Raw genomic sequence first — 230,686 nt, forward strand, 5'->3', positions numbered from 1 at the left:
CTAACAGGCGTGCGATCGAACTAAGCGTGGCGCCCTGGCCGTGCTGAATCATGATGGTCGCACGCTCTTCTGGACTCAGGTGATGGTAGCTGGATGACATGGCAACACTCTTTTTGGATAGTGTTGCACTTGTTTCCTGAGCCTACGCCGTCCTTGCGGTCGCGATCGGCTACCTCAAACACCGCCGTATTGCTCAAAACGATGGAGCAATATAACAAGCCCATGCATCCGACCCATTTTCCGCTACGCTCCAAATGGGCGGCTGATGGGCGGCTGATGGGCGGCTGATGGGCGGCGTTGGGCGACAAAAGCGGAAGGCAGGTGCCATCCGCCGGGACGGATATACGGTTGACATATCCGTCGCCAGGCGTATAGTGGATATGTAGGGTGTATATCCGCGAGGTGTGAGATGGAAAGAGGTGGCGTTTTTAAGAGCAACACAAGCCAGGCCGTACGCCTGCCGAAGGCTGTTGCTCTGCCGGAATCAGTGAAACAAGTTGATATTGTGCCTATGGGCAGATCCCGCCTTATCTCACCAGCTGGTGAATCTTGGGACAGCTGGTTTTCTTCCGAGGGCGTGACGGCTGATTTCATGCAATCCCGTGATCAACCGAATGATCAAGAGCGGGAAGGTTTCTAGTGCTCAAGTATCTCCTGGATACCAACATTTGCATCTATACGATCAAGAATCGTCCAGATTCCGTTCGCAAGACCTTCATCGAGCATGACGGGCAGATGTGCGTTTCTACCATCACGCAGATGGAGCTGATCTACGGCGCAGAGAAGTCAGCTGCGGTCGCCCGAAACCTGAAAGATGTAGAGGGTTTCCTAGCCCGACTCGCGATCAAGGATTTCGACTCTTCTGCCGCTGCACACACCGGACAAATCCGGGCAGAACTCGCCAAAGCCGGCACGCCCATAGGCCCATACGATCAAATGATCGCTGGTCATGCCCGTTCACTAGGGCTGATCGTGGTCACGAACAACGTCTCGGAGTTCTCAAGAGTGCCGGGGATTCGCGTTGAGAATTGGACTGGATAGGTCGGAGGAGTTGTCGCCCAACCAATCGTTGCACCGGACATTTGACCCGCTGCCCATTTTGTCTTTCGCAAGAACAGGCATCGCCTCAAATGCCGGTGAACTCAGGCGATAGGCGACTCAATGAGGGGCCAAATCCACCTTCGTTGCGCGGCCAAACATCCTGCAGTGTTGATGCGCATTAAACATGCGCATATAGTTGAGCCAGTCTCACAGTGAGAGGTCTTGCGATGCGGGCTGCAGAAACGACTAAATCCGTTCGTAAGCCTACGAACCTTTCCTTGGATAGCGCCTTGCTGAAAGAGGCGAAATCACTCGGAATCAACGTGTCCCGATCTGCCGAGGCGGGAATCGCTGAGGCAGTGAAGCGACACAAACGGCAGAAGTGGCTGAAGGAAAACGCCGGAGCTTTGGCTAGTTCAAACGCATACGTCGACGCAAACGGCCTACCGTTGGCTCAGCATCGTCGGTTCTGATGGCTCGTTTCGATATCTTCCGAAACGAAGGCGGTTCGGGTTATCTGCTCGATGTTCAGGCCGATCTTCTCAGTGGTTTAAACACTCGAGTTGTTGTGCCTTTGCTGCCTAAATCTGCTGCACCCTCTCCAGCCCAACGGCTGAACCCAATGTTCGAGGTCGAGGGGCAGGAACTCATGATGGCCACACAATTCATGGCTGCCATCCCAGAAAGTGAGCTGCGTGTTGGCATCGGTAGTCTTGCCGAGCAGCAGCACGAAATTTCGGCGGCGCTGGATATGCTGTTCTTGGGCTTTTGATGCGAAACGTCATATTTTTCAACGGCATACCGCAGTCGCCTAACAAGTACTTCCAGTCGACAAAATTTACGCGGCGCGTGAATTTCGCGGCTGAAGCAAGGCGTTGGGCGTCGGTATGAGATTTCAGCGACAGATCGAAAGGTCTTGGAGGATGGGTGGCGCTTGATGAGTTAACCCAGCGCAGAGTTCAAGCAGAGGTTGCTGCCTACATCGAGGCAAAGCGGCCTCCTGCACATATTCGGCCGCAACTTGATATTCAGTTCAAGCTTGAGAATCAAAGCATCATCATCTTCGAAGTCCGCCCACATTGGCAGAAGGTAGGCGAAATTCTCAGGAACGAGGTTGCGAAGGCCTCGTACATCAAGACGAGAAATGTCTGGAAGATTTTCTGGATGAGGGCAGATTTGAAGTGGCACGGTTACGAGCCACATCTGTATTCTGAAACAGTCAAAGAATTTCTCGAGATCGTTGAAGAAGATGAATACGCCTGCTTCTGGGGATAGGCGGCCGCCCAACAAGCCGTATATGGACTCCTCCCGCAACCGGGCAGTCGAAGACGTCTAGATCGCGGCGATAGCGGTGCGGTTGCGGTCGTTTATTCGGCCTGTTGATGGGCTCTTACGGCCCTGGCCTTCATGGAAATCCGCATCGCGCCGAGCCACAGGCCACAGGCTGCAACTGCGCCTCTCGCTCTGAATTGTTTCCGGCATTTCTTCGGGGCGCCTGGCGCCAGATACGACAACGCCCGGTCGAGCCGGGCGTTGTTGGTTCATGAACGGTGGTGGCTGATCAGCGGTTGGCGACCTGGCTCAGACGTTCCAGCGCGCGTTCCAGGGTGGGCAGGTCGGTGGCGAAGGACAGCCGCATGTGGCCGGGTGTGCCGAATGCGGTGCCGGGCACGAGGGCCACGCCGGCCTGTTCGATCAGGTACTCGCCCAGTTGTAGGTCGTTATCGACTTCGGGTAGGGCGTCGATCAGGCCACTCATGTCCGGAAACGCGTAGAAGGTGCCGTCCGATTCCAGGCAGCTGACGCCGGGCAGGGCGTTGAGGCCTGCGACCACCGCATCGTGGCGCTGCTTGAAGGCGACCAGCATTTCTTTGACGCAATCCTGATCGCCGTTAAGTGCGGCTTCTGACGCCTTTTGCGAGATCGACGTGGGGTTCGAGGTGCTTTGCGACTGGATTTTGCTCATGGCCTTGATCAGCGCAGCCGGGCCGGCTGCGTAGCCGATGCGCCAGCCCGTCATGGCATAGGCTTTGGACACGCCGTTGAGCACAATGCAGCGCTCGTAGAGCTCGGGCGTTGCGTTGAGAATGTTCGCGAACGCGTCGTCGGTCCACAGAATGTGTTCATACATGTCGTCGGTGGCGACAAACACGTCGGGATGCTTGAGCAGCACCTGGCCCAGCGCAGCCAGCTCGGCCTGGGTATAGGCCTTGCCGCTGGGGTTGGATGGGCTGTTGAGCACGATGAGCCGTGTCTTGGGCGTGATCGCGGCTTCCAGCTGCTCCGGCGTGATCTTGAATGCGGCATCCATGCCGGTTTCGATGACCACCGGCTTGCCGCCGGCGAGCAGGACCATGTCGGGGTAGCTGACCCAGTAGGGCGCGGGAATGATGACTTCGTCACCGTCATCGATCATGGCCTGGCAGAGGTTGAAGAAGCTCTGCTTGCCGCCGCAGGACACCAGGATTTGTTCCGGGGTGTAACTCAGCGCGTTGTCCCGTTGAAACTTGGCGCAGATGGCGTCTTTGAGTTCGGGCGTACCGCCGACCGCGGTATAGCGGGTAAAACCGTCATCAATGGCGCTCTTGCCCGCCGCACGCACATGGGCCGGCGTCGGGAAATCCGGCTCTCCGGCCCCCAGTCCAATAATGTCCTTGCCCTGGCGACGCAGTTCGGCCGCACGAGCGGTCACGGCCAGGGTCGGGGAGGGCTTGATGCGTTGTACGCGGTCGGACAGTTTCAATGGACTGACTCCAGCTGAGGTGAAAAGGCGTGCGTATGATACGGGTCGCTCGAACACCGACCAAACAACGTGTGGCAAACCGCGCATCTGACCATTCAGTCCTTGGTCGGCTCGCCCAGGCGTCGTTCGATGCGGATGAGCGTGTCACGGATCTCGGTGAGCAGGGGCGTGGCGGCATCGGCTTCTGGGGCGGGCGCAGGGGCCGACGCTTCGGTGACCCGGTCACGCTGGCGTAGCGCCAGTGCGCGAAAGGCCTCGGTGTCTTCCAGGCCGATCAGGCGAACCAGCGCGCCTCCGCTGCCGCTTTGGCCGGCGGTTTCGACCCGCAGACCCTTGAGATTCATGTAGCGCATCACTGGCCCCTGGAAGGTCGCAAGATCGGTGATCTTCTCCAGCGGGATGCTTTTCTCCTCCCGGTTCCAGAGTCCCCGGTCTACCTGTAGTTCGCGCGTGGTCAGCACCACATTCAGCGTTTTGAAATAGCGGCTGTAGTACCAGCGCATGATGGGCAGCATGAGCGGGATCAGCACGATCCCGGCCACCGTGCAAAGCAGTGCCAGCGACATCGTGAGCAAGTGGTAGCGAATCGCGCGTGGCGAAATGGCGGGGTTGCTGAGAATCTTGTTGGATTCGTCCATACGGTTTTCCATCGGCGGCAAGAAACGCGGTGGCCGTGACCCCCCCACGCAACTTCAGCCTAGCGCAAGCCGCTGGCCGGCCGTATCAAAAGGGGGACGATGCACACCGCTGCTGGCCCTCTACAGCGGCGTCAACAGTGCCGGAGGGCGTATCATGGCGCGCCCAGTTCCCGCGCAGCATTCCGTGACGGATCGATTCGAAATCAAGGCCGATTGGGCGCCTGCTGGCGACCAGCCCACCGCCATCGCCCGGATGGTGGAAGGGATTGAAGATGGGCTCTCCCACCAGACCCTGCTCGGCGTGACCGGCTCCGGCAAGACCTACGCCATCGCCAATGTCATTCAGCAGCTACAACGGCCCACGATTGTCATGGCGCCGAACAAGACGCTGGCTGGTCAGCTGTACGGTGAGTTCCGCGAGTTTTTCCCGAACAATGCCGTGGAATATTTCGTCAGCTACTACGATTACTACCAGCCCGAGGCTTATGTGCCGTCGTCGGATACCTTCATCGAGAAGGATTCCAGCATTAACGACCACATCGAGCAGATGCGGCTCTCCGCCACCAAGGCGTTGATGGAGCGACGCGACACCATCATCGTGGCCTCGGTGTCCTCGATTTATGGTCTGGGTGATCCTGAGAGCTACTTCAAGATGGTGCTGCACCTGGATCGCGGCGACCGCCTGGACCAGCGCGAGCTGCTACGCCGGCTCGCGTCCATGCAGTACACCCGCAATGACATGGAGCTCAAACGCGGCACCTACCGCGTGCGCGGTGATGTCATCGACGTGCATCCGGCAGAAACCGACGACGAGGCCCTGCGCATCGAGCTGTTCGATGATGAGATCGACAGCCTGTCGCTGTTCGACCCGCTCACCGGCGAGGTCACGGCCAAGGTGCCGCGCTATACGGTGTTCCCGAAGACGCATTACGTCACGCCGCGCGAGCAGATGGTCAAGCTCATGGATCAGGTCAAGGTCGAGCTCAAGGACCGGCTGGCGCAACTGCGCGAGGCTGGCAAGCTGCTGGAAGCCCAGCGGCTGGAGCAGCGAACCACCTTCGATCTGGAGATGATCCAGGAGCTGGGCTATTGCAACGGGATCGAGAACTACTCGCGCTATATCTCGGGTCGGGCACCGGGCGAGCCACCGCCGTGCCTATTCGATTATCTGCCGCCGGATTCGCTGCTGGTCATCGATGAATCGCATGTCACGATTCCCCAGATCGGGGCCATGTACAAGGGAGATCGGTCGCGCAAGGAAACCTTGGTGGAGTACGGCTTTCGCCTTCCATCGGCGTTGGATAACCGGCCGTTGAAGTTCGAGGAGTTCGAGCGCCTGGCGCCCCAGGCCATTTTCGTTTCGGCCACGCCGGGTAACTACGAGGCCGACCATGCCGGGCAGGTGGTCGAGCAGGTGGTGCGCCCCACCGGGCTGGTCGATCCCGAGGTCGAAATCCGCCCGGTGCGCACCCAGGTCGATGACCTGCTCAGCGAGGTGCAGGCCCGGGCCGAGCGTGACGAGCGCGTGCTGGTGACGACGCTGACCAAGCGGATGTCCGAGGACCTCACCGACTATCTGCACGAGCATGGCGTTCGGGTGCGTTACCTGCACTCGGATATCGACACGGTGGAACGCGCCGAGATTCTGCGCGACCTGCGTCTGGGCGCGTTTGACTGTCTGGTCGGTATCAACCTGCTGCGCGAGGGGCTGGATTTACCCGAAGTGTCGCTGGTGGCGATTCTGGACGCCGACAAGGAGGGTTTCCTGCGTTCGGATCGGTCGCTGATCCAGACCATTGGCCGCGCGGCGCGCAACCTCAATGGCAAGGCGATTCTCTACGCGGACGAGATCACCCAGTCCATGAGACGCGCGCTGGATGAAACGGAACGCCGACGCGCCAAACAGCTGGCTCATAACAAGGCGCATGGCATCACGCCGCAGGGCATTCGTAAGGCCGTGGCCGACGTCATGCGCGCGGGCTACGAGTCGGTGTCGGGCGATGCCGCGCTACAGAAGGTGGCCGAAAAACAGGCCGCCTACGATGCGCGAGACCCGGCGGCGCTGGCCAAGCGCATCAAGCGCGTCGAGAAGGAGATGTACGAAGCCGCCGCCAATCTGGAGTTCGAGGCGGCGGCGCGTAAGCGGGACGAGCTGGGTCGGCTCAAAGAGGCCCTGACCGGGGCGGCCTGAGCCCCCGGCTGGCCGCCCCGCGGTCGGGATCAGGACGCCAGCGTCTGGACCCGCTGCGGGAACTCCTTGGCCATCGGGTCCTTGAGCGCAATGCCGCGCTCACGGTTCTCCACCGTCGACCACAGTAGGGTGGGCAGGTCCGGGTAGCGGGCCACAATCTGCTCGACCAGCTCGTCGCCGCGGGTCCCCGGCATGTGATAGTCGGAGATGACCAACGTGATGCGTTCGGCTTCAGTGTCGAGTATTTCCAGTGCGTCGTCGGCGCTGCTGGCCGTAATCACCGGAATGCCGGCTGAGCCCAGCACGATTTCGCAGATGAATCGCACCGATTCTTCGTCATCGACCACCAACACACTCATTGCTGACGATGACCACTGAGCGCCCCCCAGCCCAGCAGGCCTTCGACGGACGTGAGTTCCTTGGTGTCCGCGACCATGCCGGATTCGGTGACGTCGAAGCGGATCATGCCCTTGGCGTGTGCGGAATCCCGCATCTTCAGCACGAGCAAGGCCCGACGGATTTCCGAGTGATCAGCCATGTAGCGCATGACGATGACATTTTGGAACAGGTGACTGAGTGCATCCACGCTATGTTGCGAGCCCATGGCGGTGGTTTCCAGCGTGAACAACACCGAGGCGCCCGACGAGCGCGCGTGCTGCGCCAGCGACCAGATCAGGCCGGGGTAGCGTTGTTGCTGTTTGGCAAGCGTTGCCAGTTCGCCCATGGAATCGAAGACGAAGCGGTCCGGCTTCGCTGCCAGATCCTGCGAAATCTGGTTTGCGAGCCGGTCGGTAACCAGTTCGACGATGGGCTCCTCGCGGATGACCAGCCGTCCCGATGCCAGCCCCTCCTCGATCTCGCTCCAGCCAAACGCCCGGGCCTTGTCCCGAATGGCTGATGCCGTCTCTTCCAGTGCCACGTAAACGCATCGCTCACCCTGGCGCAGGCCCTCGCGGACGAACTGCAGGCTCATGACGGTTTTGCCGGCGCCGGAGGGGCCAGTCACCAGCGTCACATCGCCACGAGGCAGGCCACCGCCTGCGAGTTGGTCGATGCCGGGCACGCCAACGGAGACCCGTCCCGATGTCTGGTCCGTGCTGCGGTCCACGACGCTTTCGATGCGGGGATAGACACAGGCACCGGACTCGGTGATTTCGTAGGCATGTCGGCCAGCGAGATAGCGGCGGCCACGCATCTTGTGGACCCGCAGGCTGCGCTGATCCTGCCAGCCGCTGTGCTCCAGACTGAGTTCGATAATGGCATCGGCCACTGCAAACTCGGCGCCTTTGGTCAGGTCGTCTCCGACGTACTCGCCCACCAGAATGAGGACCGTGTCGCTAAAGGACAGACGGCTGACCAGTCGGTGCATATAGGTGCGAAAAGAAGCGGCGTCACCGTGGTCGCGTAGGGCCTTGGCGGAGTCGATCACCAGCACGGCGGGGCGCTCCTGCAAAGCCATGCGGGTGATCTGATCGACGATCGAGCCGATGGCGTCGCCGTCATCCGGCGCCTTGTCCAGAAACTCCGAGACATCCTGGTAACGCACGCGGTTGTCCAGGGCTGCCTTGTCGAAGAAGGTGAAGCCTTCCAGATGTCGCACCAGCTTGACCTGCGATTCAGACAGGCTGGTGACGTACACAGCCGGCGCCTGCTGGGTCGCACTGGCGAACGCGATTTGCTGCGCGAGGACGGTCTTGCCGGTGCCGGGGGCACCCGCGATGACCATGGCGCTGCCAGCGGCCAAGCCGCCTCCGAGCACCCGGTCCAGATTCGCGTTGCCGGTGGTATGGGTTGTTGTCATGTCATCTCCTGAGCGCGTGGCCCCCGGTGCTCGACCGGCCCGGGGTGACGTGCGCGTGGCGATCCTAAAGGCGCCCAGGTCAACAGGATGTGAACAGACCGCCTGTTCGTTGCGTCTGCGCGCAGTTCAGCCCAGCCGCCGCTCAGCCGATCGGGAGAAATCTGAAGGCGGCGTGAAATCGGCTGTGGTATCGGCCTGCCGTCAGCATGAGCAGCAGCAACAACGTCCAGGGTGCGACGGCCCCGCTGCCGGCTGAGGACGGAGCGTCCGGTGCGACCGCCGGGTCATCATCGCTGGCCACAGGGTCGTCCTGATTGCCCTGCGGCGTGGAGTTGGTGCGTCCGTTTGTGTTACCCGATTGCTCGGATTGCTCCCCGGGCATGCATTGGTTCAGAGGGTCGCCTTCGGTGGCGGCGGTCACCGGCGCGCCCACGGTGGACACGGATGGCGTCGCGGTGATCGTGACGGCTTTTCGCAGGGCATCGCCCAGTCCATCGTTATCGCGCACGGTCAGGCTGATCATGTAGGTGCCGGGCTGCGAGTACGTGCAATAGGCCTGCGGGCCTTCCGCGATGCGACCGTCGCCGAAGTCCCAGCGATAGTCGACGATCCGGCCGTCCGGGTCCTGCGAGTCGCTGGCATCCGTGCTGACCCATTGTGGTGTACCGCCTTGCTCGGGGCTGGTGGTAAAGCGGGCCACCGGGGGCTGCGCATCGGTGTCGGGATAGCTGCCGGTGATCCGGTAGGCGCCGATGCTGCCGTAGTCGGAGTAGGCCACGGTGGGGTTACCCGTGCCGACGCCATCAACCACCAAATAATAAGTGCCGCCACCCAGTTCGACCGCCAGCGATGCGCCCAGCCGATCGCGTGGGCTGGCATCGGCCAGCATGACGCCGTCGCTGTCGATTAACTGCAGACGGACATCAAGGTTGGGACGAATCGGACCGGGTTCGATCGTAAAGCCGGCGGGGCCGGCGCCGGCCACGAACATCAGCCAGTCCGTGTCTTCGTCGCGGGTGATGGTGCCGGTATGCTCTACGCGCTGGGTGCCGCCTGACAGTCGGACCTGAAGCCGGTTTGCCGTGTTCGGACCATCGCCTGCATCGTCCAGACGCAGGGCTGCGCCATTGTCAGGCATGGTGGCGATGTCATCCTGGGTGTTGTTGGCGCCCGCGTACTCGCCTCGGCTCCATTGGGTGACCGCCTGTCCGTAGCTAATGCCCATGATCGGTGCCCAGCTGGTCGCACCCGAACCGTGTCCCCGGTAATAGGGGTCTGAATCCACACCGTCGTGACGCAGACCCAGCGTGTGTCCCGCCTCATGCGAGACCGCTTCGGCAATGGTTTCTTCCGAACTGTTGAACACCCAAGCAGGCTGGTAGCGGCCGGGGTTTGACCCGAAATAATCGAACACGCTCAGATAGGCCACACCCCCGCAATCACAGTCGTAGAAGGTGTTGGGCGTGATGACCACGCGCATGCCGAATCGTCCATCATTTCGGCTGTCGCGGATCAGGTCTGACTCCACAGGCTCACGCGTGGTGACATTGACATCAAAAGGCGCGAAATCTTCAGCCACCCGCTGCCAGACGGCCTGGATGATGCGATGTTCCTGATCGCTGAACTGGCCGGGGCGACCATCGATGTCCCAGGGCCCTGCGTTGATGCGGGCGCCGTTGTTCCACTCCTCGCCAGTGATGCTGTGGCCGTCAAAATCCAGGTAAATGCTCCGGTTGGACCCGGGCAGGCTGGAGAGGTTGAAGGTGCGGGAGCGGTCCAGCGCGCCGGTGGTCTGGCTGCTCGCTGCAGTGGACGCGGCGAGGGGCTGATGAAGACCGTCTTCCACAAAGTAAATGCGTCCGCCGCCATCAATGCGGGCGGTCGGATCGTTCTGGAGGAGTGCTGCCAGCACATCTGCAGGCATCCGGTAATACGCTGCCACTGCTGCCAGGTCATCGCCCAGCGCCAGCACGGCAGCCTGACCCGACAGGGGACCGTCGAGCGTCAGCGACGGGAAATCTGGCCTGTCCGGGGGCAGCGGCTGGGCGACGGCGACGCCGCAGACCAGAGCGGTCAGCATGAACAGCCCCGCCAGACCGACCGGGGGCATGTGTCGGCGGGCCAGAGAACAGGCGCGAGCAGCGCTGCGAACCATGAGTAGACCTGAGTCAAGAATAGACCCTGATCATCGGCTTCTGACCATGTCGCCACATCCGGTGTGGGATACAAATCCCGCTCACCGATTGGTGAGAGGGGGGTCTATCGAAAGTCGGACTGTGATGGCGAGTTGTCCGGGCCTGTCCGGTGGACGGTCAAAACTGTCCGGACACCTGTCCGCGGACACTTTTCAGTGAGTGGGGAAGGTTAAAATAATAAATAAAAACAGCAAGTTACAAATTTTCGAAAAGTGGTATGCAGGTTGCGCTAAGGAAAGCACAGTCCAACCCGAGAGAAGATCATGCGAGCCACACTGACCACGCTTTTCCTCTGCAGCGCCCTGTTGACGACCCCCGTTGGAGCCAGCTTCCAGTCGGGTACCTCGCCAGACCAGGCCACGCCGACGACCATCGATTACACCGCCGAACTGAACCGCAACCCGGCTCAGCAACGCTACCGCGAGCGGATGGCCGAGACCCTGCAGCATCGTGCTACGCGCCAGATCGCTGGGCAGACAGCCGAGCTATTGGCCGGCCTGGGCGGCGTTGCCCAGCCCGTGCCGGTGGCCCTGACGGTGGAGCCCGCTCCGTTGTGGACACCGGTTCCGGTCGCGCTGCGCAGCCAGTGCGCGTACCCGTCGCAGGACCCGGCTGCCGCAATCTGGTCGGTGTTGCAGACCCCGCTCCGGCCGCAGCCCTGTGATGCAGGCGAATGCGTTTATCTCTGAGCACGGCAGCCATGGTTTCGACAGTCGACAGCCTGCGTGGCACCAGTGGTCAGGACCGGATGCTGGCACCCCGGCGGCGGGGCGCAGGCCGCATCGCAGCCCTCCTGGTGGGGTTGATGCTGCTCGGCCTGGCCGCTTGGTTGCTGCCGCGACTCTGGACACTATGGTCCGCCGAGCAGTCGGTTTCACTCAGCCGGCTGTCAGTCGCCGCGGCAGAGCGGGGGCGTTTTGAACGGGACATTGCTGCAGATGGCCGGGTGGTTGCGGCCGTCAGTCCCACCTTGCATGCCCCGGCCGCCGGCGTGGTCCGGCTGGATGTTCAGGCCGGCGATGCCGTGGCGGTCGATACGGTTCTCGGGGTGGTGGACAGCCCCGAACTGCGTAGCGAACTGGCGCGGGAGAAAGCCCGCTTGCAAGCCCTGACGGCCGATTACGGGCGCGCGCGCCTGGCGGTACGCCAGCAGGAATTACGTGCTGAGGAGGCGTTGCAGCAGGCCCGGGTAGATCGGGACGCCGCCGCCACCGAGCATGCGCGCATGGCCCGCGCCTTCGAGCTGGGCGTCATGCCTGAGATTGAGCGTATGCGCACAGAGGCGGCGCTCAAAAAAGCTGAATTCGCGCTCCACCGTGCTCGCTCGGACCGGGATCTGCAGCGCGAGGGGCAGGATCTGGATGTCGAGGCCAAGCGCTTGGCTCGTGACGCCCAGGGCTTGATTGTTGAGGAACTGCAACGCCAGGTGGATTTGCTGACGCTGCGCTCGCCCGTGGCCGGTCAGGTGGGGCAGCTGCTGGTCAGTGATCGCGGCTTTGCGGCCAAAGATGCGCCGCTGATGACGGTGGTGGACCTCAGCGCGCTGGAAGTGGAACTGGATGTTCCGGAAGCCTTTGCGCGGGATTTGCTGCCGGGAATGCCCGCGACGATTCGCGGCAACCAGCAGCAGTTCGACGGCGAGGTCAGCGCCGTGTCGCCAGAGGTGGTCCGGGGGCGGGTGACCGCGCGGGTGCGGTTCCTCGGTTCCGTGCCCGAGGGCTTACGACAGAATCAGCGTTTGTCGGTTCGCGTGCTACTGGATGCCCGCGATGACGTGTTAACCGTGCCCAGAGGGCCGTTTCTCGAGGCCGGCGGTGGGCGCGTGGCCTATGTGGTGAACGGCCAGGTGGCCGAGCGCCGAATCATTCGTACCGGTGCGGTCAGTCTTGATCGTGTCGAACTACTGGACGGAGTCACCGAGGGCGAGCGCCTGGTGATCTCCGGAACCGATTCTTTTGACGATGCCCAGCGCGTCGTGATCAGCCGATAAGGTGGATGCCATGCTCAAGATGACCCATTTATCCAAGGCCTTCCGCACCGAGATTGTCGAGACCTTCGCACTGCGCGATTTCTCCATCGAAGTGCAGCAGGGGGAGTTTGTGGCCGTGACCGGACCGTCCGGTTCCGGCAAGACCACGTTCCTGAACATTGCCGGTTTGCTGGAAACGGCCAGCAACGGCCGCTACGAACTCGATGGTCAGGATGTCAGTGCACTGAACGACCATGCGCGTTCGAAGATTCGGAACGAAAAAATCGGATTCATCTTTCAGGCGTTCAACCTGATTCCCGATCTCAACGTGTTCGACAACGTGGATGTGCCGCTGCGCTACCGCGGCCTTCGTGCTGGAGAACGCCGGCGTCGCATCGAAGACGCCCTGGAGCGGGTCGGCCTGTCTGCCCGCATGAAGCACTACCCGGCGGAGTTGTCCGGCGGGCAGCAGCAGCGGGTGGCCATTGCCCGTGCCCTGGCGGGGCGGCCGCGTCTGCTGCTGGCCGACGAGCCCACGGGCAATCTTGACACGCAAATGGCACGCGCGGTCATGGAATTGATCGAGGATGTCCATCGCGACGGCGCGACCATCGTCATGGTCACGCATGACCCCGAGCTGGCGGCGCGCACCCAGCGCAATGTCCATATTGTCGATGGGCAGGTGGTGGACATCGATGCCGCAGAGCCGCGGTTTGCGGCTGTGGCCGGAGGCTGACCCCGGTGCTCGCCTATTATTTTCGTCTCGCCCTGCGCAGCCTGCGTCGCAATCCGGCACTGACCGTGCTCATGGTGGTGGCTATCGGCATCGGTATTGGCGCCAGCGTGACCACCATGACGGTCATGCATGTGCTGTCCGGTGACCCGATGCCGGAGAAAAGCGATCGATTGTTCTACCCGCGTGTCGATCCGGAAGACGCGATGTTCTACGAGCCGGGGGCCGAGCCGCCGCACCAGCTGACCTATGTCGATGCCATGAATCTGCTGCGAGACGGTCGTGGCCGGCATCAGGCAGTGATGAGCGGCGGCGGATCGGTGGTCGTGCCAGAGGCGCCCGATCAGGAACCGGTGCTCATCGAGACCCGGTACACCACCGCAGATTTTTTCGCCTTGTTCGACGTGCCTTTCCTCCACGGAGCGGGCTGGACGGCAGAGCAGGACGAGGCCCGCGACCAGGTGGTGGTGCTGTCGCGTTCGCTGAACGAGCGCGTGTTTGGTGGCGCCAACAGTGTTGGCGAGTCCATCCGTCTGGGCGATCACCGTTTCCGCGTGATCGGGGTGATCGATCAGTGGCGGCCCAACCCGCATTTCTATGATTTGACGACCGGCCCCTACGCCGATTCCGAGGACGCCTTTCTGCCCTTGGAAACCTCGATTGACCTGCAGATGGCGCGCAGCGGCGATATGTCCTGTTTTGGCGATGAACGCCAATCGCCCGAGCAGCAGCAGCGATCTGGCGTCTGCATGTGGTTGCAGTACTGGGTGGAACTGGATGCCCCCGAGGATCGGGTCGCCTACCGGCAGTACCTGGAGCGTTACAGCCAGGCCCAGCGGGAAGCGGGGCGGTTCGAACGGCCCGATAACGTGCGCCTACACAGCCTGACCGAATGGCTGGAGGTGCGCGAGGTGGTGCCCGATGACGTGCGCCTGCAGTTCTGGGTGGCGCTGGGCTTTCTGGTGGTCTGCATCGTCAACACCATCGGCTTGATGCTGGCCAAGTTCTTACGCCGGTCCGGTGAGATCGGCGTTCGGCGCGCATTGGGCGCCACCCGGCGATCGGTGTTTCTCCAGTACCTGATGGAGGCCGCGATGATCGGCCTGGTGGGCGCGGTGCTGGGGGTGTTGCTGGCACTGGCCGGCCTGGCTGCGGTGCGGCTCCAACCGGTGGATTACGCGGCGTTTGCACGGCTGGATCTCAACATGTTGGCGCTGGCCGTGGGGCTGTCTGTGCTGGCCAGCCTCCTGGCCGGTTTGCTGCCCGCGTGGCAGGCCTGTCGCATTGCCCCGGCCCTGCAGTTGAAGAGCGAATAAGGACGCCTGTTATGGATATTGCACCCGTACTGAAAGCGCTGCGGCAACAGAAAACGGCAGCGCTGCTCATTGCCTTCGAAATCGCACTGGCCTGCGCCATTATCTGCAACGCCCTGTTCGTCATGGTGGCGCGTACCGAGCGCATGCAGGTCGACAGCGGGGTGGTGGAGTCCGAGCTGCTCCGCATCCGCTCGGCCACATTGGATGACCAGGCAGAGCGCCCGGCGCGCGTGGGCGAGGACCTGGCGGCCCTGCGTGAAGTCGCCGGCGTGGTGGATGTGGCCGCTGTGCAGCAGGTGCCGTTCGGAAATTCTTCCTGGAATACCAGTTTGGCCACCGAACGGGATGGACGCGGCATCACCAGTTCCACGAATTATTTCGACTCCGGCAATCTGGTGAAGACGCTGGGACTCACGCTGATCGCCGGCCGCGATTTTCTGCCCGAGGAGTACATCGAGTTCGAGGCGCTGTACCGCGAAGAAGCGCGCACCAACGGGGTGGCCATCATTACCCAGACGCTGGCCGAGCGCTTGTGGCCCGGTGAGTCGGCCCTGGGCAAGCAGTTCTATCCCGATGCTGACCCGGTCCGGGTAATCGGCGTGGTTGATCGTCTCATCCGTCCCTCGTTCCGCAATCTCGACAACGCCGACAGCAGCACGATTTACCCGGTGCGTCACGCGCCGGGTGCCCAGTATGTGGTGCGTTTTCGAGGTCGCAGTGCCGAGGCCGTGCTGCAGGATGCCGAGGCCGCGCTGCGGGCGGTGCATCCGGGGCGTCTGACACTGAGCGCGGAGTCCTTCCCCCAGCTGCGCGAGCGCTTCTTCCGCGGTGACCGTGTCATGACCTTACTGCTGGCGGGCGTGGTGGTGGCGCTGCTCATCGTCACCGCGCTGGGCATTGTCGGGCTTGCGAGTTTCTGGGTGCAGCGTCGGCGGCGACAGATCGGGGTGCGCCGGGCCTTGGGGGCCACGCGTGGTGCCATCCTCCGCTACTTTCAGTTGGAGAACTTTTTGATCGTGACCGCCGGCGTGGCCGTGGGCATGTTTGCCGCCTATGCGGTCAACGCCTGGCTCATGCTGCACTATGCATTACCCAGATTGCCGCTGAGCTACCTGCCGGCTGGTGCGATTGGCCTCTGGCTGCTGGGGCAGGTTGCCGTGCTACCGCCTGCATTGCGGGCGATGCGCGTGCCGCCGGCGCTGGCGACACGCGCATGAGTCGGGCGGTCCGAACCAATCGGCTGCAAGCCGATCGACCACAACGGGTTGGAGACCCATGTCCACAGTACTGATCATTGACGATAACCCGGCCGTTCGGGAGGCGCTGTCGCTGCTGCTGTCGTTGCGCGATATCGATGTGCTCACCGCGGATGGTCCGGAATCCGGGCTGGCGCTGCTGAACGAGCAGGAAGTGGATTTGGTGATCCAGGACATGAACTTCACCGAAGACACGACGTCGGGCGAGGAGGGCGAGCAGCTGTTTCGACAGATTCGCCAGCGATTCGCCGACCTGCCGGTCATCCTGCTCACGGCCTGGACCCATCTGGAGGCGGCGGTCGAGCTGGTGAAGAACGGGGCGGCTGACTACGTGGCCAAGCCCTGGGACGATCACAAGCTGGGCACGACGGTCGCCAACTTGCTGGAACTGTCAGAGACCGCCCGCGAGGTCTCCCGTGTTCGACGTGAGCGCCAGCGGCGACGCAGCGCATTGGCGGCCCGCTACGACTTGCGGGGCGTGGTCTACGGCTCGGATGCCACCGAGCGCGTGCTGGAACTGGCCTGTCAGGTGGCCCGGTCGGATTTGCCGGTATTGATCACCGGCCCCAATGGCGCTGGCAAGGAGCGGATTGCGGACATCGTCCACGCCAATTCATCGGTGAAGTCGGGGCCGTTTATCACCGTGAACTGTGGCGCATTGCCCGGTGAGCTGATTGAGGCCGAGCTATTCGGCGCCGAGGCGGGGGCCTACACCGGCGCCAATCGCGCGCGGCCGGGGCGGTTCGAGGTGGCCGATGGCGGCACCTTGTTCCTCGATGAGATCGGCAACCTGCCGCTATCCGGACAGGTGAAGCTGCTGCGGGTGCTGGAGACCGGACAGTTCGAGCGCCTGGGCTCATCGCGAACCTTAAAGACGCGGGTGCGCGTGCTCAGCGCCACCAACGCTGATTTGCCGGCAATGATTGCCGACGGCAGTTTTCGTGAGGACCTGTATTACCGACTCAATGTCATGGAGCTGCGGCTGCCGCCCCTGGCCGAACGACGGGATGACATTCTGCCGCTGGCCGAGCATTTTCTTGGCGGCGAGGTGGGGCTGTCCGACGATGCACGCCGGGCGCTGGAGCAGCATCGCTGGCCGGGCAACGTGCGTGAGCTACGCAATGCCATGGAGCGGGCGCGATTGCTCTGTCAGGACGGCGAGATTCGCCGCGAAGACCTGAATCTGCCGAGCACCGCGGCGGCCGAAGCGCATCGCAATCTGGATGAGCCGGATGCGGAGACCATCCGCGCTGCGCTGGAGGCAGCGGGGGGAACGGTCAGTCGTGCGGCGCGGGCGCTGGGGCTGTCGCGTCAGGCCCTCTACCGACGCATGCAGCGATTCGAGCTGTCTGCCGATTGAGCCGGCCCATGACCCCACATTGGCGGCCCAGCCTGGGCTTGAAGCTCGCGGCCTTGTTGCTGCTGTTGTTCTCGGCCGGCGTGGGTGTCGGTGCCTGGCTGTGGCAGCGTTGGGATGATCCGCTGTTGGTGGGCCTGGTCGCCGTGTTACTCGGGCTGCTGCCCTGTTTGTTGATTGCCCGACGCGCCACACGGCGCGTGCGACGCTTGTTGCGGGCGCTAGAAGGGGCGGTGGCCAGTTACCGTGATGGCGATTTCAGCATCTCGACCAACGATGCCGGTGGCGATGAACTTTCCGCCCTGGTGGAACGCCACAATGAACTCGGCCGCACCCTACGCGAGCAACGCCAGCATCTGGTCCAGCGTGAGCTGCTGCTGGACACGGTGGTGCAGAACACGCCTGTGGCGCTGGTCCTGACGGATTCGGCCGATCGTGTGGCCTATGCCAACATGGCCGCGCGGCAATTATTCAACGCCGGAAAACGGCTGGGTGGCCTGGGGTTTGCCGAGTTAATCGAGACCCTGCCTGCGGTGGTTGGGGAGGCCGTGGCCTCGGGCGAGGATTCGCTGTTCAGCCTGGAGCTGGAGGGCGGTGAGGAGACGTTTCACATCTCCCAACGCGGGTTCCGACTCCAGGGTCGGCCACATCGTCTGTATCTGTTCCGGCGCATGACCCGCGAACTGTCGCGCCAGGAGGTCGCCACCTGGAAGAAGGTGATCCGGGTGCTGAGCCACGAACTCAACAACTCGCTGGCTCCGATTTCGTCGATGGCGCATTCCGGCGCCGAATTGACCCGGCGCGGGGAGACCGAGGCCACGCTTAAAGTCTTTGCGTCCATCGGCGAGCGGGCACGCCATCTACACGGTTTTGTCGACGGTTACGCCCGATTCGCCAAGCTACCCATGCCCCGTCTGGAGTCGGTCTCCGTGGCCGATCTGGTCGACACGTTGGCCGCGCAGGTGACGTTCACCGCGGCCCGGCCACTGCCCAGTTTGCCGTTGCGGGTGGACCGGGCACAGTTCGAGCAGGTTTTGATCAATCTGCTGAAAAACGCTCACGAGGCCGGCAGCGCGCCCGAGGCGGTCGAGCTGCGGGTGACCCGCGTTGCCGCCTCGGTCTGTATCGATATTCTGGATCGCGGCAGTGGTATGAGCGAATCCGTGCTGGCTAATGCCTTGCTGCCGTTTTATTCCACCAAACACAGCGGGACGGGCCTTGGCCTGGCCCTGACCCGGGAGATCGTGGAGGCCCACGGTGGGCGGTTGCAGCTGTCGAATCGGCAGAGCGGCGGGCTGCGGGTGCGGATCCTGCTACCGATGAATCCGGGGAGCTAGCCGACGCTGCTGGCCGTGTCCGCTGCTGCGTCCGACAGGTAGGTCACACCGGTGAGCTGCTCCGACGCGGCCCAGAGCCGATCGCCCATGGCTGGATTGCGCGCCTGCTTCCGGCAGCCGACCTTGACGGGGTGTCCGCGCAGTTGTTGGAACCCGCCCGGGCCGATGTAGTCGCCGCTGACCACGTCGTCAGCCGTTGCCGCGTAGAGCGTGGGCAGGGCGCCCATTTGTGCAGGCTGGCCAACCAGGGCGTTGCTGGCCTGCATGACCAGACGTTCGACAAGCGACTTGCGTTGCTCCGCCGCCACGAATTGCAGGTTTGTCGACGCGTAGCCGGGATGAGCACCCGCGACGATGACGTTGCGTCCGGCCGCGATCATCCGGCGTGATAGCTCGAACATGAAGATCAGGTTTGCCAGCTTGCTGTCGCCGTAGGCCTGCCAGCGTTTGTAACGACGCTGACTCCAGTCGAGATCATCAAAGCGGATGCCAGGCGTCCAGCGGTGCGCCATGCTGGCAAGGCAGACGATGCGGCCGCCGTCGCTGATCTGCTCTTGCAGCAATCCGGTCAGGGCAAAATGGCCTAGATGATTGGTCCCAAACTGCATTTCGAAGCCATCGGCAGTCCGGGCATACGGCACGGCCATGACGCCGGCGTTATTGATCAAGAGTTCGATGGACTGGCCACCAAGCGCAGCGGCAAAGGACCGCACGGAATCGAGGCTGGCCAGGTCCAGCGGTTCCACCTGCAGCGAGGCCTGCGGCAGCTCGGCGCGCAGTTGCTGGAGCGCCTGCTCAGCCTTTTCGGGGTTGCGGCAGGCCAGGATGACATGGGCGCCGGCCGCCGCCAGCGCACGTGTGGTGAAGTAGCCCAGGCCGCTGTTGGCACCCGTAACCACGGCGGTCTTGCCGGCCAGGTCGGGCATGTCGGCTTCCATCCACTGGGTCATGACGGTTGATCGCTCGGTCAAAGGGCAGGGCTTCTTAACACGATCTTGGGCCCCTGGCACAGGCCATCGGCGAGATCAGGTGGCGAACTGCGCCTTCATCGCATCCACAAAGGTGCCGAATTGATCCGCCGGCAAATCGTTGATGCCCGCCGCTGCGGCGCGGCCTCCGCCGCTCGGGAACTGTCGGCAGAGCGTATCTGCGCCGGCCTTGCGGTTGAGCGGGGCACGGACGCTGACCAGGAAACCGCCATCGTCTTTCTGCGTCAACACCGCATGGGCGCGATCCGGGGCGGCATTGGCCAGTGCGTTACCGAACACGCCCGATACACGGCGTGCCCAGGCTGCATTGGGCAGAATCAGGAATGCGGCATCTGCGTTCGAGGCCGGGTCCAGTGGTGTCGATTCGGCGCTGGCCATGTCGGCCTTGTAGCCGGCGATCAGGGTTTGCGAGGTCTCGGGAGCATCCCGCAAAAAGCCCAGCGGGCTGCGATGCTGCACCGCTTCCCGGTACAGCGCTTCCGGGGTGAAATGCAGGTCGGCCGGGCTGGCGCCATAACCGTTGTAGTTCATGGCAATGCCGAGCTCCTCCAACTGGTCGAGTTCGGCATCGGATAGCGCAGCCTGCCCGGCCAGCGTGCGGGCGCTCACCGATAGGTTGTCGCCGAACGCCCCCACCAGTGCCCACTCCACGAACCGATTCTTGAGCTCGCCATTGACCAGCAGGCTGGTGCAGACATCGGCGGCCGGATTGATGTGGGCGGTCAGCGCGGGATGGTCCGGAATCTCGCCCGCGTAGTGGTGGTCCACGTAGTGAACCTGGGCACCGGCTTCCAGCAGCCGGTGCAGAGCATCGCGGTTCTTGTCCAGCGAGATATCCAGGGTGGTGACGCGGTCACCCGCGCCAGCACTGACCCGCTTGAGCAGGCTGATATCGCGTTTGACGCCCGTGACCAGCTCGGCATCACGGGGCTCGGCCAGGCGCAACTGGACCAGGGCGCAAACGCCGTCTGCGTCACCGTTGAAGACGTCAAAATCAGCCATGAATCAATCCCTTACTGAATACTTTGGTAGTAGTCCATCAATACCTTGGCGACTTCCGGGCGCGAAAACTCGGGCGGCGGCGCCATGCCCTTGCCGAGCATTTCGCGCACCTTGGTGCCGGAGAGCAGCACAAAGTCTTCCTTCGCGTGATCCGGGGCTTCGCGCATCATCACGACACGGTCCAGCTTCTTGGAATAGGCGGTGTGGTCGGCCCGGAAGATCTCGATGTCCAGCGCGCCCTCGGGGACCTGCTCGTCAAAAATGGTCTGCGCGTCAAAGGCGCCGTAGTAGTCGCCCACACCGGCGTGGTCACGACCGACGATGAGGTAGTCCGCCCCCATGTTCTGGCGGAACAGGGCGTGCAGAACGGCCTCGCGCGGGCCGGCGTACAGCATGTCAAAGCCGTAGCCCGTGATCATCACGGTGTTTGGCGGGAAGTAGTGATCCACCATGGTGCGGATGCAGTTGTCGCGCACATCGGCCGGGATATCGCCCTTCTTGAGCTTGCCCAGCAGCATGTGGATGACGATGCCGTCGGCACCCAGACGTTCCTGGGCCATGCGGCACAGTTCTTCGTGGGCACGGTGCATGGGGTTACGGGTCTGGAAGGCGACCGTCTTGTTCCAGCCGCGCTCGGCGATTTCGTTGCGGATCTCGACCGCGGTACGGAAGGTGTCCGGGAAGTCCGATGCGAAGTAGCTGAAGTTCAGCACCTGGATCGGCCCCGAGAGCAGGGTGTTGCCCAGGCTCAGGAATGTGGAGACACCCGGGTGGGCGTCATCCAGCGTGCCGAAGATCTGCTCGGCCATCTGCCGCAGTTCCTCATCGCTGACCGTCTCCACGGCCTCGACGTCCATGATGGCCAGCACGGGGTGACCGTCCACATTGGGGTCGCGCAGCGCGATACGGCCCGTGGCCACGTCGTCCGCCTGGGTGAGGTTGAGCACCGGAACGGGGAAGAACAGCCCGCCGGTGGTCTTGAGGTCGCTGGCCACGGACAGGGCGTCTGCCTTGTTCATGTAGCCGGTGAGCGGGTTGAAGTAACCACCGGCCATCATGACGGCATTGGCAGCGGCAGCTGAATTCAGCAGCAGGCTGGGCAGGCCTTCCGCCTCGGCCTGCAGGGCCGTGCGGGTGGCGTCGTCTTCGACATACAGCGGGTTCAGCGTATCGGAACCGTGCGGCTTGATCATGTGTTCAGTCCTGTGAGGTCAGGTCGGTAATCGGTGGGTTCAGGCGGGCAGGATGCCGCGCTGCTGCAGCAGGGCGATGACGGCATCAACTTCTTCTTCCAGCGACATCTCATGGCTCTTGAGCACCAGTTCCGGTGTCTCGGGAGCCTCGTAGGGATCGCTGATACCCGTGAAGTTGGGGATCTCGCCTGCACGGGCCTTTTTGTACAAGCCCTTGGGGTCGCGCTCCTCGGCCACGGCAAGCGGCACGTCGACGTAGACCTCGATGAAGTCCATGTCGGATTCGGCGTGCATGGCGCGGACCAGATCACGATCGGTGCGGTAGGGGCTGACAAAGCTGGACAGCGCGATGACGCCGGCATCGACGAACAGCTTGGCGATCTCGCCAATCCGGCGGATGTTCTCGGCGCGATCCTCGGCCGAAAAACCCAGGTTCTTGTTAATGCCGTGGCGGACGTTGTCGCCATCTAGCCGGTAAACAAGCTTGTTCCGGGCAAACAGCGCTTGCTCCAACGCCACCGCCACCGTGCTCTTACCCGAGCCGGACAGGCCGGTGAACCAGATGGTGGCGCCTTTCTGGCCCAGCAGTTTGTTGCGGTCGGCCCGGGTGACGTCGCCGTCGTGCCAGGTGATGTTGGTGGCCTTTTGTTCGGTCATGAGCAAGCTGTCCGGTGGGGTGTCTGCGAGGCGGCATTCTAGGGTGAAACGAGACATTCTAAAAATGCATAAATAAGATGGTTGCCATGCTTTCTTTTCATGGCCTGGCATGAACCTGAATCACCTGGCGATTTTTCACGCGGTGGCGCGGGCCGGCAGCGTGACGGGCGGTGCTGAGGTCCTGGGGGTTTCCCAGTCGGCCGTGTCGAGGCAACTGGCCGAATTCGAAGCCCGGCAGGGCGTGTCGCTATTCGACCGCCGGCCGCGCGGCGTGGTGCTAACCGCACCGGGCCGCGTCCTGCTGGACTATGCAGAGCGCCTGTTTGCAATACGTGCGCAGGCCGAGCTGGCCCTGGACGACCTGCGGCACCGCAGGCTTGGCCGACTGGCCATCGGCGCCAGCCGGACCATTGGCGCCTACATGCTGCCGCAGGCCTTTGCGCAGTTCACGCGGGACAATCCCGGGATCGAGCTGTCCCTGACCGTGGAAAACACCGAGACCATCGAGCGCCAATTGCTGGATGGGCGCATCGACATCGGCTTCGCCGAGGGCGTGGCAGACGATGCCGCGCTGGACTACACCGTGTTTGCACAGGATGAGTTGGTGTTAATCGCCGCCCCCCGGCATCCGCTGGCCGGGGCAGGGACCGTGCAGCTGGACCAGCTGCGTGATCAGCTGGTGTTGATGCACGAAGCCGGTTCCGGAACCCGGGCGGTGACCGAGCAGTGGTTGGCGGACCGCGGTGTCAGGCTGCAACCGGCGATGACGCTCGCCAGCACCGAGGCGCTGAAGCAGACCGTGGCCACCGGCTTGGGTGTGGCGCTGTTGTCTGCCCAGGCTATCCGCATGGAACTGGCCGCGGGTTTGCTGGTTCGGCTCAGCCTGGATGGCGGGCCCTTCAGACGGCCGTTGTATCGCGTGCTGCCCAGGGCCAGCACGCCGAGTCCCGCGCTGGAGGGCTTTTTGCAAGTCATCGACAGCACATTCCGACAAGGGTGGCCGTGATGACTGCGGATGGCCGCCGGGGCGTCCGGCCACAAACCGTGCACCGGGAACCTCGATTCGGCGATCATGCCGAGTTCACGCGGCTGAGACTGACCATGCGACAGAATGTTCAAACCCTGCTTCTGGCCGGCTTGCTGGCCACGCTGTGCGCCTGCTCGGGCGGGGCGCCGGAATCCGAGGCGACAACGGCAGCCGGACAGGCCGAAGCGTCTACAGCCGACCACCAGGCCACAGAGATCGATTGGTTCCAGGGCAGTGTGGAAGACGCCATGATTGCTGCCGCGGATGCCAGCAAGCCGGTGTTTCTGTACTGGGGCGCACGCTGGTGCCCGCCCTGCATGCAGCTCAAGACCACGGTCTTTAACCGCCCCGACTTCGTCGCGACGACCGAGCTGTTCGTGCCGGTCTATCTGGACGGCGACACGGCCGGCGCCCAGCGCTGGGGCGATCATTTCGGCATCGTGGGCTACCCAACGCTGATCGTGCTGCGTCCTGATGGCACCGAGCTCACGCGTATCAGTTCCACCGGAGATCTTGAGGCCTACCCGCGCGTGTTGCGTGCAGCGGCGCGGCAGACCCGGCCCTCCGTCGACATTCTGGATGCAGCCTTACACGAGCCCGCCACGCTGTCCGCCGACGACTGGACGTTGCTGGCCAACTACGGCTGGTGGGTGGATCGCGGGACATTACTGGGCGAGCGCAGCATGGCCAGTGTTATGGGGCGGCTGGCGGAGGCTGCGCCAGAGGCCGAGCGCCCACGCTTTCGCCTGCTTGAATACGCGGCGACCGTTTCGGGCGAGGAGGCTTTGACCGGCGATCAACAGCACGCGGCGCAGGCGTTGCTGCGGCAACTGATTACCGATGCCAAGCAGCTTCGGGCCCAGATCGACACCCTCAACTACTTCGCGGTTGACGTGCTGGTTGCCGCCACCGAGCCAGGCAAGTCGCGCCAGGCGCTGGCCGACGAGCTAGACCGGGCCATGCAACAGGTCGCGGCCAGCGATGCCTATACGATCAAAGACCGGCTTTATGCCCAGCGCAGTCGCGTCAAACTATTCGAGGCGCTTGATCCTGAAGCCACGCTCCCGGCTGAGCTGGTGGCCGACCTGCAGGCCACCGTCGCCTGGGCTGATGACGCGGCCGAGACTCCGCAGGCGCGTCAGGCCATGGCCAACTACGCGACGTATACGCTGGAGGCGGCCGGGTTGTCGGCCGAGGCCGAGGCCTTGTTGCGTCGCGAAGTCCAGCAATCGCCCGACGCCTATTACTTCATGCCCACCATCGCTCGCTATGCCGAAGCGCGTGGCGATACCGATGAAGCGCTGGACTGGCTGCAGCGAGCGGCTGAAGAGGCCAGAGGACCGGCCACCCGAGCCCAGTGGGGGCTGATCTATCTCAACGGCTTGCTGGAGATGACCCCCGAAGCCATCGACCGCATTGAGGGCCAGATGACCGCCATTATCGACGAGCTGGCTGCCGAACCCAGCGCGTTTTATCAACGCACCCACATGCGCTTGCAACGTGCCGATCAGCAGCTCGCCGACTGGGCCAAGGCGCAGGATGCGGCGGCTGTCATGCAGCGTCTGGCAACGGCTATGGACCGCGTCTGCGACCAGCTACCCGAGACTGCTCAGGCCCGCGTTGACTGTCAGGCCTTGTTCCAGTCTGAGCCCGCCGCAGCCGTCGCCGCAAGCCCGACATAGGCCCGTCGGAATAAAGGGTTGCCAAGCGGGGGGTAACCACTCATAATCCGCGGCCCTTCAGGCGCGTAGCTCAGCTGGTTAGAGCACCACCTTGACATGGTGGGGGTCGGTGGTTCGAGTCCACTCGCGCCTACCAAATTCCTGAATGGAATCAGTACGTTAAAAGGCCGCCCTCGGGCGGCCTTTTGCGTTTGGAGGAGATTTGCAAGGTATTTGGCGTGGTGGTGGTCCTATCCTCTCCCGTTCTTGGTCACTCTTTTTCTGCTCCCCGGGCCTCAAGGACGTCACTTGAATGACGTCAGTTGGTCACCTGGATACTGGGTTCAGGTTGCCCGATTAAACTCTGCATCGAACGGCGCCTGACGGTGGAGCGCCACTGCGCTGTTGCTAGCTTTCTGTAGGGTTTGGACCATGGGGAAGATGTACAAGCTGCTTGGGCCTGGCGGGTCGTTCTACGAGAGCCCGGAGCCGGGTCAGCTTGGTGGTTACAGGCCAAAGAAGATATACGGCAGGCTCGACTGCCCATCGGCCCTCCGGCACTTGGCCAAGGGGCACTACGCAAAACAGCGGGTCTTCTTTGCTGATGAGGAAGCAGCGATTGCCGCCGGGTATCGTCCGTGCGCGAAGTGCCTGCCAGAGCAGTACGAGATATGGAAGCGGGGTTGATGCCTGCGGTGTGGACAGAATTAACGTGATGACCAAACCTGCCCAGTTATCGGACCCGGAACTGACCGCGATTGCGCAGGCAGTTGGCGCGCAGGCGGTGTCTCGCACCGAGGTCATCCAACCGCTGTGGGGCGGCTATGGCGAGTTGTTTCGTGCCGAGGTGGACGGCGGCGAGCACTTCAGTGTGATCGTCAAGCACATCCGCCTGCCCAAGCCAGCCCGGCATCCGCGTGGCTGGAGCACCGATACCTCGCATCAGCGCAAGCTCAAGTCCTACCGGGTCGAGGTCAATTGGTATCGGGACTATGCGGGGCAGGGCGGAGATGCATCGGTCCGGGCGGACGCCTGCCCGATGCCGCGTTGTCTGTTTGTCGAGCGCCGTGATGACGAAATTCTGCTGGTGCTGGAAGACCTGCAGACGCGTGGCTATCACCGGGTATTGCAGCAGGCCGGTCATCACGAGATTCAGGCTTGCTTGCGTTGGTTGGCCCAATTCCACGCCCGCTATCTCGGCGTGGCCCCCGCTGGTCTGTGGAAAACCGGCACCTATTGGCACCTGGCGACGCGCCCGGATGAGCTGGCGGCGCTGACGGACACGGCGCTCAAGACGGCGGCACCACAGCTGGATGCCTTGCTCAGCGGATGTCCGTTCCAGACCCTGGTCCATGGTGATGCCAAATTGGCGAACTTCATTTTTGCCAAGGGCGGCCGGCACGTGGCGGCGGTCGATTTCCAGTACGTGGGTCGTGGCTGCGGCATGAAGGACGTGGTGATGCTGCTGAGCAGTACGCTGCCGCCAACGGACTGTGAGCGACGCTGTCCGGCGCTGGTGGACGACTACTTCAGGCTACTGGCGCAGGCCTTGAGCGAGCAGCCTGTCGGGACGGCAGCCCGGGCAGTCGACGCTGCGGCGCTGGAACAGGCTTGGCGCCCGCTGTTCTGCGTCGCCTGGGCCGACTTCCAGCGGTTTCTGAAGGGCTGGAGTCCAGGGCATTGGAAAGTCCATGCCTACAGCGAAGCCCTGACCCGGCAGGCGTTGGAACAATGCGCCATACCGGACTGAGCGGTCGCGCGCTGACGTGCACTATGGCCTGCGTTTTCTCCTCCAAGACGGTCACAATGGATGGCGAGCGCGTCGTTCTCGACATTCCGCGCGACCGGCACGGGCAGTTCGACCCGACGCTGATCCCCCCAGAGAGCGGCACCTGCCGTCAGGCGTAGCGGCGTGCACCCCGAATCGGGTAGTTATTCTCCGGGTTTCGGATCCATCGCAATCCCCTGACGAGCGTGGGGATGTCCGGCCGTACGAACGGGTTGTTGGAGACATCGGCGACGTGCAGCTGACCAGACTCGTTGACGACAAACAGGGCGGGCTCCGAGAAGGGATGATCGGTTTCCTGCTTCGAGCGCGGCTCGGAGATGTACACGCCCAGTTGCTGCATCTGCGCCGGCTGCAGGCTGTGGTAAAGGGGGAACCCGACGTCGAGCTGCTCGCGATGCCGAGCCAGTTGGTCCGCGCTATCTCCAGAGACCGCGACCAGATCGACACCGATCTCGGCCAGTTCGGCACGATGAGACGCCAGTGCGTTGAGATAGCGCGTGCAGAGCGGGCAATGCTGCCCCCGGTAGACGACAACCATGATCCAGTCCAGACCTTGAGCCGGACGCGATAAATCGCGGTACGTGCCCGTCTCGTCTGCGACTTTGATGACGGGAAACGCGTTGCCAGGGTGGAGTTTGATGGAGGTCATGCGGCCACCCGGGTGTTGTCGTCGCCGAGTAGATGGCGGCGGATATGGGCTCGGAAGCGCTGCAGGTCCTGTTCAATTTGCGGATTCTTCATGACGTCATACGCCGCGAAGCTTGGCAGCGGCTGGGCTCCGAAAAATGCCATGTTCAGATGCTGGGGCCTCAGCAGATCGTCCACGCTGCCACCGGCGAAGAAAGGCTCGGCCGGGTCGTCAAAGGCTTGGCGGGGTGCGTTCAAGGTCACCGACAGCAGGTAGCGGGTGCCACCGAGCGTGCCGCCCATTCCATAGTTGCGGGTTGGCGCTTCGGCGCTACGGCCGTCTCCCTGGCACAAGCGCCCATCCATCCCGGCAGTGTAGACCTCGTCCATGTACTTCTTAAACGACCATGGGGCGCCCATCCAGTTGATGGGGAACTGCATGATCACGGTGTCGGCCCAGACATGATGGTCGACCTCGGCCTCCACATCGTAGCCGGCGTTGACCTGTGTGAGTCGCACGCTTTTTCCAGCGTCCGTCAGCATGGTCGCTGCGGTCTCGGCGAGTGTCTGATTCAAACGTCCAGGGGCAAAGGGGTAGGGTTGGTGTCCGTCGATGATCAATACGTTCTTCACGATCGCTCCTTCAGATGGCGGGGTTACTTGACCCGCGGCGGGTCGGAGAGGAACATAAGTACGCAGGTTACAAAAAACAACCAGTTACCTTTTGGTAACCGGGAGGCGTCTTGAAAGCTCGCGTGGAATCTGATGACCGAGGCCGTCGACGGGTGGCGGACCCCTGTATGGAACCCTGTCCGATCGAACGCGGTATGCGCGTTATCGGTGGGAAATGGACGGGGTCGATTTTGTGGCATTTGCAGGACGAGCCCGTTCGGTTCAACGACCTGTCACGCATGATCGGGGGCGCCAGCAAGAAGATGCTGACCGAGCGACTCAAGTACCTGGTCGAGCAGGGACTGGTGTCTCGTGAGGTGGTGCACTCCTCTCCCGTTTCGGTGCAATACGCGCTGACGGATTTCGGTCGCACCGCGCTTGCTGTGCTCGATGAGTTGAGGCGCTGGAGCGAATTGTTGCCGGCGGAGACGGCGTCGCAGCGCTAGCACGAAGCCGGTGCGCTGGCGCGGATGGGCCGGCGGTTGTGCGCAGGCCAGATGCAAAGTGCCGGCACTTGGCTCCCGGCTCATGAATTGACCGCTCCGGCCGATACCTCTGCCTACGGTAGGAAATGCACGGGTGGTGGAAGGGTCGGGCCTGATGGGCCCCCTGATCTGACCGCGTCCCGAGGCATGTGGAGACGTGCGGTGGCGGGAGCTTGCGGGTGAACAAGGCGCTTTGGACGCTGAAGGGCAAGTCGATTCTGGTGGTCGATGACTTTCCGGATATCCGGGCGCTGGTCCGGGAGATGCTCAAAAACTTCGGGGCGACGACGATCGATGTCGCGCGCAATGCCGAGCAATGTCTCGAGCTGCTCGCCGACAAGCGTTACGACGTTGTGCTTTGCGACTACAACCTGGGTGACGGCAAGGACGGGCAGCAGATCCTGGAAGAGGCGCGTGTCCGCGAGCTCGTCCCGTACTCGTCGATCTTCATCATGATCACGGCCGAGAACACCATGAATATGGTGATGGGGGCGGTGGAGTATGAGCCCGATGCCTATCTGTCCAAGCCGTTTACGCAGGTCGTGCTGGAATCACGGCTGCGCAAGCTGGAGCAGAAGAAAGCGGTCCTGCGCGAGATTTCGGCGGCGATGGATGCCCGAAATCTGGAGCGGGCGCTGGCGCTTTGTGAGCAGGCTCTGACGCAAGAGAAAAAGCATTTCTTCGACATCATGAAACTGCGTGGCGATTTACAGATGCGCCTGCACCGTTTTGATGCCGCCCTGGCGATTTTCGATGAGGTGATCGCGATCCGGCCGTTGTCATGGGCATTGCTGGGCCGTGGTAAGGCGCTTTATGAACTTGGCGAACACGCCGAGGCCGAGCAGTCTTTCCGTGAGGCCATCGCCGCCAATGCTCACTTTGTTGCCGCCTTCGACTGGCTGGCCCGTGCCGAGCAGGCCCAGGGTCGGATCGAAGCGGCGCAGCAAACGCTCAAGCAGGCGGTCGAGCTGTCACCCAAGAACACGGCGCGGCAGAAAACGCTGGCCGAGGCATCGCTTCAAACCAATGATCTGGCCACGGCTGAGGCGGCCTACAAGGCCGTGGTGGTCGATGGGCGTCACTCGATTCACCGCAAACCCAAGGACTTTGGTGCCTTGGCTGAGCTCAAAGTCCATCTCGACAAGCCGCAGGAGGCTGCAAAGTTGCTGGGCGCGGTGGGCCGGGAGTTCAAACACGCCAGTGGTGAAGACCAGCTGATCGCGGCAATGGTCGAAAGCAAGATCGCCGGCGCCTTGGGCCAGGATGATGTCAGCGCGGCCGCGCTGGATCGGGCGATGGCCCTGCACGCCAAACACCCCGGAGAACTGTGCAGCGAGGATGCCCTGGACCTCGCGGCATCCTGCTTCGCGGCCGGCCGCAAGGAGGATGCGGTTGGGCTGATGCAGGCCGCGGTACGCAGCCATCACGAGGATCCCGCATTTCTGGAGCAGGCGCGTGCCGTGTTCGATCAGGCCGGTTTGGCCGACGAGGGCGAGCAGCTCATCGACACCGAGCATAAGGCCATGATTCGCCTGAACAACGAGGGGGTCGCGCTGGCCCGTGACGGCAAGCTCCGCGACTCCGTGGTGTTGTTCCTGAAAGCCGCACAGTCCATGCCGGAGAACACGACCATCAACCTCAATGCCGCGCAGTCGTTGCTGATGCTCATGAGTCAACAGGGGGCGGATCGACGCTCCCTCGAACAGGTGCGGATCTACCTCACACGGGCCCGCGGCCGAGCAGCCAACCAGGACCGCTTCGACAAGATCTACAACCAGTACCGTCAACTTGCCACCGGCACCGAGTAAGCCCATGACTGCAGTCAATCCGACCTTCGATTTCGCGACCGCCCTGGCGAATTCGGTCCACGATATGAAGAACTCCTTGGGCATGGTGCTGGGCATGCTCGATGAGATGGCGACACGCCTCGATCCGGCACTGGCCAGCCAGTTGGAGAATCTGCCGGCCATGCAGTACGAAGGCCAACGGGTCAACAATCAGCTGGTGCAGCTGTTGGCAATCTACCGAATTGGTGAGCAGAACTATGCGGCGCAGATCAGCGAGGTCGAAGTCTCCGACTTTCTGGATGATTGCGCCGTGCGCAGCGAACTGTTGCTGGCGTCCAGAGGCATTGCCATCGAGGTCGATTGCGACCCCTGTCTGATCGGCTTTTTTGATCCGGAACTGGTCTTTGGGGTGATCAACAACGTGATCAACAACGCGTATCGCTATGCGCAATCCAAGATCCGGCTGTCCGCCGAGATGACGGAGTCGCAGTGTCTCCGCATTAGCGTGGATGACGATGGGCGTGGCTATCCCGAAGCCATGTTATGCGGCGCCGGCACTCAGCAGCCGGCATTGAATTTCAGCGCCGGCAGCTCTGGCCTGGGCCTGTATTTCTCGCACCTCGTTGCCAGCATGCATCGCAGTGGCCCGCGTCAGGGCCTGATCGAGTGCAGCAACCAGGGCATCGAGGGCGGGGGACGATTCAGCATCGTGTTGCCGTAGTCCCGCCGCGGGAGATGGATGAAGCGCCATCTCCAAAAACCTGACGCCGGCCAGCCGCGCGCTGTCGCGCCGATTCCTGCCGAGCCTGGCGTGGCTGGCTGACCCGGCAGTCATCTGGTGCAGCACCAACAAAAAAGCCCCCGACCCGGGTCGGGGGCTTTGCTTGGTCTGCAAGGCCGGAAGGCCTTGCAGTCATGGTCTAGCGCCGGTTCATACGACGGCGACGCAGCCCCAGCAGGGTCGTGAGAACCAGCAGGACAGGGGCGCCCAGTGCGCCACCGCCGACGACTTCACCGCTGGCACCGTCACCACCGGTACCACCGGTACCACCGCCGCCACCCTGGCCAGGCTCACGGGCCACGACCGTGTGTTCGGCGAGGTTGGTGCTCTCGGCACCGGTCGTATCGGTGACGCTGGCTTGAGCCCGGTAGGTGCCGGCCTGGTTGTAGACATGCGTGATGGTCACGCTGTCCTGGCCGCCGAAGGGCTCGTCCTCGATGAAGGAGCCGTCACCGAAGTCGATGGAGAAGCTGGTCAGCGATTCTCCATCCGGCGCGGTGCCCGAGACCGTGTAGTCCACGCTCAGCGGCGCTTCGCCGTCGGCCACGCTGCCCGTGAGGGTGGCCAGCAGATTGCCGGTCACGTCTCCACAAATCGCATCGGTGCGAATCACGTAGTCCGCGGGGCCGGCCGTGTCGCGGCTGGGTGCCGAGGCGGCGCCCACACGCGAGCGCAGGTCGAACCCGGCGATGATGTCGCCTGCCTGCAGTTCACCGAACAGCGACTTCGGAATCACGAAGACCACGGTGCCATCGGCGCCGTAGGTGCTGCGTTCGTCCAGTTCGCCTTCAGCGGTGAATGCCAGCAGCCCCTGGGGCAGCTCCTCGAAGCTGCCGTACTCGAAGGTCGCAATGCCGTCGCCCACGTTCAGCGCGAAGTAGAAGTTGTCACGCAGCGGGAACAGGGCCGGGTAGAACGACGTGGCCGGCGGTTCGGTGGCCGTAAAGCCAGCCAGCTTCAGCGTGACGACCAGATTCCCTGCGAACTCAGCGGGCTCGGCCACGGACATGGAGATGATGTCGTGGTCGGGTGACGGGGAGTCACCTTCGGAGTCCAGGATGATCGTGTCACCCGGAAGCGAGCACGTATCGACAATCACCTCGTCCTCGATGGGCAGCGTCACGACATTGCTGTCCAGGGCATCGCCGGCCGCGTTCTGGGCGACGATCTTGTACGAGTACTCGGCCACGGCCGTACTGGCGGTGTCGTCGACAAACTGCGTGCGGGTGCCAGCATCGCCAACCAGGGTGTAGGGGCCTGCTGGGCTTTCAGCGCGGTACACCTGATAGTTGGTGATTTCAGTGCCGCCATTGTCCGGTGCACGCCAGACCACCTTGGTCTGGGTGACGGTGCGCTGGCTGGCCTCTTGCAGAGCACAGGCAGCAGCCGGCGGGATGGGCGTGCTGTGGTTGAACTGCTGGCCGGCCAGGTTATCGAACTCGGCGTACAGCGTACGACCACCGGACTGACGGGCAATCGTGCCCTTGGCGGCAAAGCTGTTCTGGCTCGGGTCGGCCACACAGCCACCGATGCAACCATCGGCATAGGCGAACAGCGTGCGGCCCAGGTTGTCAATTTCCAGGTCGTTGAAATCCAGCAGGTTGCGGTTTGTGCCGCTGGGGCCCACGCCGCCGAAGCCCTGGACCGGATCATCCGGGCTCAGGTTGACCAGCTGCCAGCTTTCACCGCCATCGTAGGTGGTCGCGATATAGGGGTACCAGACGCCCTCGAAGGCCAGGTCTTCGTTCGGACCGACCGTCGTCGTTCCGAGGAATGCGCAGGCTGCACGATCCGGGTCGCCTGCAATTGCAGCCGGGAAGCGTGTGGCGACCAAGCCGGCTGCGGCGCCGACATCCTGATCGTGTTCCCAGGTCACGCCCTTGTCACGCGAAACCGCGACACGTGCGGTGCCGTCTGCGTTCTCGTAGCACATGTAGGCCGTGCCATCGGAGGCCAGTGCGATCGACGGGTCTGAACCCGCGCCACCCTCACTCTCCGGCAATACACGCACATCGTAGGTGGTACCCGCATCTTCGCTGACGAAGGCCACCACCTTTTCGGAACTGCCGTCCAGACCCAGACCGGCGACACACTGCGAGCTGTCAGGGACGTAAAGCGTGCCGTCCGGGGCGACCTTGGGATGCCCGTGCAGGGCGCCTGCGCCGCAATCCAGATTCTTGAAGGGGGTGCCAGGCCCGAAGGTCTGACCGCCGTCGTCACTGCGGGCGCAAAAGGCTGCAGCCACGGATTGCGAGCAGTAGTAAACAGCGTTCGGGAACAGCAGGCCGTCGGTGGGGAAGCCCTCCGGGTAGGGACCGCTCACCACGCCCTGGTGGTCTGCACCACCATTGGGCAGACCGATCTGGCCCGGGATCCAGGTGTCGCCGTCGTCGTCACTGTATTCGAACAGGCTGTTGGCGCCGGCCAGCTGCGAGTTAAAGGTTCGCCCGGTGGCCTTGTCGGTGTACATGATTGGGTCCAGCGAGTTCAGCGTGGTCACCAGACCGGACTTGTTTTCCCATTGGGCGTCACAGGCCTGTGGCAGCGGCTCGTCCAGATTCTCCGGGAAGGTCACGCGCAAGGCATTGGTGTACGAGATGAACATCGCCCGTTCGGTGAAGGGGTTGAAGCCGATGGTGGGCTCACCCGCGTCGTTACCCTCATTGGGCGGCGATACGTAAATTGAGTAGCGCGGTGCGGTGGGGTCGAAGGGCAGGCGGCCATCGTTGCCGGTGCCGCCGTCGCCGCCACCGCCGGAGGATTCAAAGAACTCCAGCGTGATCGTGGTCTCGGCCGTTGTGCCGGTCACCAGCCAGGGATTGACGCGCACCGTGAAGGTGGTCGTCCCAGGATCAACAACATGGAACATCTCCTCCGGAGGCGTGCCGCCCTGGGTAGAGCTGTTGACCTGCTCACCGTCGGCGTTCAGCAGGTAGATGTCATAGTCCTCGGTGGCATCCGCGGTGGTGATCACGCGAATAGCGGCTCCCATGGCCTCCGGCAGCGGTGCGGGGGCTTCAACCGTCAGGGCGAAATCATCGCAGGGCAGGGCGGGATTCTGACAAACGCCGGTATCCGGATACCCCGGATTGGAAATGGCGTTGGGTCCGGACGTGAAGCTAATGGTCGGTGATGCCTGGCTGACAGTCCCTGATTCGGGATCTGCCGCCGTCGCGGTGGCCGCAAACACGGCGCCTGCGGCCAGTGCGGCAGAAAGTATGAGTCGATGCACGATGAATTCCCCAGTGTGATGCTGTGTATTGCAAGCGGTCTCCTGCCGTGGAGTCCGCTGGAGGTGAGTTTTTCCCACTCCAAGCATTTAGTATGCCCACTTTCGTTGTCATTCGGCGGTCACATGACGGTTTTTTCCGTATTTCGCGTTGTTCTTCTGACGATCGGCTCCTTCCTGCTCGTCGCCGGTTGTTCGCAGCCCTCCGAGCCGGCCAAGCCGGCGACATCGGGGCGTGACGTTATCTCCATCGAGCGGCTGCGCATGCCGCCGCCAGAAGCGTTTGAGGTGGAGAAGATCGAGATCAAGTCCATCGTTCAGGCCAGCCAGGCGCCGACGTTGTTCAAGCAGGAAGGACTGGTGAGCTCCGCCTACTACAAGTACTGGCGGCCGGATGGCAGTGCCTACAAGGTGCGCTTGAACATTTACGAGTCGCGCCCTGATCTCCAGCACGGCTGGGACAAGCGGTTTCCGCCGGAGACACTGACCGGGACAACATCGCTGGGAGCGGATGTATCGGGCTTTATTCAGGGCGAGAAAATCGCAGCAACGCAGGTTGACACCGTTCTCGTGGAGGTCACGACCTCCAAGGGCGCTCCGCGCCTGGCGGAGTTCACCCGACAGTACACCGCCTACGTGCAGGACATCTGGCAGCGTGATTAGTCGGGTGGTGGCGATGCGTTACCGCAGATTCCACGCAAAACGATAAATCCCGGTGGTGGCCGTCGGCACCCCGTCGGTCGTTGCCGGCTTGAAACGGCAGCGGCTCAGTGCGGACAGCGTCTCTTCGTCCAGGCGGCGGTGCCCGCTGGACTCCCGGATGCTGCCGGCGGTGACCAGGCCCTCGGCATTGATCTGCAAACTCACCACCGTGACGCCTTCTTCTTCGGCGCGTAGGGATGCCCGTGGGTACTGCGGACGATCGCAGGTTTCCCAGCGAACCGCAGGCTTGGTGATCACCGGTTCGCGGGCCGGTGACAGGGCGACTCTGACCGGCTGAGCCGGTGCGGACGGTGTCGCAGGCCTGTTTTCCGGGGCTTCGACGGGCTTGCTGGCGGGTACGGCGGCCTGGGCTGCGGCGGCCGATGCGGCCTGCGATTGCTCCTGCTCGATGCGGCGGCGGCGAGCCTGTTCGGATTCCAGGCGCTGCCGTAACGCGGCGGCCTCCTGACGCTGGGCTTCGAGCGCGGCGATCTGGGCCGCGCGTTCCTCGGCAGCCACACGTTCACGCTCGGCCAGCTCGGCCTCGATACGGCCGCGTGCCTCCACCGCTGTCAGGCTGTCGCGCAGTTCGGCCCGCAGGGCGGCGAGGGCGGCTTCTTCTTCGGCCTGCATGCGGGTCACGGCGGCCGTTTCGGCGTCGTCGCTGGCCAGGCTGAGTTCGGTGACCACACCCTGCGGTTCTTCACCTTGGCCAAGCCAGACCACGGCTCCCACGGCCAGGCAGACGACCAACAGGGCCAGGGCAATCACGTACTCCGCAGACTGGCCAATGGCCTGGCGCAGCGTGCCCGCGCTTGCGGACGTTTGGGTTGGTTTAGACATCGGTGCTCCCCAGGGTGCGAGCCGCCACTAGGCGTATAGAAACTCGCGGATCTTGCTGAATAGGCTTCGGTTCTGGCGCTCGGGTGGGATGACGGCGAGTTCTTCGGTCATCTGCTGGGCGCGTTCTGGCTGGCGTTGCAGCGAATGGTGTCGGCGGTCGGCAAGATTGACCGCCCCACGCAGCACGCTGACATTGATCGGCTTTCGCAGCACGCGGTAAATCTGGCCGTAGTTGATCAGGTCGATAATGTGCTGTGCGTCGGGTTGGCCGGTCAGCACGATGTAGACCAGTTCCGGGCGCAGTTGGTGCAGGCCATTGACCAGGGTGGTGACGGGCTCACCGCCAATGCTGGACTCGGTGATGACGGTTCCGATGCGGTGCTGCTTGATCTGGTCCAGCGCCTCGTAGAACGAGCCGGCGACATGGACGGGCCGGTCGGCGCTCAGCACATGGCGTAGGGCTTCGCGTTCGGAGGCGTCTGCATCCAGCACCAGGACGCCGGTGCGTTCCTGTGGCTCGGCGGTGGCGGCGGCCGGAACGGTCTCCACGGCTGCATCGCCGGCCTGGGCGCTGGCGTCATTAGCCGCCTGGGCTCGCGTGGCCACCCGCACGGCCGCGGCGACGGTGTCGCGCAGTTCGTTCCGACGCCAGGGTTTGGAGACGAAGCGGAAAATCTCGCCATCATTGACCGAACCGATGATGGCCTCCAGGTCCGAGTAGCCGGTCAGCAGGATGCGGGTGGTGTCCGGCCGCAGTTCGGCCGCCGAACGCAGTACATCCACGCCGGTCATCTCCGGCATGCGTTGGTCGCTGATCAACACGTCGGCGGGCCAGTCGCGCAGGATGTCGAGTGCCTCGGCACCGGAATTCGCGGTGCGGACCTCGTAGTCGGTCCTGAAGATGGATTTCAGCGACACCAGAATCCGGGCCTCGTCGTCGACGAACAGCAGGCGGGGGCGGGCAGTGGCATCCATCGTCATGCTCCTGCCGGAACGGCCGCGCCCAGCGCGTCGTTGCCTGTGGTGTCGGCAACGGGTTCGATGGCGCTGGTGGGCGTGGTGTGTCGGACCGGAAGCAACAGGGTGAAACAGGTGCCCCGGCCGGGTGTGGAATCGACCTCGATGCTGCCGCCGTGATCCTCGATGATGCGGAACACGATAGACAGCCCAAGTCCGGTCCCTTCGCCCACCGCCTTGGTCGTGAAGAACGGCTCGAAAATATGCGCCTGAGTCTCGGCATCCATCCCGCAGCCACTATCCTGAATCTGGACCTGAACCTGTTCGCCGACATGGCGGGTGCGCAAGGTGATGAGCCCATGTCCATCAATGGCTTGCGCACCGTTGTTGATGAGATTGAGGAAGACCTGATTGAGCTGGGAAGGGGCGCAGTGAATGGCGGGAATCTCGCCCAGGTCGCGTTCCACCTCGACACGGCCCTTGAGCTGGTTCTGGCAAATCTTCAATGCGGTCTCCAGGCCCTCGTTGAGATCAAAGACCTCCGTGGCGGAGCGGTCCATGCGACTGAAGTTCTTGAGGCTTTTGACCAACTCGTCGATCTGGTTCATCCCGTGCATGGAGTCTTCGAGCAGGACATCGGCCTCCACCATGCGCTCCTGGGCGTCTTCGCTGAGTCCCCCGGCGGCTTCGACGATGACCAGTGATTCCTTCACCGTCTCAACATTGCTCAGGGCATAGCCCAGCGGGGTGTTGATCTCATGGGCCACGCCGGCAACCATCTGACCGAGTGAAGAGAGCTTTTCAGATTGGATCAGGTGGGCCTGCTGCATACGGAGCTCCTGCAGGGTCCGGTTCAGCTCGTCGGTGCGCTGTTCCACGAGTTGTTCCAGATTGGCATTGATGCCGTCGAGCTCGTTGAAGCTGCTACGCAGCCGTAGACCGATGAGTGTGAACACCAGCAGCAGCGCGCTGGCAAAGGCGGCCAGGGCGAGGGTGTAGTGCTCGATTCGCGCATCCTGCCGGGCCACCGCTTCGCGCACCTGCGCGGTGAGCAGTCCGAGTTGCTCGGCGGTGGCGAGATCGCCCAGCGCATCGGCCTGGGGCTGTAGCGCATCCTTGGCGGCCCTTACTTCGCGCGCCGCGGCTTCGAAGGCGGGCAGCGCACCGTTCAGGCGAGCCATCAGCGAATAGATCCGGCCACCGTTGTTGGGGTTGGCCTGCAGGCCATAAATCGCCAGTTCATCGAGCAAAGCGATGATCTGGTCCCTAATCGCCAGGTCGGACTCGCTGGACATCAGGCCGCCCAGTGCGCGTTCGGCTTCGATGCGCAGTTGCTCAAAGGCACTGACAAAATCGATTTGCGCGGCCTTGAAGTCGATCAGGCCCTGGCGGCGTTGGGCTGCCAGGTCCAGATAGCGGCGCAGGGGGCGGGCGGTCAGTGGTTGATCCGCGAGGCCGGTTTCCGGGCTGGCCAGACGCTCGTCTGCGGTGACCCACAGCGCGGCTGTCCCGTCCAGCGCGGCAAATGTGGTGTCGCGGTGGACACGGGCACGCGCCACTTCCCGGGCGAACTGTTCGCTCAGCCTGGCCACATAGTTCAACTGGGCCAGTTGGTCGCTCGCCTGGCGGGCATCCAACGGACGCTCCTGGGACTTCAGGACCAGTACCGCCAGCAGCGCCAATGACCCACCCAGCGCAACAATCGCAATCCATTTGCGCAAGAACATGCACACTCCCCGCCGAGTCCGCTTCGGCGCTATTCAGATTTCCCCAGTGCCGATTTCATTGGACTGCTTCCCCGATGCGCCGCTGCTGCATGAGGCCGAGGGGCCAGGAGTACCCAGGCGCCGGCTTGCATGTCTACGGTGCACCGCCAGTCCGTCGGCGATGTTGGGAGCAAGCGGTAGCAGGTTCCGTGCCACGCGAGTGGCGCCGGGCTAGGGGTGGATGCGAGGGAGGGTGTCGCGATGCGGTTGAGAAAGCTGAACCCGGTCCCGGCCGGCGTTCTTGGCCGCGTAAAGCGCGCGATCAGCGCGATTGAGCAACTCGCTGGCGGTGTCGCCTGAAAACTCGGCCAGTCCGACACTCATGCTGAGTTTCAGCTGACGTGAGTATTCATTGAGTTTGATGCGCGCCACGGCCCTGCGCAGGCGCTCGCAAACCTCGCGGGCATCGCCCAACTCCGTTTCAACGAAGAGAAAGACGAACTCCTCGCCACCGAATCGGGCCACCATGTCCTCGCCGCGAAGCTCGCTTTGGAATGCCGCTGCAACCCGGCGCAGGGCTTCGTCGCCGGCAGCGTGGGAGTAGTTGTCGTTGATCGCCTTGAAATGGTCCAGATCGGCCAGCGCCAGGCAGAACCGACGGCCGTGCCGACGTGCGCGGTGAATCTCTTCTTCCAGGCGAATCTGTGCATGGCGTCGGTTGCGTAAGCCCGTCAGATCATCGGTCCGGGTCATCTCGTGCAATTGCTCGGTCTTGACGTGCAGGTCGCGGGTGCGTTCCTTGACCAGCCGCTCCAGGCGCATGCGCATACGGCCATGGGCGGACAGCTGCCAGATCGCCACACAGAACAGCCCGGTAAAGACCACGGATTCGGTGAGCGGCAGGTGCATCCAGACCACGGTGAACAGGGCGGCGACCAGATAGGACAGCAGCTCCAGGGTCAATGAAAACGGATCATGGGGATCGTTCGAGGACATCCCGTGCATCTTGAAGACCCACTTGAGCATCGATTCGTTGACGATGTGCGCGATCACGGCCATGGCCGCCAGCGCGACCAGCGCCTCCAGCGAAAAGTGGGTGAGCGGGACAGGACCGCCCAAGGCCAGATACACCAGCCCACCGGCCAGAACCGCCATGCCCATCATCGCGCCATTGGCGAAGCCCGCGGCCAGCGAGTGCGTCAGCGTCTCGCCACGACGCAGACGCTCGATGGGGTGAACCAGCGAGGCGAGCGCATTAATCCACGCGGCCTGAATCGGGCCGAGCATCAGGACGGCGGCAAACTGGGCCACGCGGTCAAACGAGACGAATCCGTGCCCCGGGTGCTGATACTGGCAGGAGATCGCAAACAGCGAGAATCCGAAGAAACTGATCAGCGCCCAAGGGTTAATGGGGCCGGGGTCGACCAGCCAGGTGGCCAGCAGCAGGACCAGGATCGACGCGCCAAACAGCGCCGCCATGATGCGCATGAACGCCTGTTCGGAACGCTGGCCTGGGTTGTCGGAGGCTGTTGGCAACTATCAAAACCGGTGGTTCTGCAGTCAGTCCGCCGGCATCGGACACGATTGTGCCAATCGCGGATGTCCGTGTTGCGGAGTGTATGGCCGCTGACTGCGGTTGTATCGAGTCTAACCGATGCTTCGGGCTTTTCGTCCCACGCGTCGTCGATCCTTCAGAATCTCCCGCGCTGCATTGTGGCCAGGCGCACCCGTGACACCGCCTCCGGGATGCGTGCCCGCACCACATTGGTAGAGGCCGGTGACGGGCGTTCGGTAATCGGCATAGCCAAGCGTTGGTCGGGCGGAGAACATCTGGTCCAGGCTGAGGGCACCATGAAAAATGTCGCCGCCCACCAGGCCAAAGCGCCGTTCGAGGTCCAGCGGGCTTAGCGCTTCGCGCGCGATGACCGAGGCTTTGAAATTCGGCGCATGCGTATTGACGGTCTCGATCATCAGGTCGGCAACCCGGTCACGTTGATCGTCCCAATGCATGCCATCGGGGAGCGTGGGCGCGACGTGCTGGCAAAACAGGCTGGCGACGTGCTGTCCGGGCGGCGCGAGCGAGTCATCCAGCGTGGATGGAATCAGCATTTCGACGATCGGCTGCCGTGCCCAGCCCTGGGTTCGTGCATCGAAATAAGCCTGTTCCATGTAACCCAGCGTCGGCGCAATGATGATGCCGGCGCCGTGGTGTTCGGCGGCCTGACGGCCCGGCAGGCACCGAAAATCCGGCAACTCCGACAGCGCGACGTTCATTCGGAACGTACCGGAACCACAGCGCCATTGACGCATGCGTCGGGAGAATTCTGCGGGCAGGGCTGCGGGGTCGACCAACGCTTCAAACAATAACCGCGGATTGAGATTCGAGACCACGCGTGGGCTGTGGACCTCGCGGCCGGCGTCGGTCTTGATGCCGCAAGCCTGCCCGCGGCGGATCAGCACCTCACGGACGGCGTCGCCGGTGATGATCTCCACGCCACGCTCGATGGCGCTGCGGGCCATGGCCTGGGTGATGGCGCCCATCCCGCCCAATGCATGGCCCCAGGCCCCCTTGCGCCCATTGACTTCGCCGAAGCAGTGATGGAGCAGGACGTAGGCCGAGCCTGCGGCGTAGGGACTGGCGTAGTGCCCGACAACACCGTCAAACCCCAGGACGGCCTTGATGGGGTCAGACTCGAACCAGTCGTCCAGATAGTCTCCGGCCGAACAGGCGAACAAGCGCAGCAGCTCCTGTCGACTGGCCTGCGGTAGCTGGCGAAATGGGCGGCCCAGTCTCAGTGCATGCCATAGCTCGGCCAGCTGGTCGCGCCAGCCGGACGCACGCAGATTGGGTGGGCGTTGCAACACCAGCGCGCGTAGCAGATCGGCCACGCGTTCGAGTTCCTGCTCATAGGCCGCGAGACGCTCGGCATCCTTTTGCGAATGCCGAGCAACCTCCGGCTGCGTGCGATGCCCGCCCACTTTCAGATAGCCACCGTCTGCCGTGGGCAGGAAATTGCCGAGCGGGCGCTCGACAATACGGAGTCCATGTCGGGCGAGTTCGAGATCGCGGATGATCTGGGGGTGGAGCAGCGAAACCGTGTAGGAGGCGACGGAATTGCGGAAACCGGGGTGGAAACTCTCGGTGACGGCAGCGCCGCCCACCACGTCCCTGCGTTCGATGACGACGGTTTTGAGCCCGGCGGCGGCCAGGTAATTTGCACAGACCAAGCCGTTGTGTCCGCCACCAATGATGACGGCATCGGCGTGCAAGATGGGCTTCAAGCGTTTGGCCGGCCCGTTTCGATGGCGCTCCGGATCGCCCGGAGCAAGTCGTCGTAGGCCAGGAACTCAGAGGGTTTGACGAAATACGCGTCGGCGCCAAGTGCCCGTGCCCGCGCCTGGTCTGCTTCCAGCGCAGAGCTCGACAGGACCAGCCGCATCATCGCAGGGCAGACTTGGTCTGCACGAATGCGTTCAAGCACCTCGAAGCCACCGATTTTCGGGAGATTGAGGTCGAGGACCATGGCGTCGTAGCAGGCATTCTGCTGCGACGCCTGTTGCAGTTTGGTCAATGCGGATTCGCCGTCCTGCGCCACGTCCACGTCTACCGACCAGCCACTGCTACGCAGCATCTCGGTGAACAGGACGACGTCCCCTGGATTGTCTTCCACCAGCAAGATCATGCGTTGATTGTGGAGCTTGCCAGCGTGAAATGCATCTCTGTCCCCCCATCGGCTGCGGATTCCACCCAGATTCGACCGCCGTGCGACTTCACGACGCGGGCGCAGATGGACAAGCCGATGCCTGAACCGGGGAACTCGCCGCGATGCTCCAACCGAACAAAAGGCGAGAAAATGCGATCTTGTTGATCCGCAGGGATGCCGATGCCGTTGTCGCTGACGACGAAGTGCCAGTCATCGCCTTGTTCGAAGGCGCGCACGGCCACATGCGGGGCCTTTCGGCAGAACTTGGCGGCATTGCTGCAAAGATTCTGGAATAGCTGGACGATTTGGGAGGGGCGCACGGTTAGCGTGGGGAGCGGCTCCACCGCTAGCTGACCACCGCGACTTTCCACAGTGGCGCGAATGCCCTCGAAGGTCGGTTCCAGCAGGGCAGAAAGATCCACTGTTTCCAGCAGGGCATCGTCCCGCCCCGCCCGTGAGTAGTCGAGCACATCACGGATTAGCGTCTGGGCGCGTTCTGCACCTTCGTTGAGGTGGCGCAGATAGTCTCGCGCCTTGTCATCGAACAGGTCTTCGCGCTCACCATGCATGGCGAGCAGCGTGGAGAACGAGCGCACCATGCGGACGGGCTCCTGCAAGTCATGCGAGCAGACGTAGGCAAAGCGTTCGAGCTCGGCGTTGGAATCGGCCAGCCGGCCGGTTTGTAGCTCCAGTTCCCGCGCCTGGGCACTGAATTCGCCGGCCGCCCGCGCCATGTCGCCGACCTCGTCTTGGCGGCCGGTGTAGGGAATCTCGCGCTGATAATCGCCATTGGCCATGGCGCTAAGCGTGCTGGCGATATGGGCAATCGCGGCGGCCACGCGCATGGCCATGGCCATCGAGACGGCGATGGCGATCACGGTGGCGATCAGCGTGACGATGGTCAGGGCAAAGTTCGAGCGCTGTCGCTCTGCGGACTCCACCTGTAGCGCATGGGTTAGGGATGCGCGCTCGTCCGCGCGGAGCTGCGCGGTGATGGACTGCATTTCGGCTGCCTTGCCTGCAAGCACGGCATGGACCAGGTGCAACAGGATGCGATTGTACTGGGTGACTTCGGTCACGGCCGTCGACAGCGCGGCGGCCTGTTGTTGCGCCCAGTCGCGCCCATCGATGGTCCTTGGGAGCGCGGCGACGAGTCCGGCGACGCGCTGCACTGCCGTGCGGATCTCTTCCACCGACCCCGGTCGTGACGTCAGCAGCAGATCGAAGATGCCCACGCGCACTGCGATCAGGGCGTCGGACAGGGCCGCCGCCTGATTGGGCGATAACTGGTCCTGTCGATCCTGCACCCACTGGTCCAGGGCCGGGAGCAGCTCTTGCGTGGCCGCCGTGCGCGCCCGGGACAGGTCCGTGCGTTTCTGGACGACATCGTCGAACCCAAGCTTGTAGTCGGCGTAATGGGTTTGCAGCCGTTCCAGGGCGGGCGAGGCTTGTTCGCTGTGTGCCTGCTGCACGTAGTGCGCCATCCGCTCATCCAGGCCGCGGGTCAGGGCCTCGGTTCGTTGCAGAACGCCATAAAACCCCTCGCCGGCAAACGCGAGGACGGCACGTTGCAACTCCAGCAGGTCGCGATCGATCTCGTGGGCCAGCAGGGCGCGATCGATGCCCCGTGTTAACGAGACAAAGTTGTCTTCCACATCGCGGTTATAGGAGGCGGTCAGGGCGATGAGCACGACCATGGCGACCACATGCGGAATCAACCCAAGGGCCAGTTGCCAACGGATGGACTGGCGGCGCTTGCCGCCGGATCGTTCAGGCGAGGTCATGATCAGCTCAGCAGGAATTCATGCCAGCGTGGCAGGCTGTATTCGTACGATGGCATGACGGTGTTCCAGACCGCCACGTTCGAAAAGCGTCGCTCGTAGGAGCCGCCCCGTCGGACGGAGCCCGGTGGCAGAAAGGGTTGTCCTGCAGTATCGGTCAGCGCCTCTTCCGCCGGCTTGCCGAGATACCAGTAGTCCCATTCGGCCTCGGTGAGAAACTCACGGGAGCGCTCCGGGTTGGAGATGTAATAGCCCTGCTTGGCAATAAACGCTCCCGCCCAACCGGACAGCCACCAGTTCATAAAGGCATAGGCGGCCTCTTGCTGCGCGTCCTGACAGGCCGACGACATGCACATCACCCCATGCCAGGCTCGATAGCCCTCCTTGGGCGCGGCGTAGAGCACAGGGACACGCTGGCTGTGCAGCGCGGCAATGCCGGGGGAGAACATGCTGGCGATGTGGCAGCGACCCGATTGCATGTAATCAACCGATTCGGGAACCGAATTCCACATGCCGGAGAAGTGACCGCGTTGCTTGAACTCGATGAGCACCTCGAACAGTCGGTCCACCTCGGCGGCCGTCATGTTGCCAATGTCGGCAAACTCGACATAGCCGGCCGATTGCGCGGCCAATGCGGCATCGAAGATCCCGATGGTCGGTTCATTGACCAGGCCCACGCCGCCGGCGTTGGCCTCATCCAGCAGCCAGGCCCAGGACTCCGTCTCGTAGGGTTCACCGGCGGGAATGACATCGGTGCGATAACCAAACGAGTCGACGTTGTGCACGTAGGGTAGGAAGCTCGCGCGGCTGGATGGCGTGGGGCCAAGGCTGTCGTCCGCTTGGACATGCAGAATTCGGTAGGGCGCATCGCCGTACCCGATGCTCGCATCTGGAGTCAGCCGGCCGGTCTTGGACAAATCATTGATTTCGTTCCAGCGTTCGATGCGCTGGGTTTCGATCGCCTGGATCGCGCCCGTGCTCCATAGCACCTTGATGCTGTTGGACCACTGTTCATAAATATCGAAGGACTCGGGCCGGGTGGCGGCACGCTGCAGCACCTGGGCACTCCCGCCGGGGGTGAACTCGATTCGGAAACCGAGATCCGCTTCGGCCTGTCTGCGCAAGGCTTCGTGCAGCGTGACGTGCGTGCCGAGCACGCGCAAGGTGACGTCGCGCGAGCGAATGACGGTGGGCGCCTGACCCGTCGCGAGGCAGAGGGCCAGTCCCGACAAACCCTTGAGGGTGTCTCTGCGTGTCGTCATGGTTCTGCGGTCATCAGCCTGATTATGGGGTGCCCGAGTGATCTGAGTGTTTAGCGGCTGTCCGACCAAATTACTGAGGAAACACCCCGAAGGGTCATGGCATGCTGCGGACTGAACCGATTCGATCTGCTGTAGCAGACGTAGTATCAACAAGGAGACATGAGATGGATGTAAAGAGCCAGGTCAGTGCCGAAGAGTGGGAAACGCGGGTCAATCTGGCCGCTGCCTACCGGCTGGTGGCCCAGTTCGGTTGGAGCGATCTGATCTTCACGCATATCTCTGCCCGGGTGCCGGGCGGCGACCACCATTTCCTGATCAATCCCTACGGATTGATGTTTGACGAGGTCACCGCCAGTTCGCTGGTCAAGATCGACCTGGAGGGGCGCAAGGTGATGGAGTCGCCCTATGACATTAATCCGGCCGGATTCACCATCCACAGTGCTATTCACGCCGCGCGCGAGGACGCCCAGTGCGTGCTCCATGTTCACAGTGTCAATGGCATCGCGGTCAGCGCACAGCGCGATGGGGTCTTGCCGCTGTCCCAGCAGAGCATTTTCGTGCTGTCCTCGCTGGGGTATCACGACTACGAGGGCGTGGCGCTGAACGAGGACGAAAAGCCCCGCCTGGTTGCCGACCTGGGCGACAAGAACTTTCTGATGTTGCGTAACCACGGCCTGCTCACCGTGGCCGAGACCATTCCCGATGCGTTTCTGTTCATGTACCTGTTCGAGACCACCTGCATGATCCAGGTGCGGGCGCAGGCGGGTGGCGGGGCGCTGACGCCGGTGCCACAAACCATTATCGACGGCGCACAGGCCCAGGCTGCTGCCGTGACCCGCGGCGCCGGTGGTCATCTGGCTTGGCCGGGATTGTTGCGTCGCCTGGATCGTAGCGACCCCTCATTCCGCGACTAGCTGTCGCGATTGCGCGGCGGCAATCCCACGCGGGCACGGCCCTCGTCGGTCTTGATTGAGAAGTCCGTGCCCGCGAATTCCCGGGCGGCGTCGGTGCAGAGATAGGCGATGGCGCGGGCCGCCCAGTCCGGCGGGATGTGCGCATCGGGGTCAAGCTGACTCACCGGATTGATGCCAGACTGACGGATGGCATGCTGCATATCGGTCGCCACGGTGCCCGGGCTCATGCCCACGACGGTGATGCCTCGATCGCCGTATTCGACATGGGCACAGCGGGTCAGCGACAGCACGGCTGCCTTGGTGGCGCAGTAATGGCTCCAGCCCTCCAGCGCCTTGGTTGCCGCGCCTGAACTGATGTTGATCACGGTGCCGCCGCCTTGTTCGAGCATGGGGGGAATGGCGTAGCGCAGACCGTAGAACACGCCTTTGGTGTTGACGTCGACCACCTGGCTCCAGGCAGCGGGGTCGATATCGGCAATGTGGGCGATGGGTTCGATCAGCCCCGCATTGTTCACAAGCACATCCAGGCGACCGTAGCGCTGCACCGTCTCGCTCACGGCCTGCGCGACATCCGCTGCATTGGACACGTCGCATTGCAGCGCAATCGCTTCGCCTGGGCCAGCGTTGATCTCCTCAGCCAACGCGGCGAGTGCATCCAGCGAACGGGCGGCGACCGCGAGCCGGTGGCCTTGCGAACCCAGCAGGCGAGCGGCGGCCGCGCCAATGCCTCGGCTGGCACCCGTGATCAGTATGGTTTTGGCAGTCATGCAGGCTCCAGTGACTCGGTGGAACGAGGCAGTGTCGATGTCTTGCCGCCGAAAGAAAACCGCCCGTTACGGCCAGCATTCAACAATGCCATTCGCAACGGGCGGCTATTCACTGCAGCGCGAGGGCCCGGTTGGCCGCCGCATGCAGCAGCCTGGTCAGCGGCGGCGAGGTCTGCGCACCATGAGCAAGGCCATGACCAGCGCCAGCAGACCCAGTCGACTCATCGACCCACCGGCGCCGACGCCGGTCGCGCCGCGGCCGGCCTGGCTGGCCTCACCCGACACGTCAATCTGCGCCTGCGCGATGTTGTCACTCTTGCGGCCACGCTCGTCGACGGTTTCCAGCTGGGCCCGATACAGACCCGCTTCGTTGTAGACGTGCTCGACGACGGGCTGATCTGTCTCCAGCTGTGTGCCGTCACCGAAATCGAACAGGTAGGAGACGATGGGCTCGCCGTCGTCATCCGTACTGCCCGAGGCATCAAACGTCACCGTTGAACCGACGCTGGGCGTTGTGTCCGAGACGCTGAGCAACGAGAACGGCGGGCGGTTCGGCAGGCAGAACGTGTCGCTGCGGAGCGTGTAGTTCTCCAGCCCCACACCGGCATCCTCGGTATTGGTGCTGCGAGACAGCTTCTCGGCGGCCGTCGCACCGGAGAACACGATGGCCGTCGGATTGACCAGCTGATCACCCGCCTGGAGACCGAAAACCTCGCGGGGCACGACCATGGCGATGGTGCCGTCGGCTGCGAAGGTGGATTCCGGCGCCAGCGTGCCTTCCTCGTTCCACAGCGTGTAGGACGCCAGGACCACGACCTCGCGGGTGGTCGAGCCGTAGATGAACCGGGGCGCACCCTCATCGGTCACCATGGCGACAAAGACGTTGTCCGGGTTCGACGCCGGGATGGACGGCGGATTAAAGCGCACGCCCCATAGCGTGTTCGCGGGAGGCGCGGACAGATCATCCACACGCAGGGTGACGAGCAGGTTGCCGTCGAGTTCCAGCGGCTCGGCGACGCTGACCGAGATCAGGTCAGTGCCGGGCAGGGCGCCGCCGTCGCCGGGGCCATCCGGGACAAAGGTCACGCCCGGGGCCACACAGAGGTCCTCCTCCACGGTGACTTGCTCGACAGGCAGGGTAATTACGTTGCTATCCAGTGATTCGCCCTGGCTGTTCACCGCGACGACGCTGTAGCTATACGTCTCGATGGCCGGGTCGGCGCTCAGATCGACAAAGCTGGGCTTGCCATTGGTCCGGCCAATCTGCGTGCGCTCGCCATCGCCGATGCCACGAAACACCTTGTATTCGCTGATGGCTTCGCCGCCGTTGTCGGGCTCGCGCCAGCTGAGGGTGCTGCGGTCGAAGGTCCGGCGTCCGTCGAGACAGGCACGGCGCGGTGCGGCGGGTTCCACGCGGTCGAACTCGGCGTAGAGACCGCGTCCACCGACCTGGCGCACCAGCTTGGGATAGGCCGCAAAGGTGTTGTTGATCGGATCGACGTCGCAGGAGCCGATGCAGCCATCGGCGTAGCCGTACAGCGGGAAGCCACGGTCATCGATGGTGATCTCGTTGAAGTCCAGCAGGTTGCGGTTGTAGTTGCCGCCACCGCTGTCCCAGATGCCGCCGTAGCCCTGCACCGGGTCGTTCGGTGTGGCATTGACGATGTCCCAGGTCTGGCCACGGTCGTAGGTCGTGGCGAAATACACATGCCAGACGCCTTCGAAGCCCAGGGTGTTGGGATTGCCGGGGGTGGTCGTGCCCAGGAACGCACAGGCGGCGCGGTCGCCATCGCCGGCCACGGCCTGTGGGAACGCGATGTGCTGGATACCCAGCTCCTGTGAGATGTTGACCGGATCGCTCCAGGTCTCGCCCTTGTCGGTGGTCACCGACACAAAGGCCTGGCCCAGGCCCTTGGCGAAGCACATGTAGCCCGTGCCATCGCTGGCCACGGCGAACTGGGGGTCAAAGCCACTGGACTCCGAGCCGGGCACGGTGCTGACACGCCAGGTCGTGCCGGCATCTTCAGAGATGGCCACGCCGGCTTCGCCATTGCAGTCCGGGGCGGGGACGTACACGGTGCCATCCGGCGCCACACGCGCATGCCCATGCAGGCCGGCGCAGGTGGTCAGGTCGTACATGATGGTCGTGGGGCCAAAGGTCAGGCCGCCGTCATCGGAGCGCGCACAGTTGGCGTAGGCCACGTCCTGGCCGCAGTAGTACAGCGCGTTCGGAAAGCTCGTCCGCGCCAGGAGCTCCATCCCTTCCGGGTAGGGGCCGGAGCCAATGGTCTGGTGGTCGAAGCCGTTGAGCACGATGCTGTTGCCCTCGCTGGGCGTCCAGGTCTCACCGTCGTCGTCGGTAAAGGCCATCAGATGCGATTTGGCCTGCAGCTGCCCAATCCAGGTACGGTTGGTTTCGGCGCCTCGGACCAGCGAGTCGGTAATGCCAATCGGGTCCAGGGTATTGACCGTGGTGGTCACAAAGCTGCGGTCTTCCCATTCGGCCTCGCAGGCCTCGGGTGCCGGCGGATCCTGTTCGGCTGGGAAGGTGGCCCAAAGCGTCTTGAAGCCGCTGAGCAGGAAGGCACGCTTGGTGTCGGTGTTGAACCCGATGGAGGGCTCACCGACGTTGCCGTTCAGGGCCGGCGGGGGCGTGTAGGTCAGGTAGCGGGGAATGCCCGGGCCGCTGGCACCCAGCGGCACGCTGCCAGGCTCGACCGGCCCGCCAGGGCCAGGCACCACGCCGGGTTCACCCGGCTCGAATGTGATGGTGGCGCTTACGGTGCCGCCGGTGACGGCGTAGGGTGAGATCTCGACCTGGTAGACCGTGTCCCCCTCCAGCGCTAAGAAGCTAGCGGATTCGCTAGCGGTCACGGCACTCCCTGAACTGGCAACCTCGCCCCCGGCCGCGTCGTAGACATAGAGGTCAAAGTCTTCGGTGGGGCTGCCCCATTCGATGACGATCCGGACGCTGGCCGAAGGAAATCCGGTCAGTGCGCCGGCCGGGATGCTCACGGTCAGGTCGTAGTAATCGCAGACCCCGATGGTGCATTCGCCCGATGGGTCCGAAACCAGGAATGGCCCCGATGTGTAGGTCAGCGGGCCGGAGTCGGGCGTGAGCGTGCCCGAAGCCGGATCGGCGGCAGACAGGGCAACAGGCAGTAGGCATAGCGCGGCGAGCAGCCCGCGTAGCGGTCGGTTCATTGGATTCCCCAGTTCGATATGGACGCCGACGATCGGCCAAGTCACGCCGGCGGGATAAAATTCCCCAGCAGCACGGTGACAGTGGCAGGGCAGGCTGTCAATGTGATGTGAAACAGCACGGGCGTGAATCACGCCGCATTAAAGGACAGGCGAGATGAAACCGATCATTTGGGTGGTGGCTGCAGCGCTGTCAGGGCCGATGACCGTCTCTGCACAAACCTCAGACGGGCAGACCTGGCTCAGCCTGGGCATGACGGGCGTCTACGGCCATGTCGACGTGCCCTGCGAGCCGGGCGGTCGCTCGGGCTGCAGCGAACAGGGTTATCTCGGGGGCTTCACCGGGCAATTCACCCAGGTCAGCGCCAGCGGTACCGCTTTGCGGCTGCGCTATGTGTACCTGCGCGAGACTACCGACGGTCGCCGGCCCAGCGAGTTCGCCGCCCTGGTGGGCACCCGGTTTGGCGAGTCACGCGTACACGGCCTGGTGGGGATTGGTCGGGTGTTCAATCCGGATGACGACCTCTCGGGCCACCGAACAGGACTGGCCTGGTCCATGGTGGTGGCCGGACGCGATGCGACCGACACCGGCTTTGAGTTCGCCTTGCACGGCAACTTTTCCAGCGATGTGGACTATGTCGGGACCAGCTTCGCGCTGCGGTTTGGCGACATGGATTAACAGGGCATCACCTCGACAGCGTGGTGGTCGCGAGGCAGTCTGACCCGCCGTTTCGAAGGCAGGACGCCACATGGATGAGTCGCTCAAGGCCCGCGTTGAAGATTGCATAGAGCTGGCAACACCCGAAGGCGCGCGAGTCTGGGCGACGGCTCAGGGCGCGCATGTGTTGGACTGGGTTCCGGCGGCTGGCATGCCGGGCCAGTTGTTTGTCAGCCAGGCCAGCGCCTTTGGTGCGGGCGCCTCGATCCGTGGTGGCGTGCCGGTGATTTTTCCCCAGTTCGGTCAGTTCGGTGAGCTCCCCAAGCATGGATTTGCCCGCCGCTCGCGCTGGCAGCTGGCCGACCGACAAGCCGATTCGCTGCGCTACGAACTGCGGGATAGCGAGGATAGCCGGGCGATCTGGCCGCATGCCTTCGTGGCGGGGCTCACCGTGCAGCTCCAGGCCCGCAGGCTGCAGGTGAGTCTGGACGTGACGAACACGGGGTCATCGGCGTGCCAGTTCACCGCCGGGTTACACAGCTATTTGCGGGTCGATGAGATCGCCGACGCCGCGCTCCAGGGTCTGGGCGGACGGGCCTATTGGGATGCGACAGCGGATCTTGCGCATCGCGAGCAACCCGCAGGCGACCTGCGCTTTGCCGGCGAGCTGGATCGCGTGTATCCGCAGGTCACCGGACCGCTGACGGTGACAGAGGGTGAGCGATCCATCGAGATCACTGCCCGCGGATTTGAGGATGTCGTGGTCTGGAACCCGGGGCCGATCAAGGCCGCCGACATGACCGACATGGAGCCCCATGGGCACCGGCGGATGCTATGCGTAGAGGCCGCCCAGATTGCTAAGCCGGTCAGCCTTGCTGCCGGCGAGAGCTGGCGCGGCAGCCAGACGCTGAAGGTCTGGTGATTCCCTGCGATCAGGTTGCTGCGGGTCGAAGTAGCAGCGCTTCCGGCGGCGCCAGCAGATCGCGCCAGTCCGGCAGGATGGGGCGTGGCGCCAGGGGCAGGGGCCGGTCGCCGATATGGGTGTCCAACCAGTCGATCAGGTCGACCCACATCCCACGGATTTCGTCCTGGGTGGGCATGATGCCGGCATAGTGCAGCTCCGGCGTCAGTACCGGAATGCCCAATGTGCGCCCGGCGTAGTTGCCCAGCGAGCCGGGATACGCGCCAAGCCGATCCAGTTGCAGGATGCCCAGCTGCGGTGGCGGTGGCGGCGGACCATCAAAATCCAGCACTCCCAGCGGAGCGTGGACGCTGACGATGACATCCGGCTGGAAGCGTTCGATTTCATCGATCAGCCATTGGGTCTCGGGCTCCGAGGCGGCTGATGGACCCGGGTAGCGCCGAGGGTCGCGACCGGTTTGCTCGGTCCAGTACGGCAGCGCGCGCTGGTCCCAGGCCAGCGTCGGGAAGTTGCGGTTGAGGTCCACACCATTGGCGTTGTAACGCGTGGCGGGACCGGCGAGCAGCCCATCCGGGTTCAGGCAGGGCAGCATGCGCCAGTGGTAGCGCCGGGTCGTGTCCTGATTCAGATACTCCGCCCACCGGAACTGGATGCTGACGGCAGAATACTCGTCGCCGTGGACACCGCCGATGAGCAGCACCCGGGCCGGGCGCTTTTCCACCGGCAAGGTTCGGCTGGGCGGAAAGTCTGCGGTCAGGATCGGACGTTGCTCGACCGTGCCGACCTCCGCCGCGGCGAACTCCACCAGCTTGCAGTCCTCGGTCGAGACGCTGCCCAGCAGACCCGCGATTTCGAGGCAACCCTGGGCCCCATTGGCCAGCGGCATGGGCAGCATCTGGCCAGCAGAGTGGACCGGCAGGGCGAGAAGTAAGCTGAGTGCGAGCCAGCCGGCTCGCGCGAGTTGGACTGTCACAGTGCGAGTGGCGCGCCGCGTTGTTGAAATGTGGGGAACGGCCGTTGGGGGAAACGGCCGCGCGGAAGAATACGCGAACCAGACCGCTGACGGCCAATGGTGTCAGGCGAAAGCCGGGCCGAACTACTCCGAGGGCCGGACCAGATAGCCGCCGGAGCGCTCGTCGCGGGTCAACTGCAGCAGCTTGGCCTGGCCCATGGCCTCCAGCAGCTTATTGAACGAATCGAACCCGTGGAACGACTCGGAGAACCCCGGCCGGCGTCGCTTAAGCGTCTGTTTGATCATGGAACCCCAGACCCGCTCGTCCTCGCCGCGTTCCTCAATGAGCGCTTCCAGCGTGCCCAGCACGTGGTCGAAGGCTTCCTGCTTCTTGTCATCCACCGACGGGGTGGCCGGCTTCTTGGCCTTGCGCTTGCGCTTGCTCTTGTCCGTGGAGCGAACCAAGTCATCGTAAAAGATGAAGTCGTCGCAGTTGGCGGTGAGCAGGTCAGAGGTTGAATTCTTCACCCCGACGCCGATGACGGTCTTGTTGTTCTCGCGCAGCTTGCTGACCAGCGGGGAGAAGTCTGAATCACCCGAGATGATCACGAACAAATCCAGGTGTTCTTTGGTGTAGCAGAGATCCAATGCATCGACGACCATGCGGATATCCGCGGAATTCTTGCCGGACTGGCGTACGTGCGGGATGTCGATCAGCTCGAATGCGGCCTCGTGCATGGGGCGCTTGAAGTCGGCATAGCGGCTCCAGTCGCAATAGGCCTTCTTGACCGTAATCGAGCCCTTGAGCAGCAGACGTTCGAGAACCTTCTGAATATCGAATGCGGCGTAGTTGGCATCGCGTACGCCGAGGGCAATGTTCTCGAAGTCGCAGAACAGGGCGAGGTTGGGTTGTTCGCTGGTTGGATTCATTCGAGCAGTATCGCAGACCGTGCCAGTGCAGTGCGATGGGCGGGGCAGGTGTCAGGCGTCAGGTTCCTTTGCGTGCGCCGCGTCTGCTGATGCGTGCGAACACCCAGCCGCCCACCGCGCCGCAGACGCCCAGGGCCAATAGGCCTGCCAGGCTGCGTGTGGCCGCTACGGCCGTAATTCCGAACAGCTGATTCATGATGACAAAGGCCGTGATCAGCGCGGTGGCGCCGGCCAGCACGTGCAACGGCAGTCGTAGATCACGAAGCCAGTGCGCCAGCAGGCCCGAGACGATGAATGCGACCATGAATCCGCCAGCTGTGATGCCGGCCAGGGACGGCGCGAAGCCGGCCAGGTCCTGCCAGGTGGTGGCCGCGCGGACGCCCAGCGGAATCGGCGTGCCCAGCGATTGCAGGGCCGCCAGGTTGAACTGGGTTTGGGTCACGCTGCCGAGCAGGGTGGTGGTCAGCACGGCGGCCAGCAGGGCGATGAATGTCCAGGCGATTCGCTGTCGCATCACGGTTCGTCTCGGTTGGTTGTACCGCTAGTGTGCACCAGCCTCGCCGCTGTTACCGTGGACCGTCCACCCGCGTCGTGCTGCACGATGATGAATCGAATACTTCGCTGTTTGGCCACCGGACTGCTGGCCACCATTCCGGCCAGCCTGCTCTTCGCCGCCCCACCCAAGGTCGAAACCCTCGCAACGGGGTTGAATCACCCGTGGTGTGTGGCGTTTTTGCCGGATGGGCGCTGGCTGATTACCGAGCGCGCCGGGCAGTTACGCATCCTGGATGAGGGCGGATTGCGTCCGGAACCGGTTGCGGGCGTGCCGGCCGTTTATGCAGCCAGCCAGGGCGGCTTGTTTGATGTGTTGCCGGCGCGTGATTTTGCGAACTCGGGTCATGTCTATCTGTCGTTTGCGCATGGCACCCCCGATGCCAACGCGACACGGGTGGTCCGCGCCAGGCTGGTCGATGATCGGCTGGAGGAGGTCACGCCCATCTTTACCGCCGCACCGAACAAGGACACGCCGGTCCACTATGGCGGACGCATGGCCTGGCTGCCGGATGGCACGTTGCTGCTCACCTTGGGCGATGGCTTCGACTATCGAGAGGCAGCGCAACGCCTGGATTCGCATCTTGGAACCATTGTGCGGGTCAACGCCGATGGCAGCATTCCGGATGACAATCCCTTTGTTGATCAGCCCGAGGCCCTGGATGCGATCTACACCTACGGCAATCGCAACGTCCAGGGACTGGTGGTGGACGAACAATCCGGTCGCGTCTACGCCCACGAGCATGGGCCGCGGGGTGGGGATGAGATCAATCGGCTGCAGCCGGGCGGGAACTACGGCTGGCCGGTTGCCACCCATGGCATCGACTATTCCGGGGCGGTGATTTCGCCGTATAAGCAGCGCCCTGGCATGATCGATCCGCTGGTGGTTTGGACGCCCTCAATCGCGCCCAGCGGCATGGCGCTATACCGCGGGGAACGGTTTGCCGACTGGCAGGGTAATTTGCTGGTCTCCACCCTGGCAGAACGCAGTTTGCGGCGGGTCGAGCTCGATGCGTCCGGCCGCGTCGTCGGCCAGCATGTGCTGATGCAAGACCGCGGCGTTCGGCTGCGTGACGTCAGGGTGGCCCCCGATGGTGCGGTGATCGTGTTGACCGATGCCCCCGATGGCCGGGTGCTCAGGTTGACGCCGGGTTAGCGACGTCTGGGGGCAGTGGGAGATCGAATACGAAGCTGGCGCCGGCGTATTCCTGCGGATCTTCAATACGAAGCTGACCGTCGTGGGCTTCGACCACGCGCGTGCAGATGGCCAGCCCCAGTCCCAGCGTGCCGCGCTTGGGGCCGTGCCCCTGTTGCTTGGGCTGTAGCAGACGCTCGCGGTCAGCAGCCGGAATGCCGTCGCCATCGTCTTCCACCCGGATGTGCAGCCGGTTCTGTTTGGCCTGGGCATCGATGAGCAGCCTGGCGGGGCGGTCGGCGGCGCGGTGGCGATAGGCATTGCTCATCAGATTCTGGAGCAGGCTGCGCAGATTCGCCGTATGACCAAATACAAGCAGTTCGCCGCCGCGCAGCGTGAGTTGCTCGGGGGCAAATCCATCCTCGCCGCAGGCCTGCAGCGCACCGGCGACGATTTGCTCCAGCGGTGCTGACTCCCGGTCTTGGTCAGACTGGGACGAGCGTGCCAGCTGCAGCAGGCCCTGCACCTGCTCCGATGCTTCCTGCGCGCTCTGGCCGATCATGCCGAACATCTTGCTCGTGCGTTCGTCCAGCTGGTCTTCCAGACGGGGCCCCAACAAGTCCACAACGCCGCTAATACGGCGCAGTGGGGCCTGCAGGTCGTGGGAGGCCGCCGACGCGAAGGTGTCCAGGTCGGCGCTTAATCGCGTCAGTTGTTGGCGCTCGGCTTCCAGCGCGCGGTTGGCTTCGGCCAGTTCATGCGTGCGGATTTCCACGCGTCGTTCCAGTTCCCGCTGCGTTTCGATGCCCCGCAATGCCGTGGCCGCCTGTGTGGCGAGTAGGGTGATGACGGCCACCTGTTCATCGGAGAACGCATAGGCGCTGCTGCGTTGCTCCATATAGGCGAATCCGGTGGTCTGGCCATACAGACGCAGCGGCAAACAAACCGCGGAGAGCACGCCGCGACGTTTGAGCACCGGGTCCTGGTCCGGCCACTCGGTGGCGGCCATGTCGTGGACAATCAGTGGTTTGGCACTGCGCAACATGGATTGGATCAGCATGTCCGGAATCGCCGGGTCACCCTGTTCTGCATCGGGCAGCTCGCCGGCCGCAGACAGGACATGCAGCCCGCCGGCATGGACCTCGCCCAGGCAGCCCCAGTGGGCACCGGCGTTTTCAACAAGCATCTGTGCGAGGCCACGTCGCATGGCTTCCGGCGTGGCCTGCTCGGTGATGGTCGAGGACGCCTTGAGCGCGGACAAGCCATCCAAGGCCGTGAGGCTGGTCTGTACCGGCGCGGTCGCGGCATGGCTCTCGCCTCCGCGACCGACTCGCTGGTCGCGCAACCTGCGGACCTTGGCCGTGGCACCCCATTGGTTGTAGTGCTCCACGGCCTGGGTCAGGTAGTGATCCGCGGTCAGCCAGGCTTGTTGTCGCTGCCAATGCTGGGCGAAAAACTCTTCTGCCAGTGCCTGAACGTTGGTGTACTCGTGTTGAGCGGCGCCGGTGATTGCTGATTCAAAGGCGACGATGGCCTCCTGATGACGCTGGCCATACGATCGGCAGACCGCTCGGACCAGGTCTGCCTTATGGGCAAAGTTGCCCGGTGCATAGCGTGCCCAGCGTCGGAGTCGGCGGTAGCACTGGACGATGCGTGCCCGATCGTCTGCCCCGGGCGCGCCTTGTGTCGCGGCGAACAGGATCAGGGGGTAGTAGAGGCTGAACTCGGCCAGCTCCGCCATCCCAGGTGCGCCGTAGGCGTAGGCTTCGGCCTTGCGCGCATAGGCCAGGGCCTGCTCGGGTTCATCCAGCAGGTGGCAGACGATCATCTGCGAGACCCGGATGTTGAACACCAGAAACGGGCTATTGCCCGATTCCAGCTCGGCGGCCAGTGCATTGGCATCGTAGTCGTCACCAACCAGCTCGATACCGACGCCGCCCTGATCCGACAGATTCATGGCCAGCTGTCGCCAGACCTGTGCGAAGCCCACGTGATAGGCCATATGCAGCTTGCGAATCAGTTCGATGCAGCGATTCTGCTGCCGCAGGGCTTCAGACAGCGGAATGCCGGTGAAAACGGCATGTTTGCCGAATTGAATGCCGTTGTAACAGCCGTACTCGAAATCGCCATGGTCGATCCCGGATTGAAAGCCGCGGGGCAGTTCTGTGAGCGATTCGCGCAGCGGTCGCGTCCAGTGCGCGACAAACACGTAGTAGAGGTTGAGAATCTTTGCTTCCAGCGGCCGGGCCTTGAAGCGTTGCAATAATTGCAGGGCTTGTCGGCCCATCCGTTCGCCGGCGGGAATGTCGCCGAACACGCCGCTCAGCAGCACGGCATAAAACCCGTAGGCAAACGACGACAGCGCGTTCACGCCCCGGTCCAGCGTCAGCTGCATCATGGATAAGGTCAGCGCCTGCCATAGCTGCGGACGCATGACGTAGGCGGCGCCGGCCGCGCCGGTCATGACCGACAGGGCGATGGCCGCCTTGGGGTCATCCAGCAACGGTGCGGCTTCAAGATCGGTGGCCATCGCCTGTTCAGCAATCCGCTGTCGTTGGCTGGCCACGCGTTGGACGAGTGCGTCATCGTCGCGGGGGATGGATACACCCAGGCGGTCGAGTGTCACCAGGGCGTAGTCCAGCGCACCGTGTTGATCGTCGTCTGCGATCAGACGCTCGATGAGCAGCTGATCCAGCATCGCGCGCTCCACAACATCCAGGTTGCGTTGCTCCAGTGCCCGAATCCGGTCGCGGGCGGCTTGTTCGCTGCCGCTGCGAAACTCGCAGCGAATCAATGCCAGTTCAAAGCTCAGTGCCTGCTCAGGGTCTTGCGCCCAGTGATCGCTCGGCCGCAGGACTTCCGCCGCCTGGTAGGTCTGCAGGGCCACGTCGTGTGCAAACTCGGCATTGGCTGCCTCCGCGGTTTGCAGGGCCAGATTGAAGACCGCGCTGCGTTCCGTTGCCGTCTCGATTCGGGCCAAGGCGCGAAGGTATTGCGCCATAACCCGATGATGCTCGGCATCCTGGCGGTGGAGAAACCGTGCCAGATGGTGGTGAAAGTCTGGGCGGTCCTGCTCCGGCGTGAGGGTGTATGCGGCTTCCTGGATTCGGTCATGCCAGAACCGGGGTTGCTCGTCGCTCCAGTGAATCAGCTGGTACCGATGGGCGATCTCGAGTTGGCGATGCAGCTCATCGGCTTCGATCCCGAGCAAGGCCGCCAGCTCATCGGTCGTGGCTGCGTTATCCAGTCCCGCCAGGTGGCGCAGGCTGTCCTGAACCGTTGCCGGCTGGCGGCGTAGCTGCTCCAGCACCAGATCGACCACATCATCGGGAAGCGGGAGTGCCTGCAACCCGGCAAGGTCTGGCTGCCAGCAGCGCGTCGCTGCATTCATATGCAGCAGTCCGTGGTCCCACCAGTCCATCAGCACGCGGCGAAGAAAGAAGGGATTGCCGCCGGTGATCTCTCCCAAATGCCGGACCATCGCGTCTCGGGCGTTGGCGGCCATGGGAAGCTCGGTGTCGATCAACCGCGTGATGGCGTCTTGATCCAGCGGTGCCAGCTGTATCCGGCTGACTCGCTCCGATTCTTCAGTCTGCGCCAGCCAGGTGGCGAGCTGCGGGTTCTGCGTGACCTCGTTGTCACGGTAGGCCCCCAGGATGAGCAGATGGCGTGTGATCTGCGACTTGACCAGATGAGCCAGCAAGTCGAGAGAGGCGGAATCTGCCCACTGCAAATCGTCGACAAACACCACCATCGGGCGCGCCAGGTCGGCCAGTTCGGCGATGAGGCATTCGGCGTCGTAGCGCATGCGCGCCTGGGCTTCAGGAGACAAATCCTGCGCCCGCTCACCCGTCTCATAGTCGCCCGGTCGCAGGACACTCAGGGCTTCTGCATGGCGTTTGAGTAAGGCATTCCGTTGTTCTTGGCCCATTCCGCGTGCCCGCAATTCGCTGAGCGACTGGCGGATGATGCTCTGCCATGCCGAGTAGGGACGGTTGCGCTGGGCCTGATCGAATTTGCCCTCGGCCCAGATGAGGTCTGGCTCGGATGCAAGGCAATGCCTGGCAAAAGCCGACTTGCCAATGCCTGAGGTTCCGGTGATGAGTTGGCAGTGCAGGCTGCCGTTTCGGACCTGTTGCAGGCGCGCATTGAGATCGCGGGCATTGGCCTCGCGGGCGAACAGGCGCCGACTGGGGGTATACGTAGTGACCGGGTCCTGATGTCCCAATCCATCGACCGGCATCGTGGTGTCGCCGGTCAGCCAACGCTCCAGGTCTGCGAGCAAACCGTATGCAGATTGATAGCGATCCGCCGGGTGCTTGCGCAGGAGCTTGTCGATGATCGCTGCCAGCAAGGCGTCGCAGTCCGGCGCCTTGGCGTCGGCCAGCGCTGGCGCCTGTGTCAGGTGGCGATGCAACAGGGCAAGAGGGTCGTCTTCGGCGGTCCCGAAGGGCGGAGCGCCGGTCAGCATGTGAAACAGCATGGCCCCGACGGCATAGAGGTCTGCGCGGCGATCGATCTGGGCGAATTGGCGGCCACTGCACTCCGGCGCCAGGTAGGCCAGATGGTCGAGATCCAGTACCTGGTCCGGGTCGGCCGTGTACGGAATACCCGCCGTCTGGTCCAGACCGAGCAGCTCCACGCCGGGCGCCTCTCCGATCAGCAGCATGCCTGGGTGGAGCGCCTTGAGTGCCCGGCCCGAGCTGTGCAGCGCATCGAGCTGCCGCAGCAGTGCACCGGTGATTTGCACGGCAGCCGTTGGATCCAGTGGTGCCTGCGCCAACAGGTACTGGTCACCCCGTTGTGCTGGCCATGCGGTCGGGTTCCAGACCAGGGCGGGCATCTTCCGGAATTCAACCAGCCGCGCATGCGCGTTGGGGGCGAGCATCAGGCGCAGCGCGCGTTCTTGCTCCAGCGTCTCCTGGGCGACATCGGCTGCGGTCCCCGCAGCCAGGAGTTTCAGAAGGTGGTCGTTGTTGGTGCCGTTCAGGCGCGCATTCAACAGGCGCCAGGCTGCGGTGTCCGCAATGGTGTCTCGCGTCTCTATCGCATCCATGGTGTGCCGCTCACCTCTTCAACCCGGGTGTTAAGAAAACGCTGATTGAGGTCCGCTCGCCAAGGCCGTGGCTGTGGTCCGCCAGGCCGGACGGAGCGCGTCCCCGATGGTCCTTTCAGATCGGCAAGCGACAACCCTGTCTTGCGGAACACCGCTTGCTGCTGATCGGGGATGATCCAACGCGAGCGCATGCGTCTTGCCTGGTCCGATATCAGACGGCCGCTCGGCAGTGCGAATCAATCCGTGTCTTCCTGATGCTTGAATAACATGTTGTCGGCCGGCAGGGCGAGTTATTGAGTCGGGAGGCAGGCCGGACGGCCGGCCATCGATTCCTGTGCTATTGATCGTGGGCATGATTAGGCTGCCTTGCTAAATAACGGTGGATCGCTATGCTCGCCGCCCCGTTTTCTCTCCTGATTGCTATGTCGCGACTGTTGATCGTGCTCGCCAGCCTGTTGTTGACGCCTTCGCTTGTGTGGGCTGCCGATACAACGACGGGTCCAGCCTTGGATCTCACCATGAGCTGGTTCGGTATCACCAGCTTGCTGTTGTTCGTCGTGGCCTATGTGCTGGTGGTGCTGGAGGAATGGAGTGGCATGCGCAAGTCCATTCCGGTGCTCATGGCAGCCGGGTTCATCTGGACGCTGATCGGGCTGGCCTACACGCTGGCCGGACAGCCACACTGGGCTGGCGAAATGGTCCGCCATAGCCTGCTGGAGTTCGGTGAACTCCTGTTGTTCCTGCTGGTGGCCATGACCTATGTCAATACGCTGCAGGAGCGCGGCGTATTTGATGCCTTGCGCAGCTGGCTGGTCGGGCGCGGGTTCTCGCTGCGCATGGTGTTCTGGATTACGGGCGTGCTGGCGTTCGTGATGTCGCCGCTGGCTGACAACATGACCACCGCCCTGGTGTTGTCTTCGGTGGCCTTGACCGTGGGCGGCTCGCAAACGCGATTCGTTGTCGTGGCCTGCATCAATATCGTGGTGGCGGCGAATGCGGGCGGGGCGTTCAGCCCGTTCGGAGACATTACGACCCTGATGGTCTGGCAGAAGGGCGTGTTGGGTGCCGCGGAATTTATGGCGCTGCTGCTACCCGCGTTCGTGAACTGGATCGTGCCGGCGGTCATCCTCAGTTTTGCAGTGCCCGGTGGGCGCCCCGAGGCGCTGTCCGAGTCCGTTGAGGTCAAACGGGGCGGGTACATCATTATCGGGATGTTCGTCGTGACCGTGGCGGTGACCGTGACCATGCACACCGCGTTTCACCTGCCGCCTGCGCTGGGCATGATGGGCGGGTTGGGGTTGTTGAAACTCTACGGTTGGTACCTCAACTGGTCTGGACTGCGACGCCAGGGGCAGCCGATGACCTTCGTATCGCATGATGAAATGATGTCCGATCACACCGAACCCCACGCCCCGAATACCTTTCGAGAAGTGGCCAGGGCCGAGTGGGATACGCTGTTGTTCTTCTACGGCATCATCGTGTGCGTTGGCGGCCTGGGTGCCCTGGGGTATCTGGCAGTCGGTTCGCAGTTCATCTACGAAGGCCTGGGGCCCATGACGGCCAATATTCTGGTTGGTGTCGCCTCAGCAATCATTGACAACATTCCGGTGATGTACGCGGTGCTCAGCATGGACCCGGTGATGTCCGACGGGCACTGGTTGTTGGTCACGCTGACTGCGGGCGTGGGTGGCTCGCTGCTGTCCATTGGGTCTGCCGCTGGTGTTGCCGTCATGGGGCAGGCGCATGGTCGTTATACCTTCTTCTCGCACCTGCGCTGGAGCTGGGCGATTGCATTGGGTTACGCGGCCGGGATCGCCACGCATCTTTGGTTGAATCAGGGCTTGTTCTAGCGAAGCTGGCCGGTGGTTAGCGCGATGCCATGCCGACCCAGAGCGGCCACGCGATCACGCTTGGATCTTGGTTGACCGGTTTGTTTGCTGTGGCATGCTCGGCCGGCACCAAATCTTGAAGAGGCCATGCTGATGATCGTAACGCCGCTTTATGCCGGCCTGCTTGCCTTGTGGTTCCTGGTGCTCAGCATTTGGGTGATTCAGGCTCGATCGGGTCCCGATGGACCGAGTCTGGGTGATGGCGGGCGCGAAGATGTGGCACGTCGTGTCCGTGCCCACGGCAATTTTGCGGAGTACACCGCATTGGTGCTCGTGCTGATCGGTTTTGCGGAGCTGGCCGGATCGCCCGGCTGGCTATTGCATTTGATGGGCCTTTGCCTGCTGATCGGGCGTCTGTTGCATGGCTACGCCTTGGCGTTCACCACGCATTTCCCACTGGGGCGTGTGGTCGGCATGGTGCTGACCTTCATCGCGCTGCTACTGGGGGCTGGTTTTAACGTCGGGTCCAGCATCAGCCGCCTGCTGCAGTGAGAGCCGACCAGGGCAGAGGCTGACAGTCGATGGCCACCGGTGAAGCTATCCGGCCACTGGTTGCCGGCGCCCATGCGCTGCACTGGACGGCGCCATTCGGTTGGCTTCGGGCAGGCTGGCATGATCTGCGCGCAGCAGCCGGGACCAGCCTGGGCTACGGCCTCGTGATGGTGGGCATTAGCTGGTTGATCGCGCTGGCCGCTTGGCGGCTGGGCAACCTGGGTTTTTATCTTGGGTTGTTGAGCGGCTTCGTGTTTTTGGGTCCGCTGTTGGCGCTCACGCTTTACGCGGTCAGCGCACGGTTGGCCTGCGGAGCGCCGGTCTCGCTACGGCGCACGATCGGCGACGCCAGGAGTGCCCTGGGCGATGCGCTGGTCTTTGCTGTGATCCTGCTCGTGGTCTTCCTGATCTGGGCGCGCGCAGCCGCCATGATCCACGTGTTTTTCCCGCTGGGTGCCGCGCCGTCACTCTCCGCGTGGCTACGGTTTCTCGGCATCGGTAGCGCCATTGGCGCGATGTTCTGCGCCATCATTTTTATGGCGAGTGCGTTCTCGCTGCCGATGATGCTGGATCGTCAAACCGACACGGTGACCGCCGTGCTGTCGAGCATCCACGCAACGCTGCGCAACAAGCCGGCCATGCTGGTATGGGCTGGGGTGATCGGCCTGTTTGTGGTGGTTGGGGTGCTCACGGCTTTTCTGGCCTATGCCGTGCTGCTGCCCTGGCTGGGCCACGTGGTGTGGCATGGCTACCGCGAAACGCTTGATGTCGCTGCGTGGCCACCACGCCCGCTGCTTTGAACAACGCCGGCCGCGGTGTCACCGCGGCCGGCGGAGTCGGTGTTAAACGACTTCAAACAGTCCAGCCGCACCCATGCCGCCACCGATGCACATGGTTACGACGACATGCTTGGCGCCGCGCCGCTTGCCCTCGATGAGCGCATGGCCGACCAGGCGGCTGCCCGTGACGCCATAGGGGTGGCCGACGGCGATGGCACCACCATTGACGTTGAGGGTCTCGTCGGGGATGCCCAGCTTGTCCTGGCAGTACAGGACCTGGACGGCAAAGGCCTCGTTCAGCTCCCATAAGCCGATGTCGTCGACACCCAGACCGGCGCGCTCCAGCAGCCGCGGAATCGCGAACACCGGGCCGATTCCCATTTCGTCGGGTTCACAGCCGGCGACCGTGAAGCCACGGAAAATGCCCAGCGGCTCGATATTGCGCTGCTCGGCAAGCTTGCTGTTCATGACCACACAGGCGGAGGCACCGTCGGAGAACTGACTGGCGTTCCCCGCCGCGATGACACCACCAGGCACGGCCGGCCGGATCTTGGACACCGCCTCGTAGGTGGTGCCGGGGCGGATGCCTTCGTCCTGCGATGACGTCACTTCCTTGGTGACCAACTGTCCGCTGGCTTTGTCCATGACTCCAGCAGTCACCGTGATCGGCGCGATCTCGTCCTCGAACTTGCCGGCGGCCAGCGCGGCCTCCGCTCGCTGCTGACTGCGCGCGCCATACTCATCCTGGCGCTCGCGCGAGATGTTGTAGCGCTTGGCCACGGTCTCCGCGGTTTGCAGCATGGGCCAGTAGATCTCCGGCTTGTTCTGCGTCAGCCAGGATTCCTGAAGCATGTGCATATTGGCTTCATTCTGCACGCAGGAGATCGACTCCACGCCGCCGCCGATCATCACGGGAACCTGGTCGACGATGACCCGGTGCGCGGCCATGGCAATGGCCTGCAGACCGGAGGAGCAGAAGCGATTGACGGTGACGCCGGACGCGGTGATGGGCAGTCCGGCACGCAGCGCAATCTGGCGGGCGATGTTGGATCCGCAGGCGCCCTCGGGCCAGGCACAGCCCATGATGAGGTCTTCGACCTCACCCGGTTCAATGCCCGCGCGTTCGACGGCGGCCTGGACCACATGACCACCCAGCGTGGCGCCGTGGGTCATGTTGAAAGCGCCGCGCCAGGACTTGGCCAGCGGCGTACGAGCGGTGGATACGATGACAGCTTCAGTCATGATGGTTCTCTCGAATTCGGTGTGGATGGCAGGAACTAGTTGAAGGTCTTGCCGTCGGCGGCGAGCGTCTTGACCAGTTCTGCGGGCTCCCAGAATTTGGCATCAGCGCCGGGCAGGGCGGCGAACTGGCGCATGCGGCGCTCGACATTGAACAGCCCCATGGAATCGGCGTAGAGCATCGGCCCGCCGAGATGCAGCGGGAAGCCATAGCCGTTGAGGTAGACCATGTCGATATCCGAAGCGCGTTGAGCGATGCCGTCCTCGAGAATGCGGGCACCCTCGTTGACCAACGAGAGCACCAGGCGGTCGCGGATTTCGTCATCGGACAGCGTGCGCCGCTCGATGCCCAGTTCCTGACAGGTGTCGAGAATCATCTGCTCGACTTCGGGATCGGGCTGCGGTTTGCGGTTCCCCGGCACGTACTTGTACCAGCCCGCGCCGGTCTTTTGGCCAAAGCGGCCCATTTCGCAGAGCTTGTCCGCAATGGGCATGCGCGGCATGTCGGGGTATTCCTCGTAGTGGCGCTTGCGGATATACCAGCCAACATCATTGCCGGCCAGGTCGGACATCCGGAATGGGCCCATGGCGAAGCCGATGGACTCCACCGCCTTGTCGACCTGCTGGGGCAGGGCCCCTTCCTGCAGCATCGCCAGCGCCTGGGCCACGTACTTGTTGACCATGCGGTTGCCGATGAAGCCATCGCAGACGCCGGCCACAACGCAGAGTTTGCGGATGGTCTTGCCCAGCTTCATGACCGTGACCAGCACATCGTCGGCCGTCTTGTCGCCGCGCACCACTTCCAGCAGGCGCATGACATTGGCGGGGCTGAAGAAGTGCAGGCCGACCACATCTTCCGGGCGTTGGGTGAAGCTGGCGATCTTGTTGAGATCCAGCGTCGAGGTGTTGCTGGCGAGGATGGCGCCAGGTTTCATCACGGCGTCCAGCTTCTCGAAGACCTGGCGTTTGACATCCATGTCCTCGAACACGGCCTCGATGACCAGGTCCGTATCGCCCAGGTCATCATAGGACAGCGTCGGGTGGATGAGCGCCATGCGCTGTTCCAGTTTCTCCTCGGTGAGCTTGCCCTTCTTGACCCGCCCCTCGTAGTTCTTGCGGATGGTGGCGATGCCACGGTCCAGGGCCTCCTGCTTCATCTCCAGCAGGCGGACCGGAATGCCGGCATTGAGGAAATTCATGGTGATGCCACCGCCCATGGTGCCGGCACCGATGACCGCGACCTTCTCGATCTGGCGGGTCGGGGTGTCCTTGGGCACATCGGTGATCTTGCTGGCTGCCCGCTCACCGAAGAACGCGTGACGCAGCGCCTTGGATTCCGGGGTGTTCACCAGTTCGCCGAAGAGTTTGCGTTCGGTGGCGATGCCCTTGTCGAACTTGCCAACAGAGGCCGCGACGGCTTCTACACACTTGACCGGGGCCGGGAAATGACCCGACATGGCGGCCACCGTGTTCTTGGCGACCATGAGGAAGCCTTCCGCTTCCGGGTGCTGGACCTTGATGTCGCGGATCAGCGTGGCGGTCTTGCCGATGACGGTTTCGGCAAAGGCTGCGGCATCGGCGAGCAGGTCGTCGCCGGCCATGGCATCAAACAGGTCCGTGCCCTTGAATTGCTTGGCCGGCACGATGCTGCCTGAAACGATCAGGTTCAGGGCGGCCTCCAAGCCGATCACGCGGGGCAGGCGCTGGGTGCCGCCGGCGCCGGGCAGCAGCCCCAGCTTCACCTCGGGCAGCGCGATCTGCGCATCGGCCTTGGCGATGCGATAGTGACAACCCAATGCCAGTTCCAGGCCGCCGCCCATGCAGGCACCGTCGATGGCAGCGATGACGGGCTTGGGGCTGGCTTCAATCGCGTCGATCACCGTGGCCAGCGAAGGCTCGGCGAACATCGCTGGCGTGTTGAACTCGCGGATATCTGCGCCGCCGCTAAACGTGCCGCTGGCGCCGATCAGGATGATTGCGTCGACGCCGGCGTCGGCATTGGCGGTATCCAGGCCGTCCACAATGCCCTTGCGCAGCGGATGGCCAAGGCCGTTCACCGGTGGGTTTTGCAGGCGGATGACCGCAAGGCGGCCCTGGGTTTGGTAGTCAGTCGCGCTCATGTGCACTCCGATCTGGGTTGTCTGATCGGCGCGTGGTCGGTCCGCGCGCCGAAGGAATGATGCGGTCGCACGAAGATGGCCCGCGCCGCCGTATGGCGGCCGCTGGCCGGGACGGGGTGGAGCCCGTCTCAGTGAGGGTCATCTCCGCACAGGTCCTTGCCGACTGCAGTCGGTCTTGCCTGTTCTGCGTACGCGAGCGTACACGAACAATTGATAGTCAGCCAAACCATTGCCGGCCTCGGCCTAGTCGCGTGGGCTACGGTCGAAGCGCAGCAACAGGCCCGGCAGGAAGAGCAGGTCGAAGACCAGCGCGATGCCAATGGTCATCGCCGTCATCATGCCCATCGAGGCATTCACGTCGAAGGAGGACTGCGCCAGGATCAGGAACCCGGCGGCCAGGGCCACGGTGGTCACCGCCAACGCTGCGCCCACCGTGGTGAAGGCATAGCGAATCGCATCCTCGGTGCTGTGGCCCAGTTGCTGACGGGCTCGCAGGTACTTGCTGAAGAAGTGGACGGTGTTGTCCACGACGATACCCAGCGTGATCGAGAACACGGCCGCCACGGCCAGATTGACCTGACCGACGAAGATGCCCCATAGCCCGAAGGAAATCGTGGCTGGAAAGGCATTCGGCAACAGTGACAGCAGGCCGAACTTGATCGAACGCAACGCGATGATGAGCGTGAGCGCAATCAGGGCCAAGGCCAGCGCCGACCCGCGCATCATGGCCTCGATATTGTTCTGGCCGATATGGGCGAACATCAACGACACGCTGGAGCCCGGCGTTTGAATCGCCGGCGCGTTGGTCGCCAGCCAGGCCTGGGCACGGGCCTCCACTGCGATGATCTCTTTGGAGTTCAGGTTGCTGATGTTGACCTGGAACTTGGTCGCCGACTTGTTGAAGGTGAGCTGGTTGTTGAGGTCCAAGCCCATCGGCAGCGACAGCTCGTACAGCAGGATGTACTGGGCGATGAGTTCGCGATCATCCGGCAGACGGTAGTACGCCGGGTCATCACCATGCATATTGCGATTGAGGCGCTTGACCACATCGGTGAACGTGGAGACATGCGTGACCTCGGGCTGCTGGCGATACCAGTTGGCAAAGGCCTCGACATCACGCAGGTACTGCGGGTCGACGATGCCGTTCTCCTCGCCGGCGGGCAGGGAATAGGCAATGCTGTCGACGCCGGTCAGGTTGTCCTGCACAAAGTCGAAGGCCTGGCGAATGGACAGCGATTCGTCGAAGTATTCGACGGTGTCATCGTTGAATTCATTGCGCGGCACGAAGCTGATCAGCACGGCGGCGACAGCCAGAACGCCCCAGAAGATGATGCGATGCCGGGTAATGATGACGTTGGCCAGCTTGAGCATGGCGCCGCTGCGGTCGGGATCATCACCGGCAGCCCGCACCCGGATCGGGAGTAGCAGCATGACGCCGGGCAGCAGCACCAGTGACCACAGCATCGCCCCCAGCACGCCAAACCCAACCGAGGTGCCCAGTTCGCGGAATGGCGGCGAATCGGAAAAATTCAGGCTGAAGAAACCGATGGCGGTGGTGATGGAGGTGAGGAACACCGGCTTGATGTTGATCGCCAGCGCGTGCTCCATGGCGGCCGGTTTGTCCAGACCGCGGCGCAGGTCCTTGAGATAGCTGACCAGCACATGGACGCAGTCCGAGACGGCCAGCGTCAGGATGATGATCGGGGCCGAGACATTGACCTGGTTGATCTGAAAGCCGAGCCAGCCGCTCACGCCCATGGTTGCGGCAATCGACACCAGGATGATCACGATCGTGGCCAGCGTCGTCGACAGGCTGCGCATGAACAGGGTGAGCAGCACGATGACGGCCAGGAACATCAACGGAACTAGCGTGGAGGTGTCCTGCGCGGCGGCCTCATTGAAGCTTTCGTTCACGACCACCTGGCCCATCAGGTAGACATCGAACTGGGGATAGCGCTCGATGAAGGCATCGCGCAGCTCGTAGACGTCGGCCATGAGCTCAGGGACAACGGCGCTTTGCTCGCGGGAATCGTCCGGCAACTCCACGCGCACATTGACCGAGGTGACATGAGCCTGCTCGGAGATCAGCGCGTGGACCAGTACGGGCTCGGACAGGGCGATCGCTTCTAGGCGATCCAATGCGGTTTGATCCAGCACCGCGGGGTCTTCGACCAGGTCGCGGACGATCAGGTCATCCTGCTCAGCCCGGCTGTACTGGAAGTTGGTAATCGAATCCACACGCACCGAGCGCTGCAACTGCCAGGCCTGGTCGGTTAGCCAGATCACGGCTTCGAGATTGGCAGTTGTGAAGACCTTGCCGTTGTCCGGCGCCAACACAAAGGCAACGTTATCGCCCCGGGTATAGGCGTCCTCCATGGCTTCATAGGCCACCAGCCGCGGGTCATCGTCGCTGAAGAAGATCTTGTAGCTGCTCTCGAACCAGAGCTTGCTTGCACCGCTGGCGATTAGCGCGACCAGGGCGAGTGATAGCAGGGCGAAGATGTAGCGGCGGCGCACCAATAGGGCTGCGAGGCGGGCTTCCATGGACCAGTCCTTGTCAGTGGCGCCTCTGAATGCGGGCGCCTGACAAGATCATACCGTCTGGTATGTCCGAGGTGTGAACCCGCTTGGAGGATCCGGGCGACCGGGTGCCGCTGAGGTGCACGAGCCGGTGATTCGTTGCATGCTCGGCGCAGGCTTGGGACGCACTGAAGCGGAGTTGATCATGGAAGGGCAATGTCTATGCGGGGCGGTGACCGTGAACGCACCGGATTCCCAGCACATCGGCGCATGCCATTGTGGAATCTGTCGTCGCTGGGGTGGCGGTGGGCCCATGCTGGCGGTGCATTGCGGCACTGATGTCACCGTCAGCGGCATGGAGCAGGTTAAAACCTTTGCGTCATCTGACTGGGCGGAGCGAGCCTTCTGTTCCCAGTGTGGAACCCATCTGTACTACCGATTGCTTCCGACCGGGGAATACTTTGTGCCTGCAGGTCTTTTTGAAGGCGCCACCCTGGAGATCGAAAGCCAGATTTACATCGATAAGAAACCGGATTACTACGATTTGGCGAATGACACGCCGATGTTGACCGAGGCGCAGGTGCTGGCTGAGTTTGAGGCGACACAGGCCGAGACAACACCCGTGAATCGCTGACACCACCGCGCTGTTGATTGATTCATCGATACTTGAAAGGCCATGTCGCAACGTATTGAGTGTTTTTTCGATTTGTCCTCCCCGTGGACCTGCCTGGCCTTCCACAATCTGCGGCCATTGGCGCAGCGGACCGGGGCCATTGTTCGCTGGCGTCCGTTTCTGGTGGGTGGTGTGCACAATGCCGTGAATCGCGGTTTTGTCGAATCGCGCAACACGGAGCTCAATTCTCCAAAATGGCGACAGATGGCGCAGTCGCTAATGGATTGGGCTGCGCTGTCCGGTGTGACCATGAATTTTCCGTCCCGACACTTCCCGTTGCGGTCGGTCCTGGTGATGCGCTGCTGCTGCGTGCTTGAACCGGATCAGGCGCAGCTGGAGTCTTTTATGGACGCGGCTTTCGCGGCGTATTTCACCGAGCAGAAGAATCTCGATGAGCCTGCCGTGGTCGAGTCCGTGGCCGGGGCTATTGGCCTGGATGGCCGCGCGTTGCTGGAGCAGGCGCAAACATCGGAAATCAAGGAAAAGTTGCGCGCCAATACCGACGAGGCGGTTGGCCGGGGTGCCTTCGGTTCACCCAGCCTGTTTGTGCCACTGGGTGATGGCGAACGCCTTTATTTTGGCAATGATCAGCTGCCGCTGGTCGAATGGGCCTTGGCGCAGCAGCCGATTAATCCCACATCACCGGAGCGGAGCAGCGCCGGTTGATCCCCGCGGGATGCCGGCTAGCATGACGCGCTGGGCCGGGTCGCCTGGATGTCAGCGACGGCGGTCTCCGGAATTGCCGCTGCATCTCCAAATCGCCGGTGAGGCGTCGGCCTTGCTGGCATACACATTGAAGGAGCCGTGACCGTGATCGATTTGGTCGCCACGTTTATTTATTTCTTTGCCGTCATCGACCCGATCGGATCGGTGCCGGTGTTTATTGCGGTGACACCCGGCTACGACGCGCGTGGCAAGCGTCGGATCGCGCTGATGGCGGTGGGCATTTCCGCGCTCATCCTGATCTTCTTCGTGCTGGTCGGGGAGATCATTCTGACGGCCATGCAGATTCCGCTGCCGGCCTTTCAGATCTCCGGTGGCATCGTCCTGTTCCTGTTCGCGTTGTCGATGATCTTTGGCGAGAGTAAACCGGAGGAGGAGACCCGCCTGGCAGCCGATCACACCGAGACCGCGATTTTTCCGCTGGCGGTGCCGTCCATTGCCGGTCCGGGGGCGATGCTGGCGGCCGTACTGATGACCGAGAACGCCCGGTTCGGGCTTTGGGAGCAGTTACAGACCGTCGGCGTGATGCTGTCGGTGTTGCTGGTGGTGCTGGTGCTGTTACTGGCCGCCAGCGGTATTCACAAGATCATCGGCAACGCTGGCGCCAGCGTGATCTCTCGCGTCATGGGCATGGTGTTGGCTGCGGTGGCGACCACCACCACCCTGGATGGCTTGCGGGGCTACTTTGGATTTTAGGAATGCGCTAATCGTTCAGCGCTGCCCCCACCACTACGCACCGATCATGGAGCGGATGACGCCCTCCAGCCCCTTGAGCCCAGCCTTGCGGCCATAGTCCAGTGCATCGGCTGGCGCGGCTTCATCGATCAGGTGCGCCTTGAGTGCAAACAGGGCGCCGACACGGTTGCTGCTGGCGCAGTGGACCAGCACGGGCTTCGGCAACTCGCTAATCGCCTGCGCCAGGATCGCGGCATTGTCAGGGCTGAGATCGCTCGCTGCTGCCACCGGAATCTGCACGTAGGGCAGTCCCAGCGCTTCGACCTTTGCCTGCTCATCCCAGCCGCATTCGCCGGTGGGGCACAGGTTGACGATGCTTTGCAGGCCCGCGGCCTTGGCGGCGTCCAGTTGCTCCGGGCTCGGCTGACCCGCGGTCCAGGTCGTCTCGTCCAGTTGGTTTAGATACGGGATGTCGGTGTGTTCCAGACTCATGCTTGTCTCTCATGCGTGGGCGGGGAAGCGGCGGGCGCCAGCTGGTGGTGCCTGCGTCAGGGATGCATGTTGCCAGTTTGAGATTGCATGGGCGATCCGATACCTGCGCATGCGGCGGCGGGCGTTGATCAGCCCGATAGGCGCTGGCCGGTTGGGTGGTCGGTCTCGCAGGGGACAATCGTGACGAATCGCTGATCGACCACCAGCGAGGGCGCGATCCCGAACATCTCGATAAACGTGTGATCTGCATGCGCCAGATCGTAGAAGCCGGCGTCGATGGCGACCTCCGTCAGGGTGCGATCCGTGCTCCAGCCCTTGATCGCCTTCCAGATGGCGGCCCAGCGCGCGTAATGCTGAATCGTGGTGCCGATCTGCTGTTTGAACAAAGTCCGGGTACGCGCGGCCGACAGTCCGATCTCGCGCGACAAGGTCTCGACATTCACCTCGTTCAGCGGGGTCTCGTCCAAACGCTGTCGCAGTGCCTCGATCCGGTCATCCACCCGCTGTGGCGCCGGAATCGTCGCACCCGAAATCACCTCGACCGCCTGGCGTGCCACACCAATCACGGTGTCGGAGGTCAGCAGTTGTGAAAAAGCCGGCCGCAATACGTCGATGACCTCAGAGAACTGTGAAGCCTCGAAATTAATCCAGTCCCGACCCGCAATTTTCTGTTGTAGACCCTGATATTCAGGCCATTCGATGGGGAAATAGAACAGGGCAACATGGCTGTCGATCGCGATGACCTTGCGGCGCTCGACCCGTGGGGCGACCAGCGATGCCCAGGTCTCCATTTCCTCGCCGGCCACATCGATGGTGTAGGGCTTGTTGCAGGCCAGTCTGAGGGTTGCACAAAGCGGTGTGGTGGTTCGCTCCAGCACCAGCGTCGGCGCCAGCAAGAGCAGCCCGTGACGCCAGTGGTAGATCGTCATGCCCTGCGGGCTTGGATGCGGCAACGAATCTGCGTCCATTGTGATAAGCGTCTCCTTGGCGGGCCGATTGGTATCGGTTCTGGATCACATACTGCGGGCTCCAAAGCCTGCGCCGCAAGCCGGATAATCAGCGCGCGCGTTTGATACAAGCCTCAACCGCCAAAGCCCCGGATACTGGCAATGTGCTCATCGGGCCGTACGCCCGCCGCGGCGATCAGTGTCTGGCGTGTCTCGGCTCTACAAGACCAAAAAAATTAAAAACAGGGCGCAAAAACCGGCGATCCCGCCTTTCTGAGGAGATACCATGAATAAGCACATCAAGAAGCTGCTGGGTGTGACCCTGGCGAGCCTGCTGATCCTGTCCGGTTGTGGCGGCGATAGCCCGACCTCAGGTGTCGGCCTGCCTGAGCAGGGGGATGCCTGTGCACGGACGCAGGCACCGGCATCGACCGGTGTGCCTTCCACACAACGAATCTTCGGGTGGATTGAGGACCTGGTCGGACTGGGCTACCGACGCACCGGCACTGTGGCCGGGTACGCGGCGGCGGCGTATGTGAAATGCCAGCTCGAATCCCTGGGTGTTGATGAGGTTTTCTACGAGACGGCGACAACATGGCAGTGGACCGCCGACGAGGCCAGTGTGGAGGTGGACGGATCACCCATCGATGCATTCCCCTCGGCGCATTCATTTGTCACGCCGGACGCGCCGTCCAGATTTGCCACGCCGGCGGGTGGTCTGAACGCCGAGCTGGTCGATGTGGGCCTGGGCACGCCGGTCGAGATCGCGGCTGCGGATTTGCAGGGCAAGATTGCGGTGTTCGATCTGAAGTTCCTGCTGCCGCCGGCCGGGCTGGCAGCGCTGACCGAGTTTCTCTGGGATCCGGAGGCGAGCATCGCTCAGCCATCGTTGATTACCGGCAATCCCTATATCACCAACTACGACACGGTCCTGGCCGAAGTCATGGAAGCGGGCGCCGTGGGGTTCATCGGTGTGCTTGCCGACTACTTCAATTCCAATCAGTACTACAACGAGTACTACCGGCGGTTGCAGGTCACGATTCCCGGCTATTGGGTCGCACCCGGCGAGGGCGCACATCTTCGCCAGCTGATGTCGGAGCAGCCTGGCCTGACGGCATCATTGGTGATGCGCGGGGAACGCCGGGAGGTCGAGGCGCGCAGCGTGGTCGGCATTCTGCATGGGGCCAGCGATGAGACCATCATGGTTCAGTCTCATCACGATGCGGCCTTCGATGGGGCGGTGGAGGATGGCAGCGGTGTGGCCGCAGTCCTCGCACAGGCCCAATACTTTGCTTCGCAGCCAGTGGAGTCGCGGGCCCGCACGCTGATGTTCGTGACCATGGATAGCCACTTCACCGGTTATCAGGGGCATATGGCCCTGGTGGACAAGTACGTCATCGATCCGGACTCGCCCTATGACATCGTGGCGAATGTCACGCTGGAACACATTGGCAAGCAGGGTGTGATCGATGCTGATGGCGAGCTGGAGATCCAGGACCAGCACGAAATCCGCGGGGTATTCGAAAACGTCGGGCCGACACTTAAGACGCAGATTGTTCAATCCGTGGTGGATCATGATCTGAGGCGGTTGGCGGTCCTCAACGGCCAGGCCCTCTGTGCCACGGTGGGCATTCCGACCGATGCCTCCTTTGTCTGCCTGAACGGCGTGCCCACCGTCAGCCTGATCGCCGGACCCAACTATCTGTACGACATCGCAGATACCCTGGATAAGGTCGATCAATCGCAGCTGGTGCCGGTGACCGAGGCGTTTATCGAGATTATCGAGGCTATTGACGAGACGCCGCGTGCACTCATTGGTGCGACGCCGTCAGCTAGCTGAGCCGCCAGAGCACCGAATAGAAAAAGCCGCTGCGGCGTCATGCGGCAGCGGCTTTTCTCTTGCCCACAGGTGCCCGAGCCGGTCAGGCAGGGTCCGCCGCGTTAGATCGGTGAACGAATCTGCTCGCGGGGCATGGGCAGGATGTCCGTGATGAAGTCACGATGCGCCTTGACGGCCCGGGCAAGCTGTTCCGGCGGAACACGGTCCGGGGTGTCCTCGACCGTGTGGTAGTGCGGGGTGGCCATTGTCAGGTTGACGCAGGGCACGCCGGCTTCGCCCATGAGTCCTTCGAGATCCCCGTTGGCGTTGACGGTTGGAACGGTGGGTACGGGCGCAGCCATGAGACCGTACTGCAGGAGATAAGGCGTAAAGGTTCGCGCCAGTGCAGGATGCGCCGTGGTGAACAGCGCGCGTTCCTCATCGCCCGGGCGCTCGACCACCAAGCCCAGCATGTCGATGATGCCGGTCGTGCTGAAGTGCTCCTCACCCTTGGCCGCCAGGTGGTCGAGATTAACGAACAGGTCCAGCTCCGGGAGCCGTTCGGCGTAGGCTTGGGTCCAGCGTGTGACACCACCGTGCGGGTAGCCGGCATCGTGGCCGGTTACGCCGAGGAAGATCATATCGCGTGGTCGCTCCTGCAGCGGCAGCGATGCAAAGTGCTCCGCCAGCCCGATCAGGCCCGAGACGCCGGTCGCGTTGTCCAGCGCACCGGAAAACCAGGCGTCGTAATGTGCGCAGATCAACAAGGTGCCGGGCAGTGCGCCGGAGCCGGGCAGATCGGCGATCACGTCACGTGATTCGCCCTGCAGGTGATAGGCATCCAGCGACCAGGTCGCCGTGCCGCCGTTGTGCGCAGCCTGCTTGAAGCGTGCGAGGTCTTGGGCCCCGAGCTGGAAGGCCGGCATTGGGTTATCGGCCTGATCGTTCCGGCTGGAACTGGTCGGGCGAATCAGATTGTCGGGCGCGTCGGATGAAACAAACATCGCCACCGCGCCGAGCTCGGCTGCGCGGTGGTAGCTGTCGGGGTAGGTCGCGAAGACATTGAGCAGGGCGCGCCCGGTCACGACCACGGCCTTGCCTCGTAGGTCCTGCGCCAGCAGTTCCGGCTCGGAGCCGAATCCGACGTCGACCAGTTCGGCCGTGCCCTGTCCACCCGGGGTGGACCAGATCGGAAAACTGTTGATGACTTCCGTGTGCTCACCGAGCGTCAGGCTGACCTGCCAGTCGTCCAGCTGCCACTTGGTGATCGGATAAGGCTCGATGCGCGTGCTCAGGCCGGCAGCGCGTAGCCGGTTGGCCAGCCACTGACCGGCTTCGGCCTCTGCCGGATACCCGCGCCACCGCGGCTGGTACGCACAGAGCTCCGTGACCCAGCCATGGAGTCGGTTCGGGTCCATGGGGTCGATCTCGATGATCGGATCGGGCGGCGTGTCGACCGCGCCGGCTGCTGCCGGTGCGCTGTCCTGCCCGCAGGCGGTCAGCAACGCGGGTGTCCCCAGGACCGATGACAGGGCGGCGGCCTGTTTGAGCAACTGCCTGCGGTTTAGTGGCCGCTGCAGGCCGCCCATGGTGGGATGGCTAGCCGTAGCCGGCGTCGGGAGGTGGTCTGTTGGTTTCATTGTGCGAACTGCTCCATGATCCAGGTGGCGATGGCCGGGGCCGCCATATCGGCGGTGGGCGAGTGATCCGCCGGCCAGCGGGCATAGGTCACCTCGTAGCCACGATCCTGGTAGTCCTTGACCAAGGCCTCGGTGAGGGGCAGCAGGGCCACGGCGTCAAACAGTCCCGCATCAATGCGGATCGGCAGGTCCCTGCGCATGGGCAGCAGCCGGACGTCATCTTCCTGCCAGGCCCGGATAAGCTCCGCCGTGGCCTCGTCGCCCCGCGGGCCCTTGACGGCATCGGGTGACAGCCCGCCCCAGGAGTCCTCATGACTCAGGTCCTCCAAACACAACCGTTCGATATCCGGCCAGAGCGCCACGGCCTGTTCGGAGAGCCCGCCGTCTTCGAGTAACAGGGTCTCGAAGCCTGGGTCGGTGATGGCCACACCCTTGAGTGCCAGTGCGGCCAAGGCCACCGCCACATCCACGCCCGGCGCGGCCACGGGCAGATCGCCGGCCGCCGTGAGCAAGACGTCCAGTTGGGTCACGGGCGTGATGGCGACCACGCCAATCAACGCCAGGCCTTGGGCCGGGGGATGCATGCGATTGCCACTGTTCAGTGCCGCCACGCCGCCTTCGGAATGCCCGGCGGCGACCCAGCGCTCGCCGATCTCAGGCCAGCGATCCGCCACTGCCGAGGCCATGTCGCGCATGGCGCGGGCCAGCGAATCGCCGCGCAGGTAGGGGTGGGGGCCGGCTTCGCCCAGACCTTCGTAGTCAGGCCGCGCCACTACCATGCCGAGATCCAGCAGTTCGGTGGCCAGGGTGTCGCCTTGTTGCATGCGACGCAATTCGCTGGACTCGGGGACTCCGCGGGTCGGGGCACAGGCATCCGCCGCGCCTGTGGTCATATGCCCGTAGACCACCAACGGCCATTGGCCTGCAGGCTCCACCGCTGTCGCGGGCAACAGCACCAGACCGGAGGCCAGTGCCAGGTCGCCGAAGACGTTGTGGGTGGTGTAGCGGACAAACAGGGACTGACCGGCGGCGTCCAGCTGGCTGGTGGCGGGGGCCTCCAACACCTGCACAATCCGGCCGGCCGGCAGGTGCTGCCAGCCATGGGCGGGTGCCGGTGGCAGCTCGGCCTGCGGTGTATCGGGCACGCTGGAGCCGGGCTTGGGCTCTGCGGATGGGGCTGGATGGCCGGCATCGGCACAGCCGAAACAAAGCACCGCCGCCAACAGGGTGACGACCGCCGTGTGGTCCAGTGACATCGGATTCTCCTCTCGCACCTGTCTCTTGTTATTTCGCGGCGCGGAGATAGAGATCGGCGCCGGATCACGGACTCTACCGGCCCGGATTTCGACTGGCTTGTATCAAACCCGCGCCGAGCTTGTGGGGTGGGGGGCAGGCGTGGCGTTCGTTGTTTGGTGTGGCGGTGGACGCGAGGCCAGCGCCTTATTGGGGCCGGCCCAATAGGGCCACACCATAGGGGGGGAGGCTGAGCTGGCCTTGCCGGACCGAGCAATCCGTGAGGCCCGCGGCGACGGGGCGCAGATCGGCCTCCGGTGCATGCTGGGTGACGCTATGGGCGGCGAGGTTGAATACGCCCCACAAGGGCTGCTCGGGGTGATCGCGGACGAGACTCAGCACGGGGTCGGCGGTGGGGAGTAGCCGCAGGGAGCCTGTCCCCAATGCCGGGTGGCGGCGGCGCCAGTCGATGGCCGCCCGGTAGAACTGCAGCAAGGAGTCGGCGGCGGCGGTTTGCTGGTCGACCGCCAACGGTCGGTGGGCGTCCGGAATGGGCAGCCAGGTGTCGTCGGCATCGGAGAAGCCGGCCCCCGGGTCATAGCGCGCCCAGGGCATGGGTGTTCGGCAACCATCACGGCCCAGCAACAGCGGGTAGTTGGCGATGCCGTAGGGGTCGCGCATGCGATCGAGGGGCACCTGCGCCTGGGGCAGGCCCAGCTCGTCGCCCTGATAAATACAGCAACTGCCAGGCAGCACCATGAGCAGCAGGCAGAGCAGGCGATCCAGGGCATCCCCATGCTCCACCTGGGAGTCAGCTGGTCGGCCCTGCGGCCACCAGCGGCTTTTCAGGCGGGGGAAATCATGGGTGCCGAAGGTCCAGCAGAGCCGGTGGTCGGGGAATCGCAGATTGACCTGTTGCACGACCTCCGTGAGGCCTTCGCGGGTAAAGGGTTCATGGCTGATCAGCGCGGCGTTGTAAGCCGAATGCAGCCGATCATCGCCGTGGACGTATTCGGCCGCTGCGGCCAGGGTGTCTTCGGCGCTGGAGATCTCACCGAGCGCCATGCGATCGGGGTACTCGTCCAGCAGGCTGCGGATTTCGGTTAACCAAGGCAGGGCCTCGGGTCGACACACCGTGCCGGTGTTCATGGTTTCGAAATAGGGGTCGCGCGGGTCGGCGCCGGCGGGGCGCGGCATATTGGCGGGTCGGCGCGGATTGTCCGCCAGATCCGGGTCGTGTCCGAGGAAATTGATCACGTCCAGACGGAAGCCATCCACACCCTCGTCCAGCCAGAAGCGGCCGACATCGAGCATGGCCGCACGCACGTCCGGGTTGAACCAGTTGAGGTCGGGTTGCTGGGTCAGAAAATTGTGCAGGTAGTACTGCTGCCGCAAGGGCTCCCAGGTCCAGGCCGGACCGCCGAAGGTGGCGCGCCAGTTATTGGGTGGGCCGCCATCAGCGGCAGGGTCGGCCCAGACGTACCAGTCGGCCTTGTCGTTGTCGCGGCTGCGGCGGCTGGTCTGAAACCAGGGGTGCTGGTCCGAGCTGTGGTTCCAGACCTGATCCATGATGAACCGCATGCCCAGGGCATGGGTGCGGTCCAGCAGCCGGCGGAACTGGGTCATGGAACCGAACAGCGGCTCGATGGCGCAGAAGTCGCTGACGTCGTAACCGAAGTCGGCCATTGGTGACCGCACGAAGGGCGACACCCAGATGGCATCGGCACCCAGCTCAGCCACATAGTCCAGCCGTTGGGTGATGCCCGCCAGATCGCCGGTGCCGTCGCCGGTGCTGTCCATGAAGCTGCGCGGGTAGATCTGGTAGATCACCGCATCGCGCCACCATGCTGTGGTCGGCCTCATGATGGCGTCTCCGGCGCCAAATTGGCGAGAAACGCGGACCAAGGCGACAGCAGCACGCGGTGCCGGTCATCGGCCAGCGCCGAGTCGTATCCCAAGCGGTGGATATGCTGACAGCGACCGTAAGGCCGCAGGTCGACCTCGACATCTCGCTCGGAGAGATTGAACAGGCATAGCAGACGCTGGGCCTGGTAGCTGCGCAGCAAGGCCAGGACGTGGGTGGGTGCGTCGAGTAGTGTCGAGTCGCCGGCGGTCAGTGCGGGCTGTAGCCGGCGCCATTGCAATAGCTGCCGCCAGCGGTTCAGCAATGAGTCGGGGTCGGCATGCTGACGGTCCACCGCGCGCCGCCGGTGCCGCTCGGGAATGGGCAGCCAGGGTTTGGCCGAGTCCCGAAGAAAACCGGCGTTGGGCGCTTCGGCAGACCAGGGCATGGGGGTCCGCGAGCCGTCGCGCCCGGTCACGTCCGGGTAAAGCGCCTGGCCGAAGGGGTCGCGTATCTGATCCGTGGGTATCTCGTCGGGTATCCGGGCCTCGGGCAGCCCGAGTTCATCGCCCTGCCATAGACAGAAGGCGCCGGGTAGCACCAGCAGCATGGCGGCCGCCATGTGGTAGAAGCGTTCGGGATAATCCCGCTCGTCGCCGCCCCAACGAGAACGCAGTCGTCCGTAGTCGTGATTGCCGACGATCCAGCAGGTGCCACCCTCGCCAAACGCCGCGGTGACGCGCTCGATACTGTGGCGCATGAAGGCTGCGGTGATCGGACGGTCGGCCAGCAGCGCACTGTGATAGGCCAGATGCAGGCGATCGTCGCCGCGTGTGTAGTCGGCAGCGGTTTTAACCGAGTCCTCGCAGAGTGTCACTTCGCCGAGCAGCATCGTGTCGGGGTATTGGTCGACCAGATGGCGCAGCGGCGCCAGGTACTGGAGGGTCTCTTCCCGACAAAAGCTATTGACGAAGCATTGCTCGGTCATGGGATTGTCGGGTGGGATGCCCTCGGGCATCGCATCCTGCTCGCCGCGGGGCGGATTGTCGGTGAGCGCGGGGTCATGGGCGTAGAAGTTCACGGCATCCAGCCGCAGCCCATCGATGCCCAGGTCCAACCAGTACCGGGCCGCATCGAGCACGGCCTCACGAACCGCCTGGCAGTGCCAGTTGAGGTCGGGCTGACTCTCCAGAAAATTAAAGAAGTAGTACTGCTCGCGTGTTTCGCAGTAGGCCCAGCCGCTGTCTCCGGTGAACGCGGATCGCCAGTTGTTCGGCGGACCACCATCGGGGGCCGGATCAGCCCAGACGTACCAGTCGGCCCGAGGGTTGTCGCGAGATTGGCGGCTTTCCTTGAACCAGGGGTGCTGGCTGGAGGTGTGACTCCAGACCGCGTCCAGGATTACCTTGAGCCCCAGTTGGTGACTGATGCGCAGCAGGCGGCGGAAGTCTTCGTCGGTGCCGAATTCCGGCGCAACCCCGGTCATCTCGACGACGTCGTAGCCCAGGTCGTCCATGGGCGAGGGATAAATCGGTGTCAGCCAGATGGCGTCCACACCCAGCGAGGCAACGTATTCCAGCCGCTGGATGACACCGGGTAGATCACCGCCCGGGCCGTCACCGGTGGCTTGGAAACTCCACGGGCTGAGCTGGTAGATCACCGCATCCTGCCACCAGGCCCCATGTCGGGTGGTATTGCTGGCGTCCTGCCAGGTCCAGGCCGGCTCGTTAATCTGTGGTGTACGCCACCATTGCGGGTTTCGGGCTTGCATAAGACGTCCTGTCGCAAAAGCCATCGTGCCGGTTGCGGCACGCCGAACACTCCCCTCCAGGCCTGTGGGCTGACCCTGTATTCCCGACAACCCACGCGAAGACTGGTTCCGTATCCACGGATTGGAGGATGAGCGCGGACGGTATGTCTGGTCTGATGTGCGTGCACAAAGAGCGTGCGTGTAGAAAGTCTTGGATTGGGGAGCGGTGGATGAGAAGAAGACATACGGCGCGCGCCTGCGCGGCTTGGTTATGCGTTGCCGCGGTCTGTGGCGCGACGCCGGTCATGGCGCAGGGGACGGCGGTGCCGGATGCCGAAGACGGCAAGAAACAAGTCACGGAGTTGTCGAAGAGCGCGCGAGTCTGCTTTTCCAGGGGCAGCTTGTCGCAGGCCAATCAGGCCACCCTGGCGGCGGCCGAGAGTTCCGGCCAGCTGGCTGGATTCAGCATTAATCCACAAGGCGAACTGGAGCCCATTCAGGCCGCCAGCGACAACTGGTTTAGCAAGCGACGCTTGAAAGCTGAACTGAAGAAGCGGGCCAACGCGGGTCAGGCCGTCCAGCTGATGTCGTCGCTTTGCGGCAACGAAACCGCCGTGACCACACCCGAGTCGGCTGATCCGACGCAACTCAGCAAGGTCGGTGGATCGGGAAGTCCAGGGGCGACATCGACTGTCGCCGGTGCTGGAGGGGCGGGTGGTGCTGCCACCGCAGCCTCCACATCCGGGCTGCTGGTCACCGGCGGGCTGGTGGGTGTGGGGGTTCTCGGCGTGGTCGTCATCGGATCAGCGCTTGATGATGACTCCGGCAGCACGGTCTCGACGACCGACTAGCGAACCGGTCCGGGTCACCCCGAGCAGGGCGGGTGACCCGGACATCCGTCTTCAGGCGTGGATGGCGTGACCCAGCGCCGCCAGCGCGGCCTCATGGAAGGATTCGCTCATCGTCGGGTGGACCTGGATGATGCCGGCTAAGTCCTCCAGGACCGCGCCCATCTCGATGGCCTGGACGAAGGCGCCCGTCAGTTCCGAGACATGGGCGCCCACGGCGTGGACACCGACAATCAGATGATTGTCACGACGCGCCGTGACCCGGACGAATCCGCTCTCGCCGGCTTCCATGGTCAGCGCGCGACCGTTGGCAGCGAGCGGGAAGTTGCCCACCACCACGTCCAGCCCGGCGGCGTGTGCCTCGTCGGGAGACAGGCCGGCACCCGCGATCTCGGGCTCGGTAAAGCACACGGCAGGGATGGCCGCGGGATCGAACTTGCGGCGTTGCCCGGCAATGATCTCCGCGACCATCTCGCCCTGGGCGGAGGCCTTGTGCGCGAGCATGGGCTCGCCGACCACATCGCCGATGGCCCAGACCCCACGCATGGAGGTCTGGCAGCTGTCATCAACCTTGATGAACGGCCCGTTCATGTCGATCACCAGGCGATCCAGGCCCCAGCCCTGGGTGTTCGGGCGGCGCCCGACGGTGACCAGCACCTTGTCGCAGGCCAGTTGCTCCTCACCGGCGGCGGTTTGTACGGTGAGCTGTCCATCGGCATAGCCCACCGCCTTGGTCTCGAAGCGGATGTCCATGCCGTGCTGACGGCACCAGTTCCGCACTGGTTTGACCAGATCCGCATCATAGGAGGGGAGCATGCGGTCGGTGGCCTCGACGACCGTGACCTCGGCGCCCATCTTGCGAAAGGCCATGCCCAACTCCATGCCGATGTACCCGGCGCCGACCACCACGAGCCGCTTGGGCAGGGCCCGCAGCGCCAGTGCATCGGTGGAACTGAGCACATTGCCGCCGAAGGGCAGGCCGGGCAGCTCTACGGGTAGGGAACCGGTGGCGATGATGGTGTGTTCTGCCTGGATGTGGGTGGTGGTGCCGCCATCGCCTTCGACGATGCAGCTCTTGCCGTCCTCGAACCGGGCCCAACCAGAGACGACCTGGACACGAGCCTTCTTCAGCAGCCCGGCGACGCCACCATTGAGTTTCTGCACGATGCCGTTCTTCCAGTGCACGGCGCCGCCCAGGTCGAACTCAGGGGCCTGCGGCAGGCGAATGCCCAGGGCGCCTTCGCCCACATGTTGCTGCAGGGCGTCGAACTTGCTGGCGGCGTGAATCAATGCCTTGGACGGGATGCAGCCGCGGATCAGGCAGGTGCCGCCGAGCTGGTCGGCGTCCACCAGCACGGTCTTCAGGCCCAGTTGCCCGGCGCGGATGGCGGCAACATAGCCGCCGGGCCCGCCACCGACAACCAGGACCTGGGTGCTTAGTGCGTCGCTCATGCTTCGCCCTCCATGAACAGGGTGGCGGGGTGCTCCAGCAGCCCCTTAATGCGTTGGATTAACGCGGCGGCATCCCAGCCATCGACGATGCGGTGATCAAAGGACGACGATAGATTCATCATCAGACGGGGGGTGAGCTGGCCGCCCAAGTACATGGGCCGCTGCACCATCTTGTTCACGCCGATAATGCCGACCTCGGGCGCGTTGATGACCGGGGTCGAGGCGATGCCGCCCATCGCCCCCAGGCTGGTGATGGTGAGGGTCGATCCGGTCAGCTCCTCACGGCTGGCCTTGCCGCTGCGGGCGGCCTCGGCCAGCCGGCGGATGTCGGCCGCCATGTCCCACAGACTCTTGGCCTCGGCATGCTGCATGACCGGGACAACCAGACCACCGGGTGTTTGCGTGGCAATGCCAATATGCAGGGCATCGTAGCGATGCAGCACATCCGCCTCATCATCGAAACGGGCGTTGACCTGCGGGTGTTCCGGCACGGCGATGACCAGTGCCCGGGCCAGAAATGGCAGCATCGTGAGCTTGGCTTGATCGTCGCGGCGCTGGGCGTTCAGGTGCTGGCGTAGGGCCTCCAGTTCCGTGACGTCGACCTCCTCAACGTAGGCGAAATGCGGGATGCGCTGCTTGGCCTGCTGCATGGCCGTGGCGATACGCCGGCGTAGCCCGATGATTCGGATTTCCTCCACACCGGGTTTGGCTGCGCGACCGGCACCGGGGCTCGCGGCACCCTGATGGCCTTGCACAAAGGCGTCCAAATCCTGCCGGGTGATGCGGCCGGCCGGCCCGCTGCCAGGGACGTACTCCAGGCGAATGCCCAGGGATTGAGCGCGGCGACGCACGGCCGGCGAGGCCAATGGCTTCTCACCGGCTTTGCGGGGTAAGCCGCCGGACGAAACCTGGCGCGTCGGGGTTGCGGGCGGTGTTGCTTGTGATGCGGCGGCAGCCGGTGCCGGCGCGGGTTGTGGCGCCGGTGTCGGGATTTGAACCGGGGTTTCAGGATCGGCCGGTGCTGTGCTGCTGGCCGTCTCAACCGGCTCGCCGTCGTCTTCGACTGCAGTGTTCCCGTCGCCCTCAACCTCGATACGGACCAGCGGGCCACCGACAGCGATCATGCTGCCGGCCTCGCCGCAGAGCTCCTTGACCGTCCCTCCGACAGGCGATTCGATTTCCACGGCAGCCTTGTCCGTGAGCATGTCGACGATGCCCTGGTCCTCGGCCACCACATCGCCCACGGCGATCTTCCACTCGGCGATTTCGGCTTCGGCAATGCCTTCCCCAATATCGGGGAGCTTAAAGGTGTAAATCCCCATTTATGCGTCCTCCATGACACGGCGCAGTGCATCGCCCACACGCTTGGGCCCCGGGAAGTACTCCCATTCGAAGGCATGCGGGTAGGGCGTGTCCCAGCCGGTGACGCGCATCAGCGGGGCTTCCAGATGGTAGAAGCAGTGTTCCTGGATCTCGGCGATGAGCTCGGCGCCGAAACCGCTGGTCCGTGTGGCTTCATGAACCACGACGCAACGGCCGGTCTTCTTGACCGATTCCACCAGGCAGTCAACGTCCAGCGGCAGCATGGAGCGCAGGTCGATGATCTCCCCGTCGATGCCGGTTTCCTCCACCGCTGCCTGACAAACATGGACCATCGTGCCGTAACAGATGACCGTCACCTCGGAGCCGGGTCGCACGATGTTCGCTTTGCCAATGGGCACGGTGTAGTAGTCGTCCGGCACTTCGCCCAGCGGATGCTGGGTCCAGGATTGCAGCGGCTTGTCGTGGTGGCCATCAAAGGGGCCGTTGTAGATACGCTTGGGCTCGAAAAACAGGACCGGGTCATCGTCCTCGATGGCGGCGATCAGCAGACCCTTGGCGTCGTAGGGGTTGGACGGCATGACCGTCTTGAGCCCGCAAACATGCGAGAAGATCCCCTCGGGACTCTGGCTGTGTGTCTGCCCGCCGTAAATGCCGCCGCCACACGGGGCCCGCACGGTAATCGGCGCCCAGAACTCGCCGGCCGACCGATAACGCAACCGCGCCGCCTCGGAGACCAGCTGGTCGAACGCCGGGTAGATGTAATCCGCAAACTGGATCTCGGCGACCGGACGCAGGCCGTTCACGCCCATGCCAATGGCCATGCCCAGAATGCCGCCTTCGGCAATCGGGGTGTCGAAGCAGCGTTTGGCACCGTATTTTTCCTGCAGGCCCGCCGTGCAGCGGAAGACACCGCCGAAGTAGCCCACGTCCTCGCCGAAGATCAGCACGTTGGGGTCGCGGGCCAGCATGTTGTCCAGGGCCGAGTTGATGGCCTGGATCATATTCATACGGCTCATAGTCCGGCCTCCTGACGCTGACGGCGCAGGTGGGGCGGCAGGTCCTTGAACACATCGTCGAACATGGTGGCCGGACTGCAGGGCCGGACGCCCAAGGTGCCGTGGCTGGCAGCCTGCTTGAGATCGCGCTTGATCTCCTCGTCCAGCTCGGCTTGCAGCCGGGCGTGGCGGTCTTCATCCCATTCACCCTGTGCGATCAGGTGCTGCTTAAGCCGGTCGATGGGATCGCCCAGCGGCCAGACCGTGAACTCGTCCTTGGGGCGGTAGCCCGACGGGTCGTCGCTGGTGGAATGCGCGGCCGCGCGGTAGGTGTACAGCTCGATCAGCGTCGGGCCGAAGTTGTTCCGGGCCCGGTCTGCTGCCCATTTGGTCACGGCATAAACCGCCAGAAAATCATTGCCGTCCACGCGGATGCCCGGCAGCCCGTAGCCAAGAGCGCGGGCGGCGAAGGTGGACTGCTCGCCACCGGCGATGCCCGAGAAGCTGGAGATGGCGTACTGGTTGTTGACGACGTTGAGCACGACCGGGGCCTGGTAGACGGCGGCAAAGGTCAACGCGTGGTGGAAGTCGCCTTCGGCCGTCGTGCCTTCGCCGACCCAGGCGGCGGCAATCTTGCTGTCGTTCTTGTAGGCCGAGGCCATGGCCCAGCCGACCGCCTGCGGAAACTGCGTGCCCAGGTTGCCGGAGATCGAGAAAAAGTTGGCGTCCTTGACCGAGTACAGCACGGGCAATTGCTTGCCTTCGAGCCGATCCTTGGGGTTGTTGAAGATCTGGCACATCAAATCGACCAGTGGCCAGTCCCGCGCCACCAGCATGCTTTGCTGGCGGTAGCTGGGGAACAGCATGTCATCGGGGCGCAGCGCCATGGCCTGCGCCACGCCGCAGGCTTCCTCGCCGGTGCACTTCATGTAGAAGGACGTCTTGCCTTGGCGCTGCTGTCGCAGCATGCGGTCATCAAATGCACGGGTCCGCATCATGTAGGTCAGGCCGCGGCGCAGGGTTTCGGCATCGAGTTGCGGGTCCCACTCGCCCACCGCCTGATGATCGTCATCCAGCACGCGGACCAGGCCCAGGGCGTAGTCCCACATCTGATCGTCAGGTTTGTCGAGTGGTGGCTTGGCCAGGCTGCCGGCCGGCGGCACCTGGATCATGCTCGCATCCGGGTCCATACCCGGACGCGTCGTCGGTTCCGGCAGGTACAGCCGGAGCGTCTCGTCAGTCATGTTGTGGTCTCTCTCCATCGCACCGTCTTTGCGCGGTGGCGTGGATTATTTTGATAGGAAGCGCCGCCTTCGGACGGTCGCAGACCGGCCGCAGTTTAATGCTTTGGGTCGGCGCGTAGTACCGTACTGCAGCAAAGTGGCAGTGCCATGACCGGAGTCGGCATTGCGAATACAACAACAGCGAGGAGACAGGGACGTGAAGAGCAAGGGGAGATGGTCACATCGGGTGGCCGGCGTGACGCTGTGTGGTTTTGCGGCCGGCCTGGCCGCCTGCGGTCAGCCAGCGGTGCCCACGCAAGCCGATGACGACGCCGATGGATTCTCGGCGCCGACAGCGGCGACCATTGAGTCGAATCGGGCGGTGGCCCAAGCCATGCCCGAGGACCATCTCGACGGCATGGATGCCGCGCGTCGCGGCCTGATCGCCGAGGCCGATGATCTGGTGGTCAAGCGGGAGGATGGCCGGTCGATCTGGGATCTGCCTGCCTATGACTTCGTTGATGGCGAGGCGCCGGACAGCGTACATCCGGGGCTTTGGCGGCAGACGCGCATGCACACGATTGCGGGTCTGTTCGAGGTGCAACCCGGCATCTACCAGCTACGCGGGTTCGACCTGGCCAACATGACACTGATTCGCGGCGATCAGGGCTGGATCGTTATCGACCCGCTGACCAATGCTCAGACGACGGCCGCCGCCTGGGACTTTGCCATGGCGCAGCTGGAACCGGGACCGATTACTGCCGTGCTGATCACGCACAGCCATGTCGACCACTTCGGCGGTGTTGAGGCGCTGGTTGAGTTCATGGCCGAGGGTGCTCCGATCGTGGCACCCGAAGGATTCATGGAAGAGGCCACCAGCGAAAACGTGTTGGCCGGGCCGGCGATGCAGCGCCGGGCGGGCTTTATGTATGGCCGCAACCTGCCGCGCAGCCCGCGTGGGCACATCGATACCGGATTGGGTAAATCGCCGGCGTTCAACGGTCAGATTGGGATACGCCAGCCCACGCTGATCATCGACACCACCGGGCAGACCGAGATCTTCGATGGGGTGCGCTTCGAGTTTCAGAACGCCCCGGGGTCCGAGGCACCGGCCGAGTTCACGGCCTATCTGGCCGAGCAAAAGGCCTTTATCGGCGCAGAACTGGCATCACGCACGCTGCACAACCTGTACACGCTACGCGGCGCCAAGGTCCGTGATGCCCTGGCCTGGGCTCGCTATATCGAGGAGGCACGGCTGCGTTTCGCCGAAGCCGAGGTCTTCGTCGGATCACATCACTGGCCGGTCTGGGGACGCGACACCGTCCAGACCTTCCTCAAGGAGCAGCGTGACACCTACAAGTACATTCACGACCAGACGCTGCGATTGGCCAACAACGGCCTGACGCCGCGGGAGATCGCCGAGGAACTGGAGCTGCCGGCCAGCCTGCGTCGGGGCTATCACAACCGCGGCTACTACGGCACGGTACGACACAACTCACGGGCGGTGTATCAGCGTTACTTCGGTTGGTTCGATGGCAACCCGGCCAATCTCAACCGCCTGCCGCCCAGCGAAGTCGGTCAGCGCTATGTCCGCCTCGCCGGTGGCCCGGATGCTTTGCTTGACGCCGCCAAAGCCGGGTTCGAGGCGGCCGATTATCGCTGGGTGGCCGAATTGCTTAGCCATCTGGTTTTTGCCGGCGAGGCCTCGGGCGAAGCGCGCGGCCTGCTGGCACGGACCTACGATCAATTGGGCTATCAGGCCGAATCCGGTCCGTGGCGCGATTTCTATCTCACCGCGGCGTATGAGCTGCGCCACGGCATGCCGGAGCAGGTGATGAACCTGCCGGATGCCGCCGGACTGCTGTCACATATCGAGATTCCGACACTGCTGGATTCCATGGCGGCGCGACTCAATGGTCCCAAGGCCGAAGAGGTGGAACTGCGCCTGGCATTGGCCTTCCCGGATCTGGACGAGCGGTATCTGTTGTGGATCGAGAATGCCGTGCTGCACCATCGCCCGTTGGACTCCGGGGGTGAGGTGGATGTCAGCTTGACGATTAGCCATCCCCTGTTCGTGCGGGTGCTGAGCAAGCAGGCCTCGTTGGGCGATTTGCTGGGTGGCGACGAGCTGGACGTCAGTGGCAGCCGGCTGAAGCTGCTGAAGTTCTTTTCGCTGCTGGACACGCCGGACGGAACCTTCGCCATCGTCGAACCGTGATCCAGTCCCCGCTTGCCCTGGGCAGGCGGGGACTTTGTCCTCTGTTGTGAGGACGCCGGCACGCCCCGCGCGCACTACCGTATTCCTCGAAGTCGCGGAAACCTGTCCGCGGCAGCGAGGGAGCAGGGATGATGAACAGGCGATTGGGGTGGATGCTGCTGGTCTGGCCACTGTGGGCCAGTGCGGGGCCGGATGGATACCTTCGACACGGGGGTGGGGCGGTGAGCAGCCTCAGCACCGGGTCGACCGGGCTGGCGGCCGCACTGGCCAACCCGGCGGCGGGCGCGCGCTTGCTTGGCGATGAACGCTCGGTGGCGACCGGCGTGCTGTACCTGCCACATGTGGGGTACGAAGTCGGACCGGTGGACAATTTTGCCGAGAATTTCGAAGAGTTCGAGGATCGCTTTGACGAGGTTGAGGCGCAGATCGAGCAGGCCGAACAAAGCGGTGACCCCAATGATGCCCAGGCCGCCAACGATGCCATCGAAGCGTTGATCCAGGACTTCAATCCGGTGCTACGCGACATCGTTGACCGCGGTTACTTCAACATCGAACTCCAGCAGCAATTGCCGGTGACGCCAGCCCTGTTCAAGGCCTTGGGTGGCGTGTTTACCGTCGATGTGTCGGCCGATCTCAAGGCGCGTGTCGAAACGCTGGCATCGGTGGAAGGCGCCGGCATCGTTCAGGGTCTGGACACCGATGGTGATGGCCTGCTCGACGAGGTGGAGACCAATGACCTGGCCGCGCTGGTGACCAGCGGCGTCTTCACCCAATTGGGCCTGGGCTATAGCCGGGTGCTGCCATCGGGCCAGTGGTCAGCTGTTCCATCGGATATGACGCTGCTGGCCGGCGCCCGACTCAATATCATCCAGGGCTCGCTGAGCAAGCAGCTGGCGATCGTTGATGATGACGCCGACGACGAGGAGGACACGGCATTTGACCGGGTCGAGGACAACTACGACGCCAATGAGGCCAGCACCACCGCCGTCGGGCTCGATGTCGGCTTGCTCGCGCAATGGCGACGCTTCAGCGCGGGCGTGACGATCTTCAATCTGCTGCCACCGTCCTTCGATTTCGGGGATTTCGGTCAGCGCTGCGACCGGTTCGATGCAGAGTCCGGCCAACGGGCGGATTGCGAGGCGACCCGGCGGCTCATCGATCAGGGCGTGGTGGACGCGGCAGGCAGCTACGATGTCGATACGCGTCTGAATATCGAAGGTGCCTACGACATCCCGCGGGTCGGCTGGACGATCGGCCTGACACTGGACCTGAACAAGGCCAGTTCGGTGCTGGGCGATGACTACCAGTGGTTCGAGCTGGTGGCCGGACATGATTCCGGACGCTGGTGGCTGCCAGATTTCGCCGTCAGTTATCGGCAGAATTTGGCCGGCAGCGAACAGTCCTATCTCGGCGTGGGCATGGGCCTGCTGCGCGTGTTGCGGCTGAACATTAGCTACGGCCTGGATTCCACTCAGGTTGATGGCAGCGACCAGCCGCGTAGCGCGGCGGTCAGCCTGGGCTTCGAAATTCCGTTCTGATCACCGTGGGTGGTGATGGGGGTGCCGAAGCCTGCTGCAAATCTGGTAGGCTTCGCGCCCGCTCGCCGTTGTCGGCTGAGCGCGCCGGCCTCCAGGGCCGGACTCGACGGTGGGCCGCATCGGTTCCCCCGCGACGAATCCTCGTAAACCCCGCCAGGCCCGGAAGGGAGCAACGGTAGCGAACGGTTCGGGCGCCGGGGTGTCGCTGGTGCGGTCCGCCACCTTATCTCATCGCGCCTGCGCCGAACCCTCGGTTCTGTTCTGGCGGCTTGCCGAGCGCGATCCCCGGATGCCGGGCTGATCTGCGACAATCCCCGGCTCGCCGATCCAAGCACATCCGAATGACCTATCAGGCACTGGCGCGCAAGTGGCGCCCCCGTACGTTCGAGCAGGTGGTGGGCCAGCAGCATGTGGTCCAGGCCCTGAGCAATGCGCTGGCGCAGCAGCGGATTCATCACGCCATGCTGTTCTCGGGCACTCGCGGCGTGGGGAAGACGACGCTAGGGCGCATCATCTCCAAGTGTCTGAACTGCGAAACCGGTGTGACCGCGACACCCTGCGGCACCTGCGGCGCCTGTGAGCAAATCGATCAGGGGCGTTTTGTCGATTTGATCGAAATCGATGCGGCGTCACGCACCAAGGTGGATGACACGCGGGAGCTGCTGGATAACGTCCAGTACGCACCGACACGCGGCCGTTACAAGGTGTACCTGATTGACGAGGTACACATGCTGTCCAAGCACTCCTTCAACGCCTTGCTCAAGACGCTGGAAGAGCCGCCGCCGCATGTGCGCTTTCTGCTGGCGACCACCGATCCGCAGAAGCTGCCAATCACAATTCTCTCGCGCTGCCTGCAGTTCAACCTCAAGCGGCTGCCGCCGCTGCTCATCCGTGAACGGTTGGCGAGTATTTTGGCCGAGGAGGGCGTGGAGGCCGAGACCGATGCCCTGCAGGCGCTGGCCATTGCAGCCGATGGCAGCATGCGGGATTCGCTGAGCCTGACGGACCAGGCCATCGCATTTGCCGGCGGTGCGCTGACGCTGAATTCTGTTGAAGACATGCTCGGCTCGGTGGGTGCGCAGGACGTGCTGGCGGTCATCGAAGTGGTCAACGGCCAGGACCCAGATGCGATGGCGGCGCTGCTACACAAATTGGATGAACAGGCTCCGGATTTCGACGGATTGCTGGCGCAGATTGCCTCGGCTCTGCAGCAGATCGCACTGGCGCAGCTGGTGCCGGCCTACCGCAACGAGGCATCGGTGTTCGATGCCGACAAGCTACAGGCGTTGGCCGATGCGGTTTCGCCTGAAGATGTGCAGCTGTTTTATCAGATCGCCATGCAGGGGCGCCGCGACCTGCCGGTGGCGCCGGATCCGCGGGCCGGCTTCGAGATGACCCTGCTGAGGATGATGGCGTTTCGACCCGCAGCCACCGGCGGCACCACCGGCGCGGGCACCGGGGGACAGGCCCGGGCACGGGAGCGTCAATCCGAGCCCGCGGAACCCGAGCCCGCATCAGCCGTCATCCCGCGCAGCGAGATTCCCGCCGCCCCGCCGAAGCCGACGCCGGCCCCGGCGACGCGCGGGTCCGCTGTGGCCGACCGGCTGCAGCGCAGCCGGGCGCGGTTACAGGGCGCCGCAAAGGATCCGGAGCCGGCACCGCTGTCGAAACCGGATCCAGAGCCTGCAACGCCTAGCCACGTCCCCAACGTAGCCGATACCCCGGTGACAGCGGCTGCGCCGCCCCGCGAAGCGCCCGCTGCCAAGCAGCCCGCCCCCGACGCAAGCCGGCCCCGCGTGCTGCTCAGCGCTGCTGACTGGCCGGCGCTGGTCCGTGACCTGGCCGTGGATGGCATGGCCGCCCAGCTGGCCCGGCGATCGGAATGCGCCGAGGTGACCGACGCCAGGATTCGTCTGCGCCTGCCGGCCGAATTGGGGCGGTTTAATCGCCCGGCGACAGTCGAACGGCTGCGCGACGTCTTGCGCCAGCAGCTGGCCAACCCGGGTCTTGTGCTGGACATCGACATTGTCGAGGCCGTGGGGCCGACGCTGTCCAGCATCGAGTCCGATGAGGCCGCTGCGCGTCAGGCCGATGCCGAGGCCGCACTGGCTGATGATGACAACGTGTCCGAGTTCGCGCGCCGCTTCGGCGCAACCATTCTTGAAGGCTCCATCCAGCCGGTCGACCCGACGGCTGTGACACAATCCGACCCCACGATTCACTAGAAGCGAAACCGATGTCCCAAATGAAAGGCGCGCTTGGCAACCTCATGCGTCAGGCGCAGGAAATGCAGTCCAAGATGCAGGCGAAGCAGCAGGAGCTGGCCGAGAAGGAAACCGAGGGCCAGTCCGGTGCGGGCATGGTCAAGGTCGTGATGAACGGCCGTCACGAGGTCAAGCGCGTGACCATCGATCCTTCGGTGCTGGAAGAGGACAAGGAATTTCTCGAGGACTTGGTCGCCGCAGCCGTCAACGATGCCGTCACCCGCGTGGAAGAGCAGAACAAGGAAGTGATGTCCGAGCTGACCTCCGGACTGAACCTGCCACCCGGCATGAACCTGCCGTTCTGATTCTGCAGGCCCGTATCCGGTGATTTATCCCGCGCGCCTGCAAGCGCTCATCGATGCCCTGCGGGCCTTGCCCGGCGTGGGGCGCAAGTCTGCCCAGCGCATGGCTTTTCAATTGCTGGAGCACGACCGCCAGGCGGCACGCACGCTGGCGCAGTCGCTCGAGGCAGCGCTGGAGTCTCTGCGCCGCTGTGTGGATTGCCGCATGTTCAGCGACGCGGACCGCTGTCCGATCTGCCGCTCGCAACGGCGTGATCGTTCCGTGATGTGTGTCGTCGAATCACCGGCGGACCTGGTGGCGGTGGAGCAGGGCGCCGAGTACAGCGGCCTGTACTTCGTGCTGCACGGCCGTCTGTCGCCGCTGGATGGCGTGGGGCCGGAGGAGGTCGGGCTGCCGCGGCTGGCCGAGCGACTGGCCGAGGACAGTCTGCAGGAAGTGATCATCGCCACCGGCTCCACCGTCGAGGGTGAGGCCACGGCGCATTACGTCGGTGAACTGGCCCGGGCTGCCGGCGTTTCCGTGACCCGGATCGCCCAAGGTGTCCCGATGGGTGGGGAGTTGGAGTACGTGGACGCGGGGACGCTGTCACACGCATTCCGGGGCCGTCAGACGCTCTGAACGGCCCCGGAGCCAGCTTTTAGCCGTCGACCAGGGCGTCAACCTTGGCGGCGCAGATGAAGTCGTTCTCGGTCAGGCCTTCCACCGCATGGGTTTCCCACAGCACCGATGCGGTGTTGTACCCGAAGCTGATGTCGGGGTGGTGGTTTTCGTTCATCGCAATCCAGGCCACCGCATTCACGAATCCGGTGGTCTTGGCGTAGCCCTTGAAGCGAAAGTCCGCGCGTATGGCCTTGCCATCCTTGATGACCTCCCAGCGCTCGCTGACCTGCTTGAGATGCGCCTGAACGGCATCTGCATCCAGGGACGGCACACCGCCTTCACAGGGCAGGCAGCGCTTGCCGGCGAGTTCTGAACTCATGTCTTGTCTCCATTTGTCAGCAATGGTGGGCGACGGTACAGAACCCCTCTGGCGGGCGTCCAGTGCTGCGCCACCAAGTCCGGCCGATGCCCGGCCGGGTCGCGCGGTCGGTTAGACTCTGGGCATGACTCAACAAGCCGACAATCTGATCTGGATCGACCTGGAAATGACCGGGCTGGATCCGGACGCACACGTGATCATCGAGATCGCGACCATCGTCACCGATGCCCAGCTCAACATCCTCGCCGAGGGACCATCGCTGGCCGTCTCCCAACCAGAATCCGAACTGGCGAAGATGGATGAGTGGTGCACCCGCCAGCACACGGGGTCTGGCCTGGTGGATCGCATCCGGCACGACAGCGTGTCCATCGAGGCGGCCGAGCAGGCGACCCTGGATTTTCTGGCGCAGTGGGTACCGGCCGGCGCCTCGCCGATGTGCGGCAACAGCATCTGTCAGGACCGGCGATTTCTCGTGCGCGGCATGCCGCGTCTGGCCGCGTATTTTCACTACCGAAACCTGGACGTGAGCACCCTGAAAGAGCTGGCACGGCGCTGGGCGCCTGCGGTCGCAGGGGGGTTCACCAAGGAGTCGGAGCATCTGGCACTGGCGGACATTCGTGATTCGATTAACGAACTGCGCTACTACCGTCAGACCCTGTTCGCCGCCGAGTACCGTGAGCCGGCCAAAGACTAAGGAGTACCGCACATGCCGCTGATCACCATCGTCGTTACGGCCGTGCTGACTGCATGCGTGACCGTGGGTCTGATGGCCCTGGTGCATCACTGGGTGCTACGACCGCGGCTGGAGCAGCGCATGGAGGCGCTGGCCGAGGAGCTGGAGCAGCGCGTGCGCGCAGGGGTGATGTCCGGCGGCGAGGAGCTGCTCCCCAAGTTTCGTCAGCAGGTCACCGCAGGTTTTCGCGATGCCCTGGTGGCGACGGCCAAGGGCGAGCATGTCGAAGAGTCGGTGCGGGCCATGGCCCGTAGCGGGGCGGATTTGCTGGAAGAAGGGCTTGGCGCGCTGCTGGGGCGTCGCCGCTAGCGCCTAAAGCTTGCGGAACAGTTCCACCATCGCGGGTTGTTTGGTGTAAGCGCGCATCATGGTCCGTGCCAGCACCCCCAGCGTTTGATACACCTCTGTGGTGGTGTGCGCCTGTAGCGGCAGCACAATGGCCTCCATAACGGCGATCATCGCCCGCGCCATATCGACAAGGTCATCGGCCAGATCCAGGACTTCCTGTTCGACGGCCAGTCGCAGCGTCTCTTCCATGATGCCGGAGGTGCGGGCTTCGAAGGCTCGCTGTACCGCGTCCACTTCCTTCAGGTCGGCCCGGTTGCTGCGCTGCCAGTACCCGGCAATACCGGCCTGCAGGGCATTATCCTGAACCAGGTCGGCAATGCCGTGGAAGTACAGCTGCATTCGGCGGATCGGATCGGGTTCGGCCTGGACCACGTCGAAAATGTGCTGATCGAAGTAGCCATGTAAGCGGCGCAGGCAGTCGATGTACAACGCATCCTTGCCCTGGAAGTGCCAGTACATTGCGCCCTTGGATAGGCCCGAGGCCTTGGCGATATTGCCGATGGACACCCCGTCATACCCGTATTGCCCGAACAGCTTAAAAGCCTGGGTGCGAATCGTATCCAGTGTCGCGGCCTGATCGGTGGCCGATTTGCGAGGCATGGGGTGTATCGGATCCTTCGAAGTCAGAGCCCGCGTCGCGACGCGGCGACGCTGCGGTAGTGGGCAAAATGTAACATGGCGTCCATGACGGAATGGACCGAAGCGCAGCAAGACGCAGTAGACAAGGCGGCTGCTTGGCTCGCCTGCGCCCGACGTGTGCTGGCGATTACCGGGGCAGGGATGTCGGCCGAATCCGGCCTGCCCACTTATCGTGGCGTCGGCGGCCTGTACGAGGAGGCCGATGGCGAAGACGGGCTGCCCGTAGAAGTCGCGCTCTCCGGTGAGCGCTTTGCTGCCGAACCTTGGCGGACCTGGCGACATCTGCGGCAGATCGAGTCCGCCTGCCGGGGCGCCCGGCCGCATGCCGGTCACCATGTGCTGGCAGCCTGGCAGGATCGTTTCGAGCTCACGGTGCTGACCCAGAATATCGACGGCTTTCATGGCGCAGCGGGGAGCCGGCAGCTCATCGAAATGCACGGCAACATGCACCGCCTCGTTTGTACGGTCTGTGCCTGGTCCCAGACCGTGGATCACTATGGGGAATTGGCTGACGACAGCCCGTGCTGTCCCGACTGCGCTGCCGTGATCCGGCCGGCGGTGGTGCTGTTCGGCGAGATGCTGCCAACGGCGGCGCTGGAGCAATACGATCAGGTCATGGCCTCTCGGCCTGATGTGGTGCTGTCAATTGGTACGACCAGCGTATTTCCCTACATCGCGGCGCCGGTGCACTGGTGTCGTCAATGGGGCGGACGCAGCATCGAGATCAACCCGAGTCGCACGGAGGTGTCCGATGCCGTGGATGTGTGCATTCGCGCACCCGCTGCAAAGGTGCTTCAGGCCCTGGATGCGGCGTTGACGGCTGGCTAGCGCATTAATCCGGGGTGTCAGCGCTGGTCGGGGCATCGCCGGCGGATGGCTTCACGCCTTGTCCGTCTTCCGGCAGCACGATGCGCGGGCCGACGTTGCGTTTGACCTCGGCGGCATTGAATACGTAGCCATCATCGGTTGTGGGCGCGGCCTGCAACATTTTGAACTGTGCGCCGGCCTCGAATCGGCTGCTGCCCTTGATGGTGCTGATGCGCGTGCCGAAGATCAGCGGATAGCTGTACACACCGTGCCCGGCGGAGACGATGACTGACTGATCGTCCTCAATTTCTTCCACCTGCTGATCAAGCATGCGAAAATGCGTATAGCCATTGGCGAGCGTTAGCTCCGCGGCCCGGAACAGCAGATAGTTCTGCACGGTGTCACGGTCGGTCACGTCGTTGCCGGAAAAGCGCACGCGGTACCGATCAGACTCCAGGCGCTGCTCGCTATAGCCGTAGCGGCTATCGCCTTTGGCCTTGTAGGGTGTGGGCTGCAGTACGCAGGCACCCAGCAGCAGCGTTACGATGGTCAGGCAGGCAAGACGATTGATCATGTGGGAAGACGTTGCGTCGGTTCTTGGCGTTAGACCGAACCAATACATTCAAGTTCGAACCAACATGGGGTTTCAATGAGCACTCGAATCATATCCAAATCGACGCTGCTGCCGCTGGCAGTGGTGCTGGGCAGCGGCCTGGCCTCGACGGCTGCCGCACAGGATGCGGACGAGCGTATCGGCGGCAGCGATCAGCCGTTCTACAGCGGCACCAGCTTCATCTCGGTCGATCCTGGGCTGGACAACCTCGATGCCGCCTATGGCCTGGCCCAGACCGTCGGTATCCGCGTCCCCGGCGTGTCCTGGCTGGGTTTTGAGCTGGATCTCGGGTTCACGTTGTTCGGAGGTGAGAACTCCGGTTCCACGACCACCGCGGGTGGCGGCGGTGGCGGTGGTGGCCTGATCGGTGGTGGCGGCGGTGACGAACAGCAGAACACCACGTCGTCCGACGATGACTTCCAGGCCATTACCTATGGCCTGTTCAGTGCCTTCCGGACCCCAGGTCGCTTTTTTGTCGGCACGCGCCTGGGTGTGGCTGGTTTCAGCACCAACATCGAAGAACTGGACGAAGACAACACCGGCTTTGCCTATAGCCTGCAGGCGGGTTACCGCTGGAGCGAGGCCAGCCACAACCTGATCCAGTTCGAGTACCTCGAGTACGATAACGACGTCGAATACATGGCGATTACCGCCTACTACGCCATCGACTAATCGAGGTCTGAATGAACCTGCAGGATGCCGGCCCGTCGTCTTCGCTGCCCCCGTTCGAGACGGGGCAGCGGGAGCGTGTCCGGATCAGCCTGACGCCGCTGATTGACGTGGTGTTCATCCTGCTGGTGTTCTTCATGCTGGCGTCCAGCTATGTGCAATGGGGCGCCATCAACCTGATGTCGGGCAGCGATCTGGCTTCCGACACCGGCAACCGGCCCACGCTGACGTTGTCCCTCGGCGCCGATGGCGTGCTGAGAGACTCCGCCGGCGTGGCCTTTTCGTCACAGGCCGACCGGTTGCTGGATGGGGTTATGGCCCGGCTGGATGGCCAGCGCGGCCCGGTTGTGGTGGCACCTGGCGACGCCGTATCGCTACAGACGGTGGTGTCGGCGCTGGATCAGCTGACCCTGGCCGGCGTGACGCCGCTGTCCATGGCGCGCGAAGACACGCTGACGGACGACATCACGCCCTAGTTCCCGCGCGTTCGCGCATCCTCACCGCCTGAATCACCGTTCATCGTCTGTCCGGCGCGGCTTTGCTATGCGCGAGGGACAAGTCGGGCCCGTCTGGTAAACTGTAAAAATAAACAGTCTTACCATGACCCAGCCCATCGACACGCGCCTGCAAGCCCTGCTGCAATCAGAGCCCGCCCTGTGGCGGGGACAGCAGCGTCATGCCGATCACCGGGCTTTTCAGTCCACGGGATACCGCGCATTGGACGCGGTACTGCCCGGTCAGGGATGGCCTGTGGCCGGGGTGGTCGAGGTGGTGACCCGAACGGATCAGGCGCCGCCGCTGCGACCCTTTGTGCCGCTGATGGCGCGCTGCACCCAGGCCGGGCAGACCGTGTTGCTGGTGGATCCACCGCCTGCTCTGGTGCCCTTTGCCCCGGCCTGGCAGCAGGCCGGGGTTGCGTTGTCCACGCTGTTCACGGTCCAGGCCCAGACCCACAAGCAGGCCTGGTGGGTGATGGAAACCGCCTTGCGCGCCACGGCCTGCGCGCTGGTGCTGCTCTGGCCCTGTGCTCGGGGTGGTCGGCTGGGCGTGGCAACGGTGCGGCGCTGGCAGGTGGCCGCGGCAGCCGGTTCCACGCTGGGCGTGTTGTTCGTGCCGGAGTCCATGCAGGGTCAGGCCAGCAACGTGCATCTGCGCCTGCGTATGCAAGGGCAACAACTGACCGTGCTGAAAGCCCGGGGCATGCACGACTGTCCGCAGGTTTCGCTGTGAGTGCAGGGGCCCAGGTCCAGGTGGACTGGCTGGCCGAGCCGGCCGGCGCGGGCGTGGCCGATGCCCGGCCATCGACCCCCATCCCGTCGAAGGCCGCCGAAGGGTCGGCGCCCGTCCAGTCATCACCGGCGACATCAGCCGGCAAGCTCTGGCTTTGCCTGCAGTTTTCCGATCTGCCGCTGGAGGTGCAGCCGGAGTATGACCCGCGGACGCCTCTGGCCGTGACGACGGTCGTGCGGCAGCGGGTGGTCGTGATGGCCGTATCGCCTGCAGCGCGGGCCTGCGGGGTGGAACCGGGTTTGCACCCGGCGGCGGCACAGGCGATGTGTCCTGAGTTGCGGTTGGAGCGTCGTGATGAGCCGGCCGAGGCCCGCCGGCTGGATGCGTTGGCGCGCTGGGCCATGCGGTGGTCATCCTGGATTTCGGTGTCCACACCGGATCGCCTGTTGCTGGAGGTTGGCGGCAGTCGCCGCTTGTTCGGGGGGCTGCAGGCCCTGCAGCAACGGGTGGTCGATGAACTGAGCGGGCAGGGGCATGCGGTGCAAACGGCCATGGCCCGGTCGGCGCGGGCGGCCGCCTGGTTGGCGCCCTGGGTGTCCGGGGCCGTGGCCGAGGACGAGGACGCCACACGACGTCTGCTGGCCGCGTTGCCGGTGGAGGCGCTAGGCCTGCCGTCCAAGGGGCAGACACGTCTGCAGCGGGCGGGTTTGCACCATCTGGGACAGCTGATGCGGCTGCCGCGAGATGGTCTGGCACGGCGCTATGGGGCCGGTGTGCTGCGCGAGCTGGACGAGGCACTGGGTCAGCGGCCCGAGGCCATGCCACGGTTCTCGCCGCCGGAGCGGTTCGTCGCTGAACTGGAACTGCCCATGCCCGAGTCGGCCACGCCGCGTCTGCGGGCCGCCGCCGAGCATCTCATCGAGCAGCTGGTGCGCTATCTGCGTGGACATGATGCGGCCGTGGATTGCCTGCGTCTGCGGCTTTTCCACGAGCGACAGCCCGCGAGCCGACTCGACATCGGCCTGGCCATGGCTGGTCGTGACCCGGTGCGAATCGGCCGTGTACTGGCCGAACACCTGGATCGACTCGGCCTGCCCGAGCCTGTACGCAGCCTGCGCCTGGAGGCGCCGCGCATTGTGTCGCTGGCCGCCGGTACACAGGACTGGCTGGACAGCCGTGGCGATGATGACTGGCTGGCCACGCTGGAGCTTTGGCAAAGCCGGCTTGGCGCCAAGGCCGTACAGGGTCTGTCTGCCCGGGCCGATTACCGCCCCGAGGCGGCCTGGGTCCAGCATCCGCCCGGTGCGGTGAACGCGGCCTGCCCGCCTGTGACGGCACCGCGGCCGATGTGGCTGCTGCGCGAACCCCAAGCCATGGTCGTGCGTCATCATCAGCCGACATACAACGGCCCGCTGATTCGCGAGTCCGGTCCGGAACGAATCGAGCAGGGCTGGTGGGACACGACCAGCGACCAGGGCGGTGACATCTGCCGGGACTACTACGTCATGCGTGACCGTTTCGGCGCGCGCCTATGGGTCTTCCAGGATCGACAACGTCTGGGCTGGTGGCTACACGGCCATTTCGCATGAAGGCCCAGCCGGTGGACTATGCCGAGCTGCACTGCCTGAGCAATTTCACGTTTCTGCGTGGCGCCTCGCATCCACAGGAGCTGGTCGAGCGGGCGGCGGATCTGGGCTATACGGCGTTGGCGTTGACCGACGAATGCTCGGTGGCCGGCGTGGTGCGGGCACATGAGGCGGCCAGTGAGCGGGGCCTGCCGCTGATCATCGGTGCCGAGTTCACGACCGTTCAGGAGCATCGCCTGGTGCTGCTGGCCACCGACCGGGCAGGCTATGGACAGCTGTGCCAACTCATCACGCTGGCGCGAGGCCGCCGTGCCAAGGGTGACTACGCGCTGGAGTTGAACGACCTGCTCACCGAGCCGCTGGATGGATGCCTGCTGCTATGGCTGGACGGTGATGAGGCCGACTTGCAGGGACTGGCGCAGCGGTTTGCAGGGCGAACCTGGTTGGTGGCCGAGTTGTTCGCCACGGCGGATCGTGAGCAGCGTTTGGCAGATTGGCAGGCCCAGGCGCAGCGCTTGGGTCTGCCTGTGGTCGCGGCAGGTGATGTGCATATGCATGCCCGGGGGCGCCGCGCCCTGCAGGACACCCTGACGGCGATTCGTTTGGGTCGGCCCATTGCCGAACTGGGATATGCCTTGTTTCCCAATGGCGAGCGACATCTGCGCCCGCTGGCCAGCCTGCAGGCGCTATATCCACCCGAGTGGTTGGCCGAAACGCAGGCCGTTGCCCGGCGCTGCCGGTTTCATCTCACCGAGCTGCGTTATGAGTATCCGCATGAGTTGATCCCGTCCGGTCATACCCCCAGCTCCTGGCTACGCAGTCTGGTGGAGCAGGGCGCGCGGCGCTTATATCCATCGGGGGTGCCGGGGGCGGTTCAGCAGCAAATCGATCATGAGCTGGCGTTGATCGCTGAACTGGCATACGAGTTCTTCTTCCTGACGGTGGAAGACATCGTCCGGTGGGCGCGGACGCAGGGCATTCTGTGCCAGGGGCGGGGATCGGCGGCCAATTCCACGGTGTGCTATTGCCTGGGGATTACAGCGGTGAACCCGGCTGAGCAAAGCCTGTTGTTCGAGCGCTTCGTCTCCAAGGACCGGGGGGAGCCGCCCGATATCGATGTGGATTTCGAGCATCAGCGGCGCGAGGAGGTCATCCAATACATTTATCGCAAGTATGGGCGGGACCGGGCAGCGCTGGCTGCCACGGTGATTTCGTACCGGCCGAAGTCAGCGATTCGCGACGTGGGCAAGGCGCTGGGGCTGACGCTGGACCAGGTCGATGCCCTGACCAAGACCCTGACCTGGTGGGATAGCAGCGAAGAATTGCCGGCGCGAATTCGCGAGGTGGGGTTGGACCCGGACGCGCCGGTCATCCAGCGCCTGATCGTGCTGGTCCGCGAGCTGATCCGCTTTCCCCGCCATTTATCTCAGCATGTCGGCGGTTTTGTGATCAGTCAGGGGCCGGTGTCTGCGTTGTGCCCCATCGAACCGGCGTCCATGGCCGGGCGCAGCGTGATTCAGTGGGACAAGGACGACCTGGAAAGCCTGGGCATGCTTAAGGTCGATGTGCTGGCACTGGGCATGCTGACGGCGATTCGCAAATGTTTTGACCTGATCGAGGGTTGGACCGGCGAACGCCTGCAGCTGGCCACGATTCCACGCGACGATTCCGACACCTACGCCATGATCCAGCGTGCCGACACCATCGGCGTCTTCCAGATCGAATCGCGGGCGCAGATGAGCATGCTGCCCCGGCTCAAACCCGCCAATCTTTATGACCTGACCATCCAGGTGGCCATCGTCCGACCCGGGCCCATCCAGGGGGATATGGTCCACCCCTACCTGGCGCGGCGCGCCGGTCGCGAGCCTGTGCGCTACCCCAGTCAGGCCGTGCGCGACGTGCTCAAACGGACCCTGGGCGTCCCCATCTTCCAGGAACAGGTCATGCAGCTGGCCATGGTGGCAGCCGGCTTTACCGCCGGGGAGGCCGACCAGCTGCGACGGGCCATGGCGGCCTGGAAGCGCAAGGGTGGCTTGGAACCCTTCGAGGTCAAGCTCAAGGCCGGGATGGCCCAGCGAGGATACAGCCCCGAGTTTGCCGATCGGATCTACCAGCAGATTCTGGGCTTTGGCGACTACGGGTTCCCAGAATCCCATGCGGCCAGCTTTGCACTGCTGGCCTATGCATCGTCCTGGCTGAAGTGCCATCACCCGGCCGCCTTTACCGCTGCGCTGCTCAACAGCCTGCCAATGGGGTTTTACGCACCGGCTCAGCTCATCGGCGATGCGCGTCGACATGGCGTCGAGATCCGGCCTGTGGATGTGTTGTTTTCCGAGGTCGAATCGACGCTGGAATCCGGCCCGCAGGGGGTGCCGGCCATTCGTCTGGGCCTACATCGCATCAAGGGGATGGATCTGGCCGTGGCTGCACGCATTGTCCAATGGCGTCGGCAATTGCCAGCCGGCCAGCCTGCGCGCGGCGCCGAGGCGCTACGGCAGGGTTTGATGCAGATTGCCGGCCTGGGCCGCGAGCAGATGGAAGCCCTGGCGGCGGCCGGGGCGCTGCAAAGCCTGTCCGGCCACCGGCATCGGGCCTACTGGGACGCCGCGGGGGTGGAGGCTCCGACACCGCTGCTGGGGCGGCCACAGTTTGCCGAGGGCCAGCCCCTGCTCAGTGCGCCCACCGAAGGCGAGGATCTGCTGGCCGATTACGCCAGCCTGCGTTTCACACTGGGCCGCCATCCGCTGGCGCTGCTGCGGTCACGGCTGGATGCACATGGGGCGATCTGCGCCCGCCGTCTGCGCGAGCTGCAAACCGGTCGCCCGGTGTGTGTCAGCGGTCTGGTCACAGGACGTCAACGGCCGGGGACCGCCTCCGGTGTGATCTTCATGACCCTGGAAGACGAGAGCGGCCTGATCAATCTGGTGATCTGGCCCAAGGTGCTGGAGCAGTATCGCAGCGCCGTGCTCCATGCCCAGTTGCCGCTGATTCACGGCCATGTCCAGAACGAGGATCAGGTGGTGCACGTCATCGCCCGGCACCTGGAAGACCGGTCCGACTGGTTGGGCGGGCTGGCCGTTGCCTCGCGGGATTTTCACTGACGACGAGGCCATCTCGGCGTTATGATGCGGCCATGAGTCGAACCCTGACAGGCCAGCACCGATGATGGAGTGGGAACACACCCGGCGTCTGGCCCTCACCGACGATCACATGCTGCCACTGATCAACGTGGTCTTCCTGCTGTTGATCTTTTTCATGTTGGTGGGGGCGGTCACGGTGCCCGAGCGCCTCGACGTGCTGCCGCCATCGTCGGTGTCCTCGTTCCAGCCCAATGAAGTCGGTCTGGAAATCGTGATCGACCAGAGTGGTGATGTGCTGATCGACGATGCCGTGGTGACGATGGAGCGGCTGGTCACGGCGCTATCCGGCGACAACCGGCCGGACCGGGTGCGGCTCAAGGCCGATGCCAATCTCAATGCCAACGGCATTCTCGACGTGCTGGACATTCTGCGCGACGCCGGCGTGGCGCACGTGCAGTTGGTCACGGTCTCCAAGCGCTAGCGCTCGATTCGCGCCGCCGGGTGGCCGCTTGCAAACAGGCCGGCATGCGCCGGCCTGTTGCTCAATACGGCGATGTAACCGCCCGCTACAGAATCGTGGGATTCGGTGCGTCGCCGTAGACCGCTTTGGGGTCGAAGCTTTTCTCGGATTCCTCGAACCGCAGATCACCGCTGTCCTGCCCGATGGGGATGGACCGGTAGAAGCAGGAGCGATAGCCCACGTGACAGGAGGCATCGCCCGGAATCTTGACCCGAAGCCAGACTGCATCCTGATCGTCGTCGATGCGGATCTCGGTGACGGTCTGCACCAGGCCGCTGGTCGCGCCCTTGTGCCACAGCACCTGACGCGAACGGCTCCAGTAGTGCGCTTCACCGGTTTCGATGGTCTTGCGCAGGGCTTCGGCATTCATGTAACCCAGCATCAACACTTCACCCGATTCGTGGGCGGTGGTCACACAGGGGATGAGGCCGTCTGCGTCGAACTTGGGTGCCAGTTCCTGGCCTTCTTCCACCTGTTCGATGGTCTTGCGTTCTGCGAATTCGATGCTCATGGCGCGTTACATATCGTTCGGAGTCGGGCGGATCATCTGCATGAAGCGGTCATGCAGGCGCATGTCTTCCTTGAAGCGTCCGGTGAAGCGTGACGTGATGGTGAACACGCCTGGCTTGCGAATGCCGCGGGTGGTCATGCACTGATGCGCGGCATCGACCAATACGGCCACGCCAGCCGGCTTGAGCACTTCCTCCAGCACGTTGGCGATCTGTGCGGTCATGGTTTCCTGGGTCTGCAGGCGACGCGCATAAATCTCGATGACGCGGGCCAGCTTGCTAATGCCCACGACACGGCTGACCGGCAGGTAGGCGATATGCACACGACCGATGATCGGCACCATGTGATGCTCGCAATGCGACTCCAAACGGATGTCGCGGAGCATGACCATGTCGTCGTAGCCGTCGACTTCTTCGAAGGTCCGCGACAGGATTTCACGCGGGTCTTCCTTGTAGCCGGCGTAGAATTCCTCATACGCGCGCACGACGCGGCCGGGCGTGTCGAGCAGCCCCTCGCGATTCGGGTTGTCGCCAGTCCAGGCGATTAGGGTGCGAACAGCCGCTTCGGCTTCTTCGCGGGTGGGACGCGTGACAGCGTCGCTGCTGGTATCAACTGCCGCCTTGGCAGTGGTCACACTGGTATCCATTCAAGATTCTCCGCACGGCGGGAAGGGCAGCGCAGGCCCCCGCTAAGGCGCAACCAAGTACGGGTTGCGTGAGCTAAATTATGTCACATCGCAGGTAATCAAGACCTGAAGCGGTACAATCCCGGCCCGCATTGCACGCAATTTCATAAGGTCATGCAGATCTACAACTCTCTGACGCGGCAAAAAGAGCCGTTTCAGCCGCTCAACCCCGAGCATGTCACGATCTACGTCTGCGGACCGACCGTGTACAGCTACGCCCATATCGGTAACGCGCGTCCGGCCGTGGTTTTCGACGTGCTCGCACGGCTGATGCGCGTGCTCTACAAGCGCGTGACCTTCGTGCGCAACATCACCGACATTGACGACAAGATTAATGCAGCCGCAGCCGCTGCCGGCGTCGAGATCGGGGAGATCACCAGCCGCTACGAGCAGGCCTACATGGAGGACCTGGCAGCGCTGGGTGTCGCGCCGGCGGATCGCACGCCGCGGGTGACCGAGCACATGGAGGACATCATCCGGGCGATTTCCGACCTGATTCGCGGCGGCCATGCCTACGAGGCCGAAGGTCATGTGCTGTTCGATGTGAACAGCTATCCCGAATACGGCCGGCTGTCCGGACGCGACCGTCGCGAGATGATTGCCGGCGCCCGCGTCGAAGTGGCGCCATACAAGCGCGACGCCGCCGATTTCGTGCTGTGGAAGCCCTCCGCCGACGATCAGCCCGGCTGGGACAGTCCTTGGGGACGTGGACGCCCGGGCTGGCATATTGAATGCTCGGCCATGGCGGCGGCGCATCTGGGTGAGACCATCGATATTCATGCCGGTGGCAGCGATTTGCAGTTTCCCCATCACGAGAACGAGATCGCCCAGTCCGTGTGCTGGCATGGCGGCAAGGAGTACGCCCGCTACTGGATGCACAACGGCTTGCTGAATCTGGATGGCCAGAAGATGGCCAAGTCCACCGGCAATCTGGTCAACATCCGCGATGTGCTGGAACAGGTGCCCGGAGAAGTGGCCCGCTATGTACTGCTGTCAGCGCATTACCGTCAGCCACTGGACTGGACGGACGAGGTGCTGGCCCAGGCGCGTTCGACGCTGGACCGCGTCTACCGTGCCCTGGAAGGGCTGGCCGAGGTCGAGTCCACGGATTCCGAGCCGTCCGTGGAGTTCATGGATGCCCTGGAAGACGATCTCAACACGCCTCGGGCCCTGGCCGAGGTGGCGGAACTGGTGCGCGCCGCCAACAAGGCAGAGAGCGATCGAGAACGCGGCGCCATCAAGGGCCAGCTACTGGCCTGCGGCGAGTTGCTCGGACTGTTCCAGGCCGATCCTGCCGAATGGTTTAGCGGCGGCGCCGATGACGAGAGCGCCGAAATCGACGCTCTCGTCGCCCAGCGTCAGACCGCGCGGTCAAACAAGGACTTCGCCACCGCAGACCGCATTCGCGATGAGCTGGCCGCACGCGGGATCGTCATTGAAGACAGCGCAGACGGCGTGCGTTGGCGCCGGACCGGCTAGGCGGCGAAGCGCAGCCGCTGACCGCCGTCGGTGACGATGACCTGCTGGCCATCGAATGCCAGTTGTCCGTTGACCCAGGTGGAGTCGATCCGGCCGCGGAAGGTGGTGCCCTCGTAGGGTGACCAGCCACAGTGGTACAGGATGGACTCGGGGGTCACGGTGGTGGTGGCGTCCAGGTTCGCCAGCGTGAGATCGGCGTAGTAACCCTCGCGCAGATAGCCGCGCTCCTGCACGCCGTAGCACAGCGCAGGCGCGTGGCAGACCTTGTGCACCAGCGTCGTCAGGGGCAGCCAGCCGTCATTGACGTGATCCAGCAATGAGACCAGCGAGGTCTGCACCAGCGGCAGTCCGGCCGGCGCATCGACATAGGGACGGGCCTTCTCCTCGGCGGTATGCGGCGCGTGGTCGGTGGCGATGACATCCAACCGATCTTCCAGCAGGGCTTGCCGCAGGGCGGCCCGGTCCGTCGTCGACTTGATGGCCGGGTTGCACTTGATGAGATTGCCGAGGCGTTCGTAGTCCTGTTCCGAAAACCACAGGTGATGAACGCAGGCCTCGGCGGTAATGCGCTTGGACTCGATCGGTCCGGCATCGAACAGCTCCATTTCGCGGGCTGTGGTCAGATGCAGCACATGCAGCCTGGCCCCGTGTTCTTTCGCCAGGCCCACGGCCATCGACGAGGACAGCCAGCAGGCTTCCGCCGAGCGAATCTTCGGGTGCGCCTGGGCGGTCAGCGTCTCACCGTAGCGTTCGGCGGCCTCGGCCTCATTGGCCAGAATGGTGGGCGTGTCTTCGCAATGAGTGGCGATGAGCCCCGGTGCATCGCGAAAGATCGCATCGAGGGTCTCTGCACGGTCGACCAGCATGTTGCCGGTGGACGCACCCATGAACACCTTGACGCCACAGGCCTCGTCGATCTTCAGCGCGCGAATCTCATCGATATTGTCGTTGGTCGCGCCGAGGTAGAACGCGAAATTGGCAGCGACGCGGCCGGCCGCCCGGTCATATTTGTCGGCCACGGCCTGGCGGGTGGTCGTCGTCGGATTGGTGTTCGGCATGTCCATGAAGCTGGTCGTGCCGCCGGCCACTGCGGCAATCGATTCCGAGCGCATGTTGGCCTTGTGTGGCGCGCCAGGCTCACGGAAATGCACCTGGTCGTCGATCATGCCGGGCATGAGTACCCGGCCAGCGGCATCGACAACCGTCATGCTGTCATCAGCGGTAATTGAGGAGGCGATCTTGCTAATGCGGTCGCCTTCGATCAGCAGGTCGCCTTCCTGGGTGCCGCCTTCATTGACGAGCAGGGCATTGGTGATCAGCGTCTTGGTCATGGTGGTCGGGTTTTCCGGGTGGAGACGTGCCGCTATCATACGCGCCGCTCTTTTTGCTCCGGTATGTCCGTGTCGCATCCCGCCTTTCGAACGATCGCCCTGACCCGGGCGCGAACTTGGGCCCCAGCCGCCTAACAGCGGCTGGCCGCGCTCCTGTCTCCCTTTATCTGGCTGGTTGTCAGCCATCACCCATTCGTTCGAGAGGACACCCCATGAGTATTTCTATTCGCCTGCCTGACGGTTCCGAGCGCCCCTTTGACGCGCCCCCCACCGGCACCGATGTCGCCCTGTCGATCGGGGCCGGGCTGGCCAAGGCCGCGTTGGCGATCAAGGTGAATGGCGAGTTACGTGATCTGACCCGCGTCATCGAGCAGGATGCCGATGTCGAGATCATCACCGGGAAGTCGCCTGAGGCTTTGGAGTTGCTGCGCCATGACGCCGCCCACGTGATGGCCGAGGCGGTCCAGGAGCTATACCCCGATACCCAGGTCACGATTGGGCCTGCCATCGAGAACGGTTTCTACTACGACTTCGCCCGCGATGAGCCCTTCAAGCCGGAAGATCTGGAAAAGATCGAGGCGAAGATGCGCGAGATCGTCAAGCGTGATGAGCCGATAGCCCGTGAGGTCTGGGACCGCAATGAGGCCATCGAATGGTTCAAGGCGCAGGGCGAGGCCTACAAGGCCGAGATTATTGCGGACCTGCCGGAAGGCGAGACGATCACGGTGTATCGCCAGGGGCAGTTCGTCGATCTTTGTCGCGGCCCGCATCTGCCGTCCACCGGCAAGCTGGGCAAGGCGTTCAAGCTGATGAAGCTGGCCGGTGCCTACTGGCGCGGGGATTCGAACAACGCGATGCTGCAGCGCATCTACGGTACGGCCTGGACCAATGACAAGGAACTCAAGGCGTATCTGACGCAGCTCGAAGAAGCGGAAAAACGTGACCACCGCCGCCTTGGCAAACAGCTCGATCTGTTCCACATCCAGGACGAAGCAGTAGGGCAGGTGTTCTGGCACCCCAAGGGCTACACCTTGTTCCGTCAGCTTGAGGCCTATGTGCGCGAGAAGATCGACGCCCGCAACTATGTTGAGGTCAAGACGCCGCTGCTGATGGATCGCAAGCTCTGGGAAGCCTCTGGTCACTGGGACAAGTACCGCGAGAACATGTTTATCGCGGAGGTCGACGAAGGCAGCAACGAAACCCGCATGTTGGCGGTTAAGCCGATGAACTGCCCGGGGCACGTCCAGCTGTACGCCAATACGCTGCATAGCTATCGGGACCTGCCGCTGCGCATGGCTGAGTTCGGCGCCTGTCATCGCTACGAGCCATCCGGCGCGCTGCATGGCTTGATGCGCGTGCGTGGCTTCATCATGGATGACGCACATATTTTCTGTACGCCCGAACAGCTGCCTACCGAAGCCGCCGAAGCGGGCAAGCTCATCTTCGAGATGTACCGCGAGCTGGGCTTCGACGAGGTGGAGGTCAAGCTGGCCACACGCCCCGAGCAGCGGATTGGTTCGGATGCCATCTGGGATCGCGCCGAGAGCGAGCTCAAGCAGGCCTGCGAAATGATGGGCGTGGACTACGTGGTGGCCGAAGGTGATGGCGCGTTCTACGGCCCGAAGCTGGAATTCACGCTGTACGACGCGATCGGGCGTGGCTGGCAGTGCGGCACGGTGCAGGTGGACTTCAACCTGCCGGAACGCTTCGGAATCGAGTACGTCGCCGAAGACGGCAGCCGCCAACGTCCGGCCATGCTGCATCGGGCCATTCTGGGCTCGCTGGAGCGCTTCATCGGCATTCTAATCGAGCAATACGCCGGTGCATTGCCGCTGTGGCTGGCGCCGGTGCAGGTGGCGGTGACGACCATCGTCTCCGATGCCGACGACTATGCACGCGAGGTGGTGGCGGCGCTGAAGCAGGCCGGCATTCGCGCCGAGCTGGACATCCGCAACGAAAAAATCAATCGCAAGATCCGCGAGCACAGTAACAACAAGGTGCCGGCCATCTTCGTGCTGGGTCGTAACGAGGCCGAGGAGGCGCAGGTGACCATCCGCCGCCTGGGCCAGAAACAGCAGAAGACACTGGCGCTGGCTGAGGCCATCGAATGGCTGCAGGCGGAGATTCGTGAGCGTCGTCGCCCGCAGTCGGACGCCGCTTGAGACGGCATAGGTCTTTGCGCCCAGCGTGGGGCTGTCGCTAGCCGGCGGCTCCGCGTTTAATGGACATGCGCGCTGTGCTCGCCACGCAAACCCTCCGAGAAAAACCGTCTGGCCCCGTGATTAAGCATGGCCAGCCCCAGTAGCGTGGTGAGCAGGGCAAGGCAGGACCAGCGAATCCACCCGGCATGCTCATGGGGCAGCGGCGGCGCCTGAAACCCGCTGCTGCCGCCCAGGGCGACGTTGGTGAGCCACCCCAGCAATACCGCCCCACCCAGCATGCCCACAGCGAATCGGCGTGCCGTGGCCAGGTCATGAAGACTGGCCAACAATCCGAAGCTGGCCACGTTGGTGGCCGGTCCGGCCAGCAGAAACGCCAGGCCCGCTCCCGGAGACAGGCCGCCCGCCAGCAGGACCGCAACGATGGGTGTCGCGCCGCTGGCGCAGACGTACACCGGCACGCCGATCACCGCGAAGCAAAGCACCTGCAAGGCATCTGGCCAGCCCAGCAGCGGGGTGTGGGCTAGGACCGGCTCCACGATGGCCGCCAGTAGCAGCCCGACGATGAGCCAAGGGCCTGTGGAGCGCAGCAGCTCATCGAGTTGACCGGTGAACCGTTGCATGCCTGCCGGCACCTGGGCTGCGGGCTCGGTTGCACAACAGCCCCCGGCCGGGGTGGCGGCCGCATGGACTTCGATCTGGCGGCCAACCCACCAGCCCACGGCGAGGGCCAGGGCCGCCGCAGCCAGCACGCGGGCAATGGTCATGTCCACACCCAGCAAGGGAATGGACAGCAGCAGCGCATCCAGGCCCAGCTCGGGCGTGGCCACCAGAAACGCCACACCGGCCGCGCCGGGGACGCCGCGATTGACCAGCGTCCGGTACACGGGCAAGACACCACAACTGCAAACCGGCAGAGGCAGTCCAAAGATCATGCCCCGCCATGCCTGACGCAGCTGCGGTCCTCGCTGCAACCAGTTGAGTGGGGTGCTGGGCAGCCAGGCGCCCAGCGCAGCAGCGAGCCCGAAGCCGATGACCAGCGCCGGGGCGCTGATCAGCGCAAGGTCCAGAAACCGGCCCCAGGGCAGGGCGCCGGTTCCATGCGCATCGCCGTCCTGGTGGAGCAGCGCCACGGCAACGACAACCGCCAGACCCAGGGCATTGCCCAGGCCCTCGTATCGAGGAGAGACATGAGCGTGTGTGTCCACGGCATATCGATCACCCAGATGCGGCTTGTTGAACACCACATGGAGTATGGATCCGGCAATAAAGGCCTGGAATACCGCCAGCAGCGGGGTGGTGCCGTGCGCCATCACTGTGTCGCCGAGGCTGAATCCGAGGACGGTGCCGGCCAGCATGCAGCCTAGCGTCATCCAGGCGACGCGCAGGCCGAAGGTGGGGCGTAGCAGCCACCAGATCGCCAGTCCCACGGGGAGTCGATGCAGGATGACGGCAATGGCCAGGCCCGGGCCCGTGTGCGCGGGCTCTGACAGCGCTGCGCCGTCGACCGTCGCGTGGACAATCAACCCGAAGCCACCGAGCAGCAGGGTGGCCAGGTGGGTTTCGCGCGCAGCGTGGTGGAGCAGCCGTTCGGCAATGCTGGGACCGAAAAAACCGACAGCCAGCGCGATCCAGGCCAGCAGGCCGCCGTGGTGCACGGCTTCGGGCAGGGCCTCGAGCAGCACGATGCCGCCGATGCTGAGAAAGACGAAGCCGTCGAGCACGGCGCTGAGTTTGCGCTGGCGGTTCAGCCAGGCATAGGCCAGGGGGCCGAACAGCAGCGCGAGCAGGCTGGCGGCGAGAATGGTCGAGTGCATGGCTCTATTCTACGCCGAGCCGGGGTGAAATCCCCCACCCGGAGCCGGGTGGGGTGCAGACCTACGGGGCGCTTTGCCTCAGGTCAAAGCGGCTTTCGACGGACACCAGTTCACCATCGGCCCCGCGAAATGCCAACGACACGGGGATCTGCCCGTTCGATTGCTCCAGATCACGCGGGAACCGCATCATCAGATGGTCGCCGCCCGAGGCCAGCGTCAGTGTCTCGCCCGGGGCGATCTTGTAGCCATCGACCATGCGCATCTGCTGGACGCCGTCTTCGAGATACACGCTATGCATTTCGATCCGGCCGAAATTGGGGCTGGAAACACCCAGCATCCGGAGTTCGCCGTCACCGTTGTTGGTAATGCTGACGTAGCCGGCCGTCATCTTCGCCCCCGGTGGCAGGGCACGCACCCAGCCATCTTCGACCACGATGGGGTCCTTGGGCTGACCGCAACCGGTCAAGGCAAACACGGCGACCAATATGGCGCCAAGCAGGCTTCGTTTCATGACTTCCCTCATACGCACAGGTGGACAGGGCCGAGTCTTGTGCAGGGCGAGGCCGCATCCCCAGTATCGCCCGGTCGCTCGGTCTGTAAGAAGTGGCTCAGCCCGCCGGTGGCGGATGAACACATGTCCTGCATTATGCCGGGGTGTGGCGGGCGAGCAAGTCCAATCCGAGTGCGACCCGGTCTTCGGCCGTATCGGGGATTGTTTTTTGTTGTTCGATTGCCCTGAGCACGGGCAGCAGACCGCGGCGATTCGCCAGCTGGATGGACAGACCCGGCCGGGCGTTGAGCTCCAGCACCAACGGGCCGTGATGGCGATCCAGCACCACATCCACTCCCAGATAGCCCAGCCGGGCCAAGTCATAGCAGCGGGCGGCGAGCAACAGGAGCGTGTCCCAGCCGGGAATGCCAATCCCGGCCAGCGGCGCGCCGGTATCGGGGTGGCTGGAAACCCGAGCGTTCTGACAGACGCCATCCTGGGTGATCCCGCTGGTCAGCTCGATTCCGGCGCCGACCGCTCCCTGATGGAGATTGGCCTTGCCGTCCGATGACCGTGTCGGCAAGCGCACCATCGAAGCGACCGGCACGCCCCGGAAAACGATGGTGCGGATATCCGGTACACCCTGAAACGCCACGTTTTCGAAGATCGGGTCGAACTGCACGCAGTACTCGATCATGGCCTGGTCCGGCATGCCGCCCAGGCTGAACATCCCCGATAGGATGTTGGAGATGTGATGGCCCAGTTCGCTATCCGACATCATGCTGCCGCTGGCCTTGATATAGCCGCGGGCGCGACGGTCCTTGACCACGAGAATCCCGTTGCCGCCGCTGCCATGGGCTGGCTTGACGACAAAGGAGGTCTTGTCGCCCAGGGTATCGGCCAGCTCGCGGATGGCGTGCTCGGTTCGCACGACGCCATAGAGCTCCGGCACGGCGATACCGGCCTTCTGTGCCAGTGCCTTGGTCTGCAGCTTGTCATCCACCAGCGGGTAAAGCCGGCGCGCGTTGTGGCGCATGATGAAATCGGCATTGCGCTGGTTCATCGAGAGGATGCCGGCCTCTCGAAGTATGGTACCGGGCCACCGCATCAGAGCTGTTTACCCGCAATCACGGCACGGAACCGCCAGAACTCGGACAGCCGGTAACCGGTGTAACGCCCCAGAATCAGGCAGCCCCCGAGCAATACCAGCAGCAGTTCGGGGAACACGAACACGAGATGGGTCAGCGTCGGGTTGCTCATCACCAAGAACCCTGCGGCGGCGACCAGTAAGCTGCCACAGCCCTGCAGCGTGGCTTCGCCCGCGCCGTGCTCTTCCCAAACCAGCGACATGCGCTCAATGGTCATCGCCAGGATCACCATGGGGAACAGGGCAATCGAGAGGCCCTTCTCCATGCCGAGCTGATGGCTGATCAGACTGACCAGCAGCATCAGGAAGATGACAATGATCAAGACCGAGGCCAGCCGGGGAACCAGCAGCAGTTTCAATCGCTCCAGGGCGAATCGCAGACCCAGTCCCAGTGCCACGATGAGCGAGAACAGAATAATGCCCCACAGCAGTTTGGTTTCGCGGAAGGCCAGGGCAATCAGGATGGGCATGAAGGTCCCAAACGTCTTCACGCCCACGACGTTGCGTAGCAGCACGACCAGGAATGCACCGAGCGGCACCGTCAGCAAGACCTTGTAAACGTTCTGGGTTTGCACCGGCAGCGCAAACAACGAGTAATCCAGCAGCAACGAGCCGTGGTTGCGTGCCCGGTCCCGCGCGATGGAGACGATTTCCCGCTGGCTGCGCGCCACCGAGAACCGCACATCCGGCTGTGCGCCGCCGTCGACCGCGAGTAACGGGTCGTTGCCAACGCGCCAGACCAGGAAGTCGTCCGGCAGTCCGGTCTTGCCGGTGAGCGGAGACATCGGAATCCAGCGCTGCTCGTTATGGACTTCGATGTACGGCACCAGCGAGGCATCTCGGGTGCCATCGACCAGTGGCAGGCCCCAGATCACCCGGGCAGGAATTCGGGCACCCGCCAGTACATCCACCAGCCACTGCGCCCAGGCGCCGGGGCTGTTGCTGCCACTGCGTAGGCTGTCGACAGACGGGTTGCTGCCCTCGCGGTTCATGCGCTCGATGAGCGCGCGGGCGAAGGTCACGATATCTGCGGATTCGGAACGCACTTCCTCTAGCAGCGCGTTGACGGCCGCCTGGGTGGATTCGCCATAGGCAGGCACCTGCGGGTAGCCCGGGAAGGGGTCGGTATGCGTGGCCGGGCGTGTTTCGGATTCATAGACGGTGACCCGGTAATAAAGCGCCTGGGTGCCGTTGGCGCGCCGGATGGCCCACAGCGCAGCCCGGTTCAGACCACTGTCTTCCTGGCTCACACCAAATCCGCTGGAGATGAAATCCTCGTCCAACTGCTCGAAGCCCGGCGGCTGCCCAGGAATGAGCAAGGTGGCTTTCACGGGGCCGCCCCTCGCGCGGAAGGCTGCCCGGGCTTCGACGGTCCATACCGCCGCTTCCGTGCTGGGTGTTAGGGGCAGGCCCAGGCTGCGGGCCTTATACGCCGTAAGTGACAGCCCGGCGGCGATCAGCAGCGCGGCGATGATCCAGACAGGCAGGTTTCTCAAGATCGCTGCTCCGGGCAGGCAGCCGCAGAGTCTGCGGCGGGCTTGATGGCTAACATGGGTCCAACTCCCTTTGAAGGCTGGCCGGCAGAGTCCCCGCCTAGCGGCAGGCAGCCTGGGTCATAAAGGTGGCCGCCGGGTCCACAACCGCGACGTCTTCGAGAAAACGCCGCCCCAGCAGCACGGGATAGATAAAGCTGCCACGATCGGCCAGCGAGAACTGCGTTCTGCGTCGGCGACCGTCAAAACAGAACTCCAGCTCAACCACAGCGCGACGAGAACTGGGGTCGTCATGGTCCTTGATGCGCACGCTGCGTGTCAGAGGCGCTTCGGTTTCGATACGGTGCACTTCGTCGTCGGCATCTTCCAGCACCAGCGTAAAACGGACCCAGCGCTCATCATCTTTCTCGAAGCGCTCAATGTCTTCAGCATAAATCGATGAGGTCAGCGCCCCGGTGTCGAGCTTGGCTGAAACGACGATGTCCCAAGGCAGGACGGTCATTTTCTCGACCCAGCCTGCGATGACCTTGCCGGGCGTGCGGCTGTCCGCGGCCACTGTTTGAGGAGCCAGCGCCGCCAGTACCAACGCTGTGCTGAGGAACCTTCGCATGGCGAGATGCGTCTGTTGAGTGCCTGGCGAGAGTCTATGGAATCGCCAAGCGCTTCGCACGATCGGGCGCTAGGGGCGGTGATTCGCCAGCCAGGCATGACCTTGATAGCTTGGAGTCGCATGAACCATTGCAGATCGCATCGTTGGCCAATTCTTGTCTTGTTGGCAGGGGTTGTTCCTGCGCTGTCCGCCCAGCAGCCCACCGAGCCGCGCGCGGAGGCAGACCGAACAACAGCGCAGCCAAGCGCACAGCCGGATACGCAAGACACGCAGGTTAAGGCCCCCGCAGCTGCGGCTGAGGCCGCAGCGGTCCCGGTGACCGCCCCAGAACCCACCCCAGCGCCCCCTGCAGTTCAAGCGTTCGAGTTGCTTGGGGAGGCTGTGCAGCCGGGGACTTGGCGCCAGCTTGCCTGGTCGGCCAGTTATCACTTCGGCGAGCTGGGTGGTGCCACGCCGGTGCTGGTCTCCCACGGGGCCGAGCCGGGTCCGGTGTTGTGCCTGACAGGCGCCGTGCATGGGGACGAACTCAACGGCATCGAAATCATTCGTCGTGTGGTGCACTCGCTGGACCCCAAAGGGCTGTCCGGAACGGTGATCGGTGTGCCGATTGTCAATCTGGCGGGTTTTCAGCGGAACTCGCGCTATCTGCCAGACCGGCGTGATCTGAACCGCTACTTCCCCGGTTCGCCAACTGGCAGTCTGGCATCCCGCGTTGCCCATTCGTTTTTTACCCAGATCATCGAACGGTGCGATCGTTTGGCCGATCTACATACCGGTTCGTTCCACCGCACCAATCTTCCGCAGCTTCGCGCGGATTTGAGTAATCCAGCGGTGGTGGAGCTGAGTCGCGGCTTTGGAGGCATTGCGGTGCTGCAAACCCAGGGCGCAAAGGGCACGCTGCGTCGCGCTGCGGTCGATGCCGGCATACCGGCCGTGACGCTGGAGGCGGGTGAGCCGTTGCGATTGCAGCCACAACAGGTGGATCAGGGGGTCCGCGGCATCGAAACCCTGATGCACAAGCTCGGCATGATCAACCGTCAGCGCAACTGGCCGAACCCGCAGCCGGTGTTTTACGAGTCCTACTGGGTGCGCTCGGACCATGGCGGCATCTTGCTGACCCAGGTGGATGTGGGCGATGTGGTTCGTGAGGGGACGGTGCTGGGCACGGTGACCGATCCGATTACCAACGTGCGGCATGAGGTGTTGTCTCCGTATCGCGGGCGGATCCTGGGCATGGCGCTTAATCAGGTGGTCATGCCGGGGTTTGCCGCGTTCAGGGTCGGGATCCAGACCACGGAGGAGGCCGTGCAGGAAGAGGCCGCGACTGCCGCTGACACGCAGCCCGTGCCGGCGCAAGAGGCCCGCGATGACACCTCCGAAATCGAACGCCCCCCGCCGGAACGCGCCGAGGAGATGCCGCCCCGCATCGAGGGCGATGACGCGCCCGAGGAGGAGTCGGGCGAGGGGGGTCCTGCGGCGCCGGAGCGCGCAGGCGAAACCGACGACGCGCCGGCTGCTGTGGCCGCACCTCCTGAGCCTTGAGTCACCCCAGGCGCCCGACCGGCGGCCAAGCTAAAACTTGACGCTGGTGTCATGAATTCGCCATCCTCGAAAAATGACGCAAGTGTCATTTATGAGGAGACGACCATGAATAAGAACGAACGCATCGCCGTCATCGGCGCCGGGCCATCTGGCATCACGGCCGCAAAGAATGTGATCGAGGCGGGCTATGGGGACGGGCTCACCCTGTTCGAGATGTCCGATCAAGTCGGTGGCAACTGGGTGTTCCGGGATGAGCCCAGCCATTCCAGCGTCTACGAAACCACCCACATCATCAGTTCCAAGTACTGGTCGGCCTACGAGGATTTTCCGTTCCCGGAAGGCACGCCCGACTATCCGTCGCATCGCCATCTGCTGAAGTATTTCCAGGACTATGCCGAGCATTTCGGCGTGCTGGAGCGCACGGAGTTCAACACCCGAGTGGATTCGGCCGTGCGTCGTGACGACGGGTTGTGGGAATTGACCGTGACAGGCCCCAAGGGCTCACGTACCGAGGTGTTCGATCACCTAATGGTGTCCAACGGGCATCACTGGAATCCGCGTATGCCGGAGCTGCCGGGCGAGTTCGCCGGCGAAGTGATGCATTCGCACCAGTTCAAAAAGGCCGCGCCCTTTGCGGGCAAGCGGGTGCTGGTGGTCGGCGGGGGCAACTCCGCTGCAGATGTCGCGGTGGAATGCTCGCGCGTGGCCGAGAACGTGTGCATCAGCATGCGTCGCGGCTACTGGTTCCTGCCCAAATTCATGATGGGTAAACCGGGTGATGTGGTGTATCACAAGACGGAATGGATGCCGTCGTGGCTGCGTCAGAAGTTGCTCACGCTGAGCGTGCGGTTGGTGCAGGGCAAGAACGCCGACTACGGCCTGGAGGAACCTGAGTACTCGATTCTCCAGGGGCATCCCACGCTGAACTCCGAACTGATGTACTTCATCGGCCACGGTGAGTTGCAGCCACGCCGCGGTATCCAGGCGATTGACGGGCATACGGTGACCTTTACCGACGGCCGGCAGGACGACTTCGACGTCATCATCTGTGCGACGGGCTACCGCACGACCTTCCCGTTCTTCGACAAATCGTTCATCGACTGGGAGGAGGCGACGCAGATCCCGCTTTATCGCAAAATGTTCCACGCCGACTACGACAACCTGTTCTTTATCGGGCTGTTCCAGCCTCTGGGTTGCATCTGGCCGCTATCGGACTACCAGGCCAAGCTGGCGATGAAGGCGATCACGGGCGAGTGGCAGCGACCGGATAACCTCGCCGACAAGATTGCCGAAGAGCTCAGCAGCCCGCATTACGACTTTGTGGCGCATACCAAGCACGCGGTCGAGGTGGACTACACGCGCTTCCGCCGTGAGTTGCTGGATGAGCTCAAGACCGCAGGCTCGGGTCCTTATGTGTCCCAGGTCGATCGCAGTGGTGCGGCCGCCGAACCGGAGACGCCCAAGTACTCGCATCGGAAGGCGGCGTGAGTGCAACGGTCCAGGCACGTCCGCTGAGCCGACGAGAGCAGAACAAAGCCGCTAACCGGTCGGCGATACTGGCGGCCGCCCGGCGGCTGTTCATCGAGCGTGGGTTCGATGCGGTGAACGTGCGCGACATCGTGCGCGGAACCCACCTGGCGGCCGGCACCTTCTACAACTATTTCCCGGACAAGGAGTCTGTTTTTCGTGCCCTGGTGGACGAACAAATGGCCTCTCTAACGGTGCAGCTGACCAGCATCCGGCAGTCGGCGGATTCATTAGAGGTGTTTCTGCACGCGACCTACGCGCTGGTGTTCCGTACTGCGTTGGATGAACCGCTGTTCTACCAGTTCATCTTTCGCAATCAGGCGGTGATGCAGGACATGTACGAAGGTAGCGTGCTGGGACTATCCGTTCATGCCCTGCGCCAGGACATCGAAGCGGCCCAGGCCCGTGGGCTGATTGACGCAGACATCGATGCCGATTACCTGGCGGCCGCGTTCTACGGCGTCGGCTTTGAACTGGGCCGGGAGCTGGTGTCTCGCGAGACCCCGGACCCGGATGCTGTCGCAGCCTTGGCGACACGTATTTTTCTCGCTGGCGTGGCGCCGCAAAGCTGAACCGAACCTGGGCTGGCGCGGGATCGCCCAGCCCAGGTCAGATTGCGCGACCGGGACAGACTCGCCTGGGTCAGGCTATGGTGTACCTGTTTGTACACCGTTAGATTGGCCGCACATCCAAGCGAGAGCACTGCGTTGAAAACATCAGATCTGCTGGTCCGCTGCCTGGAGCGAGAGGGCATCGAGTACGTCTTCGGTGTGCCCGGCGAGGAGAACGCCGATTTCATGCTGTCGCTGGAAGACTCCAGCATCCAATTCATCTTGACCCGGCATGAGCAGGGTGCGGCCTTCATGGCGGAAGCCTATGGCCGCCTGACCGGAAATCCGGCGGTCTGTCTGGGGACGCTGGGGCCGGGAGCGACCAATCTGCTAACCGGAGTCGCCGATGCCAATATGGATCGCGCACCGCTGATCTGCATTACCGGGCAGGGCGCAACCAGCCGGCAGCACAAGGAAAGCCACCAGATCATGAATGTGGTGGATATGTATGAGCCGGTGACCAAATGGTCGCAGACCATTACCGACCCGGATGCCGTGCCGGAGATCGTTCGCAAGGCGGTCAGAGTGGCACGGCGTGAAAAACCCGGCGCCGTGCTCATCGAACTGCCGGAGAATCTGGCCAAGCGCGATGCGGCCACCGATCCGATCGAACCACGCCGTTTCCGCCGCCCGGTGCCTGACGACAAGATTGTCGATCGCGCCTACGAGCTGCTGCGCACCGCGCGCTCACCCGTGATTATTGCGGGCAACGGGGCCATACGCCGGCGCGCCTCCCACCAGCTGCGACAGCTTTGTGAGCGCACGGGAATCGGCGTCATGAGCACCTTCATGGGTAAGGGGGCCGTCGACATGGACGCTCCGTACTCGCTGTTCACCATTGGCTTGGGCCAGCGGGACTACGTCGTCGATGCTCTGGAGGCGGCCGATGTGGTGATCACGCTGGGCTACGACATGGTGGAATATCCCCCCAGCCGGTGGAATGCCGGGGGCGACCGCTGTGCCGTGATTCACATCGACTTCGAGCCGGCCGAGATCGACCGCGACTATCACCCGGATGTCGAGGTCGTGGGCGATCTGGCGCATTGCCTGTGGATGCTTAACAAGCGCTTCGAGCGTGACGGCGTGCCGGAGTATGACTTCGCCACCCAGGCGGATGTTCGCGCGCGCATGCTGGCCGAGTTTCGCGAGCATGCCGACGACGATGGCGAAGGGCCGATCCGTCCGCAAAAAGCCATCTGGGACGTGCGCCAGGCATTGTCCGCCGGCGACATTCTGTTATCGGGCGTCGGCGCCCACAAAATGTGGATTGCGCGTTACTACCATTGCCATGAACCGAATTGCTGCCTGATTCCCAATGGGTTTTGCTCCATGGGACAGCCCTTGCCCGGGGCCATTGCCGCGCATCTGGTGCATCCGGATCGCAAGATTCTTGGCATTGCCGGAGACGGTGATTTCCTGATGAACGTCCAGGAAATGGAGACAGCCACCCGCCTGAACGCAGATATCACCCTGCTGGTCTGGGAAGACGGCGGCTACGGGCTGATTTCCTGGAAGCAGCAGGATGAATTCAACCGGCACACCAACCTGTCGTTCGGCAACCCAGATTGGTTGCAGCTGGCCGCAAGCTTTGGCTGGCAGGGTGCTTATGTGCAGCGCGCCGCCGACCTCAAGCCGGCACTCGAAGCGGCCCTGGCTCACCGCGGGCCCTCGCTGGTGGTCATGCCGGTGGACTACCGGGAAAACCAGAAGCTGACCGAACGGCTGGGCCGGATCAAAGTCAACAACTAGGACGGACAGGCCAACGGGCGGCGAGGGCCACGCCCGGTGGCGGTCGCACCCCATCATCCAGGAGGACGCATGCTGAAGGATCAATACCCCTATTACCTTGCCAACAAGCCGGTTCAGGCCAATGCCGAGCTGGAGGTCACGGACAAGTACCGCGGTCAGGTGGCGACCCGCGTTGCCCTGGCCGACGCCCAGGCGCTGGATCAGGCCATCGCCGCAGCCGAGGCCGCAACCCCTGCGATGGCCGCGCTTAAGCCCTATCAGCGACGGGAGGTGCTGGAGCATTGTGTCAGCCGGTTCCGTGCGCGATTCGATGAGCTGGCCGAGAGTCTCTGCATTGAAGCCGGCAAGCCGATCAAGGACGCCGAGGGCGAGGTCACGCGCTTGATCGAGACCTTTCGCGTCGCCGCGGCAGAGACCGAGCGGGATATCGGCGCGGTGGTGCCGCTGGCCAATGCCGCGCGTGCCGCCGCCTACGAGGGCATGTACAAGCGTGTGCCCATCGGCCCCTGTGCCTTTATTTCGCCGTTCAACTTTCCCCTGAACCTCGCCGCCCACAAGGTGGCACCGGCCATTGCTGCGGGCTGTCCTTTCGTGCTCAAGCCGGCATCGCGCACGCCCATCGGAGCGCTGATCATCGGGGAAACGCTGGCCGAGACAGACCTGCCGGAAGGCGCCTTCTCCATCCTGCCGATGACGCGCAAGGCCGCGGATGCACTGGTCGAGGATGACCGGCTCAAGCTGCTGTCGTTTACCGGCTCAGACACGGTGGGCTGGGAGCTCAAGGCCCGCGCCGGCAAAAAGAAGGTCGTGATGGAACTGGGGGGCAACGCCGCCTGCATCATCGATGAGACCTGGGACGATCTCGATGACGCCGTCGCCCGTTTGATCATCGGGGCGTTCTACCAGTCCGGCCAGAGCTGCATCGGCGTGCAGCGGGTGCTGATCCATCGTAGTCGATATGAGGCCGTGCGCGACCGGTTCGTCGAGGCCGCAAGCCAGCTCAAGGCCGGTGACCCCAGTGACCGGGAGACCTTCATCGGGCCGATGATCTCGGAAGGTGAGGCCGAGCGGCTGCATGGCTGGATTCAGGAGGCCGAAGCCGCTGGAGGCCGCATCCTCTGTGGCGGTGGGCGCGATGGGGCCATGCTGCAGGCGACGCTGATGGAAAACGTGGATGACGACCAAAGACTGGTGACCGAGGAAGCCTTCGGGCCGGCGGCCGTACTGTCCAGCTTTGACGATTTCGACGAGGCGCTAGCGGCGGTCAACAACAGCCGATTCGGCTTGCAGGCGGGCGTGTTTACGCAGGACCTTTATCGAATGCAACGAGCTTGGGACCACCTCGATGTCGGTGGTGTGATCATCGGCGATGTGCCGTCCTGGCGCACGGATCAGATGCCTTACGGCGGGGTCAAGGACAGCGGGCTGGGGCGCGAGGGCCTGCGCTTTGCCATCGACGACATGTCCGAGATCCGTCTGCTGGCGATCCGTACGCCCTGAGTTGTCAGGCGCCTTGGGTCGGCGGCGGTAGAACGCGTTGCGCGTCCATCTCGCTTTGCGTATAGTCCGCCGCCGGTTGGGGCGGCGCCCCGACCACGGTTCGGGGTGTAGCTCAGCCTGGTAGAGCACTGTCTTCGGGAGGCAGGGGTCGTAGGTTCAAATCCTGTCACCCCGACCAAATATCCCGCCCGGCCTTGAAAGCCGGACACGAAAAAGGCGACCTGCGGGTCGCCTTTTTTGTTCAAGCGTGGCGCGGGTCTGTCAGCTGACGCGTTCGACGGCAAAGCGGGCCAGTCCAGCCAGCGTGTCCCGGCCTGGGGTGGCAGGGAGTGCGTCCAGTGCGTCCACGGCAGCATCGGCATAGTGCCTGGCCAGCTGCAGCGTCTGATCAATGGCGCCAGCGGCGTGGATGTCCTGGATGATGGCGTCGAGTTCTTCGTCGGTTGCCTCGGTAATCGCCCGACGCACCCGCGCCTGGGCGGCCGGACTGCCATCGCGCAGCACCCGAAGCAACGGCAGCGTCGGCTTGCCTTCCGCGAGATCGTCACCGACATGCTTGCCCAGACTTGATTCGTCGCCAAGGTAGTCGAGCGCGTCGTCGACCAGCTGAAACGCCATGCCCAGCGATTGACCGTAGTGATCCATCGCGTCGATTTGCGGCTGCGAACTACCCGCCAGCAGGGCGGGCAGCATGGTGGCCGCACGAAACAGCCGGGCGGTCTTGCGATCAATCACATCCAGGTACTGGGCCTCGCTGATGTCCGGATTGCCGATGTTCATCAGCTGCAGTACTTCGCCCTCTGCAATGGCGTTGGTGGTGCTGGCCAGCAGCTCCATCACCGGCATCGTGTCCAGACGCACCATCAGTTCGAAGGCCCGTGAGTACAGGAAGTCCCCGGTCAGGACGCTGGCCGCATTGCCAAATGCAGCATTGGCCGTCTCCCGCCCACGGCGCAGGCTGGATTCGTCCACCACGTCGTCATGCAGCAGTGTGGCCGTGTGGATGAATTCGATGATGGCCGCAGCGGTATGAACCCGCGGGTCATCGTGGCCCAGCGCCTGGGCGGCCAGGGCCACCAATGCAGGTCGCATGCGCTTGCCACCACCGGCGACGATATGGTGTCCGATCTGATTGATCAGGACGACGTCGGACTGCAATTCGTCTCGGATCAGTTGGTCAATGGCGCCCATGTCGGCGGCAATCGGAGACAGCAGTTCGGCGAGTTCCATTCGTTTCGGGGGCAGGGCGATTGCGCGGATGCTAGCCGCCCGGATCATCAGGGACAACCCACGGTCAGGATAAGCGATTGATTTTCAGGCATAAGCCGCGCAATCTTCCACGCTCTATTCGGCCCACGGCCTGGGCGAATCACCCGAGCGTCGGTCCGGGTCAGGTCATCGCCTATTTGCGTTGACCCAGCGGGGTTCTATCCGTAGAATTCGCGCCCTTGAATTTTGGCCGTGGCGTGCGTGCTGCGGTCTAGTCCCGGAGAATCCCAGATGTACGCGGTCATTAAGACAGGTGGCAAGCAGTATCGCGTGGCCGAAGGCGACGTGATTCGCGTTGAAACCCTCGAAGCCAACGCCGGTGAAACGATTACTTTCGATCAGGTCCTCATGGTTGGCGAAGGTGAGTCGATCAAAGTCGGCAAGCCCTACGTGGACGGGTCCAGCGTGACCGCCGAAGTCACGGCCGAAGGTCGGGGTGACAAGATCCGCGTCATCAAGTTCAAGCGTCGCCAGGGTTACAAGCGCACCATTGGCCATCGCCAGAACTACACCGAACTGAAGATCACCGGCATCGCCGGCTAAGGAGCACACTCATGGCACATAAAAAGGCAGGCGGTAGTACCCGCAACGGCCGCGACTCAGAGTCCAAACGACTTGGCGTCAAGGCTTTTGGTGGCGAAGTGGTTTCCGCCGGCAGCATCATCGTGCGCCAGCGTGGTACCCGTTTCCGCGCAGGCGAAAACGCCGGTGTTGGCAAGGACCACACGGTGTTCGCCAAGGTGGACGGCCGTGTCGTGTTCGAAGTGAAGGGTGCCGAGAAGCGCAAATTTGTGCGCATCGAGCCCGTCGAGCTGGCCTAAGCCGCACGACGCGAATCCGAAAAGGCCTCGCCGGCGTGCCGGCGGGGCCTTTTTTGTAGGCCGGGTGTCATGATGTGCCGCTGCGCATACGCACCATGGAGTGTCTGCCATGAAGTTTGTTGATGAAGCAATCATCACCGTCGAGGCTGGCGACGGCGGCAACGGTTGCGTCAGTTTCCGTCGGGAGAAATACGTGCCCTTCGGTGGTCCGGATGGCGGGGATGGTGGCGATGGTGGCCATGTCTGGGCGGTCGCCGACGAGGAGATCAACACACTCGCGGATTTCCGCTTTACTCGTCGCTTTGCCGCAAAGCGGGGCGAGAACGGGCGGGGCGCCAACTGCACGGGTGCTCGGGGCGATGACTGCGAGATTGCCATGCCTCTGGGGACGGTGATCGAAGACCTGGAAACGGGCGAGGTCATTGGTGATCTGTCGACGCCGGGCCAGCGCATCATGGTCGCGCATGGCGGCTGGCATGGGATTGGCAACGCGCGGTACAAGAGCAGTACCAATCGCGCGCCGCGCCAGTTCACTCCCGGCAAGCCGGGCGATCAACGCAAGCTGAAGTTAGAACTCAAGCTGATTGCAGACGTCGGCTTGGCCGGGTTGCCCAATGCCGGCAAGTCCAGCCTGATCAGCGCTGTTTCCGCAGCCCGCCCGAAGGTGGCCGACTACCCCTTCACCACCTTGCATCCGAATCTTGGCGTGGTGCGCGTCGGTCCGGCCGAGAGCTTCGTCATGGTCGACGTGCCCGGCCTCATCGAAGGCGCCGCTGAGGGGGTTGGGCTGGGGCATCGGTTTCTGCGGCATCTGCAGCGAACCCGGCTGATCCTGCATCTGGTCGAGCCCGAGGCAGCAACGGGCGAGTCTCCGTTGGAAGGCGTACAGACCATTACAGAGGAATTGGAGCAGTACGGTGAAGAGGTGGCCGGTATCACCCGGTGGTTGGTGTTGAGCAAGGCGGATGTGCTGGGTGAACAAGGCGCCGAGGAAGCGCTAAAGGCGTTGGTCAGCGATCTTGATTGGCAGGGGCCGGCCTATGTGATTTCCAGTCACTCGGGGCAGGGACTCAAGCCGCTATTGCATGACATTTATGACCATTTGAATCAGGCGCCTGAGTCACCTGATGACGAGGGTGACGCCTCGGCATGAGCGCCGCGGGCTATCGGCGGCTGGTCGTCAAGATCGGCAGCGCACTGATCACCAATGGTGGTCGTGGTCTGGATCGATCCGGTATCGAGCGTTGGGCGGCCCAGGTTGCCGCAGCACGCGCCAACGGCATCGAGGTGGTGATGGTGTCGTCAGGCGCTGTGGCCGAGGGTATGGCGCGCATGGGCTGGACCGAGCGTCCGGAGTCCCTGGATCGACTGCAAGCGGCCGCGGCAATCGGGCAAATGGGCCTGACGCAGGCCTGGGGCGATGCCTTCGGTCGGCATGGGCTGCACACCGCCCAGGTGCTGCTAACCCACGATGATGTCGCCAACCGCCGGCGCTATCTCAACGCGCGCTCGACGCTTCTGTCGCTGCTGGCCGTTGGGGCCATTCCCGTGATTAACGAGAACGACACCGTGGCCACCGATGAGATCCGCTTTGGTGACAACGATCGGCTCGGCGCGGTGGCAGCGCAGCTGGTCGAGGCTGACGGGCTCATCATCCTGACGGATCAGCCGGGGCTGATGACGGCTGATCCGCGTAAGGACCCGACCGCCACATTGATCGAATCGGGTGAGGCAGGCGATCCCGCTCTACGGCTGCATGCTGCGGGTGGCGCCGGACGGCTCGGCCGCGGCGGCATGCTGACCAAGTTGGACGCGGCGGCCCTGGCAGCGCGCAGCGGCGCCTGGACGCTGCTCATGGATGGTCGGGGCCCGGACGCACTGGCGCAGGCGCTGGCAGGGACGGCGCGGGGTACGCGGCTGTCGGCCAAGGGGGCGGTGCTGGCAGCGCGTAAACGGTGGATCGCTGGCCGTCTGCGGGTTGCCGGGTCGGTACGGCTGGATCGGGGCGCTGTGCAGGCACTGACCTGCAATGGAAGTAGCCTGTTGCCGGTCGGTGTGATCGCGGTGTCTGGCGAATTTCGTCGTGGCGACCTGATTGCCTGCGAGGCGCCGGACGGTCGCCGCATCGCCACGGGGCTTAGCAACTATTCAGCAGAAGAGGCTCGTCAAATTGCGGGTTGCGCCAGCCAGGAGCTGGTGGACAGGCTGGGGTATGTCGGCGATGTGGAGTTGATCCATCGCGACAACTTGGCGCTGGAGACCTGAAAGCCTGGGCGCACAAAAAAGCCGGCGATCACGCCGGCTTTTTCGGTTGAGCCCACAAGGGACTCGTCGAATTCGATCAGAGTGCCTGAATCTGCTTCGACAGGCGGCTCTTGTGCCGAGCGGCCTTGTTCGTGTGGATCAGGCCTTTGCGTGCCATGCGGTCGATCACGGGCACTGCGGCCGTGTAGGCGGCTTCAGCTGCTGCCTTGTCACCGCTTTCGATCGCGCTCACCACTCGCTTGATGTAGGTGCGCGTCATGGAACGCTGGCTCATGTTGCGCTCGCGAGCCACCTTGGCCTGCTTGGCGCGCTTGCGTGCTTGTGCGGAATTCGCCACGTGTATCCTCTTCGAAAAACGGGTTGGCGGGTATTTGGAAGGCCGCGTATTTTATGGTGTTGGGCTGCAAAGTCAATGATGCGCAGCGCATTTTCTTAATCCGATAATCTACTCGGCCGTTCGGCCTGGATCCTGTCTTGAGTTCGGTTCTTCGTTCGACCTCTGTTGTCGGTGGCATGACGCTGATTTCCCGCGTGCTCGGATTCGCGCGGGATGCCCTGTTTGCCATCCTGTTCGGGGCCGGGGCGGGGATGGACGCTTTTCTCGTGGCGTTCAAGATTCCCAATTTCCTGCGTCGCCTGTTCGCCGAAGGGGCTTTTGCCCAGGCCTTTGTCCCAGTGTTGTCGGCGACACGGGCCAAACAGGGTGACCAGGCGGTTCGCGAGTTGATCGCCGTCTCGGCCGGCACCTTGGGGATTGTGCTGCTGCTGCTCACGGCACTGGGCGTGTTGTTCGCGCCGGCCGTGATTTCCGTCTTTGCCATCGGCTTTGTGGACGACCCGGTCAAGTTCGAGGCGGCGACCTCGATGCTGCGCTGGACCTTCCCGTATCTATTCCTGATCGCGATGACCTCGTTGTTCGCCGGTGTGTTGAATACCTACGGGCGGTTCGCGGTCCCGGCGTTTGCACCCGTGTGGCTGAATGTCTGCCTGATTACCGCGGCCGTGGTGTTTGCGCCGTCCACCCATGCGCTGGCCGTGGCCGTGCTGGTTGCCGGCGTGGTGCAGCTGGGCTTTCACCTGCCCAGCGTGGCGCGGCTGGGACTCTGGGCGTGGCCTCGGGCTGATTTCGCCCATCCGCAGGTGCGCCGAATTCTGCGCATGATGGGGCCGATTCTCTTCGGCTCCTCGGTGGCGCAGATCAACCTGCTGCTGGACACGATTCTGGCGTCGCTGCTGGTAACGGGCAGTATCAGCTGGCTTTATTTCGCCGACCGCCTCATGGAGTTCCCGCTGGGGGTGTTCTCCATCGCGCTGGCGACCGTCATCATGCCGCGCCTGGCCGGTGAGCACGCCAGCGGAGCGGGTGCGCAGTTTCGGGCAACGTTGGACTGGGCGTTCCGGCTGTTGTTCCTGCTCGGCGTTCCCGCCGCGGTGGGGCTTTTTGTGCTGGCAGGGCCGCTGGTCACGACGCTGTTCCAGTACAACGCCTTCTCTGCGACGGATGTGCAGATGACGCAGCTAAGCCTCATGGCTTATGCCCTGGGCTTTTTCGGTTTCAGTCTCGTCAAGATTCTCACGCCGGCATTTTATGCGCGTGAGGACGCCAAGACGCCGGTGCGCTGCGGGGTGATTGCGCTCAGCCTGACCATGGTGATGAACGTGGGTTTTGTGGCGGGCTTGTCCGCGCTGGAGGTCGGCGGTGTCCATGCGGGGCTGGCGCTGGGCACTTCGCTGGGTGCATTCATCAACGCAGGCTTGCTGTTTGTCGCGCTGCGCGGGCAGATCGGCTTTTGCATCTCGCCGGCGCTGCGCAACACGATGATTCGCAGCCTGCTTGCTGCGGTGGCGATGGGTGTTGCGGTCGGGTGCTGGGCAGGCCCCGTGGGTGCATGGATTAACGCCGACCTGCTGACGCGGGTCTGGCGTCTAGGCGTGGCGGTGCTGGGAGGCGGGCTGGTCTACGGGCTGGCGTTGCTGCTACTCGGCGTGCGACCGCGGCAGTTCAAGCTGGCGGAAATTCGTAGCGATCAAGCCGGCGCCGATGGGCCCGGGCCGGTATAATTCGCGCCCCATGCAACTGATTCGAGGACTTCACAACCTGAGGGCTGGCCATCGCCCGTCCGTCGTCGCAATCGGCAACTACGACGGCTTGCATGTGGGGCATCGCAGTATTCTTGGGCGGTTGCGCGAGTTGGCGGGGCCGGCGCGCTCGACGCTTGTGACCTTCGAACCCATGCCGCGTGAGTTTTTCGCGCCTGCCTCGGCACCTCCGCGACTGGCTCGGTTGGCGGAAACCATCGAGTTGTTACGCGAGCAATCCCTGGTCGATCAGCTACTTTGCCTGCGGTTTGATGCGGCGCTGGCCGCCATGACGCCGGAGGCCTTTGTCCAGCGTGTGTTGGTCGAGGGTTTGGCGGCACGGCATGTGGTCGTGGGCGAGGATTTCCGATACGGCGCCAAGCGGGCGGGTGATATTGACAGTCTGCGCCAAGCGGGTCGCCTGCATGGATTTGCGGTGGAGGTTGCGACCACGGTCTGCGCCGCGCAGCAGCGAGTGAGCAGCACCCGGGTGCGACAGGCCTTGCAGGCCGGCGAGGTGGTGCGTGCCAACGAGATGCTGGGGCGGCCGTATCTGGTGACCGGTCATGTGCAGGACGGCCAGAAGATGGGACGGACCATCGGTTTTCCGACCGCGAATCTTCGCCTGCGGCGTCGACCGGCATTGCGTGCCGGTGTCTACGCCGTGCGCATGCGTGTGCAGGGGCAGGACAATTGGCACAACGCGGTGGCCAATTTTGGAACCCGGCCGACGGTAAGCGGGCAGGGCCAGCTGTTAGAGGTTCACTGTCTTGAGGGACAGCCCGAACTGTACGGACGGCGGCTTTGGGTCGAGTTCCTTGATTTTTTGCGTCCCGAGCAGCGCTTCGAGGGACTCGATGCGCTTAAGTCACAAATTGAACGTGACGTCGCCACTGCGCGACGTTGCCTGGAGTAGTCAGACCATGGCATTTCGCCCTTCCAACGTGCATTGGCTGTGGATGTCGGCCGCGATCATTCTGCTGGATCAGGTCACCAAACAGCTGGTGTTTCGGAGCCTGTTGCAATACGAACGCGTCGAGTTGCTGCCTATCCTGAATCTCACGCATCTGCATAACACCGGGGCCGCGTTTTCGATGTTCGCGGATTTTCCGCCCTGGGTGTTCATCCTGCTCGGGGTTGGCGTGTCGATCTGGATTCTCTGGTGGCTGCGCCGTCACCCCCGAGACGAGCGCCTGCTGGCCGTGGCGCTCTGCCTGGTACTCGGTGGAGCGCTGGGCAATGTGATTGATCGGGCAACCCGCGGTTATGTTGTCGACTTCATCGATTTTCACTGGGGCGGCTGGCACTACCCGGCCTTCAATGTTGCCGACATGGCGATTACCCTGGGCGCGCTGCTCATGGTGCTGGACATGTTCCTGTCCGGGCGCCGGACGGCCAACTCCTCCAACGCCTGACGGCTGTTAGCTATGGATATCCTGCTCGCCAATCCCCGCGGTTTCTGTGCCGGCGTTGATCGCGCCATCGAGATCGTCGAACGTGCGTTAGACAAGCTGGGCGCACCGATTTATGTCCGCCACGAGGTGGTTCACAACCGGTTTGTCGTGGACCGGTTGCGTGAGGCTGGGGCGGTTTTCGTTGATGAGGTCCACGAAATCCCGACGGGGGCAACCTGCATTTTCTCCGCTCACGGCGTGTCTCAGCAGGTTCGCCGCGACGCGGAGGCGCGCGGGCTCACCGTTTTTGATGCCACCTGTCCGTTGGTCACCAAAGTCCATATTGAGGTGACCCGTTACTCCCGGGACGGGTTGGATGTGGTGCTCATCGGCCACGCAGGCCATCCCGAGGTCGAGGGCACCATGGGCCAGTTCGATCGCAGTGGCGGGGGTGAAATTCACCTGGTCGAGACGCCGGATGACGTCCATGCGCTGGAGCCACGAGACCCCGAGCGTCTGGCCTATGTGACCCAGACCACCCTGTCGGTGGATGACACCTCGCGGGTCATTGATGCTCTGCGACAGCGCTTCCCGGCCGTGCAGGGGCCGCGCAAGGATGACATCTGCTACGCCACCCAGAACCGGCAGGATGCGGTACGCGATCTGGCAACCCGGGCCGATGTGGTGCTGGTGGTCGGTTCGGTGAACAGTTCCAATTCCAATCGGCTACGCGAACTGGCCGAGCAGTGCGGCGCGCGTGCCTGGCTGATCGACGGGCCGGAGGATATCCAGCCGGAGTGGCTGGACGGGTGTCAGGCCGTCGGGGTGACGGCGGGCGCTTCTGCGCCGGACGTCCTGGTGCAGCGAGTTGTTGCCAAGCTCAAGGACTGCGGCGGTGTCGCAGCCGAGGAACTGGCCGGGCGAGAGGAAACCATCACCTTCTCGCTACCGTCGGCGCTGCGCGCCTGAGCTACCAGCAGTCGGCGCCCTTGCTCCCGCTGGCCGAGCGGGTGCCGGTATGCGTGATTGTGAACTTTGCACAGTCCGTGTCCTTGGTCTGCCCATTCACCGGGGTGGCCACGGCAGTCCAGGCTGTGTTGGTCGCGCCGCTGGCAATCGCCACGGAGTAGCGGGCATCGGTGGTCGAGCTGGTGGCCGTATTGCCAGAATCATCCAGGTAGACCGTGTCAGCGCCGTAGCCCAGTAGGCTAAGTTTGGTTGCATAGCGCTTGCGGTCGGTGAAGTAAGCCTCCTGCTCAGCATGCAGGCCGGCGAGGAAGTTCTTGGCGATGTTGCGCTGGCCTTTAAGGACATAACTTTGATACGCGGGCAGGGCGATGGCCGCGAGAATGCCGATAATTGCAACGGCGATCATTAACTCGATCAGACTGAAACCGCTGATTCGTGGGCGAGAGACATGGGCCTGGCGCATGTGTTTTCGTCGGTAGGCAAACATGCAGGGAAGTATGGACCAGAATGCCGCTGGGAACAGAACGGCGACGGATGTCGTCGTAGTGGGTGGAGGGGTCATCGGTTTGTGGACGGCCTGGCAACTGGCCACCAATGGGGCAACGGTTTGCCTCGTGGACGCCGCGTTACCGGGCCAGGCCTCGGCGGCAGGCGGGGGCATTCTCGCACCCATCCCACCGACGGTTTACAGCCAGGCGCTGGTCCCGCTGCTGGAAGACAGTTTGCTGCGTTATCCCGCCCAGTGTGAGCAGCTCGCGATAATGACAGGCATCTCGCCGGAGTATTGGGTGAGCGGCTGTGCCGTGTATGGGCATTCGATGCCGGAGGACGCGGAGCGTCCCAGCTGGCTGCGCCATGCTCGCTCGGTACCTGGGCCAGGTGGGTCATCGATGCGCTCCGGGGTCTGGCTGCCACAGGTCGGCCAGGTCAGACCGCCGCGGCTGCTCGCGGCACTGCGCGCGGCCTGTGACCAGCTGGGCTGCGACCGTTTGCAGCAACGAGTGCGCTCGATTGATGTGCAGCCCGCACTCCCGGTCGTGCGTCTGGAGGACGGACGGCGGCTGATGGCGTCAAAACTGGTGATTGCCACAGGGGCCTGGACGGGCGGGTTGGTACCGGCGGCTCCTACGCGGCCGGTGGCCGGTCAGATGCTGGCGCTACAGGCGGGTGACCGCGCACCCGAAGGCATCGTGATCGACGACGGCCGCTATCTGATCCCTCGACAGGACGGGGTTGTTGTTGTGGGTAGTACGCTGGCCATCGATAGTTGGTCGATTCAGCCCGACGAAGCCGATACCGCGTCCTTGCGGGCGTTTGCGGAGCGTGCGCATCCTGCGCTGGCGGACGCGCGCTTGATCAGTCGCTGGTGCGGGGTCCGGCCCGCCCCGGCCGCGTTGAACGATACGCCGTTCATCGGCCCGCTACAGGGGCATGATGACGTGGTGCTGGCAACCGGGCATTACCGCCTGGGTCTGAGTCTGGCCCCGGCCACCGCTGCACGGGTGGTGCAGCAGGTCACCGGGGCAGCCTGAGCGCGCGACGGCCTAGTTCACAGCCTCTTCGGTCCGCTGCCAGAAGGTGCGGAAACGGTTGGTGCCAGGCGCATCGGTGATATTCAGATCCGGCCGCAAGATCTTGCCGGGTGGGATAAAGACCACCTCGGCCGGAATGCCTCCTGACTTCAGGACCTCGGCGCGGTCGTCTGCGCTGTTGGGATCGCCGCTGGTGTCGTTGGGGCTGTCGTCGGTGAGGTTGAAGTTGAACACCGCCGTGGCATCCGCAAGGTTCACCGCATAGAAGGCACCACCCCCCTCGGAGGGTCCGCAGGTCGTTGCCTGGTTGGAACCGGGGGGCAAATAGGTCGTGAAAAAGACGGTGCCGGCAAAGGTCAACGGTCGAGCTAGGTTCTTCTCTCCCGTGCCTCGATTGAGGTCGAAGCGCCAACCCGTGGTCAGGCTGACACTGCAACTGGCCTCGGTGCCTGTCTGCAGGCAATTCGAAGTGAGGTCGGGTAGGCTGCTGTGCGTGATGCTGGTGGCCGTAGCTGTGCCGATGGCCGTCGCCCGATCCTTGATCAGATAGAACGCGTCGGAGACATTCCCGCCATAGTTCAGCGGATCGGCGCGGTCACCAGAGCCAATCAGCACGCCGTCGAACTGCCCCGTGCCATCGCGCGACAGCACCAGGTCCGGCGGATGGAAGAAGCGACGGTCGTCGGCCTTGGTCGGGGTGCCGGAGACACCGTCGATGCCCAGCGCCGCGATCTTGACGACCGACCACTGCGACGGGTCAGCACCCGCGAGTTCTGCGCGCCACAGGTTACCGCCGGTATCACCCACCAAAACGCGATCCAGCAACGAATCACCATTGGTATCCACGGCGGTGACGTCGCTGGGGATGCTATGCACCATGTCGGCGTGGCCATAAACCTTGCTGTTAACAGAACCGGTGGATGCGGCCTTGCGAGCCTTCCAGATCAGGGCGCCGGTCTCGGCATTGACCACATAGATCGCAAAGCCTTTGGTGTCTGCTGCAGGCGGGAAGGTCGAGCGGTCATCCTTGTTGGTGTCGTAGCCCCCGGCAAACACCAGCACGGGCACGGTTTCGGTGCCGCCGCTGCCATCAGGAATGGACACCATGCCGGTTTGTGGCGTGGAGAAGCTCAGCCCTAGCTCGGAAAAATCGCTGTTGCTCGGGTCTATTTTCCACATGAGGCTGGGGCTTTCCGGGTTTGTCACATTCAGGGCGTAGTAGCTCGATCCGGCCCGCCGCATGCCGACGAAGAGCCAGGCGTACTCGCCGGTCCCGCTGATGGTGCCGTCCTGGTTCACATCCCGTGTAATGGCGACCGGAGCGCCATCAATGGTGTACGGATGCGGCGGTTCGGTGCCGGTGGCCGGTGCGTTGGCCAGCAGATTCTTTTGCAGCCCCATCGTTTCACGGGGGGCGAACGCCCAGACTTCCTCACCGCTTTCGGCGCCACCGGTTGTGGTGTTGCGGAACATGTGCAGGAACCCGTCATTGCCCGCCATGGCGATGTAGATCGCCGGATTGGTTGCGCTATAGCTGCCGCGTGCGCCGTAGTTGATGGGCAGGGGGCGCGAGTGCAGGGGGTCGCCGAGTATCCACTCGCGGGGCGCTAGCGTGCCGAAGGTTTCCGGTGCGTTGTAGACGTCGATATCCAGGCCACGCATGAAGCGCAGCAACTCCTTGGCTTCGTCCAGATCGGCCGCCCCGAGGTCGGACTGCAGATCGGAGGCCACGGTGTCGTTGACATCCAGCGCCGTCAGCGCCCCGGCCTTGTCGTAGAACAGCGTGCGCGCGCCGGCCGTGCCATTGGCAATGCCGGGGTTGCCGGAGATGAAGCCGGGAATTTTGTGGCCAGCCGCTCCACGGGCCACATGGCGGCCGTCACGTTCGGCGACCTCGCCGGCGGACGTATCCGGCGGCGGCAGGTTGTTCTTGTCTGTCCAGAATGTCAGTGCATCGAGCTCGATGCGGCCATCCCCCGCCACGGCCGGCTGATTACGGGCGTCCTTGAGCACCAGCTCCGTGCTGCCGTCGGCCAGGGTGACCGGACCCAGCGTGAGCTTTTTGAGGTTGCCGGTCCAGCGCGGCTCCTGGAAGGCCTGGAACAGCGCGATGTACACGTTGTCGACGATGGAGGCGCGGTTGAACACGTTGACCGGCACCGATGCCGCGACGAAGGTCGTGCTCACGCTGAGGATCTGGTCGAGAATCGCGCGTAGCGTGGCGACCAGCTCTTCAGGGTTCTCCGACAGAGATAAGGGACGCTCCGTTCCACCGGCCTGCGCATAGGCGGTGGTCTTGTTGTTGATCTTGGTCGGATCAACAATGAAATACGACGTGACGTTTTGAATGCCATCGATGGCCGGCACCGCGGTTCCAAAGGGGTTCGAGGCCGGGGCCAAGTCGACGTCGTGCAGATAGCCAACCACGGTTTCGAAGCTGTTTCGATTGCCGGACAGGTTGATCCCGCCCATCCCGCCGGCGGCGCGCGAGGCCGTGATCGCGGAATCGGAGTCATCTTCCTGGTTGGAGACCTGGAACATCAGATTGATGGTGTAGATGCTGGTGCAGTCCGTGGCCGCAGCCAGTGGCGATTGGTAGGTCGTGCCGGTGGTGTCCTCAATGCGTGAATCCCAGTCAATGGCTGGAAACTCCTGATCAAGATTCTTGTTGCTGTTGCCGGCAAAATCGAGGTAGCCGTTGTGCCCGTTGTAGACATCCTGGCCGGTCAGGTAGCGGAAGAATTCGAAGAACAACTCCTTGCCCTGATAGGAATGCGCCTGGTTGCCCTGCGGTGTCGGAATGCTGTTGAGAATGGTCAGGAACTCGCTCAGCGAGCCATTGCTGTCCCCTGGCTGCAGGGACTGGAATCCACGCATGATGTAGCCGCCGTTACTGCAGCCTTTTCTGTCCGCGGGCCCTTCACAATTGTTCTTGTTGTCATGGTTCATCATCAGGCCGAGCTGGACCCCGCTGACCTCGCTGAGTACGAGCTTCAGGGCGAGTCGCAGCACGTCGAAGAAGATCAACTTGCCGCTGGCGGGCAGGTCGCTGCCCAGGCCCTTATCCGTGAAGTACTGGGCAGCAGCGCAGCCGGAGTTGACGTCGGAGCAAACCGTGGAACCCAGGTTGGAGCGATAGTCGAGCGAGAACATGACCAGTGGCTCGCCGCCGGCGGCGCCAGCTGGATTCAGATAGATGTCGGTATCGTCGGCTGAGGCCGTGAGCGGCAGCAGCAGGCTGAATACAACAAAGAAGATCCGTTTCATGGTGAGTCTCCGTAGCGGCGCACTCATTGCTGTTTGGGCACGAGGATGACCACGCCCTCTCTGATTTCGGTCTGGCCCAGACCTTCGTCGGATTTGTCGTAAGCGCCTTCAATGGCGAACACGGCGGCGGTGAAGGCCGCCACGCTGGTATTGAGCCCGCGTGGCGGTGGGCGAAAGGCCGGGTCGGCGCGCTCGGAAGTCACGACCACATCGCCGGCGCTGATTTCCGATGCATAGAGATTGCCAGGCAGGCTGATGGTATTGGCGTTGCAGCCGCTGACGCCGGGCGTGCAGACCTTGTAGCCGGCATTGCCAATCACCGGTGTATTGTCGGCATCGGCCACGGTGGCATCGATGACGGACTGCGCCGATTCCTGAGCCTGGATGGCCGTCTCGTCATTCCCGGCCTGGCGCAGGCCGGTTGCGCTGAATTCCACCGAGCTCAGTGCGATCAGCACGATGATGACCATCAGGATGAGCGCTGTGGGCAGCGCGAATCCGGCAGATTGTGACAAGGTCGATGTGCGCATGGTCAGTTCACGAATCGAAGGCGGGCGGTATTGCGTAGCTGGACCACGGACATGGCCGTGCGGCGGTAAAAATTGTCGTTCGGTGTGAAATCACCGGCATTGGACAGCCGGTACGTCTTGGCATTGGTATAGGCGGCGTGCGGTCGTTCACTGCGAGCGAGCAGCATGATCCGGATCGAGACCACATCGTCTATATCGGGCACGGTGTCTGCGGTGTAATACCGGTCGGCAGCGCCATTGGCATTGCTATCCACACCGTACTCGAACTGCATGCGCTCGATCCCGGGGGCAATGCATTCGGTGGAGAATGCCGGCGAGGCACCGCCCAACAGGTATTTTCGGCACAGCGTGGGGATTCCATCGCCATCGGTGGCGTGGTAATCGCGGATGAAGTAAATGGTTGGGTGGTACGCCCAGTTCGTCACGGTGCCTGCAAGCGGTGTTGCCGGCGTGGTCGACGCCGACAGCGAGCGGAACAACTGGCCTTCGGTGCCGTTGGTTTCCAAATAGGTCGTGCCTTCATCCAGCGAGGCGGCCGCCGTCGTGGCGCCGACCACACGTTTGATGGCGATGATGTCCTGGCCGGGAACGACCTCGCCGCTGTCGATGCAGTTAAAGGCCGCGTTGGCTTCTGCGGCCGTCGGATTGTCCAGCGCTTCCAGCGGTTCGGTCAGCGTCCAGGCCCAACCGGCTGCACTGCCGCAGTCGGTCGTAATCGACAGGCTGGCGTCGCTGGTGTCGATGTCGGTGGGATCGTGGAGTTCGGTCCAGAAGCCGGTCATCTCCAGGTCGGCGGTGAGTTGGGCCATTGCAAAACGCAAATTGTCCTGCACACCCGAGACGCGCTCATCCTGGCGATAGTTGTCGGACGATTGGGTAAACACGATGCCGATACTGAGCACGACCAACAGTCCGATGACCACGGAGACCATGAGTTCGATCAGTGTAAAGCCGGTTTGCTGGCGCATGGTCATGAGGCGGCGATATAGGTTTGCAGGGTCAGCGTGCGGCGCAGCACATCGTCAGCACCGTAGGCCCCGGTGCCCAGTGCACAGGCCACGCTGGTATCAGCTGGCATCTCGATGGCGCCGTACCACACGACGGTCAGTTGATAGAGCCCGTCGCCTCCGCCTGCCGGACCGGTCAGGCAGGCACGGGGCGTCACCAGTCCACCCACCACATCGGTTTGTCCGCCATCGACGACCACTTCCATGGCGCCGTCGAGCACCTGCTCCCATTGCCATACATCAAAGTAGGCGAGTTCCGACGGTGAGCAGGACTGCGTGGCGCAGTTCTTCAGTGGTGACGTGCCCATCGTGCCCCCGCCGAGTCCATTGGCAGCGGCGTCCAGGTAAGCATCCAGCGCGGTGGCTGACGCATTGGCGCGCATGCGTTCGATGAGCGACTGGCTCATCCGAGCGGCCGTGCTTCGCAGCATGGCTTCGCGCGTGTTCTTCTTGGAGACGGTTTGCAGCCCGGCCATGGACAGCACGGCGAAGGCAACGACCAGCACGGCGACAAGCACTTCGATCAGCCCTGCGCCACGTTGTGGGTAGCGCTTCAGCATGTGTAGTCCGATCCGTCCGTTTTGGTTTCGGCGGTGCGTGGCCGGCCGGTCCAGCTAACCACCACGGCCCGGTGGTAGCCGGTCCCGCGCGGATCGCAGTAAATCACGGTGCCATTGGTCGAGCGGCGGTTGAACGGGCGGAACACAAAGCGGCTGACGCTGGAGGAGACAACTTGGTCGTTGGTGAGTACATGCTCTCGAATCAGGGTTTCGCCACTGTCAATGACCGGTGGATCATCCTGATCGGCATTTTCGAAGACGATCCAGCCCTTGCTCCAGTCTGAGGTCGATCCGCAGGTTCCCGCGCTGGCCCGTGAGCACACCACCACGTCTCGGCCGTTTTTGATGGATTCGCTGCGTGCCAGCTGGAAGCTCATGACCACGGTGTTCAGCGTGCCTGTACGACGCCAATCGCGGATCAGATCCAGAAAGCTGGGAACGGCAATGGAGAGAATGATCGCGGCGATGGCGATGGAGATCACCAACTCGATCAGCGTGAGTCCACGGTGGCGTCCCGCCGTTGACTCCGACCATTGCTGTTGTTTGCTTTGCACTCGTTTCACCCCAAGTCGCCACCTGCCGGTTCCTGCAGCGACAGCCTCGCAAGATTACGACCCTAGGGGTCGTTAATTGGTTGCTGGATGATGAGGGGATCAGGCCACCACGACAAGCGGCGGCGGTTGGCCGTTGCCTGACGGGTGGGCTGCCCGTGTGAAAATGCCACGCATGGCTACCCCGAAACCGGATGCGTTGTTATACTTCGCCGCCGCTTTTCGAGACCCCCTTCGAGCGCGCGCAAAACTGCCCGCCAGAGGCGGTGGTCAGGCTCCGAGGCGGGCAAGACAGCATCAAACGCCGGCATAGCTCAGTTGGTAGAGCGGCGCATTCGTAATGCGTAGGTCGGGGGTTCAAATCCCTCTGCCGGCACCATTTTCCTGCCGCATGGTGCTTGGATGACTCAGACGCCCCCCGTTACCCGCCAGGATTTCGATGCCGTGATGGCACCGAATTACAATCCGGCTGCCGTTATTCCTGTGCGCGGCAAGGGCTCGCGCGTCTGGGATCAGGACAATAACGAATACATCGATCTGGCCGGCGGAATTGCCGTCAGTGCGTTGGGACACTGTCATCCGGCCATGGTGGATGCGCTGCAGGCGCAGAGCGAGCAGCTGTGGCATTTGTCGAATGTCATGACCAACGAGCCGGCGATTCGCCTGGCGCAGAAGCTGGTGGCATCGACATTTGCCGATCGCGTCTACTTCTGTAACTCCGGCGCGGAAGCCAATGAGGCGGCATTCAAGCTGGCTCGTCGGTACGCCAATGACCATTTCGGTGCGGACAAGCACGAGATCATCTCGTTCAAGCAGGCGTTTCACGGGCGCACGCTGTTCACCGTATCGGTCGGTGGACAGCCCAAGTACACCGAAGGGTTTGGCCCCGTTCCGGGTGGCCTGCACCACGTGCCATTTAATGACCTGGGCGCACTGAAGGCCGCGATTAGCGACCGCACCTGTGCCGTGGTGATGGAACCCATGCAGGGCGAGGGTGGCATCGTGCCCGCAACGGCCGAGTTCATCCAGGGTGTGCGCGCGCTTTGCGATGCACACAATGCACTGCTGATCTTCGACGAGGTGCAAACCGGCATGGGGCGCACGGGGCATTTGTATGCCTACCAGGCCTTTGGTGTGGCGCCGGACATTCTGACCTCGGCCAAGGGATTGGGTGGTGGCTTCCCCATCGGCGCCATGCTCGCCACCGAGCAGGTCGCTGCCAGTCTGGTGGTGGGCACGCATGGCAGCACTTACGGCGGCAATCCGCTGGCCTGTGCCGTGGCGGAAGCGGTCATCGACCAGGTGAATACGCCCACGCTGCTTGCCGGTGTCATGACGCGCAACCAGAAGATGCGCGATGCCCTGGAAGCGCTGGCAGCAGAAACCGGTGCCTTCCGCGAGATCCGCGGCATGGGGCTGCTACTGGGCGCGGAAGTCTCCGAGGCTTACGCCGGTCAGGCGCGCGCCTTCCTGACCGCAGCGCTGGAAGCCGGGGTGATGGTGCTGGTTGCCGGCCCGAACGTGGTCCGTTTTGCACCCGCACTGAACATTCCTGAGGCTGATCTGGACCAGGCCATGGAACGCTTTGCTGTGGCCGTTCGCAAGGTGGTCGGCCAGTCGACGGCTGCTGCCTGAGTCAGTGGGCTCAGGCGGATTGTGCCGCCCGCTGCATGTCGATGTGCGGAATGCCGTCCTCGTCGTATGGGGCGGAGCAGCATTCGAAGCCCAGGGACCCGTAGAACGACTCCAGGTGGGCCTGCGCCCCTAGGGCCACAGCTTGGCCTGGCCATCGCTGGGCGCAGCGCTCGAGACCCTGTTGCATGAGCTGCCGGCCCAGACCGCTGCGCCGGGCGCTTTCGTGCACGATCACCCGGCCAATGCTCGGCTGCTTAAAACGCAGGCCTGGCCCCAGCACGCGCAGGTAGGCCACCAGTTGGCCGTCCTGCCCCAGGCCCAGCAAATGCTCCGCCTGGGCATCCAGCCCGTCGGCGTCCTGGTAGGGGCAGGTCTGCTCGACAATGAACACGGCCTCGCGCAGCGCCGTCACGGCATACAGCTCCGGCACGGAGAACGTGTCAAATGTTCTCCAGTGCCACTGCACCGTCGTCATGGGGCCTGCTGAAACGAGTAAATGCTGCCCAGGCCGAGTATGACGGTCAGCCGATCCAGCGCCTCGTGGACTTCGGTGACAAAGCCGGGGTCGGCGAGGTCGGTGAGCGTCAGGCGGTCGCGGTAATGCTGCTTCACCCAGGCTTCCAGCTCCCGGTGCAGCGCCGGCGTGAACCAGCTGTCAGGGTTGACCGCAGCCTGCTCATCTTCATTCAGCGGTACGCGCAGACGCAGACAGGCGGGCCCGCCGCCATTGCGCATGCTCTGGCGCACGTCAAAGACCGAAACCCCGTCAATCGGACCGGGCCCGTCCACCATGTCTTGGATCACCGGCCAGACGGCAGGGTGTTCCTCGCAGTCCTTGGCCACGATGAGCTGGATGCGACCGTCCGGCAGCGTGACGATTTGACTGTTAAACAGATAGCTTTGAATCGCAGCGGCCATATCGACCTGCTCGGCGGTGATGCGGACGGTGCGCAGGGGCTGGCCCAGGGCGTTGCTCAGTGCTTCCAGCGTGCCGAATTCATCGACAAACGCGTATTCGTGGTAGAGCAGCACATCGGCATGTCCAACGGCGATCACATCGTTGTGGAACACGCCTGCGGCAATGGCGTCGGGGTGCTGGCGCACGAATAAGGTGCGGTCGCTGCGCAGACGGTGCTGTCTGGCGACGGCCTCGGAGGCCAGGCGGGTTTGCCGGGCAGGAAATCGACCGGTGGCCGGGTACTGGAGATCGGCCCCGTAGACAAACAGGCTGACACCGCAGGTGTGGTCATCAGCCGCGAAGCGTGTGTGGTTGGCGGCTCCCTCGTCGGCTAGCTGGGTGCTACGCGGCAGGGCGGGGTGATGGGCGAAAAAACGCTCGGCGGGGAAGGTGGCCCGCAGGGCCAGCGTCGTGGTCTCGGTTTCCAGCGCGCGATGTGCCTGCGAGACCAGATTGGCTGGCGTGAAATGCACCCGGCTGTCCCAGGTGTCTGCAGAGGCTGACACCGTGGCCGCGTTGGCCGACCACATGGAAGCGGCCGAAGCCGCTGCCGAAAGCAGGCCCGGCGCATCGCGACGTGCCTGGGCCAGCACCTTAGCATCATTGCCATTGAACCCGACCTGGCGAAGGAAATGAATATCCGGCCGGGCCTGGGGCGGCAGTACGCCCTGCAACAGCCCGAGTTCGGACACGCCGGCCATCTTGGCCAAGCCTTGAAGTGCTGCTTCGCGCGGGTTGGAGGCCTGTGCCTTGTTCGCCTGCGAGGCCAGGTTGCCGACGCCCAGCCCACCGAAGTGATGCGAGGGCCCGACCAGGCCGTCGAAGTTGGCTTCCTGGGTCTTCATCTAGAGCGTCATTCCTGCTGGCAGCTTGTCAGGCAAGGCCACGCTGTCGCGCTCCATGCTGGCGACGGGGTAGGCGCAGTAGTCGGCGGCGTAATAGGCGCTGGGGCGCAGGTTGCCACTGTCGCCTGGGCCGCCGAAGGGTGCAGCGCTACTGGCGCCGGTAATCGACCGATTCCGGTTGACGATGCCGGCCCGGATGCGACCAAGAAACTGCTCCCAACGCGTATCGGAGTCCGAAATCAACCCCGCTGAGAGACCGAAGCGGGTGTTGTTGGCCTGCTCAATCGCCTCTTCGAACAGGCTGTATCGGTACACACTGAGCAAGGGGCCAAAGACCTCTTCATCAGGAACATCGGAGGCATCGGTGAGATTGATGATGCCGGGGGTTAGAAAGGCCTCGGTCAAGCCCGGAATATGCTCGCAGCGCTTGAGCACCACGCCGCCACGCGACTCGAGCTGATCCTGGGCATCCAGCACACGTTGGGCCGCTGCAACGGAGATGAGTGGGCCCATGAACGGAGCCGGCTCTTCGTCCGGCAGGCCGATTCGCAGTCCGGCGGACACCGCGATCAGGCGCTCCAGAAACCGTTCTCCCCAGTCGCCGACGGGCACCAACAGCCGGCGCGCACAGGTGCAGCGTTGCCCGGCCGTGATGAACGCCGACTGGATGGTTTCGAATACGGCGGCGTCCAGGTCAGCCACCTCGTCGATGACCAGCGCATTGTTGCCACCCATTTCCAGCGCCAACATCTTGCCGGGCTGTTCGGCGAACTGGGCGTGTAATAACTTGCCCGTGCGTTCGCTGCCGGTGAAGAACAAGGCGTCGATGCCCGGATGCCCCGCCAGGGCGGCTCCGGTTTCAACGGCGCCGCAGACCATGTTCAGCACACCGGCCGGCAGGCCAGCATCGGCCCAGCATTGCACCACCTGCATTGCACATAATGGCGTCAGGTCGCTGGGTTTGAAGACCACCGTGTTGCCGGCCAGCAGGGCCGGAACAATGTGACCGTTGGGTAAATGGCCCGGGAAGTTATAGGGGCCAAACACGGCGGCGACGCCATGGGGGCGATGCCGGAGTACGGCAGTGCCTCCGGGTGCGGGTTCGCTGCGCTCACCGGCGCGCTCGGCCTGGGCGCGGATAGAAATGGCAATCTTGCCGGCCATGGCCGCAATCTCGGTCCGGGTTTCCCAGACCGGTTTGCCGGTTTCTGAGGCAATGGTGTGGGCCAGTCCCTCGGCCTGATCGCGTAGGCGTTCGGCAAATCGCTCGCAGATCGCGATGCGCTCGCTCAGCGGCGTGTGGCTCCATTGACCGAAGGCTTCGCGGGCGGCGACCACCGCACGGTCCACATCGTCCGGGCTCGCCCCGGATCCTGTCCAAAGTGCGTCGCCCGTCGCCGGGTTCGTGACGGTGAGGGGTGCGCCGGCTGGTGTCTGCCACGCATTGCGGATCCACAGACCCGTTGTTGCTTCTGTCATGTTGGACGCTCGATTCGAATTCGGTGATACCGCCAGGCTTCAGGCCAGCGGTAGGTAGCGCAGGCTGGCGCCGGCGCTGACATGCAGGGCTTTGGCGGCTTCAGGTGCGATGGTGATCCGCTCACCCTGATCCGCCAGTGTCGCGGTGGTGAGTGTGCAGCGAAACTCTGAGAGTTCGCGATTGCAGACCAACACACGCACGCCGTCGCTCACGGTTGCCGTGTGGCACTCGGCCACACGGCTGCGTTTAATCGCCTTGATGTCTTCAAACAAGACGTCGACAGCTGCGCCACCGTCGAAAATATCGACATAACCCTGATAGCGGAACCCCTCGGCCTTGAGCATGCGCAGTGCCGGTTCGGTATTCGGGTGCACCATGCCGATGACCCGCTGCGCCTCTTCCGGCAGCAGGGTGGTGTAAACCGGATACCGGGGCATCAGCTCGGCGATGAATGCCTTGGTGCTCACGGCGGTCAGGTGGTCAGCGCGGGCGTACTCCATATCAAAGAACTTACGACCCAAAGCTTCCCAGAACGGAGAGTGGCCCTGCTCATCCGACCAGCCGCGCATTTCTGCAATTACGCGTTCGTTAAAGCGCTCACGGTGTTCGGCCATAAACAGGAACCGAGACTTGGAGAGCAGGGTGCCATTTCCGCCCCCGCGAAAATCGGGGTTGAGGAACAGCGTGCAAAGCTCGCTGCAGCCGGTGTAGTCATTCGAGAGGTAAAGCGTCGGAGTCTTGCGATAAACGCCCAGCTCACGCGAGGCATGAACTACCGTGCCGACCCGGTAGTTGTAGAAGGGCTCACGCATGCCCACGGCCGATTCCAGGCCACAGCMGCCGCCGACGGCACCGCTGTCGCTGTCTTCCAGCGAAAACAGGTAAAGCTCGTCCAGCGGAGAGTCCAGCGCCAGGGTAAACGCTTCTTCCGAGCGGCTGATCTTGTGCTGGAGCAGGTCGCGATCGGTCGTCAGTGATGTGAACCCTGGGCCGGAGAGCTCCGCAATCTTGCAAAGCGCATCAAAGTCGTGGGTGTCGTTGCGCATGGCGCGGAGGACCATCATGGTGTCTGTCCCCGTTCCGGCCATGCTGCATCGCCGCTGGCCAGCCGCATGAGCAGCAGGGCGGAGAGCTGTGCGCGCGGCACAAAGCTGGGTATGTGCATGAATTCCTGATGACTGTGAATATGGGCGCCGACCACACCGAGGTTGTCGATATTGGGCAGGCCGGCAGCCGCCAGATTGTTGCCATCGCAGCAGCCACCGGTGTCCTCCCAGGCAAAGTCCATCCCCAGCAGATCGCGGCAGGTGCTGATCTCGCCAATCAACGACTCCAGGGCAGGGGTCCTCACCTTGGGCGGGCGGGTGAACCGCCCATGCAGACTCGCTTCGATGCCATCGCGGCCGTCGACGTCCTCAACGATGGCCGTTAACTGTTCATGCACCCATGCCTGGTCGTCCGGCTGCTGCAAACGCACGTTGAGCCTCAGAATCGCCAAGTCGGGGACGATATTCACTGGCCCGCCGCCCACCACCTGGCCGACGTTCACGGTGACGCCCGGTCGCTGACCGTTGAGATCATCGATGGCGACCGTGGCGTCCGCCAGGGCGCGGATCGCGTTGCGCCCCAGGTGATGCTCGCGGCCGGCGTGGGCCGCCCGTCCCCGGACCAGAATCTGGAAATTGCCACTGCCTTTGCGCGCGGCGACCAGATTGCCGCTGGGCAGCGATGGCTCGTAGATCATCCCGACATCATGGGCCCGGGCCTCGCGGTCCAGCAGATCTGCAGAGCCCATGGAGCCGATCTCCTCATCGGGGTTGAGCACCACCGTCCATCCCAGGGCGTCGGCATCCGGTGTCTGCTCGAATGCTTCCAGCGCATGGCGCATGACAACGAGTCCGCCCTTGAGGTCGGCCACGCCCGGACCATGCAGACGGTCGGCTTCAACGCGCACAGACTGGAAGCTGGAGTCGGCGGGAAAGACGGTGTCCAGATGCCCGGCCAGCAGCACGCGTCGTGCAGCCTGCGGGCGCTTGCGAATGACCAGTGCATCGCCCATCGGGCGGTCGATGAAGGCGCCGTCGTCGGCCAGTTGATGCAGCGGTGCGACAGCGACGCGTTCGATGCTGTCGGCGATGGGGCTGAACAACTCAGCCAATGCATCGGCAACTGTATTCACGCCCTCTGCGTTAAAGCTGCCACTGTTAATGCTGGCCAGATCGGTGGTTTGCTGGCGCATGGTGCCAGTGGCATCGGCCAAGGTCTCCAGCGCCTGCTGATGAGATTGCTGAATGGATTGCATGGCGTAGATTCTAGCCGGAATCGCGTGCCCGGACCGACGGCCGGTTCGCGAAGCAGGGCAGGTGCCAGGCATAAAAAAGGCCCGGCTCTAGGCCGGGCCTTTCTGTCAGGCGGTCAGCGCTTACTCGCTGATCACGCTGAACTCGACGCGGCGGTTGGCTTCGCGGCCTTCCTCCGTGTCGTTGCTGGCAATGGGCTTGGACTCGCCGTAGCCCACGACCGTCAGACGATCGGCATCGATGCCGTTGTCGACCAGGAACTGCTTGACCGACATTGCGCGCTCTTCTGACAGGCGCTCGTTGTAGGCAGCCAGGCCCTTGCTATCCGTGTGACCGGCAACCTGTGCCTGCATCGACGGCTGGCCCGATAGGGTGTCGATCACATCCTGCAGCACGATCTTGGCGTTGGCGGTGAGCTTGGCCGAGTTGAACTCGAACTTCACACCTTCCAGCGCAAAGGTCTGCTTGATGGCGCAGCCTTCGGTGTCGACCACGATCCCTGCGCCGGTGCCGGGGCAGCGGTCCATGGAGTCGGCCACGCCGTCTTCGTCGGCATCCTGCACGCCTTCACAACCGCGGGCGTTCACCTGGGCGCCCGGGGCGCTGTCGGGACACTCGTCGTAGGCATCCAGCACACCATCAAGGTCGGCATCGGCGCTACAGCCGGTTGCGTCCACCGGCACGCCGTTCGGGGTGCGGGGGCACTGGTCGATGGAGTTCACGACACCGTCGAAGTCATCGTCGGCCTCGCAGCCTTCCAGCGTGACCGCAACGCCGGCCGGCGTGTTGGGGCAACGGTCCAGCGTGTCGTTCACGCCGTCGCCGTCAGCATCGCCGACGCCCTTGGAGCTCAGCGGCACTTCTAGGCCGATGTTCAGACGCACATCAACAAAGTCCGCGTCGAACACCTGCTGAACGCGCAGATCACCACGAACTGCGGTGCCGTGGTCATTCAGGAAGCTGCGGACACCGGCGCCCAGCTCGGCAGAGACGTAGTTCTCGCTGTTGTTCGCCACTTCCTCGCCTACATAGCCGACACCGGCCAGCAGGTAAGGCGTGAAGCCGAACAGGTCCTGCATGTTCTGGCGGCTCAGACGATAAATACCGTTGACGAGCAGGCCACGCTGGAAGTCGCGGTCATCGGCGGTGTTGGTCTTGAGCGAGTTGTAGAAACCCGAGAATTCGAGATCCAGATTGGTGCCTACAAACGGCAGATCATGGTTCACCAGTGGCACGCCATAGCCGAACATGGCGCCGAAGCTTTCGTCGGCTTGCCCGTCACGGTCGTCGGGCGAAACCGCCACGCCCCCCGCATAGATGTACGGTCGACCATCGGAGTTCTGCGCCATAGCAGATGACGCCACGCCGAACGCGGCCAGCGCGAGTAGCGCTTTCAAGCTTTTCATTGGATTGTTCCCCTAGAGACTCTTGGTATCGGCAGTCAGCATCCACAAGCTGTGCCACCCGCGGGAGCATACCGAAATCACCGCTTGACACAAAGTTCACAGCGGCCGTCACGACGGGCGGAATCAGGCGTTGCCACAGCCGGGTGCTCTGAGTACAATGCGCGCCCTCGCAAATGCGATGTTCCCCTGTAGCTCAGTTGGTAGAGCGGGTGACTGTTAATCACTAGGTCGGCGGTTCGAGCCCGTCCGGGGGAGCCAACTCAAAGCTTTAAAGATCAGGCGCTTACCGTGAACTCGGTCAGCGCCTTTTCTTTTTCCGGTCGTTTCAGGCCCAGGCTCGCGTGGCGCTTCCGAAATCGCTTGCACGCGAAGCCGCGCAAGTGGCGTATTCAGCCGTTCCGAGGGGGGGCGTGCGGCCTGTCCGCGAATGCTTAGCACGCGCTGGCCAGTCGAGGTTGCCTCGGCACGCGCGGGGCGCCTCATCGCAGATCAGCAGGCAGGGCAGTCCAATCGCCCGCTGCCCGTTCTCGCGCCGCGAGTCGAGCAGCATCCTGTGTGCTGCGAACAAATCGGCGCCTCCCTACACGCCCTGCGGCTGCAATGTGACCGGACTGCGCCAGGAATAAATGGTGTCCCGAGCAGGAGTCGAACCTGCGACCTAGCGCTTAGGAGGCGCTTGCTCTATCCAACTGAGCTACCGGGACACGGCCTCGCCTGTGGCGGGCGGTATTGTAGGCAAGCTGCGGCGCTAGCGCAGGACTTCGCTCAGAAATGCGTCGAGCCGACTGCCGGCTGCTGGCTCGAAAAAGCCGCTGGGCTGGTCGATGTGGTCGATGCGACCAGCTTCCATGAACACCACTCGGTCGGCCACGGCTCGCGCAAAGCCCATTTCATGGGTGACGACAATCATGGTCATGCCATCGCGGGCGAGGTCTTGCATGACGTCGAGTACTCCACCGACCATCTCCGGGTCCAGCGCGGAGGTGGGTTCGTCGAACAGCATCACCTTGGGCTGCATGGCCAGTGCGCGGGCGATGGCCACCCGTTGCTGCTGGCCGCCGGAGAGCTGGGCCGGGTAGCTCGCACCGCGATGGCCCAGGCCGACGCGCTCCAGCAGGGCCAGGGCCTGCTGGCGGACTTCGTCAGCCTCGCGACCCTGGACGCGGAGCGGGGCCAGCATGATGTTGTCGAGCACGCTCAGGTGCGGAAATAGATTGAATTGCTGGAAGACCATGCCCGCCTGCTGACGCAGGGCATTGAGGCGTTTGCCGGCCTGGTGGATGGACTCGCCGTCCAGCAACACATCGCCACTGGTGACGGTTTCGAGCCGGTTGACGGTGCGTAGCAGTGTGGATTTGCCCGAGCCGCTGGGACCGACCACGCAGACCACCTCGCCGGCGGCGACGGTCAGGGAGACGTTATCCAGCGCCCGCACGCCGTTCTCGAACTGCTTGGATACCTGGCGGATCTCGATGGCGGTGCTCATCCGTCAGCCCTCGCCAGCTTCAATTCCAGTCGACGGATCAGCAGGGAGAGTCCGGCGGTCAACGCCAGGTACATCGCGGCGACGGTAAACCAGACTTCAAAGGGGCTGAATGTAGAGTTCACGACTTCGCGTCCGGCCTTGGTGAGATCGGTGATCGCGATGACGGAGACCAGCGACGAGTCCTTGATGAGGTTGATCAGCTGGCCGGCCATGGGCGGCAGGGTGCGGCGCAGCGCCTGGGGCAGGATGACGTGGCGCATGGCCTGCGGATAGCTCATGCCCAGACTGCGCGCGGCTTCCATCTGGCCCTTGGGGATGGATTCAATGCCCGCCCGGACAATCTCAGCGATGTACGCTCCGGTGAAGATGGCCAGTGCGGCCACGCCCGCCGTCATGCGAGACAGGCTGAGCACGGTGCCAATGAAAAAGTAGAAGATAAAGATTTGCACCAGCAGCGGCGTGCCGCGGATGAGTTCGACATAGGTAGCGGCCAGGTTGCGGGCCGCCGGATTGGTCGACACGCGGCCCAGCCCGGCGAGCAGGCCGATGGGCAGGGCAAACAGCAGCGCAAGTATCGACAGTTGCAATGTGGTGACCAGCCCCCAGGCCAGGGGCCCGATGCGCCAGCCGCTGCGGGTGCCGACCACATCGCCATCGAAGATGTAGTCCCCATCTTCGACCAGCAAGCTGTCCAGGTCGTTGTAACGCTCGATGGCGGCGGCGTCCTGGGTGCCGATGACTTCGACACGGCCATCGGTGATTTCCACCACACCGGTGATGGTCGAGCGGATGTCGGCGTCCTCGTAGGCGAGGATGTAGTCCGGTACACGATCCCAGCGCCAGGTGTAGTCCACGGTCTGGCTGGCGCCGTAGATGGCCCCGACCAGCGCCAGCATCACCAAGCCGTAGACGCCGTGCCACATCCAGGGCGACTTCATCGGTTGACGTCTTTCATCCAGCGATCGGATTCAAACCAACGCTTGTATAGCGCGTCGTAGGTGCCATCGCCGCGAATCTGGGCCAGGTAGTTGTTCAGCCAGTTGAGAAAGTCGGGATCACCCTTGCGCACGGCCCAGCCCAGGGGCTCGTGGGTGAAGGGCTGGTCCAGATGCACCAAGCCCTCCGGATTTTCGGCAATGAAGATGGCGTTGTAGGGAAAATCGAAGACAAAGGCGTCGGCGCGGCCGTTGCGCACCTCTAGCGCCGCCTCGGATTCGGATTCGAAGGTCAGGATCGTCGCCCGCGACAGATACCGCCGCGCGGCAATTTCACCAGTGGTCCCCAGCTTGCTCACGATGGTGTACTGCTTGTTGTTGAGGTCACGGTAGGACGTCACCGTGTCCGCGAGGCCCTTGCGCAGCAACACGGTCTGGCCGATGACCATGTACGGGTCACAGAAGTTGACCTTGAGGTTGCGCTCGGGGGTGATGGTCATGCCGCCCATGACCAGGTCGAACTTGTCGGTGAGCAGGGCCGGGATAATCCCGTCCCAGGCGGTATTGATCAGCTTCAATTCCACGCCCATGGCCCGTGCCATGTGCCGGGCGATATCCACATCAAAGCCAATGATGTCGCCGTTTTTGTCGCGCATCTCGAAGGGCATGTAGCCGGTCTCGATGCCGATGCGCAGTTCACCACGCTGAAGAATCTTGTTGAGGGTGGAATCGTCCCAGACAGAGTTGGCGGAGGTGAGCGGGGCAAGCAGTAGCATGCCGAAGGCAATGAGTAGTCGGCGCATGAAGGGTCGTCGGGAAAACAGTCGCCAAGATGTTGGCTGTCCCACGCGATTTGCGCAAACCGGGGTGCCAGGCAGTGGGCGCGAGGCCCAGTTGATGGGCATTCACGGGCGACGGCTTGGCGCGGCGTGGCGACGGACTATGATGGCCGCATCGTTCGCCGACACACGCTGGTCATCCGTGTCTGATTCCCCAGGTTTTGTGCATCTCAGTGTCCACACCGAGTATTCGCTCGTGGACAGCGTTGTTCGGGTCAAGTCGCTGGTCAAGGCAGCGGCAGCGCGGGGCATGCCCGCTGTCGCCATGACCGACCACATGAACCTGTTTGCCGCCGTGAAGTTTGTTTCCGCCGCCGAGTCCGAGGGCGTGAAGCCGATCCTGGGTTGCGATCTGGTGGTGCATGATCCGGTCTCCGAAACCGATAACGCCCTGCGGCTGCTCTGCGCCAGCAACGACGGCTACCGCAATCTCATGCAGCTGATTTCACGCGGCTATGTAGATGGGCAGGAGCGTGGCTCGCCGGTTATTCACCCGGATTGGCTGGCTGACCACGCCGATGGACTGATTGCCCTGTCCGGCGGTCATCGCGGTTTGATCAGCCGTGAGATTGCAGCCGGGCATGGTGAGCTGGCCTTGCAGGCCGCCACGCAATTGCGTGATGTCTTCGGTGAACGGTTGTTCCTGGAGATCGAGCGCATCGGTGCCCCGGATGAGTACGCCATTAACGACAACCTGATTGATTTGGCGGGCATGCTGGATCTGGGTGTGGTGGCCGGCAACGCCGTGCGCTTCATCGACCCCGAGGATCATCCGATTCATGAGGTGCGGCTGTGCATTCGCCAGGGCCGCACGATTAACGATCCGCGTCGCACCAAGGATGTCACGCCCGAGCAGTGGCTCAAGTCTGCCGAGGACATGCGCAGCCTGTTCTCAGACTTGCCCGAGGCCTGCGACAACGCCGTGGAGATCGCCCGGCGCTGCAATGTGACCCTGTCACTGGGCACGTCGTACCTGCCGGATTTCCCCGTGCCCGAGGAGCACACGGTCGAAAGCTTCTTACGCGCCGAAGCAGAGCAGGGCCTGGAGCAGCGTCTGCAGGCCATTATTGACGACGGTGGCACGCCGGATCGTCAGGTATATGACGAACGTTTGGAGCATGAGCTTAACGTCATCATCAAAATGGGGTTCCCCGGCTATTTTCTGATCGTTGCGGACTTCATTCGCTGGGCCAAGCGCAACGACGTGCCGGTGGGGCCAGGACGTGGTTCCGGTGCGGGCTCGCTGGTGGCCTATGTGCTGGAGATCACCAACGTCGACCCGATTCCCTACGACCTGCTGTTCGAGCGTTTCCTCAACCCCGAACGCGTGTCCATGCCGGACTTCGATATTGACTTTTGTATGGATGGCCGGGATCGGGTCATCGAATACGTCGCCGAGCGCTACGGCCGTGAAAAGGTGTCGCAGATCATCACCTTTGGTCGCATGGCAGCCAAGGCTGTGGTCCGGGATGTGGGCCGCGTGCTGGGGCATCCCTACGGATTCGTGGACGGAATTGCCAAGCTGGTGCCGGCCGCGGTCGACATGACGCTGTCCAAGGCACTGGAGGAATCCGAGGAGCTCAAGGCCCGCCGCGAGGAAGAAGAGGAGGTCCGTTACCTGCTGGACACGGCCCTCCAGCTGGAGGGCCTGGCGCGCAACGTCGGCAAGCACGCCGGCGGTGTGGTCATTGCCCCCAGCCGGATCGACGACTTCACCCCGTTATTCACCGAGCCGGGCGGCGGCGGAGCGGTGACGCAGTTCGACTGGAAGGATGTCGAGGCCGCCGGCCTGGTGAAGTTCGATTTCCTCGGCCTGCGCACGCTTACGATTCTCGACCGGGCGGTGAAGGTTGTCGCGAGCATGGGCACGCAGATCGACCTGGATACCTTGCCCCTCGATGACGGCAAGACATTCGAGCTGTTACGCGCTGCCGACACGGCGGCGGTGTTCCAGTTGGAATCCACCGGCATGCGCCGCCTGATGAAGGAGCTCAAGCCCGACCGTTTCGAGGACATCGTGGCCCTGGTGGCCCTGTTCCGTCCCGGGCCGCTGGAAACCGGCATGGCTGCGGACTATGTCGCCCGCAAGAACGATCCGGCCCAGGTGCGGTACATGCACCCGTTGATGGAGAACGCGCTCAAGGACACCTACGGCGTGATTGTCTATCAGGAACAGGTCATGGGCGTGGCGCGCGAGCTGGCCGGCTACAGCCTGGGCGCCGCCGACCAGCTGCGCCGTGCGATGGGCAAAAAGGACATGAAGAAAATGGGCGAGCATCGCCCGATCTTCGTGGCCGGTGCTGTCGAGAAGGGTGTGGACGAGGACCTGGCGGGCCGAATCTTTGATTTGATCGCCGAGTTTGCGAAGTACGGCTTCAACAAGTCGCATTCGGTGGCCTATGCCTTGCTGGCCTACCAGACGGCCTACCTGAAGGCGCATTACCCAGCGGCCTTCATGTGCGCCGTGCTCACCGCCGACATGGATCACACCGAAAAGGTCGTGCCCCTGATCGGTGAGTGTCGACGGCTGGGGCTAGAGGTCTTTCCGCCAGACGTCAACGACTCGGCCTATGAATTCACCGCCAGCGAAGACGGTGCCTCCGTGCGCTACGGCCTGGGTGCGGTCAAGGGCGTGGGGCAGGGTGCCATCGAAGGCATTCTGGAAGCGCGAGAAGCCGGCGGGCGCTTTCACGATCTGGTGGACTTCTGCCTGCGTATCGATAGCAAGCGGGCCAATCGCCGCACGCTGGAAGCGTTGATCCGTGCCGGTGCGCTGGACAGCCTGGGTGAGAATCGTCCCAGTCTGCTGGCGGCGCTGCCACATGCACTGGCTGCGGCCGACCAGCACCACGCCGCCATGGCAGCCGGCCAAAACGACCTGTTTGGCGGCGGGGGACCCTCCGAATTGTCCAGCGCCCCGGCCATCGACATGCCGGTCTTGCGTGACTGGGATGATGCTGAGCGGCTGCAGGGCGAAAAACAAACGCTGGGGCTTTACCTCACCGGCCACCCGATTGAGGCCTATCAGGGGCTGTTACAGGGCCTGACCTCGGGCAGCATCGCCCAGGCCAAGGAAAAGGCGGACCCCAATGCACGGCGGCGCGGTGGCGAGCCCAAGCTGATTGCCGGGCTGGTGGTCGATGTCATGCAGCGAGCCGGCCGGGCCATCGTCAGGCTCGATGACGGCACCGGTCAGCTGGAGTGCACGCTGTTCTCGGAGAAGGCCGAACAGTTCCGACACCTGCTGCACGAGGACCGGCTGTTGCTGGCCTTTGGCACGCTGAGTTTTGACAGCTACAGCGAGGATTTCCGGATGAACCCCAAGGAGCTGCTGGACCTGGACGAGGCACTACGTCGTTGGGGGCGGGGGCTGCGGCTGACCTGGACGACCAGCCCAGTGGAGCAGATCGATGCGCTGGAGCAATGCCTGGCGGCCAGTCGCGTGGAAGAGGGCGCGCGAATCCGGGTGCAGTACATCAACGGCCGGGCGCGGGCAGAGTTGTCACTGGCTGATGACTGGCAGGTGGCCGTCTCACACCAGTTACTGCGTGATCTGACAGCGCTTTGCGGTGAAAACGCAGTCGAGGTCCGGTATCGTCAACCAACGGTCGCGACCGGCTAGGAATACTGTCGGTGTCAAACGGCCAATACGCACCGGTAGTGCCCCGCAGAGGGTGGCCGGACTCTAGTGGGTGCATGAGCATCCCATCGATTTCCTCGCGGTAGACGGGGCGCATGAATCTCAAATACCTAGATTTCGAACAACCCATCGCGGAGCTGGCGCAAAAAATTGAAGAGCTGCGGAATGTCGCCGATGGCTCATCGGTGAATCTCACGGAGGAGATTGGCCGGCTCGAAACCAAAAGCCAGACGCTGACCAAGCAAATCTTCTCCAATCTGACCGCTTGGCAGGTGGCCCAGCTGGCGCGACATCCGCAGCGGCCGTATACGCTTGATTACATCGAGGCGCTGTTCACCGAGTTCGAAGAACTCCACGGCGACCGCAGCTGTTCCGACGATCCGGCGATTGTGTCGGGGATCGCTCGATTCGAAGGGCGCCCGGTGATGGTGATCGGCCACCAGAAGGGCCGCGATACCAAAGAAAAGCTGCATCGCAACTTTGGGATGCCGAGGCCGGAGGGGTATCGCAAGGCCTTGCGCCTGTTGGAGATGGCCGAGCGGTTCAAGTTGCCGGTGATTACGCTCATCGATACGCCAGGGGCCTACCCCGGCATCGGTGCGGAGGAGCGTAACCAAAGCGAGGCCATCGCCAGAAATTTGCTGGTGTTGTCGCGGCTGCGCGTGCCGGTGGTGTCGCTGGTCATCGGTGAGGGTGGGTCCGGCGGCGCCCTGGCAATCGGCGTCGGCGACCATCTGGCCATGTTGCAGCACAGCATCTATTCGGTGATCAGCCCCGAGGGCTGCGCCTCGATCCTGTGGAAGAGCGCCGACCGTGCCAAGGATGCGGCCGAAGCCATGGGCGTGACGGCCGAGCGCCTGCTGGAACTCAAACTCATCGATGCGGTGATCCGCGAGCCCCTGGGTGGGGCGCATCGGGCCCCGGATGAGCTCATGAACGTGGTTCGAGATCACCTGCGCAACGTGTTGAATTTGTTGGGTCAAAAGCCGATCAACGAATTGCTGGAAGCGCGCTATAAGCGGCTGATGGGCTATGGCCAGTTCAAGGATCCAGGCTGAGTCGATTATCGACGGGGCCCCGTCGCCCCACTGGCTGATCGCCTACTCCGGCGGATTGGATTCCACCGCGTTGCTGCATCTGGCTTGTCTTGCCGCACGGCAGCAGCCCGCATGCCGGGTGCGCGCGGTGCATGTCGATCATGGGCTGCACGCCGACAGCGAGGCCTGGGCCGGGCATTGTCAGCGTCAGGCGCAAATGCTCGGGGTGGACTGCGAAATCCGCCGTGTGTCGGTGGATTGCTCGGCGGGCCTGGGGTTGGAGGCCGCCGCACGGCAGGCACGCCACCGGGCACTGGAAGCCACCATGCAGCCAGGGGAATCCGTGCTCTTGGCGCATCACCAGGATGATCAGGCCGAAACCCTGCTGCTGAATCTGGCACGTGGCGCCGGCATCGACGGTCTGGCCGGGATGCCTCAGACCCGCCGCTTTGGCTCGGGCTGGCTTTATCGGCCTTTGCTCGGTTACCCACGTGCCGCGCTACAACGGTGGTTGGAAGCCCGCGATATCGGCTGGATCGAGGACCCCTCCAATGCCGACCTGTCGCTGGACCGCAACTGGATTCGACATCGGGTGCTGCCATCGCTGCGTCAGCGCTGGCCCGCCTGCGATCGCAAGCTGGCGGAGTCTGCGAGGCACGCAGGCGCGGCCGCCCATGCGTTGGCTGACACCGACCGGTCCTGGCTCCCCGTGCTGGCCGATGGGGATGGCTGGTCGGCCAGCGCCTTGTCCCGACTGGATGATGCCCAGCTGTCGCGGGTGCTCAGGAGGCTGATMAGCGAGGCAGGACACCCAGTCCCGGGCCAGGCGGTGATGGCGCAGTTAATCGCCATGCTGCGATCGCAGCGGCCCGACGCCGAACATCTGGTGACCTGGACGGGTGTCGAGGCCCGGCGGTATCGCGATACGTTGTATCTGCTCCGCAGCCTGCCAGCGCTGCCGCCGCAGTGGGCGGTGCAGTGGTCGGGGGAGCAGCCGCTCATACTCCCGGCCGATCAGGGTCGCCTAGAGACCACCGGTCGTGGCCAGTGGATAGTGCGCTTTGCCCAACACGAGGACATGATTCGCATGCCCGGCCGACCGGCCAAGCGCCTGTCCCGTTGGTGCCAGGAGCAGGGCGTTGCGCCCTGGCTGCGCTGCCGATTGCCGGTGGTCCTGCGCGAAGGGCGGATTTGCAGCCTCGGGCCGTGGGTTGTGGACAGGGAGGTCGCGCCGGAGAAACTTCAATGGATTCATGCGATTGCCGGTATCCCAGGCGTCTGATCGGATTGTTCGCCCGTGGGTGATCGGCTACCATCCGCGCTTCCCTGACCACGCGTAATCCCCATGCCCAAGGAGCCAATGACCTGCTTTGTCTTTGTGACAGGTGGGGTGGTGTCTTCTCTCGGTAAGGGCATGGCTGCGGCGTCACTCGCATCGATTCTCGAATCGCGCGGGCTGTCTGTTCGCATGATCAAGCTCGACCCTTACCTCAACGTCGATGCGGGCACGATGAGCCCCTTCCAGCACGGCGAGGTCTATGTGACCGACGATGGTGCCGAGACCGATCTGGATCTCGGACACTACGAGCGGTTCACGCATAGCAAGACCTCCCGTCTGTCGAACTTCACGACCGGCCAGATTTACAACAACGTGATCCGCAAGGAGCGCCGCGGTGATTTCCTGGGCGGCACCGTGCAGGTCATTCCGCACATCACCGACGAGATCAAGAACCTCGTCCGGCAGGGGGCCCAGGGGGCCGACATCTGCATGGTGGAAATCGGCGGCACGGTCGGTGATATCGAATCGCTGCCGTTTCTCGAGGCGATTCGCCAGATGGGCGTGGAGCTGGGGCCGCATCGGGCTTGCTTTATGCACCTGACCCTGGTGCCGTACATCGCGTCCAGCGGCGAGGTGAAGACCAAGCCGACCCAGCATTCCGTCAAGGAACTGCGCTCCATCGGCATTCAGCCTGACGTGCTGGTCTGCCGCAGTGAGCGGCCCATGCCGGAGACCGAGCGCCGCAAGATTGCTCTGTTCACCAATGTCCATGAGCGGGCGGTGATCTCGGCGATCGACGTCGACAACATCATGAAGATTCCATTCGGCTTGCACGAGCAGGGCTTGGACGAACTGATCGTGCGTCGCTTTGCCCTGGACGTGAAGCCGGCCGACCTCTCCGAATGGGAGCGGGTCGTGCGTATGAAGGAAGAGCAGGATCTGGAAGTGCAGGTCGCCATGGTCGGCAAGTACGTCGATCTGGCCGATGCCTACAAGTCTCTGAACGAGTCCCTGGATCACGCCGGATTGCACACGCGCACCCGCGTGCGCATCCACTATGTTGATTCCGAGCGCCTGGAAACCGAGGGCACCCGGTTGCTCGAGGGGTTCGACGCGATTCTTGTGCCGGGCGGGTTTGGCGAGCGTGGCACCGAGGGCAAGATTGAGGCCGTGCGCTATGCCCGTGAGAACCAAGTGCCGTATCTGGGCATTTGCCTGGGCATGCAGGTCGCGGTGATCGAGTACGCGCGCAACGTGGTTGGGCTAGAGGGCGCCAACAGCACCGAGTTCCATCGCCACGCCGAGCATCCGGTCATCGGCCTGGTGACCGAATGGCACCGCGAAGGCGGGACCAAGGAACAGCGCAGTGAAGACTCCGACATGGGCGGAACCATGCGGCTAGGTGCCCAGAGCGCAACCCTGCGTCCGGGCACGCTGGCGCACAAGCTGTATCAAAGCGAGACGATTGCCGAGCGCCATCGGCATCGTTACGAGTTCAACAACCATTATCGCGAGGCGATCGAAGGGGCCGGGCTTTGTGTCTCGGGCGTCGCCGACTTCGATGATCTGGTCGAGATCGTCGAATTGCCGGACCACCCCTGGTTCCTCGCCTGCCAGTTCCATCCCGAGTTCTGTTCCACGCCCCGGGATGGGCACCCCCTGTTCATCGGGTTCATCGAAGCAGCCCGCGCACGTCGCGGCCAGGTGTCTGCATGAAGCTTTGTAACGTCGAAGTCGGCGCCGATCAGCCGTTGTTTCTGCTGGCCGGTCCCGACACGCTGGAATCCTTGGAGATGTGCCTGGAGGTGGCCGGTCATCTCAAGAGCTTGTCCGAGGAACTGGGATTTCTGTACGTCTTCAAGGGTTCGTTTGATAAGGCGAATCGCTCCTCACACACCAGCTACCGCGGGCCGGGCATGGAAGAAGGCCTGCGCATGTTGGCCGAAATCCAGTCGCAAATCGGTGTGCCGGTCGTGACCGATGTGCATGAGGACACGCCCATCGAGGAAGTCGCCAGTGTCGTGGACGTCATCCAGACACCTGCGTTTCTCTGTCGGCAGACCAACTTCATTCAGCGCGTGGCTGCGGCAGGCAAGCCGATCAACCTGAAGAAAGGGCAGTTCATGTCGCCCTGGGAAATGGGCAACGTGGTTGCGAAGGCCAAGACCACCGGCAATGAGCAGATCATGCTCTGTGAACGTGGTTTCTCGTTTGGCTATAACAACCTGGTGTCCGATATGCGCGGTCTGGCCGCCATGCGCGAAACGGGTTGCCCAGTGGTCTTCGACTGCACGCATTCGGTCCAGCTGCCCGGCGGGCAGGGTTCGGCTTCGGGGGGGCAGCGCGAGTTCATTCCCGTGCTGGCCCGGGCTGCCGTGGGCGCGGGTGTTGCCGGGCTGTTCATGGAAACCCATCCCAAGCCGGATGAGGCGCTTTGTGATGGCCCCAATTCCTGGCCGCTGGCCCATACGCGCGAATTGCTGGAGACGTTGATCAGTCTCGATCGTGCTGTGAAGTCGCGCCCCTACGCCGAAAACAAACTCTAGCGGACGGGGCCATGACGGCCGCCCGACCCACTCTAAGAATTCACACGAAGTAGATTAGGCAAATGACTGAAATCAAGAAGATTGTAGGTCGCCAAGTGATTGATTCGCGCGGCAACCCCACCGTTGAGGCCGATGTTCATCTGGCCTCCGGACACATGGGTCGCGCCATCGTCCCGTCGGGCGCTTCGACAGGCGCACGTGAAGCCGTCGAACTCCGGGATGGCGATAAGTCCCGGTATCTCGGTAAGGGCGTGACCCAGGCCGTCGGCAACGTCAACGGGGAACTGGCCAAGTTGCTGGTCGGTCGGGATGCCCTGGATCAGGCAGGTCTGGACCAGGCCATGATCGAAGCCGACGGCACGGACAACAAGTCGCGTCTGGGCGCCAATGCGCTGCTTGCGGTGTCGATGGCGAACGCTCATGCCGCGGCCCAGTCACAGGGCCAGCCGCTGTACCGCTACCTGGGCGGTGAGGACGCCACGGGCATGCCGGTTCCGATGATGAATGTCATCAACGGCGGCGAGCACGCGGACAACAATGTCGATATTCAGGAATTCATGTTGATGCCCGTGGGTGCGCCGTCGATCTCCGAAGCGATTCGCTACGGGGCCGAGATTTTCCACGCGCTTAAGAAAGTTTTGTCCAGCCGCGGCATGAACACAGCCGTTGGTGACGAAGGTGGGTTTGCGCCGAATCTGCCGTCCAACGAAGCGGCGCTGGAAGCGCTGGCAGAAGCCGTTGACAAGGCAGGCTACAGCCTGGGCAAGGACATCCTGCTCGGTCTGGATGTGGCATCCAGCGAGTTCTACAAGGACGGTGTTTACGACCTGGCGGGCGAAGGTCGCAAGTTCTCGTCGGATGAGTTTGCGGGCTATCTCGATGAACTGGTGAGCCGTTATCCAATCATCACCATCGAAGACGGCATGGCCGAAGATGACTGGGATGGCTGGGACGCGCTCACCAAAAAGCTGGGTTCACGGGTCCAGCTGGTGGGGGACGATTTGTTCGTGACCAACCCCCAGATCCTCAAGCAGGGCATCGACCGCAGCATTGCCAATGCCATTTTGATCAAGGTCAACCAGATCGGGACGCTGACGGAAACCCTGCAGGCGATCGATATGGCCACGGCAGCCGGATACGCCTCGGTGGTTTCACACCGCTCAGGCGAGACCGAAGACGCGACCATTGCCGATTTGTCGGTGGCCACCAGCGCCACCCAGATCAAGACCGGATCGCTGTCGCGTTCCGATCGTATGGCCAAGTACAACCAGTTGCTGCGCATCGAAGAAGAGTTGGGCGCACGTGCCACTTATCCTGGAAACAACGCATTTCTGTTCAAACATGGCTAAACTTTCGCCATGGGCAAGGCGGCACTCATCGCTGGATTGTTAATCCTGGGGTATTTCCAGTACCGCCTGTGGTTTGCTGACGGTGGCATTCCCGATGTCCGCCGTCAGCAGGCCGAAATCGCAGACATGACAGAAACCAACGCCCGGCTGCGTGCCCGCAACGAGGCCTTGCAGGCCGAGGTGGATGATCTGAAGTCCGGCGTGGCGGCCATGGAAGGTCGAGCCAGGACCGACCTCGGCATGGTCCGCCGGGACGAAACGTTCTACCTGTTGGTGTCTCGCTAGGGCCGACGCGCCCCAACCGGTGACTTTGCATGCTTTACGCTGTCGTTCCGGCTGCGGGCCGCGGTGCTCGCATGGATGCCGGTTTACCCAAGCAGTATCTGCAGCTCGGGGGGCGGGCGGTCATCGAGCACGCCCTGGAGCCGCTGCTCGACTATCCCGAACTGGAGCAATTGGTCGTCGTGCTCGCGCCAGACGACCAGGATTTCGCGACACTTGGCGTAGCCGGTCATCCCTTGTTGTCGACCTGCGTTGGTGGTGCGAGTCGTGCCGATTCGGTTCTCGCTGGCCTCAATGCGCTGGACGCTGCGGATGTCGACGACTGGGTCCTCGTGCATGACGCAGCGAGACCCTGCCTGCGACCCGACGACCTGGACCGACTCGTTCGACAGGCCCGACGCAGTCCAGATGGAGGACTGTTGGCCGTGCCGGCCCGAGATACGCTCAAGCAGTCGCAGGAGGGACACGCCTCGTCGACACTGGACCGCAGTACGATCTGGCAGGCGCAGACCCCGCAGTTATTCCGGCTTGGGTTATTGCGCCAGGCGCTGGAGCAAGGAGATCGCATGCACATTACGGACGAAGCCTCGGCCATTGAATTGGCGGGTGGGCGGCCAAGGCTTGTGCAAGGCCATGGCGACAATCTCAAGGTGACCTGGTTGGATGACCTGCCGATGGCAGAAGCCTCACTACGTGCGCAGGGCCGGCTGTGATCCGGGTGGGCCATGGATATGACGTTCATCGCTTCGGCGACGGCGATCATGTCTGGCTGGGTGGCGTGCGGATTGCGCATGCCCGTGGGTTAATCGCGCATTCCGATGGGGATGTGCTGATCCATGCCCTTTGCGACGCCCTGCTGGGCGCGGTGGCCCTCGGTGACATCGGTGGATTGTTTCCGGACACCAGCGACGAGTGGGCCGGATTGTCCGGGCATCGGATGTTGCAGCTGGTTCGCACCCGCCTGGAGAGCGTCGGCTATGTCCCGGCCCAGTGTGACAGCACCCTGATTGCTCAGGCACCGCGCATTGCGCCCCATGTGCCGGCGATGCGTGCACGGATCGCTGATGGACTGGGCGTGGAAGTCGGTGCCGTCAACGTCAAGGCCACGACGACCGAGCGCCTGGGCCCCATGGGGCGAGAGGAAGGCATTGCCGCACATGCGGTTGCAGTGGTCATGCCGCTTTGATCGGGCCCGACCCGGTTTGGCGCCTGACACCCGCGCTGGGCGCCCCGCTAGGGCGTGGCCGCCTGCGGGTGACGCCTGAAGATTTTCAGGTCGACGAGCAACTGGCTTTCACGCCCGCGGGGGAGGGAGAGCACCTGATGCTTCAGGTGTGTAAGCGGAATGCCAATACCGATACGGTCGCCCGGCATTTGGCGCGGCAGGCGGGCGTGCGAGCCAAGAATGTCGGGTATTGCGGGATGAAGGACCGGCATGCGGTGACGACCCAATGGTTCAGCCTGCCGTGGCCGATCAAGCGCGACCTGCCGGATCCGGCGGCCTGGTCGGATCCCGGTCAGGGCATCCATATCCGGCAACTGGATCGTCACGACCGCAAGTTGCGCAGGGGCGCCCATGCGGCGAATCGTTTCCGGCTGGTGCTGCGCCTGGAGACGCCGCTGGATCCCACAGCCGTGGCCGAGCGTCTGGATCAGATGCGCGCATGCGGGGTGCCGAACGGCTTCGGACCTCAGCGCTTCGGGTGGGGTGGCTCCAATCTGGAGCGGTTCGAGGCGCAGGATCGGCCGACCGGAATCGTCCTGTCCGCCGCGCGCTCGGCCTTATTCAATCATGTTCTGGAGCAGCGCATTACCGATGGCAGTTGGGACCAGTTGATACCAGGGGAATGGGTTTGCCTCTCCGGCAGTCGCAGTGGCTTTCTCGCGGAGTCCGTGGACGAGACATTGCTGGCCCGGCTCAAGGCCGGCGACCTGCATCCCAGCGGACCCATGCCCGGACGAGCGGGTGATGGCCCCGCGGGGGAGGCCCTGGCTCGCGAGCAGGCCTGGCTGGCGCCGGCTTCGAAGTGGCTGGAAAAACTCGGAGTGTGTGGCGTAGATGCGCTGCGTCGGCCCTTACGTGTCATCCCGCAGCATTTACAGTGGGAACAAGAAGATAGAGACAGCCTGACGCTTTGTTTCGAGCTGCCACCTGGCAGTTTTGCAACGTCAGTTGTCGCTGAATGTATTGAAACCGATTGAAGTTTGCGCCGTGTCGTACCCAAGCCGTACACTTCGCTGATGAGCACAAAAGCGGCAGAAGTCGCGCGGGCGACGACCGAAAAGACCAGCGCTCGAACCAAGCGAGGCGGTCGCAACACCCGCGGGGCCATCTTGGATGCGGCTGAAGAATTACTTCAGCGGCGCGGATATAACGCATTCTCCTATCACCATATTGCAGTGCAGTTGGGCATTCGCAATGCCGCCATCCACTATCATTTTCCGGCGAAGGAAGACCTGGGCATCGAACTGGTGTCGCGCTTCCGGCTTCGTCTGGCGGAGTGGATCGAGGCACTTGAGGAGCGCGAGAGCGACCCTTGGCAGTTGCTGAATGCCTACTTCGAGTTCTACCTGGATTTTCTAGACGAGGATCGAAAGATCTGCTTCAGCGGCATGCTGGGGGCCGAGTTCCAGGCCATACCCGATGGCATGCGCGAAGAGACGCGTCAGACCATGGAGCAGATTCTTCACTGGTTGGTCAGTGTGCTTGAACGCGGCCGCGAAGCCGGACGTATTCAGTTCAGCGGACCGGCGGAAGCGAAGGCCGTCCATCTGGGTGCGTCGTTGCAGGGCGGCCTGCAAGTCGCGCGGGTGGCTGGACCGGAACGGTTTCACCAGCTCATCGAGCAGCTGCGACTAGAACTCCAACCCGCCAGCTAGCGCAGCATCAGGGCGTCGCTGGGTCTGAGTCGGGCGCTGGCCCGACGGTTTCCAACCTATCTCGCTTTTCTGAGCAGCACGATGGTTGCGCCCGAGCCACCTTCCTGCGGTTTGGCCGAGGCATAGCCGAGCACATCATTGCGACGCGCCAGCCAGCGCGCGACCGATGGTTTGATCACCGGCCCCGCTGCACTGGATCGCAGTCCCTTGCCGTGGATCACCTTGATGCAGCGATGTCCCCGATTCATTGCCTGGGCCAGGAACGCGTGCAGGGCGTGACGGGCCTGCTCGCGGTTGAAGCCGTGCAGGTCGATGCTGTCTTGAATGCTGAATGCGCCCCGCCGAAGCTTGCGGAAATCGCTGTCTGACAGGCCCGAGGCCCGATACAACAGGCCCTCGGCCGATTCTTCATGAGCTTCCGGGTCGCCTTCCAACGATTCGCGCAGGACGGCCTGCTCATCCAGCGCCCGTTGGCGTGGTGTGTCATCCGGCGGGGCTTGGACGGGTCGCTCGCGCGCGGTGCGATTCAGCGGCTGCACGTCGCCGTAGGCCGCATCGAGCAGCGCGCGCATGTCCTTGTCGTCCTGTGTTGTCCGGTCGGCGCTCATGGTGCGGTAAGATAACGACTTCGGCCGGCGCTCTGCACGGCCTGTACCAAACACCATGCATATCCTCGTTTCCAATGATGACGGGTGTCAGGCACCTGGCCTGATCTGTCTCGCCAATCGCTTGCGCGAATTTGCGCGTGTCACCGTGGTCGCCCCGGACCGCAATCGCAGTGGCGCCAGCAACTCACTGACCCTGCTGCGGCCGCTGCGCGTACACCAGCATGCCGACGGCACGCGCTGTGTTGATGGCACGCCCACCGACTGTGTCCATCTGGCACTCACCGGTCTGCTAGATGAGCCGCCCGACATGGTGGTGTCGGGCATTAATGCCGGTGCCAACCTGGGCGATGACGTGCTGTATTCAGGCACGGTGGCCGCCGCCATGGAAGGGCGCTTTCTCGGGTTTCCCTCCATTGCCGTGTCGACCACGGCCGTGGACCCGCAGCACTATGCAGCTGCCGCAGAAGTGGTGGTCCGATTGATCGACACGCTGCGCGAGGTGCCGTTTTCAGACAGCACGATTCTCAACGTGAATGTCCCGGATCGGCCCTTTGAAGCGCTGGAAGGCGTGGTGAATACCCGTTTGGGCAATCGCCACAAGGCGGAGCCAGTGATTGCGGACCGTGATCCCAAGGGACGCGAAATTTTCTGGATCGGCCCCACCGGGCCGGAACTGGATGCGGGCCCTGGCACCGATTTCGATGCCATTTCGCGCGGATATGCCTCGGTGACGCCCATTCAGGTGGACCTGACCCGCCACGAAGCCATTGAGCCCCTTGGGCGCTGGCTTCCAACCTTGCACGGGTAGCGCAGGTGGTTGGTCTGCGACACCCGCATGTGCGCGGGCTGGGGATGACATCCGAGCGCAATCGTAAGCGCTTGGTCGATCGGCTGATGGAAGAGGGGATTGTCGACCAGCGCGTGCTGCGTGCGATTGGGGCGGTCCAGCGCCACCGATTTGTCGATGAGGCCTTGGCCAATATGGCCTACCGCGATACCGCGTTGCCGATTGGCCACGGCCAGACGATCTCGCAGCCTCTCATCGTTGCCCGCATGACGGAAGCCTTGCTAGAAGCCGGGCCGTTCGAGCGGGTCCTCGAGGTCGGGACGGGCAGTGGCTACCAGGCGGCGGTGCTGGCCGAGATCACGGATCAGGTCCTCACTGTGGAGCGCATTCGGCCGCTTTATCAGCGCGCCGGCCGCCTGCTACGCGAGCTGGGGTACCACAATGTCCGTCTGCGGCAATCCGACGGATCCTGGGGCTGGCCACAGCTGGGGCCCTTCGAGCGCATTGTCGTGACCGCAGGCGGCAGCCAGATACCCGAGGCCTTGCGTGAGCAACTGGCCCCGGGTGGGGTTTTGGTGATTCCGGTGGGCCCATCCGGGCGCCAGGAGCTGATTCGTGTCACCCGTCAGGGCTCGGACTGGCACGAGGAATCACTGGGTCTGGTGAGCTTTGTACCGCTGGTATCCGACTAGGCCCGCGTGGGCCATCATCACGCGCGTTTCGCGCATCGACAGGGAGTCTTCAACCGCATGTTCCGACGCTTGTACGACTGGACCATGATCAAGGCCCGCCACCGCCATGCGCGCGGCTGGCTGTTCGGAACCGCCGTGGCCGAGGCGATTTTCTTTCCGATCCCGGTCGACGTATTGCTGGCTCCAATGGTCATGGCCGAGCGCGCCCAGTGGTGGCGTTTGGCGCTGCTGACGACGCTGGGTTCTGTCGTCGGGGCCTTGATCGGCTACCCCCTGGGCTACTTCCTGATCGAGGGTCTGACTCCTCTGTTGCAGGACATCGGCTACTGGGATGCCTATCTGCATGCACAGGACTGGTTTGCACGCTACGGATTCTGGGCGCTGGTCGTGGCCGGGTTTACTCCGATACCCTTTAAGGTGTTCACCATCGCGGCCGGTGCGGCGGCGATGCCGATACTGCCCTTTATTGCCGCCTGCGCGGTGGGCAGGTTCGGTCGCTTCGGGCTGGTGGCAGGCGTGGTCGCGGCGGCCGGACCGACATTCGAGCAGCGGCTGTTGCGGTACATCGACGGAATTGGGTGGGCGTGCCTGGTATTGATCGGAATTGGCTTGCTGTACTGGCGCTTGGCCTGACGCTGCTGCTGGCCGGCTGCGCGTCGGCTGTGCGTTGGGATGCGCCCGCGTCCGGTTTTGCCGGCAAGACCTACACCGTGCGTTCCGGTGACACCCTGTATTCCATCGCTTTTCGGCATCAGCTGGATTACCGGCAGCTGGCGCAGTGGAACGGTATCGGGCGGAGTTACCTGATCAAGCCAGGTCAGGTGCTCAAGCTCTACGCCAGCGGCTCAAGCCCTGCGCCGGCGTCGGGTTCGACGGTAGCCCGGTCGCCCAAGCCGCGACCCTCGTCCACTCCGCCTGCGCGGCCAGCGACAACCACACCAACGCCCAGACCCCGCCCGGCGCCGACCCCCAGGGCCTCCAAGCCTGCGCTGGGCAGTGGTCAGTGGGACTGGCCGGTGCGTGGGCCCATCCTGCGGAGTTACTCCGAGCGCTCCAAGGGCATCGATATCGGCGGGGCGGTCGGGACACCAATCCGTGCAGCGGCCGCGGGTACGGTGGTGTATGCCGGTAGCGCACTCAAGGGCTATGGCCTGCTGGTCATCATCAAGCATAGCGACGCCGAGCTCTCCGCCTATGGCCATAACCGGCGCGTACGGGTGAAGGAGGGCCAGCAGGTCGCCAAGGGTGAGACGCTCGCGGAGATGGGGCTGGGCCCGTCGAAACAACCGCTGCTGCATTTTGAGATTCGCCACAATGGCAAGCCGGTCAATCCGGTGGGGCTGCTGCCAAAGTCTTAGGGAAACACTGATCTATTCGCACCACCAAGACGGAGCCGGTTTTCCGCGAGCCCAGGCGGAGTGAGTGCCGCTTGGTCATTCCAAGCTAGTGAACGACACGAATGCGTCGGGAACGCATTCGGACGGCCGCAGGCCGGCCCGAAGGGCGAAGCGCATGGACGCGCTTCGCAACGCAGGATCGCGGGAAAACCGGCCCGTTCCGTCAGGATTGCGCCTGCAAACAGGCCAGACTGCGTTAGTCGGCGCATCCATGCGCCTCCCCCGGTGGGCCCGCCTTCGGCGGTTTCAATTCGCTCCCGGCGAATGGGTGCTCGTCGCTCATTTGGAATGACCAAACTTCGTTCCTCGCGTCTTGCCTGGCCTGTTTGCAGGCAGCAACTTGGCGGTGCGAATAGATCAGTGTTTCTCTACGGTCCGGTCGGTACTTCGGGGTAGCGCCATGGCCGCTGGCCGGTTGCTCCGCCGGGGTTGGGCTGCGGCTGGCGCCTGGTTTCCGGCAGGCGAGGCCGACATGTGGAGCGGCCGATCCCGCGCGAGGGGCGACTTCCGCTGGCATTTCGATACAATCCCCGGCCCTGCGCATCAAGCTGCTTGATGCCCACTCGACTGCCCAAAGACGAACTACGGCCGTGAAGGATCACTTCCAGCGCATCGAGCGCCTCCCTCCCTACGTCTTCAACATTGTTGGCCAGCTCAAGCAGGAGGCGCGAGCCCGCGGCGAGGACATCATTGATTTCGGCATGGGCAATCCGGATCGCCCAACGCCGCAACATATCGTCGACAAGCTCACGGAAGCCGCGCAGCGTGGCGACACGCATCGGTACTCGGTGTCGCGAGGCGTGCCGAGGCTGCGCAAGGCGATTTGCGACTGGTACCTGCGTCGCTTTGATGTGGAGTTGGATCCCGAATCCGAGGCCATCGTCACGATCGGATCCAAGGAGGGTTTGGCACATCTGGCGTTGGCCTGTTTGGGGCCCGGCGACGTGGTGCTGGTGCCTAATCCTGCGTATCCCATCCATCCTTACGGCGTCGTCATCGCCGGTGCAGATGTGCGGCACGTGCATCTGAGCAATGACACCGACGAGTTCTTCGTGGAGCTCGAGCGCGCGCTGCGCGAGTCCTGGCCGGCGCCGAAGATGATGTTGCTGAACTTTCCGGCCAACCCCACCGCCATGTGCGTGGATCTGGCGTTTTTCGAGCGTGTGGTGGAGATTGCCCGCGAGTTTGATTTGTGGATCGTTCAGGATCTGGCCTACGCGGAACTCTGCTACGACGGCTACAAAGCGCCGTCGATTCTGCAGGTGCCGGGTGCCAAGGATGTCGCGGTCGAGTCGTACTCACTGTCCAAGACCTACAACATGCCGGGCTGGCGTGTCGGTTTCATGTGCGGCAACCCGCAACTCATCGCCGCCCTGGGGCGGATGAAGTCTTATTTGGACTACGGCATGTTCACGCCCATCCAGGTGGCGGCGATTGCGGCGCTGAATGGCCCCCAGGACTGTGTGGAGGAGATACGCCAGACCTACAAGTCGCGCCGTGATGTGTTGTGCGATGGCTTGGCCAGCGCAGGGTGGGTGGTGGATCGGCCGAAGGCCACCATGTTCGTCTGGGGCCGTATTCCGGAGGAGTATCGCCATCTCGGCTCGCTGGAATTCTCCAAATTGTTGTTAACCGAGGCCAAGGTGGCGGTGTCCCCGGGCATCGGGTTTGGCCACCACGGCGACGAGTACGTCCGCTTCGGCCTGATTGAAAATGAACATCGAACACGGCAGGCGGTACGGGGTATCCGCCGACTGCTGCGTGACGGCAAGGGATCGAAGGAATGAAAGAACTGAAACTGGGCCTGCTGGGTCTGGGAACGGTGGGTGGCGGCGTGCTCACGCTGCTGGCGCGCAATGGCGAGGCCATCGCCCGGCGGGCGGGGCGACCGGTTCGCGTTGTGGCAGCCGCGGTTCGCGATGTATCCAAGCCCCGACCCGGGGCCGAAGGCGTTCACCTGAGCGAGGATATCGATGCGGTCATCGACCATCCCGACGTTGATGTCGTGCTGGAGCTCATGGGCGGGACCGATGCCGCGCGTGACGCGGTGGAACGTGCCCTGCGCGCCGGCAAGCCCGTGGTCACGGCCAACAAGGCGCTGATCGCGTTACATGGTCAGGCTTTGTTCGACCTGGCGTCCGAGGCCGGGACCACCTTGTCCTATGAGGCCGCCGTGGCAGGGGGGATTCCGTTGATCAAGGCCCTGCGCGAAGGGCTGGCCGCGAACCGTGTGCACAGCATCGCGGGCATCATCAATGGCACCTGCAATTACATTCTCACGGAGATGTCGCAGACGGGCGCTGCATTCGAGGACGTGCTGGCCGAGGCCCAGCGACTGGGCTATGCCGAGGCTGATCCGACCTTTGACGTCGGTGGCATCGATGCCGCACACAAACTGACGATCCTCGCATCCATCGCCTTTGGCATACCGCTGTCATTCGACAAAGTGACCACCGATGGAATCGGCTCCGTGACCGCCGAGGATCTGGCCTACGCCCGGGAACTGGGTTACCGCATCAAGCCGCTGGCCATCGCCCGCCGTCAGGAGCAGGGTGTGGAGTTGCGTGTGCATCCAACGCTGGTGCCGGAGAAGGATTTGCTCGCCAACGTCAACGGCGTGCTCAACGCCGTCGTGGTACGTGCCGATGCCGCGTCTCCCACCGGGTATTTCGGGCCGGGTGCGGGCGCAGAGGCCACGGCATCGGCCGTGCTGGCCGATGTGGTGGATTTGGCGCGGCGCAGCACGGGCACCGACATGCCCGCCCTGGGGCAGGCGACCGATGCCTCGGATGCCCTGGCACCACTGGCCATCGACGAAGCGGTTTGCGCACATTACTTGCGCCTGCGGGTGGCGGACACGCCGGGGGTCTTGAAATCGATTTCCGGCGTCCTGGCCGAGCACGCAATCAGCATCGAGGCCATCGTGCAGAAAGAGCTGCAAACGCCAGGCGGCACAACGACAGTCATTATTCTCACCCAGCCCGTACCTGAGCGCGTTGCCGTGGCCGCCTGCGAGCAAATGGCGGCGCTGCCGGCGATTTCCGATTCCATCCATCGCATCCGCGTGGAGCATTTTGATGACTAAGACCATTCCGCTGGGCCTGATCGACCGTTATCGGGACCGACTGCCGATTGGCGCAGACACCCCGGCTGTGACCCTGGGCGAGGGCAGCACACCGCTGATTCCGCTCAAGCGCCTGGGCCAGCCCTGTCAGGTGTACGTCAAGTTCGAAGGTCTGAATCCCACAGGCAGTTTCAAGGATCGCGGGATGACCATGGCCGTGACGCGGGCCGCCGAACTGGGCGCCCAGGCCGTAATCTGCGCGTCCACCGGCAATACCTCGGCCGCTGCCGCAGCCTATGCGGCACGGGCCGGCATGCAGGCTTTTGTGCTCATCCCGGAAGGCAAGATCGCCAGGGGCAAGCTGGCGCAGGCGGTGATGCATGGCGCACGCATCCTGCAGATTCGCGGCAATTTCGACGACGGTATGTCGCTGGTCAAGGAAGTGGCCGAGCAGCTACCGATTACCATCGTCAACTCGGTGAACCCGTATCGGCTGCAGGGCCAGAAGACGGCCGCCTTCGAGATCATCGAAGCGCTGGGGCAGGCGCCGGATGTGCACTGCCTGCCGGTCGGCAATGCCGGCAATATCACGGCCCATTGGATTGGCTACACCGAGGCCACTGGCTGCGGAACGAAAGCCTGTAGCTTCTGCGAAGGGGACTGCGGCCAACTCCAGGCCCCGATGACGGATCAGCGACCCACGATGGTGGGCTACCAGGCGAATGGCTCCGCGCCGTTTCTTCGCGGCGCTCCCGTGGCACAGCCGGATACCGTCGCGACCGCGATTCGTATCGGCAATCCCCAGAGCTGGGATGCAGCCCATATCGTGCAAGCAGAGTCCGGTGGCTGGTTCGATGAGCTCAGCGACCAGGAGATTCTGAACACCCAGCGGCGACTGGCCAGCGAGGAAGGTGTGTTCTGTGAGCCGGCGTCTGCAGCCTCCCTGGCCGGTGCGCTACGAGACATCGAATCCGGCCGGATCGCGGCGGGTAGCACGGTGGTGTGCACGCTGACCGGCCACGGATTGAAGGACCCGGATATCGCGGCGGAACATGTCGCCGGTGCCAGCGAAACCATCGACGCGACGCTCGGCGCCGTGGAGCAGGCACTGGGCGCCTCGCTGGACGCTTGAGCGAGCGTATCTGGCGAGCGCGGCCACCGGTCGACACCAGCCACCTACCGCGACATCTGCACCCGGTCGTGCGCCGGGTCTATGCCGCGCGTGGTATGCGTGTGCAGCAGGAGGCTGACCTGCGTCTGCAACATCTGCTGCGACCCGACACGCTTAGCCATCTCGAATCGGCGGCCCGCCTAGTTGCTGACAGCCTGTCTGCCGGGCATCGCATTGCCATCGCGGGTGATTTTGATGCCGATGGGGCCACGGCCAGTGCGGTCTGCGTGCGCGGCCTCAAGGCCCTGGGTGCTGCCCAGGTTCAGGCCTTTGTTCCCGACCGCTTCCGATTCGGATACGGCCTGTCGCCGGCGCTTGTGGCCGAGATGGCCGACTATGCGCCGCAGTTGTTGATCACGGTCGACAACGGTATTTCCAGTCATGCCGGTGTCGAGGCAGCCAAGCAGGCGGGGATGCGGGTGGTGGTGACCGATCATCATCTAGCGCCCGAGACACTGCCCGCCGCTGATGCCATCGTAAACCCCAATCAGCCGGGTGATCAGTTCGCCAGCAAGGCCTTGTGCGGCGTGGGCGTGGCTTTTTACCTGCTGTCGGCGGTGCGACGTGTGCTATCCGAGCGCCGGGAGCAGGAGTTGCCGAAGCTGGCGCAGTTTCTTGATCTGGTCGCGCTGGGCACCGTCGCTGATGTGGTGACGCTGGATCACAACAACCGCATTTTGATCGAGCAGGGACTGCGCCGTATCCGCGCCGGGCGGGCAGCGCCGGGCATCCTCGCGTTGCTCGATTTGGCGGGCCGGGACTACACCCGGGCCACGGCACAGGATTTGGCGTTTGCGGTGGCTCCGCGGCTCAACGCTGCGGGTCGTCTGGATGATATGAGCGTCGGTATCCGCTGCCTGCTGGCGGATGATCCGATGGAGGCGCGCGGACTCGCCGCCCAGCTGGACGCGCTGAATCGAGAACGCCGGCAGATCCAGGACAGCATGCACGCCGATGCCTTGGATGACCTTGCGTCACTGACGGTGGACAGCCCTCAGGTCGGCCTGGTGGTGACGCGTCCGGATTGGCACGAGGGCGTCGTCGGTCTGGTGGCGTCCAAGGTGAAGGAGGCCCGTCACCGGCCGGTGGTGGCCTTTGCCCCGTCAGCAGCAGACGCCGGCATGCTAAAGGGTTCGGCCCGCTCCATTCCCGGGTTTCACATGCGCGACGCGCTGGCCGAGATCGACGCCGCGACACCCGATCTGATCGACAAGTTTGGTGGCCATGCCATGGCGGCCGGCCTGAGCCTGCCTGAAGCGGCGCTGGACGCGTTCTCGCAGGCATTCGACGCCGTTGCACGCCGACATCTCAGCGAAGAGCAACTCGCCGATGTTTGGCTGACAGACGGTGAGTTGGCCGATAGCGAGCTGACCCTGGAGACGGCGACCGCATTGGAGGCTGCCGGACCCTGGGGGCAGGGATTTGAGGCGCCTCTATTCGAAGGGCGATTCCGGCTTATGGACCAGCGTGTGGTTGGCGAGCGGCACGTGAAGCTACGGCTGGCCGGGACCTCCGGGGTGGAAATCGGGGGGATTGCCTTTAATACCGAGCCCCAGCCTGGCGACGCCGTCGAGGTGCTATATCGGTTGGAGGCCAACGAGTTCCGTGGCTATATCAATCCGCAGCTTGTGATCGAGGATTGGCGTCCGGCGTAGCCGGCTGTTGATCAGGAATGCGTGCCGGTCGACTGGCTCGCTGCCTGCTGTGTTTGCAATTCGAACAGCAGCGGGGCTGGCCGCCCGACAATAAAGCCCTGGATGTAGTCAACGCCTAACTCGGTGAGCGGCGTGCGTGCGGCTGGATTGTCGACCTTGCCGGCAATGACCTTGGCCTTGAGTTCGCGTAGCACCCGGATGACCGCCTCCAGCGCCACGCGATCGACGCGCTCTCCCGCAGCTCGGTGCGACAGCGACTGATCCAGTTTGACGAAGTCAAAGCGCAGCGCCTTCAGCAGTTCGGCGCCGTCCATGCCCGAGTGGAAGTTGTCCAGCACAAAGCGGCAGCCGATGGGGCGTAGGGCCGACAGCAGCTCGTGGGTCTCTACGCGGTGACGGATCGCCGCCGATTCGTCGATTTCGAAGCAGACCCGGCTGGCGGGCAGGGCGGCCGCGTCGAACTCCTGGAGTACAAAGTCCAGGAATTTGGGGTCGCGCAGCGAGGCGGTGGACAGGTTGATGGCGAAGAACTGATCGCCATCCAGTGCGGCTTGATCCGAGACATGCTCCAGTAGCTGATGCAGCACGTAGCGGTCGATTTCGGAGGCCAGACCCGCCCGAACCGCGGCCGGCATGAACGCCGAAGGCGCAGCCCAGAATCCCTCTTCGTCCTCGAGTGAAACATGGACTTCGACCCCGGACGCCAGGCCATGGGCAAGCGGGGCGATGGTCTGCGACATCAGGTGGAACAGGCCTTGGTCCAGGCCGGTTCGCAGGCGGTCCACCCAGACGGCATCGGAATTCGAGGCGTCTGTCTGGCGCTCTTCGACACGGTAGCGCCGAATGACATTGCCCCCGACCGCCTTGGCTGACTGCACGGCGCTTTCGGCGCGTCTCAGCAACTCCATGGACGTGCCAGCACCGGGGTCGACCTTGACCAGGCCGATGCTGAATTCGGCGGCCACATTCTGTCCCTCCCACCGGAAGGGATTGCGATTGGCTGCGCGCCGCAGCACCTCGGCCTGTGCCTCGGCGGCATCCAGGGTGGCGTCACGCAGCAAGACCAGCAGCTTGTCTCCACCCAGCCGGTAGACGCGACCGGCACGGCTGATCTCGCCGGTAAACAAATGGGCTAGGTGGCGGAGCAGTTCCGAGCCTGCCTGTTCTCCGTGAGCGGCGTTGATGCGGCGCATCTGGTCGATATCGATGAGCATGACCGCATGGCGTCCACCCTCGGTGGCCTGTTCTTCGATGAGGCCGGAAATATCGTCGTCAAAGGCGGAGCGGGAGAAGAGGCCGGTGAGCGCATCGCGCGATAAATCCACCGACTGCTTGACCTCGGTGGGTCCGGATTCATTGCGCTCGTGGATGGCGACGACCGCGCCAAGCACCTCGCTGCCTCGCCCGCGCACCGGCGCGATGGTCAGAGCAACGCCTTGGCGGTTCCCTGAGGCGTCTTGCAAGACCATGTCTGCCAGCCGCAGGCGCTGACCGCCAACCAAGGCCCGGTCGACAATATCTTCGTCGTACGCCGTACCGTTGGCATGGGTGAGCTTGAGCACGCGGGTGATCGACCATCCGCGCACCTCCTGGTTGGAACGACCCACCAGCGTTTCAGCCACCGGATTCAGGTAATCGATCTCGCCTTCGCGGTTGGTGGTAATCACACCGTCGGCGATGCACTTGAGGGTCATTTCCGCGCGTTCGCGGGTGATGGCCAGGTTCTCGACCGCGCTCTTGCGCTCTCCGACTTCCAGCACCAACTGCGTATTGACGGCCTGGGCCTGTTGCGCGATTTCGCCTAGCAGACGCGAGCGCTGGTTCAGCCAGGCTGCCAGCTCGCCGACCTCGTTTCGGTCTGATTCGTCCAGAGACACGCTCAACGCTTCTTCCAGACTGTCGGTGCGCTGCAGGGCAGCGACGATCCGCCGCATCGGGTTGAGTACGCGCAGGCGGATCAGGCCGATTAGCAGGACCATCGCGATGATCACGAGGCCTACGGTCACGACCAGCGTCTGCGTCACAATATAGTTGGCCCCGGCCAGCTCCTGGCTCGCACTTTCGGCCACGATCAGCCGCCAGCCCGTTGTGCCCAGCGGGGCGAAGCGGGCAATGCTGTCCGCGCCTAGCTCCGGATCCTTGGGCAAGGCCAGGCGCTGCCAATCGGTGGCCACCTGATCGCGGGTCCACTGAACGGCTAGCAGGGATTCGGATTCCGCGCGGCCGAGATCGCGGGTGGCGTCGCGTAAGGCGGAGACATCGGTTGCCTGATACCGATCCAGGTCGATGGATTGCCGAACGCGGGCTTCCTCAGCCCGGTGAATCGCTAGCGCCAGCGGGCTCAGTCCCGGCGCTTGCTGGCTGAGTTCCGCCAGATTGGCCGCGCCGGTGGTCAGGGTGTCAATCGCGTCGGTCGCGGCCAGCAGTCGCCCGCTGGCGTCGACGAGCAGGGCATAGCCTCGATTCGTCGCCAGCGCGCTTTGCAGCATGTCGCCAAGCCGCGAGACGGCGTAGTCCACCGTCACAGCACCGGCAAAGCGCTCGCCCTGGCCAAGCGGCTGAACGCAGGTCACAACGGGACGCTGTAGCAGCAGGTCGGTGCGGCGACCGGTCCAGGCGCATTGACCTGGCCGGGCATAGCGGGCGAGCGTGAACCAGAGTTCCTGCTGGTAGGTGATGCGATCGGGCTGGTTAAAGTCGTCGCGGCGTGCAATGCCCGCATCGCTGGCGATCCAGTGGTAGCCGTCGCGCTCACGGCCAGGTGTTAAAACCCCGGCGGCTGGCCAAAGTCCCAAGCCGACCACTAGACCGTTGGTTCGGCGATACGCGCGCTCCAACAGGCCTTGGCCGAGCGCAGCCAGCGGCTCGCTCGCTGGCCGGCCATTCTGGACGGCCACGGCCAGGGGTTCGCTGATTCGCGCCGCATCGGACAGTTGCCGTGTCAGGCCGGTTGCGGTCGCCGCGGCGCGCGCCCGAGCGGCGTCTTCGGCTTCGGCCACCAGCTCGGAGCCAACCAGTTCCTCGCTTAACCAGACGGCCGCGCAGACCAGCGCAACCAGCAGCAGGCAGGCAACGGCAACCAATTGGAACTGCAGGCCCGTCCACCAGGGGTGGCGAGCACGCGTTCGAATCGAGTCTGATGTCACCTTCGCCAACGAGACCCCGCAAGTTTAAAAAAATGGCAGAACAGCCGAGTGTAGGTGGCTAACGCCCGGAATCCAATAAACTTGAGCGATGGGCGGTGTCGCCCATCAGCTTAGCGAAGAATCTCGGCAGCGATTTCGGTTGCAGCGATAAGTTGTTGAATGTCCTCAAGGCTGTTGTAGCACGCCATGGACGCGCGCACCGTGCCCGGGACGCCGAATTTCGCCATGGTTGGCATGGCGCAATGATGTCCGGTTCGAACGGCGACACCCGATTGGTCGATGAGTGTGGCCAGATCCTGTGGGTGTACGCCATCGATGACGAAGGACACGATGGGCGCCTTGTCGGCAGCGGTTCCGATGAGCCGCAGTCCCTGGATTTGCTGTAGCCCCTCGGTTGCCGCGTGCAGCAACACTTGCTCGTGGGTCAGCAGCGCCGCGTGATCCAGGGCATCAAACCACTCGATCGCGGCGGCCAGGCCGATGGCGCCTGCGATGTTGGGCGTTCCGGCCTCGAACTTGTAAGGGAGTTCGTTCCAGGTGCTGGCTTCCAGCGTGACGGTTTCAATCATCTCGCCGCCGCCGTGCCACGGCGCCAGACGATCCAGCCACTCCGTGGTTCCGATCAACGCCCCGATGCCTGTGGGGCCGTAGGCCTTATGACCAGAGAGCGCGACGAAATCCGCATTCCAGGCCTGGACGTCCATGCGCTGATGCACCGTCGCCTGTGCCGCATCAATGAGTACAGCAGCGCCGGCTGCGTGGGCGGCATCGACCAGTTGGCGGACGGGATGAATGGTGCCCAGGGCATTGGAACAGGCAGCGACCGACATCAGCTTGACGCCCTCTAACAGGGCATCAAGATCACTCAGGTCAAGCGTTCCATCTTCCGCAAGCGGAATCCAGCGCAGCGTGGCGCCAGAGCGCTGGCAGGCCAGCTGCCAGGGCACGATGTTGGAGTGGTGCTCCAGTTCTGAGATCAGCACGGCATCGCCGGGTCCGAGCTCGGTCTGGGCGAAGCACTGAGCGACCAGGTTAATCGCCTCGGTCGTGCCACGCGTCCAGACCACCTCGCGGCGATCACGTGCATTCACGAAACGGGCGAGCCGGTCGCGAGCAGATTCGTAGCGTTCGGTCGCCCGCTCGGCCAGGGTGTGCAGACCACGATGCACGTTGGCGTTGTCGTGCCTGTAGTAGTGATCCACCGCTTCCAGCACGGCCAGCGGTTTCTGCGTGGTCGCGGCATTATCGAGATAGGCCAGACGGCGACCCCGGACCTGCTGATCGAGCACGGGGAAATCCCGGCGGATCTGCTCGACATCCAAACCTGACCCGTTGGCAGCCACTGCACTCACGCGAAATCCTCCATCGCCTCGGCACCGGGGAGTCGTGAGACCAGATGGCGGCGCACGGTGTCGCGAAACACCTTCGGAACCCGCTGCAGAGCTGGCCGCACAAAGCTTTGAATCAGCAGGGCCCGGGCCGCATCGCGGGGCACGCCCCGGGTGCGCAGATAAAACTCAGCCTCGTCGTCCAGCTGACCCACAGTCGAACCGTGGGCGCAGGCGACGTCATCGGCATAAATTTCCAGTTCCGGCTTCACATTGGCCTCGGCGCCGGGGGTGAGCAGCAGACTGGCCAGCTGCTGCTCCGAATCGGTTCCGTCAGCGCCGCGCGCCACGTGGACGAGGGTGTCGAGAATGACACGTCCCCGATCCCGCGCCAGGGCGCGGCCGGTCGTCCGGCTGCTGCAGTTCGGCGCGAGGTGGTCGATGCGCAGTTGGTGATCGGCGTGGGACTTGCCACCGGCAAACAGCAGGGACTGAACGTGACAACTGGCGCGCTCGCCAACGAGCTGGGCCCGGACGTCCAGCCGGCCGGGGCGGGCACCCAGCTCGAGTAAATTGGCCGTGAGGCTGGCATCCCGGTCGATGCGCGCGTCGATGAGATCGACCTGCTTGTGGCGTTCGGAGGTGTCCTGCAATCGGGTCAGGTTCAGGTTGGCGCCGGCAGCGAGTGTCAGCGTCCAGTTCTGGGTGGACAGGGCTGTCGCCTCATGGCTAAGCGACTGCTCCAAGATGGTGGCCGTCGCGCCGGGCTCGAGCACGATGTGATGGCGCAGGTGATGCATGCTGCCGTTGGCGTTTTCGCTGGTCAGATTCACCACTTCCAGCGGCCGGGGCAGGCTGACGCCCTCGGGCACACGCAGTCGCAGCCCATGGCGCGCGAGCGCGACATTCAAGCCCGCGACGGCATGCAAGGGCTCGCCATCCGGCGGGGCGACGGACTCGGCTTCCCATTCCACGCCCGACGGCAGCTCGCCAATGCTGGAGCGCGTGATGTCGAAGATCCCGTTAATGAACACAAAACGGTCGGTGTCCGGCAGCAAGGCCACTTCCGGAACCGTGTCCTCGGACACCACTGCGGCGACCCAGGGCGTATCGGCGAGGTCGCTCAGATCCGTGTACTTCCAGGCTTCTAATCGCTTGGACGGAAAACCCTCGTGCTGCAGCTTGGCCAGCGCCTGTGTGCGCCAGCCACGCTCGTTACTTGGCCAGACGCCCGACTCGAAGACGTTTTCCAGGGTGTCGAATGCAACAGACATCAGGCTGCTTCACCCGTGACCCAGCCATAGCCCCGGGCTTCCAGCTCACGCGCCAAGTCCTCACCACCCGAACGCACGATGCGGCCTCCGGCGAGCACGTGCACGTGATCGGGTTTCACGTAATCGAGCAGGCGCTGGTAATGGGTGATGAGCACGAAAGCGCGGTCCGGCCCGCGCAAAGCGTTAATGCCATTGCTGACCAGTTTGAGCGCATCGATGTCCAGGCCGGAGTCGGTTTCGTCAAGCACGGCCAGGGCCGGCTTGAGCAGCTGCATCTGGACGATTTCATTCCGTTTTTTCTCGCCGCCAGAGAAACCCTCGTTCACCCCGCGGTGGATCATGTCAGTCGGCAGGTCCATGGATTCCATGGCCTGACGGATCTCCGCCAGAAACCCCATGGCATCGATTTCGGGTTCGCCCCGGGCGGCCCGCCAAGCATTGACCGCAGCTTTCAGGAAATAGGCGTTGGACACGCCGGGAATTTCAACCGGGTATTGAAAGCCCAGGAACAGGCCCGCGACTGCGCGCTCCTCGGGCTCCATGTCGAGCAGGTCCTGGCCGTTAAAGCGGACCGACCCCTCGGTGATCTCGTACCCGGGGCGACCGGATAGCACGCCACCCAGGGTCGACTTGCCGGACCCGTTGGGCCCCATGACAGCGTGGACTTCGCCAGCGCCGATGGTCAGGTTGATGCCGTGGAGAATGGGCTTGTCCTCGACCTGGGCATGCAGATTCTTGATTTCGAGCATGGTGTTCATCCTGTTGGCGTTGCCGCCGGTGCGGCAACGATGAAAAGTGGGCTGCGGGGGAGGGTTAACCCACCGCGCCTTCAAGCGACACGGCCAGCAGCTTGCCGGCCTCGACCGCAAACTCCATGGGCAGTTCGCGGAACACGTCTTTGCAGAACCCGTTGACGATCATCGAGACGGCGTCTTCTTCCGACAGCCCACGTGAACGGCAGTAGAAGAGTTGATCTTCACCAATACGCGAGGTTGTCGCCTCGTGTTCGAGGACGGCGCCGGGGTGTCGCACTTCCGTGTACGGGAAGGTGTGGGCGCCGCAGTTGGGCCCGATCAGCAGCGAGTCGCACTGCGTGTGGTTGCGGGCGCCTTCGGCCTTGGGGCTGATCCGCACCAGTCCGCGGTAGGACTGATCGGACTGGCCGGCGGCGATGCCCTTGGAGACGATGGTCGAGCGCGTGTGCTTGCCCAGGTGAATCATCTTGGTGCCGGTATCGGCCTGCTGATGATTATTCGTCACGGCCACGCTGTAGAACTCGCCGATGGAGTGATCGCCACGCAGCACGCAGGACGGATACTTCCAGGTGATGGCGGAACCGGTTTCGACCTGTGTCCAAGAGATGTGTGAGTGCTTACCGCGGCAATCCCCACGCTTGGTCACGAAGTTGTAAATGCCGCCACGCCCGTCCTCGTCACCGGGGTACCAGTTCTGGACGGTGGAGTACTTGATCTTGGCGTTGTCCAGCGCCACGAGTTCAACCACGGCGGCATGCAGTTGGTTTTCATCACGCTGGGGGGCGGTGCAACCCTCCAGATAGGACACCTGACTGCCTTCCTCGGCAATGATCAGGGTGCGCTCGAACTGGCCGGTGTTCAGCTCGTTAATCCTGAAGTAGGTCGACAGTTCCATCGGGCACTTCACACCCTTGGGAATGTAGACAAAGCTGCCATCGGTGAAGACGGCCGCATTGAGTCCGGCAAAGAAGTTGTCGCGGGCCGGCACCACGGTTCCGAGGTACTTGCGGACCAGTTCGGGGTGCTCCTGCACGGCCTCGGAGATCGAGCAGAAGATCACGCCCGCATCGGCTAGCTTCTCGCGGAATGTCGTGTGGACCGACACGCTATCGAAGACGTAGTCCATGGCCACGCCGGCCAGGCGCTTCTGTTCTTCCAGCGGAATGCCCAGCTTCTCGTAGGTTTCGAGTAGCTTGGGGTCGACCTCGTCCAGCGACTTGGGCATGTCGGCCATGGACTTGGGGGCCGAATAGTAAGAGATCGACTGGTAGTCGATGTCCGGAATGTCCAGATGCGCCCACTGGGGTTCAAAGCGTTCCTTCCAGACCTTGAATGCGTTCAGGCGCCATTCCAGCAGCCATTCCGGCTCATTCTTCTTGGCCGAGATGAAGCGGATCACTTCTTCATCCAGACCCGGGGGCAGGGTGTCCGACTCCAGATCGGTGACGAACCCAGCCTCATACTTGCGGGTCTTGATCCAGTCGCGCAGTTCTTCAGTGCTGGTCGCCATATCAAGCTCTTGTCATACGTTGAATCGAATCGGCCGGCACGGTGACCGGGGCGGGCGGCGCAAAGCGACGGGCCAAGGCGGCAATCCGCCCTGACCCTGGAGAGGCCATGTCGGCCAACGACACCTGTTCCAATGCCATGCGCACGGCGCGGTTAATCAAGTGCCAGTTGCTACGGGCACCACAGGACTGCTCGATCTCGCAGCGATGGTCGTGGATCGAGCACTCGGTTAAAGCGATCGGGCCTTCGATGGCTTCGATGATGGCGGTGACCGAGATATCGGCTGCCGGGCGGGCCAGCGCGTAGCCGCCATGGGCTCCACGTTCCGACTGCACCAGGCCGGCGCGCGCGAGGTCTTTCAAGACCTTGCGTGCCGCATCCACCGGCAGGTTCGCGGCGGCCGCCAAATCGGTTGCGCTGCGCCGACAATCGCTTTGCGCCAGCGTGGTCATGATGACCGTGCCGTAATCAGTCAGTTTGGATAGCCGTAGCAAGGACCGACACTCCTTCTTGGAAAGAGGACTTAATTGGTCCTAATTGTAGGCGCCATGCAGGGGATCCTCAAGCTGGGTCGGGCATTCGAACAACCACGCGGCCGGCCGGCGCCGACTCGCATCCATGCATTCGGGGTGGATAGACTGGTGGCATGACAACAACCACCGCATCCTCGACTCCAGCCAGCCCGTCTTTCGATGTGCCCGATCCGTACGTCGAGGTCCGGCGGGTGGGTGAGGCCGATATCGATCGACTCGGACACACGAACAATGTGGTGTATCTCGGATGGCTGGAGGCAGTGGCCTGGGCGCATTCCGAAGCACTCGGTCTGGACTGGGCGCTGTACCAACGCATTAATGCGGCGTTCGTGGCGCGTCGCCATACGTTGGATTATTTGCGCGCCACCCATGTGGGCGACGAATTGCACATTGCGACGTGGATTGCAGCCAACCCGGGGCGTGCGACCATGGACCGGGCGTATCAGATTATTCGGGCCGCAGATGGCGTGACCGTGCTACGCGGCACAACGCAATGGGCCTGCGTGGATCTGCAAACCGGACGCCCGCGGCGCATGCCTCCAGAATTCGCTCAGGGCTTCAAGGCCGTTGCGACACAGGACCCGGACTAAGGCGAAACGGCGTCCGTGCCGGCGACCAGGCGCGTCAGAAACCGATCGAATAACTGCTCGATGAGCGGCAGGGCGTCGATCAGGCGATGACTGTCTTGAACCAGGTGCAATTCGGCTTGGTGCGTTTGCGCAAAGCGAATGGCCGACGCGGGCGGGATGATGTCGTCCTGCCAGCCATGGACCACGGCGCTGTGTCTGGGGATGCCGCTGGGTTCCTCGTCGAAACCCGGGTAGTAAAGCGCAGGGGCCAGCAGAAACAAGCCATTCGGTTGCAGGGCCTCACAGGCATGAGCGCTGACATAGCCCCCCATGGATGAGCCGCAAAGCACCAGCTGCTGCGCGCGCGGAGCCAGCGCACGTAGCTGGTCGACGCGGGCCTGGGGGTCTTGCGTGTGCCGGTAGTCGGGGCTCTCGACAGCGAAATGGTGCTGGCGTGCAACCTCGGCCAGGGCTTGAATCTTGGTGCCCCAGGGGCCGCTTTCCATGCCGTGAGCAAAGACGACGAGACGGTCCGTAGGCTTGGGTACTGTTGGCATGGCTCGAAGTTTGGGCTGGGATGCAGTCTAATCAGGCTGTCATGGCGAGAACGAAGGCACAACGCAATCCCGAGCGGCTCGATATCCGTATGAGCTTTACCGTGCGGTACGGCGAGGAGCCGGACGACCAGCTGGTGGTCATGAATGAGCGACCGCTGAAGCTTGTGGGCAGCGTGTTCCGTTATCGCGACAAGATCATGCAGACGTTGGCATCGACCTTGGTCAAGGTGGCCTTGCTTCAGCCCAAGGTTGCCAAGCGTGTGGTCGGTACGACACGCAAGGCAGGTCGGCGAGGGGCGCGTCGCACGCCGTCCGAGCGTCGTCGCTAGTCCCACCGCAGACGGAGGGCACTGACGCCAACCGCTGCACTGCTGTTTTCAGAATTCGGAAATGCAGGTCCCATGCGTTACCTCTACTACCTGAACTGCGCCATGATGGCGCTCTCGGCCGTGCTAACCGTCGTGCTGGCCGTGGTTTGTCTGATCTACGTGCTGTACCTCGGACGTGAGCCCCAGTTACAGCAGGAACTGCGGCTGCTGTTCGTGACCACGGGCTTGTTCGGTGTCATGACCGCCGGTGGCGTGGTTGCCGTGCTCGGCCAGCACCGCGGTCGGCCCTGGCACTGGGGCGGTTTGCTGATCTGGTCGGGCACTCTGGCCTTGACGCTAAGTCTGTTTGCGCCGGCCTGACATTGGACACGGTACTGATTCATCGAGCGCGTCAGTGGCGCGCGATCCCTGCCATCCTGGCGGCATTGATCTGGTTGGTCCTGTCACTGCAGGCAGCGCTGTGGGGCGCCGTACTGCTGGTGCCGGTTGCACTGTTGCTGGTCACGGGCAGTACCAGTGCCTGGCTCCACGCAGGTGACAGCCGGCCGCATCAGCTCATGGCCATTGGAAGCGTGCTGGGGGTGGTGTTGCTGCCGTTTGCGGGCTGGGCACTGGGGTGGTGGGCCTGGCTGCTTGCCGGGCTAGCTGTGGGGATCCTGCTGAGCTCCGGGTGGCTGGCGACGGTGGAGCAGCTACGCCCGGCGGGGGTTCCGAATCCGCCGGCCAGCATCGCGCTGTCGGCTAAGGTGGCATTGGATAACGCCTTGCTGGGCTATTTCGTAGGCACGGCCCAGATTCCCGGTCCCGGCAATGCCCATCGCATCGCCCGTGAAATGATCGACGCTGATGCCCTGATGCGGGCGCGGGGATGGATCACCAATCCGGCCCAGTTTCACCGGGCACCGCCGCTGCCCTCGGATGTGAGCAGCCGGCAACGCAGGGTGATGGGGCAATCCTTTGTGCATTTACGCTGGACCAGCGGGTTTCAGCCGCATGCGGGGCTACCGGCCGCCGCTCGCTACATGGCGCATGACGGCCCCCGGCACATGCATGCCTGGATGCTGCAGCATGATGATGGACCCAGGCCTTGGTTGATTGCGATCCACGGGTATCGGATGGGAGTGCCGGGCATCGATTTGTCGCTGTTCTCGCCCCGGTGGTTGCACGAGCGTCTGGGACTGAACGTGCTGCTGCCGGTGCTGCCGCTACATGGACCACGTCGCATCGGCCGGCGGAGCGGCGATGGTTATCTCGGCGGCGAGTTTCTTGATCTGGTCCATGCACAAACCCAGGCACTGCATGATCTCAGGGCTTCGGTACACTGGCTCAAGCAGGTGCAGCAGGCCGAGCGCATCGCGGTGCTGGGCTACAGCCTCGGTGGTTACAACGCTTCGCTACTGGCGACCTACGAGGCCGAGCTGGACTGCGTGATTGCCGGGATCCCGCTTGCCGACGCCGCTGACGTGCTCTGGCGACATTTTCCCGTGTTGCCCAGGCGATCCATCGAAGCGCTGGGTGTGACCGAAGCCATGATGCGGGGTGTGATGCATCCACTGTCTCCGCTGGCTAGACCGTCGATGATTCGCTCGGACCGCTGCGCGGTGTTCGGTGCGGTTGCGGATCAGCTCGTGCCGCCGGCTCAGGTGCAACGGCTGGCCGCACACTGGGGACTGGACGCACCGACGTGGTACCGCGGGTCGCACCTGAGCGTGCGCCGCGAGGCGCTCGCCCGGTACGCAGTGGAGCGCGCATTGCTGGCGGCAGGAATGGTTGATCGGGAAGACACCGCGCCTCGGCCGCTGATCGGATAGAATCCGGCGAAATTCGTCGGAACCCGACATGACTCAAATCGTGATTTCCGGGACGGGGCTCTACACCCCGCCTGAATCGATCAGCAACGAAGAACTGGTCGAGTGCTTCAACATCTGGGCGACGCGGTATAACACCGAACATGCCGAGGCGATTGCTGCTGGCAAGGTGGAACCCAAACCCCTCTCCAACGCGGAATTCATCGTCAAAGCCTCTGGCATCCGCAGTCGGCATGTCCTGGATAAGAAGGGCATCCTCGACCCTGAGATCATGCGGCCGCAGCTGCCCACCCGCGGCAATGATGAACCCTCGCAGATGTGCGAGATGGCCGTGGCCGCCGCGCGTGAGGCCCTGGCCGAGGCGGGCCGTGAACCAGCAGATGTCGACGCCGTGCTGTGCGCCGCGTCCAACATGCAGCGCTCATACCCCGCGGTCGCCGTGGAGATTCAGCACTATCTCGGCTGCGGTGGTTATGCCTATGACATGAACGTGGCCTGTGCCTCGGCCACCTTCGGCATTCAGGCTGCCGTGGACGCGCTGAGTGCCGGACACGCTCGCTGTGTGCTGATGGTGAATCCCGAGATTTGTTCAGGCCACCTGAATTTCCGTGATCGCGATAGCCACTTCATTTTCGGGGACGCCTGCACCGCGGTGGTGCTGGAGCGCGCGGATGATGCGCGCGATGGCGGCTTCGAGGTGATCGGCACCCGTCTCAAGACCCATTTTTCCAGCAATATCCGTAACAACGCGGGCTTTCTGAATCGGGCAGAGATCACGCCGCGCTCCGCAGATGACCGGCTGTTCATCCAGGAGGGGCGACGTGTGTTCAAGGACGTCGTGCCGATGGTGGTGGAACTGATCGGCTCGCATCTTGGCGCGCATGATCTGGCCCCTGCCGAAGTGCGACGGTTCTGGTTGCACCAAGCCAATCTCAACATGAATCAGCTGATCAGCAAGCGCTTGCTGGGTCGTGAGCCCAGTGATCAGGAAGCGCCGGTCGTGCTGGATGAGTACGCCAACACCAGCTCCGCTGGTTCTGTCATCGCTTTCCATAAATACAAGAGCGGCCTGGCTGCAGGCGACGTGGCCGTGCTCTGCGCGTTTGGCGCGGGCTACTCGGCCGGTTCCGTCATTCTGCGACAGCGCTAAGGCGCTCGTCGCTGGCGCACCGATTCTGGTGCCCAACCACCCACAGAATTTCCATGCGCAATACCTCCACGCAAGTTAAGTATCTTCGGGATTACCAGGCTCCGCTGTTCCTGGTCGATCAAACGCAATTGCATTTCGACATCCGCGACGGCGAAACGCTGGTGACGGCCACCCTAGAACTGGCGCGCTCAACGCCCGGTACCCAGGAGGCGCTAACGCTGGATGGCGATGATCTGACGCTGCTCTCATTGGTGGTCGATGGTCAGCCCTGGACCGACTACGAGGTTGGCGAGGGCGGTTTGGTGGTCAACGGATTGCCGGATCGATGCCAATTAACCACCCAGGTTCGTATCCACCCCGAGCAGAACACGGCGCTGGAGGGGCTCTACGCCTGCGGTCCTTACCTGGTGACCCAGTGTGAGGCCACCGGGTTTCGGCGCATCACCTATTTCCCGGATCGTCCCGATGTGTTGTCGCGTTATCGCGTGACCATCGAGGCGGATGCATCGCGTTACCCGACGCTTCTGTCCAACGGTAACTGCATCGAGTCCCGGTCACTGGATGGCGGTCGCCATGAGGCTGTCTGGGAAGATCCGCATCCCAAGCCTTGCTACCTGTTTGCACTGGTGGCCGGTGCGTTCGAACAGCTGACAGGTGAATACACCACCACGTCCGGACGCCAGGTCTCGCTGGAGCTTTACGCCGACCAAGGTCAGGGCCAGCGCTTGGGCTTTGCGCTCGAGTCGCTAATCGAATCCATGCGCTGGGACGAGATTCACTACGGCCGTGAATACGACCTGGACCGTTATCTCATTGTCGCGGCCGGCGCGTTCAACATGGGGGCGATGGAGAACAAGGGCCTCAACATCTTCAATACGAGCTGCTTGCTCGCCGACCCCGATACCGCCACCGATGCCGGCTATCGCGTGGTGCGTGATGTGATTGCCCATGAGTACTTCCATAACTGGACCGGCAATCGGATCACCTGTCGTGATTGGTTCCAGCTCAGTCTCAAGGAGGGCTTGACGGTCTTCCGCGAACAACAGTTCTCGGAGACCGTGAACGACCCCGCCGTGGCGCGCGTCGAACAGGTGCGCGGATTGCGGGCCTTCCAATTTCCGGAAGATGCCGGTCCGATGGCGCATCCGGTGCGTCCCGAGTCCTACGTCGAGATGAACAACTTCTACACCGCGACGGTGTATGAGAAGGGCTCGGAGGTGATCCGCATGATGCGGACCCTGGTCGGCGAGGCGGGTTTCCGCCGCGGCATGGATGTTTATTTCGACCGTCATGATGGCCAAGCCGTCACGATCGAAGATTTCGTCGCGGCCATTGAGGCCGGCAGCGGAGCTGATTTATCCGCCTTCCGCATCTGGTATGCCCAGGCAGGTACGCCGCTCGTGCAGGTGCGGGATCAGTGGGATGCATCGACAGGCACCTACCGACTGACGCTGAATCAGCAGTTGGCGGCCACGCGCGGCCAGCCCGATAAGAAGCCCGCACCGATACCGCTAAGCGTCGCCTTGTTCGATCAATCGGGTGGGCGGGTCAGCAGCCCAGCCCAGTCCGAACTACGTCAAACCGACGACGGTGTCATCGTGCTCGATCGGCCCAATGCCCAGGTGCAATGGACCGGTCTGGCCGAGCGGCCGGTGCTGTCCGTGCTCCGTGGTTTTTCCGCGCCGGTTCGACTGCATTTCGAACAGCCTGACGCGGATCTCGCCTTGTTGATGCGCGCCGAAGACGATGCGTTTGCGCGTTGGGAGGCCGGCCAGCGGTTGATTCACGCTGCGTTTGCCGATGTGCTCAAGGGTGATGATGCTCGCGGCAAGGCACGCCTGTCGGCGTTCTGCCAGGCCGTGGCCGCGACAGACCCCGAGGCTCCCATCGTGGGCGAATGGCTGGATATTCCGAGCACGATCGAGTTCACGGACGGGCTGGAACGGGTTGATGTGGATGCGGTGCTGGTCGCCGACAACGTCGTGCGACGCACCGTGGCCGAAGGCCTGCGGGAACAACTGGAAGCGTGGTATCTCGCCGCTGAGACGGAACGCCCCTATCGGTTTGACGCGCAGCAGGCCCATCGTCGGCGTCGGCGCGCTGCCTGCCTGCAGTTGATGGCACAGGTCGACGCCGACAAGGCTGTTGCCCTGGCCAGCGACCTGCTCGCCACCGCGGATAATCTCACCGACCGGATGGCGGCGCTGGCCGCCGTGAACGATCTGGACCGCCCGGAGCGGGCCCAGCTATTCCAGGCCTTTGCCGACCGTTGGGCGGATGAGGCCTTGGCCATGGACAAGTGGTTCCAATTGCAGGCGGTTTCAGCGGTCCAAGGTCTACCGGCAGGTATTGCCGAGCTGGCCCAGCGTCCGGATTACGATCGTGGCGTGCCGAATCGCGTACGGGCGTTGTTCGGCGCATTCGGGCAGCGGCATTTTGCCGGACTGCATCGTGGCAACGGTGAGGGCTATCGCTTGCTCGCCGACGAAGTGCTGACCATGGACGCTCTCAATCCGCAGGTCGCTTCCCGGTTGGTGCGTCCGCTGACGCAGCTGACGCGTATTGAGGGCGAGCGCGCGCGCTTGATGCGGACCGAGCTTGAGCGGATTGCCGCCAAGCAGGATTTGTCGGCCGACGTCAGAGAGATTGTTTCGGCGGCGCTGTGAGGCGATCGCGGCGTTTGCCTGTTGTGATGGGTTTGCTTGGCACGGGATCATGACACTGTCACAGTTTCGTCATCTCATCGCCATAGTGTTTCCGCGCCGTGAGCGCGGGGGGAGTGCGTGATCGGTGACCACCCGTTCAGCAAAAGCGCCACTCATGCAAGGCAAGCACATTCTCGTCGTTGAGGACGAAGCCCCGATTCGGGACATGGTTCGGTTCGCGCTGGAGCGCAAGGGGCTCAGCGTGGCCGAGGCTGCCGACGTCCAGGAGGCGCGGTTGGCGATGGCCAGCCGGCGACCCGATCTGCTGCTACTCGACTGGATGCTGCCCGGTGTGTCGGGGATCGAATTCGCACGTGAGATTCGCGCGGATAGCAACTTGCGCGATCTGCCGATCATCATGCTGACGGCTCGCGCCGAAGAAGAGGACAAGGTCCGTGGCCTGAATACAGGCAGCGACGACTACATGGCCAAGCCATTCTCCACCTCGGAGCTACTGGCACGTATTCAGGCCGTGTTGCGGCGGGCCCTGCCGGGCGGCGTCGATGAGCGTATCGAGGTTCAGGGCTTGGAGGTCGACACCGCCAGCCAGCGCGTGACGGCAAATGGTGAAGCCGTGAAGCTCGGCCCCACCGAGTACCGGTTACTGAATTTCTTCGTCAGCAACCCCGAGCGGGTCTACACCCGAGAACAGGTTCTTGACCGGGTGTGGGGCCAGAACGTCTACGTTGAGGAACGCACCGTGGATGTGCATATCCGCCGTCTGCGCAAGGCGTTGACGCCGTTCGGTTTCGCCGATTACATCCAGACGGTCCGCGGGACCGGTTACCGCTTCTCGACCAAGGTGTGACTGCCGATCTTGCATGGCAGGGAGAACTGCGGCGCATCGCCTTATGGTCTGCGCTGGGTCTGGTCGTCGGTACGTGGACAGATTCGGTTGCCTGGGGACTGTGCGCGGCCGCGTTACCGTACGCGTTCTGGCACACCGTTCAGGCCTATCGGCTGAATAAATGGCTGGCGGGCGGCCGCCTCAGTGAGATTCCCGAAGCCACCGGGCTATGGGGGTCTATCTTCGAGGGCATTTACAGCCTCAAGCGGCGCAATCGCAAACGCAAGCGTCGGCTTGCGGCCATTGTCTCGGAGTTCCAGGCATCGACCGCTGCATTGCCCGATGCGGCCGTCGTGATCAATCGCGATGAGGAGATTGTCTGGTTCAATCAGGCGGCCAGCCGCCTGCTGGGTTTCGGAACCCAGCGGGATGTCGGCCAGCGCATCGGCTTTCTGTTGCGCAGCCCCGACTTCAACCGCTATATCGAGTCGGGTGACTACGACAGCGGTGTGGAAATTGCCGCGCCGAACAACGAGGACGTCACCCTGAATGTGCGCATCGTGCCTTATGGCAACCAGCAGCGACTGCTCATCGCGCGCGATGTATCGCACCTGCATCGCCTGGAACAGACCCGGCGTGATTTTGTCGCCAATGCCTCCCATGAACTGCGCACGCCACTGACGGTCTTGTCCGGTTATCTGGACATGATGGAGCAGGAAGGTGAGGGCGAGCTCGACGGCTGGCGGACGCCAATCCTCGAAATGCGCAGTCAGGCCCATCGCATGCAGCGCATCATCACCGATCTGCTCAAGCTGGCACGGCTGGAAACCAAGACCCTGGACGTCGGCCTGGAACCGGTGGATATCGCCGATGTCGTCCGTGAGCTGGAGGATGAGGCGCGGGAGTTGTCGCAGGGCCGGCACCGGCTCGATTTTTCCGCCGAGCCTGGCGTATTCGTGACAGGGCGGCGTAGCGAGCTGTACAGCTGCTTGTCGAATCTGGTGTTCAATGCCTTGCAGTACACGCCGGAAGGCGGTGCAATCACCGTGCGCTGGTGGCGCGATGAGCGCGGTGCGCATTTCAGTGTCCGGGACACGGGTATCGGCGTGTCTAGCAAGGATTTGCCGCGATTGACCGAGCGCTTCTACCGGGTCGATGTGGCGCGCTCGCGGGAGACCGGTGGCACGGGCCTGGGGCTGGCAATCGTCAAGCACGCCCTGGAGCGCCACCAGGGAGAACTGGAAATCGAAAGCGAGGAGGGCCAGGGCAGTTGTTTCACCTGTCACTTTCCGCTGGAACGCCTGCAGGACAAAGCGGCCTGACTGTCACAAAACTGTCACACACGCTTCATAGCCTTCACACGCCTCGCGACTAGCCTCATGGCTGGTACACGCATCAACCCCCTAGGACATTCCCATGAAATTCAGACATTGCCTGGTCGCCTTCAGCGCGGCCGTCGCGCTGCCACTGTCGGTTCAAGCCGCCGGCGTAGATGAAGATCTTCCGACCTATCAGAAAGCCCAGGGTGTCGCTGGCAACCTGTCCAGCGTGGGCTCGGATACGCTCGCTAACCTGATGACGCTGTGGACCGAGGAGTTCAAGCGGCTGTACCCGAACGTCAATATCCAGGTCCAGGCCGCGGGCTCATCAACCGCACCGCCGGCCCTGACCGAGGGGACGGCCAACCTGGGTCCGATGAGTCGTCGTATGAAAGACGGCGAGATCGAGGCGTTTGAGCGCAAGTTCGGCTACAAGCCGACGCCGGTGGGTGTGGCTATCGATGCCCTGGCCCTGTTCGTCAACAAGGACAACCCGATCGAAGGCATGTCACTGCCGCAGGTCGACGCCGTGTTCTCCTCCACGCTCAAGTGCGGGGCCGATACCGCTGTGGATCGCTGGGGACAGCTTGGGTTGACAGGCGCTTGGACGGACCGCCCGATCCAGCTCTACGGCCGTAATTCCGTGTCCGGAACGTATGGTTATTTCAAGAAGGTCGCGCTTTGCAAAGGCGACTATCGCAATAACGTGAACGAGCAGCCGGGCTCGGCCTCCGTCGTGCAGTCCGTCGCCACCGGCCTGAACGCCATCGGGTACTCGGGTACGGGCTACGTGACCTCCGGCGTGCGCGCGCTGCCCCTGTCGAAGAAAGCGGGCGGCAAGCTCTATGCGCCGACCCCGGACAACGCCATTGCCGGCAAGTATCCGCTTGCCCGCGTGCTCTACGTCTACGTCAACAAGCACCCCAACAAGCCGATGTCGCCGTTGGAGGTGGAGTTTCTGAGCATGGTGCTCTCGAAGGTTGGGCAGGAAGTTGTGCTCAAGGACGGGTATATTCCGCTGCCTGCGGCCCAGGCTGCGAAGGAACTGGCCAAGGTCAAATAGACCAGCCGGCAAGTTCGTGCGAGACCTGGCGGGAGGCTCTGATGGGGTCTCCCGCTTTCTTTTGACAGGGGAGCCGCAGGTTCCGACAAGACACTGGGAGTACGGTAGTGATTAAGATCATCAAGGGAATGGCGCTGGCGGCCTGTGCCACCGGTTTGATTGCGCAGCCCGCGCTGGCGGATACGGTCTCGACCAAGGGCGGTATCAAGGTCAAGTCAGACGATGGCAGCTTTGTTGGGGAGTTTGGTGGCCGGCTGATGCTGGATGCCGCTGTCTTCGACAACGATACCGCCGATAACGCGAGTGGCACCGAGTTCCGTCGCCTCCGGCTGCACTCAAAGGGCAAGATTCACGGGCTCGGCTACAAGATCGAAGTTGATTTTGCGGATGGTGATACCGTGACCAAGGACGCCTACCTGCAGATGGCAGTCGCAGGCGGTAAGCTCACCATCGGTCAGTTCAAGCAGTATTTCACGATGGAGAACCTGACCAGCTCCCGCTATACGACGTTTATGGAGCGCTCTTATCTGACCAGCTTCTCACCGTCGTATCAGGTGGGTGTTGGCTACTGGGGTCATTACAACGCACTGGGCTTTGGCATCTCTGCATTCAATGCCTATCAGGATGAAGATGCAGATGGTGGCAGCGGCACCACGGAAGGCGTCGGCGGATCGGCCCGCGTGATTTTCTCGCCTTCACTGAGCGAGGACGTCACCTTGCACGTGGGCGGTTCGGCGCTCGTCACCGGCGGCATCGAAGGTCGTAACCGCGTTCGTGTACGGGCGGCCGGCCATCTCTCTGATGCGTCCCGTCCGGATATCGTCAACATCAACACCGGAGAGCGGTCCGAGTCGACGATTTTTGCGCTTGAGTTCGCGAGTATCGCGGGTCCGCTGTCGGTGCAGGCCGAATACCTGGGCGGCACTTTCGAAACCGAAACGGTCGAGCAGGATGTCGCAGCGTTTTACGCCACCACCAGCTACTTCCTGACAGGAGAGTCGCGTCCATTCAACGCCAAGACCGGTAAGTTTGGTCGCGTAAAACCGCGCAAGCCTCATGGTGCGTATGAGATCGCTGCCCGGTACGACTACGTGGAAAACGACAGCAATGACTTCGAAGTGGAGTCGGTCACGCTGGGCCTGAATTGGTACATGAACCCGCAGGTTCGCTTCATGCTGAACTACATCGCGGCCGATGTGGCAGAAGGCAGTGACGAGCCGAATGCGGTTACCGCACGGATGCAATTCGACTTCTAGTCGATTGCATTGCAGTCTGACGCCGGCCTGGTCGATTCGATCAGGTCAGCGTTCGGTTTTATCGTCCTGCCCGTCGCGACATCGGCCACGGGCAGGGCGAGCCGGGTAGTCATCCGACTGTCACCGGTGCTGATTAGACTTCGAGCATGGAACAGACATCCCGAGGCAAGCATCCAGGGCTGGACAAGGACGATCGCGCCGGTAGCGACCGCCTGATCCAGTGGCGCTACTTCAAGGACCGCATGGCCACGGTGGCCGTCGGGATCGGCGGAATCGGCGTGTTGGTCGCCATCTTGCTGATCTTCTTCTATCTCGCCTGGGTGGTCTTGCCACTGTTCGCGCCCGCGTCCATGGACAAGGTCGCCGAATATGCTGATCCGATCGGCGAGCCTGCCTTGCTGTTATCCGTCGAGGAGCAGGCCGAGGTGGCCACGCATGTTGGCACCGATGGCCGGGTCCGTTATTTCGACGTGCTCACCGGCGAGCTGCGCGGAGAGTCACGCATCCCGATTCCCGAAGGCGCGTCAATCGCATCCTTCGACCAGATTGACTCGAACCGCGGCGTGTTCGGCTTGCTGCTGGATAATGGCGGCCTGGTGGTCGTCAAAGAAGTCCATCAGATTCGATTTGATGACCAGGGGCGCCGAGTCGTCTCCAGCCTTGATTTTCCCTACGGTGAGGAGCCGATCGAGACGGGCCTGGGTGAGGTGCGGTCGCTAGATGTCCGCGTCAGTCCCGAGTCGCTGCTCATCGCCGCGGCCATGCCGGATGGTCGCATCGAACTCGTCCGCTATGTCCAGGAAGTGGGGCTGTTTGGTGGCAGCGGTGAGTTGACTGCAGATGAGCAGGCGACGCTGCGCCTGGATTTGCCGCCTGATCAGCGCATCGAGCGACTGCTGCTAGATCCCGCCGAGAACTGGCTACACGTCCTCACCGATGCGGGCGAGGTGGTCACCACGAACATCCGTCGCCTGGATCGTCCGGAACGTCTCGGACCCGTGACGGTGGCGGGCGACGGTGCTCACGTCGTCGATGCGCGGTACCTCAACGGAGGCATCTCGCTGCTGGTGACGACGTCCGACGGTCGCATTACGCAGCTCTTCCCCGTGCGCGACGAAGGCGCGGGCTGGCGCTTGCAGAAAGTGCGCGAGTTCGAGGCACCGGGCGAGGCCATGGTGTCGGCGCTGGATATTGAGCAACGGCGCCGAGGCTTTGTCGCGGCAGACGCCGAGGGTCGAGTGGCGATCTATTACGCGACCTCACACCGGCAATTGCTCAATGAGGCCGTGATGGACGGCCCCATCGCCGACATTGCACTGGCCCCGAGAGCCGATCGTCTGCTCGTGACGAGCCGGGACGGGCAGGTGTCGGTGTACGACGTCCACAACGAACACCCGGAAGTGTCCTTGAGTTCGCTGTGGGGCAAGGTCTGGTACGAGAGCTACCCCGAGCCCGATTACGTCTGGCAGTCCTCGTCGGCCACCAGCGATTTTGAACCCAAGTTCAGTTTGATGCCGCTGTCGTTTGGAACGCTTAAAGCCGCGTTCTACGCCATGCTGTTCGCCATGCCGCTGGCAATATGTGGCGCGATCTACACGGCGTATTTCATGTCGCCCGAGTTGCGTCAAATCGTTAAGCCCACCATCGAGATCATGGAGGCCTTGCCCACGGTGATTCTGGGCTTTCTCGCGGGGTTGTGGCTGGCGCCGGTGCTTGAACTGAATATGCCCGGGGCTTTTCTGCTGATTTTGATGTTGCCGCTGGCGATTCCGCTGTCGGGCTTCCTGTGGACACGGTTTCCGGCATCGATTCGGCATCGTGTCCCCGACGGCTGGGTGCCCGCGCTGCTGATTCCTGTGGTCGTGTTCATCGGCTGGCTGGCCTTCGCGCTATCGCGCCCGGTCGAGGCGGCGTTGTTTGGTGGCAGCATGCCGTTGTGGCTGAATAACGAGATGGGTATTACCTACGACCAGCGCAATGCCTTGGTCGTGGGCTTGGCGATGGGCTTCGCCGTCATCCCGACGATTTTCTCCATTGCTGAGGACGCGGTGTTCTCGGTTCCCAAGCAGCTGTCGCAGGGCTCGCTGGCGTTGGGGGCCACACCCTGGCAGACCCTGGTCCGGGTGGTGTTGCCAACCGCGAGCCCCGGCATGTTTTCTGCGGTCATGATTGGTATGGGCCGCGCCGTGGGCGAGACGATGATCGTGCTGATGGCCACCGGCAATACGCCGATTATGGACATGAGCATCTTCCAGGGCATGCGGACGCTGTCGGCGAATATCGCCGTCGAGATGCCGGAGTCCGAGGTGGGCAGTACGCACTTCCGACTGTTGTTCCTGTCGGGCTTGGTGCTGTTCCTGTTCACATTCTTCTTCAACACGCTGGCGGAAGTCGTTCGTCAGCGGCTCCGCCGTAAGTACAGCACGCTATGAGCCAGCAGAAGTCGATTACCCGCACGCGCGCCGGCAGCTTTTCCGAGTGGTATGCCTCCGGGCAGCCCTGGGTCTGGTTTACCGGTGGTGCAGTGGCCTTGTCCGGACTCATGGTGGTGGGGCTGCTGGCGCTCATCGCCATTCGCGGTCTCGGTCACTTCTGGCCCGCTCCGATCATCGAGGCGGTGTATGTCGAACCGGGAGAGGCGCCGAGACCACTGATCGCACAGCTGGGCTACAGCGAAACGGTGAGCACGGCGCGGTTGCAATCTGCCGGGATACCGGTGGACGGCGATCAGGAGTTCTACGAACGGCGGCTGGTCAAGGTCGCCAATCGTGATGTTTACGGCGCAGATTTCCGCTATTTACTGGACGACTGGATTCAGCAGCGGACGACTCCTGAAACGCTGAGCGTGTTCGAACGGCTGGAGTGGGGTGATCTTTACGGCTATCTGATTTCGGTCAGCGAGCATGGCGAGCCGATTGCTGGCGAGGGGGATGACCTCTGGTCCGTGTTCAAGACGCGGCATGCGCGTGCGCGCGACCTGTACCACCAGATCGAACACATCCAGGAAGGCGCCATCGGCTCGGTCAACTACGAGTTAGAGCAGCTGCGTCTACGCGAGCGACGACTCGAACTGGAAAACAGGGTAACGGATGAGGCCCTGGCGCGTATTCAGCAGGAGCGGGACACACTCAACGCCGAATACCGGGCGTTGCAGCAGGAGCTGGATGCCCTGAACGCGGCGATCGAGCGTGACAGCATTACCGTGCGGGTGCAGAACGAACAAACCGTCACCGTGTCACTGGCCGAAGTCGTACGGGGTTATCGGCCCAATGCGATGAGCCTGCTGGGCAAGCTCCGGTTCTACTTCGCCAAGATCTGGGAGTTCGTCAGCGACGATCCACGAGAAGCCAATACCGAGGGCGGTGTGTTTCCGGCCATTTTCGGGACGGTGCTGATGGTGATGCTGATGTCCGTTTTCGTGACACCCTTCGGCGTGGTCGCCGCGCTGTATCTGCGCGAATACGCCAAGCAGGGTGTGGTGACACGGGTGATTCGCATCGCGGTCAACAACCTGGCCGGCGTGCCCTCCATCGTCTACGGCGTGTTCGGACTCGGGTTTTTTGTCTACGCCCTGGGCGGCTCCATCGACCAACTCTTTTTCCCGGCGGCGCTCCCGTCGCCGACCTTCGGCACGGGCGGTATCTTCTGGGCATCGTTGACCCTGGCGCTGCTGACCTTGCCGGTGGTGATCGTGTCCACGGAAGAGGGGCTGGCGCGCATTCCGCGCTCGCTTCGTGAGGCCAGCCTGGCCCTGGGAGCCACCAAGGCAGAGACGCTTTGGAAGATCGTTCTGCCCATGTCCAGCCCGGCCATGATGACAGGTCTGATTCTGGCGATCGCGCGGGCTGCAGGAGAGGTCGCGCCGTTGATGCTGGTCGGTGTGGTGAAGTTGGCGCCGTCACTGCCGCTGGATGGCAACTTCCCCTACCTGCATCTGGATCGCAAGTTCATGCATCTGGGCTTTCACATCTACGACGTTGGTTTCCAAAGCCCGAACGTCGAAGCCGCGCGGCCGCTGGTCTACGCCACCGCGTTGTTACTAGTCCTGGTGATCGTCATACTCAATCTCGCCGCCGTTCGAATTCGCAACCGGTTGCGTGAACGTTACCGGGCTCTGGAGCACTAAATATCATGGAGCAACCCATGCGAAGCAAAGACAAGGATGCCTACATCGAGAATCTCGACGTGAGCGAGATCGGTGCGCGTCCCGTCGCTGCGTCTGCCGCCGACACGGCCATGTCGGTACATGATCTGAACCTGTACTACGGGGAGAAGCAGGCGCTCAAGAACATCAACCTCGACATCAAGAAGGGAGAGGTCACCGCGTTCATCGGGCCCAGTGGCTGCGGCAAGTCGACATTGCTGCGCTGCTTTAACCGGATGAACGACCTGGTCGATACGGTGCGCATCACCGGCGAGATTCGATTGGGCGACAAGAACATCTTCGATAAGGACGTCGACGTGGCACGCCTGCGCCGTCAGGTCGGCATGGTGTTCCAGAAGCCGAATCCGTTCCCCAAGTCGATTTACGAGAACGTGGCCTACGGCCTCCGTCTGGCGGGCGTCAAGAAAAAGCGCGTCCTCGATGAAACGGTGGAGTGGGCACTCAAGGGCGCGGCGCTCTGGGATGAGGTCAAGGACCGGCTCAATGAATCGGCATTGGGCATGTCCGGTGGTCAGCAGCAACGCCTGGTGATTGCACGATCCATCGCCATCCAGCCCGACGTGTTGCTGCTGGACGAGCCCTGTTCAGCGCTGGACCCCATCTCGACGTTGAAAGTCGAGGAGCTGATCGCCGAGCTGAAAAAAGACTTCACGATTCTGATCGTGACGCACAATATGCAGCAGGCGGCCCGTGTGTCGGATTACACCGCCTTTATGTATCTCGGTGAGATGGTCGAGTTTGGAGATACCGACCAGCTATTCACGAACCCGAGCAAGAAACAAACAGAAGACTACATTACGGGACGTTACGGCTAGTCAACGTCTCTGGAGACCCCATGAGCAACGCAGATCTGCATCTTTCCAGCCATATTTCTAAGCAGTTCAATGCCGAACTGGACGATATCCGGCAACGGGTCTTGACCATGGGCGGGCTGGTGGAGCAGCAGGTCTCGGAGGCCGTACGTGCGCTGACCGAGGCCGATGGGGAACTGGGTCAGCAGGTGGCCAATCGCGATTACAAGGTCAATGCCATGGAAGTCGGCATTGATGAGGAGTGCATTCGCGTGCTTGCGCGTCGGCAGCCGGCCGCCACGGACCTGCGCCTGATCATGGCGGTGGTCAAAACCATTACCGATCTGGAGCGGATCGGCGACGAGGCCGAGAAGATCGGCCGTATGGCAGCCAGCCTGGCAGCCAACCCCACGCCGGCGGGTTCGCTGTCTCCGGTGGAGACCATGGGGCGGCGGGTGTCCAGCATGGTGCACCGCGTACTCGATGCCTTCGCCCGTCTGGATGCGGAGGATGCCCTGGAGATCGCCAAGGAAGATCGCAAGGTCGACTCCGAGTATGACGCGATCTCCCGCCAGTGTCTGACCTTCATGCTGGAAGATCCACGCACCATCCGGCCGGTGATGGACTTGCAGTGGGCCGCCCGTGCACTTGAACGCATTGGCGACCATGCCAGCAATATCGGCGAGTACGTGATCTATCTGATTCAGGGCAAGGATGTGCGCCATACCAGCCTGGCTCAGATGGAAGCCGAGTTGGAAGCCCGGAACGGCTAGTTTCAAACGCTGATCGGCGTCTCGATCACATCGCCGTGGCCCCGCGATATGGCGTCGTGCGGGCGGGGTGGTCTGCTATGCTTTCGCTGGTTTTCTAGACAACACTTCGCGATTTGATGCGCCAACGATTGCTTGTCGCCGGGCTGGTTGTGCTGTGCCTGGCAGCGTCCGCACTGGCGCTCTACACCATGCGACTGGACGTGGAGTTGCGTGCGCGCTTCGACGGCGTGCGTTGGGCGCTTCCGGCCCAGATCTACGCGGCTCCGCTGGAACTCTACGCGGGCAAACGTTTGACGCCGCAGGATGTCGTGCACGAGTTGCGGCGTCTGGGCTACCGAAGCCGCGCCGACGCGCAACGCGCCGGTACCTACGCCGTGGTCGGCGACCGCATCCGTATCGCCTCCAGAGGATTCCAGTTCTGGGATGGGGCGGAGCCCGAACGATTGGTGGACATCAGCTTCGGTGACGGCGGCATCCGCGCGATCCAGACTGCTGCGGGTGGATCCGTGCCGATCATGCGGCTGGACCCCATGCTCATCGGCAGCATCTTCCCCAAGCACGGAGAAGATCGGGTGTTGGTCCGGCTGGATGATGTGCCGCCGCTGTTGGTGCAAACCCTGATTGCGGTCGAGGACGGTGACTTCTACCGCCATTACGGCATCGATTGGAGCGGCATCGCCCGCGCAGCATGGGCCAACCTGCAGGCCGGCGGTGTGGTGCAGGGCGGGAGCACGATCACCCAGCAGCTCATCAAGAATTTTTTCCTCAGCAGCGAGCGCACCTGGGTGCGCAAGGCCAAAGAAGCCCTAATGGCCATTCTGTTGGAGATCCACTACAGCAAGGACGAGATTTTCGAGGCCTATTTGAACGAGGTGTACCTCGGTCAGGATGGGCCGCGTGCAGTTCATGGCTTTGGCCTCGCCAGCGGCTTTTATTTTGGCAAGCCGCTAGGAGAGCTGCTGCCTGAGGAAATCGCGCTGATGGTGGGTCTGGTCAAGGGCCCTTCGTACTACAACCCGCGTCGGAACCCCGAGCGTTCGCTGGCCCGGCGCAATCTGGTCCTCGACCGCATGGCCGCTGATGGTTTGATTTCGGCCGAGGAGTCCGAGGCTGCCAAGGCAGCCGGTCTGGGGGTGCGGCCACGTGGCGACCGTGGAACCTCACAGTATCCCGCTTACGTTGATCTGGTGCGTCGCCAGCTCCAGGCGCAGTACCGCGAAGAAGACCTGACGAGCGAGGGGCTGCGCATCTTCACGGCCTTTGACCCGCGGGTGCAGGCTGCGGCAGAGCGGGCCGTGCTTGCCGGGCTGGATGCCATCGAGCAGGGGCGGGGGATCGAATCCGGTTCGCTGGAGGCGGCCGCGGTCGTGACCTCGGTGGAAACAGGCGAGATTCTGGCGCTGGTGGGTGGTCGCCAGGCCGGGTATGCCGGTTTCAACCGCGCCCTGGACGCCAAGCGTCCGATCGGGTCTCTGGCCAAGCCGTTGGTTTATTTAGCCGCTTTATCGCACCCGGCGTCGTACCGCCTGACCACGCTGCTGCCCGACGCGCCGGTGCGACTGGACATGCCCAACGGCAGTGTCTGGATGCCTGAGAATTACGACCGGGAGCTACACGGCGACGTCCCGCTGTTCGAGGCCTTGTCCAAGAGCTACAACCTCGCCACCGTGCAGCTGGCGCTGCAAGTGGGCATGGAGGATGTGGCGCGTCAGTACGTGTTGCTGGGGGATGATCACAAGCCCGCCCCCCTGCCGTCGCTGGCGCTGGGTGCGGTGGAACGGTCCCCCCTGGAGGTCGCCCAGCTGTACAACTCGCTGGGCGCCGGCGGGTTCGTCACACCGCTGCAGGCGATTCGAGACGTACAGGACCGGGACGGTCAGCCGCTGGAGCGGTTCGCACGGCGTCTGCGTGGCGGGCCGGATGTCGATGCCGTAGGGCTCGTGCAGTGGGCAATGAATCGGGTGATGATTGATGGCACGGCGCGCAGCGCCCAGCGGTACCTACGGTCCACGACGCTGGCCGGCAAGACCGGTACCACGGATGAATTAAGGGATAGCTGGTTTGCCGGCTTTGGTGGGGATGTCCAGGCCACGGTCTGGGTGGGGCGTGATGACAACAAGCCGGCGCAACTCACCGGCGCATCAGGCGCCCTGCAGCTGTGGTCGCGGATGATGGCGGCACTGGACCCGCGGCCGGTGGACTTGTTTGCCACGGGCCAAGCCGAACCGATCTGGGTGGTGCCGCAACAGGATGCCCTGGCCGACACACAATGTGAGGATCGGCTGCTGGTACCGTATCTACCGGGTTCGGCCCCCGACACCTGGGCCAGTTGTGCGGCTGCGGCCGAGCCGGATACCGGATTTTGGGAGCGATTGTTCGGACCATGAAGTCTTTTTATCTCGTCGGCCTGCTGACTTGTTTGCTCAGCGCCTGCGGCAGCCTGCGCCAACAAGGCCAGCGCGAGCCCGTCTGGCCGTATCCGGAGCCACCGGTTGTTGAAGACAGCCGGTCAGAGCGTGAACCGCAGCGGCAGAGCCCGCCCTGGACGCGCCCGAGCGAACCGGAGCCCTCGCCGGAAATCAACGACTGGCCTGAAGCGACCCCGATTCCAGAGCCTTCGGCTCCTGAATTTTCTGGCCCCCGAAACCTACGGGATGTCGCCGGCCCGGCGGCAATTGCGCTCGCAGATCAGGCTGCCACGCAACGCGCACAGGGAGATTTGCAGGGCGCAGCCGCGCAGTTGGAGCGTGCACTGCGCATCGAACCCCGGAATCCGTTTCTCTGGTTGTTGCTGGGGCAGATTCACCTCGAGCAGTCCGATACGGAGCAGGCCCGGCAGATGGCCCGTCGAGCGCGCTCCCTGGCGTCGGGCAATCCCTACGTCACAGGTCCGGCGTGGCGCATCGCTGAAGCGGCCTGGCGGGCTGAGGGCCATACCGATCAGGCCGATCAGGCTGCCCGGTCAGCGGAGCAGGCGGAGCGATCCCAGACGTGACCGGCCCGGCACGACCCCAGCGGCAGGGCGGGCTCACGTGAGTGATGTGACACGGGCCTTCGATTCCAACGGCCCGCTGGCTCAGGCATTTCCGGGCTACCAGCCGCGGGATCAGCAGACCGCCATGGCCGAGTCCGTGGCTCGCGCCATCGAAACACGCGTCCCGCTGGTGGTCGAAGCCGCGACCGGAACCGGGAAAACGCTGGCGTATCTGGTGCCGGCGCTGCTCAGCGGCCAGCGCACGCTGATCTCGACCGGGACCAAAGCCCTGCAAGATCAGCTTTTCGAACGCGATCTTCCCGCAGCACGGGACGCGCTGGCGCTGGGCGGACGTATCGCGCGACTGAAGGGGCGATCCAATTATCTGTGTCTGTACCGTATGGAACAGGCGCTGGATGACGGCAGTCTGTCCGCCTTTGTTCGCCGTGATGTCCAGCGCGTGCGGCGCTGGGCCGGGCGGACGCGCGACGGTGATCTGGCCGGGGTCGAAGGGCTGAATGATGATTCGCCGGCCCGGGTGCATGTGTCTTCAACAGCGGATAACTGCTTGGGCCAGCGATGTCCCCGCTACGACGACTGCTGGGTGATGGATGCCCGGCGTAAAGCGCAGGCGGCCGATGTGGTGGTGGTGAATCACCACCTGCTGTTTGCCGACCTGGCGCTGAAAGACACCGGGTTTGCCGAGCTGCTACCAGGCGCCGATATCGTCATTGTGGACGAGGCCCATCAGATTCCCGATGTCGCCGGGCAGTTTTTCGGTTATGCCTTATCAGCCCGCCAGTTACGTGAGCTGGTGGGCGATGCTCAGCGCGAGGCCGAGGAGGTTGGGGCCGGCGCGACGGACTTCATTGACGCACTGCATGCCTTATCGGATCAGGTGGATCAGCTATACCGTGAGCTACCTCGTATTGGAGGGCGGCAGGCCTGGGATGCCGTTTTTGACGGTGTGGCCGCACAAACCGCCCTGCGTGAGCTGGACGAGGCACTGGTGGCCGTACAGTCCCAGTTGCGTCTGGTTGAAGAGGCCAGTGATGGACTGACCACCTGTGCCCAGCGTTGCGATGTGTTGGTCACCCGCCTGCACGCCATCAGCGGGGATCAGGAGCCGGACCACGTGCGCTGGGCTGAGGTCAGCCGTAGCAACTTCGCGCTGCGTTGTACGCCACTGGTCATCGCAGACCGCTTCCAGGCCAGTCGTGAGCGCGAGCCGGCTGCCTGGGTGTTCTCCTCCGCAACGCTGGCAGTCGATGGACGTTTTGACCATTTCAAGCGGGAGATCGGCGCCGATACGGCCGCCGAGGCCGCGTTTGACAGCCCCTTTGATTTCGCAAAGCAGGCCAGGCTTTACCTGCCTGCCATGCCAGACCCCCGATCGCCGGACTATCGCGCGGCCGTTGCCGACGCTGCCGTCGAATTGATTGAAGCCAGCGCCGGCGGCGCATTCTTGCTCTGCACCAGCCACGCCGCAGTTCGCGAATACGGAGAGTGGTTGGCGCAGCGCTCGAACCTCACCGTGCTACAGCAAGGTCAGGGCCCAAAGAATCGACTGCTTGAGCAGTTCCGTGACGATGGCAATGCCGTGCTCGTCGGCACCCAGTCGTTCTGGGAGGGTGTGGATGTGCCCGGCCGGGCGCTGCGACTGGTCATGATCGACCGTCTACCGTTCATGTCGCCGAGTGATCCGCTGCTAAAAGCGCGGGTGGAGTGGCTCAAATCGCAAGGTCTGGAACCCTTTCGGGACTATCAAATCCCGCATGCGGCCATGACCCTCAAACAAGGGGCGGGGCGGCTCATCCGCGGCGCGAGTGATCGCGGTGTGCTGGTGATCTTTGACGCGCGCATTCATCGCACAGGCTATGGGCGGTCGTTTCTCAACAGCCTGCCCCCGTTTCCCGTCGAGCGGGAGCGCGCACCCATCCTCGCGTTTCTTCGAGAGGTTTCGGCATGAACCTGCTGGCCATTGATACCTCCACCGAAGCGTGTTCGGCCGCGGCGCTGATCGACGGTGCGTGGGCCGAGCGCGCCGAGACCATCGGCCGTGGGCATACCGACCGGCTCATGCCCATGGTCCAGGACGTCCTGTCTGATTTGCGGGCGTCGGTCTCCGATCTTGAGCTGATCGTTGTCGGGCGTGGCCCCGGGGCCTTCACGGGCATCCGCATCGGTGTGGCCTGCGCGCAGGGCTTGGCCCAGGGGCTGGCCTGTCCGGTGGCCCCCGTGTCGAGCTTGGCTGCGATGGCTTGGCAGGCGGGTCGAGACCAGGCCCCTTGCGATGTGGCGGTGGCGATCGACGCACGGGCGGGGGGTGTTTATTTCGCCTGTTACCGAGTGCAATGCGATGCGCTGCCTGAACAACGGGTCGCCGAGCGCGTCTGTGCGCCGGAAGCGGTGCCGGCCCTGAATTCCGAGCGGGTTCGAACGGCCGGAACGGGCTGGGGCCGGCATCCAGAGCTGTTACGCAGCGCCGTGGGCTGCCCGCTACAGGACAGTGGGGTCCAGCTGCCTACGGCGCGGGCCATGGCCGAGCTTGCTTTGCTCGGCAGCCCGACGGTGGCCCCGGCGGAATTGGAGCCGACTTACCTGCGCGATCAGGTCGTCCATCAGACAAGAACGACAGAACGTTAATCACACCACGGGAGACGCCCATGCTCTATGCCCTCGGAGACGACCAGCCGGAACTGATCGGAGATGGTCACTACATCGCGGACAACGCCACTGTCATCGGCCGCGTGCGTCTGCACGAGCAAAGCAGCGTCTGGTTTAACGCGGTCATACGCGGGGACTGTGATCTCATCACGGTGGGCGCGCGCTCGAACATTCAGGACGCTGCCGTGTTGCACACCGATAGTGGCATCCCGTTAACCGTGGGCGAGGACGTGACGGTGGGCCATCAGGTCATGCTGCACGGATGCACCATCGGCGATGGCTCACTGATTGGCATTAATTCTGTGATTCTCAACGGTGCCGTCATCGGCAAGCACTGCATCATCGGCGCCAACGCATTGATTCCGGAAGGCAAGCAGATTCCGGATTACTCACTGGTCATGGGTTCGCCGGGCAAGGTCGTGCGCGAATTGGACGAGAAAACGGCCAAGATGCTCAAGGCATCCGCCACGCACTACGTGCAGAATGCCGCGCGCTTTGCCCGAGACCTCAAGCCGCTGACCTAGCCACCCAGGTCGACCAGGCCCTTGGGCGTTGCCAGTTCGATCAGCCGGCACTGAGCGTGGGGCAGGGTTTCAGGCCAGTCCGTCACGTCCAGGGCGCAGCGCATCCAGCTACAGGTTGGCAGCGGCGGTAGCTCGATGGGCACAAGCGCGGCGGCAAGCTCGCTGATCCCCTCGTTGTGCCCCACAACCCAGAGGTCGTCGCCGCGGCCATGGTGATGAATCATCGACCAGATCGTCTGCGGTGGCGCCAGGTACAACGCGGCCTGGTAGTCAATCTGATCCGCCGGCAGACCGAGTTGAAGCAGCAGTCCTCTTGCCGTGGTGGCGGCGCGGACGGCCGGGCTCGATAGCACCTGGTCTGGCATCGGGTGGCGGGCCGACCAGCGCGCCGCCATGGCGGGCAGATCGCGCCGGCCGCGTGCATTGAGCGTGCGGTCGAAATCTGGGAGCCCGGGTTCGTTCCAGTCGGATTTGCCGTGCCGAATGAGGGTTAGAGTCTTCATGAGCGCACGTAGACGTCGTAGCGAACGCGGTTGGATTTGAGGATGAACGAAGGCTTCCGGTCCAGCAGTGTCGGCGCCTTTGGTGATCGCTTGATGACGACGCGTCTGCCGGTGTGTTCCCATGCCAGCTGGGCCAGCTCCCGCGCATCAGGGTCACCGTCGGTGAGATGTCGCAGTGCTTCCATGGGCGCCTTGGCCAGGGCTTTCTGCCCGGGTGGGGCATACATGGGATCGAGGTAGATCACGTCGAAGGGCGGCTGGGTCTGCTGCATTAATGCGCGACTGTCACCGGCGGAGACCGTCATGCGGGCCGCGACCGCGCAGATTGCGGGATCGTCCAGGGCCTGGGCATGGGCGGCCACCAGCGCATCGGCCAGTGGTGGCAGTCGCTCGCTGAGCATGACCTTGGCCCCCAGTGCGGCCAGCACAAACGCATCACGCCCGTAGCCGGCCGTCGCATCGAGAATCCGCAGCGAGTCGATGCGCCCCAGACCACAGGCGCGCGCAAGCGGCTGACGACGGCCACCGCGAATGCGGCGGCGCATCTCATCGCCTGTCCAGCGTACGGGGGCGATGCTTAGCGTCTGATCCACTGAGGCGGCCATAAAAAAGCACGCGAAGGCGAGTGCCTTCGCGTGCCGTTGCGACCCGAGGGGATTAGTTGCCGAGCTGACTGGCGTCGAACATCGACGACAGCTTCTGCGCCAGCATCAGATCACCTTCCAGCTGCAGCTTGCCGGTCATGAACGCGGTCATGCCGTTGAGTTCGCCGGTCATCAGTGCGATGAAATCGTCATCGTCCAGCGTCAGCGTGACATCAGCATTGTCGCTGACACCGTCGTGCACGGTGAGGGTGCCGTTGTCGATCACGCAATACTTGGGCGCGCTGACCTTGTACTGCACGGTCGCGGACAGATCTCCGGCTTCTTCGCCATTGAATGCCGCCGGCATGTTCTTGAACACCGTCTCCATATCCATCGCTTGGTCTCCTGGTTGCCATCCGTGGATGGCCGAAAAAAGTTGAGGCTGCATGCTACCTGCGGGCTTGTCATGGTGGCAACGCGACGATGACAAGGGGGTATAGTGACGCGCTAGGCACAGACCCAAAATGTCGATGCGAATGAAACAACTCCTTGAGCAGTGGCAAAGCGATGCGGCTGCTCCGCGAGCTGCGAAAGTCTATGAGATCCGCCTGCCGCTGTTCGATGCAGCCAAGATTGCGGCGCTGAGTGAATTATTCCCCGGCCGAAGCGAAGAGCAGATACTGACCGATTTGTTATCTGCGGCGCTCGACCAGATCGAGGCCGAGTTTCCCTACGAGCGAGGGCCGGTGGCGGAGGTCGACGAGGAGGGTGACCCGATCTACGCCGATGCGGGCCTGACCCCGCGTTATCGCGCGCTGATCGACCAGCATGTGGAACGGCTCAAGAACAGTGACTCTGAAGGTGGCGGTGGCTGACGCGGCCATCCGACCCGTGCCCGACCCACTGGTGCGCGTACGCCGCGCGTTGGCCTCGACCAGCGCCATGCCACCGCGTCCGGTGACGCGGCTGGACCTGCCGCTGGGCATCGATCGCATTCTCGGTCCTCATTGGCAGAAATCCTTGCGCCCGGCCGCCGTGCTGGTCGGCATTCTTGATCGCAGCGATGGCCCCCATGTGCTGCTGACCCAGCGGTCAGAGCGGTTGCGGGACCACGCCGGGCAGATCAGCTTTCCGGGTGGCCGTATCGAGGACGGGGATGCCACGACGGCGCATGCGGCCTTGCGTGAAGCCGATGAGGAAATCGGGCTGAACCCGCAGGCCTCGGAGGTCATTGGCTACCTGGACGATTACCCGACCGTGACGCGGTTTTGCGTGACGCCCGTGGTCGCGCAGGTCGACGGCACGGCCAGCTATGAACCCGATGGGGTGGAGGTGGACGCCGTGTTCGAAGTCCCGCTGATCCATGTGCTGGATTTGTCCAGATACCGCCGCAAGTCGGTGGGGCGCATGGGCGTCGAGATTCCCTACTACGAGCTCATGTGGCAGGACTGGCGCATCTGGGGCGCCACCGCCGGCATGTTGCATAACCTGGCCACTCGCGTCGCCGAATCCCATGCTTGACCCATTGGCGCGCGCCGCCCAATTGCAGCACCGCGCGGCTGCCAAAGGCTTTGACTGGCCCGATGCCGAGGGTGTGTGGGACAAGGTGCGCGAGGAACTCGATGAGCTGGCCGCCGCTGGGGACGCGAGCCACCGCAGTGAAGAGCTGGGTGACCTGCTGTTTGCCGTCGTCAATCTGGCGCGGCATCTGAAAATCGAGCCCACCGAGGCCCTGTTGGCCGCCAACGCGAAGTTCGAGCGTCGCTTCGCCCATGTCGAACAGGTGATGGCGGAGGCCGGCCGGCCGATGAACGCCGAACATCTGGACGAAATGGATGCGGCCTGGGAGGCCGCCAAGCAGTTGGAGCGATCAGCCGGCTAGGACGGCCTACGTGCCCTGATCGGCGAGGCCCTATCCCGCAAGTCGACGGATGGCGCCTGCCTGGACCGGAGGCGGCCTGGCTGGGCGCGGCTCCGGCACGAAGCAGACGGTCTTTGGACCGGGGCTGAGGTGGTCGCCCGGTTATGAAACTGGGGCGGTGTCTGCCTAGCGCGAACCTCGTTCGTCATAGAGTTTTCGTCCGGGCTGCACGCGATCACGCGCCTCGGAGCGAGCCAGGGCTTTGCGCTCGACCTGGAGATGCGCATAGGCATTCTCGGGTTGAGCTTCATAGGGCACGCCGTTGATGTAGACCACGCCCGTGCCCTGCATCCAATCCGTTGCCCACAGGTAGTAGAGGTCCCCGGGCCGGCCCGGGTCGCCGACGACATGCACGCCATCGTTACGTGAACTGAAATACAGGTACGAGCCCGGCTCGAAACTCACGGCAACCCAGTCGTTACCCACGCCCACGGCAATGCCCGGGGTGCCGGCCTCGATCAGAATCTCATCGACCACCCGCGCGTTGCGCTCCAGCAGAATGCCCCGTCCGATGCTGCGATTGCCGGACTCGACAATCCGGCGCAGGTGGATGTCATCGGAGACGTAGTACTGCAGCGCGCGCAGCTCGCGGTCGCTGAGCTGATAGCCGTCTCGCAGATACTCGCCAAATGCCAGCCGGTTCACCCCGGATGTGCTGGCGCAGGCCGTCAGGCCGATGGTGACCGCGAGCAGAATGAACGACGCGCAACGCATGAAACCCCCAGAGGGCACTGTCCCCGAATGTGCGGGAAGAATAACAGCGTCCGCCTTGCTTGCCTTCTTCCTGGCAGGCTGCTTGAATCCTCGGCACATCGGATGTGTCACGACCGTCGGGGGCGATCCGCCTCGCAGTGGTTGCGCCGATCAAATGGCGGTTTGAAGAAGTCGGCGCACGTGCGCGTTCACGAATGAGAGGAGTCACCATGCGGGCATTGCTATCTGGAATCGGGCTGACCGGCTATTTTTTGCTGTGCTTGGCCCTGTTCCTGGTCTGGGCGCCGCGGTTTTTCTATCTCAATTTGCCGACCGCCCCGGAGTTCACGCTGGAGTACGTCACCGTCAGCGGTTTGGCGTTCGCCGTGTTCCTGATCTCCGTCATTGCCGCGCAGGCCGTCATGCCGAAGTTCTCCGCATGGTTGGTCCTGCAGGTTGTCATTGTTGGTCTGAGTTTCTGGTTCTGTCTCTACGCCTTTGACTTCCCGCCTCAGGCCGAATTGTTCGCATTCATCCATGTGGTGACCTGCGGGCTGTTCCTATTCATGAACCTGCGTAGCTACCACCGTCTGTCCAAGGACGAAGACGACTGACCGGCTCAGCCGCAGCGTCTTAGCCCACCTCGTAAGGATTGCTCGTGCCCACCATCGAACGCAGTCGTGATGACTATCGCTACTGGTATCCCATTCAGATTCGTTGGGGCGATATGGATGCGCTGGGGCATGTGAACAATGCGCGCTATTTCACCTTTTCCGAGTCTGCGCGGCTGGCGTATCGGGATGACAATTTCCCGCGTCAGGCGTTGCCCGATTCGCAGGATTTAATCCTGGCGCGCACAAGCTGCGATTTTGTCGAGCAGTTGAAGTACCCCGATGACTTGGACGCCGGCTGTCGTATCGCAAAGCTCGGGCGTAGCAGCCTGGTGTTTGAGGTCGGGATGTTTCGCCGGAATTCCGAGCGCCTGGTGGCCGTGACCGAGGCGGTGACCGTCTGGTTTGACTACGCCGCGCAGCAGACCACTGCCATTCCTGATGTGCTGCGCGACGCGTTATTGGCCTACGAGCCGGGGCTTGGGGCGTAGCGAAGCTGCACCGGAGCCGCCGGGTCTCAGATTCGAAGCGCGGACAGCTCCCGACAGGTGGCGCCGTGCGCCCAATAGGTTTCGAATTGGCTGAGCAGCTCCGCCGTCCGGCCAGGGTCGTCCGGCCTGTGGACTGCGGCATCATCGCCTGCGTTGGGTCGCAGCAAAAAGGCTGACCGGTCGGCCAGAATCCACTCCTCACGCAGGGAGTCCGCAGGTGCTGTCGCGGCGCGTATGCTGACCCGGCTTGGGATCAGCCGGGCCAGTTCCACCAGCCGATGCGCGCCATCGGCCAGCACGCGCTGGGGTTCGCGGACCAGAATCCGGACCCGGTTACGTGCGTGGCCGAGCGCCAGGGCGCGTAGCAGGTCGTGCAGACCTACGGTGCCGTAGCGCCGGGGTTCCAGCACCGACGAAAAGATCGCCAGTTCATGCTGTGCCTGGGCGGCGATGTGCAGGATGCCGCCTGTCAGGTCCAGCGGTGGCGCCGTGTCGTTCACTGCCGGTCGCTCCTTACCGCGTCGCTCCGAGCGCCGCTAGCACGCCAGGGCCTGTTCCGCAGCGTTACCGATGTACGAGGCAGGCGTCATGGCGAGCAGGCGTGCCTTGACAGCCTGCGGCAGTGCCAGACCTTCGATGAACTCGGCCATCCGTGCCTGATCGACCCGCTGGCCGCGAGTCAGCTGCTTGAGCTGTTCGTAAGGCTTCTCAATGCCGTGTCGACGCATGACGGTCTGGATGGCCTCGCCGAGCACCTCCCAGTTGCCGTCGAGATCAGCGCCCATGGCTGCGGGGTTGGCCTCGAGTTTGCCAATGCCACGATTCAGCGACTGCAGCGAGATCATTACATGGCCCAGACCCACACCCAGATTGCGCAGGGTGGTGGAATCGGAGAGGTCGCGCTGCCAGCGCGAGATGGGCAGCTTTTCTGCCAGATGCGTCATGACCGAGTTCGCCACGCCCAGGTTGCCTTCCGCATTTTCGAAGTCGATGGGGTTGACCTTATGCGGCATGGTTGAAGAGCCGACTTCGGTCTCGACCATGCGTTGCTTGAAATAGCCCAGCGCGATGTAGCCCCAGATATCGCGGGCGAAGTCAATCAGGATGGTGTTGGCCCGAGCAACGGCATTGAAGTACTCGGCAATGTAATCATGCGGTTCGATCTGCGTGGTGGCGGGTGCCGGCGCAATGTCCAGCTCGGCCAGCACGGAGGCCGACAGCTTCGGCCAGTCCACCTCGGGGTAGGCCGCCATGTGTGCGTTGAAGTTGCCAACGGCTCCGTTGATCTTGCCCTGGATCACGACGGCGGCCAGCGTGTCGCGCTGACGGCGCAGGCGATGGACGAATACCGCGATTTCCTTGCCCAGCGTGGTCGGTGAGGCCGGTTGGCCATGGGTGCGCGACAGCATGGGCTGGTGTGCCAGGGTATGGGCCATTTCGCGCAGACGTTCGATGAGTGCATCGAACTGCGGTAGCAGAAAGCGCGAGCGCGCATCGTTGAGCATTTGCGCGTGGGCCAGGTTGTTGATGTCTTCGGACGTGCAAGCGAAGTGCAGAAACTCCGAAACTGCGGCCAGTTCGGGCTTCGGCGCGAAGCGCTCCTTGAGGAAGTACTCGATCGCTTTGACATCGTGATTGGTCGTGTCTTCGATGGTCTTAACGCGTTGCGCGGCCTGCAGATCAAAGCCAGCGTCAATTTCATCCAGCGCGGCATTGGCTTCTTCGGAGAACGCAGGCACCTCTTCGATCTCCGGGTGGGCGGCCAGTGCGCGCAGCCACGCGATCTCCACCCGCATCCGGTATCGCATCAATCCGTACTCGGAGAAGATCTCGCGGAGGTCCCAGGTCTTGTCAGCGTAGCGGCCATCAATCGGGGACAGTGCGGACAGCGATGTGAGCTTCATGCGGCGTGCGGGGGCGGAAAATGGCCGCGTATTCTAACTCCACTCGTCAGGAACCGTTTTGCAGCGCTTTCGTCACCCGGGAGCAAGCGTTTACTGTGGACTCGACGCATCCACCGCCTTGGGCCGGGCGGACACAGCGGCGCGTGTCCATGGAGCCATCCGTCGAACAACGGATGATGCCCGGCTACAGGCTGAAGAAACGAGGGACGCCGCTCATGACGGGTACACGAATCGAACGCGACAGCCTGGGTGAACTCAAGGTTCCCAAAGACGCCCTATGGGGGGCTCAAACGCAGCGAGCTGTCGAAAACTTTCCGATTAGCCATCGCCGGATGCCGCGGTTGATGATCCGGTCACTGGGCCTGATCAAGGCCGCTGCTGCACGGGCCAATGCGCAGCTCGGGTTGCTGGACCAGGTCCAGGCACAGGCCATCGTCGTCGCGGCCGAGCAAGTGGCCAGCGGACAGGTGGATGAGCAGTTCCCGGTGGACATCTTCCAGACGGGTTCGGGCACGTCCAGCAACATGAACGCTAACGAGGTCATTGCCAGTCTGTGCGCGCAGCGGGGTGTCCAAGTGCATCCGAACGATCACGTCAACATGAGCCAATCCTCCAATGACGTGATCCCCACGGCCATTCACCTGGCCTGTGCGCTGGGCTGTTCCGAGCAGCTCATGCCGGGCGTGCGGCGGCTGATCGACACCATTGAGGCGCGTGCCGAAGAACTCGATGAGGTGGCCAAGACCGGACGGACCCATTTGATGGACGCCATGCCGGTGACGTTTGGTCAGGAACTCCGCGCGTGGTCCTCGCAGCTGGACGCTGGGTTGGATCGCCTGGTCGATGCCCGAAAGCGACTGCATGCGCTGCCGCAGGGGGGGACGGCCGTGGGTTCGGGAATCAACGCCCATCATGAATTCGGCTCCCTGTTCGCCGAGCATGTGTCGGCGCTGTCGGGTTTGACGTTCTCGCGGGCGCTCGATCATTTTGCGGCTCAGGCCGCACTCGATACGCTAGTCGAAACGTCCAGCCATCTCCGTACGCTGGCGATCACCTACACCAAAATCGCGAACGATTTGCGCTGGATGAACTCCGGCCCGCTGGCAGGCCTGGGAGAGATCGAATTGCCGACGCTGCAACCGGGTTCATCCATCATGCCGGGCAAGGTTAATCCGGTGGTCCCGGAGGCCGTCGCGATGGTGGCCGCGCAGGTCATAGGCAATGACGCGACCGTGGCCGCGGCCGGGCAGTCGGGCAATTTTCAGCTCAATGTCATGCTGCCGGTGGTGGCCAGCAATCTGGTGGAGTCCATCGAGATTCTGGCGGGCGCGGCCCGTGTGCTGGCTGACAAGGCGATTAGCGGTTTTTCGGTGCGCGAGGACCAGGTGGCTGCCGCGTTGTCGCGCAATCCCATTTTGGTCACCGCACTGAACCGCGAGATTGGCTATGACCTGGGTTCCAAAATTGCCAAGGAAGCCTATCGCAGCGGCCGACCGGTGATTGAGGTGGCGCAGGAATTAACCGATTTGAGCGAGGCGCGCCTGCGCGAGCTGCTGGATCCCATGACCCTGACCCGGGGCGGTCTGCCCGGCGCCTGATTCACGCGCATAAAAAACGCCGCGACCAGATGGTCGCGGCGCTGGTTTTTCAGCTGGCAAGCCTCGGCTCAATTAGCGGGTCAGGGACACCGACTCCGGCTTGGTAACGGCGATTTGCGCATCGGCCGCCGCGTTGAGTGTGCCGGACAGGCTCAGAATGTTGTCGTAGCGCAGGACCACGTCGTTCGATTTCTCGGCAACGAAGATGGCCGCGCCGTCAAAGGCCACGTCCACGGGGTTCCCGAGCTGGGTCTGGTCGCCCATGATCTGGACGGTGACGTTGACGTTGCCACTAGCGCTAGACGCGTTGTCGATGACGAAGATCTGGCCGTCCTCGGCGCTGGCCGCATCACCCACATCGGTCAGGATCAGCTGGTCCGACTCGGCCACATGCACGATGCCGTGCAGGTTCACCGAGATTTGCGCCCCCCCGGAGGCCGGCAGAATCGTCCGGCTGACCATGGCTCCGGCGTCGCCGCGGGCACTGGCGGCGAAGTCGTCATAGACCAGAACGGCACCATCGGTGGCGGCGACGAATAGTCGGTCGTTAGCCGGGTCGTAGTCCAGGTCCCAAATGGAGGCGCTGCCTACATCGGTGACGGTGAACACGGGCGCAGAATCGCCATCCGCCTCCAGGCCATAGGCGCTGATGGCCGGGGTGCCGTTGTCGGCGACCAGCATCAGACCCAGCGACTGCACGAGCTCGATTCCTTTCGGGGCGTTCAGCTCGCTGGTGGCGCCCGCGACCAGTCGGTCGGTACTGGGAACATCCGCAGCGGTGCCCGCGCGTGCGCCCACACGGTTGGCCACCAGGACGCCCGTATTGGCAGCGCCAGCCGAGCCATTGTCATAGGTCACGTAGGCATGGCCCCGGGTGTCGACTGCAATGCTTTCGAGCTGGCGTGCCGGGGTGCCCAGCATGCCGCCGGCGCTGGCGTCCAGCGCGCCGATCTCAGCCGACAAATCGGTTTCCAGCAAAAGGATCTGGCCCGTATCTCCGGTGCCGCCGGGGAAGGGGCTCTCCGGGGGTGTCGGATTGGTCGAGACAACGACGGCCGTCACGCTGTCGGGGGCATTGATGTCAGAGCTGTCCGCCGGCAGGTTCTCGCTGCGCATCAGCAGCGCCACGGATTCCGGCTTGGTCTGACCCCGCACGTACGAGGGTGGAACATTGCCGTTTGCCGACGTCACGTCATTGAAAGTCAGCACCAGGTCATTGGCTTTTTCAGCCACAATCGCGGTGCGGCCGGTCAGCACGAGGTCGACAGGGTTACCCAGCCGGGTGCGGCTGCCGACAATGCGGGCATCCGCGGTAATGCCTCCATCGACGCTGCCGTCATCCGTGAGCGTAAAGATCTGGCCATCATCGGCCACCGAGGCATCACCCACGTCGGTGACGACGAGCTGGCTGCCCACCTTGGCCAAGCCGTGGAAGTTGACCGACAGCTGTGTGCCTTCGCCATCAATCGGAAAAATGCTGCGGTCCGGCCCGGCCGTCGGATCGCTGGCAAACTCGTCGAAGATGGCGACGGTGCCGTCGACCAACGCGGCATACAGACGGTCGGACTCGGCGTCGTAGGTGACGTCCCAGGGGGCTGCGGCGGTGGTGATGGCAGCCAGTTCGACGGCGCCGTCACCGGCTGTTGTCGAAAACAGTTTGATGTCGCCGGCGGCATTGTCAGCAACCACAACGCGGCCGATGGCGTCGATGACCACGATGCCCTTGCCGGCAAACCCACCGGTCAGGCCGCCCGCGCCATCCAGTTGGCGGTCGAAGCCCGCGGTGTAGGCGCTGCCATCAGCGCGCGATGCAAAGTTTGCAAACACACGCAGCCCGGTAAACGTCGCGTTATCGCCTGCCTGAAACAGCGTGCCGGTGCTGTCAAAGGCGATGCCCTCGTTGGAGCCGGACGTGAAGCTGCCGGATCGCGAATTCAGATTCGGCGCAAAGACATCAACGGTGCCTTCGGAATCAGCCACATTATTGGCAACGACCACCGACACATTGGGCGGCTGCTGGCCATCATCGGAGTCGCTGCAGCCCGCGGCCAGCAAGGCCAGCGAGCCAGCGACTAAACATTTGGGGAGAATAGGGGTCTTCATAGGTGCCTCCATGCGGGGGTTGGATGCGACTGGGAATCATTTCCCATTCAAACAAATTGACCAACGGGTCTCAACAAAACGAGCTAGACCTGTTGATTCCTTGGGGAGTAGAGAATGTTCAATAGCTTTCGTCCGATGATGGCAATCGGAGGCATCATCGCGTTCGCTGCGCTGGGTTTTGCGTTGGTGTTGCAGTACGCGTTTGGTTTGGAACCCTGCCCGATGTGTGTGTTCCAGCGTGTGGCGATGATCGCCGTGGGGCTGATCATGCTGGCGGCCGCCCTCCATGGGCCGTCCAGCCGGCTCGGGCAGGGGATTTATGCGGGGCTGGCCGCCCTGGCCGCGGGTTCGGGCATCGCCATCGCGGGCCGTCACGTCTGGCTACAGAACTTGCCGGAGGATCAGGTCCCGGCCTGTGGTCCGTCGCTGGACTACATGATGGATGTCATGCCGGCCTGGGATGTGATCCGCACCGTGCTGTCCGGTGACGGCAACTGCGCGATTATTGATGCCAGTTTTCTAGGGGTTTCACTGCCGGGTTGGACACTGCTGGGCTTCGTTGCGTTGGCGATCTGGGGCATCATCGCAGCCTGTCTTCCCATTCGTAGTACAGGAACCGCGCCATGAGCCACCCCGTTACTGATCTTTGCGACGCCCATAGCGACAAGATTCAGGTCGCAGAACCGATGTTTGCCGATTTTGGCGGCGAGATGGCGTTCTCTGGTCGCATTCATACGCTCAAGTGCTTCGAGGACAACAGCTTCGTCCGTAGCGAACTGGAGCAGCCGGGTGAGGGGCGCGTTTTGGTGGTCGACGGCGGTGGGTCCATGCGCTGCGCATTGCTGGGCGGAAATCTTGCCAAGCTGGCTGAAGACAACCACTGGGCCGGCGTGGTCGTTTACGGTTGCGTGCGCGATGTCGAGGAGATTGAGGCCTGTGCCGTCGGTGTGAAGGCCCTGGCGGCGCATCCGCTCAAAAGCCGCAAGCAGAACATCGGTGAACTGGGCCTGTCGGTCCGGTTCGCGGGCGTCGAGTTTCGAGAGGGTGATTATCTCTATGCAGACGCCGACGGCATGATCACCGCGACGCAGGCGCTAGAACTCTAGTCAATTCAATCGCTTGGGTTGCGGTCTTTAGTGGTGGTTGATTGCTGCGCTGCGGCATTCGCGGGTGCTCGGTATACTTTTCGGATCGCTCGCCCCTCCACGCTGGCCGCGTTGTTGTGCCGGACATGGCCCCCCTGTCTGCAACCAGGTCACTGAAGACGACATGACGGAAACGGTTACGACGGTTGGTAATGCCGACATTCTCGGACGGCTCGAACCCGGGTTTGAGCGCGTCCTGACGGAGGAGGCCGTCGCGTTTACCAGTCGTCTGGTCCGTCAGTTCAGGCCGACGCTGCAAGCCTGCTTGTCGACCCGTGCTGCCAAACAGGCACTGTTCGACCGGGGAGTGCGACCCGACTTTCTGCCCGATACCCAGCACATTCGCGATGGGCGCTGGACGATTCGCGGCGTGCCGGCCGATCTGCAGGATCGACGCGTCGAGATCACCGGTCCGGTGGAGCGCAAGACGGTGATTAATGCGCTGAATGCGCCGGTGCAGTGCTACATGGCTGATTTCGAGGACAGCCTGGCGCCCACATGGCAGGCAGTGATCCAGGGGCAGGTCAATCTCATGGATGCCGTGGCCGGCACCATCGAATTTCATGACACCGGCACCGGTAAGCACTACGCGCTGATTGACAAGCCGGCGACGCTAATCGTCCGACCCCGTGGCTGGCATTTGCTCGAAAAACACATCCTGGTGGATGGTGCACCGGCGCCTGCGGCCATCGTCGATTTCGCGCTGTACTTTTTTCACAACGCGCGGACGCTGATCAATCGTGGTTCGGGGCCTTATTTCTACCTGCCCAAGCTCGAATCCCACCTGGAGGCGCGGCTGTGGAATGACCTGTTCATTGCCGCCCAGGACGTGCTGGGCATTAACCGCGGCAGCATCAAGGCCACGGTGCTCATCGAGACGCTGCCCGCTGCATTCGAGATGGACGAAATCCTCTACGAGCTGCGCGATCATGTGGTTGGTCTCAACTGCGGGCGCTGGGATTACATCTTCAGCATGATCAAGACCTTGAAGCTGCAGCCTGGGCGGGTCATGGCAGATCGTTTCGCGGTGGACATGACGCAGCACTGCATGGATAGCTACTCCAAGCTGCTCTGCCAGACCTGTCATAAACGAGGTGCGCTGGCCCTGGGTGGGATGTCGCCCTTGATTCCCGTAAAGAATGACCCGGCGGCCAACGAGAAGGCCTTCGGGCGTGTCCGCGCGGACAAGCAGCGCGAACTGGACAACGGCCATGACGGCGCCTGGGTGGCGCATCCTGGATTGGCCCCCGTGGTTCGTGAGGTGTTTGATGCGGGCTTAGACTCGGCCAACCAGCTTGCGCGTCCGCTCGACTGGGTGGTGTCCGCCGATGACTTGTTGTGCCAGCCCGAGGGGCCGATCACCGAGGCGGGTCTACGGAACAACGTCAGCGTGGCCATCCAGTACATCGAGGCCTGGATGACCGGCCGCGGCTGCGTACCGCTGTACAACCTGATGGAAGATGCCGCTACGGCTGAAATTTCGAGAGCCCAGGTCTGGCAGTGGATCCACCACCCCGAGGGGCGCTTGGACGATGGCCGCGAGGTCACGATCGAGCTCTTCGAGCAGGTGCTGGCTGAAGAGATGGACATCATCCGCATGGAGGTGGGCGACGAACGCTTCGCATCGGGCCGATTTTCCGAAGCCCGGGATCTGCTGTTCCAGCTCTGTGTGGCCGAGGAATTGGAAAACTTTCTGACCGTGCCGGCCTACGAACGGCTGGCATAGGCAGGCGGTTGCCGCCCCGACTGGATGGCCGCGACTAGTCGAGCTCGCTGGCGACCTTGGCGATGAGCCCCCGCAGCCACTGATGCGCCGGGTTGTGTTGCAACAATGAACTCCACGCCATCTTCAGCTCGGTCTCGGGGATTTCGAACGGCGGGGGCAGGATCAACACATCGGGGTTGTCCTGCTGGAGCTTGGCTGACTTGCTGGGCAGGGTAATCACCAGGTCATCCATCTCGGCCAGCTGCATCGCCGCTTGATAATGGCGGGTGTAGACGCGAATCTTGCGGCGCTTGCCCAGGCGGGCGAGGGCATCATCCACCCAGCCGAGCTGCTGCATGGTTCCGGGCTCGACGCCCACGCCAATGCCCATACCGGTCTTGCTCACCCAGACATGGCTGGCTTCCAGGTAGCTCTCCAGGTCGAAATGGTCGCGAATCGGGTTGTCCCGGCTGATCATGCAGGAGAAGCTGTCTCGCCAGATCGTCTGATGGTGAAACGACTGCGGTACTTCATCGAAGCGGTTGATGACCAGGTCCACCTTGCCGCCCTCCACATCGCTGTAGCTCACATCGCTAGGCGTCAGGATGTCGAGGGTGATGTTGGGTGCCGTGTTGTGCATGGCCCGCAGCAGCGGGGGGAGCAGCGTGCATTCGCTGTAGTCACTCACCGACAGCCGGAAGACGCGACGTGCGGTGGCCGGGTCGAAGCCCTTGTCCGGTTCGACGGCCAACTCCACATCGGCCACGATTTTCCTGACCAGTGGTTGCAGGGCACGGGCGCGCTCGGTTGGGGCCATGCCGTCTTTGGTTCGGATCAGCAGGGGGTCATTGAACAGTTCCCGCAGACGTCGCAGGCCGTTGCTCATCGCAGGCTGGCTGATGCCCATGCTCTCTGCTGCCTGGGTCACGCTGCAGGTTTGCAGCAAGACATCCAGATAAACCAACAGATTCAGGTCGATATGCTTGAGGTTCATGCGGGTCTGCCGAAGCACTGACTCGGCCGTCCGGTGGCATCGCCGGGACGGCTGCCTGTGGGCGCTTCATGCATTCATTGTGTGAATAGTGAGAATAATAGCCATTTATTAGAATTATTATCCGAGGGCCGCTAGAATGCGCCCGCATTACAGGAGCCCGGCCCTCGATTTCTGACTTGTGGCTCTTGGCTTTCGATCATTCAACAGGTGTTCAATATGTCACAGTACAAGGACGAAATCGCCGCCATTCAGCGCGTTAAGGACGCTGCGGGCAGCCCTTGGGACGAGATCAATGCTGAGTCTGCCGCTCGCATGCGCATCCAGAACCGGTTCAAGACGGGCCTGGAAATCGCCCAGTACACGGCCGACATCATGCGCCGCGACATGGCCGAGTTCGACAAGGACAAGACCAAGTACACCCAGTCGCTGGGTTGCTGGCACGGTTTCGTCGGTCAGCAGAAGCTGATCTCCATCAAGAAGCACTTCGGCACCACCGACAAGAAATATCTGTACCTGTCGGGCTGGATGGTTGCTGCGCTGCGTTCCGAGTTCGGACCGCTGCCCGACCAGTCCATGCATGAGAAGACCGCTGTAGCTTCGCTGGTGGAAGAGCTGTACACCTTCCTGCGCCAGGCTGATGCCCGTGAGCTCGGCATGCTGTTCCGCGAGCTGGACAAGGCCCGCGAAGCCGGTGATGCCGCCAAGGAAGCCGAGATCCAGGACGCCATCGACAACTACGAAACCCATGTCGTGCCGATTATTGCCGACATCGATGCAGGCTTTGGTAACGCCGAGGCGACCTACCTGCTGGCCAAGCAGATGATCGAAGCCGGCGCCTGTGCGCTGCAGATCGAGAACCAGGTGGCCGACGAGAAGCAGTGTGGTCACCAGGACGGTAAGGTCACCGTGCCGCACGAAGACTTCCACGCCAAGATTCGCGCCCTGCGGTATGCATTCCTCGAGCTGGGCATCGACAACGGGATCATCGTTGCGCGCACCGACTCCGAAGGTGCTGGCCTGACCAAGGAAATTGCCGTGGTCAACGAGCCGGGCGACCAGGGTGACCGTTACAACTCCTACCTCGACTGCGAAGAGATCGACGTCTCCGAAATGGCCGAAGGGGATGTCTGCATCAACCGTGACGGCAAGCTGCTGCGTCCGAAGCGTCTGGCATCTGGTCTGTACCAGTTCCGTGAAGGCACCGGTCCTGAGCGTTGCGTGTTCGATAGCGTGGAAGCCCTGCGTGCCGGCGCCGACCTGATCTGGATCGAAACCGCCACCCCCAGCGTTGCCGACATCAAGGCGATGATGGACGGCGTACGCAAGGAGATCCCGGACGCCAAGCTGGTCTACAACAACAGCCCGTCGTTCAACTGGACCCTGAACTTCCGCAAGCAGGCCTACGACCGCTGGGTCGAGGAAGGCAAGGATGTGTCCGGGTACGATCGCGACGATCTGATGAACGCCAAGTACGACGATTCGGAACTGGCGGCCGATGCAGATGCCAAGGTGCGTAGCTTCCAGGAAGACTGCTCGCGCGAAGCGAACATTTTCCACCACCTGATCACGCTGCCGACCTACCACACCACGGCACTCTCGGTGGACAACCTGGCCAAGGAATACTTCGGCGACCAGGGCATGCTGGGCTACGTGGCCGGCGTGCAGCGCAAGGAAATCCGCCAGGGCATCGCCTGTGTGAAGCACCAGAACATGTCGGGTTCCGACATCGGTGACGATCACAAGGAATACTTCGCTGGTGACCGGGCCCTGAAGGCCGGCGGTGCGAAGAACACCTCGAACCAGTTCAACTGATCCGAGAGCCTTGAATGCCCGGGTGCGTTCTGCGCCGGGGCATCCTTGAGTAGAAGAGGCGGCTCCTGATGGGGCCGCCTTTTTTTTTGAACGGAGCGCCCATCAACCATGTCTGATCCCATCCGGCCCCCTGAGCACCTCAATGACGGCCAGGCCCTGCTCGGCGAGCGTGGCTTTACCACCGGTCACCGGTGGTATCACGGCACCTCGTCAGCCCTGGTGGATCCGATTCTGCATGCCGGTCTGAAACGATCCGGTGATCGCGAGATGCAGGCGGCGACCGAGAAGACCATGGCCACGATCGGCAACAGCTACCAGGCTACAACCGAACCGGTTTACCTGACGCCGAGTAAGGCGCTTGCCTATTACTGGGCGCTGCAAACGGTCCGCAGGCGTCGGCTTCGATTTGGCAGCGATGAGCAGCCCGCCGTGCTGTCGGTGACCCTGCCGGACGATCTTAATGGGCAGGTCAAGCCCGATGTCGGTGCGGCCACCCTGTTGCTGGTCGGCGAAGGTGAGGCGTACATGGCTTACGTTGCTCGTATCTACCAGGATTGCGGCCTGGCTGGTCCAGACATCGACCTCATGAAGGCCAACCGCCTCGAGTACCTGCAAACCCTGGGTATGGCGTATATCGACTCGGATATCGATGCCGCCCATCTAGCCCCTGTGCGAGACGACGCCTGAGTACAGGCAGGACGCCTCAAACACTGCATGCGCGGCCACCGTTGGCGCTAAGATTCCGTCACGATCCCTTGCTAACGGGCGTGACGCCATGGTTCTGAGCGGATTCATTCTGCTTGCCGCATTGTGCTGTAGCCTGGTCGCCGGGCTGTTGTTCGCATTTGCAGTGGTCATCATGCCCGGTTTGAGGACGCTGGATGACGCTGCATACATCCATGCCTTTCAGGCGGTGGATGGCGTGATCCAGAACAATCACCCGATCTTTGGTCTGGTGTGGTTGGGGTCGGTGCTGTCGCTTGTGGCAAGCGCGGTGTTGGCGGCGCTTGGGCCCGCAACGGACGCTGCGCCGTGGGTGATGGCAGCAGGCCTGCTGTACATTCTTGGCGTGCAATGGCCCACGCTACGCATCCATATTCCTTTGAATAATGCGTTGCAGGCAGTGGACACGCACCGCCTCAGTCCCGCTGCCTTGCTGGTTGCCCGGCGCAATTTCGAGCCGGTCTGGAATCGCTGGAATCGGAGGCGTACGGTGGCCGCGATAGGCAGGGTGCTGTTGTTGTTGGTGGCGCTGACGCTGCGCTAGAGACTCATTCACTGACACCAGCCACCCAGCGAGGCCTGTCGACCGCAAGCGGCGGACGGCGTGCTGCGATGACGAGACGGACCAGGAGGGGCGATGACAGCAGGCGAATTCATGGCGACACCGCTGCAGGCCCTTGACCAGGCCAGTGATGTCCCTTGGTATTTTGTTGTCCTGCCGCCGGAGGTGAGCGCGACGTTGCCCAGGCGTGGTCGATTGACCGCTGCGGTCTGGATCAACGATGAACGATTCGACATCTTGCTGGAACCGGATGGCCGCAAGAGTCACTGGATGCGCATCGAACCCGCCATGCTCCAGGCCGCCCGAGCTGAACCGGGTGTGCCGGCCCGGTTTCGTGTCGCCCAGCTGGAGACGCAGCCAGAGCCTGAGGTTCCGGATGATTTGATCGCGGCCTTGTCGACGCAGGCCGCCGCCCAACAGACCTGGGCGTCCACGACCACACTGGCCCGAGTGGACTGGATTCATTGGCTGACTTCAGCCAAACAGGCCAGTACGCGGGCCAAGCGTGTGCGTGACGCCTGTGAAATGCTTGCAGACGGTAAGAAGCGTGTTTGTTGTTTCGACCCGTCTGGCTTCTACAGCAAGGCCTTCAAGGCGCCGGAAGCCAAGCCCCGTCATGCCGGCGACTAAGCGCGGCCCGGAATGTGCGTGCACAACCGCTTTGACGGGTGATCAACCAAGATGACCAGCACACCTGGTCCAGCCGCTCCGGTGACCGACCCGGTGCTCCACAGCAACACAGAGCTGGGCATCTCCGCTGCCATTGCCTTCGATGACTTCACCAAGCCCGAATTGCTGACCCAGTGGCTAACGGCTGCTGCCAATGTAGATCGCGGTGTTGGCGGTCGGTACGAACTGTTCTGGATGCCAGATGATCCGAAGAACAACAGCACCATGGGCTGTAAAATCACGGCCTGGGCACCGGGCGAGCTCCTGGCGTTCCACTGGAAGAGTCCGGCGCAGTTCAAGGCCTTCGCGAATGTGGTGGATCCGTTGACCCATGTGGTCGTGACATTCATCGCACATGATCGGGGCTGCCGCGTGCATCTGGTGCATAGTGGTTGGCGCAGTTCCCCGGAATGGGACCAGGCGCGCCTCTGGCAGGCGCGGGCGTGGTCGGTGGCCTTCGACCAATGGCGGAGTTTGCTGTCGGCGGAGACCTGAGTGATGCCGACGTAAACGCTGATCCGATGCCACCGCGCATGCCGGGCATTGCACCCAAACAGCAGGCCGCTATGCTTGCCGGCGCCTACCGTTCTTCCGGCAGGATGTGTCCCGGTAATTCACGAGTACCTCTTCAAACCCCATGCTCAAAATTCTCTGTACGGCGGCAGTCGGCTTCGCTTTGCCGCTGGTTGGTCTTGCCAATGATCACCCGGCCCAGGCGGCATTGCTTGGCATGTCTGAGCTGGAACGCAAAGCAGCCTTTTCACGGGTGCTGGTGACCAGTGATCAGGCTTGCGGCGGCGGGGTCCAGACGCTCATCGACGCCAAGCGGTTTGACCTCAATAACAACGCATACTGGTATCTGCGTTGCGCAGGTGGCGAGCAGTACGAGGTCTATATTCGTCCGGATGCCACCGGCAGCACGCATATCACGCGTTGCAGCGTGCTGGCTCAGTACGGACTGAGCTGCCCAGCGGCGCTGTCGGATGACTGACGTTATGAAGGCGTCGGCGGCTTGGACCATCATGCTCGTTGCAGCGTGTACGCTGGCGATGGCGCCGGCCGTGGCGGCCCCACAAAACAGCCTCACGCGGCTGCATTGGCTGAGCGGTTGCTGGCAATCGGATGGCGCGGAACGGGGCACGGTCGAGATATGGAGCAAACCCGCCGGCGGTAGCCTGCTGGGCTTGTCCCGCACCGTTCGCGAGGGGCAGATGACCGCACACGAGTACATGCGAATTGCGATCGATGCGGACGGCGTTGTCCACTACATCGCAGAGCCAGCCGGCCAGCCGGCGACGGCGTTCCGACTCGATCATCTTGATGATCGCGAGGTCGTCTTCGACAATCCGGAACATGATTTTCCCCAACGCATTACCTATATGAACGAGGGTGTCCGGCAAGTCATCGCGGTGCTGGAAGGCGCGACCAGCGTTGGTGAGAAACGCATTGAGATACCTATGACCCGGATTAGCTGTCAGTAGTCAGATGTCACGCCGTGGCATCGCGGCGATTGCGTTGTGACCGCTATGCTGTGCACACAGCAATAACAGGCATCCGTGCCTGATCAGGGGAGTGCATATGCAGGACATGTTGCAGGCTTGGCAGCAGGCTGGGGCCACGCTGACGCTGCCAGGCAGCGGGCTGCAGGTTTATTACCGGGATATCGGTGACGCAGGCGCAGCGCCGGCGGACACGGCGTTGTTAATGCACGGATTTCCGGAATCTTCCTTCTCGTACCACAAGGTAGTTGATGGCCTCGGCGCGCGCTTCAAGCGCGTGGTTCTGCTGGATCTCATCGGCTACGGATTCAGCGACAAGCCCAGCGCGGATCGTTTTGGCTACTCGCTGATGGAGCAGGCTGATGTGGCCCTTGCCGTCTGGCTGCACCTGGGCCTGCGCGGTGGTCACCTGATTGCCCACGATATGGGGGATAGCGTGTCCACCGAGCTGGTGGCCCGGGCCGTTGCAGGGATGCTGCCGGCGGGGTTTGATGCCGGGTTTCAAAGCGTCACCTTCACCAACGGCAGTATGGTGCTTGGCTTGGCCAAGCTGCGGGTGACCCAACGCCTGCTGCTCACGCGTTTCGGGCCATCGATGACCCGACTGGTTAACAAGAAGACCTTTGTTCAGCAGGTGCGCAGTGCGCACGGCACCGACGCATTGTCGGACGAAGATATCGATTTGATGTGGGCGGCCAACTGCCTGCAGGATGGCCATCGCAAGTCCTACCTCACCATCCGTTATCTGTTTGACCGACGTCGCTTCGAAGCCGCACGGTGGCTGCCGGCGCTCGCAGCCACGCAAATCCCCATCCATCTGTGCTGGGGGGACGCCGACGCGGTGGCTCGGGTGGAAATGGCGCATCACCTCAAACAACAGGTCTGTACATCGGCGGCGCTAACACTGATGCCGGGGGTCGGACATTTTTGTCAGATCAGCGACCCCGATAGCTGGTTGCAGGCCGTGCTGGGCTACTACGACTAAATCCTGACCGCAGGCTGTCCGGTTTGAGCACGGGTTTCCGTATGAAGACCTGAAGGAAGCGGGCATGGGGCCGCTTCACATCGACGGTCTAGGGGACAGGGTATGAGTGGAGATCGGGGATTGCTCGCGGCGGTGGCCGCTGTTGTTGTGGGGATGGCCACCTGGTCGGGATCGGTGCTGGCCGACGAACCCTGGCAACTGGGTGTGCAGTGGTCACTGTCCTTTGGGGGCGAGCGGGCGGGCGTTCAGCAGTTGGACGCCGGCACCGCACTCCGCGTCCCAGTGCTGATCGAGAACTGGGCAGGGGAGCAGGCCTCACCGTATAGCGGCCTGCAATTTCGAAGTGACTCGGGCTGGCGACCTGCGCTGGCCGGTGTGGCCTGGCAGCCGTTACGGCCCCAGGGTCTGTCCGCGGAAACGGACAGCGACGAAGACGGCCGATCCGGCATCTGGATTGGCCTGGCCATCACTGGGGGCGTACTGGCCGCGCTTGCCTTGGGCGGCAACTCGGTGGAGGTCAACGGCGGTTCGGTGGACGCGCGAAGCGGTTCCGGTAACGGTGCCACGGACGAGAACACCTGCGTCGGGCCTAACCTGGATAACCCCGAGCATTACGACACGGATTGCATCGACGGCTAACCGCGGGTTCTGCCATCGACAGGGAGGTCGGTACAGCATGCGCACAGTCCCGGAAATGATCGACGATATTCTTCGCCGTGAGGGCGGATTCGTAGACCACCCGGCCGATCGGGGCGGGCCCACCAAGTTCGGCGTCACGCAAAAGACCTTGTCGGCCTACATCGGACGCGTCGCCTTGCGCCGCGAGGTCGAGGGCCTGAGCGAGGAGGTCGCGCGGGATATCTACGAGCGCAATTATTTTTATGGGCCGCGCATCGACCGCTTGCCCGCGCCGGTCCAGTCCTTTGTATTCGACTGTGCGGTTAACCACGGGCCGAGGCAGGCTGTGAAGTTCGTGCAGCGCGTCTGCAATCATGCTCGCTACCAACCGCTGTTGTCCGAGGATGGTGCCATGGGTCCGAATACACGAAAGGCAGCGGAGTGGGCGCAAGCCATCATGGGCGATGTGTTTCTGCTGGCCCTCATCGAAGAGCGCAAGAACTTCTACCACCTGATCGTCGCGGCCCGTCCATCGCAGCAGGTCTTTCTAACCGGTTGGCTCAACCGCGCGGCAGAATTCGAAGAGGCCGTGGCGTGATGGGCTGGTGGACAGCCCTTGGTGACTTGCTGCGCGGTGGAAAGGATGTCGCCGAGGTCTTCGTCGAGAACCGGGAAAACCGCGGAGCGCGTCAGCATGAACAGTGGCTGGCCGACCTGGACCGGGACCGCGCGGCATTGCAGCAGTTTGCTGCCGAGTTCCACGCTCGACAGAACCGCACCGCGTGGGATGCCTTTGTCGACGGCCTGAATCGTTTGCCGCGCCCGCTGCTCACCCTCGCGATCATCGGTTTCTTCGTGCTGGCACCGCTGGACCCAGCGCGCTTTCTCCTGATCGCCCAGGCCTATGAACTCATCCCAGCAGGTTACTGGGCGCTGTTGAGTGTGATGATTGGGTTCTACTTCGGAGGGCGCATGCAGCTCAAGGCTCAGGACATGGCCGTGAGAAAAGATGCGGTGCGGGCCGCGCGGGAGCTGGTGACCATGCGCAAGGCGTTTCGGGCGCTGGAACCGGAGGACGAATCCACCGAGTCCAGGATCTTTGACACCGCCATTGAGGCCGGCGCCAAGCCTCCGGAAAATGAAGTCATCAAGCGCTGGCTTGCACGGGAGGCGTCGGCGTCGGGTAACTCGTCCAAGTCTTGATGACACCATGCTTTGGCTGCTTGCAGGTACCCTGAAACCGGTTCTCAAGGCCGTCGCGGCTCGTGTTGCCGTCACCTCATGCGGACAACGCTGCTGGGAGACCGTTTCCACGTGAAGGCCCCGGTCTGCAAGGCGCTCTGCTGACGCCCGCCTGGCATCGTTTTCTGCGGTTTATCTGTGGTCATGCCCGCGTTCGGTTTCTGGTCGAGTCGTCGTGTGGCAGCCGCACAGGCCGTGACGGATGTCTAATCGTTCTGGCCTTGCCGCTGGTAGGGTCGAAGCGCCACGTTAACCGGTTGCCCGCGGTGAACGGCGTAATCTGTGCTTAGATCGTGGTCATACGGCGCGGGCAGGGAGCAGTCGCGTCTGACTTCGTCATTCTCCGTTAGACTTGCCGCCGGGGAACCGAGAGACCAACACGAGTGATTACCGTAATGATCGTCGATGACCACCGGCTGGTCCGGGCTGGTATTCGGCGAGTGCTCGATGAGCAAAATGACATCGAAGTCGTCGCGGAGGCCTCCTCCGGCGAGGATGCGATTAACTTCGCCCGCGACCTGCAGCCGCAGGTTGTGCTGATGGATATCAACATGCCGGGTATTGGTGGCCTGGAGGCCACGCGACGGATTATCCAGCGATCGCCGGATATCAAGGTGGTGGGCGTCTCCATGCACTTGGACGAGCCGTACCCCAGCCGGTTGTTGTCGGCCGGTGCCTCGGGCTATATCAGCAAGGACTCGGCCGCGGAGGAGGTTGTTACCGCGATTCGCCGCGTGCATCAGGGTGGGCATTACATCGCGCCGCTGGTCGCCGGCAATCTCGCTGCAGCCCTGATCAAGGGCCAGAACGAGTCACCATTCGACACCCTATCTCACCGCGAGATGCAGGTCATGAACCTGGTGACACAGGGTCACAGCACCCAAGCGATTTCGGATCGGCTCTGTCTGTCGCCCAAGACCGTGAGTACGTATCGCTACCGACTGTTCGAGAAGCTCGGCGTTCATAACGATGTCGAATTGACGCGCTTGGCCATGCGCTACGGGTTGCTGGAGGATGGCGTCGCCGCGAGCTAGACCGCGCCTGGTGTCTTGTCATGGCTGAATCCTTTCACCCTGACTGTGCGCGGTGCGACCGGCTGGTTGCCTTCCGTACACAGTCACGCATCGACCACCCCGGCTACTTTGGGCGCGCCGTGCCCAGCTTCGGGCCGGCAGGCGCGCCCCTGCTAATCGTAGGGCTTGCACCGGGGATGCACGGCGCCAATGCCACTGGCCGGCCCTTCACAGGCGACTACGCAGGCATTCTGCTGTACCAGACGCTGTTTGATCTGGGACTCGCCAGTTCGCCGGTCTCGGAGCATGCCGAAGATGGGCTGAGGCTGATCGGTTGCCGCATCACCAACGCCGTGCGCTGCGTGCCCCCGCAGAACAAGCCGGTGGGGTCAGAGATCGACAATTGCCGACCCTATCTGGTCGAAGAGCTGGAGGCCGTGCCGCCGGGTGGCGTCTTGCTGGCACTGGGCAAGATTGCGCACGACCAGGTGATCCGTGCCCTGGGGCTGCGTGTGGCCGCCTACAAGTTTGCGCATGAGGCCGTGCATGCCTTGCCCAGCGGGCTACAGCTGGTCGACTCGTACCACTGTAGCCGCTACAACACGAACACGCGGCGGCTAACGCCCGCCATGTTCGAATCGGTGATGCGGCGTGCCCGCGATCTGCGTCCCGGCGAGTAGGCCAGCAGCATTCGTATACTGCGCGGCCAAATCCGCCTCGCAAATGCGCCGCCTTGAGTGAGTCCAGCTTCAATCCCAAACGATTTGTCAGCGGCCTGACCAGCCGTCCGGGCGTTTACCAGATGCTCGGCAGCGATGGCGAAGTGCTTTACGTCGGTAAGGCCAAGAATCTCAAGAAGCGGGTCGCCAGCTACTTCCTACGGGCTTCGGGGTCGACGCGTATCGAGTCGATGGTGGATCAAATCCATGACATTGCGATTCATGTCACGGACACCGAGAACCAGGCGTTATTGTTGGAAAGCAGCCTGATCAAGCGACACCGGCCGCGCTACAACATCGTTTTTCGGGATGACAAGAGCTACCCCTATCTGGTCATCACAGGGGATCACGCCTATCCCCGCATCCGTTTTCATCGCGGTAGCCGCAAGAAGCCACATCGGTACTTCGGGCCCTATCCGAATGCCGGTTCGGTGCGGCGAACGCTGGACTCGTTACAAAAGCTGTTCCAACTCCGCCCCTGTTCGGACAGCTTCTTTGCCAACCGCTCCCGACCCTGTCTGCAGCATCAGATCAAACGCTGTTCCGCACCCTGCGTGCAGGCCATTACAGAGGACGCCTATGCCGATGATGTGGCTGATGCCGTCCGTTTGTTGGAAGGCAAGAGCGAAGTGTTGGTGCGCAAGCTCACGCAACGGATGGAGGCAGCATCCGAGGCGCTGGACTTCGAACGGGCCGCGCGGTATCGAGATCAGATTGCTGCATTG

General features: G+C 63.3%; 208 protein-coding genes, 5 tRNA genes, 1 other RNA gene and 1 pseudogene (1 of these 215 cut by a window edge). 130 read left to right on the forward strand and 85 right to left on the reverse strand.

Features of this window, described 5'->3' with window-relative positions; all coding sequences use genetic code 11:
* On the reverse strand, positions 1-100 hold a 100-nt coding region (locus tag DEH80_RS17785; RefSeq protein WP_133249082.1), incomplete at its 3' end, for a helix-turn-helix domain-containing protein.
* A 309-nt stretch (positions 101-409) separates the two neighbouring features.
* On the opposite strand from DEH80_RS17785, the gene vapB reads away from it, so the two are divergent.
* The 5 genes from vapB (at position 410) to DEH80_RS01785 (ending at position 2,316) form a co-directional block, all read left to right on the forward strand.
* Positions 410-640: a type II toxin-antitoxin system VapB family antitoxin gene (gene vapB, locus DEH80_RS01765; RefSeq protein WP_109718764.1), complete on the forward strand. Its 231-nt coding sequence runs from the start codon at positions 410-412 to the stop codon at positions 638-640.
* The gene (gene vapC / locus DEH80_RS01770) at positions 640-1,041 is read left to right on the forward strand and encodes a type II toxin-antitoxin system tRNA(fMet)-specific endonuclease VapC (protein ID WP_109718765.1); all 402 of its coding nucleotides are present in this window, start codon (positions 640-642) and stop codon (positions 1,039-1,041) included. Before vapB ends, vapC begins: the two co-directional genes overlap by 1 nt.
* Before the next feature lie 227 nt (positions 1,042-1,268).
* Complete coding sequence (locus tag DEH80_RS17730; RefSeq protein WP_109718766.1) at positions 1,269-1,514, forward strand: type II toxin-antitoxin system CcdA family antitoxin; 246 nt, start codon at positions 1,269-1,271, stop codon at positions 1,512-1,514.
* Positions 1,514-1,813, forward strand: coding sequence for a CcdB family protein (locus tag DEH80_RS01780; RefSeq protein ID WP_109718767.1), 300 nt, complete (start codon positions 1,514-1,516; stop codon positions 1,811-1,813). The genes DEH80_RS17730 and DEH80_RS01780 overlap by 1 nt, the downstream gene beginning before the upstream one ends.
* Before the next feature lie 155 nt (positions 1,814-1,968).
* A complete protein-coding gene (locus DEH80_RS01785) occupies positions 1,969-2,316 on the forward strand; it encodes a DUF3024 domain-containing protein (RefSeq protein WP_109718768.1) in 348 nt (115 codons plus the stop codon).
* Between the two features lie 286 nt (positions 2,317-2,602).
* On the opposite strand, the gene DEH80_RS01790 is transcribed toward DEH80_RS01785, so the two are convergent.
* Both DEH80_RS01790 and DEH80_RS01795 read right to left on the reverse strand, forming a co-directional pair.
* Complete coding sequence (locus DEH80_RS01790) at positions 2,603-3,784, reverse strand: pyridoxal phosphate-dependent aminotransferase (RefSeq protein WP_243412729.1); 1,182 nt, start codon at positions 3,782-3,784, stop codon at positions 2,603-2,605.
* A 95-nt stretch (positions 3,785-3,879) separates the two neighbouring features.
* Complete coding sequence (locus tag DEH80_RS01795; RefSeq protein ID WP_165831238.1) at positions 3,880-4,422, reverse strand: PH domain-containing protein; 543 nt, start codon at positions 4,420-4,422, stop codon at positions 3,880-3,882.
* 154 nt (positions 4,423-4,576) lie between these two features.
* Here DEH80_RS01795 and uvrB point away from each other — a divergent pair, with 154 nt between their 5' ends.
* Positions 4,577-6,613, forward strand: coding sequence for an excinuclease ABC subunit UvrB (uvrB, locus tag DEH80_RS01800; protein ID WP_109718771.1), 2,037 nt, complete (start codon positions 4,577-4,579; stop codon positions 6,611-6,613).
* 29 nt (positions 6,614-6,642) lie between these two features.
* Here the strand turns inward: uvrB and DEH80_RS01805 are convergent, their stop codons facing one another.
* The 3 genes from DEH80_RS01805 to DEH80_RS17675 form a co-directional block, all read right to left on the reverse strand.
* Positions 6,643-6,972, reverse strand: coding sequence for a response regulator (locus DEH80_RS01805; protein ID WP_109718772.1), 330 nt, complete (start codon positions 6,970-6,972; stop codon positions 6,643-6,645).
* Complete coding sequence (locus DEH80_RS01810) at positions 6,969-8,414, reverse strand: DUF7125 family protein (RefSeq protein ID WP_109718773.1); 1,446 nt, start codon at positions 8,412-8,414, stop codon at positions 6,969-6,971. Before DEH80_RS01810 ends, DEH80_RS01805 begins: the two co-directional genes overlap by 4 nt.
* Before the next feature lie 142 nt (positions 8,415-8,556).
* Positions 8,557-10,524, reverse strand: a complete 1,968-nt coding sequence (locus DEH80_RS17675; RefSeq protein ID WP_165831239.1) for a PKD domain-containing protein — start codon at positions 10,522-10,524, stop codon at positions 8,557-8,559.
* Between the two features lie 348 nt (positions 10,525-10,872).
* On the opposite strand from DEH80_RS17675, the gene DEH80_RS01820 reads away from it, so the two are divergent.
* Genes DEH80_RS01820 through DEH80_RS01850 form a run of 7 tightly spaced genes read left to right on the forward strand, consistent with a single transcriptional unit; the run spans position 10,873 to position 18,577 of the window.
* A complete protein-coding gene (locus DEH80_RS01820) occupies positions 10,873-11,298 on the forward strand; it encodes a hypothetical protein (RefSeq protein WP_109718775.1) in 426 nt (141 codons plus the stop codon).
* A complete protein-coding gene (locus DEH80_RS01825) occupies positions 11,283-12,599 on the forward strand; it encodes an efflux RND transporter periplasmic adaptor subunit (RefSeq protein WP_207774392.1) in 1,317 nt (438 codons plus the stop codon). The genes DEH80_RS01820 and DEH80_RS01825 overlap by 16 nt, the downstream gene beginning before the upstream one ends.
* Before the next feature lie 10 nt (positions 12,600-12,609).
* Entirely contained in the window at positions 12,610-13,314 is a 705-nt protein-coding gene (locus tag DEH80_RS01830; RefSeq protein WP_109719007.1) for an ABC transporter ATP-binding protein, read from the forward strand.
* A 5-nt stretch (positions 13,315-13,319) separates the two neighbouring features.
* Positions 13,320-14,627: an ABC transporter permease gene (locus DEH80_RS01835; protein ID WP_109718776.1), complete on the forward strand. Its 1,308-nt coding sequence runs from the start codon at positions 13,320-13,322 to the stop codon at positions 14,625-14,627.
* 11 nt (positions 14,628-14,638) lie between these two features.
* A complete protein-coding gene (locus tag DEH80_RS01840; RefSeq protein ID WP_109718777.1) occupies positions 14,639-15,844 on the forward strand; it encodes an ABC transporter permease in 1,206 nt (401 codons plus the stop codon).
* A 58-nt stretch (positions 15,845-15,902) separates the two neighbouring features.
* Positions 15,903-17,243, forward strand: coding sequence for a sigma-54-dependent transcriptional regulator (locus tag DEH80_RS01845; protein WP_109718778.1), 1,341 nt, complete (start codon positions 15,903-15,905; stop codon positions 17,241-17,243).
* A gap of 8 nt (positions 17,244-17,251) precedes the next feature.
* Positions 17,252-18,577: a sensor histidine kinase gene (locus DEH80_RS01850; protein ID WP_109718779.1), complete on the forward strand. Its 1,326-nt coding sequence runs from the start codon at positions 17,252-17,254 to the stop codon at positions 18,575-18,577.
* On the opposite strand, the gene DEH80_RS01855 is transcribed toward DEH80_RS01850, so the two are convergent.
* From DEH80_RS01855 to cysC, 4 genes are read right to left on the reverse strand one after another with little or no spacing between them, the layout of a single operon-like run.
* Positions 18,574-19,548 carry an oxidoreductase gene (locus DEH80_RS01855; RefSeq protein ID WP_207774394.1) on the reverse strand — a complete coding sequence of 325 codons (975 nt, stop codon included), beginning with the start codon at positions 19,546-19,548 and terminating at the stop codon, positions 18,574-18,576. The two genes, DEH80_RS01850 and DEH80_RS01855, sit on opposite strands and share 4 nt — an antisense overlap.
* A gap of 54 nt (positions 19,549-19,602) precedes the next feature.
* Positions 19,603-20,568, reverse strand: a complete 966-nt coding sequence (locus DEH80_RS01860; protein ID WP_109718781.1) for an acetyltransferase — start codon at positions 20,566-20,568, stop codon at positions 19,603-19,605.
* 11 nt (positions 20,569-20,579) lie between these two features.
* On the reverse strand, positions 20,580-21,761 hold the full coding sequence (gene sat, locus DEH80_RS01865; RefSeq protein WP_109718782.1) for a sulfate adenylyltransferase: 1,182 nt from the start codon (positions 21,759-21,761) through the stop codon (positions 20,580-20,582).
* 39 nt (positions 21,762-21,800) lie between these two features.
* Positions 21,801-22,418, reverse strand: coding sequence for an adenylyl-sulfate kinase (gene cysC / locus DEH80_RS01870; RefSeq protein WP_109718783.1), 618 nt, complete (start codon positions 22,416-22,418; stop codon positions 21,801-21,803).
* Between the two features lie 109 nt (positions 22,419-22,527).
* Here cysC and DEH80_RS01875 point away from each other — a divergent pair, with 109 nt between their 5' ends.
* From DEH80_RS01875 to DEH80_RS01895, 5 genes are all read left to right on the forward strand, one after another.
* Positions 22,528-23,424: a LysR family transcriptional regulator gene (locus DEH80_RS01875; RefSeq protein WP_109718784.1), complete on the forward strand. Its 897-nt coding sequence runs from the start codon at positions 22,528-22,530 to the stop codon at positions 23,422-23,424.
* A 95-nt stretch (positions 23,425-23,519) separates the two neighbouring features.
* Positions 23,520-25,127 carry a thioredoxin fold domain-containing protein gene (locus tag DEH80_RS01880; protein WP_165831240.1) on the forward strand — a complete coding sequence of 536 codons (1,608 nt, stop codon included), beginning with the start codon at positions 23,520-23,522 and terminating at the stop codon, positions 25,125-25,127.
* A gap of 59 nt (positions 25,128-25,186) precedes the next feature.
* A tRNA-Val gene (locus tag DEH80_RS01885) sits at positions 25,187-25,263 on the forward strand.
* Positions 25,264-25,538: 275 nt separating this feature from the next.
* Complete coding sequence (locus DEH80_RS01890; protein ID WP_207774396.1) at positions 25,539-25,793, forward strand: Ada metal-binding domain-containing protein; 255 nt, start codon at positions 25,539-25,541, stop codon at positions 25,791-25,793.
* Positions 25,794-25,821: 28 nt separating this feature from the next.
* Complete coding sequence (locus tag DEH80_RS01895) at positions 25,822-26,856, forward strand: phosphotransferase (protein WP_109718786.1); 1,035 nt, start codon at positions 25,822-25,824, stop codon at positions 26,854-26,856.
* Between the two features lie 148 nt (positions 26,857-27,004).
* Here the strand turns inward: DEH80_RS01895 and DEH80_RS01900 are convergent, their stop codons facing one another.
* Together DEH80_RS01900 and DEH80_RS01905 are read right to left on the reverse strand one after the other, a co-directional pair.
* On the reverse strand, positions 27,005-27,544 hold the full coding sequence (locus tag DEH80_RS01900; RefSeq protein WP_109718787.1) for a peroxiredoxin-like family protein: 540 nt from the start codon (positions 27,542-27,544) through the stop codon (positions 27,005-27,007).
* Entirely contained in the window at positions 27,541-28,155 is a 615-nt protein-coding gene (locus tag DEH80_RS01905; protein WP_109718788.1) for an NAD(P)H-dependent oxidoreductase, read from the reverse strand. The genes DEH80_RS01900 and DEH80_RS01905 overlap by 4 nt, the downstream gene beginning before the upstream one ends.
* A gap of 167 nt (positions 28,156-28,322) precedes the next feature.
* Between DEH80_RS01905 and DEH80_RS01910 the strand changes: the two genes are divergently transcribed.
* The 3 genes from DEH80_RS01910 (at position 28,323) to DEH80_RS01920 (ending at position 31,187) form a co-directional block, all read left to right on the forward strand.
* The gene (locus DEH80_RS01910; protein WP_207774397.1) at positions 28,323-28,640 is read left to right on the forward strand and encodes a winged helix-turn-helix transcriptional regulator; all 318 of its coding nucleotides are present in this window, start codon (positions 28,323-28,325) and stop codon (positions 28,638-28,640) included.
* Positions 28,641-28,858: 218 nt separating this feature from the next.
* Positions 28,859-30,487 carry a tetratricopeptide repeat-containing response regulator gene (locus DEH80_RS01915; protein ID WP_165831241.1) on the forward strand — a complete coding sequence of 543 codons (1,629 nt, stop codon included), beginning with the start codon at positions 28,859-28,861 and terminating at the stop codon, positions 30,485-30,487.
* Positions 30,488-30,491: 4 nt separating this feature from the next.
* Positions 30,492-31,187, forward strand: coding sequence for a sensor histidine kinase (locus DEH80_RS01920; RefSeq protein WP_109718791.1), 696 nt, complete (start codon positions 30,492-30,494; stop codon positions 31,185-31,187).
* Positions 31,188-31,386: 199 nt separating this feature from the next.
* Here DEH80_RS01920 and DEH80_RS01925 read toward each other — a convergent pair whose 3' ends face one another.
* On the reverse strand, positions 31,387-34,479 hold the full coding sequence (locus tag DEH80_RS01925; RefSeq protein WP_165831242.1) for a PKD domain-containing protein: 3,093 nt from the start codon (positions 34,477-34,479) through the stop codon (positions 31,387-31,389).
* Positions 34,480-34,602: 123 nt separating this feature from the next.
* Between DEH80_RS01925 and DEH80_RS01930 the strand changes: the two genes are divergently transcribed.
* Complete coding sequence (locus tag DEH80_RS01930) at positions 34,603-35,139, forward strand: hypothetical protein (protein WP_109718793.1); 537 nt, start codon at positions 34,603-34,605, stop codon at positions 35,137-35,139.
* An 18-nt stretch (positions 35,140-35,157) separates the two neighbouring features.
* On the opposite strand, the gene DEH80_RS01935 is transcribed toward DEH80_RS01930, so the two are convergent.
* From DEH80_RS01935 to DEH80_RS01970, 8 genes are all read right to left on the reverse strand, one after another.
* A complete protein-coding gene (locus DEH80_RS01935) occupies positions 35,158-36,021 on the reverse strand; it encodes an energy transducer TonB (RefSeq protein WP_109718794.1) in 864 nt (287 codons plus the stop codon).
* 27 nt (positions 36,022-36,048) lie between these two features.
* Positions 36,049-36,996: a response regulator gene (locus DEH80_RS01940; RefSeq protein WP_165831243.1), complete on the reverse strand. Its 948-nt coding sequence runs from the start codon at positions 36,994-36,996 to the stop codon at positions 36,049-36,051.
* 2 nt (positions 36,997-36,998) lie between these two features.
* Complete coding sequence (locus DEH80_RS01945) at positions 36,999-38,705, reverse strand: sensor histidine kinase (RefSeq protein WP_109718796.1); 1,707 nt, start codon at positions 38,703-38,705, stop codon at positions 36,999-37,001.
* Positions 38,706-38,915: 210 nt separating this feature from the next.
* Complete coding sequence (locus DEH80_RS01950; RefSeq protein ID WP_133249084.1) at positions 38,916-40,220, reverse strand: GGDEF domain-containing protein; 1,305 nt, start codon at positions 40,218-40,220, stop codon at positions 38,916-38,918.
* 111 nt (positions 40,221-40,331) lie between these two features.
* Positions 40,332-41,966, reverse strand: a complete 1,635-nt coding sequence (locus tag DEH80_RS01955) for a phytoene desaturase family protein (RefSeq protein ID WP_109718798.1) — start codon at positions 41,964-41,966, stop codon at positions 40,332-40,334.
* Positions 41,963-42,367 carry a response regulator gene (locus DEH80_RS01960; protein ID WP_109718799.1) on the reverse strand — a complete coding sequence of 135 codons (405 nt, stop codon included), beginning with the start codon at positions 42,365-42,367 and terminating at the stop codon, positions 41,963-41,965. Before DEH80_RS01960 ends, DEH80_RS01955 begins: the two co-directional genes overlap by 4 nt.
* Positions 42,364-44,172, reverse strand: a complete 1,809-nt coding sequence (locus DEH80_RS01965) for a sensor histidine kinase (protein WP_109718800.1) — start codon at positions 44,170-44,172, stop codon at positions 42,364-42,366. The genes DEH80_RS01960 and DEH80_RS01965 overlap by 4 nt, the downstream gene beginning before the upstream one ends.
* Before the next feature lie 2 nt (positions 44,173-44,174).
* Entirely contained in the window at positions 44,175-45,431 is a 1,257-nt protein-coding gene (locus tag DEH80_RS01970; RefSeq protein ID WP_109718801.1) for an ABC transporter substrate-binding protein, read from the reverse strand.
* 164 nt (positions 45,432-45,595) lie between these two features.
* Here DEH80_RS01970 and DEH80_RS01975 point away from each other — a divergent pair, with 164 nt between their 5' ends.
* Entirely contained in the window at positions 45,596-46,345 is a 750-nt protein-coding gene (locus DEH80_RS01975) for a class II aldolase/adducin family protein (protein ID WP_207774399.1), read from the forward strand.
* Here the strand turns inward: DEH80_RS01975 and DEH80_RS01980 are convergent.
* Both DEH80_RS01980 and DEH80_RS01985 read right to left on the reverse strand, forming a co-directional pair.
* A complete protein-coding gene (locus DEH80_RS01980; RefSeq protein WP_109718803.1) occupies positions 46,342-47,112 on the reverse strand; it encodes an SDR family oxidoreductase in 771 nt (256 codons plus the stop codon). The genes DEH80_RS01975 and DEH80_RS01980 overlap by 4 nt on opposite strands.
* Before the next feature lie 156 nt (positions 47,113-47,268).
* A complete protein-coding gene (locus DEH80_RS01985) occupies positions 47,269-50,316 on the reverse strand; it encodes a PKD domain-containing protein (protein ID WP_109718804.1) in 3,048 nt (1,015 codons plus the stop codon).
* 154 nt (positions 50,317-50,470) lie between these two features.
* Here DEH80_RS01985 and DEH80_RS01990 point away from each other — a divergent pair, with 154 nt between their 5' ends.
* Entirely contained in the window at positions 50,471-50,992 is a 522-nt protein-coding gene (locus tag DEH80_RS01990) for a hypothetical protein (protein WP_109718805.1), read from the forward strand.
* Positions 50,993-51,062: 70 nt separating this feature from the next.
* Positions 51,063-51,893: a D-hexose-6-phosphate mutarotase gene (locus DEH80_RS01995; protein ID WP_109718806.1), complete on the forward strand. Its 831-nt coding sequence runs from the start codon at positions 51,063-51,065 to the stop codon at positions 51,891-51,893.
* 10 nt (positions 51,894-51,903) lie between these two features.
* On the opposite strand, the gene DEH80_RS02000 is transcribed toward DEH80_RS01995, so the two are convergent.
* The 3 genes from DEH80_RS02000 to DEH80_RS02010 all read right to left on the reverse strand — a co-directional run bounded on the left by DEH80_RS02000 (position 51,904) and on the right by DEH80_RS02010 (position 54,289).
* The gene (locus DEH80_RS02000; RefSeq protein WP_207774401.1) at positions 51,904-52,779 is read right to left on the reverse strand and encodes a M14 family zinc carboxypeptidase; all 876 of its coding nucleotides are present in this window, start codon (positions 52,777-52,779) and stop codon (positions 51,904-51,906) included.
* A 210-nt stretch (positions 52,780-52,989) separates the two neighbouring features.
* On the reverse strand, positions 52,990-53,775 hold the full coding sequence (locus tag DEH80_RS02005) for an NYN domain-containing protein (protein WP_109718808.1): 786 nt from the start codon (positions 53,773-53,775) through the stop codon (positions 52,990-52,992).
* A gap of 58 nt (positions 53,776-53,833) precedes the next feature.
* Positions 53,834-54,289, reverse strand: coding sequence for a hypothetical protein (locus tag DEH80_RS02010; protein WP_207774403.1), 456 nt, complete (start codon positions 54,287-54,289; stop codon positions 53,834-53,836).
* 87 nt (positions 54,290-54,376) lie between these two features.
* On the opposite strand from DEH80_RS02010, the gene DEH80_RS02015 reads away from it, so the two are divergent.
* Positions 54,377-55,483, forward strand: coding sequence for a PQQ-dependent sugar dehydrogenase (locus DEH80_RS02015; protein WP_207774405.1), 1,107 nt, complete (start codon positions 54,377-54,379; stop codon positions 55,481-55,483).
* Here DEH80_RS02015 and DEH80_RS02020 read toward each other — a convergent pair.
* Complete coding sequence (locus tag DEH80_RS02020) at positions 55,464-60,518, reverse strand: AAA family ATPase (protein ID WP_109718809.1); 5,055 nt, start codon at positions 60,516-60,518, stop codon at positions 55,464-55,466. The genes DEH80_RS02015 and DEH80_RS02020 overlap by 20 nt on opposite strands.
* Before the next feature lie 422 nt (positions 60,519-60,940).
* Here DEH80_RS02020 and nhaD point away from each other — a divergent pair, with 422 nt between their 5' ends.
* The 3 genes from nhaD (at position 60,941) to DEH80_RS02035 (ending at position 63,699) form a co-directional block, all read left to right on the forward strand.
* Entirely contained in the window at positions 60,941-62,368 is a 1,428-nt protein-coding gene (gene nhaD, locus DEH80_RS02025) for a sodium:proton antiporter NhaD (RefSeq protein WP_330408651.1), read from the forward strand.
* A gap of 126 nt (positions 62,369-62,494) precedes the next feature.
* Entirely contained in the window at positions 62,495-62,899 is a 405-nt protein-coding gene (locus DEH80_RS02030; RefSeq protein WP_207774408.1) for an MAPEG family protein, read from the forward strand.
* Between the two features lie 29 nt (positions 62,900-62,928).
* Positions 62,929-63,699, forward strand: a complete 771-nt coding sequence (locus DEH80_RS02035; protein ID WP_109718811.1) for a DUF2189 domain-containing protein — start codon at positions 62,929-62,931, stop codon at positions 63,697-63,699.
* 42 nt (positions 63,700-63,741) lie between these two features.
* Here DEH80_RS02035 and DEH80_RS02040 read toward each other — a convergent pair whose 3' ends face one another.
* From DEH80_RS02040 to DEH80_RS02050, 3 genes are all read right to left on the reverse strand, one after another.
* On the reverse strand, positions 63,742-64,920 hold the full coding sequence (locus DEH80_RS02040; protein WP_109718812.1) for an acetyl-CoA C-acyltransferase: 1,179 nt from the start codon (positions 64,918-64,920) through the stop codon (positions 63,742-63,744).
* Between the two features lie 35 nt (positions 64,921-64,955).
* Positions 64,956-67,037 (reverse strand): 3-hydroxyacyl-CoA dehydrogenase NAD-binding domain-containing protein, encoded by a 2,082-nt coding sequence (locus DEH80_RS02045; protein WP_109718813.1) that lies wholly within the window; start codon positions 67,035-67,037, stop codon positions 64,956-64,958.
* Positions 67,038-67,280: 243 nt separating this feature from the next.
* Positions 67,281-69,581, reverse strand: a complete 2,301-nt coding sequence (locus DEH80_RS02050; RefSeq protein ID WP_109718814.1) for an efflux RND transporter permease subunit — start codon at positions 69,579-69,581, stop codon at positions 67,281-67,283.
* A gap of 181 nt (positions 69,582-69,762) precedes the next feature.
* On the opposite strand from DEH80_RS02050, the gene DEH80_RS02055 reads away from it, so the two are divergent.
* The 3 genes from DEH80_RS02055 (at position 69,763) to DEH80_RS02065 (ending at position 71,649) form a co-directional block, all read left to right on the forward strand.
* On the forward strand, positions 69,763-70,191 hold the full coding sequence (locus tag DEH80_RS02055; RefSeq protein ID WP_109719012.1) for a GFA family protein: 429 nt from the start codon (positions 69,763-69,765) through the stop codon (positions 70,189-70,191).
* Between the two features lie 42 nt (positions 70,192-70,233).
* Positions 70,234-70,896: a 2-hydroxychromene-2-carboxylate isomerase gene (locus tag DEH80_RS02060; RefSeq protein ID WP_109718815.1), complete on the forward strand. Its 663-nt coding sequence runs from the start codon at positions 70,234-70,236 to the stop codon at positions 70,894-70,896.
* Positions 70,897-71,040: 144 nt separating this feature from the next.
* Entirely contained in the window at positions 71,041-71,649 is a 609-nt protein-coding gene (locus DEH80_RS02065) for a MarC family protein (protein ID WP_109719013.1), read from the forward strand.
* A gap of 33 nt (positions 71,650-71,682) precedes the next feature.
* Here DEH80_RS02065 and DEH80_RS02070 read toward each other — a convergent pair whose 3' ends face one another.
* Both DEH80_RS02070 and DEH80_RS02075 read right to left on the reverse strand, forming a co-directional pair.
* Positions 71,683-72,120, reverse strand: a complete 438-nt coding sequence (locus tag DEH80_RS02070; RefSeq protein WP_109718816.1) for a protein tyrosine phosphatase family protein — start codon at positions 72,118-72,120, stop codon at positions 71,683-71,685.
* Between the two features lie 128 nt (positions 72,121-72,248).
* The gene (locus tag DEH80_RS02075) at positions 72,249-73,088 is read right to left on the reverse strand and encodes a helix-turn-helix domain-containing protein (RefSeq protein ID WP_109718817.1); all 840 of its coding nucleotides are present in this window, start codon (positions 73,086-73,088) and stop codon (positions 72,249-72,251) included.
* A 265-nt stretch (positions 73,089-73,353) separates the two neighbouring features.
* Here DEH80_RS02075 and DEH80_RS02080 point away from each other — a divergent pair, with 265 nt between their 5' ends.
* A complete protein-coding gene (locus DEH80_RS02080) occupies positions 73,354-74,907 on the forward strand; it encodes a M28 family peptidase (RefSeq protein WP_109718818.1) in 1,554 nt (517 codons plus the stop codon).
* A 101-nt stretch (positions 74,908-75,008) separates the two neighbouring features.
* Here the strand turns inward: DEH80_RS02080 and DEH80_RS02085 are convergent, their stop codons facing one another.
* The 4 genes from DEH80_RS02085 to DEH80_RS02100 form a co-directional block, all read right to left on the reverse strand.
* Positions 75,009-76,526, reverse strand: a complete 1,518-nt coding sequence (locus tag DEH80_RS02085) for a M28 family peptidase (protein ID WP_109718819.1) — start codon at positions 76,524-76,526, stop codon at positions 75,009-75,011.
* A complete protein-coding gene (locus tag DEH80_RS02090) occupies positions 76,523-77,782 on the reverse strand; it encodes a lipase family protein (protein ID WP_109718820.1) in 1,260 nt (419 codons plus the stop codon). The genes DEH80_RS02085 and DEH80_RS02090 overlap by 4 nt, the downstream gene beginning before the upstream one ends.
* A 184-nt stretch (positions 77,783-77,966) precedes the next feature.
* Positions 77,967-79,622 carry an alpha-amylase family glycosyl hydrolase gene (locus DEH80_RS02095; protein WP_109718821.1) on the reverse strand — a complete coding sequence of 552 codons (1,656 nt, stop codon included), beginning with the start codon at positions 79,620-79,622 and terminating at the stop codon, positions 77,967-77,969.
* Positions 79,619-81,373 carry an alpha-amylase family glycosyl hydrolase gene (locus DEH80_RS02100; RefSeq protein WP_109718822.1) on the reverse strand — a complete coding sequence of 585 codons (1,755 nt, stop codon included), beginning with the start codon at positions 81,371-81,373 and terminating at the stop codon, positions 79,619-79,621. The genes DEH80_RS02095 and DEH80_RS02100 overlap by 4 nt, the downstream gene beginning before the upstream one ends.
* Before the next feature lie 209 nt (positions 81,374-81,582).
* Here DEH80_RS02100 and DEH80_RS02105 point away from each other — a divergent pair, with 209 nt between their 5' ends.
* Complete coding sequence (locus tag DEH80_RS02105) at positions 81,583-82,203, forward strand: hypothetical protein (protein ID WP_133249086.1); 621 nt, start codon at positions 81,583-81,585, stop codon at positions 82,201-82,203.
* Positions 82,204-82,254: 51 nt separating this feature from the next.
* Here the strand turns inward: DEH80_RS02105 and lpdA are convergent, their stop codons facing one another.
* Genes lpdA through DEH80_RS02125 form a run of 4 tightly spaced genes read right to left on the reverse strand, consistent with a single transcriptional unit; the run spans position 82,255 to position 87,214 of the window.
* Positions 82,255-83,652, reverse strand: coding sequence for a dihydrolipoyl dehydrogenase (gene lpdA / locus DEH80_RS02110; protein WP_109718824.1), 1,398 nt, complete (start codon positions 83,650-83,652; stop codon positions 82,255-82,257).
* Positions 83,649-84,974: a dihydrolipoamide acetyltransferase family protein gene (locus DEH80_RS02115; protein ID WP_109718825.1), complete on the reverse strand. Its 1,326-nt coding sequence runs from the start codon at positions 84,972-84,974 to the stop codon at positions 83,649-83,651. The genes lpdA and DEH80_RS02115 overlap by 4 nt, the downstream gene beginning before the upstream one ends.
* Positions 84,975-85,991: an alpha-ketoacid dehydrogenase subunit beta gene (locus DEH80_RS02120; RefSeq protein ID WP_109718826.1), complete on the reverse strand. Its 1,017-nt coding sequence runs from the start codon at positions 85,989-85,991 to the stop codon at positions 84,975-84,977.
* Complete coding sequence (locus DEH80_RS02125) at positions 85,988-87,214, reverse strand: thiamine pyrophosphate-dependent enzyme (RefSeq protein WP_109718827.1); 1,227 nt, start codon at positions 87,212-87,214, stop codon at positions 85,988-85,990. The genes DEH80_RS02120 and DEH80_RS02125 overlap by 4 nt, the downstream gene beginning before the upstream one ends.
* A 196-nt stretch (positions 87,215-87,410) precedes the next feature.
* Here DEH80_RS02125 and DEH80_RS02130 point away from each other — a divergent pair, with 196 nt between their 5' ends.
* The 6 genes from DEH80_RS02130 (at position 87,411) to recR (ending at position 94,134) form a co-directional block, all read left to right on the forward strand.
* Entirely contained in the window at positions 87,411-89,411 is a 2,001-nt protein-coding gene (locus tag DEH80_RS02130; protein ID WP_207774410.1) for an alkyl/aryl-sulfatase, read from the forward strand.
* A gap of 128 nt (positions 89,412-89,539) precedes the next feature.
* Positions 89,540-90,949 carry a conjugal transfer protein TraF gene (traF, locus tag DEH80_RS02135; RefSeq protein WP_109718828.1) on the forward strand — a complete coding sequence of 470 codons (1,410 nt, stop codon included), beginning with the start codon at positions 89,540-89,542 and terminating at the stop codon, positions 90,947-90,949.
* Between the two features lie 117 nt (positions 90,950-91,066).
* An RNA gene (gene ffs, locus DEH80_RS02140) (signal recognition particle sRNA small type) lies at positions 91,067-91,163 on the forward strand.
* A gap of 127 nt (positions 91,164-91,290) precedes the next feature.
* Positions 91,291-93,174 (forward strand): DNA polymerase III subunit gamma/tau, encoded by a 1,884-nt coding sequence (gene dnaX / locus DEH80_RS02145; RefSeq protein WP_109718829.1) that lies wholly within the window; start codon positions 91,291-91,293, stop codon positions 93,172-93,174.
* Positions 93,175-93,194: 20 nt separating this feature from the next.
* Complete coding sequence (locus DEH80_RS02150; protein WP_109718830.1) at positions 93,195-93,518, forward strand: YbaB/EbfC family nucleoid-associated protein; 324 nt, start codon at positions 93,195-93,197, stop codon at positions 93,516-93,518.
* A gap of 19 nt (positions 93,519-93,537) precedes the next feature.
* Entirely contained in the window at positions 93,538-94,134 is a 597-nt protein-coding gene (recR, locus tag DEH80_RS02155; protein WP_207774412.1) for a recombination mediator RecR, read from the forward strand.
* A gap of 19 nt (positions 94,135-94,153) precedes the next feature.
* On the opposite strand, the gene DEH80_RS02160 is transcribed toward recR, so the two are convergent.
* Positions 94,154-94,495 carry a 4a-hydroxytetrahydrobiopterin dehydratase gene (locus DEH80_RS02160; RefSeq protein WP_109718831.1) on the reverse strand — a complete coding sequence of 114 codons (342 nt, stop codon included), beginning with the start codon at positions 94,493-94,495 and terminating at the stop codon, positions 94,154-94,156.
* Between the two features lie 124 nt (positions 94,496-94,619).
* Here DEH80_RS02160 and orn point away from each other — a divergent pair, with 124 nt between their 5' ends.
* Positions 94,620-95,189: an oligoribonuclease gene (gene orn / locus DEH80_RS02165; RefSeq protein WP_109718832.1), complete on the forward strand. Its 570-nt coding sequence runs from the start codon at positions 94,620-94,622 to the stop codon at positions 95,187-95,189.
* A gap of 12 nt (positions 95,190-95,201) precedes the next feature.
* Entirely contained in the window at positions 95,202-95,537 is a 336-nt protein-coding gene (locus DEH80_RS02170; RefSeq protein ID WP_109718833.1) for a hypothetical protein, read from the forward strand.
* A gap of 3 nt (positions 95,538-95,540) precedes the next feature.
* Here the strand turns inward: DEH80_RS02170 and DEH80_RS02175 are convergent, their stop codons facing one another.
* A complete protein-coding gene (locus tag DEH80_RS02175) occupies positions 95,541-96,176 on the reverse strand; it encodes a TetR/AcrR family transcriptional regulator (protein WP_109718834.1) in 636 nt (211 codons plus the stop codon).
* An 84-nt stretch (positions 96,177-96,260) separates the two neighbouring features.
* On the opposite strand from DEH80_RS02175, the gene DEH80_RS02180 reads away from it, so the two are divergent.
* Positions 96,261-97,043, forward strand: coding sequence for an SIR2 family NAD-dependent protein deacylase (locus DEH80_RS02180; RefSeq protein WP_109719016.1), 783 nt, complete (start codon positions 96,261-96,263; stop codon positions 97,041-97,043).
* Between the two features lie 4 nt (positions 97,044-97,047).
* On the opposite strand, the gene DEH80_RS02185 is transcribed toward DEH80_RS02180, so the two are convergent.
* Positions 97,048-97,596 carry a CC0125/CC1285 family lipoprotein gene (locus DEH80_RS02185; RefSeq protein ID WP_109718835.1) on the reverse strand — a complete coding sequence of 183 codons (549 nt, stop codon included), beginning with the start codon at positions 97,594-97,596 and terminating at the stop codon, positions 97,048-97,050.
* 75 nt (positions 97,597-97,671) lie between these two features.
* On the opposite strand from DEH80_RS02185, the gene DEH80_RS02190 reads away from it, so the two are divergent.
* From DEH80_RS02190 to DEH80_RS02210, 6 genes are all read left to right on the forward strand, one after another.
* The gene (locus tag DEH80_RS02190; protein ID WP_109718836.1) at positions 97,672-98,307 is read left to right on the forward strand and encodes a hypothetical protein; all 636 of its coding nucleotides are present in this window, start codon (positions 97,672-97,674) and stop codon (positions 98,305-98,307) included.
* Positions 98,308-98,318: 11 nt separating this feature from the next.
* Positions 98,319-98,780: an ExbD/TolR family protein gene (locus DEH80_RS02195; RefSeq protein ID WP_109718837.1), complete on the forward strand. Its 462-nt coding sequence runs from the start codon at positions 98,319-98,321 to the stop codon at positions 98,778-98,780.
* A 124-nt stretch (positions 98,781-98,904) separates the two neighbouring features.
* On the forward strand, positions 98,905-99,534 hold the full coding sequence (locus tag DEH80_RS17280; protein WP_165831244.1) for a DNA lesion error-prone repair protein ImuA: 630 nt from the start codon (positions 98,905-98,907) through the stop codon (positions 99,532-99,534).
* A complete protein-coding gene (locus DEH80_RS02200) occupies positions 99,531-101,123 on the forward strand; it encodes a Y-family DNA polymerase (RefSeq protein WP_165831245.1) in 1,593 nt (530 codons plus the stop codon). The genes DEH80_RS17280 and DEH80_RS02200 overlap by 4 nt, the downstream gene beginning before the upstream one ends.
* Positions 101,120-104,221 carry an error-prone DNA polymerase gene (locus tag DEH80_RS02205; protein WP_109718839.1) on the forward strand — a complete coding sequence of 1,034 codons (3,102 nt, stop codon included), beginning with the start codon at positions 101,120-101,122 and terminating at the stop codon, positions 104,219-104,221. Before DEH80_RS02200 ends, DEH80_RS02205 begins: the two co-directional genes overlap by 4 nt.
* 61 nt (positions 104,222-104,282) lie before the next feature.
* Entirely contained in the window at positions 104,283-104,681 is a 399-nt protein-coding gene (locus DEH80_RS02210; RefSeq protein ID WP_109718840.1) for an ExbD/TolR family protein, read from the forward strand.
* Between the two features lie 85 nt (positions 104,682-104,766).
* On the opposite strand, the gene hisI is transcribed toward DEH80_RS02210, so the two are convergent.
* Both hisI and folE read right to left on the reverse strand, forming a co-directional pair.
* The gene (gene hisI, locus DEH80_RS02215) at positions 104,767-105,231 is read right to left on the reverse strand and encodes a phosphoribosyl-AMP cyclohydrolase (protein ID WP_109718841.1); all 465 of its coding nucleotides are present in this window, start codon (positions 105,229-105,231) and stop codon (positions 104,767-104,769) included.
* Positions 105,232-105,237: 6 nt separating this feature from the next.
* A complete protein-coding gene (gene folE / locus DEH80_RS02220; RefSeq protein ID WP_109718842.1) occupies positions 105,238-105,876 on the reverse strand; it encodes a GTP cyclohydrolase I FolE in 639 nt (212 codons plus the stop codon).
* 153 nt (positions 105,877-106,029) lie between these two features.
* On the opposite strand from folE, the gene cysS reads away from it, so the two are divergent.
* The gene (gene cysS / locus DEH80_RS02225) at positions 106,030-107,394 is read left to right on the forward strand and encodes a cysteine--tRNA ligase (protein ID WP_109718843.1); all 1,365 of its coding nucleotides are present in this window, start codon (positions 106,030-106,032) and stop codon (positions 107,392-107,394) included.
* Here the strand turns inward: cysS and DEH80_RS02230 are convergent.
* Complete coding sequence (locus tag DEH80_RS02230) at positions 107,391-108,764, reverse strand: dihydroorotase (protein ID WP_207774414.1); 1,374 nt, start codon at positions 108,762-108,764, stop codon at positions 107,391-107,393. The genes cysS and DEH80_RS02230 overlap by 4 nt on opposite strands.
* Before the next feature lie 173 nt (positions 108,765-108,937).
* Between DEH80_RS02230 and thrS the strand changes: the two genes are divergently transcribed.
* Entirely contained in the window at positions 108,938-110,887 is a 1,950-nt protein-coding gene (thrS, locus tag DEH80_RS02235; protein ID WP_109718845.1) for a threonine--tRNA ligase, read from the forward strand.
* Positions 110,888-110,943: 56 nt separating this feature from the next.
* On the opposite strand, the gene DEH80_RS02240 is transcribed toward thrS, so the two are convergent.
* The 5 genes from DEH80_RS02240 to DEH80_RS02260 form a co-directional block, all read right to left on the reverse strand.
* Positions 110,944-112,701 carry a permease gene (locus tag DEH80_RS02240; RefSeq protein ID WP_109718846.1) on the reverse strand — a complete coding sequence of 586 codons (1,758 nt, stop codon included), beginning with the start codon at positions 112,699-112,701 and terminating at the stop codon, positions 110,944-110,946.
* Positions 112,702-112,762: 61 nt separating this feature from the next.
* Entirely contained in the window at positions 112,763-113,212 is a 450-nt protein-coding gene (locus DEH80_RS02245) for a copper chaperone PCu(A)C (RefSeq protein ID WP_165831246.1), read from the reverse strand.
* Between the two features lie 133 nt (positions 113,213-113,345).
* Positions 113,346-114,299 (reverse strand): alpha-L-glutamate ligase-like protein, encoded by a 954-nt coding sequence (locus DEH80_RS02250; RefSeq protein WP_109718848.1) that lies wholly within the window; start codon positions 114,297-114,299, stop codon positions 113,346-113,348.
* Positions 114,299-115,834 (reverse strand): inactive transglutaminase family protein, encoded by a 1,536-nt coding sequence (locus DEH80_RS02255; RefSeq protein ID WP_109718849.1) that lies wholly within the window; start codon positions 115,832-115,834, stop codon positions 114,299-114,301. Before DEH80_RS02255 ends, DEH80_RS02250 begins: the two co-directional genes overlap by 1 nt.
* Positions 115,835-115,931: 97 nt before the next feature.
* On the reverse strand, positions 115,932-116,441 hold the full coding sequence (locus DEH80_RS02260) for an ATP-dependent zinc protease family protein (protein ID WP_109718850.1): 510 nt from the start codon (positions 116,439-116,441) through the stop codon (positions 115,932-115,934).
* 315 nt (positions 116,442-116,756) lie between these two features.
* On the opposite strand from DEH80_RS02260, the gene DEH80_RS02265 reads away from it, so the two are divergent.
* From DEH80_RS02265 to DEH80_RS02290, 6 genes are all read left to right on the forward strand, one after another.
* A complete protein-coding gene (locus tag DEH80_RS02265) occupies positions 116,757-117,983 on the forward strand; it encodes a succinylglutamate desuccinylase/aspartoacylase family protein (RefSeq protein ID WP_207774416.1) in 1,227 nt (408 codons plus the stop codon).
* Positions 117,984-118,088: 105 nt separating this feature from the next.
* Positions 118,089-119,471, forward strand: coding sequence for a flavin-containing monooxygenase (locus tag DEH80_RS02270; RefSeq protein WP_109719017.1), 1,383 nt, complete (start codon positions 118,089-118,091; stop codon positions 119,469-119,471).
* Positions 119,468-120,082, forward strand: coding sequence for a TetR/AcrR family transcriptional regulator (locus DEH80_RS02275; RefSeq protein WP_109718852.1), 615 nt, complete (start codon positions 119,468-119,470; stop codon positions 120,080-120,082). The genes DEH80_RS02270 and DEH80_RS02275 overlap by 4 nt, the downstream gene beginning before the upstream one ends.
* Positions 120,083-120,217: 135 nt before the next feature.
* Complete coding sequence (locus DEH80_RS02280; RefSeq protein ID WP_109718853.1) at positions 120,218-121,870, forward strand: acetolactate synthase large subunit; 1,653 nt, start codon at positions 120,218-120,220, stop codon at positions 121,868-121,870.
* A 69-nt stretch (positions 121,871-121,939) separates the two neighbouring features.
* On the forward strand, positions 121,940-123,370 hold the full coding sequence (locus tag DEH80_RS02285; protein WP_109718854.1) for an aldehyde dehydrogenase family protein: 1,431 nt from the start codon (positions 121,940-121,942) through the stop codon (positions 123,368-123,370).
* 101 nt (positions 123,371-123,471) lie between these two features.
* Positions 123,472-123,548 (forward strand) — tRNA-Pro (locus DEH80_RS02290).
* Positions 123,549-123,631: 83 nt separating this feature from the next.
* Here the strand turns inward: DEH80_RS02290 and DEH80_RS02295 are convergent.
* Positions 123,632-124,600: a polyprenyl synthetase family protein gene (locus tag DEH80_RS02295; RefSeq protein WP_165831247.1), complete on the reverse strand. Its 969-nt coding sequence runs from the start codon at positions 124,598-124,600 to the stop codon at positions 123,632-123,634.
* A 270-nt stretch (positions 124,601-124,870) separates the two neighbouring features.
* Between DEH80_RS02295 and rplU the strand changes: the two genes are divergently transcribed.
* From rplU to proB, 4 genes are all read left to right on the forward strand, one after another.
* Positions 124,871-125,182, forward strand: a complete 312-nt coding sequence (rplU, locus tag DEH80_RS02300) for a 50S ribosomal protein L21 (protein WP_109718855.1) — start codon at positions 124,871-124,873, stop codon at positions 125,180-125,182.
* Positions 125,183-125,193: 11 nt separating this feature from the next.
* A complete protein-coding gene (gene rpmA, locus DEH80_RS02305) occupies positions 125,194-125,460 on the forward strand; it encodes a 50S ribosomal protein L27 (protein ID WP_109718856.1) in 267 nt (88 codons plus the stop codon).
* A 109-nt stretch (positions 125,461-125,569) separates the two neighbouring features.
* The gene (gene cgtA, locus DEH80_RS02310) at positions 125,570-126,613 is read left to right on the forward strand and encodes an Obg family GTPase CgtA (protein WP_109718857.1); all 1,044 of its coding nucleotides are present in this window, start codon (positions 125,570-125,572) and stop codon (positions 126,611-126,613) included.
* Complete coding sequence (proB, locus tag DEH80_RS02315; RefSeq protein WP_109718858.1) at positions 126,610-127,725, forward strand: glutamate 5-kinase; 1,116 nt, start codon at positions 126,610-126,612, stop codon at positions 127,723-127,725. Before cgtA ends, proB begins: the two co-directional genes overlap by 4 nt.
* Before the next feature lie 76 nt (positions 127,726-127,801).
* On the opposite strand, the gene rpsT is transcribed toward proB, so the two are convergent.
* Positions 127,802-128,062, reverse strand: a complete 261-nt coding sequence (rpsT, locus tag DEH80_RS02320) for a 30S ribosomal protein S20 (RefSeq protein WP_109718859.1) — start codon at positions 128,060-128,062, stop codon at positions 127,802-127,804.
* Between the two features lie 137 nt (positions 128,063-128,199).
* Between rpsT and murJ the strand changes: the two genes are divergently transcribed.
* Genes murJ through ispH form a run of 4 tightly spaced genes read left to right on the forward strand, consistent with a single transcriptional unit; the run spans position 128,200 to position 132,167 of the window.
* Positions 128,200-129,786 carry a murein biosynthesis integral membrane protein MurJ gene (murJ, locus tag DEH80_RS02325; protein ID WP_109718860.1) on the forward strand — a complete coding sequence of 529 codons (1,587 nt, stop codon included), beginning with the start codon at positions 128,200-128,202 and terminating at the stop codon, positions 129,784-129,786.
* Positions 129,787-129,796: 10 nt separating this feature from the next.
* The gene (gene ribF / locus DEH80_RS02330) at positions 129,797-130,720 is read left to right on the forward strand and encodes a bifunctional riboflavin kinase/FAD synthetase (RefSeq protein WP_109719019.1); all 924 of its coding nucleotides are present in this window, start codon (positions 129,797-129,799) and stop codon (positions 130,718-130,720) included.
* Positions 130,721-130,727: 7 nt separating this feature from the next.
* Positions 130,728-131,219: a signal peptidase II gene (gene lspA, locus DEH80_RS02335; protein WP_109718861.1), complete on the forward strand. Its 492-nt coding sequence runs from the start codon at positions 130,728-130,730 to the stop codon at positions 131,217-131,219.
* Between the two features lie 12 nt (positions 131,220-131,231).
* Entirely contained in the window at positions 131,232-132,167 is a 936-nt protein-coding gene (gene ispH, locus DEH80_RS02340) for a 4-hydroxy-3-methylbut-2-enyl diphosphate reductase (RefSeq protein WP_109718862.1), read from the forward strand.
* Position 132,168: 1 nt separating this feature from the next.
* On the opposite strand, the gene DEH80_RS02345 is transcribed toward ispH, so the two are convergent.
* Positions 132,169-132,630, reverse strand: coding sequence for a type IV pilin protein (locus DEH80_RS02345; RefSeq protein ID WP_109719020.1), 462 nt, complete (start codon positions 132,628-132,630; stop codon positions 132,169-132,171).
* 34 nt (positions 132,631-132,664) lie between these two features.
* Between DEH80_RS02345 and DEH80_RS02350 the strand changes: the two genes are divergently transcribed.
* Complete coding sequence (locus tag DEH80_RS02350) at positions 132,665-133,699, forward strand: NAD(P)/FAD-dependent oxidoreductase (protein WP_165831248.1); 1,035 nt, start codon at positions 132,665-132,667, stop codon at positions 133,697-133,699.
* Between the two features lie 12 nt (positions 133,700-133,711).
* Here the strand turns inward: DEH80_RS02350 and DEH80_RS02355 are convergent, their stop codons facing one another.
* The 5 genes from DEH80_RS02355 to DEH80_RS02375 are packed head-to-tail and all read right to left on the reverse strand — an operon-like array spanning position 133,712 to position 139,626.
* Positions 133,712-136,966, reverse strand: a complete 3,255-nt coding sequence (locus tag DEH80_RS02355) for a pilus assembly protein (protein WP_165831249.1) — start codon at positions 136,964-136,966, stop codon at positions 133,712-133,714.
* A gap of 23 nt (positions 136,967-136,989) precedes the next feature.
* On the reverse strand, positions 136,990-137,496 hold the full coding sequence (locus DEH80_RS02360; protein ID WP_109718865.1) for a pilus assembly PilX family protein: 507 nt from the start codon (positions 137,494-137,496) through the stop codon (positions 136,990-136,992).
* A gap of 2 nt (positions 137,497-137,498) precedes the next feature.
* Positions 137,499-138,464 (reverse strand): PilW family protein, encoded by a 966-nt coding sequence (locus tag DEH80_RS02365; protein ID WP_165831250.1) that lies wholly within the window; start codon positions 138,462-138,464, stop codon positions 137,499-137,501.
* A gap of 2 nt (positions 138,465-138,466) precedes the next feature.
* Complete coding sequence (gene pilV, locus DEH80_RS02370; protein WP_109718867.1) at positions 138,467-139,063, reverse strand: type IV pilus modification protein PilV; 597 nt, start codon at positions 139,061-139,063, stop codon at positions 138,467-138,469.
* Positions 139,057-139,626: a GspH/FimT family pseudopilin gene (locus DEH80_RS02375; protein ID WP_109718868.1), complete on the reverse strand. Its 570-nt coding sequence runs from the start codon at positions 139,624-139,626 to the stop codon at positions 139,057-139,059. The genes pilV and DEH80_RS02375 overlap by 7 nt, the downstream gene beginning before the upstream one ends.
* Positions 139,627-139,917: 291 nt before the next feature.
* On the opposite strand from DEH80_RS02375, the gene DEH80_RS02380 reads away from it, so the two are divergent.
* A tRNA-Thr gene (locus DEH80_RS02380) sits at positions 139,918-139,993 on the forward strand.
* Positions 139,994-140,016: 23 nt separating this feature from the next.
* Positions 140,017-141,249 carry an aspartate aminotransferase family protein gene (locus DEH80_RS02385; RefSeq protein ID WP_109718869.1) on the forward strand — a complete coding sequence of 411 codons (1,233 nt, stop codon included), beginning with the start codon at positions 140,017-140,019 and terminating at the stop codon, positions 141,247-141,249.
* A 10-nt stretch (positions 141,250-141,259) separates the two neighbouring features.
* Here DEH80_RS02385 and DEH80_RS02390 read toward each other — a convergent pair whose 3' ends face one another.
* From DEH80_RS02390 to DEH80_RS02415, 6 genes are all read right to left on the reverse strand, one after another.
* The gene (locus DEH80_RS02390) at positions 141,260-141,724 is read right to left on the reverse strand and encodes a GNAT family N-acetyltransferase (protein WP_109718870.1); all 465 of its coding nucleotides are present in this window, start codon (positions 141,722-141,724) and stop codon (positions 141,260-141,262) included.
* Positions 141,721-143,052 (reverse strand): N-succinylarginine dihydrolase, encoded by a 1,332-nt coding sequence (astB, locus tag DEH80_RS02395; RefSeq protein WP_109718871.1) that lies wholly within the window; start codon positions 143,050-143,052, stop codon positions 141,721-141,723. Before astB ends, DEH80_RS02390 begins: the two co-directional genes overlap by 4 nt.
* Entirely contained in the window at positions 143,053-144,531 is a 1,479-nt protein-coding gene (gene astD, locus DEH80_RS02400; RefSeq protein WP_109718872.1) for a succinylglutamate-semialdehyde dehydrogenase, read from the reverse strand.
* 39 nt (positions 144,532-144,570) lie between these two features.
* On the reverse strand, positions 144,571-145,596 hold the full coding sequence (gene astA / locus DEH80_RS02405) for an arginine N-succinyltransferase (protein WP_109718873.1): 1,026 nt from the start codon (positions 145,594-145,596) through the stop codon (positions 144,571-144,573).
* The gene (locus tag DEH80_RS02410; protein ID WP_165831251.1) at positions 145,593-146,834 is read right to left on the reverse strand and encodes a hydrolase; all 1,242 of its coding nucleotides are present in this window, start codon (positions 146,832-146,834) and stop codon (positions 145,593-145,595) included. Before DEH80_RS02410 ends, astA begins: the two co-directional genes overlap by 4 nt.
* 120 nt (positions 146,835-146,954) lie before the next feature.
* Positions 146,955-148,238, reverse strand: a complete 1,284-nt coding sequence (locus tag DEH80_RS02415) for an OmpA family protein (protein WP_109718875.1) — start codon at positions 148,236-148,238, stop codon at positions 146,955-146,957.
* Between the two features lie 182 nt (positions 148,239-148,420).
* Between DEH80_RS02415 and DEH80_RS02420 the strand changes: the two genes are divergently transcribed.
* Positions 148,421-148,496: transfer RNA gene (locus DEH80_RS02420), tRNA-Asn, on the forward strand.
* A 369-nt stretch (positions 148,497-148,865) separates the two neighbouring features.
* Here DEH80_RS02420 and DEH80_RS02425 read toward each other — a convergent pair.
* The 4 genes from DEH80_RS02425 to DEH80_RS02440 form a co-directional block, all read right to left on the reverse strand.
* Positions 148,866-148,942, reverse strand: a tRNA-Arg gene (locus tag DEH80_RS02425).
* Between the two features lie 44 nt (positions 148,943-148,986).
* Entirely contained in the window at positions 148,987-149,724 is a 738-nt protein-coding gene (locus tag DEH80_RS02430) for an amino acid ABC transporter ATP-binding protein (protein ID WP_109718876.1), read from the reverse strand.
* Positions 149,721-150,662: an amino acid ABC transporter permease gene (locus DEH80_RS02435; protein WP_109718877.1), complete on the reverse strand. Its 942-nt coding sequence runs from the start codon at positions 150,660-150,662 to the stop codon at positions 149,721-149,723. Before DEH80_RS02435 ends, DEH80_RS02430 begins: the two co-directional genes overlap by 4 nt.
* Positions 150,659-151,462, reverse strand: coding sequence for a transporter substrate-binding domain-containing protein (locus DEH80_RS02440; RefSeq protein ID WP_109718878.1), 804 nt, complete (start codon positions 151,460-151,462; stop codon positions 150,659-150,661). The genes DEH80_RS02435 and DEH80_RS02440 overlap by 4 nt, the downstream gene beginning before the upstream one ends.
* A gap of 178 nt (positions 151,463-151,640) precedes the next feature.
* Here DEH80_RS02440 and dnaE point away from each other — a divergent pair, with 178 nt between their 5' ends.
* The 11 genes from dnaE to DEH80_RS02495 all read left to right on the forward strand — a co-directional run bounded on the left by dnaE (position 151,641) and on the right by DEH80_RS02495 (position 164,511).
* On the forward strand, positions 151,641-155,120 hold the full coding sequence (gene dnaE / locus DEH80_RS02445; protein WP_243412732.1) for a DNA polymerase III subunit alpha: 3,480 nt from the start codon (positions 151,641-151,643) through the stop codon (positions 155,118-155,120).
* Between the two features lie 113 nt (positions 155,121-155,233).
* On the forward strand, positions 155,234-156,196 hold the full coding sequence (locus DEH80_RS02450; protein ID WP_109718879.1) for an acetyl-CoA carboxylase carboxyltransferase subunit alpha: 963 nt from the start codon (positions 155,234-155,236) through the stop codon (positions 156,194-156,196).
* Positions 156,171-157,457, forward strand: coding sequence for a tRNA lysidine(34) synthetase TilS (gene tilS / locus DEH80_RS02455; RefSeq protein WP_109718880.1), 1,287 nt, complete (start codon positions 156,171-156,173; stop codon positions 157,455-157,457). Before DEH80_RS02450 ends, tilS begins: the two co-directional genes overlap by 26 nt.
* Positions 157,458-157,535: 78 nt before the next feature.
* Positions 157,536-159,170 (forward strand): CTP synthase, encoded by a 1,635-nt coding sequence (pyrG, locus tag DEH80_RS02460; protein WP_109718881.1) that lies wholly within the window; start codon positions 157,536-157,538, stop codon positions 159,168-159,170.
* Entirely contained in the window at positions 159,167-160,000 is an 834-nt protein-coding gene (gene kdsA, locus DEH80_RS02465) for a 3-deoxy-8-phosphooctulonate synthase (RefSeq protein WP_109718882.1), read from the forward strand. Before pyrG ends, kdsA begins: the two co-directional genes overlap by 4 nt.
* A 62-nt stretch (positions 160,001-160,062) precedes the next feature.
* A complete protein-coding gene (gene eno / locus DEH80_RS02470; RefSeq protein WP_109718883.1) occupies positions 160,063-161,349 on the forward strand; it encodes a phosphopyruvate hydratase in 1,287 nt (428 codons plus the stop codon).
* Between the two features lie 9 nt (positions 161,350-161,358).
* Positions 161,359-161,634, forward strand: coding sequence for a septum formation initiator family protein (locus DEH80_RS02475; protein ID WP_109718884.1), 276 nt, complete (start codon positions 161,359-161,361; stop codon positions 161,632-161,634).
* Positions 161,635-161,663: 29 nt separating this feature from the next.
* Positions 161,664-162,344 carry a 2-C-methyl-D-erythritol 4-phosphate cytidylyltransferase gene (gene ispD / locus DEH80_RS02480; RefSeq protein ID WP_109718885.1) on the forward strand — a complete coding sequence of 227 codons (681 nt, stop codon included), beginning with the start codon at positions 161,664-161,666 and terminating at the stop codon, positions 162,342-162,344.
* Positions 162,344-162,817, forward strand: a complete 474-nt coding sequence (ispF, locus tag DEH80_RS02485; RefSeq protein WP_109719022.1) for a 2-C-methyl-D-erythritol 2,4-cyclodiphosphate synthase — start codon at positions 162,344-162,346, stop codon at positions 162,815-162,817. The genes ispD and ispF overlap by 1 nt, the downstream gene beginning before the upstream one ends.
* Positions 162,814-163,833 (forward strand): tRNA pseudouridine(13) synthase TruD, encoded by a 1,020-nt coding sequence (gene truD, locus DEH80_RS02490; RefSeq protein WP_109718886.1) that lies wholly within the window; start codon positions 162,814-162,816, stop codon positions 163,831-163,833. Before ispF ends, truD begins: the two co-directional genes overlap by 4 nt.
* Positions 163,834-163,872: 39 nt before the next feature.
* Complete coding sequence (locus DEH80_RS02495; protein ID WP_109718887.1) at positions 163,873-164,511, forward strand: TetR/AcrR family transcriptional regulator; 639 nt, start codon at positions 163,873-163,875, stop codon at positions 164,509-164,511.
* A gap of 56 nt (positions 164,512-164,567) precedes the next feature.
* Here DEH80_RS02495 and DEH80_RS02500 read toward each other — a convergent pair whose 3' ends face one another.
* Positions 164,568-165,176, reverse strand: a complete 609-nt coding sequence (locus DEH80_RS02500) for a Smr/MutS family protein (RefSeq protein ID WP_109718888.1) — start codon at positions 165,174-165,176, stop codon at positions 164,568-164,570.
* Here DEH80_RS02500 and surE point away from each other — a divergent pair.
* The 8 genes from surE (at position 165,175) to recJ (ending at position 173,885) form a co-directional block, all read left to right on the forward strand.
* Complete coding sequence (gene surE / locus DEH80_RS02505; protein WP_109718889.1) at positions 165,175-165,927, forward strand: 5'/3'-nucleotidase SurE; 753 nt, start codon at positions 165,175-165,177, stop codon at positions 165,925-165,927. The two genes, DEH80_RS02500 and surE, sit on opposite strands and share 2 nt — an antisense overlap.
* A gap of 44 nt (positions 165,928-165,971) precedes the next feature.
* On the forward strand, positions 165,972-166,598 hold the full coding sequence (locus tag DEH80_RS02510; protein ID WP_109719023.1) for a protein-L-isoaspartate(D-aspartate) O-methyltransferase: 627 nt from the start codon (positions 165,972-165,974) through the stop codon (positions 166,596-166,598).
* 57 nt (positions 166,599-166,655) lie between these two features.
* On the forward strand, positions 166,656-167,231 hold the full coding sequence (locus DEH80_RS02515; protein WP_109718890.1) for a YqaA family protein: 576 nt from the start codon (positions 166,656-166,658) through the stop codon (positions 167,229-167,231).
* A complete protein-coding gene (locus tag DEH80_RS02520; RefSeq protein WP_207774418.1) occupies positions 167,183-167,956 on the forward strand; it encodes a peptidoglycan DD-metalloendopeptidase family protein in 774 nt (257 codons plus the stop codon). The genes DEH80_RS02515 and DEH80_RS02520 overlap by 49 nt, the downstream gene beginning before the upstream one ends.
* A 629-nt stretch (positions 167,957-168,585) precedes the next feature.
* Positions 168,586-169,782, forward strand: a complete 1,197-nt coding sequence (gene alaC / locus DEH80_RS02525; RefSeq protein ID WP_109718891.1) for an alanine transaminase — start codon at positions 168,586-168,588, stop codon at positions 169,780-169,782.
* Positions 169,779-171,080 carry a homoserine dehydrogenase gene (locus DEH80_RS02530; protein ID WP_109718892.1) on the forward strand — a complete coding sequence of 434 codons (1,302 nt, stop codon included), beginning with the start codon at positions 169,779-169,781 and terminating at the stop codon, positions 171,078-171,080. The genes alaC and DEH80_RS02530 overlap by 4 nt, the downstream gene beginning before the upstream one ends.
* Positions 171,073-172,191 (forward strand): threonine synthase, encoded by a 1,119-nt coding sequence (gene thrC, locus DEH80_RS02535; protein ID WP_109718893.1) that lies wholly within the window; start codon positions 171,073-171,075, stop codon positions 172,189-172,191. Before DEH80_RS02530 ends, thrC begins: the two co-directional genes overlap by 8 nt.
* On the forward strand, positions 172,188-173,885 hold the full coding sequence (gene recJ, locus DEH80_RS02540; protein ID WP_109718894.1) for a single-stranded-DNA-specific exonuclease RecJ: 1,698 nt from the start codon (positions 172,188-172,190) through the stop codon (positions 173,883-173,885). Before thrC ends, recJ begins: the two co-directional genes overlap by 4 nt.
* 11 nt (positions 173,886-173,896) lie before the next feature.
* Here recJ and DEH80_RS02545 read toward each other — a convergent pair whose 3' ends face one another.
* The 6 genes from DEH80_RS02545 to DEH80_RS02570 form a co-directional block, all read right to left on the reverse strand.
* Complete coding sequence (locus DEH80_RS02545; protein ID WP_165831252.1) at positions 173,897-177,031, reverse strand: EAL domain-containing protein; 3,135 nt, start codon at positions 177,029-177,031, stop codon at positions 173,897-173,899.
* A 110-nt stretch (positions 177,032-177,141) separates the two neighbouring features.
* On the reverse strand, positions 177,142-178,383 hold the full coding sequence (locus DEH80_RS02550) for a SufS family cysteine desulfurase (RefSeq protein ID WP_243412735.1): 1,242 nt from the start codon (positions 178,381-178,383) through the stop codon (positions 177,142-177,144).
* Positions 178,380-179,633: a Fe-S cluster assembly protein SufD gene (gene sufD, locus DEH80_RS02555; RefSeq protein ID WP_109718896.1), complete on the reverse strand. Its 1,254-nt coding sequence runs from the start codon at positions 179,631-179,633 to the stop codon at positions 178,380-178,382. The genes DEH80_RS02550 and sufD overlap by 4 nt, the downstream gene beginning before the upstream one ends.
* The gene (gene sufC, locus DEH80_RS02560) at positions 179,633-180,382 is read right to left on the reverse strand and encodes a Fe-S cluster assembly ATPase SufC (protein WP_109719026.1); all 750 of its coding nucleotides are present in this window, start codon (positions 180,380-180,382) and stop codon (positions 179,633-179,635) included. Before sufC ends, sufD begins: the two co-directional genes overlap by 1 nt.
* 64 nt (positions 180,383-180,446) lie before the next feature.
* Positions 180,447-181,898, reverse strand: coding sequence for a Fe-S cluster assembly protein SufB (gene sufB / locus DEH80_RS02565; protein ID WP_109718897.1), 1,452 nt, complete (start codon positions 181,896-181,898; stop codon positions 180,447-180,449).
* Between the two features lies 1 nt (position 181,899).
* Positions 181,900-182,391, reverse strand: coding sequence for an SUF system Fe-S cluster assembly regulator (locus DEH80_RS02570; protein WP_109718898.1), 492 nt, complete (start codon positions 182,389-182,391; stop codon positions 181,900-181,902).
* A 152-nt stretch (positions 182,392-182,543) separates the two neighbouring features.
* On the opposite strand from DEH80_RS02570, the gene DEH80_RS02575 reads away from it, so the two are divergent.
* Entirely contained in the window at positions 182,544-183,020 is a 477-nt protein-coding gene (locus DEH80_RS02575) for an acyl-CoA thioesterase (RefSeq protein ID WP_109718899.1), read from the forward strand.
* Here DEH80_RS02575 and DEH80_RS02580 read toward each other — a convergent pair.
* On the reverse strand, positions 183,017-183,556 hold the full coding sequence (locus tag DEH80_RS02580; RefSeq protein ID WP_109718900.1) for a YqiA/YcfP family alpha/beta fold hydrolase: 540 nt from the start codon (positions 183,554-183,556) through the stop codon (positions 183,017-183,019). The genes DEH80_RS02575 and DEH80_RS02580 overlap by 4 nt on opposite strands.
* A gap of 41 nt (positions 183,557-183,597) precedes the next feature.
* Here DEH80_RS02580 and DEH80_RS02585 point away from each other — a divergent pair, with 41 nt between their 5' ends.
* From DEH80_RS02585 to DEH80_RS02670, 18 genes and pseudogenes are all read left to right on the forward strand, one after another.
* Positions 183,598-183,885: a hypothetical protein gene (locus DEH80_RS02585; protein ID WP_133249088.1), complete on the forward strand. Its 288-nt coding sequence runs from the start codon at positions 183,598-183,600 to the stop codon at positions 183,883-183,885.
* Positions 183,886-183,957: 72 nt separating this feature from the next.
* Positions 183,958-184,245, forward strand: a complete 288-nt coding sequence (locus tag DEH80_RS02590; RefSeq protein ID WP_109718902.1) for a hypothetical protein — start codon at positions 183,958-183,960, stop codon at positions 184,243-184,245.
* A 2-nt stretch (positions 184,246-184,247) separates the two neighbouring features.
* On the forward strand, positions 184,248-185,696 hold the full coding sequence (locus DEH80_RS02595; RefSeq protein ID WP_109718903.1) for an alpha/beta hydrolase family protein: 1,449 nt from the start codon (positions 184,248-184,250) through the stop codon (positions 185,694-185,696).
* Between the two features lie 28 nt (positions 185,697-185,724).
* Positions 185,725-186,843, forward strand: a complete 1,119-nt coding sequence (locus tag DEH80_RS02600) for a beta-ketoacyl-ACP synthase III (RefSeq protein ID WP_109718904.1) — start codon at positions 185,725-185,727, stop codon at positions 186,841-186,843.
* A 53-nt stretch (positions 186,844-186,896) separates the two neighbouring features.
* On the forward strand, positions 186,897-189,509 hold the full coding sequence (gene pepN, locus DEH80_RS02605) for an aminopeptidase N (RefSeq protein ID WP_109718905.1): 2,613 nt from the start codon (positions 186,897-186,899) through the stop codon (positions 189,507-189,509).
* A gap of 154 nt (positions 189,510-189,663) precedes the next feature.
* Positions 189,664-190,356, forward strand: coding sequence for a phosphate regulon transcriptional regulator PhoB (gene phoB, locus DEH80_RS02610; RefSeq protein WP_109718906.1), 693 nt, complete (start codon positions 189,664-189,666; stop codon positions 190,354-190,356).
* Positions 190,353-191,657, forward strand: a complete 1,305-nt coding sequence (phoR, locus tag DEH80_RS02615) for a phosphate regulon sensor histidine kinase PhoR (protein WP_109718907.1) — start codon at positions 190,353-190,355, stop codon at positions 191,655-191,657. Before phoB ends, phoR begins: the two co-directional genes overlap by 4 nt.
* Positions 191,658-191,751: 94 nt before the next feature.
* A complete protein-coding gene (locus DEH80_RS02620; RefSeq protein WP_109718908.1) occupies positions 191,752-192,717 on the forward strand; it encodes a PstS family phosphate ABC transporter substrate-binding protein in 966 nt (321 codons plus the stop codon).
* A gap of 107 nt (positions 192,718-192,824) precedes the next feature.
* Complete coding sequence (locus tag DEH80_RS02625; RefSeq protein WP_133249089.1) at positions 192,825-193,973, forward strand: OprO/OprP family phosphate-selective porin; 1,149 nt, start codon at positions 192,825-192,827, stop codon at positions 193,971-193,973.
* Between the two features lie 146 nt (positions 193,974-194,119).
* Positions 194,120-196,405: an ABC transporter permease subunit gene (locus tag DEH80_RS02630; protein ID WP_109718910.1), complete on the forward strand. Its 2,286-nt coding sequence runs from the start codon at positions 194,120-194,122 to the stop codon at positions 196,403-196,405.
* Positions 196,402-198,099, forward strand: a complete 1,698-nt coding sequence (gene pstA / locus DEH80_RS02635; protein ID WP_109718911.1) for a phosphate ABC transporter permease PstA — start codon at positions 196,402-196,404, stop codon at positions 198,097-198,099. Before DEH80_RS02630 ends, pstA begins: the two co-directional genes overlap by 4 nt.
* Positions 198,100-198,221: 122 nt before the next feature.
* Positions 198,222-198,953, forward strand: a pseudogene (pstB, locus tag DEH80_RS02640) (phosphate ABC transporter ATP-binding protein PstB); the annotation flags it as partial.
* Between the two features lie 20 nt (positions 198,954-198,973).
* Complete coding sequence (phoU, locus tag DEH80_RS02645) at positions 198,974-199,702, forward strand: phosphate signaling complex protein PhoU (RefSeq protein WP_109718912.1); 729 nt, start codon at positions 198,974-198,976, stop codon at positions 199,700-199,702.
* Between the two features lie 116 nt (positions 199,703-199,818).
* Entirely contained in the window at positions 199,819-202,089 is a 2,271-nt protein-coding gene (mrcB, locus tag DEH80_RS02650; RefSeq protein ID WP_109718913.1) for a penicillin-binding protein 1B, read from the forward strand.
* Positions 202,086-202,697, forward strand: coding sequence for a tetratricopeptide repeat protein (locus DEH80_RS02655; RefSeq protein ID WP_109718914.1), 612 nt, complete (start codon positions 202,086-202,088; stop codon positions 202,695-202,697). Before mrcB ends, DEH80_RS02655 begins: the two co-directional genes overlap by 4 nt.
* A gap of 37 nt (positions 202,698-202,734) precedes the next feature.
* The gene (gene yoaA / locus DEH80_RS02660) at positions 202,735-204,645 is read left to right on the forward strand and encodes a DNA repair helicase YoaA (RefSeq protein ID WP_207774419.1); all 1,911 of its coding nucleotides are present in this window, start codon (positions 202,735-202,737) and stop codon (positions 204,643-204,645) included.
* Positions 204,642-205,322 carry a tRNA (adenosine(37)-N6)-threonylcarbamoyltransferase complex dimerization subunit type 1 TsaB gene (gene tsaB, locus DEH80_RS02665; RefSeq protein WP_109718915.1) on the forward strand — a complete coding sequence of 227 codons (681 nt, stop codon included), beginning with the start codon at positions 204,642-204,644 and terminating at the stop codon, positions 205,320-205,322. The genes yoaA and tsaB overlap by 4 nt, the downstream gene beginning before the upstream one ends.
* Positions 205,323-205,342: 20 nt before the next feature.
* A complete protein-coding gene (locus DEH80_RS02670) occupies positions 205,343-205,867 on the forward strand; it encodes a gamma carbonic anhydrase family protein (protein ID WP_109718916.1) in 525 nt (174 codons plus the stop codon).
* Here the strand turns inward: DEH80_RS02670 and DEH80_RS02675 are convergent.
* The 3 genes from DEH80_RS02675 to DEH80_RS02685 form a co-directional block, all read right to left on the reverse strand.
* Positions 205,864-206,370 carry a SixA phosphatase family protein gene (locus DEH80_RS02675; protein WP_109718917.1) on the reverse strand — a complete coding sequence of 169 codons (507 nt, stop codon included), beginning with the start codon at positions 206,368-206,370 and terminating at the stop codon, positions 205,864-205,866. The two genes, DEH80_RS02670 and DEH80_RS02675, sit on opposite strands and share 4 nt — an antisense overlap.
* Entirely contained in the window at positions 206,367-206,915 is a 549-nt protein-coding gene (locus tag DEH80_RS02680) for a class I SAM-dependent methyltransferase (protein ID WP_165831253.1), read from the reverse strand. The genes DEH80_RS02675 and DEH80_RS02680 overlap by 4 nt, the downstream gene beginning before the upstream one ends.
* A gap of 112 nt (positions 206,916-207,027) precedes the next feature.
* A complete protein-coding gene (locus DEH80_RS02685) occupies positions 207,028-207,348 on the reverse strand; it encodes an SCP2 sterol-binding domain-containing protein (RefSeq protein WP_109718919.1) in 321 nt (106 codons plus the stop codon).
* 142 nt (positions 207,349-207,490) lie between these two features.
* Between DEH80_RS02685 and DEH80_RS02690 the strand changes: the two genes are divergently transcribed.
* The 3 genes from DEH80_RS02690 to DEH80_RS02700 are packed head-to-tail and all read left to right on the forward strand — an operon-like array spanning position 207,491 to position 208,836.
* Positions 207,491-207,829, forward strand: a complete 339-nt coding sequence (locus tag DEH80_RS02690; protein WP_243412737.1) for a type 1 pili tip component — start codon at positions 207,491-207,493, stop codon at positions 207,827-207,829.
* Entirely contained in the window at positions 207,804-208,475 is a 672-nt protein-coding gene (locus tag DEH80_RS02695) for a CoA pyrophosphatase (RefSeq protein WP_165831254.1), read from the forward strand. The genes DEH80_RS02690 and DEH80_RS02695 overlap by 26 nt, the downstream gene beginning before the upstream one ends.
* On the forward strand, positions 208,468-208,836 hold the full coding sequence (locus DEH80_RS02700; RefSeq protein ID WP_109718922.1) for a MazG nucleotide pyrophosphohydrolase domain-containing protein: 369 nt from the start codon (positions 208,468-208,470) through the stop codon (positions 208,834-208,836). The genes DEH80_RS02695 and DEH80_RS02700 overlap by 8 nt, the downstream gene beginning before the upstream one ends.
* A gap of 165 nt (positions 208,837-209,001) precedes the next feature.
* On the opposite strand, the gene DEH80_RS02705 is transcribed toward DEH80_RS02700, so the two are convergent.
* The gene (locus DEH80_RS02705) at positions 209,002-209,589 is read right to left on the reverse strand and encodes a hypothetical protein (protein ID WP_109718923.1); all 588 of its coding nucleotides are present in this window, start codon (positions 209,587-209,589) and stop codon (positions 209,002-209,004) included.
* 209 nt (positions 209,590-209,798) lie between these two features.
* On the opposite strand from DEH80_RS02705, the gene DEH80_RS02710 reads away from it, so the two are divergent.
* Positions 209,799-210,182 (forward strand): hypothetical protein, encoded by a 384-nt coding sequence (locus DEH80_RS02710; protein ID WP_109718924.1) that lies wholly within the window; start codon positions 209,799-209,801, stop codon positions 210,180-210,182.
* A 44-nt stretch (positions 210,183-210,226) separates the two neighbouring features.
* Complete coding sequence (locus DEH80_RS02715) at positions 210,227-210,670, forward strand: acyl-CoA thioesterase (RefSeq protein ID WP_109718925.1); 444 nt, start codon at positions 210,227-210,229, stop codon at positions 210,668-210,670.
* A 26-nt stretch (positions 210,671-210,696) separates the two neighbouring features.
* On the opposite strand, the gene DEH80_RS02720 is transcribed toward DEH80_RS02715, so the two are convergent.
* Positions 210,697-211,170 (reverse strand): DUF7931 domain-containing protein, encoded by a 474-nt coding sequence (locus DEH80_RS02720; RefSeq protein ID WP_109718926.1) that lies wholly within the window; start codon positions 211,168-211,170, stop codon positions 210,697-210,699.
* 36 nt (positions 211,171-211,206) lie between these two features.
* Entirely contained in the window at positions 211,207-212,574 is a 1,368-nt protein-coding gene (gene purB / locus DEH80_RS02725) for an adenylosuccinate lyase (RefSeq protein ID WP_109718927.1), read from the reverse strand.
* A 215-nt stretch (positions 212,575-212,789) separates the two neighbouring features.
* On the opposite strand from purB, the gene DEH80_RS02730 reads away from it, so the two are divergent.
* Complete coding sequence (locus DEH80_RS02730; RefSeq protein ID WP_109719029.1) at positions 212,790-214,172, forward strand: class II fumarate hydratase; 1,383 nt, start codon at positions 212,790-212,792, stop codon at positions 214,170-214,172.
* A gap of 72 nt (positions 214,173-214,244) precedes the next feature.
* Here DEH80_RS02730 and DEH80_RS02735 read toward each other — a convergent pair whose 3' ends face one another.
* A complete protein-coding gene (locus DEH80_RS02735; RefSeq protein ID WP_133249090.1) occupies positions 214,245-216,275 on the reverse strand; it encodes a hypothetical protein in 2,031 nt (676 codons plus the stop codon).
* Between the two features lie 114 nt (positions 216,276-216,389).
* Here DEH80_RS02735 and DEH80_RS02740 point away from each other — a divergent pair, with 114 nt between their 5' ends.
* The 3 genes from DEH80_RS02740 (at position 216,390) to aceB (ending at position 219,146) form a co-directional block, all read left to right on the forward strand.
* Positions 216,390-216,902: a disulfide bond formation protein B gene (locus DEH80_RS02740; RefSeq protein ID WP_109718929.1), complete on the forward strand. Its 513-nt coding sequence runs from the start codon at positions 216,390-216,392 to the stop codon at positions 216,900-216,902.
* A complete protein-coding gene (rraA, locus tag DEH80_RS02745) occupies positions 216,899-217,381 on the forward strand; it encodes a ribonuclease E activity regulator RraA (RefSeq protein ID WP_109718930.1) in 483 nt (160 codons plus the stop codon). Before DEH80_RS02740 ends, rraA begins: the two co-directional genes overlap by 4 nt.
* A 163-nt stretch (positions 217,382-217,544) precedes the next feature.
* Positions 217,545-219,146 carry a malate synthase A gene (gene aceB / locus DEH80_RS02750; RefSeq protein ID WP_109718931.1) on the forward strand — a complete coding sequence of 534 codons (1,602 nt, stop codon included), beginning with the start codon at positions 217,545-217,547 and terminating at the stop codon, positions 219,144-219,146.
* 34 nt (positions 219,147-219,180) lie between these two features.
* Here the strand turns inward: aceB and DEH80_RS02755 are convergent, their stop codons facing one another.
* The gene (locus tag DEH80_RS02755) at positions 219,181-220,119 is read right to left on the reverse strand and encodes a LysR family transcriptional regulator (RefSeq protein WP_109718932.1); all 939 of its coding nucleotides are present in this window, start codon (positions 220,117-220,119) and stop codon (positions 219,181-219,183) included.
* Positions 220,120-220,335: 216 nt separating this feature from the next.
* Here DEH80_RS02755 and DEH80_RS02760 point away from each other — a divergent pair, with 216 nt between their 5' ends.
* The 14 genes from DEH80_RS02760 to uvrC all read left to right on the forward strand — a co-directional run.
* On the forward strand, positions 220,336-221,931 hold the full coding sequence (locus DEH80_RS02760) for an isocitrate lyase (protein WP_109718933.1): 1,596 nt from the start codon (positions 220,336-220,338) through the stop codon (positions 221,929-221,931).
* Positions 221,932-222,039: 108 nt separating this feature from the next.
* Positions 222,040-222,618 carry a hypothetical protein gene (locus DEH80_RS02765; protein ID WP_109718934.1) on the forward strand — a complete coding sequence of 193 codons (579 nt, stop codon included), beginning with the start codon at positions 222,040-222,042 and terminating at the stop codon, positions 222,616-222,618.
* An 88-nt stretch (positions 222,619-222,706) separates the two neighbouring features.
* Entirely contained in the window at positions 222,707-223,198 is a 492-nt protein-coding gene (locus DEH80_RS02770) for an anthrone oxygenase family protein (protein WP_109718935.1), read from the forward strand.
* A 93-nt stretch (positions 223,199-223,291) separates the two neighbouring features.
* Positions 223,292-223,846 (forward strand): YdeI/OmpD-associated family protein, encoded by a 555-nt coding sequence (locus DEH80_RS02775; protein ID WP_109718936.1) that lies wholly within the window; start codon positions 223,292-223,294, stop codon positions 223,844-223,846.
* Positions 223,847-223,897: 51 nt separating this feature from the next.
* On the forward strand, positions 223,898-224,380 hold the full coding sequence (locus tag DEH80_RS02780) for an SRPBCC family protein (protein ID WP_109718937.1): 483 nt from the start codon (positions 223,898-223,900) through the stop codon (positions 224,378-224,380).
* 142 nt (positions 224,381-224,522) lie between these two features.
* On the forward strand, positions 224,523-224,876 hold the full coding sequence (locus DEH80_RS02785) for a hypothetical protein (protein ID WP_109718938.1): 354 nt from the start codon (positions 224,523-224,525) through the stop codon (positions 224,874-224,876).
* Positions 224,869-225,366: a DUF6265 family protein gene (locus DEH80_RS02790; protein ID WP_133249091.1), complete on the forward strand. Its 498-nt coding sequence runs from the start codon at positions 224,869-224,871 to the stop codon at positions 225,364-225,366. Before DEH80_RS02785 ends, DEH80_RS02790 begins: the two co-directional genes overlap by 8 nt.
* A 97-nt stretch (positions 225,367-225,463) precedes the next feature.
* Positions 225,464-226,369, forward strand: a complete 906-nt coding sequence (locus DEH80_RS02795) for an alpha/beta fold hydrolase (RefSeq protein ID WP_109718940.1) — start codon at positions 225,464-225,466, stop codon at positions 226,367-226,369.
* A gap of 102 nt (positions 226,370-226,471) precedes the next feature.
* Positions 226,472-227,008, forward strand: a complete 537-nt coding sequence (locus tag DEH80_RS02800; protein ID WP_109718941.1) for a hypothetical protein — start codon at positions 226,472-226,474, stop codon at positions 227,006-227,008.
* Between the two features lie 37 nt (positions 227,009-227,045).
* Positions 227,046-227,585: a glycoside hydrolase family 108 protein gene (locus DEH80_RS02805; protein WP_109718942.1), complete on the forward strand. Its 540-nt coding sequence runs from the start codon at positions 227,046-227,048 to the stop codon at positions 227,583-227,585.
* Positions 227,585-228,190, forward strand: a complete 606-nt coding sequence (locus DEH80_RS02810; protein ID WP_109718943.1) for a 3TM-type holin — start codon at positions 227,585-227,587, stop codon at positions 228,188-228,190. Before DEH80_RS02805 ends, DEH80_RS02810 begins: the two co-directional genes overlap by 1 nt.
* A gap of 422 nt (positions 228,191-228,612) precedes the next feature.
* A complete protein-coding gene (gene uvrY, locus DEH80_RS02815) occupies positions 228,613-229,263 on the forward strand; it encodes a UvrY/SirA/GacA family response regulator transcription factor (RefSeq protein WP_109718944.1) in 651 nt (216 codons plus the stop codon).
* 20 nt (positions 229,264-229,283) lie between these two features.
* The gene (locus tag DEH80_RS02820; RefSeq protein ID WP_109718945.1) at positions 229,284-229,922 is read left to right on the forward strand and encodes a uracil-DNA glycosylase; all 639 of its coding nucleotides are present in this window, start codon (positions 229,284-229,286) and stop codon (positions 229,920-229,922) included.
* Between the two features lie 53 nt (positions 229,923-229,975).
* Positions 229,976-230,686, forward strand: the beginning of a protein-coding gene (gene uvrC / locus DEH80_RS02825) for an excinuclease ABC subunit UvrC (protein WP_109718946.1). The gene runs 1,107 nt beyond the window's last position; 711 of the gene's 1,818 nt are visible here — the first part of the coding sequence; the start codon lies at positions 229,976-229,978; its stop codon lies off the right edge, out of view.

It is taken from the genome of Abyssibacter profundi (genome assembly GCF_003151135.1).
Classification (GTDB): Bacteria; Pseudomonadota; Gammaproteobacteria; order Nevskiales; family OUC007; genus Abyssibacter; species Abyssibacter profundi.

Coding starts and splice junctions, on each gene's coding strand:
- DEH80_RS02285 (WP_109718854.1), top strand. CDS start 121,940: ATGCTGAAGGATCAATACCCCTATTACCTTGCCAACAAGCCGGTTCAG.
- DEH80_RS01860 (WP_109718781.1), bottom strand. CDS start 20,568: ATGGCTGATTTTGACGTCTTCAACGGTGACGCAGACGGCGTTTGCGCC.
- DEH80_RS02435 (WP_109718877.1), bottom strand. CDS start 150,662: ATGAAGTCGCCCTGGATGTGGCACGGCGTCTACGGCTTGGTGATGCTG.
- DEH80_RS02175 (WP_109718834.1), bottom strand. CDS start 96,176: ATGCCTCGCAAATCGGCCACCGATCAGGCCGCGACACTGGATACGATT.
- DEH80_RS02515 (WP_109718890.1), top strand. CDS start 166,656: ATGTTCCGACGCTTGTACGACTGGACCATGATCAAGGCCCGCCACCGC.
- DEH80_RS02080 (WP_109718818.1), top strand. CDS start 73,354: ATGAATAAGCACATCAAGAAGCTGCTGGGTGTGACCCTGGCGAGCCTG.
- DEH80_RS01875 (WP_109718784.1), top strand. CDS start 22,528: ATGAACCTGAATCACCTGGCGATTTTTCACGCGGTGGCGCGGGCCGGC.
- thrS (WP_109718845.1), top strand. CDS start 108,938: ATGAGTATTTCTATTCGCCTGCCTGACGGTTCCGAGCGCCCCTTTGAC.
- DEH80_RS02345 (WP_109719020.1), bottom strand. CDS start 132,630: ATGCGCCAGGCCCATGTCTCTCGCCCACGAATCAGCGGTTTCAGTCTG.
- DEH80_RS02450 (WP_109718879.1), top strand. CDS start 155,234: ATGAATCTCAAATACCTAGATTTCGAACAACCCATCGCGGAGCTGGCG.
- lspA (WP_109718861.1), top strand. CDS start 130,728: ATGGCATTTCGCCCTTCCAACGTGCATTGGCTGTGGATGTCGGCCGCG.
- DEH80_RS02440 (WP_109718878.1), bottom strand. CDS start 151,462: ATGCGCCGACTACTCATTGCCTTCGGCATGCTACTGCTTGCCCCGCTC.
- DEH80_RS01810 (WP_109718773.1), bottom strand. CDS start 8,414: ATGACAACAACCCATACCACCGGCAACGCGAATCTGGACCGGGTGCTC.
- DEH80_RS02185 (WP_109718835.1), bottom strand. CDS start 97,596: ATGATCAATCGTCTTGCCTGCCTGACCATCGTAACGCTGCTGCTGGGT.
- DEH80_RS02575 (WP_109718899.1), top strand. CDS start 182,544: ATGACAACAACCACCGCATCCTCGACTCCAGCCAGCCCGTCTTTCGAT.
- DEH80_RS02055 (WP_109719012.1), top strand. CDS start 69,763: ATGGAAGGGCAATGTCTATGCGGGGCGGTGACCGTGAACGCACCGGAT.
- DEH80_RS02070 (WP_109718816.1), bottom strand. CDS start 72,120: ATGAGTCTGGAACACACCGACATCCCGTATCTAAACCAACTGGACGAG.
- DEH80_RS02600 (WP_109718904.1), top strand. CDS start 185,725: ATGACTCAAATCGTGATTTCCGGGACGGGGCTCTACACCCCGCCTGAA.
- DEH80_RS02765 (WP_109718934.1), top strand. CDS start 222,040: ATGTCTGATCCCATCCGGCCCCCTGAGCACCTCAATGACGGCCAGGCC.
- DEH80_RS01910 (WP_207774397.1), top strand. CDS start 28,323: ATGGAACCCTGTCCGATCGAACGCGGTATGCGCGTTATCGGTGGGAAA.
- DEH80_RS01935 (WP_109718794.1), bottom strand. CDS start 36,021: ATGTCTAAACCAACCCAAACGTCCGCAAGCGCGGGCACGCTGCGCCAG.
- DEH80_RS02010 (WP_207774403.1), bottom strand. CDS start 54,289: ATGCGACAGCGAATCGCCTGGACATTCATCGCCCTGCTGGCCGCCGTG.
- DEH80_RS02260 (WP_109718850.1), bottom strand. CDS start 116,441: ATGCGAAGGTTCCTCAGCACAGCGTTGGTACTGGCGGCGCTGGCTCCT.
- DEH80_RS02385 (WP_109718869.1), top strand. CDS start 140,017: ATGACTCAGACGCCCCCCGTTACCCGCCAGGATTTCGATGCCGTGATG.
- DEH80_RS02075 (WP_109718817.1), bottom strand. CDS start 73,088: ATGGACGCAGATTCGTTGCCGCATCCAAGCCCGCAGGGCATGACGATC.
- eno (WP_109718883.1), top strand. CDS start 160,063: ATGACTGAAATCAAGAAGATTGTAGGTCGCCAAGTGATTGATTCGCGC.
- DEH80_RS02240 (WP_109718846.1), bottom strand. CDS start 112,701: ATGCACTCGACCATTCTCGCCGCCAGCCTGCTCGCGCTGCTGTTCGGC.
- DEH80_RS01820 (WP_109718775.1), top strand. CDS start 10,873: ATGCGAGCCACACTGACCACGCTTTTCCTCTGCAGCGCCCTGTTGACG.
- DEH80_RS02775 (WP_109718936.1), top strand. CDS start 223,292: ATGACAGCAGGCGAATTCATGGCGACACCGCTGCAGGCCCTTGACCAG.
- DEH80_RS01845 (WP_109718778.1), top strand. CDS start 15,903: ATGTCCACAGTACTGATCATTGACGATAACCCGGCCGTTCGGGAGGCG.
- DEH80_RS02250 (WP_109718848.1), bottom strand. CDS start 114,299: ATGCGGTGGCCCGGTACCATACTTCGAGAGGCCGGCATCCTCTCGATG.
- DEH80_RS02820 (WP_109718945.1), top strand. CDS start 229,284: ATGGCTGAATCCTTTCACCCTGACTGTGCGCGGTGCGACCGGCTGGTT.
- dnaX (WP_109718829.1), top strand. CDS start 91,291: ATGACCTATCAGGCACTGGCGCGCAAGTGGCGCCCCCGTACGTTCGAG.
- uvrB (WP_109718771.1), top strand. CDS start 4,577: ATGGCGCGCCCAGTTCCCGCGCAGCATTCCGTGACGGATCGATTCGAA.
- proB (WP_109718858.1), top strand. CDS start 126,610: ATGAGCGCCGCGGGCTATCGGCGGCTGGTCGTCAAGATCGGCAGCGCA.
- DEH80_RS02035 (WP_109718811.1), top strand. CDS start 62,929: ATGGCCACCGGTGAAGCTATCCGGCCACTGGTTGCCGGCGCCCATGCG.
- aceB (WP_109718931.1), top strand. CDS start 217,545: ATGACGGAAACGGTTACGACGGTTGGTAATGCCGACATTCTCGGACGG.
- DEH80_RS01920 (WP_109718791.1), top strand. CDS start 30,492: ATGACTGCAGTCAATCCGACCTTCGATTTCGCGACCGCCCTGGCGAAT.
- DEH80_RS02060 (WP_109718815.1), top strand. CDS start 70,234: ATGTCGCAACGTATTGAGTGTTTTTTCGATTTGTCCTCCCCGTGGACC.
- DEH80_RS02270 (WP_109719017.1), top strand. CDS start 118,089: ATGAATAAGAACGAACGCATCGCCGTCATCGGCGCCGGGCCATCTGGC.
- DEH80_RS02115 (WP_109718825.1), bottom strand. CDS start 84,974: ATGGGGATTTACACCTTTAAGCTCCCCGATATTGGGGAAGGCATTGCC.
- DEH80_RS02045 (WP_109718813.1), bottom strand. CDS start 67,037: ATGAGCGCGACTGACTACCAAACCCAGGGCCGCCTTGCGGTCATCCGC.
- DEH80_RS01985 (WP_109718804.1), bottom strand. CDS start 50,316: ATGAACCGACCGCTACGCGGGCTGCTCGCCGCGCTATGCCTACTGCCT.
- folE (WP_109718842.1), bottom strand. CDS start 105,876: ATGGATACCAGTGTGACCACTGCCAAGGCGGCAGTTGATACCAGCAGC.
- surE (WP_109718889.1), top strand. CDS start 165,175: ATGCATATCCTCGTTTCCAATGATGACGGGTGTCAGGCACCTGGCCTG.
- cysC (WP_109718783.1), bottom strand. CDS start 22,418: ATGACCGAACAAAAGGCCACCAACATCACCTGGCACGACGGCGACGTC.
- sufB (WP_109718897.1), bottom strand. CDS start 181,898: ATGGCGACCAGCACTGAAGAACTGCGCGACTGGATCAAGACCCGCAAG.
- rraA (WP_109718930.1), top strand. CDS start 216,899: ATGAGCCACCCCGTTACTGATCTTTGCGACGCCCATAGCGACAAGATT.
- DEH80_RS01965 (WP_109718800.1), bottom strand. CDS start 44,172: ATGACCTCGCCTGAACGATCCGGCGGCAAGCGCCGCCAGTCCATCCGT.
- DEH80_RS02680 (WP_165831253.1), bottom strand. CDS start 206,915: ATGCGCCGCCGCATTCGCGGTGGCCGTCGTCAGCCGCTTGCGCGCGCC.
- DEH80_RS01960 (WP_109718799.1), bottom strand. CDS start 42,367: ATGATCTTGCTGGTGGAAGACAATCCAGGGGACGTCGTCCTGTTCACC.
- DEH80_RS02620 (WP_109718908.1), top strand. CDS start 191,752: ATGAAATTCAGACATTGCCTGGTCGCCTTCAGCGCGGCCGTCGCGCTG.
- DEH80_RS02630 (WP_109718910.1), top strand. CDS start 194,120: ATGGAACAGACATCCCGAGGCAAGCATCCAGGGCTGGACAAGGACGAT.
- astD (WP_109718872.1), bottom strand. CDS start 144,531: ATGACAGAAGCAACAACGGGTCTGTGGATCCGCAATGCGTGGCAGACA.
- DEH80_RS02030 (WP_207774408.1), top strand. CDS start 62,495: ATGCTGATGATCGTAACGCCGCTTTATGCCGGCCTGCTTGCCTTGTGG.
- DEH80_RS02410 (WP_165831251.1), bottom strand. CDS start 146,834: ATGCAATCCATTCAGCAATCTCATCAGCAGGCGCTGGAGACCTTGGCC.
- DEH80_RS02205 (WP_109718839.1), top strand. CDS start 101,120: ATGAAGGCCCAGCCGGTGGACTATGCCGAGCTGCACTGCCTGAGCAAT.
- DEH80_RS01780 (WP_109718767.1), top strand. CDS start 1,514: ATGGCTCGTTTCGATATCTTCCGAAACGAAGGCGGTTCGGGTTATCTG.
- DEH80_RS02790 (WP_133249091.1), top strand. CDS start 224,869: ATGACTGACGTTATGAAGGCGTCGGCGGCTTGGACCATCATGCTCGTT.
- pilV (WP_109718867.1), bottom strand. CDS start 139,063: ATGCTGAAGCGCTACCCACAACGTGGCGCAGGGCTGATCGAAGTGCTT.
- DEH80_RS02120 (WP_109718826.1), bottom strand. CDS start 85,991: ATGAGCCGTATGAATATGATCCAGGCCATCAACTCGGCCCTGGACAAC.
- DEH80_RS02530 (WP_109718892.1), top strand. CDS start 169,779: ATGAAAGAACTGAAACTGGGCCTGCTGGGTCTGGGAACGGTGGGTGGC.
- cysS (WP_109718843.1), top strand. CDS start 106,030: ATGCAGATCTACAACTCTCTGACGCGGCAAAAAGAGCCGTTTCAGCCG.
- rplU (WP_109718855.1), top strand. CDS start 124,871: ATGTACGCGGTCATTAAGACAGGTGGCAAGCAGTATCGCGTGGCCGAA.
- DEH80_RS02500 (WP_109718888.1), bottom strand. CDS start 165,176: ATGGTGTTTGGTACAGGCCGTGCAGAGCGCCGGCCGAAGTCGTTATCT.
- DEH80_RS17675 (WP_165831239.1), bottom strand. CDS start 10,524: ATGCCCCCGGTCGGTCTGGCGGGGCTGTTCATGCTGACCGCTCTGGTC.
- DEH80_RS01990 (WP_109718805.1), top strand. CDS start 50,471: ATGAAACCGATCATTTGGGTGGTGGCTGCAGCGCTGTCAGGGCCGATG.
- DEH80_RS01825 (WP_207774392.1), top strand. CDS start 11,283: ATGCGTTTATCTCTGAGCACGGCAGCCATGGTTTCGACAGTCGACAGC.
- DEH80_RS02710 (WP_109718924.1), top strand. CDS start 209,799: ATGCGGGCATTGCTATCTGGAATCGGGCTGACCGGCTATTTTTTGCTG.
- DEH80_RS02005 (WP_109718808.1), bottom strand. CDS start 53,775: ATGAATCCAACCAGCGAACAACCCAACCTCGCCCTGTTCTGCGACTTC.
- DEH80_RS01840 (WP_109718777.1), top strand. CDS start 14,639: ATGGATATTGCACCCGTACTGAAAGCGCTGCGGCAACAGAAAACGGCA.
- DEH80_RS01940 (WP_165831243.1), bottom strand. CDS start 36,996: ATGGATGCCACTGCCCGCCCCCGCCTGCTGTTCGTCGACGACGAGGCC.
- DEH80_RS01980 (WP_109718803.1), bottom strand. CDS start 47,112: ATGACTGCCAAAACCATACTGATCACGGGTGCCAGCCGAGGCATTGGC.
- DEH80_RS02040 (WP_109718812.1), bottom strand. CDS start 64,920: ATGACTGAAGCTGTCATCGTATCCACCGCTCGTACGCCGCTGGCCAAG.
- tsaB (WP_109718915.1), top strand. CDS start 204,642: ATGAACCTGCTGGCCATTGATACCTCCACCGAAGCGTGTTCGGCCGCG.
- mrcB (WP_109718913.1), top strand. CDS start 199,819: ATGCGCCAACGATTGCTTGTCGCCGGGCTGGTTGTGCTGTGCCTGGCA.
- cgtA (WP_109718857.1), top strand. CDS start 125,570: ATGAAGTTTGTTGATGAAGCAATCATCACCGTCGAGGCTGGCGACGGC.
- sufC (WP_109719026.1), bottom strand. CDS start 180,382: ATGCTCGAAATCAAGAATCTGCATGCCCAGGTCGAGGACAAGCCCATT.
- DEH80_RS02150 (WP_109718830.1), top strand. CDS start 93,195: ATGAAAGGCGCGCTTGGCAACCTCATGCGTCAGGCGCAGGAAATGCAG.
- DEH80_RS02700 (WP_109718922.1), top strand. CDS start 208,468: ATGCTTGACCCATTGGCGCGCGCCGCCCAATTGCAGCACCGCGCGGCT.
- DEH80_RS01995 (WP_109718806.1), top strand. CDS start 51,063: ATGGATGAGTCGCTCAAGGCCCGCGTTGAAGATTGCATAGAGCTGGCA.
- DEH80_RS02195 (WP_109718837.1), top strand. CDS start 98,319: ATGAACCTGCAGGATGCCGGCCCGTCGTCTTCGCTGCCCCCGTTCGAG.
- DEH80_RS02000 (WP_207774401.1), bottom strand. CDS start 52,779: ATGCCGCTGGCCAATGGGGCCCAGGGTTGCCTCGAAATCGCGGGTCTG.
- kdsA (WP_109718882.1), top strand. CDS start 159,167: ATGAAGCTTTGTAACGTCGAAGTCGGCGCCGATCAGCCGTTGTTTCTG.
- DEH80_RS17730 (WP_109718766.1), top strand. CDS start 1,269: ATGCGGGCTGCAGAAACGACTAAATCCGTTCGTAAGCCTACGAACCTT.
- DEH80_RS02095 (WP_109718821.1), bottom strand. CDS start 79,622: ATGAGGCCGACCACAGCATGGTGGCGCGATGCGGTGATCTACCAGATC.
- ispH (WP_109718862.1), top strand. CDS start 131,232: ATGGATATCCTGCTCGCCAATCCCCGCGGTTTCTGTGCCGGCGTTGAT.
- DEH80_RS02770 (WP_109718935.1), top strand. CDS start 222,707: ATGGTTCTGAGCGGATTCATTCTGCTTGCCGCATTGTGCTGTAGCCTG.
- DEH80_RS02210 (WP_109718840.1), top strand. CDS start 104,283: ATGATGGAGTGGGAACACACCCGGCGTCTGGCCCTCACCGACGATCAC.
- pstA (WP_109718911.1), top strand. CDS start 196,402: ATGAGCCAGCAGAAGTCGATTACCCGCACGCGCGCCGGCAGCTTTTCC.
- DEH80_RS02730 (WP_109719029.1), top strand. CDS start 212,790: ATGACGGGTACACGAATCGAACGCGACAGCCTGGGTGAACTCAAGGTT.
- DEH80_RS02190 (WP_109718836.1), top strand. CDS start 97,672: ATGAGCACTCGAATCATATCCAAATCGACGCTGCTGCCGCTGGCAGTG.
- sufD (WP_109718896.1), bottom strand. CDS start 179,633: ATGTCTGTTGCATTCGACACCCTGGAAAACGTCTTCGAGTCGGGCGTC.
- DEH80_RS02245 (WP_165831246.1), bottom strand. CDS start 113,212: ATGAAACGAAGCCTGCTTGGCGCCATATTGGTCGCCGTGTTTGCCTTG.
- DEH80_RS02015 (WP_207774405.1), top strand. CDS start 54,377: ATGATGAATCGAATACTTCGCTGTTTGGCCACCGGACTGCTGGCCACC.
- DEH80_RS02755 (WP_109718932.1), bottom strand. CDS start 220,119: ATGAACCTCAAGCATATCGACCTGAATCTGTTGGTTTATCTGGATGTC.
- astB (WP_109718871.1), bottom strand. CDS start 143,052: ATGAAGACCCAGGAAGCCAACTTCGACGGCCTGGTCGGGCCCTCGCAT.
- DEH80_RS02090 (WP_109718820.1), bottom strand. CDS start 77,782: ATGTCACTGGACCACACGGCGGTCGTCACCCTGTTGGCGGCGGTGCTT.
- purB (WP_109718927.1), bottom strand. CDS start 212,574: ATGAAGCTCACATCGCTGTCCGCACTGTCCCCGATTGATGGCCGCTAC.
- DEH80_RS01930 (WP_109718793.1), top strand. CDS start 34,603: ATGACGGTTTTTTCCGTATTTCGCGTTGTTCTTCTGACGATCGGCTCC.
- DEH80_RS02360 (WP_109718865.1), bottom strand. CDS start 137,496: ATGCGCACATCGACCTTGTCACAATCTGCCGGATTCGCGCTGCCCACA.
- DEH80_RS01850 (WP_109718779.1), top strand. CDS start 17,252: ATGACCCCACATTGGCGGCCCAGCCTGGGCTTGAAGCTCGCGGCCTTG.
- rpmA (WP_109718856.1), top strand. CDS start 125,194: ATGGCACATAAAAAGGCAGGCGGTAGTACCCGCAACGGCCGCGACTCA.
- DEH80_RS02355 (WP_165831249.1), bottom strand. CDS start 136,966: ATGAAACGGATCTTCTTTGTTGTATTCAGCCTGCTGCTGCCGCTCACG.
- DEH80_RS01805 (WP_109718772.1), bottom strand. CDS start 6,972: ATGAGTGTGTTGGTGGTCGATGACGAAGAATCGGTGCGATTCATCTGC.
- DEH80_RS02100 (WP_109718822.1), bottom strand. CDS start 81,373: ATGCAAGCCCGAAACCCGCAATGGTGGCGTACACCACAGATTAACGAG.
- traF (WP_109718828.1), top strand. CDS start 89,540: ATGATGAACAGGCGATTGGGGTGGATGCTGCTGGTCTGGCCACTGTGG.
- DEH80_RS02390 (WP_109718870.1), bottom strand. CDS start 141,724: ATGACGACGGTGCAGTGGCACTGGAGAACATTTGACACGTTCTCCGTG.
- DEH80_RS02020 (WP_109718809.1), bottom strand. CDS start 60,518: ATGGATGCGATAGAGACGCGAGACACCATTGCGGACACCGCAGCCTGG.
- DEH80_RS01890 (WP_207774396.1), top strand. CDS start 25,539: ATGGGGAAGATGTACAAGCTGCTTGGGCCTGGCGGGTCGTTCTACGAG.
- DEH80_RS02050 (WP_109718814.1), bottom strand. CDS start 69,581: ATGGAAGCCCGCCTCGCAGCCCTATTGGTGCGCCGCCGCTACATCTTC.
- ribF (WP_109719019.1), top strand. CDS start 129,797: ATGCAACTGATTCGAGGACTTCACAACCTGAGGGCTGGCCATCGCCCG.
- DEH80_RS02430 (WP_109718876.1), bottom strand. CDS start 149,724: ATGAGCACCGCCATCGAGATCCGCCAGGTATCCAAGCAGTTCGAGAAC.
- DEH80_RS01900 (WP_109718787.1), bottom strand. CDS start 27,544: ATGACCTCCATCAAACTCCACCCTGGCAACGCGTTTCCCGTCATCAAA.
- phoB (WP_109718906.1), top strand. CDS start 189,664: ATGCAAGGCAAGCACATTCTCGTCGTTGAGGACGAAGCCCCGATTCGG.
- DEH80_RS01795 (WP_165831238.1), bottom strand. CDS start 4,422: ATGGACGAATCCAACAAGATTCTCAGCAACCCCGCCATTTCGCCACGC.
- DEH80_RS01895 (WP_109718786.1), top strand. CDS start 25,822: ATGACCAAACCTGCCCAGTTATCGGACCCGGAACTGACCGCGATTGCG.
- DEH80_RS02510 (WP_109719023.1), top strand. CDS start 165,972: ATGACATCCGAGCGCAATCGTAAGCGCTTGGTCGATCGGCTGATGGAA.
- DEH80_RS02295 (WP_165831247.1), bottom strand. CDS start 124,600: ATGGAACTCGCCGAACTGCTGTCTCCGATTGCCGCCGACATGGGCGCC.
- DEH80_RS02675 (WP_109718917.1), bottom strand. CDS start 206,370: ATGAAGACTCTAACCCTCATTCGGCACGGCAAATCCGACTGGAACGAA.
- DEH80_RS02760 (WP_109718933.1), top strand. CDS start 220,336: ATGTCACAGTACAAGGACGAAATCGCCGCCATTCAGCGCGTTAAGGAC.
- phoU (WP_109718912.1), top strand. CDS start 198,974: ATGAGCAACGCAGATCTGCATCTTTCCAGCCATATTTCTAAGCAGTTC.
- DEH80_RS02365 (WP_165831250.1), bottom strand. CDS start 138,464: ATGCGCCAGCAAACCGGCTTTACACTGATCGAACTCATGGTCTCCGTG.
- pyrG (WP_109718881.1), top strand. CDS start 157,536: ATGACCTGCTTTGTCTTTGTGACAGGTGGGGTGGTGTCTTCTCTCGGT.
- hisI (WP_109718841.1), bottom strand. CDS start 105,231: ATGAGCATCGAATTCGCAGAACGCAAGACCATCGAACAGGTGGAAGAA.
- DEH80_RS02805 (WP_109718942.1), top strand. CDS start 227,046: ATGCGCACAGTCCCGGAAATGATCGACGATATTCTTCGCCGTGAGGGC.
- nhaD (WP_330408651.1), top strand. CDS start 60,941: ATGTCGCGACTGTTGATCGTGCTCGCCAGCCTGTTGTTGACGCCTTCG.
- DEH80_RS02170 (WP_109718833.1), top strand. CDS start 95,202: ATGCCGCTGATCACCATCGTCGTTACGGCCGTGCTGACTGCATGCGTG.
- orn (WP_109718832.1), top strand. CDS start 94,620: ATGACTCAACAAGCCGACAATCTGATCTGGATCGACCTGGAAATGACC.
- vapB (WP_109718764.1), top strand. CDS start 410: ATGGAAAGAGGTGGCGTTTTTAAGAGCAACACAAGCCAGGCCGTACGC.
- DEH80_RS02590 (WP_109718902.1), top strand. CDS start 183,958: ATGCGTTACCTCTACTACCTGAACTGCGCCATGATGGCGCTCTCGGCC.
- DEH80_RS02160 (WP_109718831.1), bottom strand. CDS start 94,495: ATGAGTTCAGAACTCGCCGGCAAGCGCTGCCTGCCCTGTGAAGGCGGT.
- DEH80_RS02735 (WP_133249090.1), bottom strand. CDS start 216,275: ATGAAGACCCCTATTCTCCCCAAATGTTTAGTCGCTGGCTCGCTGGCC.
- thrC (WP_109718893.1), top strand. CDS start 171,073: ATGACTAAGACCATTCCGCTGGGCCTGATCGACCGTTATCGGGACCGA.
- DEH80_RS02670 (WP_109718916.1), top strand. CDS start 205,343: ATGCTCTATGCCCTCGGAGACGACCAGCCGGAACTGATCGGAGATGGT.
- DEH80_RS02180 (WP_109719016.1), top strand. CDS start 96,261: ATGACGGAATGGACCGAAGCGCAGCAAGACGCAGTAGACAAGGCGGCT.
- DEH80_RS02780 (WP_109718937.1), top strand. CDS start 223,898: ATGACCAGCACACCTGGTCCAGCCGCTCCGGTGACCGACCCGGTGCTC.
- DEH80_RS02495 (WP_109718887.1), top strand. CDS start 163,873: ATGAGCACAAAAGCGGCAGAAGTCGCGCGGGCGACGACCGAAAAGACC.
- DEH80_RS02740 (WP_109718929.1), top strand. CDS start 216,390: ATGTTCAATAGCTTTCGTCCGATGATGGCAATCGGAGGCATCATCGCG.
- DEH80_RS02105 (WP_133249086.1), top strand. CDS start 81,583: ATGAGAAGAAGACATACGGCGCGCGCCTGCGCGGCTTGGTTATGCGTT.
- lpdA (WP_109718824.1), bottom strand. CDS start 83,652: ATGAGCGACGCACTAAGCACCCAGGTCCTGGTTGTCGGTGGCGGGCCC.
- DEH80_RS02475 (WP_109718884.1), top strand. CDS start 161,359: ATGGGCAAGGCGGCACTCATCGCTGGATTGTTAATCCTGGGGTATTTC.
- DEH80_RS02785 (WP_109718938.1), top strand. CDS start 224,523: ATGCTCAAAATTCTCTGTACGGCGGCAGTCGGCTTCGCTTTGCCGCTG.
- DEH80_RS02580 (WP_109718900.1), bottom strand. CDS start 183,556: ATGCCAACAGTACCCAAGCCTACGGACCGTCTCGTCGTCTTTGCTCAC.
- sat (WP_109718782.1), bottom strand. CDS start 21,761: ATGATCAAGCCGCACGGTTCCGATACGCTGAACCCGCTGTATGTCGAA.
- DEH80_RS02125 (WP_109718827.1), bottom strand. CDS start 87,214: ATGACTGACGAGACGCTCCGGCTGTACCTGCCGGAACCGACGACGCGT.
- DEH80_RS02690 (WP_243412737.1), top strand. CDS start 207,491: ATGAAACAACTCCTTGAGCAGTGGCAAAGCGATGCGGCTGCTCCGCGA.
- DEH80_RS02795 (WP_109718940.1), top strand. CDS start 225,464: ATGCAGGACATGTTGCAGGCTTGGCAGCAGGCTGGGGCCACGCTGACG.
- DEH80_RS02415 (WP_109718875.1), bottom strand. CDS start 148,238: ATGAAAAGCTTGAAAGCGCTACTCGCGCTGGCCGCGTTCGGCGTGGCG.
- DEH80_RS02685 (WP_109718919.1), bottom strand. CDS start 207,348: ATGGATATGGAGACGGTGTTCAAGAACATGCCGGCGGCATTCAATGGC.
- DEH80_RS02230 (WP_207774414.1), bottom strand. CDS start 108,764: ATGATAGCGGCACGTCTCCACCCGGAAAACCCGACCACCATGACCAAG.
- DEH80_RS01970 (WP_109718801.1), bottom strand. CDS start 45,431: ATGACGACACGCAGAGACACCCTCAAGGGTTTGTCGGGACTGGCCCTC.
- DEH80_RS17280 (WP_165831244.1), top strand. CDS start 98,905: ATGACCCAGCCCATCGACACGCGCCTGCAAGCCCTGCTGCAATCAGAG.
- DEH80_RS01945 (WP_109718796.1), bottom strand. CDS start 38,705: ATGTTCTTGCGCAAATGGATTGCGATTGTTGCGCTGGGTGGGTCATTG.
- pepN (WP_109718905.1), top strand. CDS start 186,897: ATGCGCAATACCTCCACGCAAGTTAAGTATCTTCGGGATTACCAGGCT.
- DEH80_RS02705 (WP_109718923.1), bottom strand. CDS start 209,589: ATGCGTTGCGCGTCGTTCATTCTGCTCGCGGTCACCATCGGCCTGACG.
- DEH80_RS02655 (WP_109718914.1), top strand. CDS start 202,086: ATGAAGTCTTTTTATCTCGTCGGCCTGCTGACTTGTTTGCTCAGCGCC.
- DEH80_RS02810 (WP_109718943.1), top strand. CDS start 227,585: ATGGGCTGGTGGACAGCCCTTGGTGACTTGCTGCGCGGTGGAAAGGAT.
- DEH80_RS01830 (WP_109719007.1), top strand. CDS start 12,610: ATGCTCAAGATGACCCATTTATCCAAGGCCTTCCGCACCGAGATTGTC.
- DEH80_RS02800 (WP_109718941.1), top strand. CDS start 226,472: ATGAGTGGAGATCGGGGATTGCTCGCGGCGGTGGCCGCTGTTGTTGTG.
- DEH80_RS01880 (WP_165831240.1), top strand. CDS start 23,520: ATGCGACAGAATGTTCAAACCCTGCTTCTGGCCGGCTTGCTGGCCACG.
- DEH80_RS01975 (WP_207774399.1), top strand. CDS start 45,596: ATGGATGTAAAGAGCCAGGTCAGTGCCGAAGAGTGGGAAACGCGGGTC.
- DEH80_RS02085 (WP_109718819.1), bottom strand. CDS start 76,526: ATGAAACCAACAGACCACCTCCCGACGCCGGCTACGGCTAGCCATCCC.
- DEH80_RS02585 (WP_133249088.1), top strand. CDS start 183,598: ATGGCGAGAACGAAGGCACAACGCAATCCCGAGCGGCTCGATATCCGT.
- DEH80_RS02350 (WP_165831248.1), top strand. CDS start 132,665: ATGGACCAGAATGCCGCTGGGAACAGAACGGCGACGGATGTCGTCGTA.
- ispD (WP_109718885.1), top strand. CDS start 161,664: ATGCTTTACGCTGTCGTTCCGGCTGCGGGCCGCGGTGCTCGCATGGAT.